This window comes from Mesorhizobium sp. M1027, assembly GCF_040318745.1.
Classification (GTDB): domain Bacteria; phylum Pseudomonadota; class Alphaproteobacteria; order Rhizobiales; family Rhizobiaceae; genus Mesorhizobium.
In genome coordinates this window covers 172,017-394,483 of sequence record NZ_JAMYMW010000003.1, presented here as the reverse complement: position 1 = coordinate 394,483, position 222,467 = coordinate 172,017, and the positions used below count along the sequence as shown (strand labels likewise).

At 63.0% G+C, this 222,467-nt stretch carries 222 protein-coding genes, 2 tRNA genes and 2 pseudogenes (2 of these 226 cut by a window edge); 110 read left to right on the top strand and 116 right to left on the bottom strand.

What is annotated here, in order from left to right; translation table 11 throughout:
* Window positions 1-644 carry the 3' portion of a M24 family metallopeptidase gene (locus NKH50_RS09000; protein WP_352878051.1) on the top strand. Its footprint begins 544 nt before the window's first position, so the window shows 644 of its 1,188 coding nt (coding positions 545-1,188); its start codon lies beyond the left edge, outside the window; its stop codon occupies window positions 642-644.
* 6 nt (window positions 645-650) lie between these two features.
* Here the strand turns inward: NKH50_RS09000 and NKH50_RS08995 are convergent, their stop codons facing one another.
* Genes NKH50_RS08995 through NKH50_RS08985 form a run of 3 tightly spaced genes read right to left on the bottom strand, consistent with a single transcriptional unit; the run spans window position 651 to window position 3,142 of the window.
* A complete protein-coding gene (locus NKH50_RS08995) occupies window positions 651-1,070 on the bottom strand; it encodes a cupin domain-containing protein (protein ID WP_352878048.1) in 420 nt (139 codons plus the stop codon).
* Between the two features lie 24 nt (window positions 1,071-1,094).
* Window positions 1,095-1,934 (bottom strand): phosphoenolpyruvate hydrolase family protein, encoded by an 840-nt coding sequence (locus NKH50_RS08990; protein ID WP_352878046.1) that lies wholly within the window; start codon window positions 1,932-1,934, stop codon window positions 1,095-1,097.
* Between the two features lie 11 nt (window positions 1,935-1,945).
* Window positions 1,946-3,142, bottom strand: a complete 1,197-nt coding sequence (locus tag NKH50_RS08985) for a Tm-1-like ATP-binding domain-containing protein (RefSeq protein WP_352878043.1) — start codon at window positions 3,140-3,142, stop codon at window positions 1,946-1,948.
* A 106-nt stretch (window positions 3,143-3,248) separates the two neighbouring features.
* Between NKH50_RS08985 and NKH50_RS08980 the strand changes: the two genes are divergently transcribed.
* The 8 genes from NKH50_RS08980 to NKH50_RS08945 all read left to right on the top strand — a co-directional run bounded on the left by NKH50_RS08980 (window position 3,249) and on the right by NKH50_RS08945 (window position 10,527).
* Window positions 3,249-3,944: a TetR/AcrR family transcriptional regulator gene (locus tag NKH50_RS08980; RefSeq protein ID WP_352878041.1), complete on the top strand. Its 696-nt coding sequence runs from the start codon at window positions 3,249-3,251 to the stop codon at window positions 3,942-3,944.
* Between the two features lie 357 nt (window positions 3,945-4,301).
* Window positions 4,302-5,618, top strand: a complete 1,317-nt coding sequence (locus tag NKH50_RS08975) for an ABC transporter substrate-binding protein (RefSeq protein WP_352448404.1) — start codon at window positions 4,302-4,304, stop codon at window positions 5,616-5,618.
* A 92-nt stretch (window positions 5,619-5,710) separates the two neighbouring features.
* On the top strand, window positions 5,711-6,616 hold the full coding sequence (locus tag NKH50_RS08970) for a carbohydrate ABC transporter permease (protein ID WP_254816733.1): 906 nt from the start codon (window positions 5,711-5,713) through the stop codon (window positions 6,614-6,616).
* 1 nt (window position 6,617) lies between these two features.
* Window positions 6,618-7,577, top strand: coding sequence for a carbohydrate ABC transporter permease (locus NKH50_RS08965; protein ID WP_352878038.1), 960 nt, complete (start codon window positions 6,618-6,620; stop codon window positions 7,575-7,577).
* On the top strand, window positions 7,574-7,795 hold the full coding sequence (locus tag NKH50_RS08960; protein ID WP_023675179.1) for a hypothetical protein: 222 nt from the start codon (window positions 7,574-7,576) through the stop codon (window positions 7,793-7,795). Before NKH50_RS08965 ends, NKH50_RS08960 begins: the two co-directional genes overlap by 4 nt.
* Complete coding sequence (locus NKH50_RS08955; protein WP_352878035.1) at window positions 7,792-8,895, top strand: ABC transporter ATP-binding protein; 1,104 nt, start codon at window positions 7,792-7,794, stop codon at window positions 8,893-8,895. The genes NKH50_RS08960 and NKH50_RS08955 overlap by 4 nt, the downstream gene beginning before the upstream one ends.
* Window positions 8,895-9,998: an ABC transporter ATP-binding protein gene (locus tag NKH50_RS08950; RefSeq protein WP_352878032.1), complete on the top strand. Its 1,104-nt coding sequence runs from the start codon at window positions 8,895-8,897 to the stop codon at window positions 9,996-9,998. Before NKH50_RS08955 ends, NKH50_RS08950 begins: the two co-directional genes overlap by 1 nt.
* A 247-nt stretch (window positions 9,999-10,245) precedes the next feature.
* On the top strand, window positions 10,246-10,527 hold the full coding sequence (locus tag NKH50_RS08945) for a hypothetical protein (protein ID WP_352878029.1): 282 nt from the start codon (window positions 10,246-10,248) through the stop codon (window positions 10,525-10,527).
* A 21-nt stretch (window positions 10,528-10,548) separates the two neighbouring features.
* Here the strand turns inward: NKH50_RS08945 and NKH50_RS08940 are convergent, their stop codons facing one another.
* Window positions 10,549-11,520, bottom strand: coding sequence for an AraC family transcriptional regulator (locus tag NKH50_RS08940; protein ID WP_352878026.1), 972 nt, complete (start codon window positions 11,518-11,520; stop codon window positions 10,549-10,551).
* Between the two features lie 90 nt (window positions 11,521-11,610).
* Between NKH50_RS08940 and NKH50_RS08935 the strand changes: the two genes are divergently transcribed.
* Window positions 11,611-12,834 (top strand): MFS transporter, encoded by a 1,224-nt coding sequence (locus NKH50_RS08935; RefSeq protein ID WP_352878023.1) that lies wholly within the window; start codon window positions 11,611-11,613, stop codon window positions 12,832-12,834.
* On the opposite strand, the gene NKH50_RS08930 is transcribed toward NKH50_RS08935, so the two are convergent.
* A complete protein-coding gene (locus NKH50_RS08930) occupies window positions 12,831-13,178 on the bottom strand; it encodes a GFA family protein (RefSeq protein ID WP_352506661.1) in 348 nt (115 codons plus the stop codon). The two genes, NKH50_RS08935 and NKH50_RS08930, sit on opposite strands and share 4 nt — an antisense overlap.
* A gap of 117 nt (window positions 13,179-13,295) precedes the next feature.
* On the opposite strand from NKH50_RS08930, the gene NKH50_RS08925 reads away from it, so the two are divergent.
* Window positions 13,296-14,591: an amidase gene (locus tag NKH50_RS08925; RefSeq protein ID WP_352878020.1), complete on the top strand. Its 1,296-nt coding sequence runs from the start codon at window positions 13,296-13,298 to the stop codon at window positions 14,589-14,591.
* 14 nt (window positions 14,592-14,605) lie between these two features.
* Here the strand turns inward: NKH50_RS08925 and NKH50_RS08920 are convergent, their stop codons facing one another.
* The 5 genes from NKH50_RS08920 to NKH50_RS08900 are packed head-to-tail and all read right to left on the bottom strand — an operon-like array spanning window position 14,606 to window position 18,842.
* Window positions 14,606-14,989 carry a hypothetical protein gene (locus NKH50_RS08920; protein WP_352476343.1) on the bottom strand — a complete coding sequence of 128 codons (384 nt, stop codon included), beginning with the start codon at window positions 14,987-14,989 and terminating at the stop codon, window positions 14,606-14,608.
* Between the two features lie 40 nt (window positions 14,990-15,029).
* Window positions 15,030-16,010, bottom strand: a complete 981-nt coding sequence (locus NKH50_RS08915) for a hydroxyacid dehydrogenase (RefSeq protein ID WP_352878017.1) — start codon at window positions 16,008-16,010, stop codon at window positions 15,030-15,032.
* Between the two features lies 1 nt (window position 16,011).
* Window positions 16,012-16,728, bottom strand: coding sequence for a FadR/GntR family transcriptional regulator (locus NKH50_RS08910; RefSeq protein WP_254816743.1), 717 nt, complete (start codon window positions 16,726-16,728; stop codon window positions 16,012-16,014).
* A gap of 1 nt (window position 16,729) precedes the next feature.
* Window positions 16,730-17,899, bottom strand: a complete 1,170-nt coding sequence (locus NKH50_RS08905) for a mandelate racemase/muconate lactonizing enzyme family protein (RefSeq protein WP_254816744.1) — start codon at window positions 17,897-17,899, stop codon at window positions 16,730-16,732.
* A gap of 55 nt (window positions 17,900-17,954) precedes the next feature.
* Entirely contained in the window at window positions 17,955-18,842 is an 888-nt protein-coding gene (locus NKH50_RS08900; protein WP_352506658.1) for a sugar phosphate isomerase/epimerase family protein, read from the bottom strand.
* 392 nt (window positions 18,843-19,234) lie between these two features.
* On the opposite strand from NKH50_RS08900, the gene NKH50_RS08895 reads away from it, so the two are divergent.
* The 3 genes from NKH50_RS08895 to NKH50_RS08885 all read left to right on the top strand — a co-directional run bounded on the left by NKH50_RS08895 (window position 19,235) and on the right by NKH50_RS08885 (window position 22,664).
* Window positions 19,235-20,290 (top strand): sugar phosphate isomerase/epimerase family protein, encoded by a 1,056-nt coding sequence (locus NKH50_RS08895; protein ID WP_352506657.1) that lies wholly within the window; start codon window positions 19,235-19,237, stop codon window positions 20,288-20,290.
* A gap of 139 nt (window positions 20,291-20,429) precedes the next feature.
* Window positions 20,430-21,635, top strand: coding sequence for a Gfo/Idh/MocA family protein (locus NKH50_RS08890; RefSeq protein ID WP_352878012.1), 1,206 nt, complete (start codon window positions 20,430-20,432; stop codon window positions 21,633-21,635).
* 177 nt (window positions 21,636-21,812) lie between these two features.
* Entirely contained in the window at window positions 21,813-22,664 is an 852-nt protein-coding gene (locus NKH50_RS08885) for a sugar phosphate isomerase/epimerase family protein (protein ID WP_352506656.1), read from the top strand.
* Window positions 22,665-22,688: 24 nt separating this feature from the next.
* Here NKH50_RS08885 and phnE (NKH50_RS08880) read toward each other — a convergent pair whose 3' ends face one another.
* The 11 genes from phnE (NKH50_RS08880) to phnG all read right to left on the bottom strand — a co-directional run bounded on the left by phnE (NKH50_RS08880) (window position 22,689) and on the right by phnG (window position 32,600).
* Complete coding sequence (gene phnE / locus NKH50_RS08880) at window positions 22,689-24,056, bottom strand: phosphonate ABC transporter, permease protein PhnE (protein ID WP_352506655.1); 1,368 nt, start codon at window positions 24,054-24,056, stop codon at window positions 22,689-22,691.
* A gap of 67 nt (window positions 24,057-24,123) precedes the next feature.
* Complete coding sequence (gene phnE, locus NKH50_RS08875) at window positions 24,124-25,080, bottom strand: phosphonate ABC transporter, permease protein PhnE (protein ID WP_352878008.1); 957 nt, start codon at window positions 25,078-25,080, stop codon at window positions 24,124-24,126.
* A gap of 53 nt (window positions 25,081-25,133) precedes the next feature.
* Window positions 25,134-26,042, bottom strand: a complete 909-nt coding sequence (gene phnD / locus NKH50_RS08870; RefSeq protein ID WP_352878005.1) for a phosphonate ABC transporter substrate-binding protein — start codon at window positions 26,040-26,042, stop codon at window positions 25,134-25,136.
* Window positions 26,043-26,130: 88 nt separating this feature from the next.
* Window positions 26,131-26,979: a phosphonate ABC transporter ATP-binding protein gene (gene phnC / locus NKH50_RS08865; protein WP_352878002.1), complete on the bottom strand. Its 849-nt coding sequence runs from the start codon at window positions 26,977-26,979 to the stop codon at window positions 26,131-26,133.
* A gap of 220 nt (window positions 26,980-27,199) precedes the next feature.
* A complete protein-coding gene (locus tag NKH50_RS08860) occupies window positions 27,200-27,817 on the bottom strand; it encodes a DapH/DapD/GlmU-related protein (RefSeq protein WP_352877999.1) in 618 nt (205 codons plus the stop codon).
* On the bottom strand, window positions 27,814-28,521 hold the full coding sequence (gene phnL / locus NKH50_RS08855) for a phosphonate C-P lyase system protein PhnL (RefSeq protein ID WP_352506651.1): 708 nt from the start codon (window positions 28,519-28,521) through the stop codon (window positions 27,814-27,816). The genes NKH50_RS08860 and phnL overlap by 4 nt, the downstream gene beginning before the upstream one ends.
* A gap of 211 nt (window positions 28,522-28,732) precedes the next feature.
* Window positions 28,733-29,509, bottom strand: a complete 777-nt coding sequence (gene phnK / locus NKH50_RS08850; RefSeq protein WP_065009749.1) for a phosphonate C-P lyase system protein PhnK — start codon at window positions 29,507-29,509, stop codon at window positions 28,733-28,735.
* A complete protein-coding gene (locus NKH50_RS08845; protein ID WP_352506650.1) occupies window positions 29,506-30,417 on the bottom strand; it encodes an alpha-D-ribose 1-methylphosphonate 5-phosphate C-P-lyase PhnJ in 912 nt (303 codons plus the stop codon). Before NKH50_RS08845 ends, phnK begins: the two co-directional genes overlap by 4 nt.
* Window positions 30,414-31,526 carry a carbon-phosphorus lyase complex subunit gene (locus tag NKH50_RS08840; protein ID WP_352877995.1) on the bottom strand — a complete coding sequence of 371 codons (1,113 nt, stop codon included), beginning with the start codon at window positions 31,524-31,526 and terminating at the stop codon, window positions 30,414-30,416. The genes NKH50_RS08845 and NKH50_RS08840 overlap by 4 nt, the downstream gene beginning before the upstream one ends.
* Before the next feature lies 1 nt (window position 31,527).
* Window positions 31,528-32,139 (bottom strand): phosphonate C-P lyase system protein PhnH, encoded by a 612-nt coding sequence (phnH, locus tag NKH50_RS08835; protein WP_352506648.1) that lies wholly within the window; start codon window positions 32,137-32,139, stop codon window positions 31,528-31,530.
* Window positions 32,139-32,600: a phosphonate C-P lyase system protein PhnG gene (phnG, locus tag NKH50_RS08830; RefSeq protein WP_352691125.1), complete on the bottom strand. Its 462-nt coding sequence runs from the start codon at window positions 32,598-32,600 to the stop codon at window positions 32,139-32,141. The genes phnH and phnG overlap by 1 nt, the downstream gene beginning before the upstream one ends.
* A 134-nt stretch (window positions 32,601-32,734) precedes the next feature.
* Between phnG and phnF the strand changes: the two genes are divergently transcribed.
* Entirely contained in the window at window positions 32,735-33,478 is a 744-nt protein-coding gene (gene phnF / locus NKH50_RS08825; protein WP_352506646.1) for a phosphonate metabolism transcriptional regulator PhnF, read from the top strand.
* A 12-nt stretch (window positions 33,479-33,490) separates the two neighbouring features.
* Here the strand turns inward: phnF and NKH50_RS08820 are convergent, their stop codons facing one another.
* From NKH50_RS08820 to NKH50_RS08800, 5 genes are all read right to left on the bottom strand, one after another.
* A complete protein-coding gene (locus NKH50_RS08820) occupies window positions 33,491-34,507 on the bottom strand; it encodes a zinc-binding alcohol dehydrogenase family protein (RefSeq protein ID WP_352877990.1) in 1,017 nt (338 codons plus the stop codon).
* Window positions 34,508-34,577: 70 nt separating this feature from the next.
* The gene (locus NKH50_RS08815; protein WP_352448376.1) at window positions 34,578-35,543 is read right to left on the bottom strand and encodes an ABC transporter permease; all 966 of its coding nucleotides are present in this window, start codon (window positions 35,541-35,543) and stop codon (window positions 34,578-34,580) included.
* Window positions 35,540-37,093, bottom strand: a complete 1,554-nt coding sequence (locus NKH50_RS08810) for a sugar ABC transporter ATP-binding protein (protein ID WP_352702634.1) — start codon at window positions 37,091-37,093, stop codon at window positions 35,540-35,542. The genes NKH50_RS08815 and NKH50_RS08810 overlap by 4 nt, the downstream gene beginning before the upstream one ends.
* Before the next feature lie 104 nt (window positions 37,094-37,197).
* Window positions 37,198-38,193 carry an ABC transporter substrate-binding protein gene (locus NKH50_RS08805; RefSeq protein ID WP_023675208.1) on the bottom strand — a complete coding sequence of 332 codons (996 nt, stop codon included), beginning with the start codon at window positions 38,191-38,193 and terminating at the stop codon, window positions 37,198-37,200.
* Between the two features lie 315 nt (window positions 38,194-38,508).
* Window positions 38,509-40,014, bottom strand: a complete 1,506-nt coding sequence (locus NKH50_RS08800) for a UxaA family hydrolase (RefSeq protein ID WP_031194923.1) — start codon at window positions 40,012-40,014, stop codon at window positions 38,509-38,511.
* Between the two features lie 256 nt (window positions 40,015-40,270).
* Between NKH50_RS08800 and NKH50_RS08795 the strand changes: the two genes are divergently transcribed.
* From NKH50_RS08795 to NKH50_RS08765, 7 genes are all read left to right on the top strand, one after another.
* Window positions 40,271-41,173 (top strand): GntR family transcriptional regulator, encoded by a 903-nt coding sequence (locus NKH50_RS08795; protein WP_352476364.1) that lies wholly within the window; start codon window positions 40,271-40,273, stop codon window positions 41,171-41,173.
* A gap of 119 nt (window positions 41,174-41,292) precedes the next feature.
* Window positions 41,293-41,649, top strand: a complete 357-nt coding sequence (locus tag NKH50_RS08790; protein WP_352877985.1) for a DUF2946 family protein — start codon at window positions 41,293-41,295, stop codon at window positions 41,647-41,649.
* Between the two features lie 99 nt (window positions 41,650-41,748).
* Window positions 41,749-42,285, top strand: coding sequence for a copper chaperone PCu(A)C (locus NKH50_RS08785; protein ID WP_352877982.1), 537 nt, complete (start codon window positions 41,749-41,751; stop codon window positions 42,283-42,285).
* 25 nt (window positions 42,286-42,310) lie between these two features.
* A complete protein-coding gene (locus NKH50_RS08780; protein ID WP_352877979.1) occupies window positions 42,311-42,826 on the top strand; it encodes a YcnI family copper-binding membrane protein in 516 nt (171 codons plus the stop codon).
* Between the two features lie 52 nt (window positions 42,827-42,878).
* Complete coding sequence (locus NKH50_RS08775) at window positions 42,879-44,519, top strand: copper resistance CopC/CopD family protein (protein WP_502906842.1); 1,641 nt, start codon at window positions 42,879-42,881, stop codon at window positions 44,517-44,519.
* A 272-nt stretch (window positions 44,520-44,791) separates the two neighbouring features.
* Entirely contained in the window at window positions 44,792-46,216 is a 1,425-nt protein-coding gene (gene gnd / locus NKH50_RS08770; RefSeq protein ID WP_352877974.1) for an NADP-dependent phosphogluconate dehydrogenase, read from the top strand.
* A 227-nt stretch (window positions 46,217-46,443) separates the two neighbouring features.
* The gene (locus tag NKH50_RS08765) at window positions 46,444-47,349 is read left to right on the top strand and encodes an HTH domain-containing protein (RefSeq protein WP_352877972.1); all 906 of its coding nucleotides are present in this window, start codon (window positions 46,444-46,446) and stop codon (window positions 47,347-47,349) included.
* On the opposite strand, the gene NKH50_RS08760 is transcribed toward NKH50_RS08765, so the two are convergent.
* From NKH50_RS08760 to NKH50_RS08745, 4 genes are all read right to left on the bottom strand, one after another.
* Entirely contained in the window at window positions 47,339-49,207 is a 1,869-nt protein-coding gene (locus NKH50_RS08760) for a 5'-methylthioadenosine/S-adenosylhomocysteine nucleosidase family protein (protein ID WP_352877969.1), read from the bottom strand. The two genes, NKH50_RS08765 and NKH50_RS08760, sit on opposite strands and share 11 nt — an antisense overlap.
* Entirely contained in the window at window positions 49,204-49,722 is a 519-nt protein-coding gene (locus tag NKH50_RS08755; protein WP_352877967.1) for an AAA family ATPase, read from the bottom strand. Before NKH50_RS08755 ends, NKH50_RS08760 begins: the two co-directional genes overlap by 4 nt.
* Window positions 49,719-50,540, bottom strand: coding sequence for an HD domain-containing protein (locus NKH50_RS08750; protein ID WP_352877964.1), 822 nt, complete (start codon window positions 50,538-50,540; stop codon window positions 49,719-49,721). The genes NKH50_RS08755 and NKH50_RS08750 overlap by 4 nt, the downstream gene beginning before the upstream one ends.
* Window positions 50,541-50,910: 370 nt before the next feature.
* Window positions 50,911-51,960, bottom strand: a complete 1,050-nt coding sequence (locus NKH50_RS08745) for a LacI family transcriptional regulator (protein ID WP_352877962.1) — start codon at window positions 51,958-51,960, stop codon at window positions 50,911-50,913.
* A gap of 392 nt (window positions 51,961-52,352) precedes the next feature.
* Between NKH50_RS08745 and NKH50_RS08740 the strand changes: the two genes are divergently transcribed.
* The 8 genes and pseudogenes from NKH50_RS08740 (at window position 52,353) to NKH50_RS08705 (ending at window position 60,635) form a co-directional block, all read left to right on the top strand.
* Entirely contained in the window at window positions 52,353-53,591 is a 1,239-nt protein-coding gene (locus tag NKH50_RS08740; RefSeq protein ID WP_352506635.1) for an ABC transporter substrate-binding protein, read from the top strand.
* Window positions 53,592-53,698: 107 nt separating this feature from the next.
* Window positions 53,699-54,592, top strand: coding sequence for a carbohydrate ABC transporter permease (locus tag NKH50_RS08735; protein ID WP_352476374.1), 894 nt, complete (start codon window positions 53,699-53,701; stop codon window positions 54,590-54,592).
* On the top strand, window positions 54,585-55,520 hold the full coding sequence (locus tag NKH50_RS08730; RefSeq protein WP_352877959.1) for a carbohydrate ABC transporter permease: 936 nt from the start codon (window positions 54,585-54,587) through the stop codon (window positions 55,518-55,520). Before NKH50_RS08735 ends, NKH50_RS08730 begins: the two co-directional genes overlap by 8 nt.
* A 5-nt stretch (window positions 55,521-55,525) precedes the next feature.
* A complete protein-coding gene (locus tag NKH50_RS08725) occupies window positions 55,526-56,656 on the top strand; it encodes an ABC transporter ATP-binding protein (protein WP_352877957.1) in 1,131 nt (376 codons plus the stop codon).
* A gap of 68 nt (window positions 56,657-56,724) precedes the next feature.
* A complete protein-coding gene (locus NKH50_RS08720; RefSeq protein ID WP_352877954.1) occupies window positions 56,725-57,471 on the top strand; it encodes a sugar phosphate isomerase/epimerase family protein in 747 nt (248 codons plus the stop codon).
* Between the two features lie 12 nt (window positions 57,472-57,483).
* Complete coding sequence (locus tag NKH50_RS08715) at window positions 57,484-58,632, top strand: Gfo/Idh/MocA family protein (RefSeq protein WP_352506632.1); 1,149 nt, start codon at window positions 57,484-57,486, stop codon at window positions 58,630-58,632.
* 131 nt (window positions 58,633-58,763) lie between these two features.
* Window positions 58,764-59,810 (top strand): L-glyceraldehyde 3-phosphate reductase, encoded by a 1,047-nt coding sequence (gene mgrA / locus NKH50_RS08710; RefSeq protein WP_352737518.1) that lies wholly within the window; start codon window positions 58,764-58,766, stop codon window positions 59,808-59,810.
* A gap of 131 nt (window positions 59,811-59,941) precedes the next feature.
* A pseudogene (locus NKH50_RS08705) lies at window positions 59,942-60,635 on the top strand (molybdate ABC transporter substrate-binding protein).
* 47 nt (window positions 60,636-60,682) lie between these two features.
* Here NKH50_RS08705 and NKH50_RS08700 read toward each other — a convergent pair.
* Complete coding sequence (locus NKH50_RS08700; RefSeq protein ID WP_352448358.1) at window positions 60,683-60,979, bottom strand: DUF2934 domain-containing protein; 297 nt, start codon at window positions 60,977-60,979, stop codon at window positions 60,683-60,685.
* A gap of 190 nt (window positions 60,980-61,169) precedes the next feature.
* On the opposite strand from NKH50_RS08700, the gene NKH50_RS08695 reads away from it, so the two are divergent.
* A complete protein-coding gene (locus NKH50_RS08695; protein ID WP_352737517.1) occupies window positions 61,170-61,520 on the top strand; it encodes a hypothetical protein in 351 nt (116 codons plus the stop codon).
* Window positions 61,521-61,829: 309 nt separating this feature from the next.
* Here the strand turns inward: NKH50_RS08695 and NKH50_RS08690 are convergent, their stop codons facing one another.
* From NKH50_RS08690 to NKH50_RS08670, 5 genes are all read right to left on the bottom strand, one after another.
* A complete protein-coding gene (locus tag NKH50_RS08690; RefSeq protein ID WP_352877951.1) occupies window positions 61,830-62,105 on the bottom strand; it encodes a hypothetical protein in 276 nt (91 codons plus the stop codon).
* Window positions 62,106-62,338: 233 nt separating this feature from the next.
* A complete protein-coding gene (locus tag NKH50_RS08685) occupies window positions 62,339-63,196 on the bottom strand; it encodes a S1C family serine protease (protein ID WP_352877949.1) in 858 nt (285 codons plus the stop codon).
* A gap of 236 nt (window positions 63,197-63,432) precedes the next feature.
* A complete protein-coding gene (locus NKH50_RS08680; protein WP_352776967.1) occupies window positions 63,433-63,942 on the bottom strand; it encodes a hypothetical protein in 510 nt (169 codons plus the stop codon).
* 205 nt (window positions 63,943-64,147) lie between these two features.
* Window positions 64,148-64,861, bottom strand: coding sequence for a S1 family serine peptidase (locus NKH50_RS08675; protein WP_352877946.1), 714 nt, complete (start codon window positions 64,859-64,861; stop codon window positions 64,148-64,150).
* A gap of 1 nt (window position 64,862) precedes the next feature.
* Window positions 64,863-65,330: a trypsin-like serine protease gene (locus NKH50_RS08670; RefSeq protein ID WP_352877944.1), complete on the bottom strand. Its 468-nt coding sequence runs from the start codon at window positions 65,328-65,330 to the stop codon at window positions 64,863-64,865.
* Between the two features lie 308 nt (window positions 65,331-65,638).
* On the opposite strand from NKH50_RS08670, the gene NKH50_RS08665 reads away from it, so the two are divergent.
* Window positions 65,639-66,745, top strand: a complete 1,107-nt coding sequence (locus NKH50_RS08665; RefSeq protein ID WP_352877942.1) for a trypsin-like serine peptidase — start codon at window positions 65,639-65,641, stop codon at window positions 66,743-66,745.
* Window positions 66,746-66,893: 148 nt separating this feature from the next.
* Here NKH50_RS08665 and NKH50_RS08660 read toward each other — a convergent pair whose 3' ends face one another.
* The 3 genes from NKH50_RS08660 to NKH50_RS08650 all read right to left on the bottom strand — a co-directional run bounded on the left by NKH50_RS08660 (window position 66,894) and on the right by NKH50_RS08650 (window position 70,278).
* The gene (locus NKH50_RS08660) at window positions 66,894-67,598 is read right to left on the bottom strand and encodes a DUF4760 domain-containing protein (protein WP_352877939.1); all 705 of its coding nucleotides are present in this window, start codon (window positions 67,596-67,598) and stop codon (window positions 66,894-66,896) included.
* Entirely contained in the window at window positions 67,595-67,975 is a 381-nt protein-coding gene (locus NKH50_RS08655) for a hypothetical protein (protein WP_352877937.1), read from the bottom strand. The genes NKH50_RS08660 and NKH50_RS08655 overlap by 4 nt, the downstream gene beginning before the upstream one ends.
* Before the next feature lie 101 nt (window positions 67,976-68,076).
* Window positions 68,077-70,278, bottom strand: coding sequence for a caspase family protein (locus NKH50_RS08650; protein WP_352877935.1), 2,202 nt, complete (start codon window positions 70,276-70,278; stop codon window positions 68,077-68,079).
* Between the two features lie 208 nt (window positions 70,279-70,486).
* Between NKH50_RS08650 and NKH50_RS08645 the strand changes: the two genes are divergently transcribed.
* Complete coding sequence (locus tag NKH50_RS08645) at window positions 70,487-70,891, top strand: Fur family transcriptional regulator (protein ID WP_023675234.1); 405 nt, start codon at window positions 70,487-70,489, stop codon at window positions 70,889-70,891.
* 110 nt (window positions 70,892-71,001) lie between these two features.
* Here NKH50_RS08645 and polA read toward each other — a convergent pair whose 3' ends face one another.
* Window positions 71,002-73,950 (bottom strand): DNA polymerase I, encoded by a 2,949-nt coding sequence (gene polA, locus NKH50_RS08640; protein ID WP_352877933.1) that lies wholly within the window; start codon window positions 73,948-73,950, stop codon window positions 71,002-71,004.
* 443 nt (window positions 73,951-74,393) lie between these two features.
* Between polA and NKH50_RS08635 the strand changes: the two genes are divergently transcribed.
* The 5 genes from NKH50_RS08635 (at window position 74,394) to NKH50_RS08615 (ending at window position 80,289) form a co-directional block, all read left to right on the top strand.
* Window positions 74,394-75,779 (top strand): M20/M25/M40 family metallo-hydrolase, encoded by a 1,386-nt coding sequence (locus NKH50_RS08635; protein WP_352877930.1) that lies wholly within the window; start codon window positions 74,394-74,396, stop codon window positions 75,777-75,779.
* A 103-nt stretch (window positions 75,780-75,882) separates the two neighbouring features.
* Window positions 75,883-76,503 carry a ribonuclease D gene (locus NKH50_RS08630; RefSeq protein WP_023675237.1) on the top strand — a complete coding sequence of 207 codons (621 nt, stop codon included), beginning with the start codon at window positions 75,883-75,885 and terminating at the stop codon, window positions 76,501-76,503.
* Window positions 76,504-76,546: 43 nt separating this feature from the next.
* Window positions 76,547-76,798, top strand: a complete 252-nt coding sequence (locus NKH50_RS08625) for a hypothetical protein (protein ID WP_352877927.1) — start codon at window positions 76,547-76,549, stop codon at window positions 76,796-76,798.
* Window positions 76,799-77,222: 424 nt separating this feature from the next.
* A complete protein-coding gene (locus tag NKH50_RS08620; protein WP_352877925.1) occupies window positions 77,223-79,475 on the top strand; it encodes a transglycosylase domain-containing protein in 2,253 nt (750 codons plus the stop codon).
* A 61-nt stretch (window positions 79,476-79,536) separates the two neighbouring features.
* Window positions 79,537-80,289 (top strand): SDR family NAD(P)-dependent oxidoreductase, encoded by a 753-nt coding sequence (locus NKH50_RS08615; protein ID WP_254816795.1) that lies wholly within the window; start codon window positions 79,537-79,539, stop codon window positions 80,287-80,289.
* Between the two features lie 177 nt (window positions 80,290-80,466).
* Here NKH50_RS08615 and NKH50_RS08610 read toward each other — a convergent pair whose 3' ends face one another.
* Entirely contained in the window at window positions 80,467-80,916 is a 450-nt protein-coding gene (locus tag NKH50_RS08610; protein WP_352506618.1) for a baeRF12 domain-containing protein, read from the bottom strand.
* Window positions 80,917-81,351: 435 nt separating this feature from the next.
* Here NKH50_RS08610 and cysG point away from each other — a divergent pair, with 435 nt between their 5' ends.
* The 6 genes from cysG to NKH50_RS08580 all read left to right on the top strand — a co-directional run bounded on the left by cysG (window position 81,352) and on the right by NKH50_RS08580 (window position 87,097).
* A complete protein-coding gene (gene cysG, locus NKH50_RS08605) occupies window positions 81,352-82,803 on the top strand; it encodes a siroheme synthase CysG (protein WP_352877923.1) in 1,452 nt (483 codons plus the stop codon).
* Window positions 82,800-83,105, top strand: a complete 306-nt coding sequence (locus tag NKH50_RS08600; RefSeq protein ID WP_352702663.1) for a DUF2849 domain-containing protein — start codon at window positions 82,800-82,802, stop codon at window positions 83,103-83,105. Before cysG ends, NKH50_RS08600 begins: the two co-directional genes overlap by 4 nt.
* A 73-nt stretch (window positions 83,106-83,178) precedes the next feature.
* On the top strand, window positions 83,179-84,849 hold the full coding sequence (locus NKH50_RS08595; RefSeq protein ID WP_352506615.1) for a nitrite/sulfite reductase: 1,671 nt from the start codon (window positions 83,179-83,181) through the stop codon (window positions 84,847-84,849).
* Window positions 84,824-85,588 carry a phosphoadenylyl-sulfate reductase gene (locus tag NKH50_RS08590; protein ID WP_352506614.1) on the top strand — a complete coding sequence of 255 codons (765 nt, stop codon included), beginning with the start codon at window positions 84,824-84,826 and terminating at the stop codon, window positions 85,586-85,588. Before NKH50_RS08595 ends, NKH50_RS08590 begins: the two co-directional genes overlap by 26 nt.
* A 215-nt stretch (window positions 85,589-85,803) precedes the next feature.
* Window positions 85,804-86,340, top strand: coding sequence for a DUF934 domain-containing protein (locus tag NKH50_RS08585; RefSeq protein WP_254816801.1), 537 nt, complete (start codon window positions 85,804-85,806; stop codon window positions 86,338-86,340).
* Between the two features lie 136 nt (window positions 86,341-86,476).
* On the top strand, window positions 86,477-87,097 hold the full coding sequence (locus tag NKH50_RS08580) for a DJ-1/PfpI family protein (protein WP_023675247.1): 621 nt from the start codon (window positions 86,477-86,479) through the stop codon (window positions 87,095-87,097).
* A 127-nt stretch (window positions 87,098-87,224) separates the two neighbouring features.
* Here NKH50_RS08580 and NKH50_RS08575 read toward each other — a convergent pair whose 3' ends face one another.
* Together NKH50_RS08575 and NKH50_RS08570 are read right to left on the bottom strand one after the other, a co-directional pair.
* Window positions 87,225-88,247, bottom strand: a complete 1,023-nt coding sequence (locus tag NKH50_RS08575) for a fatty acid desaturase (protein WP_254816802.1) — start codon at window positions 88,245-88,247, stop codon at window positions 87,225-87,227.
* A gap of 125 nt (window positions 88,248-88,372) precedes the next feature.
* Window positions 88,373-88,573 carry a hypothetical protein gene (locus NKH50_RS08570; protein ID WP_254816803.1) on the bottom strand — a complete coding sequence of 67 codons (201 nt, stop codon included), beginning with the start codon at window positions 88,571-88,573 and terminating at the stop codon, window positions 88,373-88,375.
* Between the two features lie 240 nt (window positions 88,574-88,813).
* Between NKH50_RS08570 and grpE the strand changes: the two genes are divergently transcribed.
* On the top strand, window positions 88,814-89,449 hold the full coding sequence (grpE, locus tag NKH50_RS08565) for a nucleotide exchange factor GrpE (protein ID WP_352506612.1): 636 nt from the start codon (window positions 88,814-88,816) through the stop codon (window positions 89,447-89,449).
* 100 nt (window positions 89,450-89,549) lie between these two features.
* Here grpE and olsB read toward each other — a convergent pair whose 3' ends face one another.
* The 7 genes from olsB to NKH50_RS08530 all read right to left on the bottom strand — a co-directional run bounded on the left by olsB (window position 89,550) and on the right by NKH50_RS08530 (window position 96,993).
* A complete protein-coding gene (gene olsB / locus NKH50_RS08560) occupies window positions 89,550-90,425 on the bottom strand; it encodes a l-ornithine N(alpha)-acyltransferase (protein ID WP_023675251.1) in 876 nt (291 codons plus the stop codon).
* 149 nt (window positions 90,426-90,574) lie between these two features.
* Complete coding sequence (locus NKH50_RS08555; protein ID WP_352877917.1) at window positions 90,575-92,863, bottom strand: hybrid sensor histidine kinase/response regulator; 2,289 nt, start codon at window positions 92,861-92,863, stop codon at window positions 90,575-90,577.
* An 85-nt stretch (window positions 92,864-92,948) separates the two neighbouring features.
* Window positions 92,949-93,938 (bottom strand): acrylyl-CoA reductase (NADPH), encoded by a 990-nt coding sequence (gene acuI, locus NKH50_RS08550; protein ID WP_352506610.1) that lies wholly within the window; start codon window positions 93,936-93,938, stop codon window positions 92,949-92,951.
* A 51-nt stretch (window positions 93,939-93,989) separates the two neighbouring features.
* Complete coding sequence (gene lspA, locus NKH50_RS08545; protein WP_352506692.1) at window positions 93,990-94,466, bottom strand: signal peptidase II; 477 nt, start codon at window positions 94,464-94,466, stop codon at window positions 93,990-93,992.
* A gap of 26 nt (window positions 94,467-94,492) precedes the next feature.
* Window positions 94,493-95,356, bottom strand: a complete 864-nt coding sequence (locus tag NKH50_RS08540) for a TrmH family RNA methyltransferase (protein ID WP_352476400.1) — start codon at window positions 95,354-95,356, stop codon at window positions 94,493-94,495.
* On the bottom strand, window positions 95,357-96,418 hold the full coding sequence (locus NKH50_RS08535) for an RsmD family RNA methyltransferase (protein WP_352877913.1): 1,062 nt from the start codon (window positions 96,416-96,418) through the stop codon (window positions 95,357-95,359).
* A gap of 89 nt (window positions 96,419-96,507) precedes the next feature.
* The gene (locus tag NKH50_RS08530) at window positions 96,508-96,993 is read right to left on the bottom strand and encodes an anthrone oxygenase family protein (RefSeq protein ID WP_352877911.1); all 486 of its coding nucleotides are present in this window, start codon (window positions 96,991-96,993) and stop codon (window positions 96,508-96,510) included.
* Between the two features lie 123 nt (window positions 96,994-97,116).
* On the opposite strand from NKH50_RS08530, the gene NKH50_RS08525 reads away from it, so the two are divergent.
* Together NKH50_RS08525 and NKH50_RS08520 are read left to right on the top strand one after the other, a co-directional pair.
* Complete coding sequence (locus NKH50_RS08525) at window positions 97,117-97,800, top strand: helix-turn-helix transcriptional regulator (RefSeq protein ID WP_352877909.1); 684 nt, start codon at window positions 97,117-97,119, stop codon at window positions 97,798-97,800.
* Window positions 97,801-97,886: 86 nt separating this feature from the next.
* A complete protein-coding gene (locus tag NKH50_RS08520) occupies window positions 97,887-98,255 on the top strand; it encodes a VOC family protein (RefSeq protein WP_352506606.1) in 369 nt (122 codons plus the stop codon).
* 80 nt (window positions 98,256-98,335) lie between these two features.
* On the opposite strand, the gene lhpI is transcribed toward NKH50_RS08520, so the two are convergent.
* The 4 genes from lhpI to sppA form a co-directional block, all read right to left on the bottom strand.
* On the bottom strand, window positions 98,336-99,304 hold the full coding sequence (gene lhpI, locus NKH50_RS08515) for a bifunctional Delta(1)-pyrroline-2-carboxylate/Delta(1)-piperideine-2-carboxylate reductase (protein WP_352877907.1): 969 nt from the start codon (window positions 99,302-99,304) through the stop codon (window positions 98,336-98,338).
* Between the two features lie 52 nt (window positions 99,305-99,356).
* Complete coding sequence (locus NKH50_RS08510) at window positions 99,357-99,689, bottom strand: LapA family protein (protein ID WP_352649557.1); 333 nt, start codon at window positions 99,687-99,689, stop codon at window positions 99,357-99,359.
* Window positions 99,690-99,736: 47 nt separating this feature from the next.
* A complete protein-coding gene (locus NKH50_RS08505) occupies window positions 99,737-100,021 on the bottom strand; it encodes an integration host factor subunit beta (protein ID WP_023675261.1) in 285 nt (94 codons plus the stop codon).
* Between the two features lie 81 nt (window positions 100,022-100,102).
* Complete coding sequence (gene sppA, locus NKH50_RS08500) at window positions 100,103-101,059, bottom strand: signal peptide peptidase SppA (RefSeq protein WP_254816814.1); 957 nt, start codon at window positions 101,057-101,059, stop codon at window positions 100,103-100,105.
* Window positions 101,060-101,364: 305 nt separating this feature from the next.
* Here sppA and lptC point away from each other — a divergent pair, with 305 nt between their 5' ends.
* From lptC to ptsN, 6 genes are all read left to right on the top strand, one after another.
* Complete coding sequence (lptC, locus tag NKH50_RS08495) at window positions 101,365-102,078, top strand: LPS export ABC transporter periplasmic protein LptC (RefSeq protein WP_352476407.1); 714 nt, start codon at window positions 101,365-101,367, stop codon at window positions 102,076-102,078.
* On the top strand, window positions 102,065-102,673 hold the full coding sequence (locus NKH50_RS08490; RefSeq protein ID WP_254816816.1) for an LptA/OstA family protein: 609 nt from the start codon (window positions 102,065-102,067) through the stop codon (window positions 102,671-102,673). The genes lptC and NKH50_RS08490 overlap by 14 nt, the downstream gene beginning before the upstream one ends.
* A complete protein-coding gene (lptB, locus tag NKH50_RS08485) occupies window positions 102,673-103,491 on the top strand; it encodes an LPS export ABC transporter ATP-binding protein (RefSeq protein WP_023718959.1) in 819 nt (272 codons plus the stop codon). The genes NKH50_RS08490 and lptB overlap by 1 nt, the downstream gene beginning before the upstream one ends.
* Before the next feature lie 197 nt (window positions 103,492-103,688).
* Complete coding sequence (gene rpoN / locus NKH50_RS08480; RefSeq protein WP_352877904.1) at window positions 103,689-105,215, top strand: RNA polymerase factor sigma-54; 1,527 nt, start codon at window positions 103,689-103,691, stop codon at window positions 105,213-105,215.
* 291 nt (window positions 105,216-105,506) lie between these two features.
* Window positions 105,507-106,091: a ribosome hibernation-promoting factor, HPF/YfiA family gene (hpf, locus tag NKH50_RS08475; protein WP_352877902.1), complete on the top strand. Its 585-nt coding sequence runs from the start codon at window positions 105,507-105,509 to the stop codon at window positions 106,089-106,091.
* Window positions 106,092-106,150: 59 nt separating this feature from the next.
* Entirely contained in the window at window positions 106,151-106,615 is a 465-nt protein-coding gene (gene ptsN, locus NKH50_RS08470; protein WP_023675268.1) for a PTS IIA-like nitrogen regulatory protein PtsN, read from the top strand.
* Between the two features lie 111 nt (window positions 106,616-106,726).
* On the opposite strand, the gene NKH50_RS08465 is transcribed toward ptsN, so the two are convergent.
* Window positions 106,727-106,984 (bottom strand): BQ00720 family protein, encoded by a 258-nt coding sequence (locus tag NKH50_RS08465; protein ID WP_023675269.1) that lies wholly within the window; start codon window positions 106,982-106,984, stop codon window positions 106,727-106,729.
* 63 nt (window positions 106,985-107,047) lie between these two features.
* The gene (locus NKH50_RS08460; RefSeq protein WP_023675270.1) at window positions 107,048-107,473 is read right to left on the bottom strand and encodes an Hsp20 family protein; all 426 of its coding nucleotides are present in this window, start codon (window positions 107,471-107,473) and stop codon (window positions 107,048-107,050) included.
* 144 nt (window positions 107,474-107,617) lie between these two features.
* On the opposite strand from NKH50_RS08460, the gene NKH50_RS08455 reads away from it, so the two are divergent.
* Entirely contained in the window at window positions 107,618-108,559 is a 942-nt protein-coding gene (locus NKH50_RS08455) for a nucleoside hydrolase (RefSeq protein ID WP_352687955.1), read from the top strand.
* A gap of 124 nt (window positions 108,560-108,683) precedes the next feature.
* On the opposite strand, the gene NKH50_RS08450 is transcribed toward NKH50_RS08455, so the two are convergent.
* The 4 genes from NKH50_RS08450 to NKH50_RS08435 form a co-directional block, all read right to left on the bottom strand.
* Window positions 108,684-109,298 carry a LysE family translocator gene (locus NKH50_RS08450; RefSeq protein WP_352476410.1) on the bottom strand — a complete coding sequence of 205 codons (615 nt, stop codon included), beginning with the start codon at window positions 109,296-109,298 and terminating at the stop codon, window positions 108,684-108,686.
* A 103-nt stretch (window positions 109,299-109,401) separates the two neighbouring features.
* Complete coding sequence (locus NKH50_RS08445) at window positions 109,402-110,862, bottom strand: amidase (protein ID WP_352737507.1); 1,461 nt, start codon at window positions 110,860-110,862, stop codon at window positions 109,402-109,404.
* A 6-nt stretch (window positions 110,863-110,868) separates the two neighbouring features.
* Window positions 110,869-111,777 carry a ribokinase gene (locus NKH50_RS08440; protein ID WP_352737506.1) on the bottom strand — a complete coding sequence of 303 codons (909 nt, stop codon included), beginning with the start codon at window positions 111,775-111,777 and terminating at the stop codon, window positions 110,869-110,871.
* Window positions 111,778-111,879: 102 nt separating this feature from the next.
* Complete coding sequence (locus NKH50_RS08435) at window positions 111,880-112,773, bottom strand: methylated-DNA--[protein]-cysteine S-methyltransferase (protein WP_352877898.1); 894 nt, start codon at window positions 112,771-112,773, stop codon at window positions 111,880-111,882.
* Window positions 112,774-112,887: 114 nt separating this feature from the next.
* Between NKH50_RS08435 and NKH50_RS08430 the strand changes: the two genes are divergently transcribed.
* Window positions 112,888-113,703 (top strand): class I SAM-dependent methyltransferase, encoded by an 816-nt coding sequence (locus tag NKH50_RS08430; RefSeq protein ID WP_352877896.1) that lies wholly within the window; start codon window positions 112,888-112,890, stop codon window positions 113,701-113,703.
* Window positions 113,704-113,712: 9 nt separating this feature from the next.
* Here the strand turns inward: NKH50_RS08430 and NKH50_RS08425 are convergent, their stop codons facing one another.
* Window positions 113,713-114,207 (bottom strand): DUF2244 domain-containing protein, encoded by a 495-nt coding sequence (locus NKH50_RS08425; RefSeq protein WP_352877894.1) that lies wholly within the window; start codon window positions 114,205-114,207, stop codon window positions 113,713-113,715.
* A gap of 22 nt (window positions 114,208-114,229) precedes the next feature.
* Here NKH50_RS08425 and nth point away from each other — a divergent pair, with 22 nt between their 5' ends.
* Window positions 114,230-115,057, top strand: coding sequence for an endonuclease III (nth, locus tag NKH50_RS08420; RefSeq protein WP_352877891.1), 828 nt, complete (start codon window positions 114,230-114,232; stop codon window positions 115,055-115,057).
* 38 nt (window positions 115,058-115,095) lie between these two features.
* Here the strand turns inward: nth and NKH50_RS08415 are convergent, their stop codons facing one another.
* The 4 genes from NKH50_RS08415 to NKH50_RS08400 form a co-directional block, all read right to left on the bottom strand.
* A complete protein-coding gene (locus NKH50_RS08415; RefSeq protein WP_352877889.1) occupies window positions 115,096-116,607 on the bottom strand; it encodes a tripartite tricarboxylate transporter permease in 1,512 nt (503 codons plus the stop codon).
* A 9-nt stretch (window positions 116,608-116,616) separates the two neighbouring features.
* Entirely contained in the window at window positions 116,617-117,084 is a 468-nt protein-coding gene (locus NKH50_RS08410; protein WP_352702678.1) for a tripartite tricarboxylate transporter TctB family protein, read from the bottom strand.
* 80 nt (window positions 117,085-117,164) lie between these two features.
* Window positions 117,165-118,142 (bottom strand): tripartite tricarboxylate transporter substrate-binding protein, encoded by a 978-nt coding sequence (locus tag NKH50_RS08405; protein WP_254816829.1) that lies wholly within the window; start codon window positions 118,140-118,142, stop codon window positions 117,165-117,167.
* Window positions 118,143-118,323: 181 nt separating this feature from the next.
* Window positions 118,324-118,779, bottom strand: a complete 456-nt coding sequence (locus NKH50_RS08400) for a DUF2214 family protein (protein ID WP_352476417.1) — start codon at window positions 118,777-118,779, stop codon at window positions 118,324-118,326.
* A 226-nt stretch (window positions 118,780-119,005) separates the two neighbouring features.
* Here NKH50_RS08400 and NKH50_RS08395 point away from each other — a divergent pair, with 226 nt between their 5' ends.
* The 6 genes from NKH50_RS08395 to NKH50_RS08370 all read left to right on the top strand — a co-directional run bounded on the left by NKH50_RS08395 (window position 119,006) and on the right by NKH50_RS08370 (window position 124,993).
* Window positions 119,006-119,545, top strand: a complete 540-nt coding sequence (locus tag NKH50_RS08395; RefSeq protein WP_352649568.1) for a GNAT family N-acetyltransferase — start codon at window positions 119,006-119,008, stop codon at window positions 119,543-119,545.
* Window positions 119,546-119,750: 205 nt separating this feature from the next.
* A complete protein-coding gene (locus NKH50_RS08390; protein WP_352649569.1) occupies window positions 119,751-120,728 on the top strand; it encodes a Bug family tripartite tricarboxylate transporter substrate binding protein in 978 nt (325 codons plus the stop codon).
* A 158-nt stretch (window positions 120,729-120,886) separates the two neighbouring features.
* Window positions 120,887-121,420: a tripartite tricarboxylate transporter TctB family protein gene (locus NKH50_RS08385; RefSeq protein WP_254816833.1), complete on the top strand. Its 534-nt coding sequence runs from the start codon at window positions 120,887-120,889 to the stop codon at window positions 121,418-121,420.
* Window positions 121,421-121,424: 4 nt separating this feature from the next.
* Window positions 121,425-122,948, top strand: coding sequence for a tripartite tricarboxylate transporter permease (locus NKH50_RS08380; RefSeq protein ID WP_254816834.1), 1,524 nt, complete (start codon window positions 121,425-121,427; stop codon window positions 122,946-122,948).
* Window positions 122,949-122,963: 15 nt separating this feature from the next.
* The gene (locus NKH50_RS08375; RefSeq protein ID WP_352877884.1) at window positions 122,964-124,148 is read left to right on the top strand and encodes a CaiB/BaiF CoA transferase family protein; all 1,185 of its coding nucleotides are present in this window, start codon (window positions 122,964-122,966) and stop codon (window positions 124,146-124,148) included.
* Window positions 124,145-124,993 carry a citryl-CoA lyase gene (locus NKH50_RS08370; protein WP_352702685.1) on the top strand — a complete coding sequence of 283 codons (849 nt, stop codon included), beginning with the start codon at window positions 124,145-124,147 and terminating at the stop codon, window positions 124,991-124,993. The genes NKH50_RS08375 and NKH50_RS08370 overlap by 4 nt, the downstream gene beginning before the upstream one ends.
* A gap of 76 nt (window positions 124,994-125,069) precedes the next feature.
* Here the strand turns inward: NKH50_RS08370 and NKH50_RS08365 are convergent, their stop codons facing one another.
* The 13 genes from NKH50_RS08365 to NKH50_RS08305 all read right to left on the bottom strand — a co-directional run bounded on the left by NKH50_RS08365 (window position 125,070) and on the right by NKH50_RS08305 (window position 137,915).
* On the bottom strand, window positions 125,070-125,579 hold the full coding sequence (locus NKH50_RS08365; protein WP_352702686.1) for an NUDIX hydrolase: 510 nt from the start codon (window positions 125,577-125,579) through the stop codon (window positions 125,070-125,072).
* Window positions 125,580-125,707: 128 nt separating this feature from the next.
* A complete protein-coding gene (locus tag NKH50_RS08360) occupies window positions 125,708-126,013 on the bottom strand; it encodes a hypothetical protein (RefSeq protein ID WP_352737499.1) in 306 nt (101 codons plus the stop codon).
* Between the two features lie 120 nt (window positions 126,014-126,133).
* On the bottom strand, window positions 126,134-126,826 hold the full coding sequence (locus tag NKH50_RS08355) for a response regulator transcription factor (protein WP_352506583.1): 693 nt from the start codon (window positions 126,824-126,826) through the stop codon (window positions 126,134-126,136).
* Entirely contained in the window at window positions 126,823-129,564 is a 2,742-nt protein-coding gene (locus NKH50_RS08350; protein WP_352877881.1) for a DUF4118 domain-containing protein, read from the bottom strand. The genes NKH50_RS08355 and NKH50_RS08350 overlap by 4 nt, the downstream gene beginning before the upstream one ends.
* A gap of 53 nt (window positions 129,565-129,617) precedes the next feature.
* Window positions 129,618-130,187 (bottom strand): potassium-transporting ATPase subunit KdpC, encoded by a 570-nt coding sequence (gene kdpC / locus NKH50_RS08345; protein WP_352820610.1) that lies wholly within the window; start codon window positions 130,185-130,187, stop codon window positions 129,618-129,620.
* 12 nt (window positions 130,188-130,199) lie between these two features.
* The gene (gene kdpB / locus NKH50_RS08340; RefSeq protein WP_352877878.1) at window positions 130,200-132,287 is read right to left on the bottom strand and encodes a potassium-transporting ATPase subunit KdpB; all 2,088 of its coding nucleotides are present in this window, start codon (window positions 132,285-132,287) and stop codon (window positions 130,200-130,202) included.
* A 213-nt stretch (window positions 132,288-132,500) separates the two neighbouring features.
* Window positions 132,501-134,204: a potassium-transporting ATPase subunit KdpA gene (gene kdpA / locus NKH50_RS08335; RefSeq protein ID WP_352877875.1), complete on the bottom strand. Its 1,704-nt coding sequence runs from the start codon at window positions 134,202-134,204 to the stop codon at window positions 132,501-132,503.
* Window positions 134,205-134,229: 25 nt separating this feature from the next.
* Complete coding sequence (locus NKH50_RS08330) at window positions 134,230-134,319, bottom strand: K(+)-transporting ATPase subunit F (protein ID WP_352702697.1); 90 nt, start codon at window positions 134,317-134,319, stop codon at window positions 134,230-134,232.
* A gap of 334 nt (window positions 134,320-134,653) precedes the next feature.
* Entirely contained in the window at window positions 134,654-136,135 is a 1,482-nt protein-coding gene (locus NKH50_RS08325; protein WP_352702699.1) for a hypothetical protein, read from the bottom strand.
* A gap of 111 nt (window positions 136,136-136,246) precedes the next feature.
* The gene (locus NKH50_RS08320; RefSeq protein WP_254816845.1) at window positions 136,247-136,429 is read right to left on the bottom strand and encodes a hypothetical protein; all 183 of its coding nucleotides are present in this window, start codon (window positions 136,427-136,429) and stop codon (window positions 136,247-136,249) included.
* Complete coding sequence (locus NKH50_RS08315) at window positions 136,429-136,617, bottom strand: DUF3606 domain-containing protein (RefSeq protein ID WP_352702701.1); 189 nt, start codon at window positions 136,615-136,617, stop codon at window positions 136,429-136,431. The genes NKH50_RS08320 and NKH50_RS08315 overlap by 1 nt, the downstream gene beginning before the upstream one ends.
* Before the next feature lie 228 nt (window positions 136,618-136,845).
* Window positions 136,846-137,076, bottom strand: a complete 231-nt coding sequence (locus tag NKH50_RS08310; RefSeq protein WP_254816847.1) for a hypothetical protein — start codon at window positions 137,074-137,076, stop codon at window positions 136,846-136,848.
* Between the two features lie 404 nt (window positions 137,077-137,480).
* Entirely contained in the window at window positions 137,481-137,915 is a 435-nt protein-coding gene (locus tag NKH50_RS08305) for a DUF3597 domain-containing protein (RefSeq protein ID WP_352877871.1), read from the bottom strand.
* 322 nt (window positions 137,916-138,237) lie between these two features.
* Between NKH50_RS08305 and NKH50_RS08300 the strand changes: the two genes are divergently transcribed.
* The 5 genes from NKH50_RS08300 to NKH50_RS08280 all read left to right on the top strand — a co-directional run bounded on the left by NKH50_RS08300 (window position 138,238) and on the right by NKH50_RS08280 (window position 140,968).
* Window positions 138,238-138,522 carry a hypothetical protein gene (locus NKH50_RS08300; protein WP_352799850.1) on the top strand — a complete coding sequence of 95 codons (285 nt, stop codon included), beginning with the start codon at window positions 138,238-138,240 and terminating at the stop codon, window positions 138,520-138,522.
* Window positions 138,523-138,627: 105 nt separating this feature from the next.
* Window positions 138,628-139,227 carry a YdeI/OmpD-associated family protein gene (locus tag NKH50_RS08295; protein ID WP_352877869.1) on the top strand — a complete coding sequence of 200 codons (600 nt, stop codon included), beginning with the start codon at window positions 138,628-138,630 and terminating at the stop codon, window positions 139,225-139,227.
* Window positions 139,228-139,689: 462 nt separating this feature from the next.
* Complete coding sequence (locus NKH50_RS08290; RefSeq protein ID WP_254816851.1) at window positions 139,690-139,962, top strand: hypothetical protein; 273 nt, start codon at window positions 139,690-139,692, stop codon at window positions 139,960-139,962.
* A 261-nt stretch (window positions 139,963-140,223) separates the two neighbouring features.
* Window positions 140,224-140,631, top strand: coding sequence for a hypothetical protein (locus tag NKH50_RS08285; RefSeq protein ID WP_352506573.1), 408 nt, complete (start codon window positions 140,224-140,226; stop codon window positions 140,629-140,631).
* Between the two features lie 139 nt (window positions 140,632-140,770).
* Window positions 140,771-140,968, top strand: a complete 198-nt coding sequence (locus tag NKH50_RS08280) for a hypothetical protein (RefSeq protein ID WP_352877866.1) — start codon at window positions 140,771-140,773, stop codon at window positions 140,966-140,968.
* An 11-nt stretch (window positions 140,969-140,979) separates the two neighbouring features.
* Here the strand turns inward: NKH50_RS08280 and NKH50_RS08275 are convergent, their stop codons facing one another.
* On the bottom strand, window positions 140,980-141,171 hold the full coding sequence (locus tag NKH50_RS08275) for a hypothetical protein (RefSeq protein WP_352751999.1): 192 nt from the start codon (window positions 141,169-141,171) through the stop codon (window positions 140,980-140,982).
* Between the two features lie 3 nt (window positions 141,172-141,174).
* Window positions 141,175-141,384, bottom strand: a complete 210-nt coding sequence (locus NKH50_RS08270) for a hypothetical protein (protein WP_254816855.1) — start codon at window positions 141,382-141,384, stop codon at window positions 141,175-141,177.
* A gap of 365 nt (window positions 141,385-141,749) precedes the next feature.
* Here NKH50_RS08270 and NKH50_RS08265 point away from each other — a divergent pair, with 365 nt between their 5' ends.
* Together NKH50_RS08265 and NKH50_RS08260 are read left to right on the top strand one after the other, a co-directional pair.
* On the top strand, window positions 141,750-142,466 hold the full coding sequence (locus tag NKH50_RS08265; protein ID WP_352877863.1) for a pentapeptide repeat-containing protein: 717 nt from the start codon (window positions 141,750-141,752) through the stop codon (window positions 142,464-142,466).
* Between the two features lie 224 nt (window positions 142,467-142,690).
* Window positions 142,691-143,023 carry a hypothetical protein gene (locus tag NKH50_RS08260; protein ID WP_352877860.1) on the top strand — a complete coding sequence of 111 codons (333 nt, stop codon included), beginning with the start codon at window positions 142,691-142,693 and terminating at the stop codon, window positions 143,021-143,023.
* 198 nt (window positions 143,024-143,221) lie between these two features.
* Here NKH50_RS08260 and NKH50_RS08255 read toward each other — a convergent pair.
* Window positions 143,222-143,311 (bottom strand) — tRNA-Ser (locus NKH50_RS08255).
* Window positions 143,312-143,737: 426 nt separating this feature from the next.
* On the opposite strand from NKH50_RS08255, the gene NKH50_RS08250 reads away from it, so the two are divergent.
* The 3 genes from NKH50_RS08250 to NKH50_RS08240 all read left to right on the top strand — a co-directional run bounded on the left by NKH50_RS08250 (window position 143,738) and on the right by NKH50_RS08240 (window position 145,995).
* A complete protein-coding gene (locus NKH50_RS08250) occupies window positions 143,738-144,061 on the top strand; it encodes a hypothetical protein (protein WP_352509895.1) in 324 nt (107 codons plus the stop codon).
* Between the two features lie 68 nt (window positions 144,062-144,129).
* On the top strand, window positions 144,130-144,792 hold the full coding sequence (msrA, locus tag NKH50_RS08245; RefSeq protein ID WP_352509893.1) for a peptide-methionine (S)-S-oxide reductase MsrA: 663 nt from the start codon (window positions 144,130-144,132) through the stop codon (window positions 144,790-144,792).
* 213 nt (window positions 144,793-145,005) lie between these two features.
* Window positions 145,006-145,995 carry a BMP family lipoprotein gene (locus NKH50_RS08240; RefSeq protein WP_254816859.1) on the top strand — a complete coding sequence of 330 codons (990 nt, stop codon included), beginning with the start codon at window positions 145,006-145,008 and terminating at the stop codon, window positions 145,993-145,995.
* A 65-nt stretch (window positions 145,996-146,060) separates the two neighbouring features.
* On the opposite strand, the gene NKH50_RS08235 is transcribed toward NKH50_RS08240, so the two are convergent.
* Window positions 146,061-146,282 carry a SlyX family protein gene (locus NKH50_RS08235; protein WP_352509891.1) on the bottom strand — a complete coding sequence of 74 codons (222 nt, stop codon included), beginning with the start codon at window positions 146,280-146,282 and terminating at the stop codon, window positions 146,061-146,063.
* 181 nt (window positions 146,283-146,463) lie between these two features.
* Between NKH50_RS08235 and NKH50_RS08230 the strand changes: the two genes are divergently transcribed.
* Genes NKH50_RS08230 through deoA form a run of 6 tightly spaced genes read left to right on the top strand, consistent with a single transcriptional unit; the run spans window position 146,464 to window position 152,638 of the window.
* Entirely contained in the window at window positions 146,464-147,996 is a 1,533-nt protein-coding gene (locus tag NKH50_RS08230) for an ABC transporter ATP-binding protein (RefSeq protein WP_352478115.1), read from the top strand.
* Window positions 147,993-149,132, top strand: a complete 1,140-nt coding sequence (locus NKH50_RS08225; protein ID WP_352877857.1) for an ABC transporter permease — start codon at window positions 147,993-147,995, stop codon at window positions 149,130-149,132. Before NKH50_RS08230 ends, NKH50_RS08225 begins: the two co-directional genes overlap by 4 nt.
* 1 nt (window position 149,133) lies before the next feature.
* Complete coding sequence (locus NKH50_RS08220; protein WP_352877855.1) at window positions 149,134-150,105, top strand: ABC transporter permease; 972 nt, start codon at window positions 149,134-149,136, stop codon at window positions 150,103-150,105.
* A gap of 6 nt (window positions 150,106-150,111) precedes the next feature.
* A complete protein-coding gene (cdd, locus tag NKH50_RS08215) occupies window positions 150,112-150,504 on the top strand; it encodes a cytidine deaminase (protein ID WP_352877853.1) in 393 nt (130 codons plus the stop codon).
* On the top strand, window positions 150,501-151,319 hold the full coding sequence (locus tag NKH50_RS08210; RefSeq protein ID WP_352448279.1) for a purine-nucleoside phosphorylase: 819 nt from the start codon (window positions 150,501-150,503) through the stop codon (window positions 151,317-151,319). Before cdd ends, NKH50_RS08210 begins: the two co-directional genes overlap by 4 nt.
* Window positions 151,319-152,638, top strand: a complete 1,320-nt coding sequence (gene deoA / locus NKH50_RS08205) for a thymidine phosphorylase (RefSeq protein ID WP_352877851.1) — start codon at window positions 151,319-151,321, stop codon at window positions 152,636-152,638. The genes NKH50_RS08210 and deoA overlap by 1 nt, the downstream gene beginning before the upstream one ends.
* Before the next feature lie 107 nt (window positions 152,639-152,745).
* Here deoA and NKH50_RS08200 read toward each other — a convergent pair whose 3' ends face one another.
* From NKH50_RS08200 to NKH50_RS08190, 3 genes are all read right to left on the bottom strand, one after another.
* Complete coding sequence (locus NKH50_RS08200) at window positions 152,746-153,306, bottom strand: TIGR02281 family clan AA aspartic protease (protein WP_352877849.1); 561 nt, start codon at window positions 153,304-153,306, stop codon at window positions 152,746-152,748.
* 100 nt (window positions 153,307-153,406) lie between these two features.
* The gene (upp, locus tag NKH50_RS08195; RefSeq protein ID WP_254816867.1) at window positions 153,407-154,036 is read right to left on the bottom strand and encodes a uracil phosphoribosyltransferase; all 630 of its coding nucleotides are present in this window, start codon (window positions 154,034-154,036) and stop codon (window positions 153,407-153,409) included.
* Between the two features lie 127 nt (window positions 154,037-154,163).
* A complete protein-coding gene (locus NKH50_RS08190; RefSeq protein ID WP_352877847.1) occupies window positions 154,164-155,138 on the bottom strand; it encodes an adenosine deaminase in 975 nt (324 codons plus the stop codon).
* Between the two features lie 167 nt (window positions 155,139-155,305).
* Between NKH50_RS08190 and ubiE the strand changes: the two genes are divergently transcribed.
* From ubiE to coaBC, 5 genes are all read left to right on the top strand, one after another.
* Window positions 155,306-156,082 (top strand): bifunctional demethylmenaquinone methyltransferase/2-methoxy-6-polyprenyl-1,4-benzoquinol methylase UbiE, encoded by a 777-nt coding sequence (gene ubiE / locus NKH50_RS08185; protein WP_352702723.1) that lies wholly within the window; start codon window positions 155,306-155,308, stop codon window positions 156,080-156,082.
* Window positions 156,083-156,152: 70 nt separating this feature from the next.
* Entirely contained in the window at window positions 156,153-157,727 is a 1,575-nt protein-coding gene (gene ubiB, locus NKH50_RS08180) for a 2-polyprenylphenol 6-hydroxylase (RefSeq protein ID WP_352702726.1), read from the top strand.
* Between the two features lie 70 nt (window positions 157,728-157,797).
* Complete coding sequence (locus tag NKH50_RS08175) at window positions 157,798-158,058, top strand: FitA-like ribbon-helix-helix domain-containing protein (protein WP_254816871.1); 261 nt, start codon at window positions 157,798-157,800, stop codon at window positions 158,056-158,058.
* On the top strand, window positions 158,055-158,462 hold the full coding sequence (locus NKH50_RS08170; protein ID WP_352478132.1) for a type II toxin-antitoxin system VapC family toxin: 408 nt from the start codon (window positions 158,055-158,057) through the stop codon (window positions 158,460-158,462). Before NKH50_RS08175 ends, NKH50_RS08170 begins: the two co-directional genes overlap by 4 nt.
* Before the next feature lie 25 nt (window positions 158,463-158,487).
* Window positions 158,488-159,714, top strand: a complete 1,227-nt coding sequence (gene coaBC, locus NKH50_RS08165) for a bifunctional phosphopantothenoylcysteine decarboxylase/phosphopantothenate--cysteine ligase CoaBC (protein WP_352877844.1) — start codon at window positions 158,488-158,490, stop codon at window positions 159,712-159,714.
* 100 nt (window positions 159,715-159,814) lie between these two features.
* Here the strand turns inward: coaBC and NKH50_RS08160 are convergent, their stop codons facing one another.
* The 7 genes from NKH50_RS08160 to NKH50_RS08130 form a co-directional block, all read right to left on the bottom strand.
* Entirely contained in the window at window positions 159,815-161,269 is a 1,455-nt protein-coding gene (locus NKH50_RS08160; RefSeq protein ID WP_352877843.1) for an MFS transporter, read from the bottom strand.
* Between the two features lie 426 nt (window positions 161,270-161,695).
* Window positions 161,696-162,151, bottom strand: coding sequence for a DUF992 domain-containing protein (locus NKH50_RS08155; protein ID WP_352877840.1), 456 nt, complete (start codon window positions 162,149-162,151; stop codon window positions 161,696-161,698).
* Window positions 162,152-162,287: 136 nt separating this feature from the next.
* Window positions 162,288-163,133: a tetratricopeptide repeat protein gene (locus tag NKH50_RS08150; protein ID WP_352877837.1), complete on the bottom strand. Its 846-nt coding sequence runs from the start codon at window positions 163,131-163,133 to the stop codon at window positions 162,288-162,290.
* Between the two features lie 161 nt (window positions 163,134-163,294).
* Window positions 163,295-163,567, bottom strand: coding sequence for a 30S ribosomal protein S21 (rpsU, locus tag NKH50_RS08145; RefSeq protein ID WP_023675331.1), 273 nt, complete (start codon window positions 163,565-163,567; stop codon window positions 163,295-163,297).
* 266 nt (window positions 163,568-163,833) lie between these two features.
* A complete protein-coding gene (locus NKH50_RS08140) occupies window positions 163,834-164,220 on the bottom strand; it encodes an SET domain-containing protein (RefSeq protein WP_254816877.1) in 387 nt (128 codons plus the stop codon).
* Between the two features lie 108 nt (window positions 164,221-164,328).
* Entirely contained in the window at window positions 164,329-165,087 is a 759-nt protein-coding gene (locus NKH50_RS08135; RefSeq protein WP_352702733.1) for an SDR family oxidoreductase, read from the bottom strand.
* Window positions 165,088-165,193: 106 nt separating this feature from the next.
* Window positions 165,194-165,568 carry a YrdB family protein gene (locus tag NKH50_RS08130; RefSeq protein WP_352478142.1) on the bottom strand — a complete coding sequence of 125 codons (375 nt, stop codon included), beginning with the start codon at window positions 165,566-165,568 and terminating at the stop codon, window positions 165,194-165,196.
* 200 nt (window positions 165,569-165,768) lie between these two features.
* Here NKH50_RS08130 and NKH50_RS08125 point away from each other — a divergent pair, with 200 nt between their 5' ends.
* Genes NKH50_RS08125 through NKH50_RS08100 form a run of 6 tightly spaced genes read left to right on the top strand, consistent with a single transcriptional unit; the run spans window position 165,769 to window position 171,588 of the window.
* Window positions 165,769-167,022 carry a sarcosine oxidase subunit beta gene (locus NKH50_RS08125; protein ID WP_352702735.1) on the top strand — a complete coding sequence of 418 codons (1,254 nt, stop codon included), beginning with the start codon at window positions 165,769-165,771 and terminating at the stop codon, window positions 167,020-167,022.
* Window positions 167,022-167,444: a hypothetical protein gene (locus NKH50_RS08120; protein ID WP_352702738.1), complete on the top strand. Its 423-nt coding sequence runs from the start codon at window positions 167,022-167,024 to the stop codon at window positions 167,442-167,444. Before NKH50_RS08125 ends, NKH50_RS08120 begins: the two co-directional genes overlap by 1 nt.
* Window positions 167,445-167,452: 8 nt before the next feature.
* A complete protein-coding gene (locus NKH50_RS08115) occupies window positions 167,453-167,749 on the top strand; it encodes a sarcosine oxidase subunit delta (protein WP_292519105.1) in 297 nt (98 codons plus the stop codon).
* Window positions 167,746-170,739, top strand: coding sequence for a sarcosine oxidase subunit alpha (locus NKH50_RS08110; protein WP_352877833.1), 2,994 nt, complete (start codon window positions 167,746-167,748; stop codon window positions 170,737-170,739). Before NKH50_RS08115 ends, NKH50_RS08110 begins: the two co-directional genes overlap by 4 nt.
* Window positions 170,732-171,310 (top strand): sarcosine oxidase subunit gamma, encoded by a 579-nt coding sequence (locus NKH50_RS08105; RefSeq protein ID WP_352877831.1) that lies wholly within the window; start codon window positions 170,732-170,734, stop codon window positions 171,308-171,310. Before NKH50_RS08110 ends, NKH50_RS08105 begins: the two co-directional genes overlap by 8 nt.
* Window positions 171,311-171,363: 53 nt before the next feature.
* On the top strand, window positions 171,364-171,588 hold the full coding sequence (locus tag NKH50_RS08100; protein WP_352506379.1) for a hypothetical protein: 225 nt from the start codon (window positions 171,364-171,366) through the stop codon (window positions 171,586-171,588).
* 101 nt (window positions 171,589-171,689) lie between these two features.
* Here the strand turns inward: NKH50_RS08100 and NKH50_RS08095 are convergent, their stop codons facing one another.
* Both NKH50_RS08095 and NKH50_RS08090 read right to left on the bottom strand, forming a co-directional pair.
* Window positions 171,690-171,929 (bottom strand): DUF680 domain-containing protein, encoded by a 240-nt coding sequence (locus NKH50_RS08095; RefSeq protein WP_352752569.1) that lies wholly within the window; start codon window positions 171,927-171,929, stop codon window positions 171,690-171,692.
* A 177-nt stretch (window positions 171,930-172,106) separates the two neighbouring features.
* Entirely contained in the window at window positions 172,107-172,748 is a 642-nt protein-coding gene (locus tag NKH50_RS08090) for a TetR/AcrR family transcriptional regulator (RefSeq protein ID WP_352737015.1), read from the bottom strand.
* A gap of 192 nt (window positions 172,749-172,940) precedes the next feature.
* Between NKH50_RS08090 and NKH50_RS08085 the strand changes: the two genes are divergently transcribed.
* Entirely contained in the window at window positions 172,941-173,648 is a 708-nt protein-coding gene (locus tag NKH50_RS08085) for a hypothetical protein (RefSeq protein ID WP_352737014.1), read from the top strand.
* A 20-nt stretch (window positions 173,649-173,668) separates the two neighbouring features.
* Here NKH50_RS08085 and NKH50_RS08080 read toward each other — a convergent pair whose 3' ends face one another.
* Window positions 173,669-174,163: a MaoC family dehydratase gene (locus tag NKH50_RS08080; RefSeq protein ID WP_031211357.1), complete on the bottom strand. Its 495-nt coding sequence runs from the start codon at window positions 174,161-174,163 to the stop codon at window positions 173,669-173,671.
* A gap of 39 nt (window positions 174,164-174,202) precedes the next feature.
* Window positions 174,203-175,018, bottom strand: coding sequence for an SDR family oxidoreductase (locus NKH50_RS08075; RefSeq protein WP_352752567.1), 816 nt, complete (start codon window positions 175,016-175,018; stop codon window positions 174,203-174,205).
* A gap of 194 nt (window positions 175,019-175,212) precedes the next feature.
* Between NKH50_RS08075 and NKH50_RS08070 the strand changes: the two genes are divergently transcribed.
* On the top strand, window positions 175,213-175,503 hold the full coding sequence (locus tag NKH50_RS08070; protein ID WP_352877825.1) for a hypothetical protein: 291 nt from the start codon (window positions 175,213-175,215) through the stop codon (window positions 175,501-175,503).
* Window positions 175,504-175,538: 35 nt separating this feature from the next.
* Here the strand turns inward: NKH50_RS08070 and NKH50_RS08065 are convergent, their stop codons facing one another.
* Window positions 175,539-176,363, bottom strand: coding sequence for a MurR/RpiR family transcriptional regulator (locus NKH50_RS08065; RefSeq protein ID WP_352877822.1), 825 nt, complete (start codon window positions 176,361-176,363; stop codon window positions 175,539-175,541).
* A 145-nt stretch (window positions 176,364-176,508) separates the two neighbouring features.
* On the opposite strand from NKH50_RS08065, the gene NKH50_RS08060 reads away from it, so the two are divergent.
* From NKH50_RS08060 to NKH50_RS08005, 12 genes are all read left to right on the top strand, one after another.
* Window positions 176,509-177,333: an N-formylglutamate amidohydrolase gene (locus NKH50_RS08060; protein ID WP_352877819.1), complete on the top strand. Its 825-nt coding sequence runs from the start codon at window positions 176,509-176,511 to the stop codon at window positions 177,331-177,333.
* A 21-nt stretch (window positions 177,334-177,354) separates the two neighbouring features.
* Window positions 177,355-178,911 carry an amino acid permease gene (locus NKH50_RS08055; RefSeq protein ID WP_352877817.1) on the top strand — a complete coding sequence of 519 codons (1,557 nt, stop codon included), beginning with the start codon at window positions 177,355-177,357 and terminating at the stop codon, window positions 178,909-178,911.
* Between the two features lie 107 nt (window positions 178,912-179,018).
* On the top strand, window positions 179,019-180,389 hold the full coding sequence (locus NKH50_RS08050) for a glutamine synthetase family protein (RefSeq protein WP_352877814.1): 1,371 nt from the start codon (window positions 179,019-179,021) through the stop codon (window positions 180,387-180,389).
* 180 nt (window positions 180,390-180,569) lie between these two features.
* Window positions 180,570-181,958, top strand: a complete 1,389-nt coding sequence (locus NKH50_RS08045) for an aldehyde dehydrogenase family protein (protein WP_352877811.1) — start codon at window positions 180,570-180,572, stop codon at window positions 181,956-181,958.
* Between the two features lie 17 nt (window positions 181,959-181,975).
* The gene (locus tag NKH50_RS08040; protein WP_352688003.1) at window positions 181,976-183,148 is read left to right on the top strand and encodes an iron-containing alcohol dehydrogenase; all 1,173 of its coding nucleotides are present in this window, start codon (window positions 181,976-181,978) and stop codon (window positions 183,146-183,148) included.
* Window positions 183,149-183,390: 242 nt separating this feature from the next.
* The gene (locus tag NKH50_RS08035) at window positions 183,391-184,497 is read left to right on the top strand and encodes an ABC transporter substrate-binding protein (protein WP_352647657.1); all 1,107 of its coding nucleotides are present in this window, start codon (window positions 183,391-183,393) and stop codon (window positions 184,495-184,497) included.
* A gap of 64 nt (window positions 184,498-184,561) precedes the next feature.
* Window positions 184,562-185,476 (top strand): ABC transporter permease, encoded by a 915-nt coding sequence (locus tag NKH50_RS08030; RefSeq protein ID WP_023675356.1) that lies wholly within the window; start codon window positions 184,562-184,564, stop codon window positions 185,474-185,476.
* Entirely contained in the window at window positions 185,473-186,264 is a 792-nt protein-coding gene (locus NKH50_RS08025) for an ABC transporter permease (protein ID WP_352478173.1), read from the top strand. Before NKH50_RS08030 ends, NKH50_RS08025 begins: the two co-directional genes overlap by 4 nt.
* Window positions 186,265-186,280: 16 nt before the next feature.
* A complete protein-coding gene (locus tag NKH50_RS08020; protein ID WP_254816897.1) occupies window positions 186,281-187,345 on the top strand; it encodes an ABC transporter ATP-binding protein in 1,065 nt (354 codons plus the stop codon).
* A gap of 161 nt (window positions 187,346-187,506) precedes the next feature.
* Entirely contained in the window at window positions 187,507-189,057 is a 1,551-nt protein-coding gene (locus NKH50_RS08015) for a cation:proton antiporter (RefSeq protein ID WP_352647653.1), read from the top strand.
* Window positions 189,058-189,146: 89 nt separating this feature from the next.
* Window positions 189,147-190,061 carry an endonuclease/exonuclease/phosphatase family protein gene (locus tag NKH50_RS08010; RefSeq protein WP_352737009.1) on the top strand — a complete coding sequence of 305 codons (915 nt, stop codon included), beginning with the start codon at window positions 189,147-189,149 and terminating at the stop codon, window positions 190,059-190,061.
* Window positions 190,062-190,068: 7 nt separating this feature from the next.
* Window positions 190,069-190,914 (top strand): EamA family transporter, encoded by an 846-nt coding sequence (locus NKH50_RS08005; RefSeq protein WP_023675361.1) that lies wholly within the window; start codon window positions 190,069-190,071, stop codon window positions 190,912-190,914.
* Here NKH50_RS08005 and NKH50_RS08000 read toward each other — a convergent pair whose 3' ends face one another.
* From NKH50_RS08000 to NKH50_RS07940, 13 genes and pseudogenes are all read right to left on the bottom strand, one after another.
* Entirely contained in the window at window positions 190,915-191,226 is a 312-nt protein-coding gene (locus NKH50_RS08000) for a Dabb family protein (RefSeq protein ID WP_352877805.1), read from the bottom strand.
* A gap of 10 nt (window positions 191,227-191,236) precedes the next feature.
* The gene (locus NKH50_RS07995) at window positions 191,237-192,865 is read right to left on the bottom strand and encodes a GMC family oxidoreductase (protein WP_352877802.1); all 1,629 of its coding nucleotides are present in this window, start codon (window positions 192,863-192,865) and stop codon (window positions 191,237-191,239) included.
* A gap of 12 nt (window positions 192,866-192,877) precedes the next feature.
* Window positions 192,878-193,639 carry a 3-ketoacyl-ACP reductase gene (locus NKH50_RS07990; protein WP_352877800.1) on the bottom strand — a complete coding sequence of 254 codons (762 nt, stop codon included), beginning with the start codon at window positions 193,637-193,639 and terminating at the stop codon, window positions 192,878-192,880.
* On the bottom strand, window positions 193,636-195,150 hold the full coding sequence (locus tag NKH50_RS07985) for a GMC oxidoreductase (RefSeq protein WP_352877797.1): 1,515 nt from the start codon (window positions 195,148-195,150) through the stop codon (window positions 193,636-193,638). Before NKH50_RS07985 ends, NKH50_RS07990 begins: the two co-directional genes overlap by 4 nt.
* A gap of 5 nt (window positions 195,151-195,155) precedes the next feature.
* Entirely contained in the window at window positions 195,156-196,271 is a 1,116-nt protein-coding gene (locus tag NKH50_RS07980) for an ABC transporter ATP-binding protein (protein WP_352478183.1), read from the bottom strand.
* Window positions 196,272-196,275: 4 nt separating this feature from the next.
* Window positions 196,276-197,220: a carbohydrate ABC transporter permease gene (locus NKH50_RS07975; protein WP_352737004.1), complete on the bottom strand. Its 945-nt coding sequence runs from the start codon at window positions 197,218-197,220 to the stop codon at window positions 196,276-196,278.
* Window positions 197,217-198,176 (bottom strand): carbohydrate ABC transporter permease, encoded by a 960-nt coding sequence (locus NKH50_RS07970; RefSeq protein WP_352506357.1) that lies wholly within the window; start codon window positions 198,174-198,176, stop codon window positions 197,217-197,219. The genes NKH50_RS07975 and NKH50_RS07970 overlap by 4 nt, the downstream gene beginning before the upstream one ends.
* A 142-nt stretch (window positions 198,177-198,318) precedes the next feature.
* Window positions 198,319-199,572, bottom strand: coding sequence for an ABC transporter substrate-binding protein (locus NKH50_RS07965; RefSeq protein WP_352877792.1), 1,254 nt, complete (start codon window positions 199,570-199,572; stop codon window positions 198,319-198,321).
* Window positions 199,573-199,632: 60 nt separating this feature from the next.
* Window positions 199,633-201,118, bottom strand: a pseudogene (locus NKH50_RS07960) (aldehyde dehydrogenase family protein).
* A gap of 39 nt (window positions 201,119-201,157) precedes the next feature.
* Window positions 201,158-201,934: an enoyl-CoA hydratase/isomerase family protein gene (locus tag NKH50_RS07955; protein ID WP_352877789.1), complete on the bottom strand. Its 777-nt coding sequence runs from the start codon at window positions 201,932-201,934 to the stop codon at window positions 201,158-201,160.
* Entirely contained in the window at window positions 201,927-203,528 is a 1,602-nt protein-coding gene (locus NKH50_RS07950; RefSeq protein ID WP_352877786.1) for an acyl CoA:acetate/3-ketoacid CoA transferase, read from the bottom strand. Before NKH50_RS07950 ends, NKH50_RS07955 begins: the two co-directional genes overlap by 8 nt.
* Window positions 203,525-204,541 carry a Gfo/Idh/MocA family protein gene (locus NKH50_RS07945; protein WP_352877783.1) on the bottom strand — a complete coding sequence of 339 codons (1,017 nt, stop codon included), beginning with the start codon at window positions 204,539-204,541 and terminating at the stop codon, window positions 203,525-203,527. The genes NKH50_RS07950 and NKH50_RS07945 overlap by 4 nt, the downstream gene beginning before the upstream one ends.
* Window positions 204,538-205,593, bottom strand: coding sequence for a LacI family DNA-binding transcriptional regulator (locus tag NKH50_RS07940; protein ID WP_352702768.1), 1,056 nt, complete (start codon window positions 205,591-205,593; stop codon window positions 204,538-204,540). Before NKH50_RS07940 ends, NKH50_RS07945 begins: the two co-directional genes overlap by 4 nt.
* A 243-nt stretch (window positions 205,594-205,836) precedes the next feature.
* On the opposite strand from NKH50_RS07940, the gene NKH50_RS07935 reads away from it, so the two are divergent.
* Together NKH50_RS07935 and fcl are read left to right on the top strand one after the other, a co-directional pair.
* Window positions 205,837-206,991 carry a dihydrodipicolinate synthase family protein gene (locus NKH50_RS07935; protein WP_352702770.1) on the top strand — a complete coding sequence of 385 codons (1,155 nt, stop codon included), beginning with the start codon at window positions 205,837-205,839 and terminating at the stop codon, window positions 206,989-206,991.
* Window positions 206,992-207,153: 162 nt separating this feature from the next.
* A complete protein-coding gene (gene fcl, locus NKH50_RS07930) occupies window positions 207,154-208,116 on the top strand; it encodes a GDP-L-fucose synthase (protein WP_352702772.1) in 963 nt (320 codons plus the stop codon).
* Window positions 208,117-208,182: 66 nt separating this feature from the next.
* Here the strand turns inward: fcl and NKH50_RS07925 are convergent.
* Window positions 208,183-208,257, bottom strand: a tRNA-Val gene (locus NKH50_RS07925).
* Between the two features lie 104 nt (window positions 208,258-208,361).
* Entirely contained in the window at window positions 208,362-208,724 is a 363-nt protein-coding gene (gene cpdR / locus NKH50_RS07920; RefSeq protein WP_006199474.1) for a cell cycle two-component system response regulator CpdR, read from the bottom strand.
* Between the two features lie 153 nt (window positions 208,725-208,877).
* Here cpdR and NKH50_RS07915 point away from each other — a divergent pair, with 153 nt between their 5' ends.
* Both NKH50_RS07915 and hisN read left to right on the top strand, forming a co-directional pair.
* On the top strand, window positions 208,878-209,819 hold the full coding sequence (locus NKH50_RS07915) for an N-formylglutamate amidohydrolase (RefSeq protein WP_254816915.1): 942 nt from the start codon (window positions 208,878-208,880) through the stop codon (window positions 209,817-209,819).
* Window positions 209,820-210,168: 349 nt separating this feature from the next.
* A complete protein-coding gene (hisN, locus tag NKH50_RS07910; RefSeq protein WP_352647618.1) occupies window positions 210,169-210,942 on the top strand; it encodes a histidinol-phosphatase in 774 nt (257 codons plus the stop codon).
* Between the two features lie 149 nt (window positions 210,943-211,091).
* Here hisN and NKH50_RS07905 read toward each other — a convergent pair whose 3' ends face one another.
* Window positions 211,092-211,550, bottom strand: a complete 459-nt coding sequence (locus NKH50_RS07905; RefSeq protein WP_352877778.1) for a styrene oxide isomerase — start codon at window positions 211,548-211,550, stop codon at window positions 211,092-211,094.
* A 139-nt stretch (window positions 211,551-211,689) separates the two neighbouring features.
* Window positions 211,690-212,664, bottom strand: a complete 975-nt coding sequence (locus NKH50_RS07900) for an alpha/beta fold hydrolase (RefSeq protein WP_352877775.1) — start codon at window positions 212,662-212,664, stop codon at window positions 211,690-211,692.
* 470 nt (window positions 212,665-213,134) lie between these two features.
* On the opposite strand from NKH50_RS07900, the gene NKH50_RS07895 reads away from it, so the two are divergent.
* Window positions 213,135-213,599, top strand: coding sequence for an Hsp20 family protein (locus NKH50_RS07895; protein WP_352478207.1), 465 nt, complete (start codon window positions 213,135-213,137; stop codon window positions 213,597-213,599).
* A gap of 90 nt (window positions 213,600-213,689) precedes the next feature.
* Here NKH50_RS07895 and NKH50_RS07890 read toward each other — a convergent pair whose 3' ends face one another.
* On the bottom strand, window positions 213,690-214,742 hold the full coding sequence (locus NKH50_RS07890; protein WP_254816920.1) for a threonine aldolase family protein: 1,053 nt from the start codon (window positions 214,740-214,742) through the stop codon (window positions 213,690-213,692).
* Window positions 214,743-215,220: 478 nt separating this feature from the next.
* Between NKH50_RS07890 and gltB the strand changes: the two genes are divergently transcribed.
* Window positions 215,221-219,951 carry a glutamate synthase large subunit gene (gltB, locus tag NKH50_RS07885; RefSeq protein WP_352877770.1) on the top strand — a complete coding sequence of 1,577 codons (4,731 nt, stop codon included), beginning with the start codon at window positions 215,221-215,223 and terminating at the stop codon, window positions 219,949-219,951.
* A 143-nt stretch (window positions 219,952-220,094) separates the two neighbouring features.
* A complete protein-coding gene (locus NKH50_RS07880; RefSeq protein WP_254816922.1) occupies window positions 220,095-221,549 on the top strand; it encodes a glutamate synthase subunit beta in 1,455 nt (484 codons plus the stop codon).
* Window positions 221,550-221,585: 36 nt separating this feature from the next.
* On the opposite strand, the gene NKH50_RS07875 is transcribed toward NKH50_RS07880, so the two are convergent.
* Window positions 221,586-222,467: the 3' portion of an SGNH/GDSL hydrolase family protein gene (locus NKH50_RS07875; protein WP_352877767.1), read on the bottom strand. 366 nt of this gene lie beyond the right edge of the window; the window shows 882 of its 1,248 coding nt (coding positions 367-1,248); the start codon falls outside the window, past its right edge — the gene reads right to left on this strand; its stop codon occupies window positions 221,586-221,588.

The following is a 222,467-nucleotide window of genomic DNA, read 5'->3' as shown; positions in this document are numbered from 1 at the left end:
ATTCCATGCTGGCGACCATCGGCTGGGCACGCGAAGGCACGACCAAGAGCGAGATCATCGAACAGCTCAGGCGCGAGGAGACCAATCGCGGCGCGCATTTCGAATATTGCCTGTTGACGCTAGGCTCCAGCCACAACCGCGCCGCCTCGCCGCAGGCGTGGAAACGGGGCGAGGTGATGTCGATCGATTCCGGCGGCAACTACCACGGCTATATCGGCGACCTTTGCCGCATGGGCGTGCTGGGCGAGCCTGACGCCGAACTCGAGGATCTGCTGGCCGAGATCGAGACAGTGCAGCAGGCGGCCTTCTCCAAGGTCAAGGCGGGCACGCTGGGCGGTGACATGATTTCTCATGCCGAAGGCGCGCTGAAGAAGTCGAAGGTTGCGCCCTATACCGATTTCTTCGCGCATGGCATGGGGCTGATCACGCATGAAGCGCCGTTCCTGATGACCAACCATCCTGTGACCTATGAAGGCACCTATGCCGCAAAGCCGCTGGAGAAAAATATGGTGCTTTCGGTCGAGACGACCATGCTCCACCCCACGCGCGGCTTCATCAAGCTGGAGGACACGGTGGCGGTCACCGACACAGGGTACGTGATGTTCGGCGATCGGGGCCGGGGCTGGAACAGGGGCGGGGGCTAGGCGCTTCTATCCCCCGCCCGGCGGGATCAACCTGAAATCCGGCAACTCCCGCAACGCCAGTTCCGGCCCGGCCGGCGAATAGACGACGAAAAGCTGCATCGGCCCATCGCCGGTATTGAGCGTCGAGTGGAAGCGGCTTTCCGGCACATAGATGGTGCAGCCGGGGCCGACCTTCTCGACGACCGGGTTGCCTTTCTCGTCCTCGACCATCTGCTCGCCATTGCCTGAGATGACGAAGATGATCTCCTCCGCACCCGGATGGTTATGACGCGTATGGCCCTTGCCCGACGGGAGGTCGACGACACCACCGGAAAATTGCTTTGCGCCGTTCACTTCGGGAGCGACCGTCAGCGACAGCCTGCCCCAGTCGAAGCCGAAGACGCTGACGTCTTTTGGATATACGAATACCTTGCTGTTGTCGGTCATCGTCCCACCTTCTTTTGCTGGTCTCTACGCAGCGCCGAACGTGACGGCCTTGAAATCCGCCGTCTGCCTGGCGATCGAGGCTTCCGCCGGCAGCCGCTCCATCGAACTGGCGCCATAGAACCCGTGCAGGCCCTTGCAACGCTCGAGAATATATCTGGCGTCGTCCGGCATCGAGATCGGCCCGCCATGGCAAAGCAGAATTATGTCCTCGCGTACTGAGCGTGCCGCTTTGGCGATGGCGTCGACCTCGCTGACACAGTCGTCCAGCGATTTAGCCGACCTCGCGCCGATCGAGCCGCCGGTGGTCACCCCCATATGGGCGACGACGATGTCGGCGCCGGCTGTTGTCATGGCGCGCGCCTCGTCTGGGTTGAAGACATAGGGCGTGGTCAACAGGTCGAGTCTGTGAGCCTCGGCGATCATGTCGACCTCGAGCCCGAAGCCCATGCCGGTTTCTTCAAAACTCCGCCGCATCTGGCCGTCGAACAGGCCGATCGTCGGAAAATTCTGCACGCCGGAAAAGCCCATCGTCTTCAACTCGGCCAAAAGCAGCGGCATGATGACGAAGGGATCGGTGCCGTTGACGCCGGCCAGCACCGGCGTCTTCTTCACCACCGGCAGCACTTCATAGGCCATCTCCTTGACGATCTCGTTGGCGTTGCCATAGGCGAGCAGGCCGGCGGCCGAGCCGCGCCCGGCCATGCGGTAGCGGCCGGAATTGTAGATGATGATCAGGTCGATGCCGCCGGCTTCCTCGGCCTTGGCCGACAGGCCGGTGCCGGCACCGCCGCCGACGATCGGCACGCCGTCGGCGATCATCATGCGGAATTTCTCCAGGATTTTCTTGCGCGGTATGGCGGCCATGTCTTGGTGTCTCACTGTCTGGCGATGTCGAGGAAGGCCGTTGTGGCAGCCCAGGCGAATTCGGGGTCGTTGATATGCAGCGGCAGGCGCAGCACGCGCCGCGTTTTGGCGGGTTTGATGGTACGCTCGATCGCCTCGAACAAAGCGGCATCGGCTTCAGGGCCGAAGAAGGCGCCGCCTTCGATGTCGAGCGCCGACACGCCTTTCTCCGGAATGAGGAAACGAACCGGACCTTGGCAGAGGCTCAGCCTTGTCCCGATCCATTCACCGATCGTCCTGCTTTCGTCGGCAGTGGTGCGCATCAGCGTGACGTTTGGATTGTGCTCATAAAACAGCCGGCCGCGATAGCGTTCCGGAATTGTCGGCGGCGCCCAGAAATTGACCATGTCGAGCGCGCCGACCGAGCCGATATAAGGCAGCCTGGTGCGGGCGATGGCGACAAAGCGATCTTCGGTCGCCGGCAGCACGCCGCCAAGCAGCAAGTCGCAGACTTCGGTCGTTGTGATGTCGATGACGCCGGACAACAGGCCGCTGTCGGCCATTTTTTCCATGGTGCGGCCGCCGGTTCCGGTGGCATGAAAGACCATGCAGTCATAGGTCGAACGAAGCTCATCGGCGATCGCGGTCACGCATGGCGTGGTGACGCCGAACATGGTCAGGCCTATCGAGGGTCTGCCGTCGGCCGGCGGCGCCGGCTTTGCCGCCATGCCTGATATCGCCTGGGCGGCATTGTGCAGCACGACACGGGAAAGTCGGTTGAGGCCGGCCATGTCGGTCACCGACGGCATCATGACGATGTCGGAGACGTCGACGTAAGGCGTGGTGTCACCGGAGGCCAACGTCGAAACCATGATCTTGGGCAGGCCGAGCGGCAGCGTGCGCATGCCTGCGGTGATGATCGAGGTGCCGCCACCGCCGCCGATACCGACAATCCCGGCAATGTCGCTGCGCGATTGAACAAACCGGGCAAAGGCGGCAGCCATTGCCGCCACAGCGGTGCCGCGATCGTCGACGCCGAGCACGGCATTGCGACCCTCGGAATGGTGGCTGGCGACCTCGTCGGCCGAAATGTCGACCGGCACGGTCGCGCCGCGTGTTCCGATGTCGACACGGGCAATCGAAGCGCCGGTAGCGGCGACCGCATCGTACAGAAATGCGAGTTCCTCGCCCTTGGTGTCGGCGGTGCCCACCACATAGATGCGCTTCATCGCGTTTCCCCGGTCTTGGGCGTGTTCGGCGCTGCCGCCCCTTTGCCTGGCCGTTCGATGGGCGAAGGGCCATTGCAATTTTTTGAGACGCGCGTATCGTATTGACATGGATGTCTCACGTCAACAAGCGACAGTGAACGACGACGCCGGCCAAGGCGCCAGCCCGCGGGCTGAGCGCGGGGCCCGCGCGCGCACCCAGCGGCTGATGCTGGAGACGGCGACAAAGCTGATGCAGGCCGGCGCCACGCCCTCCGTCAGCGAGGTGGCGGAAGCAGCGGAAGTCTCGCGCGCCACCGCTTATCGGTATTTTCCGAGCCAGGCGGCGCTGGTGCAGGCGGTGGTCGACGAAGGGCTCGGGCCGATCCTTACCTGGCAATCGAGCTCTGCCGATCCGGAGCGCCGGGTGGCCGAGCTGTTCGACACCGCCATGCCACGCATCGAGGCCTTCGAAGCGACGTTCAAGGCGGCGCTGAAACTGTCGCTCGACCAGTGGGCACAGCGACAGGCAGGCACGCTGGGCGGCGAACCGGCCTTCACGCGCGGCCATCGCATCGAGCTTTTGAAGGATGCGATCGCGCCACTCAAGGGCCAGTTGCCGCCGCGCGAATTCAAGCGGCTCGCGCAGGCGCTGTCGCTGATCTTCGGCGTTGAGGTGCTGATCGTTTTGAAGGATATATGGGGACTGGATAGCCGCCGCATGATGTCGGTCGCGCAATGGGCGGCCGGCGCTCTGGTGCGCGCGGCGGTGACGGAATCGATGATTGAAGGAGATGGGATCGCGCCGACGACCGCCGTGAGATGACGCCAATCTGGTTCGACCAGATTTTCAACCTGGCTATTCATGCTACTAGCGATGCAGCGGCCCAAGTAAGGCATTCATGTATCAAGGAGTAGGAAAATTCAGGGAAAACAGGCAGATATCGCAGAAGCCAACTTGTCTGCGTGCCGCCACCGTCCAAGAAAGGGCTTGACGTTCCTCTTAAATTGGTAATACCAGATCAGGACAAATAAAGCGGATCAAAGGTGAAGGCTGAGATCCGTTTCGGTCGAGCGAGGAGGCTCAAAAACCGGAACGGTGCCGTCACGGGAGGACTACCAGGGCCGGCCTCGCCGCCGGCTCGCATGACGCGGTAGAATGCGCACAAGGGAGGAAATCATTATGCGCAAGACAATGACCAGCTTGCTTGCTGGTATCGGCCTAGTGCTCGCCTGCGGAACGTCCGTCTACGCGCAGGAAAAGGAACTTACAATCTTCTGGGCGGAATGGGATCCGGCCAATTACCTGCAGGAACTCGGCAACGAGTACGAGAAGGAGACCGGCGTCAAGATCACGGTGGAAACCACACCGTGGCCCGACTTCCAGACCAAGGCCTTCACCGAGTTCAACGCCCATGGCGACGCCTACGATATGGTCGTCGGCGACTCGCAATGGCTTGGTGCCGGCTCGACCGGTGGCCACTATGTCGACCTGACCGACTTCTTCAACAAGCACAAGGTCGGTGAAGTGATGGCACCGGCCACGGTGAAATACTATGCCGAATATCCGGGCGGCAGCAGCAAGTACTGGGCCATTCCGCTCGAAGGCGACGCCGTCGGCTGGTCCTATCGCAAGGACTGGTTCGAAGACCCCAAGGAAAAGGAAGCCTTCAAGGCCAAGTATGGCTACGATCTCGACGTGCCGAAGGATTTCAAGGCGCTACGCGACATCGCCGAATTCTTCTACCGGCCGGACCAGAAAAAATACGGCATCGCCATCTACACCGACAATTCTTATGACGCGATGGCGATGGGCTTCGAAAACGCGCTGTTCTCCTTTGGCGGCGAGCTGGGTGACTATAAGACCTACAAGGTCGATGGCTTCATCAACTCCGACAAGGCGATCGCGGCGCTCGACGCCTACAAGGAACTCTACAAGTTCACGCCTCCGGGCTGGGCCAAGTCGTTCTTCGTCGAGGACAACCAGGCGATCACTGAAAACCTGGCCGCGATGAGCATGAACTACTTCGCGTTCTTCCCCTCGTTGATCAACGAGGCGTCGAACCCGAACGCCAAGAACACCGGCTTCTTCGCCAATCCAGCCGGACCTGGCGGCGACCAGTTCGCCGCACTCGGCGGTCAGGGCATCTCCATCGTTTCCTACTCGCAGAAGCAGGAAGAGGCGACGAAGTTCCTGGAATGGTTCATCAAGGACGAGACCCAGAAGAAGTGGGCAGCGCTCGGCGGCTACACCTGTAGTGCCGCCGTGCTCAAGTCGCCCGAATTCCAGAACGCCACACCCTATAACAAGGCGTTCTACGAGACCATGTTCAAGGTCAAGGACTTCTGGGCGGTTCCGGAATATGCCGAACTGCTGCAGCAGCTCAACCAGCGCATCTATCCCTACATGATCGGCGGCGAAGGCACCGCCAAGGAGACGCTGGACGCACTGGCAGCCGACTGGAACGCGACCTTCAAGAAATACGGCCGCGGCCAATAAGCATGAAGTTTCACGGAGGGGGCGCTCGTGCCTCCTCCGTTTCTTTTTCTGATTTTTGAAATCTTTCTGATTTCTGAACTGGGAGCAGGGTCTTGGCGACCACAATGATCACCACGCTGGACAGGTCCTCGCGGGCCGCCGCTCGCGGTCTAAGCGACATTTCGATCCGCAATCTCTTCATCATCCCGACGATCCTGTTTCTGATCGTCTTCAACATCTTCCCGCTGATCTATTCGCTGGGCTATTCGTTCACCGATTTCCGCGCCTCGACCAGCGCGGCGGCGAATTTCGTCGGGCTGCAAAACTATCGCGACCTGCTCAGCGATCCCTATGTCTGGTCCAACTTCGCCATCACCGCGAAATACGTCATCATCTCGGTCGCCGGCCAGCTGCTCGTCGGCTTCGGCGTGGCCATGCTGCTCAACCGCGACATTCCGCTCAAGGGCCTGCTGACGACGCTTCTGTTGTTGCCGATGATGCTGTCGATGGCCGTCGTCGGCCTGTTCTGGAAGCTGCTCTACGATCCGTCCTTCGGCATCATCAATTATGCGCTGGGCCTCGGCACCTTCGAATGGCTGTCGAATCCGAAAATGGCGCTCTATGCGGTCGCGCTGACCGACATCTGGATGTGGTCGCCCTTCGTCATGCTGTTGTCGCTGGCCGGCCTGTCGGCCGTGCCCAAGCATCTCTACGAGGCAGCCGCGATCGACAGGGCCGGGCCGTTCTACACCTTCTTCCGTATAACGCTGCCGCTGGTTGCGCCGATCCTGATGATCGCGGTCATCTTCCGCACCATGGAGGCGTTCAAGACCTTCGACCTCGCCTACATCCTGACCAGCCAGCCGACGGCCGAGCTGATCTCGATCCGGCTCTACAAGATGGCGTTCCAGGAATGGCAGACCGGGCGTTCCTGCGCGCTCGCCTACATCGTGCTGATCATGGTGCTGGCGATCACCAACATCTATGTCAAATACCTCAACAAGGTGAAGGAGCGCTGAGATGGCCGCAGTCCGCACTTCTTCCGAAATCACCTTCAACCGGGTCGCCATTGTCGCTGTCCTGCTGGTGACGATCATCTTCCTGGCGCCGATCTACTGGATCGCCTCGACGGCGTTCAAGCCGCGCAACCTTGCCACCACCATTCCGCCGACGGTGGTTTTCCAGCCGGAGATATCCCCCTTCGTCAAGTTGTTCACCAAGCGTTCGCAGCTGCGCAGCCCGCCGTCGCCGGAGGAGTACGCGGCTGCGCCGTGGTGGGAGCGCGTCGTCTTCAATGGGGGCGAAAAGATCGTGCGCGACGGCAAGGGCCATGTGCAGTGGTCGGGCTATCCGAGCCGTTTCATGAACTCACTGATCGTTGCCATAACCTCGACCGTCCTGGCCGTCGGCATGGGCACCTTCACCGCCTATGGGTTCTCGCGCTTCAAGGTAAAAGGCGAGGCGGACCTACTGTTCTTCATCCTGTCGACACGCATGCTGCCGCCGGTGGTCGTCGCCATTCCGATGTTCCTGATGTACCGGGCGGTCGGCCTCAACGATTCCCATATCGGCCTGATCATCCTTTACACCGCCTTCAACCTGTCCTTCTCGGTGTGGCTGATGAAAGGCTTCATGGACGAGATCCCCAAGGAGTATGAGGAGGCGGCCCTCGTCGACGGCTATACGCGCATGGAGGCCTTCTTCAAGATCGTGCTGCCCGAGGCCGCCACCGGCATCGCCGCCACCGCCGTGTTCTGCTTTATCACGGCGTGGAACGAATATGCCTTCGCACTGATCATGACCAGCCGCCGTGCCCAGACAGCACCGCCCTTCATCCCCAGCCAGATCGGTTCCGGCCTGCCGGACTGGACGGTGATTGCCGCCGGAACCTTCCTGTTCCTGCTGCCGGTCGCGATCTTCACCTTCCTGCTCCGCAACCACCTGTTGCGCGGCATGTCGTTTGGAGCGATCCGCAAATGAGCTTTCGCGACATCAACCAGAAATATCTCGAACCGGGCAGCCAGGTGCTGATGGTGCTCGGTATCATCGCGCTCTGCCAGCCGTGGAACATGCTGCTGCACAGCTATGGCGTGACCATCATCCTGATCGGCCTGATCGGCTTCAACATCACCTCCAAGATCGCGCCGGAGGAGAAGGCCGGCACCGGGCAAGGGGCAAATCCGGGGGCACAGCATTGACCCAGATCGAGCTTCGAGGCGTCCAGAAATATTTCGGCGCCGTCCAGGTCATCAAAGACCTCAACCTGAAGATCGACGACAACGAGTTCATCGTGCTGCTCGGCCAGTCGGGCTGCGGGAAGACGACGACGCTCAGGGCGATTGCCGGGCTGGAGACGATCGACGGCGGCGACATCCTCATCGACGGCAAGCCGGTCCAGCACCTCAAGGCCGCCGATCGCGATATCGCCATGGTCTTCCAGTCGTTCTCGCTCTATCCGCATATGAGCGTCTATGAGAACATCGCCTTTCCGCTCAGGGCGACGCGCAAGAGCAAGGCCGAGATCGACAGCGAGGTTCGCTCGGTCGCCAAGACGCTGCAGATCAGCGATCTCCTCGCCAATAAACCGTCGGCGCTGTCGGGCGGCGACATGCAGCGCGTGGCGATCGGCCGAGCCTTGGTGCGGCGGCCGAAGGCGATGCTGATGGACGAGCCGATCGGGGCGCTCGATGCCAAGCTGCGCGAGGAGATGCGGGCCGAGATCAAGCGGCTGCACATCAAGCAGGGTTCGACCAGCATCTACGTCACCCACGACCAGATCGAGGCGATGAGCCTCGCCGACCGCATCGTCATCATGCATGAAGGTGTGCTGCAGCAGGTCGGCTCGCCGGACGAGGTCTATTCGCATCCGGCGAATCTTTTCGTCGCGCAATTTGTCGGCAGCCCGGTGATGAACGTCGCCGACGCTTCGGTGACCGAGAAACCCTCATCGGCCTCGGTCACGGTCGGCGATGCGGCCGCTGGCTTCGAATTCCCGCGCGCCTTGCTGTCGAAGCTCAATGGCCATGCCGGCAGCCAACTCGCGCTCGGCATCCGGCCGGAAGGCGTCCTCGTCCGCCGCGAAGCCGCCGAGGGGTTCCTGCCGGTGGAGACGCAGATCGTCGAGCCGCTCGGGTCCTTCGACATCGTCGACCTCAAGGTCGGCTCCAAGATGCTGCGTGCGCGCACCAAGAGCGGCTTCATCAGCGGCCCCGGCGAAAGGGTCTTTGTCAGAATCGATCCCAGCCAGGCGCATTTCTTCGACACGGCGAGCGGCAAATCGCTGGGAGTGAGACTCTGATGGCCCACATCCAGCTCAAGAACATCTCAAAGAAGTTCGGGAACCACACCGCCTTGACCGGGCTCGATCTCGACATCGCCGATGGCGAGTTCTTCGTCCTGCTTGGCGAGACCGGCGCCGGCAAGACGACGACGCTGCGCATGATTGCCGGCCTGGAAAAACCGAGCGAAGGCCAGGTCTTCATCGATGGCGTCGATGTCGCCGACTGGGGCGCGGCCGAGCGCGACGTGGCGCTGGTGCTGCAGCAATATTCGCTCTATCCGCGCTATACGGTGCGCCAGAACCTCGAATTTCCGCTGAAGCCGAAGATCCGCCGGCTGCCCGATGCCGAGATCAAGGATCGTGTCGACCGCGCGGCCAGGACGCTGCGCATCGAGCATCTGCTCGACCGCAAGACCGACAGGCTTTCAGGCGGCGAGATGCAGCGCGTCTCGATCGGCCGCGCCATCGTGCGCAAGCCGCGGGTATTCCTGATGGACGAGCCGTTGTCGGCGCTCGACGCCAAATTGCGCGAGGCGCTGCGCACCGAATTGAAGAACCTGCAGATGCAGCTTGGCGCCACCTTCCTGTTCGTGACGCATGATCAGATCGAGGCGATGTCGATGGGTGACAAGGTCGGCGTGCTCAACCATGGCCGCATCGTCCAGACCGGCACGCCGTACGAGATCTACAACAATCCGCGCGACACCTACGTGGCAAGCTTCGTCGGCTCGCCGCCGATGAACCTCATCGACGGCAAGCTCGTCAACGGACGTGCGGTGATGGCGCCGCTCAATTTCGAATTGCCGTTTGCGGGGGGTGCCAAGACTTCGGGGGGTGCCAAGACGGGCGCGGCGACCGACGGTCGCCCGCTCGTCTTCGGTATTCGTCCCGAGGACGTCTATCTCGAGACCGGCGCGCCGGTCGAGGCGCGGGTCCACGATGTCGAGAACCATGGCGTCGAGAAGATCCTGACGCTGCGGGTCGGCGACGCCATGCTGCGCGCCACCGTGCCGGCCAGGACCGACGTCCAGATAGAGCAGCCGGTACGCTTTGCCTGGAATCCGGATAAGGTGGTGCTGTTCGACAAGGGCAGCGGAGTAAGCCTGCGTCACGCCGGCTAAGTACAAGCCTCTTTACTGCAGCTGGAGGGGGATGCGTTCAACGCGAACCGTGTTTCCTGCTCCATCTATGTGTTTTAGCCGCATTTGTGCGACGCTACGTGACTCCATTTGGTGCGAAATGCTCGAGTCTTCCCGTCATCTCCCCCGTGCGGGGGATGCGGGTGCTCCGATTTGTCGAATAGGCTGATCCTTTGGTCCCAAACGGGCTTTGCAAGCCCATTTGGGGGCCCGAAATGGAGGGTTGGCTATGGGAAATCTGTTCCGCACTTTTGCGACGATCCTGGTTGTCGCCGGTATGGGATTGTCGGCCGCGCATCTGAGCGAGGCGCAGGCAGCCAAGAAAGTCGTCGCCGGTGCGAAGGTCGACGCCAAGAAGATCAAGGGCCTCAATGGCACGGTCAATCTGTCCACCAGCGACTGCAAACTGTTGTTGAGCGGCACCGTCGTCGAAGTCTCGGATGGCAGGTGCGGGGCCTCCGGCAAATATTGCAAGAGCAGTGCCGGCTCGGCCTGCATCACCGAGCAATAAGCCGGCCAACGTTTAGCCGGCCTAGCGGATCTCCGCCTGTTCCTCGGCCCGGAAATGGCTGGGCGGCGATCCGATGACCCGCTTGAAGGCGCGGCTGAAGGAGGCGTCGGATTCGTAGCCGAGGCGCGCCGCGACGACCGAAATCTTGAGCCGGTCGCGGACCAGCCATTGCCGCGCCTGGTGCATCCGCACCTGCGTGACGTACTTTGCCGGTGTTTCGCCGACAATGGTGGCGAAACGATCGGCGAAACCCGATCGCGAGGCACCCATCATCTTCGCCAGAGCCTCCACCGTCCAGTCACGGTTCGGTTCCAGGTGGATCGCGGCCAGCACCCGGCCGATCTCGCGATCCCTGACCGCCGCGATCCATCCGGAAGAGTCGCCGCAGCCGCGCTCGACCCATGAGCGGATGACGGTCGCGGCAAGCACATCGGCCAGCCGCGCCAGGATGCCGCCGGAGCCGACGCGCTCCATCGTCACCTCGCGGGCCATCGCTTCCAGCAAATGTGGGATACCTGGTTCATAGGCTTCCAACTCATGTGCGCGCATCACGTCCGGCATCATGCCGAGCAAGGGGTGCAAGCCATCGAGATTGAAATACATGCTGCCGAAAAACAGCAAGGTCCCCGGACGGCAGCCGGGCACGCCGTCATTCGACATGCAATAGACATTCTTGCAGATTTCCTCGACCTCATAGCCGTGGATCGGCGCCGCCTCGATACCCGGCTCGCTCGCCAGCGTGTGAGCTGAGCCGCGCGGCAACAAGGCAGCGTCGCCCGCCTTGAGCTCGACCCATTCGCCGGACGGCTGCAGCAACCAGCAGCCTTTACGGCCGATGAAATGAAACCGTGCCGCCGCCTGAGCCGGAAAATGGATGCCCCAAGGCTCCTTCATCTCGCAACGGCCGTAATCGACGCCTTCGAGGCGCAATCCGCGCAATATGTCCGTCAGTGGATCGCCGGTTACGGGGATTTTGGACGAACGGTCAAACATAATGGTGTTTCTAGCATGGAAACTCCAGCTAGTCACTCCTTATGTTGCATTGCAGTCAAATGCTGCGCTGCAACAGACCGGAGATCCCTCATGACCGAACCCGCGACAGGCGTCATGGACGCCGTTCTCGACCCATCGGAAACTGGCGAACGATCCGAGCCCGCATGGGGGGCGGTGGTCTCCTTGGCGCTCGGAGTCTTCGGCCTGGTGACCGCAGAATTTCTGCCGGCCAGCCTGCTGACGCCGCTTGCGCAGGATCTCGGCATCACCGAAGGCGCCGCCGGGCAGGCGGTAACGGCAACGGCCGTCATTGGCGCGATTGCGGCACCGACCATGGCTATTGTCACCAAGCGGCTGGACCGCAGGCTGGTCATGTTGGCGCTGACCGTGCTGCTTGTGCTGTCAAACCTGGTGGCCGCGTTTGCGTCGTCGCTTCCTATTCTTCTGATCGCCCGCATCATGCTCGGGATCAGTCTCGGCGGATTCTGGTCGATGTCGGCGGCCATGGCGATGCGGCTTGTCCCAATGCGGCTGATGCCGCGCGCCATGTCGATCATCCTCACCGGCGTTTCGGTGGCGACGGTCTGCGCTGCTCCGGTCGGCGCCTATGTCGGCGACATCTGGGGATGGCGGACGGCCTTCATGATCGCCGCCGTGGTCGGCGCGCTGGCGCTTCTGGTACAGGTGGCTACCATCCCGCGACTGCCGCCGGCAGGTACAGCAGGTTTTCGCACGCTGCTGGAGGTGATGAAGCGGCCGATGATCAGAGTAGCGCTGCTGGTGGTGTTGCTGGTCGCCTCGGGACACTTTGCCGGCTTCACCTATGTCCGCCCGTTTCTCGAGAAGGTGCCCGCACTGGACATCGAGACGATCTCGCTTGTGCTGCTCGCCTACGGCATTGGTGGTTTCTTCGGCAATTTTGCCGGCGGCTTCATTGCCGAGCGCAGCCTCAAGGCAGCCGTCACTCTGGCGCCTCTGCTGATCGCGTCTTCAGCGCTCCTGCTGCTGGTGGTCGGAGGCTCACCCGTCGTGGCTGCAATAGCAGTGGCCAGCTGGGGCTTTGCCTTCGGCGCCGTCCCAGTCGGGCTGCAGACCTGGCTGGTGCGAGCCGCCCCCGATCAGGCGGAAAGCGCCGGCGGGCTCATGGTTATGACGTTCCAGGTCGCCATCGCGTTGGGCGCCGTCTTCGGCGGCCTGCTGGTCGACAATACCGGCGTTGCCAGCGCCTTCGCCTATTGCGCGGCGGCGACATTGCTTGCGGCACTGGCGGCGTTCTTCCTTGGCCCCAAGCCGATCGACGATCCCAAGGCCTAAACGGAACGGCCGTCGAAGTCGAAGACCGGCACGGCGGCGACGTCCAACGCCTCGATACAATGAATATTGATATAGGCACTTCGCCCGCTCCCTTCGCCGACATCCTCGGCGAAGGGGTGAATGCCGCAGCTGCGGCAGAAGCGGTGCGCGATGACATGGTTGCCGAAGCTGTAGCGGCCGAGATCATCGCCCCAGGCAAGCACCCGCACGCTTTCATGCGGCACTGCCCATAGCAGTGCACCCTTGCGCGAGCAGATCGAGCAATTGCACCGTACGGCTCCGGTCAGCTCGCCTTCGACCTCGAACGCGACCTTGCCGCAGTGGCAGCTGCCTTGGTAGAGCATCGGGCCTTCCTCCTTCGGTTCGACAGGTGCAAATCCGACCGTGCCGGGCTATGTCTCCTGCGGCAGTTGGGGCTGCTATCTTAAGACGTTCCAAGCGTGCGGAGTCCGACACCGAAAATGCAATCAGCCCGTGATAGCCTCGAAGCAATTCTTTCGCGTCTTGCCGTTCGCGTCGACGACGAAAGCGTTTTCGTAAAGCTCTACCCGGAAGCCGCACGGGCGGCGGCCGACGCAGCCGATGCGCGGCGAAAAGCCGGCGTCACGCTCGGGCCGCTCGATGGGGCGATCGTCTCGATCAAGGATCTGTTCGATGTCGCTGGCGAGCCGACCACGGCGGGCTCTCTGCTGCTCGCCACCGCAGCGCCGGCGCTGCGGGATGCCATTGTCGTGCGACGGCTGCGTCAGGCCGGTGCAGTCATCCTCGGCAAGACCAACATGACCGAGTTCGCCTTCACCGCGATCGGCGTCAATCCGCATTACGGCACCCCCGGCAATGCAAGCGATGCCACCCGTATTCCGGGCGGCTCGTCCTCAGGCGCCGCGGTTTCGGTCGGCGAAGGCACCAGCCAAATCTCTATCGGTTCCGATACGGGTGGTTCGGTGCGCATTCCGGCATCGCTGAATGGCGTCGTCGGTTTCAAGCCGACCGCGCGGCGCGTGCCGCTCGCGGGTGCGTTTCCGCTGTCGGCCACGCTGGACTCGATCGGTCCGCTGGCCCGCACCGTCGCGGAATGTGCGGCGGCCGATGCAGTGATGTCGGGCGAAAACCTGGCAGCACTGTTGCCGCTTCCACTGCACGGCCTGCGCATCGGCATTGCGCGCGGCGTGCTGTTCGATGATACGCAGGAAGAGGTCGCGACGACGTTCGACTGGTGTCTTCGCAAGATGGAGCTTAGCGGCGCACGGCTTGCGGAACTGTCGATCGACGACCTGCTTGCCGAACTGCGCGCGGCAACCAAGCGCGCCTCGATCGCGGCGATGGAAGGGGCGGAGATCCATGCCGACTGGCTGGCGACGGGAGCGGCGACGCCGGTCGACCCGCGGGTAAGCGGACCATTGTCGCGCGCCGCCGCCATTCCGGCCACGGTCTATATCAGGGCAATGCGCCGTCGCGCAGCACTTGTCGCCGCAATGGATGAGCGGCTGGCAGGGGTAGACGTACTGGCCCTGCCGACCACGCCGGTGACGGCGCCGACGATCGTCTCGATGACCGGTGACGAGGCCCTCTGCAACAGGATCGAGGGTCTTCTGCTGCGCAACACGCAGGTCGCCAACCAGTTCGATCTGTCAGCAATCTCGCTGCCCATGCCGGGAAAGACGCGCCCGGCCGGGCTGATGCTGGTGGCGCGCAATGGTCATGACCACCACCTGCTGCGCATCGCAGCCGGCGTGGAGGCGCTGCTTGCAAATTGATCCGACAGCGCGTGTCAGCGCGACGAGCAGTGGCCGCGTTCGCTGTCCTTGGCGGCGCGTTCGATGCCGGTGGCAACCAGCCAAGGCAGGGTGTACCGCTTGCCGTTGAAGGTCCGGGTGCGGTTCTCGATCGATCCGACAACAACGACCTCGCCGGCATAGAGCTTGTCCGAAAGATTGAGGGCTTTGTCTTGCTGCGGCAGGCGATCAATGTCGATTGAAACGCCTTTGATGAGCTTACCAGTAGCGAGGTCGAGTGCGCTGTTCGATGGACAGGGTGCCGCCACGCAGCGCAAGCCGTTGTCGCAGAACACGTAGCTGCCCTGTCCGTTGGCGAAGACTTGCGCCGTCGCCACGCAGAAGCCAGCGGTCAGCAGGAATTTTGTGACGTTTACCATGCCGGCACCATCGCCGGCGAGTTCGGGAAAATTGAGGCGCTCAGAGATCGACAGGGAACCGCCGCCGGTAGTGCTCGACCACTTCCGGGTTGCGCAGATTGACCGGTAATCTGTTGGCCAGCACCAGCAAGGCTTCGCCAGCCGCGCCGACGCCCATGCGCATCATCGACTGCTCGGTGATCCCAGCCATGTGCGGGGTGACGATGACGTTGTCGAAGCCGAAATAGGGGTGGTTGGGCGGCAGCGGTTGTGTTGCAAAAACATCGAGTGCGGCGCCGCCGATACGGCCCTTCTGCAAGGCCTCGATCAGCGCGTCGTCGTCGATCACCGGCCCGCGCGAAACATTGATCAGCAGCGCATCCGGCTTCATCCGGTCAATGCGCTCGCGGCTGATCAGCCCCCGTGTTTCGGGCGTCAGCGGGCAGCACAGAACGATGATGTCGCTCTGTTCGATCAGCGCATCGATCGACAGGAAGCCGACCCTGTCCGGCGCCGGCCGCATGCTGCGCGTCGTCGCCACCACATTCAGATCGAACGCATGTGCCGCGATATGGCCAACCGCCTGGCCGATCGCGCCGAGACCGACAATGCCGATCGTCTTGCCCGCTAGCTCGCTGGCCACCACAGTGTGTTCGCGGCCGGCCAGCCAGCCCTTCGCACGCAGGTCGCGGTCCAACACACGAAAGCGCCTAAGCAGCGCCAGCGCCGCGAACATCACGTATTCGGCGACGGATCGCGCGTTCACCCCCGGTACGTTCGCCACCAGCACGCCGGCGGCATTGGCCGCTTCCATAGGTACCATGTCCAGCCCGGCGCCGTGCCGGATCGCGGCCCTGAGCTTCCTTGCTCCTTCGAAAAGCGACGCAGGCAAGGGAGCGCGAACGATGATGACATCGGCGTCCCTTGCCTCGGCGGCAAGCGTATGCGCGTCGAGGGCGGAAGCAACGACGAGTTCGCCGGCCCCTGTCAGCATGGAAGAGGCACGGGGGTGCAGTCTGTGTGTCGACAGGATCTTGGGCATTTCAGGCCTTTTCGAGCGCTGGGCTTTGCGGTTCCGCCCCACGCCCCTCGATCAGCCCCTTCCAGTAGCTTTCGGCGCCTTGCAGATGGGCGCTCATCAGCGCCTGGGCGAGATTGCCGTCGCGGCGCAGCAGCGCCTCGTAGATCTGGATATGCTCGGCATGGGAGCGCACGCTGCGTTCGGGATCGTTGAAATAGATCGGCAGGCGCAGCTCACCCATCATGTAGTAGACGCTGCAGATATTGTGGAAGACGCTGTTCTTGGTCGCCCGCACGATCTCGAGGTGGAACTCGCGGTCTTCCCGGGCAAGGCCTTCACCGGCGGCGATGCGATCCTCGGAGGCCTTCAGGATCTCGCGCAGCCGCTCGAAATTCTCCTCGGTGGCGCGTGAACAGGCCAGTTCGGCGGCCTTGATCTCGTGGATCTTGCGCAACTCGACCGTCTCGTAGATCTGGACGGGATCGAGCGGCAGGCCCGCGCGGGCGAACAGCGCCATCGCCTCGACGCTCGCCTGCTTCGTATCGATGTAGATGCCGGATTTCGCCCGTCGCTCGACGATGCGCATCGCCTCGAGAATGGCCAGCGCCTCGCGGATCTGTCCGCGGCTGACGCTGAAATGCTCTGCCAGTTCGCGCTCCGACGGCGTGCGGCCGGTCTCCTTGTCGGAATGGGAGAACAGATAGGCGGCGAGTTCCGCGAGAAGGTTCTTTTCTTTCATGTCAGCCGTGTTGCGCGTGCGCCTCCAGGAACCGCTCCGAAATGGTGAATCCCAGCCCGGGTCTATCAGGGATCGCTACCATACCGTCCTTTGCTTCGACAGTCTCTTCGATCAGATCGTGGATCATCGGGTTGGCGCCGAGCGAATATTCGACGGTGAAGCTCGCCGGCGAAGCGGCGCAGACATGCAGCCCGGCAAAGAAGCAGGGCGCGCCGGCCCAAAGATGCGGCGCAAAGCGCAGATTGAAGGCGCTGGCGATGGTGCCGATCTTCATCGCCTCGCTGATGCCACCGCAAAAGGCCGGATCCGGCTGGAAGATATCGGCGGATTTGAGCACGGCGAGGTCGCGGAAGGCATAGCGTGTCGCCTCGCTTTCGCCGGTGGCGATCGGGATCGAACCGCAGGCGCGCACCTCGGCCATGCCGGGCTTGTCGTCAGCGATCACCGGCTCCTCGAACCAGGCGAGATCGAGGTCGCCGGCGAGATGGATGAAGCGCTTGGCTTCGGCCACCGTGTAAGTGCCGTGCGCGTCGACCATCAGATCGATATCTGGACCGAGCGCCTGTCTTGCGGCGCGGACGCGAGCGGCCGAGATATGTGGGGCGCCATCCATCGCGCCGACGCGCATCTTCAGCGCCTTGAAGCCGCCCTTGGCAATGTAGGACTGCAGCTGGTCGCCGATGGCTTCCGCGGTGGCCCAGCCGCCGGAAGCATAGGCCGGCATGCGGTCCAGCTTGCGGCCGCCGAGCAGCCGCCAGACCGGAACGCCGAGCGATTTGCCGAGAATGTCCCACAATGCGATGTCGACGGCGCTGATGGCAGCGATGCTCATGCCCCGTCGTGCCAGTTGCGGCATGGCATGGCCGGCGCGAGCGGCACTGTCGTGGCGCGTGCCATTGTAGAGCATCTCCCAGATGACGCCGATGTCGGCCGGGTCGCGGCCGACCAGCTGCGGGCCGACCTCGTAGTTCAGCAAATGAACGAGAGCGCCGTAACTCCCGGCGCTGCCGGCGGCATTCTTGCCTTCGCCCCAGCCGACCAGCCCGTCGTCGGTTTCGATGCGCAGGATAGCGGCGTCGAACGTCGCCACCTGACCGAAGTCGCTGCGGTGCTGCTTCGCGACTTCGATCGGTATGCGGACCCACCAGGCTTGGACCGTTTTGATGCGCATGTTCATCCTCGGCCCGGCCGCGGTGAGGCGGAAGGGCTCTTTCCAAACGGCTCGGCTACTTGATCAGCGGCAGCAGCGTTTCCGCGTTGATGCGCATCTGGTCGGTGTAGAATTTCTCCGTGAGCACGCTGGAGCCGTGGTCCTGAATGAACTTCAGCTGCTCCGGCGAGATGTCGACGGGGTTGCGTTCGACCATGTCGGGATAGGGAGCAGCCGGCGTGCGGTCGACGGGGGCGACGAATTCATTGGTCAGCGCGCCGTCATAGCCGATCTCCTTCAGCGTGCCGACGATCTTCGGCCAGTCGATCTGCCCAAGGCCCGCGGCGAAGCGGTTGTTGTCGGCGACATGGAAATCGTACAGGCGCTCGCCGACCTGCCGGATGGCGTCATAGACGTTAAATTCTTCCATGTGGATGTGGTAGGCGTCGAGGCAGACGCCGCATTCGGGGCTGACCGCATCGGCCAGCGCCAGTGCCTGGGCGCCGCGGTTGAACAGATAAGTCTCGAAGCGGTTGAGCGGCTCAACCGCGATCTTGACGCCAACTTTCTTGGCGTGGGTGAAGCATTCCCGGGTGGCATCGACCACCCATTTCCATTCCTCTTCCTCGGTGCCGTCCGGCACGACCTTGCCGACAGTGGCGGGAACCAGCGTGATAATCTCGCCGTCGAGCTCGCTGACCATGGTCAGCACGTCCTTGACGTACTGCACCGACCGCTCGCGTTGGCCCTGGTCCTTGGCGGCGAGATTGCGCTCGCCCAGCATCAGCGTCACCGCTCCCCAGCAGCGAATGCCGTACTCGTTCAACAGTGCGCGCGTCTCCTTGGGCTTGTACTGTTCGGGTTCGCCGGAAATCTCGATCGACTCATAGCCGAATTTCTTGATGCGCTTGAGCGTCGTTTCCAGCGGCTCCGCCCGCATCCAATTGTGCGTCGAAAGATGCATGGTCTATCCTTCCCAGAATCGCCTGTACCAGTTTGCCTGCGGCGCACTCTGCCGAAGCCGCCGCATGATTCCTCCCCAAGGCGTCCCAGCATTTTTTTGCAAACTGGTTCGACCAATTGGGCTTGATGGGAGGTCTACAGTAATTTCATCTGGACGGCAAGAAGTGCTGCCATCAAGCGTTGGCTCCTGTCTATGCTATTGATTATACTTAAACATGTGGCTTAACTCGGCATGGTTGCAGGACTGCGGCAGCGCGTCAAATGGCTTGACCAGATTTCGGCATTTGGTAATACCAGAATAGCGGCGCTGAGCGCGCTGTGCAAAGAGACCAAAGACGCTGGCCCTGTTTTCAATCGGCGCTATGCTTGGTCGTGAAACATAGGGAGATGCCGATGCCGACGACGATGAAGGGGCCTGGTCTGTTCCTGGCGCAGTTTGCGGGCGACGCCGCGCCGTTCAATTCGCTGGCCTCGATCACCAAATGGGCGGCTGGTCTGGGCTACAAGGGCGTGCAGATCCCGACATGGGACGCCCGATTGTTCGATCTCGAGAAGGCAGCCTCCTCCAAGGCCTATTGCGAGGAGGTGAAGGGCATCTGCGCCGATGCCGGCGTCGAGATCACCGAACTGTCGACGCATCTGCAGGGGCAACTGGTGGCGGTGCATCCGGCCTATGACGCGCAGTTCGACGGCTTCGCGCCGGCTGCGGTGCACAACAATCCAAAAGCCAGGCAACAATGGGCGGTCGAACAGATGAAGTTCGCCGCCAAGGCGTCGAAGAATCTCGGGCTCAAGGCGTCGGTGTCGTTTTGCGGAGCGTTGGCCTTCCCATACCTCTACCCCTGGCCGCAGCGGCCGGCGGGATTGATCGAGGAGGCATTTGCCGAACTCGGCAAACGCTGGACGCCGATCCTCGACGTTTATGACGAAAACGGCGTCGATGTCGGCTACGAAATTCATCCAGGCGAGGACGTGTTCGACGGCGCGACATTCGAGATGTTCCTCGATTCGGTCGGCGGCCACAAGCGCTGCAACATCAACTATGACCCGTCGCACTTCCTGCTGCAGCAGCTCGATTATCTCGAATTTATCGACATCTACCACGAGCGGATCAAGGCGTTCCACGTCAAGGATGCCGAGTTCAATCCAACCGGGCGGCAAGGCGTCTATTCCGGTTACCAGAGCTGGACCAACCGTGCCGGGCGTTTCCGCTCGCTCGGCGACGGGCAGGTGGATTTCCGCGGCATCTTCTCCAAGCTCACCCAATACAATTACGATTCATGGGCGGTGCTGGAATGGGAATGCTGCCTCAAGCACCCGGAGGATGGTGCGGCCGAAGGCGCTCCCTTCATCCAGCACCACATCATCAGGGTGACGGAAAAAGCATTCGACGACTTCGCCGGCGGCACGACCGATAAAAAGGTGCTGCGCGGCATGATGGGGATCTAGCACAGATATTCCCTCCCCCTCGAGGGGAGGGTCGATCCGCGCAGCGGATCGGGGTGGGGTCGCTGGGCGTAGGGCTCGGCATGAACCGACCCCACCCGGCCCTGCGGGCCACCTTCCCCTCAAGGGGAGGGGTATTTCAATGACGAGGGAGAAAATCGTGGTTGGCGCATCGAAGACGGAAACGGGAGGCGGTCCGATCCGCTACGGCATGGTTGGCGGCGGACAAGGCGCCTTTATCGGCGCGGTGCACCGCATCGCGGCACGCATGGATAACGAGTTCGTGCTGGTTGCTGGCGCCCTCTCGTCGAATCCGGAGCGCGCCAAGGCCTCGGCGGCCGAGCTTGGGCTCGATCCGGCACGCAGCTACGGCTCCTATGCCGAGATGGCCAAGGCGGAGGCCAATCGGCCGGATGGCATCGAGGTGGTGGCCATCGTCACGCCGAACAATGTGCACGTGCCGGCCGCCAAAGCTTTTCTCGAGGCCGGCATCCACGTCATCTGCGACAAGCCACTAGCGACGACGCTAGCCGAGGCAAAGAGGCTGGCGGCGCTGGTCGAAAAGACTGGCAAGGTGTTCGTGCTGACGCATAACTACACCGCCTATCCGATGGTGCGGCAGGCACGCGAGATGGTGGCCAAGGGACAGCTCGGCGATATCCGCATCGTGCAGTCGGAATATCCGCAGGACTGGCTGACCGAAGACCTGGCCGCCACCGGCCAGAAGCAGGCTGCGTGGCGCTCTGACCCGAAGCAGGCGGGTGCCGGCGGTGCACTGGGCGATATCGGCACGCATGCCTACAACCTTGCCCGTTTCGTCTCCGGGCTGGAGCTCGATTCGTTGTCGGCCGATCTCGATGCCTTCGTGCCGGGGAGGCTGCTCGACGACAACATCAATGTGCTGCTGCGCTTCAAGCCGGTCGGCGGGTCGCACCCGGCCAAGGGAATGATCTGGGCAAGCCAGGTGGCGCCCGGCCACGAGAACGGGTTGAAATTGCGCATCTACGGCTCGAAGGGCGGCCTCGAATGGGTGCAGGCCGACCCGAACTATCTCTGGTACACGCCGTTCGGCCAGCCGAAGCAGTTGATTACCCGTAATGGCGCCGGCGCGCTCCCCGTCGCCGGGCGCGTCAGCCGCGTTCCGCCAGGGCATCCGGAAGGCTATCTCGAAGGTTTCGCCAACATCTATCAGGAAGCCGCGCGGGCGATTCGTGCAGCGCGCCGGAAGGGCGGGAAGCCGGCTAAGGATGTCGTCTTCCCGACCGTGCAGGACGGCGTCGAGGGCATGGCCTTCATCGAGGCCTGCGTGAAGTCGTCGAAGAAGAATGGGGCGTGGACGAAGCTCTGAAGGGTGGTGGTGATAGTCAGGTGAGACCGGCCTGCAAATGGCAGTTTCCTGCGCTTCCGGTGCTCATGTACCAAAAGCACGCTCCGCTCCGGTTCTCGGAACCCGCCATTTTCGGCTCGGCCTGACCTGAATCTCATCACCCCTCCGGCGATCGAGCGAATGAAGGGAGGGGCGTCGATGAAAATCGGCATGTGCATGTTGTTGTGGACGACCAGTGTCTCGAAAAAACACGAGCCGTTGTTGAGGGACATCAAGGCGACCGGCTTCGACGGCGTCGAAATACCGGTCTTCTCCGGCACGCCGGACAACTACAGGAAACTCGGCGAACTGCTCGACCGTATCGGGCTGCAACGCACCGCCGTCTCGGCGATGGGCGATCCGGCGATGAACCTGATCTCGCCGGATGCCTCGACGCGCAAAGCCGGTATCGACTACATGAAATCGGCGATCGACTGCGCTCAGGCGCTTGGCGCGAACACGTTGAGCGGCCCGCTCCATTCGACACTCGGGGCCTTCTCCGGCAGCGGGCCGACAGCGGCCGAGAAAAAACGTTCGATCGCTTCGCAACGCGCCATTGGCGACTATGCCGGCAACAAGAGCGTCACCATCGGGTTGGAGGCGCTCAACCGCTTCGAATGCTACCTGCTCAACACGATGGACGATTTATCGGAGCATATCGACGCGATCGACCGGCCGCACATCAAGGCGATGTACGACACCTTCCATGCCAACATCGAAGAAGCCGACCCGATTGGCGCCTATACGCGCAACCGCAACAACATCGTCCATATCCACATTTCGGAGAACGATCGCGGGGTGCCGGGCCGTGGCCATATTCCCTGGAAGGAGACTTTCTCCGCCATCCGCAAGAGCGGCTACGACGATTGGCTGACGATCGAGGCGTTCGGGCGTTCGCTGAAGGACTTGGCCGCGGCCACCAAGGTGTGGCGCGACTTTTCCGAAGGCCCGGAAGCTGTCTACCGCGACGGCTACAGGCATATTAAGGACGGGTGGAGGAAAGTTGCATAACGATCGGCCAGCCCGATGCACCCGTCACCCCTGCTCGGCCTGGATCCGGTTGTAGTCGTGGATCGTCCTGCTCAGCCGGCGGCGCAGCAAATTGGAAATGTTGTCGAAGATGAAAACGACGAGCAGGACCAAGAGCACCATGTAGAAGACATTGGCCCAGTTGGAGTTGGTGCGCATCGCTTCCCAAAGCTTCAGGCCGATCCCGCCGGCACCGACGGCGCCGATGATCGTCGCGCCCCTGGTGTTGGATTCCCACTGATAGAGTGTCTGGCTGATGAAGACCGGGATCACCTCCGGCAGCACGCCATAGCGCTGCACCAGCAAGCCGTTCGCGCCGGTCGACTGGATGCCCTCGCGTGGCTTGTCGTCGATGTTCTCGAGGCCTTCCGAATAGACTTTGCCGAGCGTGCCGATCTCGGTGAAGAAAATCGCGGCGCTGCCGGCCAGCGGGCCCGGGCCGAAGGCGCGGGTGAAGAACAGCGCCCAGATCAGCATGTCGACCGATCGCATGAAATCGAAGAACCGCTTGAGCACCTGGCTGAGGAGGCCGCTCGGGGTGATGTTGCGGGCGGCGAAAAAGGCGAGCGGGAAGGCGACGATGCCGCCGAGCAAGGTGCCGAGAAACGCCATGACGATGGTCTGGAACAGCTTCGTCCAGACGTCGCCATGCTGCCATTGGGCGTTGTTCCAGATATTGTCCGCGGCCAGCGCAATGTTCGATGTGCCCGGCTTGAGCTGGGGTCCGGACATCAGCAACGAGACCACCTCGCCGGGCGACTTGCCGAAGAAGGGCGAGCGTGTGTCGAAGACGAAATTCGCCCAGCCGAGGAAGCGCTTGCGGACCTTGACGCGATCGACGGTTATGCGAACCTCGCCGGCAAAGCCCATCCGGGCGACGATTTCATCGTCATGCGCGGTGATCCAGTCCGGCACCGGGCCGGTTATCACCGGCTTGCCGCTGGTCAACGACACCGGCACCGCTTGGCCATTGGCGACAAGCGTTGCCTCGGCCTTGTCGAAGGTGACGGATTTGGCTCGGCCTTCGATCAGAACGGTGTAGGAGCCGTTGGCATTGGCGATGACCCAGTCGGGATGCGGGTCTTCGCCAAGTGCAGAAAAACGCGGGTATTTGGGTGTGATCTGAGGCTGATCGAGACGGAATTCCGGCTGCAGATCGTAGCTGATCCATTGCGTCAGGAAGAGCGGCAGTCGCTCCCAATGCGATTCCCTCAGCACTTGCGGCAGGCTGAAGAACCACAAGGCATAGACGAGGTAGAGCAGGATGCCGGCGAACAGCACCAGCGGGCCGAAGCGTTTGTACAAGGGCCGTCGGAACACTTGGGGAAAGCGCTCCTCTATCGCCTGCATCTCATCGGCGGTCATCGCGGCCATGGGCAGTCTTCTTGTTGATTTGCCATGATCTTTTCCAAAAACCGGAATCCACTTTTTGGGATCATGGTCAGGCGCCCATCATGAAGGCCTGCTCGCCGACGAGCTTGCGACGAAGCCAGGCGGAGAACTGGTCGACGAGGAAGATGGTGGTAAACAACAGCAGCACCAGTGCCAGCGTCTTGGCGCCAAAGCCGCGTGAGATGGAGAGCTTCAGCTCCTCGCCGATGCCGCCTCCGCCGACCGCGCCGATGATGGTCGAGATACGGACATTGATCTCGATCCTGAGCAGCGCGTAAGACATGAAATTGGGCAGCACCTGTGGCAGGCCGGCGAAGCGCACGCGCTCGAACCAGTTGGCGCCGACCGCGCGCAGGCCTTCGTCGGCGCGCATGTCGATGTTTTCGTTGATCTCGTAGAAGAGCTTGCCGAGGGCGCCGATCGAATGCAGGCCGATGGCGATGATGGCCGCGACCGGGCCAGTCGAGAGGATGGCTGCGAACAGGCCGGCAATGACGATCTCGGGGAAGGCGCGAAGCAGTTCCATGAAGCGCTTGACGACGAGCCTGAGCACCGGACTGGGTGTCAAATTGCGCGCGGCGATGAACGAGAACGGCACCGCAAAGACGAAGCCGATGAAAGTGGAAACCAGCGCCACGTTGAGCGTGGTGAGCATCAGCTCGAAATGTTCGGGTAGGTAAAAACCGCCCCAGAGATAGACGCGGCCAAGCGGGAAGTTGAACTCCTGGCTGCCCTTGTCGTGCGGAGATGCGATGTCGAACAGCGCCCGCCAGACGTCGTTCCAGTCTTTGGGAACAAGCCAGCTAAGGAAATCCAGTATATGCGGCAGCCGATCGAAGAAATGTCCGGCATTGGCCTCGTCGGCGAACCACATGGCTGTGCACATGGCGATAAGCAGCAAACCGATGCCGAGCGCTGTGTAGAACCGGCGCAAGGACGTCTGCCGTCGCCAGCAGTCGACTGTCCGCCGGGTCGCGTCTGAACGGATCGTGGCTGAGATGGTCATGATCGGGCATGCAAAAAGGGCGGCGCTGGTAAGGCCGCCCTTTGCAACTGCATTCAGCCGCCGATCGCGGCTTTGCGGGCTTCGACGATGACGCTGTAGAAGTCCGGCTTCACAGGAACGTAGCCAGTGAAATCGCCGCCTTCGATGGCCTCGAAGCAGGGCTTGTCCTTGGCCGGCAGGCTGGTGAAGAAGTTGGCGAGCTTGGCGCTCATATCGCCACCGAGCGCGGTGCGCACGACCAGCGGGCCGTTCGGGATCAGGCCGGAGCGCCAGACTTCGACGAAATCGTTGGGGTCGACGGCGCCCTTGGCGACTTCCTTGTGGAAGGTGCCGGACGTGTAGCCGTTCTTGAAGTCGCCAATGCCCGAGGAGTCGTCAACCGCAACATCGACCTTGCCGTCGCGAACGGCGAGGAGGTTGTTCTCGTGGCCGCCATTGAACTGGGTCGAGGCGAAGAAGGTTTCGTTCGAGGCGCCGGTGTCCTTCGGAATCTGGGTCAGCGGGATCAGATAGCCGGAGGTCGAATCCGGGTCGGCATAGCCGAGCTTCTTCCCCTTTGCCGACTCGATGTCGGTGATGCCGGACGACTTCAGCGCCAGGCCGATCGAATAATAGCCGGTCGCGCCGTCGGTCTGCTGGGTGGTGAGGATCGGGGTCACGGCGTTCGGATCCTTGAGGTAGACGCTGGCATAGCCTGACGCGCCAAGCTCGGCGAAATCGAGGGTGCCGCCGAGCAGGCCCTGGATTACGCCGTCATAGTCGGCGGCCGGGAACAGCGAGACCTTCTCGAAGCCGAATTCGGACTTCAGGTGATCGGCGAGGCACTGAAAGTTGCGCAGCCGGTCCGCTTCATTTTCACCACCAAGGATGCCGATGCGGAATTCCTTGATATCCTGGGCGTGAGCGGCACTTGTTGCGATGGCGAGCAATGAAACCGCGCCAAAAACCATCTTCCTGAACATTATCTCTCTCCTGTTGGTTCCGGCTTCGCGCCGGAGCGTTCGAACTTTTGACGAGTGCCTTTGACGCGGGCGGGCGATCAGGCCGTTCTCAGTAGCCAGGGAACACGGGCTCGAGCGGTCCGGCGGATGCAGCGATTTTCTGTTTGACGGCGACACTGGTCGAAGTGATGGCCTCGGAGATTTCGCCGCCATTGCTGTCGGCGCCGTAGACCATGCGCACGGCCTCGCGGTTGAGGTCTTCGGGCGGGCCGTCGAAGACAACCTTGCCGGCAGCCATGCCGATGATACGGTTGCAATAGTTGCGGGCCGTATCAAGCGTATGCAGATTTGTGATGACGGTGATGCCTTCGCGCAAATTGATGTCCTGCAGCGAATCCATCACCACCTTGGCGTTGAGCGGATCGAGCGAGGCGATCGGCTCGTCCGCCAACAGCACCTTCGGCTGCTGAATCATGGCACGCGCAATAGCAACGCGCTGCTGCTGGCCGCCGGAAAGCGTGCCGGCGGGCTGCAGTACGGTGCGGGCGATGTCGAGACGCTCAAGGGCCGCAACAGCCTCGGCGCATTCACTGCGCGAAAACATGCCGAAGAGGTTGGACAGCGTCGAGCGGTGGTTGAGCCGGCCGAGCAGCACATTGGTCAGCACGTCCAGGCGCGGCACCAGATTGAACTGCTGGAAGATCATGGCGCAGTCGCGCTGCCATCGCCGGAGCGGCGAGCCGCGCAACCCGGAGACTTCGACGCCGTCGAACAGGATGGATCCCTGGCTGGGATCGACGAGGCGGTTGATCATGCGCAGAAGCGTCGATTTGCCGGCGCCGGAACGGCCGATGATGCCGACCATCTGACCGTGCGGGATCGCGATGTCGACATTGCTGACGGCGGTGTTCTTGCCGAACCGGCGGGTGACGCCGCGGATTTCGAGCGTAGCTGACATGGTGCAGGCTCCAGTCCAATCGCAATTGAAGGTCTGTTAACCCTCGCTAGCGCAGCCGCATGAACCTGCGGTGTCGGAACGATGTCAGTTTTGTTACTGCCCACAGCCTGGAGCGGCGCGGCCAATCCAGCACGAGAGGCTCGAATGGTGAATGGTGACAAGAAAGGCTTTCCTGAGCCTCGAAACCTGTCCGCTGCCCCCCTTCACCATTTCACGACCCTTAGCCGCCATACTTCTCCAGGAAAGCCTCCGCCGACAGTTCCCGAAAATCGTCGAGCGCGGCGCGCAGCCGGGCGTGGTCCCAATCCCACCAGGCGAGCGCCTGGTAGCGCTCCGCGGTGCGGCGGTCGAAGCGCTCGCGGATCGGCTTGGCCGGCACGCCGCCGACGATGGTGTAGGGCGCGACGTCCTTCGACACCACGGCACCCGCACCGACCGCGGCGCCATCGCCGACGGTGATGCCGGGCAGGATGGTCGAGCCGTGGCCGAGCCAGGTGTCGTGGCCGATGGTGACGCGCTTGGCGCGGCGCTGGGCGAAGAATTCGCTCTCGTGCTCGGCGTCGTCCCAATAGTCCGAGGCGCGATAGGTGAAATGGTGCAGCGTCGGCCGCCAGGTCGGGTGGTTGGTGGCGTTGATGCGCACATTGGCGGCGATGTTGGCGAATTTGCCGATCGTCGCGCACCAGACGCCGCAGTCCTGCATCATGTAGGAATAGTCGCCCAACGCACTTTCCGAAATCCGGCAGCGCTCGGCGACTTCGGTCCAGCGGCCAAGCGTTGAGTTCTCTACTTCCGCCGTCTCGTGGATCAGCGGCGCCTCCGACAGTTTCCTCGTCATGCGGCGATTTTTCCGGCGGCGAAGGCGGTCACGTCGATTATACGGTCGGCCACCGCCTCGCGCACGTCGTGGTCGTGGAAGATGCCGAGCAAAGCGACGCCCGCCGCCTTCTTGGCGGCGATCAGGGAGATCACCACGTCGCGGTTTCTGGCGTCGAGCGAAGCGGTCGGCTCGTCGAGCAGCAGGATCGGATGCTCGGTGATGAAGCCGCGCGCGATGTTGACGCGCTGCTGTTCGCCGCCGGAGAACGTCGCCGGCGGCAGCGCCCAGAGTTTTTCCGGCAGGTTCAGCTGCGCCAGCAAGGCACGTGCCTTGCCGCGCGCGACCTCACGCTCCTCGCCGCGCTCGACCAGCGGCTCGGCGACGACATCGAGCGCCGAGACACGCGGCACGGTGCGCAGGAACTGGCTGACATAGCCGATGGTAAGCCGGCGCACGGCAAGCACGGTGCGCGGGCTGGCAGTTGCGAGATCGATCAGCCCGCCCTCGTGCTGGACGATGATCTGGCCTTCATCGGCGGCATAATTGCCGTAGAGCATTTTCAGGATCGAGCTCTTGCCGGCGCCGGACGGGCCGCCGAGCACCGAGCATTCGCCGGCCCTGATCGCGAACGAGACGCCGGCGACCACCGGCAGTTTGATGCCGTCGCGCAGATGCATGGTGAAGCTTTTGGCGACGTCGGAGACAACGAGCGGGGTTGCCATCAGAGGGTTCTCCAATCGTCATTCGTCTGCGGGCCAACACCCCCCTCTGGCCTTCCGGCCATCTCCCCCTCAAGAGGGGAGATGGGCTGTCGCATTCGGTTTCGCCATTCTCCTGTGTCGCAGAACGGGCGGGACATAAAAGCTGCTGATCTCCCCTCTTGAGGGAGAGATGGCCGGAAGGCCAGAGGGGGGTACGCCGGAGCAATCATCGTCATACCTGCAGAATCGAGGAGACAAGCAACTGGGTGTAGGGGGCGCGCGGATCGTCGAGGACGCGGTCGGTGAGGCCGCTTTCGACGACGCGGCCGTCCTTCATCACCATCATGCGCTGCGACAGTAGACGTGCCACCGCAAGGTCGTGCGTGACGACGATGGCCGCCAGACCCAGATCGGTGACCAGGCCGCGCAACAGATCGAGCAGGCGCGCCTGCACCGAGACGTCGAGGCCGCCGGTCGGCTCGTCCATGAACACCAGCCGCGGCCCGGTGACGAGGTTGCGGGCGATCTGCAGGCGCTGGCGCATGCCGCCGGAAAAGGCGCGCGGCTCGTCGTCGATGCGGTCCTCGTCGATCTCGACGCGCGACAGCCAGTCGACCGCCGTGGCTCGGATTTTTCCGTAGTGGCGGTCGCCGACCGCCATCAGCCGCTCGCCGACATTGGCGCCGGCCGACACTGTCATGCGCAGACCATCGGCGGGGTTCTGGTGGACAAAGCCCCAGTCGGTGCGCATCAAAAAGCGGCGCTCGGCCTCGCTCATGCGGTAGAGCTCGCGGAATTGGCCATCGCGCATGCGGTAGCTGGCGGTGCCGGAGCTGGGCAGTAGCCTTGTCGACAGGCAGTTGAGCAAAGTCGTCTTGCCGGAACCGGATTCGCCGACGACAGCCAGCACTTCGCCCGGCCACAGATCGAAGGTGACGTTCTCGCAGCCGACGCGCGAGCCGTAGAATTTGGACAGCGCAGAGACGCGCAGCAGCGGTTCGTCGGTCATTGCGCCGGCTCCGTTTTTTCCAGGGCAAGAGGGGTTTCAGGCGCAAGGTGGCCGCGATGGCCTTGCTCGCGCCGCTTCTCGCAATGGTCGGTGTCGGAACAAACGAACATGTGGCCGCCATGGTCGTCGAGGATAACTTCGTCAAGATAGACGTTCTCGGCCGCGCACAGTGCGCAGGGCTGGTCGAAGGTCTGCACCTCGAACGGATGGTCCTCGAAGTCGAGGCTGACCACGTCGGTGAAGGGCGGCAGTGCATAAATGCGCTTTTCGCGGCCGGCGCCGAACAATTGCAAAGCCGGCGAACGGTGCATTTTCGGGTTGTCGAATTTCGGCGTCGGCGACGGGTCCATCACATAGCGGCCCTCGACCTTGACCGGATAGGCATAGGTGGTGGCGATGCGGCCATGTTTGGCGATGTCCTCGTAGAGTTTTACATGCATCAGGCCATATTCCTCCAGCGCATGCATTTTGCGCGTCTCGGTCTCGCGTGGCTCGAGGAAGCGCAGCGGCTCGGGGATCGGCACCTGATAGACCAGCACCTGACCCGCACTCAGCGGATGCTCGGGGATGCGGTGGCGAGTCTGGATGATGGTCGCCTTCGCCGTCTCAGTGGTGACAGCGACATTGGCGACCTTCTTGAAGAAGGCGCAGATCGAGACGGCATTGGTGGTGTCGTCGGCGCCCTGGTCGATGACCTTGAGCACATCGAGGGGGCCAATGATCGAAGCGGTGACCTGCACACCGCCGGTGCCCCAGCCATAGGGCATCGGCATTTCGCGCGAGGCGAACGGCACCTGATAGCCAGGGATGGCGATGCCCTTGAGGATCGCCCGGCGGATCATCCGCTTGGTCTGCTCGTCGAGATAGGCGAAGTTGTAGGTGGCGATGTCGGTTGGTTGTGCGGTCATTCCGCGGCCTCTCTCTTCTCTTCGGCCTTGCCGGCGTTCTCGCGGGCGTCGTGCTCGGCGCGCATGCGGCGCACGAGGTCGAGCTCGGCCTGGAAATCGACATAGTGCGGCAGCTTCAGATGCTCGACGAAGCCGGTCGCCTGGACATTGTCGGAATGCGAGATGACGAACTCCTCGTCCAGGGCGGCGGCGACGACATCCTCACCCAACTCCGCCGCCCGCAGCGCGCGGTCGCATAGCGCCATGGCCATCGCCTTGCGCTCGCTCTGGCCGAAGACGAGGCCGTAGCCGCGGGTGAATTGCGGCGGCGCCTTGGCCGAGCCCTTGAACTGGTTGACCATCTGGCACTCGGTGACGCGGATACTGCCGAGCGGCACTGCGAAAGGCAGTTCCGGCACGTCGAGCTCCAGCTCGACCTCACCGATACGGACCTCGCCGACGAAGGGATGGTTGCGCGCATAGCCGCGCTGGGTGGAATAGCCGAGCGCCAATAAAAACCCCTCATCGCCGCGCGACAACGCCTGCAGGCGGATGTCGCGCGCCATCGGGAATTCGAGCGGCTCGCGGGTGATGTCGCCGGGGACATGGTCTTCAGGCATGTCGCCGTCGGATTCGATCAGGCCCTCGCGGGCGAGGATGGCCGACACGCGCGGCATGGCTTCCGGCTCGCCTGCACGCTGCTCCGGCTCGGCGACTTCGCCGCCTGCGGCAAGCTCGGGATCGAGCAGCCGGTGGGTGTAGTCGAAAGTCGGGCCGAGCAACTGGCCGCCGGGCAGGTCCTTGTAGGTCGCCGACACCCGCCGCTCGACCAGCATCGTGCCGGTGTCGACCGCCTTGGTGTAGCCGAAACGCGGCAGCGTGGTGCGATAGGCGCGAATGAGGAAGATCGCCTCGATCATGTCGCCGCGCGCCTGGACGATGGCGAGTGCCGCCAATTCCCTGTCGTAGAGCGAACCTTCACTCATCACCCGGTCGACGCCGAGCGCCAGTTGCTCGACGATCTGGTCGAGGCGAAGTGCGGGCACCGAACGATCGCCGCGCCGGCGGTCGGCGAGCAGTTTGTGGGCGTTGCGAATGGCCGCTTCGCCACCCTTTACCGCGACATACATCCTATGCCTCCATCGTCTTGATGCGCGTCGTGCGCGGCAGGCAGGCAATTGCTTCGGACGTGGCGAGGATGATGTCGACGCCACGCGGAAAGCGCTGGTTGTTCTGCTTCCATTGCTCGACAAAATGGCGCGGCATTTGCGCCGGCGCAATCGTCGCCGTCTTCTCGATGCCCGGGCCTTCGAGCAGCAGCGGAGCGCCGGAGACAAGATCGCTGATCTCGAGGATCAGCGTCGTGGAGCGATCGGGATAATCCTGGGTGCCTTGCGAAAACCCGTCGAGCGCCATCATCTCGGCCGGCGTGGCGATCAGCGCGAAATGCGCGTCGGCCGGGGTGTTGGCCAGCGGCGCGCCGGTATGGAAGCCAAGCCAGGATTTCACCGTCGCTGAAGCCTGCAAGGCGGGGTCGAGCCAGAGCGGCGTGTCGTTATCGCACAGCGCCAGCGCAATGGCGCCCGCGGTGGCTGACAGCGGCGTCGGTGGACGGGTAAAGACCGGCAGGGGCTGCAGTGTGCCCGGCCGGGCCATCGCGTCCATCACTGCCCGGAAGACCGTCTGGGCGTCGAACACCGGATCGGCAAAGCCGCCTTCGATCGCTTGGGTTACGATGTCCATCAGTCTTCTCCGCGTACCATGGTGAAGAAATCGACCTTGGTCGCCGCCGTCTCGGCGCGGCGCTGGTCACGGGCCTCGGCCAGTGCCGCCTGCAAGGGCGCGACGAGCCTGGTCTCGACCTCGTTGCGGTGAGCCGGGTCCTGCCACAGCGCATCGGCGATTGCCGCCAGCCTTGCCTTCTGCTTGTCGCGGCCGAGCGCATAGCAGTGGCCGACCTGTCCGGAGGCGAGCCGGACGGTGGCGCGGGTGACCGTCGTCTCGCCAACGTTGAACGGCGCGCCGCCGCCACCGATGCGGCCACGCACGGTGACCAGGCCGGTTTCGGGGCCGCGCAGGAGTTCCGCCTCCGAAGGCAGGCCGGCTTCGTTCCACAGACGGACGATATCGTCGCCGGTCGATTGCGCCAGCGTTGCCATAACGGCCTTGCGCCCAGCCTGATCGCGGGCTTCCTGTCCTCGCATGGTTAACATTCCCTTGCATCGAAATTTGTCTATTGATATAGACAATTATACAAATTATACCTATTATCTAATGCGTGTCTATGACGGGTGCATGACAAGGGCGAGAAGAGGGGGCGCAAAGGTTGGGGCAGAAAATGATCGGACAAGCCAACAGCATCGAGCGGCGCAGCGGTGTCGCGCTGTGGCGGCAGATCGCCGATCAGATACTGCATTCGATTTCCGTCGGCGATTTTCCCGAAAATGCGGCGTTGCCGCCGGAGGTGGCACTTGCCGAGCGCTATGGCGTCAACCGCCACACCGTCCGCAGCGCCATTGCAGCGCTGGTGCAGGAGGGTGTGCTCAGGGCAGAGCAGGGGCGGGGCACCTTCGTGCTGTCGCGCAGGCGGCTGTCATATCCGATCGGCGCCCGCACCCGCTTTTCGGAGGGATTGCAAGGACAGGCGTCCGACCGGCATATCACCTTGCTTGCGTCATCGGTCGAGCCTGCCAACCGTCGTGTGGCAGAGAGCTTAGGCCTTGCAAAGGGGGCCGACGTGATACGTCTGGAAACGCGCGGCGAAGCCGATGGAATGCCAGTGTCCCGCGCTGCCGGCTGGTTCGATGCCAGGCGCTTTGCCGGCATCGATGCTGCCATGGCGGAAACCGGTTCGATCACCGCATCGCTGGCACGTTTTGGCATTGACGACTATCTGCGGCAATCGACGGTGTTGTCGGCGCGCCATGCCGATGCGGCCGACCTTGCGGACCTCGACCTGCAGCCCGGCGCCATCGTGCTGGTGACGGTCGCCGTCAACGTCACGCCCGACGGTCAGCCGATCCAGTTTTCGGAGTCGCGCTTCCCGGCCGAGCGGATCGAGCTCAAACTGTCGGCGCTTTGAGGTGCGCCAGCATCATGCGACCTGGATAACGGCCTTGATCAGGCCGGACTTCTCATGCGCCCAGCGGGCAAGATCGTGCGGCGTTTCGCCAAGCGTCGTGCGGTGCGTGACGAGCTTTGCCAACGGCACCGCGCCGTTGCGGATCGAGGCGGCGACATGGTCGAAATCGGCACGCAGCGCGTTGCGGCTGCCGATCAGCATCATCTCGCGCTTGTGGAATTCGGGATCGGAAAAGGCGATGTCGTCCTTGACGACGCTGACCAGGACCAGCGCCCCGCCATGCGCGACATGGGCGAAGGCCGACTGCACCGACTGGGTGTTGCCGGTGGCATCGAAAACCATGTCAAAACCATGGCCGTCGGTTGCTTGCCGCACCAGGTCCGCAGCAGCGCCCTGCGAGCCGTCGAGGGTCGCGAAGCCGAGTTCGCTTTCGGCGAAACCCAGCCTCTCCGCACTCATGTCGAGCAGCGTCACGTCGAGCCCGGCGATGCGGGCGAACAGCGCCGTGCCGAGCCCGATCGGGCCGGCGCCAATGACCAGCGTGCGCGCACCTGGATCTGCGAGCGAGCGCCGTACGGCATGGGCGCCGATCGCCAGGAATTCGACGGCAGCAGCATCGGCCAGCGACAGGCCATTTGCCGGATAAAGATTTTGCGCCGGCACCAGGATTTGCTCGCACATGGCGCCGTCGCGGTGGACGCCGAGCACCTCGATCTTAACGCAGCAATTCGGCTTGCCTTGCCGGCAGGCGATGCATTTGCCGCAGGCGAGATAGGGATTGACGACCACCGGTTCGCCGATTGCCAGATCGACGCCCTCACCAACCTCGATCACGGTGCCGGAAACTTCGTGGCCCATGATGCGGGCATAGGCGAGGAACGGGTGCTTGCCTTCGAAGATGTGATAGTCGGTGCCGCAGATGCCGACATGGCTGACGGCGACCAGCGCCCAGCCGGCCGGGGGCGCGCCAGGCGCCGGACGATCTTCGAGGACAAGTTCGCCGGGCGAGCGGCAGACGACGGCTTTCATGCTTCAATCCAGTCGGTTCATGGCACCGCCGGCTCTGCTGTCGCGAGGCCGGCGGTTGTGGGGAGGCGGTCTATTTGCCGCGGCGGCGCAGCCCGTCGAAATAGACGATGACGATGATCAGCACGCCGGTGATGATGCGTTGCCAGAAGGCGTTGACGTTGAGCAGATTGGCGCCGTTGTTGATGGTGGCAAGGATGAAGGCGCCGAGCAGCGGCCCGTGCACTGAGCCGACAGCGCCGAACAGCGAGGTGCCGCCGATCACCGAGGAGGCGATCGCCTGCAATTCCCAGCCCTCGGCCTGCGTCGGATTGCCGATGCCGATGCGCGAGGCAAGCAGCACGCCGACGAAGGCCGCACACAGGCCCGACAGCGTGTAGGCCATGTAGATGGTGCGCTGGACGTTGACGCCTGACAGGCGCGACGCCTCGGCGTTGGAGCCGACCGAGAACAGATAGCGGCCCCAGCGGCTGTGGTGCAGGAAGATGTAGGCTGGGATGCCGACCAGGATCACCATCCAGAACAGATTGGGGACGCCGGCGAAGGAACTGCGCGAGAACGTCTGGAAGGCGTCGTTGTTGATCGAGATCGAGTTGCCATTGGTCATCAACAGACCGATGCCGCGCAGCGAGGTCAGCGTTGCCAGGGTGATGATGAAGGGCGGCAGGCCCATCTTGACGATGCCGAACCCATGGAACATGCCGATGGCGACGCCGACCAGCAAGGTGATCAGGATGGCGAGGAAAACCGGTGTGCCGGCGTTGATCAGCATCGCGACGATGACGGTGGCGAAGCCGACCACGGCGCCGACGGAAAGGTCGATGCCGCCGGTGATGATGACGAAGGTCTGGCCGACCGCCAGGATGGCGATCATCGACCCTTGCCGCAACAGGTTGGAGATGTTGTTGGCGGAGGCGAAGCTCGGCGTCGCCACCGACAGGATGATCCATAAAAGAACCAGCAGCGCCAGCAGTGTCAGCCCGAACAGGGCGTTGTAGTTGCGTTTCGGCCTTTCGGCAGCGATCGCCTCGGTGCTCATATCTTCCCTCCCGGTCTTTCTTGTTTCTCGGCCAGCGCCTGGGTGAGGATCTCCTCGTGATCAGCGGTACGAAAGCCGTGCGTGGCCACCAGCTTGCCGCGCCGGAACACGTGCAGCGTGTCCGCGAGTTCATAGACCTCGGGCAGGTAGGACGAGATCAGGATGATGCCGGCTCCCTTGGACAACAGCGCGCCGAACAGGCGGTAGATCTCGGCCTTGGTGCCGACGTCGACGCCGACAGTCGGCTCGTCGAAGATGAATAGCTTGGCGCCATGGGCGAGCCATTTGCCGATGACGATCTTCTGCTGGTTACCGCCGGACAGGCTGGAGGCCAGCGCGCCGCGCGTCGGCGTCTTGATGCGCAGGTCGGCGACCTGGCGATCGGCTTGCGCCTTTTCCTGCGCGCGGGAGATCAGCAGATTGATCGAGATGCGCTTGTAGATCGGCAGATTGAGGTTGAGTCCGACCGGCAGGTTGAGGCAGAGGCCCTGGTCGCGGCGGCTTTCCGGGGCCAGCGCCATGCCGAGCCTGATCGCGTCATGTTCGGAATTGACCTTGACCTCCTTGCCCTCCCAGAGGATCTGGCCGGCCGATTTGCGGTGTCGGCCATAGAGCGTGGTGACGAACTCGCTGCGCCCGGCGCCGATCAGGCCGTAGAGGCCGACGATCTCGCCGGCGCGGACGGACATCGAGACATTTTCGAAACCCTTGCCGGACAGGTTCCTGGTTTCGACGATGGTCGCGCCGGGGGTGAAATGCTCCTTGTGGTAGACCTGCTCGATCGAGCGGTTGATCATCATCTTGACCAGCTCGGCGTCATTGGTCTCGGCAATGTTCCTGGTGCCGACCAGCGTGCCGTCGCGCAGCACCGAGACGCGGTCGGCGAGCTCGAACACTTCTTCCATGCGATGGCTGATGTAGATGATGGTGACGCCTTCGCCCTTCAGCCGGCGGATCAGCGTGAACAGCTGGTCGGCCTCCTTGCGGGTAAGATAGGCGGTCGGCTCGTCGAAGATCAGGAATTTGGTGCCGCGCACCGTGGCGCGGGCGGCGGCGATCAACTGCTGCTGGCCGATGGTCAGGTCACCCAGCATGACATGCGCCGGCAGGTCGAAGCCGAGATCGTCGATGATCTTCTGCGCCTGCCTGACCATCGCCCGCTGCTGCAGGATGCCGAAGCGGGAATCCTCCTCGCCGAGGAACATGTTGGCGGCGACGGTGAGATGGCGGCATAGGACGACTTCCTGATGCACGGCATTGATGCCGAGCGCCATCGCCTCATGCGGCGTTGCCAATGCGGCAGGCTTGCCCTCCCAGATGACGTCGCCGGAGGTGCGCGGCATGACGCCGGTCAGAAGCTTGATCAGGGTGGATTTGCCGGCGCCGTTCTCGCCGACGATGGCGTGGATCTCGCCGGCCTTGAAGGCGAGATCGACCGGCTTCAGCGCATGGGTGCCGGGATAGCGCTTTTCCAGCCCGCGGAGTTCGAGGATGGTCCTGCCCGGTTCAAGCGTTGGGGCCGGATGGAGTTCCTGCGCCGTCGACATCATGACAATCCTCCCAGATTGGCCCCCAAAGATTGGCCTCGCGATTGGCACGAGTGGGATGTTTCCGGGGCGAAAAGGCCCCGGAAACAGTTCACTTGCGGCTATGCTCAGTCGAGCTTCGGGTTGAGCAGCGCGTCGATCTTCGGATCCTTCATGTTGGCCTTGGTAACCAAATTGGCGCCGGTATCGACATTGGCCTCGACCTTCTCGCCCTTCGAGGCGGCGAGCGCCGTCTTGATGCCGTCATAGCCCATCCGGTACGGATCCTGGACGACGAGAGCCGAAATGACGCCGTCGTTGAGGAACTTGATCAGCTTCTCGTCGCTGTCGAAACCGACCAGCCCGACCTTGCCGGCAAGACTGTTCTCGGCGATCGCCTGGCCGACGCCCTGCGCCATGATCAGGTTGGAGGCGAAGATGCCCTTGAGGTTGGGGTTGGCGGTGATCAGGTCGGTGGCGATGTTGAGGCCGGTGGTGGCCTGGCCGTCGGCGTATTTGTCGGCGACCAGCTTGAGGCCCGGATATTTGGCAGCGAGCTGTTCCTTAAAACCCTGGGCGCGCTGTTCGAGCGAGCCGGCGCCCGGAAGAGCGGTGATCAGGGCGACGTCGCCCTCGACCTTGCCGCCATTGGCTTCGCCGATGGCTGCGGCAAGGCCGTCAGCGGCAACGCGGCCGCCCTGGATGTTGTCGGTGGTCAGGAACGAGGTGAAGGCCTTGGAGTCGGCGCCAGAGTCGATGCCGATGATCTTGACCTTGGTGGCGGCCTCGTCGATCGGCTTGCCGAGCGCCTTGGCTTCGGTCGGCGCAATGACGACGGCCGCCGGGTTGCCGGCGACGGCATTTTCAAGGATCGAGATCTGGCCGTTGACGTCGGTCTCGGCCTGGGCGCCGAGCTCCGGCACGTTGACGCCGAGGTCCTTGCCGGCCTTGCGGGCTCCCGCCAGAACGATCTGCCAGTAGAAGGACGTGGTGTCCTTGACGATGATCGGAATGGTCGCGTCGGCCGCGGATGCCGGGGCCGAGTGCATCACGCCGGCAAGCATCGAGGCGGCTGCGAGTGCCACGAAGGCGCGGCGATTGAGAATGCTGGTCACGAATTTCATTAGGAGTCCTCCCTAAGTCGCCCGGTGAATGTTACGGAAGCTCCATTCGGATGGCGCGGCCCAAACGGAACTTTATCAATAAAAAACATTTACCGCATTTTGATAGTGCATCACCTCGGTCGGCGCAAGCGATGTTTGATGGCCGCTCGAATGGCTGGGCGGGAAAGCTTGCTCCCTCGGAACTCCGCTGCCAATCTCCTCCAATATGTCGCATGGAATATTAATTCCATCATACAGTCAATATGGAATGTTCATTCTTTTTCGGGGTGTACGAACTGTGACACCTGGCAATCACGTCAGGTGTTTGCGACCGGCTTAGAGCGTCGCTCCGAGGTGCCACGGCACGAACTCGTTGTCGCCGTAGCCGAACTCTTCGCTCTTGGTCTTGCGGCCCGAAGCCGTCTCGACGATCAGTTCGAAGATCTCGCGGCCCATGCCGGCGATGGTCTTTTCGCCCGAGGCGATGACGCCGCAATTCACGTCCATGTCCTCCTCCATCGTGTGATACATGGTCGAGTTGCTGGCGACCTTGATCGACGGCGTCGGCCGGCAGCCGAAGCAGGAGCCGCGGCCTGTGGTGAAGACGATGACGTTGGCGCCGCCCGCCACCTGGCCGGTGGCCGAGACCGGGTCGTAGCCGGGCGTGTCCATGAACACCAGCCCGTGCCCGGTGACCTTTTCGGCATAGCCGAAGACGCCGTTGAGCGGCGTCTGGCCGCCCTTGGCGACCGCGCCGAGCGACTTTTCCAGGATGGTGGTCAGGCCGCCGCGCTTGTTGCCCGGCGAGGGGTTGTTGTCGATGGAAGCGCCATGCTTGGCGACATGGTCTTCCCACCATTTCACGTAACCGTCGAGCTTGGCGGCGATCTCGGGGGTGGCGGCACGATAGGCAAGCAGGTGCTCGGCGCCGTAGATCTCCGTCGTCTCGGAGAGGATGCCGACACCGCCGACGCCGGCCAGGATGTCAACCGCGGCACCCAGCGCCGGATTGGCAGTGATGCCGGACATGCCGTCGGAGCCGCCGCATTGCAGGCCGACGACGATCTCGCTGACCGGGATCGGCTCACGCTGAAGCTTGCCGACCTCCTCGGCGATCTCGGCCAGCACGACCAACGCCTTCTCGACCGATTTGCGCGAGCCGCCGGCTTCCTGGATGTTGAAATGACGTTTTCCCGCGGCAACGCCCTTCTGGCCGTAGAGGGTGAGCTGGTTGACCTCGCAGCCGAGCCCGACCATCAGCACACCACCAAAATTCGGATGACGGGCGTAGCCGGCCAGCGTGCGGTGTAGCACCATCATGCCGTCGCCGGTGGCGCTCATGCCGCAGCCCTGGCCGTGGACGATCGGGACGAAGCCGTCGATGCCGGGATATTGCGGCAAAAGCGTGCGGTTCGCCGCGTCAGCGATGGCATGGCAGACGGTGGCCGAGCAATTGACGCTGGCGAGAATGCCGATGAAGTTGCGCGTGCCGGCACGGCCGTCGGCACGGCGGTAGCCCATGAAGGTGCGGGCGCGGTCGGCCTCGGTCGCGTGCACGGCCTCGCTCGGCGGCACCACCGGCAAACGCCCGCTTTCGAAGACCAGATTGTGCGAATGGACATGCTCGCCGGGCGCGATGTCCTGCGTGGCGCGGCCGATTGCCTGGGCGTATTTGACCACGGCTTCGCCGGCGGCAATCGGCTTGATCGCCACCTTGTGGCCCGGCTCGATCAGCGCGGCGGCGACGGCGCCACCCGGCAGTACGGTGCCGATCTCGATGCGGCCATTGGCGACCGCGACATTGTCGGCGGGAGACAGAAGAATGCTGTTTGCGGCGTTCACGGGAGCTTCCTGGGTGTGTTCCTGGGTGCGCGAGCGGATTGACACGCGGCTCTTAACATATAATGTCTTTTATCGTGAAAAAACATTTTTGCGTCAATTGTTTTTTCGCCAGAGCGCGACGCGTCTTTTGGATGCGTGAAGTAGGCTCTACAACCAAGACTAGCGTTGCGCATGGTGTTTTGCGAAGCGATTCCGATTTCATGCGCGCGAAACGCTTCAAACCGGCCGCAATCGCCAATGCGCCACGGGGCAGGGGATGTCGAAGAGCAACAACGTTTACAAGGACGCTTATAATCGCGGTCTGAGGCTGCTCGACGAAACCAGGAGCCTGCCTTCGGAGCCGGAACTGGGTACGCTGCTCGGCGTCAGCCGCACGACGGTCCGCACTATCCTTGCGCGCATGGAAGAGACCGGGCTGATCGACTGGAACAAACGCAGCAAGACGGTTCTGCGCGAGCCGCGGCCGGATGATTTCTTCCCCGAGGAAGAAACCGACACGCTGGCCGAGATCATCGAGCGTTCCTTCATGCGGCGGCTGCTTGCCAGCGGTGCCGAAGCCGGAATGCAGATCAACGAGCTCGAGCTGGCGCGCGAGATCGGCGTCGGCACCACCAGCGTGCGCGAATTCCTGATCCGCTTCTCGCGCTTTGGGCTGATCGAGAAGCGCCGCAACAGCCACTGGGTGCTGAAAGGCTTTACCCGCGCCTTCGCGCTGGAGTTGACCGAAATCCGCGAAATGTTCGAACTGCGCTCGGCCGCAGCCTTTGCCGCTCTGCCCGAGGACAGCCCGGTCTGGGCCGACCTCGACCGCCTGGAGGACGAGCATCGCCTGCTGGCGCGCGAGATCGCCGTGCGGTTCAACGAATTCTCCGAGCTCGACGAGCGCTTTCACCGGCTGATCCACCGGGCGTCGCACAACCGCTTCATCGTCGATTTCTACGACGTCATCGCCATGATCTTCCACTACCACTACCAGTGGAACAAGGCGCAGGAGCGCGAGCGCAACGAAGTCGCGGTCCAGGAGCATCTCGCCTATATCGCCGCGCTCAAATCGCGCGATCTCGCCAAGGTCGACGCCGCCTGCCGCAAGCACCTGAAATCGGCCCGCCACACGCTGCTGACGTCCATTCCCGAGGGCAGGCAGCCGCAACGCGCGTGATTGTGTTGCGTTGCCGCAGCAACGTTTTGGCGATTTTCCGGCCGCCGGCTCCGTGCTAGAGAGCTGATGTTGCTGCGTGAAGAGGCTGGTTCTTGACCATACGCCCGAGACGATGGAGCATGCCGGTCGCGTTCGCCGCGGCGTGGCTTTTCGTGCTCCAGTCGATGTTCGGCGCGTTTGCTTCAGGCGGCGAGCCGAACGCCTCGCAATTCGATGCTTTCGGCAACACGATCTGCACCCATGACGGTGCGGCGCAACTCCCCGCCGGCGATCCGCATAATCAGCACATGCCGGCTTGCTGCATGCTTGGCTGCAACCTCGTTTCGGCGGTCTACGCGCCGCCCGATGCCGCCGGGAGCCTGGCTCGCAGCCTCTCCGTCGAAACCATCGCCTTTTTCCTGCCGGCCTTCCGGCATCGCGATTTCGCCCGCGCCCGCACTCCGTCCAATCCACGCGCACCACCGGCGACGGCCTGATCCGTTCTGGTTCGCGCCGCGCAACTCTTTGCCGGCGCGTTTATCGACATCGTTCGCGACCGGCCGTCGGCGCGGTCCCTTAAAATCCACGGAGCAATCATGTCTCACTCTTTTCGCGCTGCCGCATCCAGCCGCAGGCGCTTCGCACTGGGTCGTTTCGAGCAGCGTCTCGTCGTCGCCCTTTGCGTTCTTGCCTTCCTGTTCGCCAGCGTCCAGATCGTGTTGGCACACGAGTTCAAGCTTGGCGATCTCGAGATCGGGCACCCCTGGTCGCGCGCCACGCCAGCCGGTGCCAAGGTAGCCGGCGGCTACTTCACCATCACTAACACCGGCAGTGCGCCGGATCGCCTGCTGTCGATCACCTCCGACATTTCGGCCAAGGCCGAACTGCACGAGATGGGCGTCAGCAATGGCGTCATGACCATGCGGCCGGTCACCGGCGGCCTCGAAATCCCGGCTGGCGGCAAGGTCGCATTGGCGCCCAACGGCTATCATTTGATGTTCATGGATTTGAAGCGGCAGCCCAAGGAGGGCGAAATGTTTTCCGCAACGCTGACCTTCGAAAAAGCCGGGCTCGTGCAGATTGAATTCGCCGTGCAAGGCATCGGCAGCGCGGCGCCGCAGGACGACGACTGACTTGGCCGCTTCGAGAGGTACCATCATGAAGAAATCTCTTTTGCCCGGCTGCGTGCTTCTTGTCCTCGGGACCGGCGCGGCCTTTGCCCACATCACGCTCGAAACGCCGGAGGTGGCGGTGGGCTCGACCTACAAGGCGGTTCTTCGGGTGCCGCATGGCTGCGAGGGCAAGGCGACGACCGCCGTGCGCGTGCAGATCCCGGAAGGGGTGCTTTCGGTCAAACCGATGCCGAAGCCGGGTTGGACGCTGCAGGTCAAGAACGGCAAATACGAGAAGTCCTACCAGCTCTACGGCCAGGTGGTGACCAGCGGCGTCAAGGAGATCGACTGGAGCGCCGGCAGCCTGCCGGACGAATTCTACGACGAATTCGTCTTTCGCGCGACACTGGCATCCGACCTGCCGGCAGGCCAGATGCTGCATTTCCCGGTGGTGCAGGAATGTGACGGCGTTGCCGATCGCTGGATCGAGATTCCAGCGGCCGGGCAGGCTGAGGACGCGCTGGAATTTCCGGCGCCCGGCCTCAAGCTGCTGCCGAAGTGAGCTCCAGCGGCGCGCTTTGGCGGATGAGCGCGCCGCTGCTCCTGGCGGTGAGATGAGCGCGGCATCCTTCCTGCGGCAAGCTTGCATGGCCGGCAACTATTCTGGCCAGCTTGTGGCTGGCTTGCTGGCCGCTATCGTGCTGCTCGCCTTAATTGCCATGCCTGATCCCGCCTTCGCCCATGCAGCCCTGATCAAGGCCGAGCCGGCTGATGGTGCGGTGCTGGCGCAGAGCCCGTCGCAGCTGTCGCTGACCTTCAGCGAGCCGGTTTCGCCGCTGGTGCTGACGCTGGTGCGGCCCGACGGCACGGCGGTCCCGCTGACCTCCTTCCGGCTCAGCGGCCAGACCGTCGAGATCGACAATCCGCAGGCGCTGAAATCGGGCACGCATGTGCTGAGCTGGCGGGTAATCTCCGCCGACGGGCATCCGGTCGGCGGCTCGGTGCTGTTCTCGGTCGGTGCACCGAGTGCTGCGCCGGCCGCCTCCGAAGCCGTCGACCGGGGGCTTCGAACGGCGATCTGGATCGGCAAGGTTTTTCTATACATCGGCTTGTTTTTCGGGGTCGGCGGTGCCTTTGCGCAGGCCTGGCTGGCGCAAGGCGGGCGATCCGGCCGGAACATGATCGTCGCTGCGATCCTGTGCGGGTTGGCGGCGGCACCGCTGTCGCTCGGTTTCCAGGGGCTGGATGCACTCGGTGCGCCGCTCGCCCGGCTGGCGCAGCCGGTCATCTGGCAGACCGCGCTCGGTACCAGCTTTGGCTGGACGGTGCTGATCGCGCTGATGGCGCTCGGCCTTGGCCTGTTGTCGCTGGTCGTGCCGCCCGCCGACGCAAAGCCGCTCGCCTTGGCCGGACTGGTCGGCGTCGGCGCAGCACTTGCCGCCAGCGGGCATGCCAGTGCCGCCGAGCCGCAATGGCTGACCCGGTCGATGGTATTTCTGCACGCCACTGGTGTCGCGGTCTGGGCCGGGGCGCTGGCGCCGCTCGGTCTTGCCTTGAAACGGCAGCCGGACAAAGCGGGGCCGTTGCTGCGCCGGTTTTCGCGAGCCATCCTGTTCGTCGTGGCCGTGCTTGCGGCAGCCGGCATCGTGCTCGCCGTCATCCAGGTGCAAACGCCGTCGGCGCTGGTCCATACCGCTTACGGCCGGCTGCTGCTGCTCAAGCTGGTGCTGCTCGTCTTTCTGTTCACGCTCGCCGCCGTCAATCGCTTCAAGCTTACGGCCCCGGCTGAGGCGGGCGAAACGGAAGTCCAGCGGCGGCTGGCCCGCTCGATCTTTATCGAGCTGCTGATCGTGCTGGCGATCTTCGGCGTTGCCGCCGGCTGGCGCTTCACGCCGCCGCCGCGCGCGCTGGCGATCGCCGCGGCACAGCCGGCGTCGGTGCATATCCACACGCTGCAAGCGATGGCCGACCTCAGCATTGCGCCCGGCCATGCCGGGCCTGTTGCCGCTTCGATCTTCATCATGACCGGCGATTTCGGCCCGCTCGACGCCAAGCAGGTGACGCTGGTGCTGTCAAAGCCCGATTCCGGCATCGAACCCATCAAGCGCCCGGCGACGAGGCTTGGCGACGGCACCTGGCGCGTCGACGATCTCGTCATTCCGGTCGCCGGCCGGTGGACGGCGCGGCTCGATATCCTGGTCTCCGATTTCGAGATGGTGAAGATCGAGGCACCGATCGACATCAGGCCGGAGTGACGTGCTGATATTCAGGTGATGCCGGCCTGCAAATGGCGGTATCCTGCGCTTCTGGTGATCACGTACTTTGAGTACGCTCCGCTCCGGTTCTCGGAAACCACCTGTTGGGTCGCTTACGCGCCCGTCTTCGACCCCGGCTCGGCCTGACCTGCATCTCAACACGCCCCGGCTGCAAGACAATTCGGCGAGGCGGTTGACGCGGCCTTGAAGGCCCGTCAATCATCGTCAATCGCGGGCTCAAACCAACAAGATCCGAAAGCAGGGAAGAAACGATGGAAAAAGCCGAAATCGGCCTGATCGGCCTTGGCACGATGGGCTCCAACCTGGCGCTCAATATCGCCGAGAAGGGGCACCGCATCGCCGTCTTCAATCGCACCGCGGCGCGCACCGATGCCTTTGTCGAAAATGCCGGCGCGCTTCGGGATAGGGTGGTGCCCTGCTACAGCCTCGAAGAACTGGCCGCCGCGATCCGGCCGCCGCGGCCGATCATCATCATGGTGCTGGCCGGCAAGCCGGTCGACGAGCAGATCGCGGCATTGCGCGGCGTGCTGTCGGCCAACGACATCGTCATCGACGCCGGCAATGCCAATTTCCGCGATACGATGCGTCGCTTCTCCGAGCTTACCGATTCGGGCCTGACCTTCATCGGCATGGGCGTGTCCGGCGGCGAGGAGGGCGCACGCCACGGTCCCTCTATCATGGTCGGCGGCACCGAAGAGTCCTGGAAGCGCGTCGAAAAGGTGCTGACCGCGATCTCGGCCAAGTTCAAGGGCGAGCCTTGCGCGGCGTGGCTTGGCACCGACGGCGCCGGCCATTTCGTCAAGACCATCCACAACGGCATCGAATATGCCGACATGCAGATGATCGCCGAGATCTACGGCATATTGCGCGACGGGCTCGGCATGGGGCCGAAAGAGATCGCTGAGGTGTTTTCCCAGTGGAACACGGGCAGGCTCAATTCGTACCTGATCGAGATCACCGCCAAGGTGCTGGCCGCCGACGATCCCAAGACCGGCAAACCGGTGGTCGACATCATCCTCGACCGCGCCGGCCAGAAAGGCACCGGCAAATGGTCGGTGATCGAGGCGCAGCAGCTCGGCATCCCGGCCACCGCGATCGAGGCGGCTGTGGCGGCACGCGTACTGTCGTCGATCAAGGACGAGCGGCTGGCCGCCGAAGAGGTCTATGGCGGCGGCGTGAGCAAGATTTCCGGAGACAGGGACGCCCTGCTCGCCGATCTCGAGCTGGCACTGTTTGCCGGCAAGATCGCCGCCTACGCGCAAGGTTTTGCGGTGATGAGCGGCGCGTCGAAGGAATTCAACTGGAACCTGCCGATGCCGGTCATCGCCAAGATCTGGCGGGCCGGCTGCATCATCCGCTCGCAATTGCTGGATACGATGGCGGAGGCCTTCGGCGCCGGCGGTGCAGCCACCAACCTGTTGATGGCGCCGGCTTTCGTCTCATTGATGCAGGAGGCACATCCGTCGCTTCGCCGTGTCGTCGCAAGGGCGGCCGAAGCCGGCTCGCCGGTGCCGGCCCTGTCATCTGCACTTGCCTATTTCGACAGTTACCGGCAGGGCCGCGGCACTTCGAACCTGATCCAGGCGCAACGCGATTTCTTCGGCGCGCACGGCTTCGAGCGCATCGATGGGCAGGGTGCTTTCCATGGCCCGTGGGGGAGTGGGGCGGCGGGTTAGCGCCCCATTTCAGCCAGGCCGGCCGTCCAATGAAATGCTCAACAGCTGACGTTCTTCGGAGCGCTAATTCTTGGGTGTATCAGCAATGGTTGGGGAATGCCGTTTGCGACGACAACGCAAAAGCGTTTGCCATTTTCGCAATCGCACAGCAGTCTGGTGACAGGGCTGGCGCGGATCGGTAAGGCTGGCTCCGTGCTGGAGAATTTTGCGCCAGAGCAACGACCCCAATGAACTCATACCTGAAGATCTCGCAAGCCGTCCTTAGCAAGTCGCGTCAGCCACTGACGGCTCGCGAGATACTCGATGCGGCCTATCGTCTTCAACTGGTGCCTGATCATCTGTTTGGAAAGACGCAGCACAAGACCCTGCACGCCCGTCTGTGCGAGGACATCCTTCATAATCGCAGAGCGTCCCTTTTTGCCAGAACCGCGCCGGGCCGCTTCTCCCTGGCGTCGCGTCTCGAAACGGGCGGGAGCAGGAGCGAGTATATCGCGCCGCAGCGATCCTATCAGCTCAAACAGTTTGACGTCCTCTGCGCGGACCGGGAGGAACTGGATTCAGCGCTTCAGGGCGGCATGGAGCTCGTCGAGTTCTCATCGATCGCTCCGCGGTTCCGACGTCAGGTGCCCCTGAGGATCGCCGAGAAGGACTCGAGGCTGGTGTATCTCCGCTTGCTCGTGATGATCTGCTCAAACAGCGGATTGTTGACCCTGGCTGCGATGGATGGATCGGAGTTTGGCACCGGCCGCGCGATCGGACTGCTTGGCCTCCTCAGGGGGTCTGACGCTGACCTCTTTTCCGACGAGCCGTACGGTATCGATCTGGCCGCAAGACGGACGATCGCCGAGCAGTCGAGCGCATCGGTTCGCCGGATCCGCGAACTCACCAGAAGACATCCTGAACAGACTCTGCGCTGCATCCGCGTCGCCGACGCACACAGCCGGAACAACTCCGTCATCTTGTTGGTGCAATATCGGTGCGAGAAGCCGGATGAGTTCATCCGTTTCTTTCCGGCCAGCCGCGCTCCACGTTGGACGCGGGTCCCGGCCGAGATCAATGACATTTCCACCTTGGAGCGGGTATCGTCGCGCTTCGTCGAACTCGCCGCGAATGGCGCCGTGGCTATTGCTTAGCCATTGCGATCACACGGTCAAGAGGCAGGCGTTTCATTAGCTCCGCGAGCGTCTTCATGCCCGTGATGCGCCACTTGTCATCGGCCTTTGACGGGTCCGCCATGTCGGAGACGACACGGAGCACCGAAACAGGAACCTTGAAGGCATCCGCCGCGGCACAGACTCCCCCCGCCTCCATCTCTATGCCCAGCAGCTTATCGGCAGATTCGACCATCTTCCTGCGATGATCGTCGCTGGCGACGACTTCGTCCGCGCTGGCGATCTTGCCTTCCCACAACGAAGGTATTCTGCCCTTTTGCCAATCGAACTCATGGGCGGAATACGAAGCCCAATCTTTGAGATCAAACTCTTTTGAATTGGCGATTTCGTAGACGGCACGAGTGCAGTGGAAGTCGCGCCGCCGGAATTTCGACTTGGCCTCTCCTTTATCGTCGTCCGTCACCTTGCGGGTCGCCAGATCCACGACCGTCTCCGCGCAGATGACGGCTCCTGGCTCGATCTTGGCCTCTTTAAACCCACCCGCCAGGCCGACGCAGAAAAGCAGATCCGGCGCGACATTCTTCGAAAGGTAGCGCATGACCTCGACCGCGGCGGCGACCCGGCCCATCGCTCTGGGACAGAGGACGTCGACCCCAACGTCTCCGATTTCCCCAGAGGCTGCAGGGCTGCCGGCGGAGCGATCCAGGCCGAAATGTTTGACGAGAACGTTGAGTTCTTCCTCAAGCGCTACAAAGATCGCGATCGTCAATTGTCGTCCTCTCGAAGAAGTTTCTGTTTTCCGTGGGTTTTGTGTCTCATCAGATCCACGCGTCGGCAGTCCATGCTCTTTGGTTAGAATGGCGGCGAGTTCGCCGCATGCGCTTGCGATCTCGACGATTTCGAAGTCCGACGGGTCGGATATCGCCGGGTCGAATCTTTCGGGGAGCCGTGGCCACTCGAAGGGCGTCTTCTTGATGGCCCGCGACACATGGAACTGGAGATCCGTGTCCTTTGGGTACTTTCTCGCAAGGCCGCAATAGGCGTCCATCAACTCGATGAATTCTGCATCGCGGCGGAACCTCATGATGGTGTTGGCGGAAGCTTCGAGCAGGAGCCTGTCGGCGCTCATCGCATCCAGAAACAGGCGGAATCTGCGCATGCTGTATACGGCGCGCTCAGCAGGGAGGTAGAACTCCACAGGCATGTGAGGAATGTCGGTTAGTACGATGGCTTTGAATTCTCGGCAATATTCCTGGAAGTAGGTGTATTGCAGGGCGTCGCGCATCTTCTGCCGGAAAGGTGAGGCGGATTCCATAAGATTTGGCTCGATCATCGACCAGGTGAGGGCCTTCCCATCGTCGGCCAGTCTCGCGGGAGTCGCACGCATGTTCTGGATGACATCCGACGGCGCATTCTGGCGGATGCCGGTCCACGCCTGCAGTCGCGGCGTGTCAACGCCGGTCAGAAATCCGTTCACGATCGTCGGGCCTATTTGAACCTTTCGTCGGACGAGCGCGGCGCCATGCGAACTCAGCAGTTCCATTCGGGCGTCATCGTACAGACCTGAATAGCGGTTCCGAGCGAAAGAGTACTCGACCCGCTTCTTTTCGGCGAAGTCGCTGAGGTTTGTCTCCCGCATAGGCAAACGAACAAGTCCTTTTTCCAGATAGGCGGACTGGACCTCGAACAGCTCGAACGCGTACTTGTCCTCGATCACGAAGCCCGGAGGAGCGACGCAGAATTCCTCACACAGCATGGCGCAGGCGTTCATCGGGCCGCGAAGAGCGCGTGCATGCTTTTCGTCGCCGAAGATATCGTAGAGCCTAACGATTTCGCGCGTATCGCGGTTCAGGAAGTGGAGAAACAGATTCCTTCTCATGCGCCCCTGGAAAAAATCGATCGGAGGGCGGCTTCGATCTCGTCCTTCTTACCGTCGTTATGGATCGTGAAATCGGCCTCGGCCGTGTCGAGTTCCGTCTCGGATCTGTGTCTGCCGTCGACGGCGAGATTGAAGACCTGTCCTCTGGCTGCCAGGCGGCGTGTCCTGGTCTCGTCAGACGCGGTTACCCGGATGATCTCGAATCCCTGATCGCGCGCGAGGCGGTAGTCCGGGGAAAAACGAAGAGAATCCACGCAGATTGACTCCTCTGGCGCAGCATCCCGCAGTGCCGCCCGCAAGAAGATCGAAGGATCTATCTGCGTCAGCGCGTCGTCTATCCGTTGCGTGGACGCCTTTTCCTGGTTGCCGAACAGAAGCATTGAGATCTGACGACAGATGGTGCCGGTCGATATGCGGCGGATTCCATAGTCCCGCCCCATCTGCTCCGCCACGGTAGACTTTCCCGCTCCAGATTTGCCGATCAGTGCAAACCGCCCCGCGCGCGCTGCTGTCATAGTTGATCAGCGCCTTTCAGCTTCGCGAACACCTCTTCGCAAAACGCGAGGAGTTCGGCTGGCCTGGATCGGGCGACGTCATCAAGGAGATCCTGAAGCACGAGTTTGAAGTGCTCCTGAAGCGGCGGGAACCGATGAACCCCAATCCTTGAATATCGGATGGTGAAGGCCGCGTGGTCCGGCGTGATCCCGCCTCCCTTCCGAAGGCGTACGAAGACGAGCGCTTGCAGCTTGTCGATGGCCTTTACGAACCGGGCTTCCTCGCTCGATACTTCGATAAGTTCCTCGAACATAGTCCGATAGGATTCGCGCAGCGAACGGCGCATGCTGGACGCGAGAGCGTCAAGGGCACGGCGTTCTTCGCGATCCTTGTCGAGGCGCCGGCTGGGGTTGAATGCGTGGGTGTCGGACCCTTGTCCATCGTTGCCCACCGGATCCTTATCGCCCGTCACGATCTCAGGCTCGTCATGTACAAGTGCCAGCACGATCGCACGCCCGGGGTCGATCCACGGAAAATGCGGCGCCAGCAGAGGAACGCACCGCGCGACGTTGAAGGAATGGGCAGCGACGTTCTCAAGCTCAAGCCTTCTGGGGACTGATCCGAGCTCCAGCGTTTCAGCTTCCCAGTACCGTTGGCCGAAGAACCGCACAATCTTTTGTAGGTCGTACAGGCGGTAGATCACGTCGACGTCCGCGCGGACATCCGGCGGGCCTGGCAAGGAGACAGGGGCGAGGTAGTCGTCGAACCGCAGTTGGTCCAAGAGCATCTCACTCTGAGACTTGTGATGGCCGATCATGCTGGCCCTGATCTTTTTCAAGTGATCACCGATCTGACGCCGAAGGATGCCCGCGCAGGCGCTGCAAATTCCGTGAATAATCGTGATGGTATAGTAGATTCGAAGTCGTAAGTCGCAATGAAAAATTGTAGGAGAGCGAATTCTATCGGGGCGCAGAGTTGTACAGTCGCGTGACTCGGCAATGCGGTGATGCGGGACGCCCTGCCAGTGAAGCTCAAGATCTATGAAGCACTATGTTGTAAAACCCCACATCCTAGTGACTGCAAAAATAGCTTCGGAACGGCAGCTCGATGAGCTGGTCCGAATCCAGGCAGTCCGCTCCCGGCCCAAAGGTTGCCACTCAGCAGCGCGCATTGGAGCCGGGTGCCAGTTCACTTTGAACATGTCCCGCTCACGCCGGGCGGCGATAGGCCTGGACTTCGCCCGGTTCGCTCAGGCTTTGCAGGGTGCCGGGTGCGGCGCCTCCGATCCAGCCTAGCACCGAGCGGGCGAGTTCGGCGCCGGCCAGCCGGAAGTTCTCGTTGACGACCAGCAATTCGCTGCGAAACAGATGCAGAAGCTCCGACGATTGTTTGGACACCACATCGACATCGCGGCCAAGCTTGAGGCCGGCGTCTTCGATGCCGGCGACGATGGCGAGCGTCGCGGCGGCGGCGCTGCTGATGAAACCGTCCGGCCTGACGTCGCGGCGCATCAGCTGCGCGGTCCGCATTCTGATCTGCTCGATCGAATGATCGATCGAAACGGTGTTGAACGGAATCTCGCTGGCGCCGACCTCGCTCAGCGCATCGGCAAAGCCGGCGAGCGTGTGGCCGTGATAGGTCAGCTCGACCGGCGGCGCCAGCAGCGCCAGCCGGCGGCGGCCGAGGCCGGCCAGATGGCGCACCGCCTCGGCTGCGAAGGCGTAATTGTCGAAATCATGATAGGGATGGATCAGCCCCATGTCGGTGCGGCCGTGCGTGGCAAAGGGAATGCCGCGCTCCAGCATATAACGGGCCCTCGGATCGTTCGGCTGCGTGCGCGAAATGATGACGCCGTCGGCTGAACCGGTTTCCACGAGGTAACGGATCGGGTCGAGCGGATCCTGGGAGCGCGAATAGGGCGTCACGATCAAATGATAGGGCGTGTCGGCGATGACTTCCGAAACGCCGTAGATGATGTCCGAGACAAAGCTCATGATCTCGTGCTCGGTGTTGAGCACCAGGCTGATGACATTGGTCTTGCCGGTGCGCAGGCGGACGCCGGCACGGTTGGGGCGATAACCGATCTGCTTGGCGACAAGCTGGACGCGCCGCCTGGTCTCGGCGCCGATCTCGGGGGCGTCCTTCAGCGCGCGCGACACGGTGGTGACGCCCAGCCCGGTCATGAAGGCGAGCGTCTTCAGCGTCGGCCGGCCCTGGCCCGACGCGTCGTCGGCCTTCTCTTTTTGATGCCTGTTCATTCGTCCCGCCCCGTCAGGCGCATAGCAGTTGCCGGACAGCCCGGCAATCGGCAGGCCGCGGGCACGCCGCGGCCTTCACCGAATGGGACCGCTATATACTGAAACGTTACAGATTGTCACGATCATTGCACATCACTGGTGACAGATGCAGAACGAGCGGCGCTGCAATCGGCGCAAAGACAGCGATTGGAACGGGCTTTCCGATCTTCTTGGCGTCGCAGCATTCCATTTTGCAGTGCAACCTCTCTGGTTGCGATGCGGTAGGCCAGCGAACCGCGCGATTTTATTCGTGCTTCGAAAAAACTTGATGCGACCTTCGCCTGAGGGGTTGCGCGCCTCAAGCAATTGCCGTATCGAAAATCTGTAACGTTTCAGATTCTGGGAGGAACGAAATGCGATACCAACTCATGACTGCTGCGCTGGCTGCGACGGTCGCGCTGCAATTTGCCGGCCCGGCGGCCGCGACGGATCTGGAAGTCACCCATTGGTGGACCTCCGGCGGCGAGGCGGCAGCGGTCGCAGAACTCGCCAAGGCTTTCGACGCAACCGGCAATCACTGGGTTGACGGCGCCATCGCCGGTTCCGGCGGCACGGCGCGGCCGATCATGATCAGCCGCATCACCGGCGGCGACCCGATGGGCGCGACCCAGTTCAATCACGGCCGGCAGGCTGAAGAATTGGTGCAGGCCGGGCTGATGCGCGACCTCACCGATCTCGCCACCAAGGAAAAGTGGACGGAAATCGTGCAGCCGAAGAGCCTGCTCGACGGCTGTACCCTCGACGGCAAGATCTATTGCGTGCCGGTCAATATCCACTCCTGGCAGTGGCTGTGGCTGTCGAACGCCGCCTTCAAAAAGGCCGGCGTGCCGGTGCCGAAGAACTGGAATGAATATGTCGCTGCGGCGCCCGCGCTGGAAAAGGCAGGCATCCAGCCGCTTGCGGTCGGCGGCCAGCCCTGGCAGGCCTCCGGCGCTTTCGACGTGCTGCTTGCGGCGGTCGGCGGCACCGACGCCTTCCTCAAGGTCTACAAGGACAAGGACGCCGAATTCGCCGCCGGGCCCGAAGTCGCCAAGGTCTTCAAGGCCGCGGACGACGCCCGCAAGATGGCGAAGAACACCAATGTGCAGGACTGGAACCAGGCCACCAATCTGGTCATCACCGGCAAGGCGGGCGGCCAGATCATGGGTGACTGGGCGCAAGGCGAGTTCCAGGTTGCCGGCCAGACCGCCGGCAAGGACTATACTTGCCTTCCGGGCCTCGGTCTCAACGAGGTCATCGCCACCGGCGGCGACGCTTTCTACTTTCCGCTGCTGAAGGATCCCGAAAAATCGAAGGCACAGGAAGTGCTGGCCCACACGCTGCTCGATCCCAAGACGCAGGTCGCCTTCAATCTCAAGAAAGGTTCGCTGCCGGTGCGCGGCGACGTCGACCTCAAGGCGGCGAACGACTGCATGAAAAAGGGGCTCGAAATTCTCGCCAAGGGCAATGTCATGCCCTGGACCGACCAGCTGCTTTCGCAGGATACGCAGAAGCAGAAGGAGGATCTGTTCTCCGAGTTCTTCGCCAAGCAGGACATGACCGTGGAAGATGCGCAGAAGCGCTTCGCCGCCATTGTCGGTTCGGCCGATTGAGCGATCGACCAACCGCCTCACTCCCGCCCCTGCGAACGCAGGGTCGGGAGCTAGGGTCAAGGCCTCTTGACCCTCCGGCCCTTACCCGATCCAGCGCGGCTGTGCAGATGAGCAAGAGCGAACGCCCGAGCCAACTCTTTCGCAACCTCAATGCGAAAGTCGCTTCGATCCCGATGATTTTCACCGCGCTGGTGATTTTTGTCGGCGGCACCCTCTGGACGGTGTTGTATTCCTTCACAAATTCCAAGCTGCTGCCGCGGCTGCACTTCGTCGGTCTCGACCAGTACTATCGGCTGTGGGCGACGCCGCGCTGGCTGATCTCGATCGAGAACCTGCTGATCTACGGCGTGCTGTCGCTGGTGTTCTCGCTGGTCATCGGCTTTCTGCTTGCTGCCCTGCTCGACCAGAAGATCCGGTTCGAGGACACGTTCCGGACCATTTTCCTCTATCCCTTCGCCCTGTCCTTCATCGTCACCGGTCTCGTCTGGCAGTGGCTGCTCAACCCCGAATTCGGTGTCCAGGCAGTGGTGCGCAGCCTCGGCTGGACGAGCTTCAGCTTCAATCCGCTCTATGATTCCAGCATCGTCATCTACGGCATATTGATCGCCGCTCTCTGGCAAGGCACCGGGCTCATAATGTGCCTGATGCTGGCCGGCCTGCGCGGCATCGACGAGGATATCTGGAAGGCCGCGCGGGTCGACGGGATACCGACCTGGAAGACCTATCTGTTCATCATCATACCGATGATGCGGCCGGTCTTCATCACCACGCTGGTCATCGTCGCCTCCAACATCGTTCGCGTCTACGACCTTGTCGTCGCCCAGACCAGCGGCGGGCCAGGCATCGCCTCCGAAGTCCCGGCCAAATATGTCTATGATTACATGTTCTTCGCCCAGAACCTCGGCCAAGGATTCGCCGCCTCGACGATGATGCTGCTGTCGGTGATCATCGTCATCGTGCCGTGGGCTTATCTCGAGTTCGGAGGCAAGAAGCGTGTCTGACCATACCGTTTCATTGCCCGCCATTGCCGGCGCCGGCGGGCTCGAAGGCCACGGGCCGAGCGGGCCGAAGCCGCGCCACACATTCTCGCGCCGTAACATCTTCCTCTACGGCACGCTGATCGTGGTGGCGCTCTACTATCTTTTGCCGCTCTACGTAATGGTGGTGACATCGCTCAAAGGCATGCCCGAGATACGCCTCGGCAACATCTTCTCGCCGCCGATGGAGATCACTTTCGAGCCGTGGGTCAAGGCCTGGTCGAGCGCCTGCACCGGGCTCAACTGCGACGGGCTGTCGCGTGGCTTCTGGAATTCGGTGCGCATCACCATCCCGTCGGTGATCCTGTCGATCGCGCTCGCCTCGGTGAACGGTTATGCGCTTGCCAACTGGCGCTTCAAAGGCGCCGACACTTTCTTCATCATCCTGATCGTCGGCGCCTTCATCCCATATCAGGTGATGATCTATCCGATCGTCATCATCCTGCGTGAAGTCGGCCTCTACGGCAGCCTCAGCGGCCTGGTGATCGTCCATTCCATCTTCGGTATGCCGATCCTCACGCTGTTGTTCCGCAACTACTTTACCTCCATGCCGGAGGAGCTGTTCCGGGCGGCGCGTGTCGACGGCGCCGGCTTCTGGGGCATTTATTTCCGCATCATGCTGCCGATGTCGCTGCCGATCTTCGTCGTCGCCATCATCCTGCAGGTGACCGGCATCTGGAACGACTTCCTGTTCGGCGTCGTCTACACCCGCCCCGACACCTATCCGATGACGGTGCAGCTCAACAACATCGTCAATTCGGTGCAAGGCGTGAAGGAATACAACGTCAACATGGCAGCCACCATCCTGACCGGCCTGGTGCCGCTGATCGTCTATTTCCTGTCCGGAAAATTGTTTGTGCGCGGCATCGCCGCCGGCGCGGTGAAAGGATGATGGCGATGAACGCAAACGGCAGCATTGCGGCAAACGGCAGCAAGGGGGCAAACGGCACCAGCGTCTCGATCCAGAACCTGTCGCTGAATTTCGGCGCGATATCGGTGCTGCAGACGCTCAACCTCGATGTCGCCGAAGGCGAGTTCATCGTGCTGCTCGGCCCGTCCGGTTGCGGCAAGTCGACCTTGCTCAACTGCATTGCCGGGCTGCTCGACGTTTCCGAAGGCCGCATCTTCATCAAGGGCAAGAACGTCACCTGGGAAGAGCCCAAGGATCGCGGCATCGGCATGGTGTTCCAGTCCTACGCGCTCTATCCGCAGATGACGGTGGAGAAGAACCTGTCGTTTGGGCTGCGCGTTGCCGGCCTCGCCAAGGACGAGATTGCCAAGCGCATCGCCCGGGCCGCCGAAATCCTGCAGATCGAACCGCTCTTGCATCGCAAGCCGGCGGCCCTGTCCGGCGGCCAGCGCCAGCGTGTGGCGATCGGGCGCGCACTTGTGCGCGACGTCGACGTCTTTCTGTTCGACGAGCCGCTCTCCAACCTCGACGCCAAGCTGCGCGCGGAATTGCGCGTCGAGATCAAGCTGCTGCATCGCAAGCTCGAGAACACCATGATCTACGTCACCCACGACCAGATCGAGGCGATGACGTTGGCCGACCGCATCGCGGTGATGAAGGGCGGCGTCATCCAGCAGCTCGATGCGCCGCAGACCATCTATAACCGGCCGGTCAACCGGTTTGTCGCCGGCTTCCTCGGCTCGCCGGCAATGAATTTCCTCGACGGCAGACTGGAGCAGGCGGCAGGCGACTGGCACTTTGTCGCCGAGGATGTGCGGATCCCGCTTGCCACCTATGCTTTCGAGAAGGACCCGGTGCCGGGGCCAGCCGTGTTCGGCATCCGCCCCGAGCACGTGGCGTTCAACAGTGGCACGGGATGGCCGTTCGCAGCCACCGCAGATGTCGAGGTCGTCGAGCCCATGGGTTCCGACACGCTGGTCTGGCTGAAACTCGCCGGCCAGAATTTCACAGTACGGGTGACAGCCGAGCGTACGCCAAACAACGCCGAGGCGGTCGGCATCGGTTTCGACCCGATGCGGGCCTCGCTGTTCGACGCTGCCACAGGTAACCGCCTCTAGAGATTTAGCCTCCCAAGACTTTTCCATTCCCCCCAAGACTAACCATCCCCAAGAAACGGACAGAGACGATGAACTGGTCATTCCAACTTTACAGCGCGCGTAATTTCCAGCCCTGGGAGGGCGTGCTCAAAATGCTGGGCGAGCTTGGTTATAGCCAAGTCGAAGGGTTCGGCGGCGTCTATGACGATCCCAAGGCGTTCCGTGCCGAGCTCGACAAGAACGGCCTTGCCATGCCGACCGGGCATTTCTCGATCGACGCGCTCGAGAAGGATTTCGACGGCGCGCGCAGGACGGCCGATGCGCTCGGCATCACGCTGCTCATCTGCCCCTTCCTGAACGCCGAGTTCAGGCCGGCCGACGCGGCCGGCTGGCGCGGCTTCGGCGAACGCCTGGCCAAGGTCGGCGAGACGGCCAGGAAAGCCGGCTATGGTTTTGCCTGGCACAATCATGATTTCGAATTCAAGGCGCTCGCCGACGGCTCGGTGCCGCAGGACCATATCCTGTCTTCCGCGCCCGACATCGGCTGGGAGATGGACGTCGCCTGGGTTGTGCGCGGCGGCGTCGATCCGCTGCCCTGGATCGAGAAGCACGGCAAGCGCATCGTCGCCGTCCACGTCAAGGACTTGGCCAAGCCGGGCGAGGGCCTCGACGAGGACGGCTGGTCCGACGTCGGCCACGGCACCATCGACTGGCCCGGCCTGATCAAGGCGCTACGCGCCAAAAGCGCCGCAAAATACTACGTCATGGAACAGGACAATCCCAACGATATCGAGCGCTTCGCCCGCCGCTCGATCGCAGCCGCCAAGACCTATTAGGAGCACATCAGCATGGCAACAAAACTTGGCATCGGCGTCATCGGCTGCGGCAACATCTCGAAGGCGTATTTCTCGCTGGCGCCGCTGTTTCGCGGCATCGAGATGCGCGCCTGCGCCGACATCAACATGGAAGCGGCGAAAGCGCGGGCAAAGGAGTTCAAGCTGCGCGCCGAGACCGTTGAGGGGCTGCTCAAGGCCGACGATATCGACATCATCGTCAACCTGACCATTCCGGCGGTGCATTACGAGGTGTCGAAGCAGATCCTCGACGCCGGCAAGCACGTCTATTCGGAGAAGCCCTTCGTGCTGTCGGTCAAGGAAGGGCTCGACCTGAAGAAACGGGCGGAAAACAAGGGGCTGCGCATCGGCTCTGCCCCCGACACCTTCCTTGGCGGCGCGCACCAGCTTGTCCGCGACCTGATCGACACCGGCAGGCTCGGCAAGGTCACCAGCGGCACCTGTCATGTGATGAGCCATGGCATGGAGCATTGGCACCCCAATCCGGACTTCTTCTTCCAGCCGGGCGCCGGGCCGGTGCTCGATATCGGACCCTATTACATCACCAACCTGATCCAGCTGATCGGGCCGGTGAAGCGGGTCGCTGCCTTCGCTTCGATCCCGATGACGGAACGCATCATCAGCTCGAAGCCGCGCGCCGGCGAAAAGATACCGGTCTCCACGCCAACGACGATCCATGGCGTGCTGGAATTCGAGAACGGCGCCGTTGTGACGCTCAACACCAGCTGGGATGTCTGGAGCCACGGCCACGCTCCGATGGAGCTCTATGGCGAGGCGGGCACGGTGTTCGTGCCGGATCCGAACTTCTTCGGCGGCGAGGTGCGCTACACCGAAGCCGCCAAGCCGGTGAAGAAGCTGCCGAAATGGCCGCATCCGTTCGGCGTGCCCAACGAGATGCATTCGCAAGGCATGATGGCCAACTACCGCACCGCCGGCCTTGCCGACATGGCGATCGCGATCAGGGAAGGCCGGCCGCACCGCTGCTCGATGGAGCTGGCGCTGCATGCCGTCGACGTCATGACCGGCCTGTTGCGCTCGGGCGAGACGGGAAAGTTCGTCGCCATGCAGACCAGCTGCGAGCGGCCCGCGGCACTCGGCGTCAAGGCGGCGAAGGAGCTGCTGGCGAAGAAGAAAACCAAGTAGGCGGCGCACCTCCCAAGCACCGCAAAAAGCCTCTCCCCGTTTGCGCGGGGAGAGGCTAAGGGTGGGCCGGACTCGACTTGCCCGTCATCGCGGCGGCAGCCGTCGGGCTCGTTTCGATATGAGGATTTTCCATGCCCTATGTTCCCGCGGAAAACCGCTACGAAAAGATGGTCTACAATCGCTGCGGGCGGTCCGGCCTGAAGCTGCCGGCGATCTCGCTTGGGCTGTGGCACAATTTCGGCGACGACACGCCGCATAGGACCAAGCAGGCGATCATGCGCAGGGCCTTCGATCTGGGCATCACGCATTTCGATCTCGCCAACAATTACGGCCCGCCGCCCGGCTCGGCGGAGCGGGCGTTCGGCGAGATCTTGCGGACGGACTTTGCCGGTTATCGCGACGAGCTGATCATCTCGACCAAGGCCGGCTACGAAATGTGGGCAGGGCCTTATGGCGAATGGGGCGGCCGCAAATATGTGCTGGCCAGCCTCGACCAGAGCCTGAAGCGGATGGGGCTCGACTATGTCGACATCTTCTACTCGCACCGCTTCGACCCCGACACCCCGCTGGAAGAGACGATGGGCGCACTCGATCACGCGGTGCGCTCGGGCAAGGCACTCTATGCCGGCATTTCCTCCTATACTTCGCAGCGCACCCGCGAGGCCGCCGACATTTTGAAGCAGCTCGGCACGCCTTGCGTGATCCATCAGCCGAGCTATTCGATGCTCAACCGCTGGGTCGAGGACGATGGCCTGCTCGATACGCTGGAGGGACTTGGCGTCGGCTCGATCGTGTTCTCGCCGCTGGCGCAAGGCATGCTGACCGACAAATATCTCGGCGGCATCCCCGATGGCAGCCGCGCCAGCCAGGGCAAGTCGCTGCGCCCGGCATTCATCAACGACAAATCGATCGCCAATATCGAGGCGCTGAACGTCATCGCCCGTCGCCGCGGCCAGACGCTGGCGCAGATGGCGCTGGCCTGGGTGCTGCGCAGGGGCAGGGTCACATCGGCGCTGATCGGCGCCAGCCGGCCGGAACAGGTCGAGGATTGTGTCGGGGCGCTGAAGGCGCTCGACTTCAGCGATGCCGAGCTCGCCGAGATCGACACCTTTGCCCGCGAGTCGGAGATCAACCTCTGGGCGGCATCGGCCGAGCGCAAGGGGCCGCCGAGGAAGTAGGCGACGACCGCATCCGGTCGCCAAACAGCGACGGCTTCCGCGACGCTGAGCATAGAATGGCCGGGCAGCCGTGGAATGAAGGCTAAATGCGCATTGTAAGGAAGTCGTTTAGACCGATTCGGGGTTAGGCGATGAATCAGGAAACCCGGCTTTTTGGCGCTATTGCGGTCCGCCCCGCCATCCTAGCCCTCATACCCCAGTTCGAAACGGCCACAGGATTCACGGTTGCGGTCAGGTGGGAGCTCAATCCGACCGTAAAGAAGCAGATTGAAGCTGGGGAAGCTTTTGACCTCGTCATCACCAATCCGGACCTGGTTCAGGATCTGACTGCCTCGGGAAAGGTCAAGGCGGGGAGCCAGGTGGCGTTTTGGCCGGATAGCAATGGGGGTGGCAGCCAAGGCAGGCAGTCGACCGCTCGATATCGCGTCCGTGGAAGCATTCGAACAGGCGTTGAAGAGCGCCAGATCGATCGCCTACGCCGGTGAAGGAACCAGCGGTGGCTACTTCTCCGGCTTGCTGGAACGTTTGGGGATAGCGGATGAGGTGAAGCCCAAGCTGGTGGCCATACCAGGAGGGCAGACAGCGCAAGCCGTGGGCCGTGGGGAAGCCGAGTTGGGGGTCGTTCCCGTGACTTCGATTCTCGCGGCCGCTCCCGAGGTCGTGCTTGTCGGTCGGTTTCCGGCAGAACTCCAAAGTTACGTCGACTTCGCCATTGGCATCAGTGCCGGTTCAACGAACGCAGAAGCTGCCGAGCAGCTGTCGGAATTTCTGATGTCGGCAGCCGTTGACGACATGCTGGCGGCAAAGGGTGTCGAGCGCTGCTAAGAGCGTGCTTGATAAGCAGCGCTGGGAATCCCCTTCTCAAACACGCTCTAACTTTCGGCTGCCTTGAGGTTCCGCGCGGCTTCCTCCAGCGTCGCCCTGTCGTTGCCAAGCCTGTCGATCAGTTCTTGCGCCTGATCACCGGTTATCCCGGTGCGCATCGCCAGTGCCTCGACCGTCAGAACGTCGGAGCTGGCGATCGTTCCCGCCGGAACGTCCGCGTCGTCGAGGCCAAGCTCTTGCTTCGCCTGCTGCCAATGACGTTCATGCGCGCCATCCGGGCGGCCCTCGCGCACCCAGATTTCATAGGCTCGCTGCCGAATTTTTTCATGCCGATCGTCGTCCATGGCGGATCCTCCCTTGTGGCGTTTTCACCAACGCGGCGAGCGCCGGAACGATCCGATGTTGATGCCGAATTCGCAGACATGCCGGACAAAAGCCGGTTTCTCACCGAACAAACACCGGACATACGCGTTTTGCGGAGGAACCTGCACAGTGGGCCGGCCGTTGAGCCGAGCCTGAGCAAAGGAGATTACAATGGCCGACGAACCGAACGAATCCGCAGCACCGAAGATGACTCAACGTGAAGCTCAGGAAGCCCTGGAGAAGCAGATCGCGCAGCTGAGGCGCGAGATCAACAAGATCAACCGAACCTTGGCGGAACGCGCGGAAGAGGCGATCGAGGACGCCGGCGATTGGTATGGCAACGCTGCTGAGCGCGCCTCGCGGACGGCACAAGCCCTGCGCAACAGGGCGCAGACGGTGTCCGGGGTGGTCCAGGAGAATCCTGGGACAGTATCGTCCGCCTTCATACTCGGAGCGGCCGTAGGGGCGCTACTGGGCCTCGCCTTGGCCGCCACAGACCAGCGCCGCGATCGCTGGTTCTAGTCCCGATCTAAAGTCTGCCGCGCGTCGTGCCTAGATGGCAACTTGCGACGCGCCTCATTGCGATAGTTCGGCACGCCTTACGCAATCCATCAGCAGAGCCATTCGATGCTCTCTGGCGGGTGAAGGGTGACGGCGCAACTGCTGCGACCCGCGGATCAGCGCCAGGCTCCGAGCACGCGTCGCCTCTATCCTCGTGGAGCGAACGTCGTTGTACCCTTCCGCTGATGCCGGATGTCAATGCCGGCTTCGACGTGCTCGAGGGCCGCTTGGTCGCCGAACGAAGGGCGACGGCTTAGATCCGCTCCGATTTCACCGGAGGGACGCGGCATCGCAAACGTGCCATTTCATTTGATAGCCGTATTCGCCTTTATGGCCGTAGCACCATCCTGCCTTGGCCAATTCACCGTCCACGGCGGTACGTCGGTCGCAGGCATCCAGGCTGTCCGGATCGTCGCCCGAGCCGCCCCTACAGCGGTCATTCTCTCTGTACCATCGTGCAAGCAAACCCTTGACGTCCGCACGTACGGGACGAATGACACTACCAGATTCACGCAGAACCACGCCTTGGTCGACATCGACGGACATGAAAAAATCTGCAATGCCGGCGGCTGTTTTCTGTCTCTTTTCGCTCTGTACTTGCCAGTCTACAATGCCGTTTATTGTACAGATTGACCCGACGCACTGAGCGGTGAGGGAACCGTCTCGGATAGAATATCTGCGGACCGGCCACCGATCAGCGAACCTGCGTTTTTCTTTAATTACGTCTACGGCCGACTGCATCTTGCCGTAATAAATCACTTGGCCTGAGTATGCCGAGTTCATGTAGACAAAAGCTGTAGCATTGTCCGAGGACCACGCAGCATGGTACCTGTAGGCGAACGCCTTCGCCTTTTCGATAGCACTTCCCGACGTGCCCGGGATTGTTTCGGGGTCCTTGTCGGTCGGCACAGTGGCTGAACGGCGGTCACAAATACAGGCGCTGAGCCGTGGCAAAGGATCTGAGCCGTCGCCGGCGCGATCTTGTCAGCAAGATCGGCTGTTGACAGAATCGGGCCTACCGCATCGTCAGCCTGAAATTCGACGCTGCGACTTTGCAAAAACAGTGCGAGCAAGCTGGCTCGAACTGCAAAGTTTACGTTCTGAGGAGCGACGCTGACGTCTCCAGTCGCGCCCTCCCTAAGCGTCGCTGCAGTAATGCCTATGAGGCTGCCGCTTTGATCAACGAGCGGCCCTCCAGAATTTCCTGGCTGGATCGGAGTCGAGATCTGAAGATACCGAGTATCGTCGCCAATGCCGAGGAGCGAGTTCACATTGCCAGTCGTGATCTTCACCGAGCTGGAAAGTACAGGTGCAAGAGGGTAGCCGAGCGCAGCCACATCCTCGCCCAAGCGTGCCGGGGTGCTGCGAATAGAGATTATTGCCGGCGCAGTCCCAGGGCTGTGGATTACGGCGAGATCGTTCAACTCGTCGCTCTTCCATTCCGATGTGTCGCCGCGGCCAACAACAGTTACGCTGGCGCACTCTTTCAGGACATGGGCGTTGGTGACAAGCCAACCCTCATTGTTGACGAAAAAACCGGTGCCTGAAGCGATTAGATCGGGCTGCGCCGCTTGCCCGGTGCCGACCAGCAGAAGCAGCGACGCTATACCCCACGCGACGAGATTACCGGCACTCATTGCATTACCCCCGCCAAAGCTTCGCGCTTTCGCTCGAGGTCGTCAACCGCCATGGGCATCGGAAGCGGGCTGCCACACGTTCGTTGCGATCAGATCGACGCGGACAGCCCAATGTGGCAGCGGGAAAGCGCGGAGTGCCACGCCCGGCGGCAATGGCATGCACCGATCTGGCATTCCACATGCTGTCGGGGCATGGGCACTCGGAAGGATACGCGGCGGTGGCCATGAAGAACCATTCACGCCGGCGGCAACGGTATATCTGAAAGCCTGCACCCGTCTATCACCCGCTGCATCGCCGTAGTCGAGCCGCGCGAGCTGAACGACGCGGAATCTTGGTTGCCGCCAATCTCATAGCCGACGTTGACTTTCGCCTTTGAGTTTTTGATCTCCTGGATAGCAGCCATCAATTCCGGCGACCGTCCAACCGCAACGACGCCGGCATAATTGTCATTCCATGTCCGCATCGTCGCTTCGAGCTTCAGAGGAGTTCCGCCGCTTCCTTGAATATAAAGGGTGGCCGGCGCTTCGGGCACATCCTCGAATTCCTTTTTGCGAAGGACGTACGCAACAAATAGAGTTTCCTTACTGTCACATTGCACGACTAAGGAATCGTGTGGTCCGCCTTCGGTTGCAATTACTTTGGTTACGCCAAACACGTCGGGACCCTCCGTGCTCGCCTGCCATGCAAATACCGGCTGAATACTACTGACCACAGCTGCCGCTGACAGAAAGAATGCTTTGAACATTTTCAGAATCCTCCACCCGCGCAAATAAAAGCAGAACAGGTGAAGGTTGTCGACGGCCCAGGAAGCTGATTTCATTTTGTTCATGCGCACGGCGGCGCCGGTCCCGCTTCCGTGACCCAAGGCATCGAGCTAAAATTAGCTAGCCGGAAAATGTCGAAACGGCGGGATTGCTCCCGCCGTCCATTGTCTCGGCAGGCGATTCTTACTATGGCGTGGCCGGTTTCTGAGCCGTGCCGAGGGCCGCCTTGGGCGCTGCCGGCGCAGGCGCTGCCGTCTTCATCTTCTCCTCGATCCAGCCGGTGTAATTGGCCAGCCGCATGTAGATGCCGTAGGCGTTCTTGTGGCCGCAGGCGGTGCTGCCGTCGGCCGGACCTTCGCCCCAGCTGACGACGCCAACCTGCACCGGACCATCGGCGCCGGTCATGAACAGCGGTCCGCCGCTGTCGCCATTGCAGGCGTCGCGCTCGCCGCTGGCGGTGCCGGCGCAGATCATGTTGCCGGTCAGCGGATCGGCCATATCAGCAGCAATTGCATTGGCGGCCGCCTCGATGCTCCTTTCCGAGTAACGCATGCGGCGGGCGAGCTCGCCGAGCGCAGCCTTCAAATCACGCGCATAAATCGCCTTGATGCCGTTGTTGCAGGTTGCGTTCGGCTGGAGGTCCAGGTCGGCAACCATCAGCGCGGTGGGAAATGTTCCGTCCTGCATCTTGCCCCAGCCGGTGACCGTGGTCTTGCCGGCGTCGGGGGTCGGCTCACGGGCAATCTTGATGGTCGGGGCATCGGCCGGCTCGGCCAGCCGGATCAGGCCGAGATCGTTGTCCAGCGTCTGCTCGCTGTAGCCCTCGTTGACGATGATTTCTACCGCCTTGCAGCGCTTGCCCTCGCTGAGATCGGTGGCGCCGGTGAGCACGGTGACCACGTCAGGCGAAATCGGCTCGCCGTTCGTCGTTGAGGCAGTGCGCCGCCGTCAGCACCCATTGCGGCGCGATCAGGCTGCCGCCGCAGAACTGCGCATTCGCCTGCGAGGCCGGACTTTCGTCCAGTTTGCCGGTGGTCAGCAACGCCACCTGGAACGGATAGGCGCCCTTCTCGGCCTCTTTGCCGCCGTAGACGCGATCGGCGCCGCCGGGGTTCTCCGCCTTGGCTTTTGCCCTGGCCTCGGCCACGCGTTTCATCGGCGAGATCGCCGCCTCGGGCCGGGCGGCCGCGTCCGTGGCATGAACGGAATTGACGACCGGCAAGGCCGCCGCGATGGCAAGCAGCGAGGCGGCAGCAATCGGTCTGAACCTGTGGATGATCTTCACCTCGAACCCCCTGAGACGATGTTCCGACAGATCGGCCTCGACGCGCGATCCACTGAAATGGGAACCGGCCAGTGAGCCGATCATGCGCCGATGTGGAGCGTGATCCGTCACAAAACCGAGTACCACTTTTGCTAAATCGTGGTGTCGAGCCAAACCCGCCCAAATCTATAATCCCCCACGGGCTATGTGGAAGCAATTTGTCGTTGCCAATGTTGGATTATTTTAGGCAGTATACCGTTGCGGGCATTTTTGGCGGGGACCTAAACTGGCTGCACTGAATAATGGCCCGGTAAAGGCGCCGACAACCAAACTCATTTTTCGGCGCCACCACGATCTCGACAATATTTCTATATCTTGATCCAGTCCTTGCTGACTTTTGGGAGAGTCTCACCATGACAAAACTGACACAGTGCATTATTGCGTCCGCGTTGCTTTCCACCGCAATGTGGGCGGTTCCTGCCTTGGCTGCCGAGCCAGGTTCCGCCAACGCCGGCAACGGCGAAAGCATGCGTGACGTGACATCGGGCGATTACAAGCCTGGCCGGGCGAAGCCGATCGCCCCGCCGAAACTGGAACCGATCGCCCCGCCGAAACTGACTGAGGACGAGGCCAACCGCGCCGCGCCGCTCACCGACGAAGCAACGGCCGTCAAATCCTATGGCATCGTCGGCCGCTCCGCCGATGGCAAGGACATCAAGATCGATCCGAACGAGACGCTGAAGGACCTTGTCATCAAGGAAATGAACGCGCCCGCCGAGGGACAGAAGTCCGAGAATTCCGGGCTGAGCGGAGGCGAAGAGGCAGGCCGCCAGGTGTTCGGGACGGACGACCGAGAGCAGATCAAGAATACCAAAACCTACCCGTTCACCGCGATCGGCTACCTCGAAGGCAAATCGAAGAGCGGCAGCTATGGCAGCTGCTCGGCGACGCTGATCGGCCCGCGCACGGTGCTCACCGCGGCGCACTGTCTCTACAGCCACGAAGACAAGGCCTGGCTGGACGATATCCTGTTCGTGCCGGCTCTCAACGGCAAGACTGCCGACGACGCACCGTTCGGCGCCTTCACCTATGAAAGCGCCTATATCGTCCAGGGCTTCATCGACAATTATCAGGGCTTTTACGGCTCGGTCGTGCCATGGGATCTCGGCATCGTCACCTTGAAGCAGGATGTCGGCACCAACCTCGGCTGGCTGGGCTATGCCAATTATGTGGATCTCGGCGACTTCACCGCCAACATCGTCGGCTATCCCGGCGACAAGCCGATGGGCACGATGTGGAAGGCGACCTGCGAAGTGCTCGCCGAACACATCGCCACCGAGTATTTCCAGTACGACTGCGACACTTATCCAGGATCGAGCGGCAGCTCGGTCTACGCTTATGACAATGGCTCAAAGCAGCGCGTCATCACCGGCGTGAACGTGGCCGAGAGCCCGGATGCCAACACCGCCGTGCGTCTGAACGCCATCAACGTCCAGTGGATCAACAGCCTGTACAAATAAGCCTGCAGAGTTTCCGCCGCGATCGTCGGAGCGGGTTATCTATTAGCCGCATTTCTGCGACGCCAAGTGTGATCACACTCTGCTGCAAAAATGCTCCAATCAAAGGCGGCGGCAGAGCATTTCCGTCGCCGGCTTCGCATTTTCGGGACTATCTGGGCTGGGCCGAGGGTGGCGCCTGGCGGACATAGTTCTCGATCGGCTGGGCGAAAGTCGGTGAACCGGCCTTGCGCTCCTTGTCGATATAGCCGGCAAAATAGCTCCAGAAGGAAGCGGCATAGTCGCGGAAATAGGAGTCGGCGACCTCACGCGAGCACAGCCCGCCTTCGACGCAGGAGGAAAGGCGGTTGAGGAAATAGACGATGCGGTCGAAATTGTCGCTGAACTCGGCAAGCGGCATGTCGCCGCCGGTAGCGCTCATCGCTTCGATGCCGATGCGCTGTCTGAACACCTGTTCCTCGGTCGGCGTCGGATTGGCACTGAGCAGATTGCCGTATTTGGCGTTGAGCGCCGCCAGGCGTTGCTTGAGGGCCCGTTGCGCCTGCTGGTAATCCTTGCTTTCCCAGAGCTCGACCAGCGACATCGTTTGCTCGACGCGCTTCGGCTCCTGGTTCGCCAGGAACTGGTAGACCGAAAAGATCAAGGTGAAGATGATCGCCAGGCGCACCAGCAATCCGGACCAGGCATAGACGAGCATGCGCCAGTCGCGATCGGTGAATGGGTTCGCCTCCTTCTTGACCTCGTGATTGCTCACCCACGGCAGGCCTTCGACGGTTTCCGGCAGCGACACCGGCTTCTTTTGCGGTACCGGCGCCGTCACTGCCTGCTGCGTTGCGTTGCCCCCCGCTTTCGTCATCCGCAACTGTCCAGTTCTATGGTGGCGGACGGGTCGAGCACGATGCCCGGCGTCTCCAGCTTCTTCTTCAGGCAATCCAGCTGCGCCCGCGAAACGATGAACTGCACGTCAGGCGCCACCTGCGCCTTGCCCGGCGACGGCAATGGTTCGACCACGCCGCGGGAGGTGCAACTGCTGAGATCGACCACGACGGCGGCGTTGCCGGTTTTGGCGATCTGGTCGTACTGGTCGAGAAAGCAACTCGCCAGTTCGGAATTGATGACGACCTCCTTGGCGCAGAGGCCGCAAGCCTCGTCCGCCGAAGCAACGGCGGCCAGCAACAGCCCGGCGACAAGGCCGGCGGTTGTTGCGCGCCACGAAAATACGGTCCTGTTCACGAACGCCCTCATCCGTTCCGTTCGGCCGCCGACAGCGGCGGTCGAGAATGTTCATTATCAGCCGATTAGGCAAGAGGCCCGGCCGGGCACCTGACCCCGCCTCAGGCGCGCGGCACCGTCTCCATCGGGAAGATCATCACGGCGCCCTTCGATCCCTTGTCGTCGGTCAGCCGCATGGCCGAACGCGTCGCCGGCGCCATGCCGATATCGGCCAGCATATCGGAGAAGCTTGGCTGTCCAAGTCCGCGCGTTACAGAGACAACCCCCTCTTGCGCCAGGAAACTCAGATCCTGCTTCTCGCTCTGCGGCGGCGCCTCGGTCAAGACGGCGATCATCCGCTCCATGCCGAAGCTGGTATCGGTGAATTTGAACAGGCCTTCCTCGAGCACGGCGCCTTCGGTCAGGCGCTCGGCAAGAAAATGCTGGATGGAATAGTCGGAGCCGACGTAGAGCACGTTGATGTCGACCAGGTTGGTCGAACTGTTCCTGGCCAGCACGTGGACCTGATCGTCGGGCGAAACACGCGGCACCTTCGACGGTTCGATCGGCTGCAGCGTGTCGGTGTCAAAACGCTTGATCCGGAACTCGACGCTGACCTCTTCCGGCCGATAATCGGAAGCGGCGGCCAGCCTCGACAGGCCGATGGCGCGGAAGATTTTCGTCAGGTTCTTGGCCGCTGCATCGACCAACTTTTCGCGGCCGTCCGGATGAATGACGATCAGCGGCGGCTTGCTGCCGTCCTTGAGCGTCATGTCGCCCGAAGCCGGCAGGAACCACAGTGCCGACGCGTCGGTGGCATCTTCGGCGGCGCCGGCGATTGCATTCTCGCGCAGCACGGCGAGACGCAGATCGGCGCTCTTGCCCGGCTCGACCAGCGCGATGTGGAAGCCTGAGTTCTCCCTGGCCGCCAGATCGTCGAGAACCGAGTTCGCCAGCGCGGCCTCTTTCTCGAGGCCTTTGGTCGCCGCCGGCCGCGCAATCACGAGCTTGTAGTCGACGGCGAGCTCGGCGAGCCGGGCATAGGCATTGGCGGGGATGTCGGCCAGCTTGAGCGCCGGCTTGCCGCCGAACTCGACCGGCTTGACCCGGCTTTCCAGGTTTTTCGCCGACTGAACCTGGAGATAGCCAAGCGCCTCGGACAGCGGCGACAGCGCCGACGGCAATATTGCGAGCCTGCTGCCGGGGGTGAGGCGATGCAGCAACCCGGCGCCGATCGTGGCTTTGTCGTTCTCGATGACGATCGGCCATTGCATGACCGCGTCTGTCTTGTCGGTGCCGAAGACGCGGGCGTCGAGTTCCCCTTCGAACAGCGGCGTTGGCCGGGTGCGGCCGTCCGCCGAATATTGCTGCAGCACGGCCTGGCCGAGCTGGCGATAGGTGATGTTGGGGTTCTCGGCCAGTTTCGACAGGATGGTGAAGGTGAACAGCCCGAAACGCGGTGCATCGGCCGTGCCCTTGGGCAGCGGCATCTCGGGCGTCGTCTCCACCGTCTGCGCCGCGTAGAAGGCGACCAATTTGCCCTTGGTGGTCGGCTCGGCGCCGGTCGGCGTCAGCTTGAACGCCGGCTTGCGCTGCCCGTCCTCCTCAAAGCCGCGCGGCGCGGCCGACGCAATCTCGTCATAGGCTTTCACCGCAGCCGCCCTGGCAGCGTCGTCGCCGCCGACCAGATCGGCGAACTCGACCTTGCGTTCCAACTCGTCGTCGACCTCGGCGGCGCGCGTCGCCGTGCCGGAATGGCAGCAGTCGAACACGGCCCAGATAAAGGCGCCCTTGTCGCGAATAGCGTCGAGCGCGGTGCCGATCTCGTTGTCGACCAGCGCATTGGGCACGCCCTTTTCGCGGTTGACCCATTTGTCGGTGTCGGACGGCAAGAAAATCTCGTCGAGGCCGTCCGTCTCGTCGCCCTTGTTCGCCGCCGGCTGCTGCGCGCCGTGACCGGACAAATGCAGGTAGACGAAATCGTCACGCTGGACCTTGGCGGCAAGATCGGCGAGTGCTGCCTTGATCGCCGCATGTGTCGGCGGTCCGTTGGCGCCTTCGACATCCTTGGCGAGCAGCGCGACGTTTTCGGCTGAAAACTTCACCGGCGCGGGCGTGTACTTCAGGAGGTAATCGCGCACCAGGCCGGCATCGTTCTTCGGTCCGATCAGCCAGTTCTTCTTCGGCAGGTTCGGATAATCGGTGCAGGCAACAAGCAGCGCATGGTAGGTGCGCGCCGCTGCGAATGCCCGAAACGGCACCAGGCCGGCAGCGGCCAGCGCGGACGTGCCGGCAAGCAGCGTCCGCCGCGTCACTTTGATCATGATTGCTTCCCCAAGCCCGATCGAATTTCCAAGCACGGCCAGCCTGGCCGAGGATGTCAGTATTTTGAATATGGCGTCGCCGGCCGGCCGACCATCGGCTGCGAATACAAACAGTAGCAAAAAAGGCAGTTCGTCGCTATCTCAGTGGAAGAGGCCGGATTGCATGCCTAATGGCAGCGATCGGCACGGAGCGGCTTGGAACGGGATCATGGCGGCAAGGGATGTACTGACGAAGAACCAGCTTTGCGTGCTCGAGAAACTCGAGGCCGCCAGCGGACCGCTCAGCGCCTATACTTTGCTCGACCAATTGCGCGAGCGCGGTTTTCGCGCGCCGCTGCAGGTCTACCGGGCGCTCGACACGCTGGTGAAATCCGGCTTCGTGCACAGGCTCGAAAGCCTCAATTCCTTCGTCGCCTGTGCCGAGCCGCACGACCACAGCCATTCGATGACGGCGTTTGCCATCTGCGACACCTGCGGCCAGGTGACCGAGTTCTCCGACCACGATGTCGGCCACCGGCTCGACGAATGGGTGCGCTCGACCGGCTTCGCCGCCAAGAAGGCGGTGATCGAGTTTCGTGGGACATGTGCGAAGTGCTTGGCCGAGGCGGCTTGAAGGCCGGTTAGGCCGCAACATAGCGGTGGCGACCTTTTGATGTCGGCAGGACAGAGGGGGCGCGAAAGATCGCTACAGATTACAATTGGTCGGCCGCGGACGTCCGCACGCTAATGCGCCTCTTCCCAGTTGTTGGCGGCGCGGGCGTCGACGTGCAGCGGCACCGACATCGATACCGCCGGCATGGCGGCGTTCTCCATGACGTGGCAGACGACCGGGATCGTCGCCTCGACCTCGGCTTCGACGGTCTCGAAGACCAGCTCGTCATGCACCTGCAGCAGCATGCGGGCAGAAAGCCTGGCTTTTTCCAGGGCATCGTCCATGCGGATCATGGCGCGGCGGATGATGTCGGCGGCGGTGCCCTGCAGGCGGGCGTTGATCGAGGCGCGCTCGTTGAAGGCACGGACCGAAGGATTTGACGATCTGATTTCCGGATAGTGGATGCGGCGGCCGAAAATGGTTTCGACATAGCCGTGCTCGCGGGCATAGGCCTTGGTCGCATCGATATAGTCGCGGATGCCGGGGAAACGCTCGAAATATTTCTTGATGTAGTCGCCGGCTTCCTCGCGCGCGATCGACAGCTGGTTGGCGAGGCCAAAAGCGGAAATGCCGTAGATGATGCCGAAATTGATCGCCTTGGCACGGCGGCGCACTTCCGAAGGCATGCCCTCGACCGGCACGTTGAACATTTCAGACGCGGTGATGGCGTGGATGTCGGCGCCGTCGGCGAAGGCCTGCTTGAGCTGCGGGATTTCGGCGACGTGGGCGAGCACGCGCAGCTCGATCTGGCTGTAGTCGGCGGAAACCAGCTTGTTGCCCTTGTCGGCAATGAAGGCCGTCCTGATCTTTCGGCCCTCGACGGTGCGCACCGGAATGTTCTGCAGATTGGGATCCGAGGACGACAGCCGCCCGGTCGTCGTTGCGGCAAGCGCGTAGGAGGTGTGGACGCGCTTGGTGTCGGGATGGATGAAGCCGGGCAGCGCATCGGTATAAGTCGATTTCAGCTTGGTCAGCTGGCGCCAGTCGACGATCTTGCGCGGCAATTCATGGCCTTCGGCGGCGAGGTCTTCGAGAAGCTGCGCCGAGGTCGACCACTGGCCGGTCTTGGTTTTAGAACCGCCGGGCAGGCCCATCCTGCCGAACAGGATGTCGCCGAGCTGTTTTGGCGAGCCGATGTTGATGCGCTCGCCGACCAGCTGGTAGATTTCGTCCTCAAGCCGTGCGGCACCCTGTGCCAGTTCGCCGGAGAGCCGCGACAGGATCTGCCGGTCGACGGAGATGCCGCGCTGTTCCATCCGCGCCAATACCGGCACCAGCGGCCGTTCCAGCCGTTCATAGACCGAGACCAGGCCCTTGGCGGCAAGCCGTGGCTTCAGCACCTGCCAGAGCCTGAGCGCGACGTCGGCGTGCTCGGCGCCGTAAGCCGTCGCCTTGCCGAGGTCGGCCTGATCGAGGCCGACGAAGCTTCTTCCCGAACCGGCCAATTCCTTCAGCGGAATGGTCGCGTGGCCTAGCCATTTATCGGCCAGCGCCTCCAAGCCGTGGCCGCCGTGGGTGCCGGCCTCGAGCACGTAGGAGATCAGCATGGTGTCGTCATAAGGGCCGATCTCGATGCCGTGACGGCTCATGACGACAAGGCGGTATTTAATGTCGTGCACGATCTTGAGGACGGATTTGTCCTCGAGCAGCGGCTTGAGCAACGCCAGCGCGTCGCGGACCGGGATCTGGTTTTCGACCGCGCCGCCGCCGAGCAGGTCGCCATTGCCGTTTTTATGGGCAAGCGGCACATAGGCGGCATGGCCAGGCGCGACGGCCATGGCAAGGCCGATCAGTTCGGCCCGCATCGGATCGGGCGAGGAGGCCTTAACGTCGAAGGCGACGATGCCTCTCTCCATCGCCTCGGCGATCCAGACCTTCAGCGTCGCGGCGTCGCGGATGCAGGCGTAGGCGCTGGTGTCGATCTTGCGGGTGGTGGCAGCCTCCAGGCGAAGCGCCGAAAGCAGCGATGGGGTGTCGCCTTGCTTGGCTGCAGCCGGGGCTTCGAGCGCCGCTTCGTCCGGCGGCGGTGCGCTCTCGGCGGCGGCGGGCAGGCCAAAACCCATATCGGGGCCATGCGCGGTATCGGCACGCTCTATGGTGACGGGAGTGGCTGGAACATCGCCCGCGTCGGTTCCGGTCGCTTCGGCCACGCGGCGGGTCAGCGTCGAGAATTCCATGGTCTTGAGAAAGCCGATCAGCCTGGGGCCGTCCGGCGCATGCAACACGAACTCGTCAAGCCCTTCGGTCACCGGCACGTCGTTCTTCAACCTCACCAGGTCACGCGAAATGCGCGCCTTGTCGGCATTGGCGATGATCGATTCGCGCCGCTTGTCCTGCTTGATCTCGCCGGCGCGGGCGAGCAGCGTGTCGAGGTCGCCGAACTGTTCGAGTAATTGCGCCGCCGTCTTCGGCCCGATGCCGGGGACGCCCGGCACATTGTCGACCGAATCGCCGGTCAGCGCCTGCAGGTCGATCATCTTCTCCGGCGGCACGCCCCATTTCTCGATCACCTCGGAAACGCCGATCTGGCGGTCCTTCATCGGGTCGTACATGGCAACCGTTGGGCCGACCAGCTGCATCAGGTCCTTGTCGGAGGAGATGATGGTGGTGTCGGCGCCGGCTTCGCAGGCAAGCCGGCAATAGGTGGCGATCAAATCGTCGGCCTCGTAGCCTTCCGTCTCGAGGCAAGGCAGGTTGAAGGCCCTGGTCGCCTGGCGGATCAGGCCGAATTGCGGGATCAAATCTTCCGGCGGCGCCGAGCGGTTGGCCTTGTATTCGGGGTAGAGATCGTTGCGGAAGGTCTTCGACGAATAGTCGAAAATCACGGCGAAATGCGTCGGCACGATGCCGACATCGGTGTTGCGGGCGTCCTGCGTCAGCTTCCAGACCATGTTGCAGAAGCCGAGCACGGCACTGGTCGGCAGCCCGTCGGACTTGCGGGACAGCGGCGGGAGCGCGTGATAGGCACGGAAGATGTAGCCGGAGCCGTCGACAAGGAAGAGATGATCGCCTTTTTTCATGCCACGAGGGATAGCGCGGCGCAGCGCCGCGGTCCATGCCAAAGGCGGCTTCCGCCAAGGGTTCCGGTAACACCCTGACAAATGGCGTGCGAACTTGGCCGGCCCTGCCGGCTTGGCCGCAGCTTTGTTCGCTCACGCCTATGTTACAAAAGTGTAATTTTTGTGCCCTTGAATCGCCACGTTCGCAGACACAGATAAAACGCATCGGCAGTTTTCGCCGAAGTCCGGAGTAAGGCCCGTCCCCCGCCTATCCCGGACACTTGCGGCAGCCTATCCCCCCTCTCCGGGCTGCCGCATCGTTTCGAGTAAAGGCCGCCGTGGTTCCCCTCCACCACGGCGGCATTTTTTTGCCGTTGGACAGCAAGCTGTGGCCCAACGGTCGCGGGCTTTCCGTTTCGCCGCATGGGCTCTAGATTTGCCGCCAGAATCGAAAGGCCCGCCAGATGTCCGCAGTTTCCCCTGTTCTCGACCGCCTAGACAAGAACTTCGACCAGAGCCTGGAACGCCTGTTCGGCCTGCTCAGCATCAAGTCGATCTCCACCGATCCGGACTACGCCGCCGACTGCCGCAAGGCCGCCGAATGGCTGGTCGCCGAGCTCAAGCTGATCGGCTTCGACGCCAGCTTGCGCGACACGCCGGGGCATCCGATGGTGGTCGCGCATCACGATGGGCCGGCGGGCGCGCCGCATCTGCTGTTTTACGGCCATTACGACGTCCAGCCGGTCGATCCGATCGAGCTGTGGGAAAGCGACCCGTTCGCGCCGGCGGTCAAGGAGATCGAGCCCGGCCACAAGGTGATCACCGGCCGCGGCGCGGCCGACGACAAGGGCCAGCTGATGACCTTCGTCGAGGCCTGCCGCGCGTGGAAGCAGGTGCATGGCGGATTGCCGTGCCGAATCACAATCCTGTTCGAGGGCGAGGAGGAGTCCGGATCGCCGTCGCTGAAGCCGTTTCTCGAGGCGAATGCGGATGAGCTCAAGGCCGATTTCGCGCTGGTCTGCGACACCGGCATGTGGGACCGCGATGCGCCGTCGATCTGCGTCTCACTGCGCGGGCTGGTCGGCGAGGAGATCACGGTGACTGCCGCCGACCGCGACCTGCATTCCGGGCTCTATGGCGGTGCGGCCGCCAATCCGATCCGCATCCTGGCAAAGATCCTGGCCGACATCCACGATGCCGATGGTCACGTCACCATTCCAGGTTTTTATGACGGCGTCGAGGAAACGCCGTCGCAGATATTGCAGTCGTGGCTGTCGCTCGGCGAGACGGCCGAGACCTTCCTCGGCCCGATTGGCCTGTCGATCCCGTCCGGCGAAAAGGGCCGCTCGGTGCTCGAGCTCACCTGGGCGCGACCGACGGCCGAGTTCAACGGCATTATCGGCGGCTATACCGGCAAGGGCTTCAAGACGGTGATCGCCGCGCAAGCCTCGGCAAAAGTCTCCTTCCGGCTGGTTCACAAACAGGATCCGGAAAAAATCCGCGCCGCCTTCCAGGCATTTGCCAGGCAGCGCGTGCCAGCGGACTGCTCGGTCGAATTTCATCCGCATGGCGGCTCGCCGGCAATCCAGCTTTCCTACGACTCGCCCTTCCTGGCCAAGGCCAAGCAGGCGCTGTCCGACGAATGGCCGAAGCCGGCGGTGGTGACCGGCGGCGGCGGCTCGATCCCGGTGGTCGGCGATTTCCAGACCTATCTCGGTATGGAATCGCTGCTGGTCGGTTTCGGCCTCGACGACGACCGCATCCACTCGCCGAACGAGAAGTACGAGATGAGCTCCTTCCACAAGGGCCAGCGCTCCTGGGCGCGCATTCTCGAGGCGCTGACACGCTGAAATTGCGCCAGACTCAAGTTTTTGTTGATTTTTCGCCGGATCGCGGCAAGGACGGGCACGGTCCGTCGCGCATCGCTGCACGGGGCCGCGACCGGAGAAGACGATGAGCGACATACGTTTCCACAAAAACGATCTGCCCGGCCTGCTGCATTACGATGTCGGGGCGGTCGCCATCGACACCGAGACGCTAGGGCTGAACCCGCATCGCGACCGGCTCTGCGTCGTCCAGATCTCGCCGGGCGACGGCTCGGCCGACGTCATCCAAATTGCGCCCGGCCAGAAGAAGGCGCCGAACCTCGTCAGCCTGCTCAAGAACCGCAGCATTACCAAGCTTTTTCATTACGGCCGCTTCGATCTCGCCGTGCTCTACAACGCCTTCGGCGTCATGCCGGAGCCGGTGTTCTGCACCAAGATCGCGTCGCGGCTGACGCGCACCTACACCGACCGGCACGGGTTGAAGGACATCTGCTTCGAGCTTCTCGGGGTCGGCCTGTCGAAGGCGCAGCAATCATCCGACTGGGCAGCCGAGACGCTGTCGCCTGAGCAGCTCGAATATGCCGCCTCCGACGTGCTCTACCTGCACCGGCTGCGCGACGTACTGAGCGCGCGTCTGGCGCGCGACAACCGGACCAGGGAGGCCGATGCCTGCTTCCGCTTCCTGCCGACGCGTGCGAAACTCGACCTGATGGGCTGGGATGAAGAGGACATCTTCGCCCACAGCTAATGGCCTTCTGGCACTTTAACGCCGTCGGCCGGGAGGAATTGACATGGCTGCGCGAAAACCAATCGAGACGGCACCCAAGGACGGTTCCAAGGTCACCGTCTACTGGCAGGACAGCGACGGCGTGATGAACGAGAGCATCGCGCAATACCGTTCGCTCGACCGGCTGAAGGCGGCCGGCGGCGACTGGGACGAAAGCGATGCCGGCTGGTGGGCCTATACGGACAGCCATACGCAAAGGAAGATCGAGCCAATCAGCTGGCGGCCGGCCTCCGACGACCCGGACGCGGCCGACTGAGGGTTGTCGCAACGGTCGAACTCGGCGCTGCCCTTCAGCCCCCAAGCTCCTTGTCCCCGTGAGAACGGGCGAGAAGGGGCTTTGCCGCAACGCCGGCGATCTCCCCTCGCACCGTCTTTCACGGGGAGAGGGTAAGGGTGAGGGGCAGCGCAACCGAACGATTATTGTGCGGCAACGCGTATTTTGTTCTTGCTTTGTGCCGGCAGCTATGCTACTAATCTCGCTATGGTGCTCATTGGCTCCAACAACCCGCCCGCCGAGGCGGGTTTTTCATTTCCGGCTTTGGCGCTGTCGCGGGCCGCGCCTGCTCCGCAAACGGTTGAATACACTTTACTTCGATTTTTCCCGACTTAACCCGCCCTTAAATCGCCGCATCTAGTCTTCAACCCCAACGCCATAAGCATCGGGGAAGACAGCACAGCGCATGGCGAACCGGAAAGACAACCGCATCGAGCCCAGCTTCGAGGCATCGCCGGGGGCGAGATCCTCGGCCGGTTTTTCGGTGAGCGAGGAGGACCGCGTCGTGCCGAGCAACCGTAAAGCCGCTGCAAAGCGCAAATCGACCAAGGCCAAGCCGTCTCGTGGCGGGCGCGGCAAGAGCCGGCGCGGCGTGTTCGGCGTGCTTGGCCGGCTGTTCTACTGGTGCTTCGTGCTGGCCATCTGGGGCGGCATCGCCACTGCCGGCATCGTCGTCTATTACGGCGCGAAAATGCCGGCGGCCACCACCTGGGCCATTCCCGATCGCGCCCCCAACATCAAGATCGTCTCGGTCGACGGCCAGCTGCTTGGCAATCGCGGCATGAGCGGCGGCGAGGCCGTCGGCCTGCACGAAATGTCGCCCTATATTCCCGAGGCCGTCATCGCCATCGAAGACCGCCGCTTCTATTCGCATTTCGGCATCGACCCGATCGGCCTTTCCCGGGCCATGGTGACCAATGTGCTGGGCGGGCATTTTTCGCAGGGCGGCTCGACGCTGACCCAGCAGCTGGCCAAGAACCTGTTCCTGACGCCGGACCGCACGCTGGAACGCAAGGTGCAGGAAGTGCTCTTGGCGCTGTGGCTGGAGCACAAGCATACGAAGGACCAGATCCTCGAAATGTACCTCAACCGGGTCTATTTCGGCTCTGGCGCCTATGGTGTCGAAGCAGCCTCGCGCCGCTATTTCGGCAAGAGCGCGCGTGACGTCACGCTGTCGGAGGCGGCACTTCTCGCCGGCCTGCTCAAGGCGCCGTCGCGGCTGTCGCCGGCGCGCGACCCGAAGGCGGCCGAGCAGCGCTCGCAGCTGGTGCTCGCGGCGATGCGCGACGAGGGCAAGATCAGCGCCAAGGAGCAGACCACGGCAATGAGCGCGCCGGCGACACGCGCGCCGTCGTACTGGACCGGCTCGGAAAACTACGTCGCCGATACGATCATGGAAGAACTGCCCGACCTGATCGGCGACGTGCGCCGCGATATCGTCGTCGACACAACAGTCGATCTGACGCTGCAGAAGCTCGCCGAGCAATCGATCCGCCGGCTGATCGACCAGAGCGGCAAAAAACTCAATGTCAGCCAGGGCGGGCTGGTGTCGATCGACAATTCCGGCGCGGTGCGCGCGATGGTCGGCGGTTACGACTATTCGACCAGCCAGTTCGACCGCGCCTCGGAAGCGCGCCGGCAGCCGGGCTCGGCGTTCAAGCCGTTCGTCTATATGGCGGCGCTGGAATCCGGCCGCACGCCCGACAGCGTGCGCAACGACGCGCCGATCAAGATCGGCAACTGGACGCCCGACAATTACGGCGGCAAATATTTCGGCAAGGTGACGCTGGCGACGGCGCTGGCAAAATCGCTGAACTCGGTGGCCGCGCAGCTAACCATGGAAGTCGGGCCGAATGCGGTGGTCGAGGCGGCGCACCGCATGGGCATCCAGTCCGAGCTGACGGCCAACACCTCGATCGCGCTGGGCACCTCGGAAGTGACGCCGCTGGAACTGACCTCGGCCTATGTTCCTTTCGCCAATGGCGGTTACAAGCCGGACATCCATTTCATCCGCCGGGTCACGACGAGCGACGGCAAGGTGCTCTACGAAAACAATGGCGGCGGTGCGCCGCGCGTCGTCAAGCCCGATGTCGTGGGTATGATGAACTCGATGATGACCGGCACGGTCGAGATCGGCACTGCCAGGAAGGCGGCGTTCGCCTGGCCGGCGGCCGGCAAGACCGGCACCAGCCAGAATTCGCGCGACGCCTGGTTCATCGGCTATACAGCCAATTTGACCACCGGCGTCTGGTTCGGCAACGATGACGGCAGCGCGATGAAGAAGGTCACCGGCGGCGCGCTACCGGCGCAGGCCTGGCACGAGTTCATGGTCGCCGCGCATGAGGGCGTGCCGGTGCGGCCGCTGCCTGGAACCTGGAAGTCGACGCCGCCCGACACCATCGTCCCGGACGACATACCGTCCGACACGGCGCCGCCGGCGCCGGTCGCTTCCGTCGGCCAATCGGCGCCGCCAACAGCAGCTACCCAGCCGGCCTCGCGTCCCGGGCGTCCTGCCGAGACGGTCGATGCCGGCGGCCTGGCCATGCCGGGCGTCGACAGCGCCACCGCATCGATCAAGCACCCGGTGCCGCCCGGCGAAGTCGGCGGCCCGGTCAAGAAGCGGCAGACCTCGATATTGGATATTCTGACGGGCGGCTGAGGCTGATCCCCCTCGCAACCGCGACCGTGTTCCGCTACATGTCCGCCTGGAGACAAGCGACATGGCTGAACTCGACACCAGAAAGACCATCGTGCTGACCGGCGCCAGCCGCGGCATCGGTCATGCCACGGTCAAGCGCTTTTCACGCGAAGGCTGGCGCGTCATCACCTGCTCGCGCCAGGCCTTTGCCGAGGACTGCCCGTGGCCGGCCGGCCCGGAAGACCATATCAAGGTCGATCTCGCCGACCAGGAGGATGTCGGCATCGCCATCTCCGAGATCCGCCACCGGCTGGAGGCGCATGGCGGCCAGCTGCACGCGCTGGTCAACAATGCCGGCATCTCGCCGAAGCTCAAGGACGGCAACAGCCGCATGAACTCGATCGACACGCCGATGCATGTCTGGCGCGACGTCTTCCAGGTCAATTTCTTCGCCCCGATCATGCTGGCGCGCGGTCTGTTCAAGGAGCTGGCTTCGGCCAAGGGCTCGATCGTCAACGTTACCTCGATCGCCGGCACCCGCGTGCATCCTTTCGCCGGCACCGCCTACGCGACGTCGAAGGCGGCACTCGGCTCGCTGACGCGCGAAATGGCACATGATTTCGGCCCGCACGGCATCCGCGTCAATGCGATTGCGCCGGGCGAGATCGATACGGCGATCCTGTCGCCGGGCACGGAAAAAATCGTCGAGACGATCCCGCTGAGGCGGCTGGGCACCACGGCGGAAGTTGCCGACATCATTTTCTTCCTGTGCTCGCAGCAGGCGTCCTACGTGACCGGCTCGGAAATTCACATCAACGGCGGCCAGCACGTTTGAGCGGCTGAGTTTTGTCAATCGTCGGCGCTGCCCCTCATTCCCTGCCGGGACCTTCTCCCCGTGAAGAACGGGGAGAAGGGGGATCCCCAGCGCTGGCGACCCCCTCTCCCCATCCTTGACGGGAGGACCTGCTCCAGCCTGGGATTAATAAGGAAATTGCACGCCGCCGATGCCCGATCAGCTCGCCTGCAGCAGGCTCTCGATATCGGATATGCTGTGGTTGGTCAGCGTCTTTGGAATTTCGGCCGTTAACTTGTCGGTGACCTCCTTGTGCAGTTTCCTGCGCATGTCGCCCAGCACCGGCGGCGGCGCGATCAGCACGATCTCCTTGAATGTGCCGCGATGGGCGAGCTTGTAGAGCCTGTCGGCAATCTCTTCGGCAAAACGCTCCTTGCCGAGACGGTGCCAGTCGGTGTCCTCGACCGCACTGCGGTGGATTGAAGGGCCGTCGCTGTAGCGGCCGGGGCGGTCCGTGCCTTGTTCTCGGGTTGCCGGATTTTCCTGTTCCATCTCGTGCACGACTTGAAGGTCGGGATATTGGACGTCTCCACGGTTCTCGAGGAACAGCGCCTTTTCGCCATCTGCCACCACGATCCACAGTCCGCGTTTCAGTCTGACGTTGCTCATGGGGCGCTCCTTTTTGATTTTCGAACCCACCGCCGGGCCTTTGCCGCAGGGGTGTGACCGGCCCGGGTCCATAGGGCAAACGCGTACCGAGGCGGGAATGTTCCGGCACTCGGACCCGGTGCTCCGACAGGGTCGGCGAGAGCGCGGGCTGCCGTCGATCGCTCGGTCAGCATCCGGCGGCTTAATCTACTAAATTGATAGAATTTAGAAAAATCTGGTTTGTGGTTAGCTCCTCCGGCCGCTAAAAAGGCAGCGGATCAAGGGCTGCAACAGCAGCTTCAATCTGCTCCGCATTTGAATGTGGAATATTTTTCTCTTGGCCTTCATGCTTGCAGAAAAGAGATTGCCTGCTACGAAGCGATGCGCGAGTGGGTGCCTTCTGGTTTTTCGCGCCCCCGCGTAGAACTGACAAACGGTTCCAGGATTCCGCTCGTCATGCCGCAAGCCACGCCCAAGCTCAATGCCTTTCCCGTCTTCATGCGGGTCGAGGGCGAAGCCATAGCTATCGTCGGCGGCGCAGAGGAAGCGCTGGCCAAGGCGCGGCTGCTCGCGCAGTCGAGCGCTGTGCTGCGCATCGTCAGCGATGAAACAAGCCCGGAGCTGCTGGCCTTTATCGCCGAGACCGGGGCCGCCCACATCGCCGACGCCTATGATGCAGCACATCTCAACGGTGCGGTGATGGTGTTTGCCGCCAGTGGCGACGCGGCGCTCGATCGCCGCGTTGCCGAGGATGCGCGCCGGCTGGGCATTCCGGTCAATGCCGTCGACCGGCCGGAGCTATGCGATTTCTTCACGCCGGCACTGGTCAACCGCGCGCCGGTCGCCATTGCCATCGGCACGGAAGGTGCCGGCCCGGTGCTGGCGCAGATGCTGCGCAGCCGCATCGACCGCATGCTGTCGCCGTCGCTCGGTCCGCTCGCAGCGCTCGCCGCCTCGTTTCGCGATACCGCCGAAAGACTGCTGCCGAAGGGCAATGCCCGCCGCCGCTTCTGGAGCGATTTCTTTGGCGGCGCGCCAGCCCGCGCTGTCGAGGCCGGCGAGCTTTCGCAGGCGCATGATGCGGCCGTCCGCCTGCTGCTTTCGAAAGAACCGGCATCGGGCCATATCGCGCTTGTAGGCGCCGGTCCAGGCGCCGAGGACCTTTTGACGCTGCGCGCCCATCGCCTGCTGATGGAAGCCGACGTGATCGTCCATGACGCGCTGGTGCCGGAGGCGATCGTCGCCATGGGCCGCCGCGATGCCGAGCGCCTGCCGGTCGGCAAGCGCAAGGGCTGCCATTCCAAGAGCCAGGCCGAGATCAATGCGCTGCTGGTCGAGCTTGGCCACGCCGGCAAGCGTGTCGTGCGGCTGAAGTCCGGCGACCCGCTGGTGTTCGGCCGGGCCGGCGAGGAGATGGCGGCGCTTCGCGATGCCGGCGTCGCTTACGAAGTGGTTCCGGGCGTCACCGCCGCCTTCGCCGCCGCCGCCGATTTCGAGCTGCCGCTGACGCTGCGCGGCGTGTCGTCGTCGATGGTGTTCACCACCGGCCATGACCTCAAGGGCAATTCGCTACCCGACTGGGCAAAGCTCGCCATTTCCGGCGCGACGGTCGCCGTCTATATGGGCCGCTCGGTCGCCGCCGAGGTCGCCGGCCGGCTGATCGAAGCCGGCCTGTCGCCCGATACGGCCGTCGCCGTGGTCGAGAATGCCAGCCTTGCCAACCGCCGCCGTTTCCACGGCACACTCGCCGACCTGCCGTCGCTGGAGGCGCGCGCCGACCTCAGCGGCCCGGTGATGACCATCATCGGCGACGCGGTGGCCGGCGCCAATTTCGAACGGTCCGAGCCGCTGGCGGCACACAGGCAGCAAAGCGTGGCCCGTGCTGCGGCGCAAGGAGTGAACCAATGAAAGTCCTGACCGCGAACCGCCTCGCCGACGGCATAGCCGTCTGGTACGCCAATGGCGGCTGGGCCGAGACCATCGACCATGCCGATATCGCCCATGACAAGGCGGCCGAGGACCGGCTGGAGGCGATCGGCGCCAAGGCCTCCGCCGCCAACGAAGTGGTCGACGTCAACCTGATCGACGTGACCGTGGCCAACGGCACGGTCGAAGCGGTCCGGTTGCGCGAAAAGATCCGTGCCGCCGGCCCAACCACCCGCAACGATCTGGGCAAGCAGGCCCGTCCGCATGCCGCGCGCGCGGCATAGATGACACAAGCATGATCCCGATCATGCTCGAACGAAGAAAATAACGGGCGGACGCGCCCGGAAAGACCTGAATATGTACCGTTACGATGAGTTCGACCACGATTTCGTCAAGGCCCGCGTCGCCGAGTTCAGCGACCAGGTCGCGCGGCGCCTTGCCGGCGAGATCACCGAGGACCAGTTCCGGCCGCTGCGGCTGATGAACGGCGTCTATCTGCAACTGCATGCCTACATGCTGCGCATCGCGGTGCCCTACGGCACGCTGAACAGCAAGCAGCTGCGCATGCTCGGCCACATCGCCCGCAAATACGACAAAGGTTATGGGCATTTCACGACGCGCCAGAACATCCAGTTCAACTGGCCGGCGCTGTCGGACATCCCGGCGATCCTGGCCGATCTGGCAAGCGTCGAGATGCACGCCATCCAGACCAGCGGCAACTGCATTCGCAACGTCACTGCCGACCATTTCGCCGGCGCCGCCGCCGACGAGGTTGCCGATCCGCGCCCCTATGCCGAAATCCTGCGTCAATGGTCGTCGGTGCATCCGGAATTCTCGTTCCTGCCGCGAAAATTCAAGATCGCGGTGACCGGCGCCGAGCGCGACCGCGCCGCCATCCAGACGCATGACATCGGCCTGCACCTGAAGAAGAACGCCGCCGGTGAGCTTGGTTTCGCCGTCTATGTCGGCGGCGGCCAGGGCCGCACGCCGATGGTCGCCAAGAAGATCCGCGATTTCCTGCCCGAAGCGGATCTGTTGTCCTACTGCACGGCGATCCTGCGCGTTTACAACCTCTACGGCCGTCGCGACAACAAGTTCAAGGCGCGCATCAAGATCCTGGTCCATGAGACCGGCGTCGAGGAGATCACCCGCCAGGTCGAGGCCGAATGGCAGGCGTTGAAGGACGCCGAGCTGAGGCTGCCGGAAGAAGACATCCGCGCCATCGACGCCTATTTCGCGCCGCCTCCGCTTGTCGATCGGCCGGAAGGCGACGAGGCGGTCAAGCTTGCCCGCCTCGACTCCAAGAGCTTTTCCGAATGGCTGGACCAGAATGTGGTCACCCATCGCCATCCCGACTACGCGGCGGTGACCATCTCGCTCAAGGGCATCGGCGAGACGCCGGGCGATGCCTCCGACAGCCAGATGGAAGCGGTCGCCGACATTGCCGAAAAATATTCATTCGACGAGCTGCGCGTCAGCCACGAGCAGAACCTGATCCTGCCGCATGTCGCGCGGGCCGACCTCAAGGCGGTCTATGACGCGCTTGTCGATATCGGGCTGGCGACGGCCAATTCCAACCTGATCAGCGACATCATCTCCTGCCCCGGCCTCGATTATTGCGCGCTGGCGACGGCGCGCTCGATTCCCGTGGCGCAGGAAATCTCGCGGCGCTTCGCCTCACTGGAGCGCCAGCGCGAGATCGGCGAATTGAAGCTGAAGATTTCCGGCTGCATCAATGCATGCGGCCATCACCATGTCGGCCATATCGGCATCCTCGGGGTCGAGAAGAAAGGCGCCGAGCTCTATCAGGTGACGCTCGGCGGCTCGGCCGACGAGAACACCTCGGTCGGCGAGATCATCGGCCGCGGCTTTAGTTCGGAAGAGATCACCGATGCCATCGAGCAGATCGTCGAGACCTATCTCGGGCTTCGGCTGGACAGAAACGAAAGATTCATCGACGCCTACCGCCGTGTCGGTCCCGCGCCGTTCAAGGAGGCGCTCTATGCTGGCGAAGCCAAGGCCGCTTGACCGTATTGTCGACGTCGAGGCCGGCATCGCCGCCCAAGCGGCGGGTCTCGACGCGCTCTACGGCCATCTGAAGCCGCTGGAGATCATCGAGCGGTCAACCCGGGAATTCTTTCACGGCGAAATCGCCGCCGTCTCGTCCTTCGGCGCGGATTCGGCGGTGCTGCTGCACATGATCGCCGAGATCGACCGCACGCTGCCGGTGATCTTTCTCGACACCGGCAAGCATTTCGAGGAGACGCTCGGCTATCGTGACGCGCTGGCCGCCGATTTCGGGCTGACCGATATCCGGGTGATCAGGCCCGACGATGCGGCGCTGGCAAGGATCGACCCGACCGGCAATCTGAACGAGACCGACACCGACGCCTGCTGCGACGTGCGCAAGGTCGAGCCGCTGGCGCGCGGCGTCGAGCCGTTCCGCGCCTGGTTCACCGGCCGCAAGCGCTTCCAGGCGGCGACCCGGGCAGCGCTCCCGGTGTTCGAGGCGGTCGGCTCGCGCATCCGCATAAATCCGCTGGCGCACTGGACGACATCGGACCAGGCCGGCTACATGCGCGCACATGCGCTGCGTGAAAACCCGCTGGTCGCCTATGGCTATCTGTCGATCGGCTGCTTCCCATGCACGCAGCCGGTGCAACCGGGCGACGACGCGCGCAGCGGCCGCTGGGCCGGGCACGCCAAGACCGAATGCGGCATCCACTTGTCGGGTTTGGAAAGGTCGCTGACTGACGCCTCACTTTAGGGCATATTGATATTCAGCCAGCCTGCAAATGGCGGCTTCCTGCGCTTCCGATGCTCGCGTACCAAAGAGTACGCTCCGCTCCGGTTTTCGGAAGCCACGCAGTTTGGTCGCTTCGCGCCCGCCTTCGGCTCCGGCTCGGCCTGACCTGAATCTCAACGCACCTGAGGTGCCCCGCACTTTAGACTCTAGACTCTTTGGACTTGGGAATTTTCTTGATGAGCGACTTGATAGCCGAAAACGGCACGCGGCTGTGGACACCGGATGGGTTCCGCGAGGACGAGTGGGTTCATGCCGAAAGCGCCGAGGCGCTGGTCGGCAATGGCCGTTTCATCCTGCCGTTGCAGGCGTTTCTCGGCCTCGATCCGGAGGTGCGGCGGTCGGCGAAGGAACGCATCGGCGTGCTGCTGCAGCCCGGCGACCAGCTCGACAAGATCGCCGGCCTGCTCGACCAGCTGTCACTGGTGGCGTTAGCCTTTCCGGCGTTCAATGACGGCCGCTCGTTCTCCAAGGGCGAATTGCTGCGCAGCCGTTACCACTTCACCGGCGCCATGCGCGCCACCGGGCAGGTGCTGATCGACCAGCTGCCGCATATGCTGCGCCTCGGCTTCGACGAATTCGAGATCTCGCACCCGGTGCTGCTGAAGCGGCTCGAGCAAGGCCGCACAGGCGGACTGCCGCTGTTCTATCAGCCGGCGGTGAAGCCGGAGCCCAAAGGCCCGAAATATTCCTGGCGGCGGGTGCGCCCCGGCTGATCCGCTCCAGAGGGCCAGAAGCCTGTCTGGTCGGAGCACACTCCCGATTCAGCCTTTTATTTTGCGCCTCTCCGCCTTAGGATAAGCCCATTATTTCGCGATCCGAATAAATGTGGCCACAAGGGAGGAACCGGGTATGGCTGGCAAGAAGATATTGATGCTCGTTGGCGAGTTCAGCGAGGAGTACGAGATTTTCGTCTTTGAACAGGCCATGCATGCGGTCGGCCACACGGTCCATGTCGTTTGCCCCGACAAAAAGGCCGGCGATATCCTGAAGACCTCGCTGCACGACTTCGAGGGCCACCAGACCTATACGGAAAAGCTCGGCCACGACTACATCCTCAACAAGACGTTTTCCGAGGTCAATCCCGCCGACTACGATGCCGTCTACGCGGCGGGCGGGCGCGGGCCGGAATATATCCGCATCGACAAACGCGTGCAGGCGCTGGTGCGGCATTTCCATGAGACGGGAAAGCCGATCTTCACCATCTGCCACGGCGTGCAGATCCTGATCGCAGTCGACGGCGTCGTGCGCGGCCGCGAAGTCGCGGCACTGCAATATTGCGAGCCGGAAGTCACGCTGGCCGGTGGCATCTATATCGATGTTGCGCCGACCGGCGCCCATGTCGACGGCAATCTGGTGTCGGCCAAGGGCTGGCCGGGCCTTGCCGCGTTCATGCGCGAATGCCTGAAAGTGCTGGGCACCGAGATCCGCCAAGGCGAGATCCTGATGCGCGACCAACGCCAGGCGGCTTAAGCTCGGAATTTGGAGCCTGCCGCACCCCTAACGCATGTCGCGCAAAAGTGTGTTCAGCGGTTTTGCGATAAAGAGCGCGTCGCATGAGGCTGGTCGAGCGCGACGCGCCTTAGGTGCGGCGGTGCGCCTACACGGCCATCCGCGCTTCGCGGAACGATACCAGCTTGCTGCGGGTCTCGTCCCACAGCGCCAGCTTGACGCAGCGCAGGCTGTCGAGGAGCGTGACGCGGCCGATCTCACGCAATTCCGGATAGTCCCTCAGCACTTCCGGAAGCCGGTAGCACGGCACCTTGGCCGAAAGGTGGTGCACGTGGTGGACGCCGATATTGCCGGTGATCCAGTTCAGCACCGGCGGCAGGTCGTAATAGGACGAACCGTGCAGGGCAGCGTGCTGGAATTCCCACTCTGAGTCCTTTGTCCACTCCGTCTCCTCGAACTGATGCTGGACATAGAACAGCCAGATGCCGGCCGATCCGGCGAGGATGACGATCGGCAGATGCACGACCAGAAACGCGCCGGGGCCAACGAACCAGATAAGCAGCGCGGCGATGACGGCGATGGCGAGGTTGGTCGACATCGACGACACCCAGGGGGTGAAACCGCCCCGCATCATGCCCAAGGGCAGTCTCTGCTCGAACATGAAAATCCATATCGGGCCAAGGCCGAACATCACCAGCGGATGGCGATAGAGGCGATAGGCGAGCCGGCCTCGCCACGACAGTTGCCGGTATTCAGCGACGGTCAGTGTCTTGATGTCGCCGGTGCCGCGCTCGTCGAGATTGCCTGCGCTGGCGTGATGGGTTGCGTGGGCGCGGCGCCAGCAATCGTAGGGCGTCAGCGTTAGCACGCCAAGCACACGGCCGATCCAGTCGTCGGCATAGCGATTGGCAAAGAAGGAGCCGTGACCGCAATCGTGCTGGATCATGAAGATCCGCACCAGAAAGCCGGCGGCCGGAAGGATGAGGACCAGACCCCACCAATGGCCATAGGCATAGGCGGCCGAGGACAATGCCCACAGCGTGGCGAAAGGGATGAGGGTGATGGCGAGTTCGACGGCGCTGCGACGCCTGTCGGGCTTTTTATAGCGCGACAGGATTTTCAACCAGGCGCGCTTGCTGTTTGCCACAGCTTCGGGGGAAATCATGTTCATCATGAAACATAGGCGGAGCAGGGCGCTGCCGCAAGACGGAGATCACGCAAAGTTACTGCGGGTAAATGTCGCGCGATGCGACGAATCCCGGCCACAGTCGCCGGGCGCGTCGCCGGCAACGGCGCCTACCGACGGCGCCCGCCTGCGACCATGTTGGTTTCGATGCCATCCAGGCGGTCGAGCAATTTCTTCAGGCGGTCGGGAATATCCGTCTCCGTGCGGAATGCCGGCAGGGTGCGCAGGAAGCGCTTGGTGGTCTCATTGCCGAGCTGGCGCCGGATATCGACGGCGAGCGCGTCGTGCTTTTCGCCATTGGTGCGGGACATCTTCCAAAATCCTGTGTCGGCTTCGAAACTCTTCCACAGGAGGAATGGTTCCCGCATTGTAGTAGCCTGGCAAGCAAAGCCGTCGGATACGGTAAAGTTTGAATTAAAATCGAAAAGTCTCCGCTGTTCGCCCTCAAGCCGTGGCCAGCGGCTGCAGTATCGCTTGCCCCTTGATTTTTGGCCGCCAAACCTCGATATCGGGCGCAAATCCACACCATTCGAAAATGACGGGAAACGGCGATGAGCGACCAGGCAAAAGACGAACGCGCGCCCGATGAAGCCGAGAAGACCGAGGCTGCCGCGGAGCCAAGGGAAGGCGGCGTCGACAGCGACTATGAAGCGCTTGTGCGGCTTCTGAAGGAAAACGAAGAGCTGAAGGATCGCGCGCTGCGCGTCGCGGCCGACATGGAGAATTTGCGCCGCCGCACCGCCCGCGACGTGCACGATGCGCGCGCCTATGCGGTTGCCAACTTTGCCCGCGACATGCTTTCGGTGTCAGACAATCTGCGCCGTGCTCTGGATGCCATCCCGGAGGAGGCCAAGGCTTCGGACGATGCCGGTTTCAAGGCGCTGATCGACGGCGTCGAGATCACCGAGCGCGCCATGCTGTCGGCGCTGGAACGTCACGGCGTGAAGAAGCTTGAGCCCGAGGGCGAGAAATTCGATCCGAATTTCCACCAGGCGATGTTCGAGGTGCCCAATCCCGACGTACCGGCCAACACAGTCGTGCAGGTCGTGCAGCCCGGCTATTCGATCGGCGAGCGTGTGCTGCGGCCGGCCATGGTCGGCGTCGCCAAGGGCGGCCCCAAGCATGTGGCGAGCGAAGCGCCGGTGGAGCCGGGGCCGGTGAATGAGCAGGCCGAGAAAGATGCGTAAGTTGGGGGAGTAGGGCAGTACGGGAGTAGGGAATACCGCTACGTCGGGTAAAATAGAGCAGAGCACTTGCCTACTCCGGCCGTTGCCTTCTCTCCCCTACTCAGGCAGCAAACCGCTGCGCTTCTCCGCCATAATAATTGACGTAGCGGGCACCGATCTCCTTGACCGGCATCACCACGAACACGTCGACCGTCGAGAATTCACGGTCGATGACGCAGCCGTCGCCGATGCGCGCGCCGACGCGCAGATAGCCCTTGACCAGCGGCGGCATCGCGGCGATCGCCGCCTTGGTGTTGACGGCCTCGATCGGCATCAGGTCCATGGAACAATAGCGCCCGGCGACGGCGCGCACGTCCCAGGATGAATTCGTCCGGCAGTGGTGGGCAAGATAGGTCAACGCCTCGGCATGTGCCGCCGGCACGGTGCCGTGGAACGACGCGCAGCCGGTCATCACGCCGATGCCGTAATGGTTGATATAGGCCCAGATGCCTTGCCACAGCGCCTCGATGGTGCGCTTCGAGCGGTATTCCGGCAGAACGCAGGAGCGGCCGAGCTCGAGGAACCGCTGGCCGGGATGCCGCGCGATCAGCTTGGTCAGCTCGAATTCGCCTTCGGAATAGAAGCCGCCGGCCGCTGCGGCAATCTCCTGCCGCAGCAGGCGGTAGGTGCCGACGATGCGGCGATGCTCGGGGCCGGAAAGCGAAGTATCGAACACAAGCAGATGATCGCAGAGGGGATCGAAGCGATCGGCATCGCGGCGGTCCTGCATCTGGAACAGGTCCTTCCTGGCACCAAGCTCGTCGTAGAACACCCGGTAGCGCACTTCCTGCGCGGCAGCGATCTCGGCCTCGTTGCGGGCGAGCCGCACTTCGAGATTGCCGATGCGGCCGAGCGATGCGCCTTTTATGACGGCATCGGCGTTCCGGCCGACGAGCAAAGGCCCGCTGGCGTTCGGCCGAGCATCACATTCCGGCATGACTGTATGCACGAGTGATTCTCCTTCGAGCCATCCCTCTTGGCACGGGGATACGGTGTAGGTGCAACAGGATTGTGACAGTACCGTGATACGGCTCTGCGGGCAATACTTCGTCGGCTGGGTAATCTATCAACCGTCTATGTTGTGCCTCAGGCGGCCACTTGCCCCTCGACGGCATGAACCAGGGCATCGGGGTCGAGCGGCTTGGTGACGAAGCCGCTGGCACCGTGAGCGAGCACGGCGTGGCGGGTCTTTTCCTGGCTGTCGGCCGACAGCACCATGATCGGCACCGGCGGCACCGCGGTCTCCTCCTCATGGCGGCGGATGGCGGCGATGGCGTCCAGGCCGTCCATGACAGGCATGTGCAAGTCCATCAGCACCACGTCGTAGCGGTGCTTGTGGCCGGTGCTGATGACCGCCTCGACCGCGGCCTTGCCGTTGCCGACCACTTTCACGCGATGCCCGGCCTTCAGCAGCGTGGCGCGGGCCAGCATGGCATTGATGTCGTTGTCCTCGGCGATCAGCACCGACAGGCCCTGCTGGCGGGCGCCAATGGCATGCCCCGCCTGCGCGCCGCGCCTTTGCAGTTGCGGCTCGGCGATGACCGGCGCGTGGCTGGTCAAAAGCACGCGCAGCAGTGTCTCGCCGCGCACCGGCCTCGCCAGGAAGGTGGCGTAACCATTGGCACGGAATTCGCCAAGCATGCCGCGGTCGGTCGGCGCGATCAGCGTCACTGCCTCGCACTCGGCAAATCCGCTCTGGCGCAGGCGCCTGAGCAGCCTGCCGTCGCTTTGCTCCATGGCAGCATCGATCAGCAGCACGTCACAGCCCTCGGCGAAAGCGGTGGCCTGGGCGGCGGCGGTGGCCAGATCGACCGTGCCGCCATTGGCGCGAATGGTGCGGGCGATGGCTTCGGCCTCGACCGGGTTCTTCGACACGATCACCGCATGCCGGCCCGACAGCGGGTTCTCGCGGATCTGCGGCGCCTCGACGGCGGAAATAGCGGGAATCTCGAAGACGAATTCAGATCCCTGGCCAAGGCGGCTCGACACAGAGATGGTGCCGCCCATGGCGGTCACCAGGCGCTTGGAAATGGCAAGACCGAGGCCGGCACCTCCATGCGCACGGGTCGAGGTGCCGTCAGCCTGTTCAAAGTCCTCGAAGATACGCTCCATGTCCTCCTCGCGCAGACCGGGGCCGGTGTCGGTGATGGTGAAGCGGATGCGGTCGGTGATTTCGGTGCGGACGCGGGCGATGCTTGCCAGGACGCCGCCGCTGTCGGTGAACTTGACGGCGTTGCCGATGAGGTTGAGCAGCACCTGCCTGACCCTGCCGGGGTCGGCGGTGATCAGCTGCGGCACGTCGGGTTCGACATGACAGCCGAGGCCGATATCCTTGGCAAAAGCCCGCGCCGCCAAAAGCTCGACGACATTGTCGGCGATCTCACGCACCGACATCGGCTGCGGTTCGGGATCGAAGCGGCCGGCCTCGATCTTGGAGTAGTCGAGCAGGTCCTCGATTAGCGCCAGCAGCGCGCTGGCCGAGGTCGAGATGGCGCCGACATAGGTCCGCTGCTCGGGCGAAAGGCTGGTGTCGGCGAGAAGCCGGGCCATGCCCATGATGCCGTTCATCGGCGTGCGGATCTCGTGGCTGACGGTAGCGAGGAAACGCGATTTGGCCTGGCTCGCATATTCGGCCCGCTCGCGGGCGGTGATCAGCGAGGATTCGGCGCGCTTGCGGGCGGTGATGTCGCGGGCGATGGCGCGATGCGAAACGGCGCCGCTGTCCTTGTCGCGCACCGACAGCTCGATCCAAGAGAACCAGCGTGGACCGTCCGGCGTGCGAATGGCGACGTCGGTGGAACTCAGGCATTCATGGTCGGAAAAGGCGGCGTCGGGGACGATGCCGACATCGATGCCTAGTTCGGCCAGGGCCTTGCCGGCAAGCTCGCGCTGGTCGGTTTCGACAAGGTCGGCGAAAACCTTGTTGGCGTAGACAATGTGGCCGTCGCGGTCGCGGTGGACGACGAGATCGCCGAGTGCATCGATCAGACCGCGAAAGCGCTCCTCGCTCTCCTGCATCTCCCACATGCGGTCGGCCAGCGTCTCGATTTCGGCGCGGCTGCGGGCGGTGGTGGCATCGAGCAGGGCCACTGCGCGGCGCTCGGTGCGCCTGTTGCGCAGATGCATGGCGAGCCCGGCCATGGCTGTCGCCAAAAGGCCGATGGTGATGAAGATCGGCGCTCCGGTCAAATGCGACAGGCCCGCCAGCACGACGATGGCGACCAGCGTCAGGAAGGACAGGCCTTCGCGGTTGGCGTCGGGCAATTCCGGCGCCAGCGGTGGCGCGGCGACAAGCTGCCGTGCTGGCGTATCGGGGGCCGTCCCGTCGGCCCGTTCGGCTGGTCCCGCCGCTCTGATGCCGGGTTCCGCAATCATACGGAACTCCTGCCAGACAGAGCTTATCGAAGGTTGTGATTGATCGTTCGAATTTTAGCGGTCGCGCTCTTTTTCCCCAAGAGGCTCACATGTCCACCACCACACGGCCGCGGATCTTGCCCTCGACGATGTCATGCGCGGCGCCGATGATGCCGTCGAAGCCGATGCTCGTCGACAGACTGGCAAGCTTTGCGTGATCGAGATCGGTGCCGATGCGGCGCCAGGCCTCGAGGCGGACCGCCTTGGGCGCCATCACCGAATCGATGCCGAGCAGCGAGACACCGCGAAGGATGAAGGGGGCGACGCTGGCCGGCAGGTCCATGCCGCCGGCGAGGCCGCAAGCGGCGACGGCGCCGCCATAGGAGGTCATCGACAGAACGTTGGCCAGCGTGTGGCTGCCGACGGCATCGACGCCGCCGGCCCAGCGTTCCTTGGCGAGCGGTTTTGCCGGCTGCGCAAGCTCGTCGCGTGAAATCACTTCCGCGGCGCCGAGGTCGATCAGATAGGGGCTTTCGGCAGCGCGGCCGGTCGAGGCAATGACGTGATAGCCGAGGCTGGACAGGATCGAGATCGCGACCGAGCCGACGCCACCGGCAGCGCCGGTCACCACCACCGGACCACGATCGGGCACGATGCCGTGGCGCTCCAGCGCGATGACGCAAAGCATGGCGGTGTAGCCGGCGGTGCCGATCGCCATCGCATCGTGCGGGCTCATTCCGTCCGGCAGCGGCACCAGCCAGTCGCCTTTGACACGGGCGCGCCCGGCAAAGGCGCCGAAATGCGTCTCGCCGACGCCCCAGCCGTTCAATATGACCTTGTCACCCTTGCGCCAGTCAGGATTGGAGGACGAGATGACTGTGCCGGCGAAATCGATGCCCGGCACCAGCGGCCAGCGGCGGATTACCGGCGCCTTGCCGGTAATTGCAAGGCCGTCCTTGTAGTTCACCGTCGTCGCCTCGACCGCGACGGTGACGTCGCCCTCCATCAGGTCTGCCTCTGTAAGCTCGGTCACCGCGACCGACTGGTTTTTCTCGGCGTCGCGCGAAACGAGGATGGCTTTGAAGGTTTCGGGCATGTTTTCTCCTCGGGCTTGCAGATCAGAATGTGCGGCGCCAGGCGAGTGAGGTCAATCGCTCGACATTCCGCGCCGCCAACCAATGAGCTCATCGAAGACGACCAGCACGGCACCAACGGAAATGAAGGCGTCGGCGAGGTTGAAGACGGCGAAGGACCAGACCGGCGTATGGAACAGGACATAGTCGATGACATGGCCGTAGATTGCGCGATCGATCAGGTTGCCGAGCGCGCCGCCAACGATCAGTGCGAAGCCGATGCGGGCAAGCAGGTGGCCGGGCGGCGTGCGGGCCGCAAGATAGAGCACGAAAGCGACCACCAGAACCGCGACGACCACCAGGCCGGTGTCGCCGAAGGACGAAAACAGCGAGAACGCGATGCCGGTGTTGTAGGTGCGGTACAGCGCCAGGAACGGCAGCAGGTCGAGCCGTTCCTGAAAGGCGAGGCCGGTTTCGACCAGGTATTTCAGCCACTGGTCGAGCGCTATCGCGGCGACGACCAGAAGAGCGTACGGCCTCCAGGACTTCATGGTTTGCAGTTTCACGGTTTGAGATGTCACGATCTGGCGTCCTCCGGGCCGAGCTTCAGCGCGTCGCGCCGGATCTCGAACAGCATGACGCCGGTGGCCACCGCAAGGTTGAGCGAATCGGCGCGGCCGGCCTGCGGTATCCGCAGCAGCTTGTCGCAGCTTGCGGCAAGCTCGTCAGGCAGGCCTTGCTGCTCGTTGCCCATCACCAAAAGCACCGGGCCTTTTGAAAAATCGACCGAGCGGTAGTCGACCGCACCCTTCAGATGAGTGCCGGCGACGAGGCCGGGAAAGCTCGTTCGCCAGGCGAGAAAAGCCTCGGGCGACGCCTTGGCGACGGGCACGGCGAAGATCGAGCCCATTGTGGCGCGCACCGTCTCGACCGAAAAGGGATCGGTGGTCTCGCCGACCAGGATGACGCCCCTGGCGCCGACAGCGTCGACCGTGCGGATGACGGTGCCGAGATTGCCGGGGTCGCGAACGCGGTCGAGTGCTACCCAGACATCGCTGTCCTCGACGCGGATGTCCTTCAGCGACAGCAATTTCTGCGAGAACACGCCGACGACCATTTGCGGATTGTCACGGCGGGTGATGGCGACCAGCACCTTTTCCGAGACTTCAAGTACCGTGCCGCCGGCGGCGACCGTGCGCGCCGCGACCTTTTCGACTGCCGCGTTGCCACGTCCGGCCTTGGCGAAGACCAATGTCCTGATCGACCAGCCGAGATCGAGCGCGTCGATGACCAGCTTCAGGCCTTCGGCCATGAAGGCATTCTGCTGGTCACGGAATTTCTTCAGCGCGAGCGCCTTGATGTCCTTGATCAGCGGGTTGGCGAGGCTGGTGACTTCCTTCACCTGCCCTGGCGCGCCTGCGTGCCGTTCGTACGCACTCATTCAGGCCACCCAGCGCGAGAACAGCGAGGTCGAAAGCGCCCGACCGGCAGATTTCTCGCGGATGATCAATTCGCCCGACTCGACCGTGCCGCCCATGCCGGCGAAGGTGTCGCGCATCAGGGCATGGATCGCGAAAAAAGAGGCGCGGATCGAATAGGCGGTCAGTACCACGGCGAGCGGCTTCGGCGTCAGGATCGCGCGGCAGATATCGGTCAGCGCCGGCAGGTCCTCGAACAACTGCCAGACCTCGCCTTTCGGTCCGCGGCCATAGGCGGGCGGGTCGAACAGGATGATGTCGTAGCGGCTGCCGCGGCGCTCCTCGCGTTCGGCGAATTTCACGGCATCGTCGACGATCCAGCGGATCGGCTTTTGCGACAGGCCCGCCATCTCCTGGTTTTCGCGTGCCCAGCCGATCGCCTTCTTGGAAGCATCGACATGGGTGACCTCGGCGCCGGCATGCGCCGCCACCAGGGAGGCAAGGCCGGTGTAACCGAACAGGTTCAGCACCTTCACCGGCCGTTTTGCCGCCGCGATCAGTCCGGCCATGTGGTCCCAGTGCGAGGCCTGCTCGGGAAAGACGCCGACATGGCGAAACGAAGTGAAGCGGCCGAGATACTCGATGCCGTCATGCTTCATCGGCCAGGTCTCGCCGAGCGGCGTCTTGGGGAAGCGCCAGCGGCCGATGCCTTCCTCGTCGGTATCGCCGGTGAAAATGGCGTCGGCGCGTTCCCAGTCCCTGGCCGCCAAAGCCTTTTGCCAGACCGCCTGGCCCTCCGGCCGAACGACGCGGTAGGGGCCGTATTGCTCGAGTTTTTCTCCGGCACCACTGTCTAGCAGCGCGTAGTCCTGATTGGGGCCGACTTCGAGGATCAGCGGCAAATGTTCGGCAGGCAGCGCGCCATCGCGGCGCGAGAGCATGCGCGGCGCGGCTTTTGGCTCGGACCGGTCTTGCGGTTTAGGCTCCGGACCGGCGGTTGGGCTGGCGTCGCGCCGCCGGACATGCTCCGCCCCGCCTTTTGCGGGCGGTCGGCTGTCGCGGCGTCTGTCGCGAAAAGGTTTCAAGAAGGCGCATCTCCGGACGGCGGCTTGGCAGCTTCTGCCACAGCACATTGACCGGCGCAACAAAAGGGCTGCCGACGTGCGCAACCGGATCAGCCGCGCCTGATCGACAGCAGGCCGATTGCGAGCGCTATGAAACCAACGGCCTTGAAGCCGGTGACGACCATATGGCCGGTTTCCCAGCGGCTCCGGATAGTTTCGAAATTGTCCGGGATCGGTCCAGGTACCCAAGTGGCCAGGACATCGTTTGCCGGTTTGACCAGCGCAAACCACGCCCCAAGCGCTATCAAGTAGAGCACGGTGGCGGCCAAGACCCACCAGAATGCCGGGCGATCGCTGCGCAGCATCCAGGCGAGGAGGCCCGGACAGACGATTGCCGCCAGGTCCAGCGGTGCGCCGACAATCGCGAAGAATTGGAACTGAGCGTTGAAGACAGTGGTTTCACGCCAGAGCGAAGGCGGCCATCTGGTCAGCCGCGGCAGCGATTCCAGCACATGGGCGAAGGACGGCCCAAGGCTAAGCGCCGCGACGATGGCGGTCAAAACCGACCAGAACAACAGAAAACCGCGTATATCCATAATGGCCAGACAACGGCGTCAGGGCGCAGACGTTCCGGTCGGCGATCGTCTTGCTTGCCGTCGAAAGGGCAGGCGCACTATTGTCCATCCAAATTGGACATCCATCAAACCGGGTTGCGATCCATGTCCCGCGCCGAACGCCTGCTCGACCTGATCCAGATCCTGCGCCGGCATCGCCGGCCGGTCAGCGGCCGCAGCCTCGCGGGCGAAATGAGTGTGTCGATCCGCACGCTCTATCGCGATATCGCCACGCTGCAGGGACAGGGTGCGCCGATCGAGGGTGAGGCGGGGCTGGGTTACGTGCTCAGGCCAGGTTTCATGCTGCCGCCCTTGATGTTCACCGATGAGGAGATCGAGGCGATCGTTCTCGGTTCGCGCTGGGTGGCCAAGCAGCCGGACTGGCGGCTTGCGAACGCCGCCACCGACGCGCTGGCCAAGATCGCGGCGGTGCTGCCGGACGATTTGCGCGAGGAACTCGATGCCTCGACGCTGCTGGTCGGGTCGCGCACCGAGGTCACAGAAGGCATCGATCTCGGCGTGGTGCGGCAGGCCATCCGCGAGGAGCGCAAGCTGAGCTTTGTCTATCGCGACGCCGGCGGCGCTGCCTCCGAGCGCACCGTCTGGCCGTTCGCACTCGGCTTCTTCGACAAGGTGCGCGTCGTCGCGGCCTGGTGCGAGATGCGCCAGGATTTCAGGCACTTTCGCGCCGATCGGATATCCGGCCTCAACGCCACCGAGATGGGCTATCCGCGCCGCCGTCAGGTGCTGCTCAAAGAATGGCGGGCGACGCTCGACACGCCAAGCTAAGACTGCTGCTCAGTTGAGACTGCTGCCAGAATCTGGCAGTGGCATACGCTATGCTCCTCCAGTCGAAACCATCTGGAGAGCAATTCATGACACCGCCCAATTTCGTCATCCTCTATGTCGACAAGCCCGAGCAAAGCGGCGCCTTCTACAGCGCGCTGCTTGGGCGGCAACCGGTCGAGACCTCGCCGACCTTCGTGCTGTTCGTGCTCGACAACGGCTTCAAGCTCGGCCTCTGGTCGCGTCACACCGTGGAGCCGGCCGCGGCGGCAGCGGGCGGCGGCGCCGAGATCGTCTTTGCGCTGGACACGCCGGGTGCCGTCGACGCCACCCATGCCGAGTGGGCCGGCCGCGGGCTGAAAATTCTGCAGACGCCGACCGACATGGATTTCGGCCGCACCTTCGTCGCGCTTGATCCCGACAGCCACCGGCTGCGGGTTTATTGGCAAAGGGAGTAGGGCAGTAGGGCAGTAGGGGAGTACGTGACAGGAAACATAGCTGGCGCGGCGCCGCACGATCAGTGCGGTTTCCTACTCCCCTACTCCCTTTCGCTTGCCCGATACACGGCAATGCCGGCGGCGAGGTCCTCGAGGGCTGCGCCGACCGACTTGAACAGCGTGATCTCGTCGTCGTTCTGCCGGCCTTTTTTCTGGCCGCGCGCCAGTTCATAAAGGTCGGCGACGATGGCTTCCGGCTTCAGAACGCCGGAGGCCAGCGGCTGGACGATATCGCCGGCTTCCTTGGTGGCGCCGGCGCGGGTGTCGACATAGACGCGGGCGCGTGCAATCGCGTCGTCGTCGCTTTCGCGCATCGCCGGCGTGAAGCCGCCGACGAGATCGACATGGGTGCCGGACTTCAAGAGTGCGCCCTTGATCAGTGGCATGGTGGTGATGGTCGCCGACGATACGATATCGGCCTTTCCGAGTTCGGCGTCGAGATCGCCTGCTGCTTCGGCCGCAAAACCCTCGGCACGCAATTTTGCCGCGACCTTTTCGGCATTCGACGACGTGCGGTTCCAGATGCGGATGTTCGTGATCGGACGCACCGCCGAATGCGCCTTTGCAAGGAATGGCGACAGCGCGCCGGCGCCAACCACCAGCAGCCGTGATGCATCCTCGCGGGCCAGATAGGAGGCAGCCAGCGCCGAGGCACAGGCCGTGCGCCACTGTGTCAGCCTCTGGCCATCGATCAAGGCCTGAGGCTCGCCTGTGGCGCCGTCGAGCAACAGGTAAAGCCCCATCACCGCGGGCTTGCCGACGGCATTGTTGTCAGGCGACACGGTGACGATCTTGACGCCGATATGGCCATCGGCCGAGGTGCCGGCTGCGTTGAAGTCGGTCCAGGCCGGCATCAAAAGCAGCGTCGAGGCGGCACCATCGGGCCGCTCGACAGTGTGATGGTGCCTGACCGGCTGCACGGCGCCATCGCGAAAGGCGGCGCGTAACGTCTCGACCAGCCCGGAAAAGGTCAGCGCGCGGTCGACCTCGGCGGCGGAAATGGTCAGCATGAAAGGCTCCGTGGAGAACTAGGCCGGTTGTGCCTCAGGCCCGAGCGGCGGCTCAGTTCGTCGGCTTCGGCAAGACTGGGCTCTGCGACGCGGTGGGCGCGCGGCTGACCGCCTGGCGCAGGTTCTCGGCCTCGGCGCCGCGCTGGCGCGCCAGCTTGCGGTAGCGGCCCTGCTTGATCCAGGTCGCCAGGCTGCCGACGATCATGCCGATAGCCAGCGCCAGGAACAGGAAAATGAAGAGCGGCACGGTCAGCGTCAGCGCCGGATTGCCGGGATTGAACGGATCGAGTGTGAAGGCTACCGGTTCGCGGTTCGCGACGGCCAGCGCAATCAGGATGACGGCCAGCGGCACGAAAACCACGATGAGAATGAAGCGATTGAACATGTTTTTCCGTTCGGAAGAAAAGGCAGGAGCGGTGGCGCGTGCCGCGCCTATTTGCCTCCGTTCAGCCTTTCACGCAATTCCTTGCCGGTCTTGAAGAACGGTACCCATTTCTCCTCAACCTCCACGGATTCGCCGGTGCGCGGGTTGCGGCCGGTGCGGGCAGGGCGGTTTTTCACCGAAAACGCTCCGAAGCCGCGCAACTCGACCCGGTTGCCCTCGGCAAGCGCGTCAGTGATTTCATCGAAGATAGCGCTGACAATGTTTTCGACGTCGCGCAGGAAAAGATGCGGATTACGCGTGGCGATGATCTGAACAAGTTCGGATTTGATCATGAAAAGGCTCCCCGTGAAAGCAGTGCCGCCGAAATTATCAGAATGATTTTATTTGGTTTTTCACTCGTCCCAAGCGGTTCCTCAAGGGTGCCAGACGGAAACGAGACCGTCAAGAAACAAGCGGTCCACTCCAATTTCGTGAAGGACGTCGCCGCCATGGCCGGGCAGGCCAAGCGCAGCGCCGACGGTCTGCGCCATCGCCTTGGAGAACAGGAAACCGCCGCGTTTTTCCGTATCCTTCCATTCCACTACCTTGAGCTTGGCATCGACACCCTTGCCTGCAAGCCAGTCGATCGCTTCGGCTTCACCGCCGACCGCGTCGATCAATCTGTTGGCGACCGCCTGCCGGCCGGTGAAGATCGACCCGTCTGCGAGCGCCAGCGCCTCTGGCTTGGTCATATTGCGGCGCTCGGCGACGATGCCGACGAACCAGTCGTAGCTGTCGAGGATGAGCTTGCGGACCATGGCCCGCTCATCGTCATTGGTCGGCTTGAAGGGAGAAGGCGAGGCCTTCAAGGGCGAGGATTTCACCTCCTCCAGCTTGACGCCGAGCTTGTCCATGAGGCCGCTGACGTCCGGGTACTGGATCAGCACGCCGATCGAGCCGACGATCGAGGATTTGCGTGCGACAATATGGTCGGCCGCAGTGGCGATCATGTAGCCCGCCGAAGCCGCGAGCGTGCCGACCTCGGCCACCACCGGCTTGTCGGCGGCGAGCTTGCGCACTGCCTCATAGATCGACTCGCCACCGACGGTGGTGCCGCCGGGTGAATCGATCGACAGGATCACAGCCTTGACGCGCGGCGACTGACGGATGGCCTCCAGCCGCTTGATCAGTTCTTCGTCTTCGGTGATGGTACCTTCGATCTTGACCTTGGCGATGTGGTCGACAGCCGCGCTGGTGAAGTCGTCACCATAGATCCACGCCGAAAAGGCGATCAGCCCGGCTGCGGCGACGATAATCGCCGCGATACGCCAGAATGTCAGCTTGCGGCGCAAGCGGCGGCGGTCGATCAGGTCGTCGGCTCTCAATGCCATGGTCAGCCTCGTAGTCGGTGGGAGCAGATGCTTTTAAAGCAACCATTCGCGCCCGGCTACCGTTTCCTGACGGCCTTGCGCCAAAGGCCTTAGGCATTCGCGGCAAGCCTCAACCTGTTACGTTCCACAGGCTCTAACACTGTGCGCCCATATCTGGTATGAGGTACAGGCTGCGCTGGGGCCATTTTCGTTGTACAGGGGCGGCTGTCACATTTTTGCGGTTTTCCTCGGCTTGTGCTTGCTTGAGGGCGCCGGCATCCCACCTATAGGGCGGCCTGGCGGGCAGGGGTTTAGAAGAAGCAGTCATGTTAGCGGGACCAATCGAACCGACCAACACCGAGACGGAGTTGGCTCCCAAGGCCGCAGGCCGGGCGCGGGTCGACGCGTTTGACATTGCGCAGCGTCATTCGCGCCGGGTCCGGATCCTGAAGCTGGCCGTACCGCTGGTCGCCGCCGTGATCGCGGTCGCGTTTCCGGTCTATTCCTATCTCATGGCACCCGCTGCAATCGAGGTGCAGGCCGACGGCGGCGCCTTTGCCGATGGCAAGCTGGTGATGGCCAATCCCAAGCTCAACGGCTTCACCAAGCAGAACCTGCCCTATTCGATGACAGCGCTCCGCGCCATACAGGATGTCAGCAAACAGGGCATCATCGATCTGGAAGGTATCAAGGCCAAGCTGCCGATTGCAGCCGACAACACCGCCGCCATCGGTGCTGCGCACGGCACCTACGATCGCGACGGCAACACGTTCAGCCTGACCAGCGACGTGACCGTGTCGACCACGGATGGCGTGGTGGCAAAATTTAAATCAGTCTATCTCGACATGGCCGAAGGCACTATGAAGACAAGTGAACCTGTCGATGTCAGCCGCGGCGGGTCGCGGATCAGGGCGGATTCGATGTCGGTCCAGGACAATGGCAAGGTCCTGATTTTCGAGAACAAGGTGCGCGTCGACATCGATCCCGCCAGTTTGAAGGCGGCAGAGGCAAAGAGCGGAGAGACCAATGCGGTTCAGTAGTTCGGCACGGCGCCTCGCCGCGATCTCGGCGTTAACGCTTGGGTTGCCCTTGGGGCTGACCTTCGGGACAGCGCCGTCGCTGGCGCAATCCAGTGCCACCAGCCAAATGTCCGGCCTCAGGCTGTCGGGCGACAAGCCTATCCAGATCGAAAGCGACAAGCTCGAGGTGCGCCAGGCGGAAAGCGTCGCCGTCTTCACCGGCAACGTCAACGTCGTCCAGGGTCCAACCGTGCTCAAGGCCGGCAAAATGACGGTCTATTACGTCAGGGATGCAGGCGCCGCCAAAGGCGCCCAGCCCGCGGGTGCCGCGGCAATGACCGGATCCGCCAACATCGACCATCTCGAGGTCGACGATAAGGTCTACATCAAATCGGACGATCAGGTTGCCACCGGCGACCGCGGCACCTTCGACATGAAGACCGAAGTGCTGGTGCTTTCGGGCAGCAAAGTCGTGCTCTCGCAAGGCGACAACGTGCTTGTCGGCTGCAAGCTTACCGTGCAGATGAAGAGCGGCCTTGCCCAGGTCGACGCTTGTGGCGGCCGCGTCATGATGTCGATCACGCCACCGGCGAAGTCTGGAGCAGCGAAACCCTGATGACCGGCATATCGTCGCTGCTGGCGCGTCTTCCAGGGCGCGCCGCCAGCAAACTTGCGGCACCGGCCAGGGTCACCGTCGAAGCGGCAAAGTTCAAGGGAACCTTGATCGCCAAAGGGCTGACCAAAAGCTACAAGGGCCGCAAAGTCGTCAGCGGCGTGACGCTGGGCGTGCGCGCCGGCGAGGCGGTTGGGCTGCTCGGCCCCAACGGCGCCGGCAAGACGACCTGTTTCTACATGGTGACCGGCCTAGTGCCGGTCGATGAAGGCACCATCGAAATCGACGGTTTCGACGTCACGTCGATGCCGATGTATCGCCGCGCCCGTCTCGGCATCGGCTACCTGCCGCAGGAAGCGTCGATTTTTCGCGGCCTGAATGTCGAGCAAAACATCCGGGCCGTGCTCGAAGTGGTCGAAAAGAGCCGCAAGGAGCGTGAGCGGCTGCTCGACGAATTGCTCGAGGAATTCCACATCAGCCATCTGCGCAAGGCTCCGTCGCTGTCGCTCTCCGGTGGTGAGCGGCGACGCCTCGAAATTGCCCGCGCCTTGGCAACCCGCCCTGCCTACATGCTGCTCGACGAACCGTTCGCCGGCATCGATCCGATCGCCGTCGCCGACATCCAGCAGCTCGTGCGCCACCTGACGGCACGTGGCATCGGCGTGCTGATCACCGACCACAATGTGCGCGAGACACTTGGCCTGATCGACCGCGCCTACATCATCCATGCCGGCCAGGTGCTGACCCATGGCCGGGCCGACGAGATAGTCGCAAATGCCGATGTGCGGCGGCTTTATCTCGGCGAGGGATTTACGCTCTAAATGCAAAATTCCGGTTCGAGCGGGATTTCCGGCGTAGTCCAGCAGCTTTTTCTTCAATTTTCTGCCTGAAAACGTGTCGGCAGGCGAGTTTTACCGCTCCTCGCCTTGACAAGCAAAAGCCGGGCCAGTTTCTATGCTGGCCTGGAAAATTCCTTCCAGCAGTGCGGGTGCGTAGACGGGGCGTGTGAAACCGAACCATGGCGTTGGCGGCAAAACTACAGCTACGACAGTCGCAGTCGCTGGTGATGACGCCGCAGCTGATGCAGTCGATCCGCCTGCTGCAGTTCACCCACCTAGAGCTGGAACGCTTCATCGACGACGAGATCGAACGCAATCCCCTGCTGGAACGTGCCGAACCGCAGGAGGACGCCGCCAGCGACCAGGCGCAGAAGGGCGACGCTGCACCGGAACCGGCTGCCGACGGCGACTGGTTCGAAGCGGAGACGGCGTGGAGCGCCGAGGCGATCTCGGAAAAGCTCGATACATCGCTGGAAAACCTGTTTCCTGATGATCCTGGAACGAGCGAGCGGCTCGGGCCCGACCTGACGGCGCAATGGAAATCGGCGTCCGGCAACGGTTCCACCTCTTCCTCCGACGGCTTCGACGTCGCGGACATGGCGGCGGCTGCCATCACGCTGCGCGACCATGTCGGCGAGCAGGTAGCGCTCGCCTTTGCCGATCCGGCGGCGCGCCTGATCGCCAGCGAGCTTGCCGACGGCCTCGACGAGGCCGGCTACATGCGTGCCGACATGGCCGAGATCGCGGCCCGCCTCGGCACGAACGCCACGGCGGTGGCAAGGGTCCTGGCGGTCTGCCAGACATTCGAGCCCGCCGGCATCTTCGCCCGCGACCTCGCCGAATGCCTGTTGCTGCAGCTTGCCGTGCGCGACCGGCTCGATCCGGCGATGAAGGCGCTGATCGCCAATCTCGAACTCCTGGCACGGCGCGATTTCCAGACGCTGAAGCGGATTTGCGGCGTCGACGAGGAGGATCTGCTCGACATGCTGGCCGAGATCCGGGCGCTCGACCCGCGGCCGGGAATGGCGTTTTCGCGCGGTGCCAGCGACGCAATCGTGGCCGACGTCGAGGTGCGCGCAGCCAATGACGGCAGCTGGACGGTCGAGCTCAATGCCGAGACGCTGCCGCGCGTGCTGGTCGATCACATCTATTTCGCCCAGGTCACGCCCCATGCGAAAAACCAGGCGGAAAAGGATTTCCTCGCCGAATGCCTGCAGAACGCCAACTGGCTCACGCGCAGCCTCGACCAGCGGGCGAAGACCATTCTCAAGGTGGCCTCTGAGATCGTGCGCCAGCAGGACGTTTTTCTCGTCCACGGCGTGCGGCACCTGAAGCCGCTCAACCTGCGTACGGTGGCGGACGCCATCGGCATGCACGAATCAACGGTCAGCCGGGTCACGGCAAACAAATACATGCTGACGCCGCGCGGTGTGTTCGAACTGCGCTATTTCTTCACCGCCTCGATCGCTTCGTCAGGTGGCGGCGATGCGCATTCGTCGGAAGCGGTGCGCGACCGCATAAAGCAGCTGATCGACGAGGAGAAAGCCGTCGATGTGCTTTCCGACGATGCCATCGTCGACATGCTGCGGGAAAGTGGCGTCGACATCGCCAGGCGCACGGTTGCCAAATACCGGGAAGGCATGAACATACCCTCTTCGGTGCAGCGGCGGCGCGAAAAACGCGCTTTGGCCAGCGCCGGCCGTTGAGCTCCGACGGAATTTCCACAGCTTTCGCAGTTCATTGACAAGCGGCAACGAAGTGGCTAGAAGCCCGCCCGCATGAGACGGGCTAGCGAGTGGATTTGAGTTCGCCGATGCCCGCACGAGAGATGGTCCGTCACGACGTAGGCCACGGGACGGCCAAGAAGGCGGCTTGTGATCAACCGGAAAGTTCGGATCTAAAATCGGCGCAAGTGACGCCGCAAAAGCTTGTGCGCGCGGACCACGAGTATAAACTCGGGACAGTTTGAAGCCTGAGCAAGGAAGGTCAGTTTTCAGATGACACTGCGCATATCGGGAAAACACATGGATATCGGCGATGCGTTCCGTACGCGCATCAACGACCGTGTCGGGGAAGTGATCGGGAAATATTTCGATCGGGGCTTTTCAGGGCAAATCGTAGTCGTCAAATCGGGGTCGCGCTACACGGCCGATTGCATGATCCGGCTGGACTCCGGTGCTTCGCTGCAGGCGACCGGCGATGCCCAGGATCCAACGCTTGCCTTCGATACCGCGGCAGACCGTCTGGAAACACGACTCAGGCGCTACAAACGCCGGCTGAAGTCGCACAATTCAGGCAATAGCAACGGCGAGCTCGCCGACGTCGCCTATACGGTGATGGCGCCGCTTGCCGACGACGAGGAGGACATACCGGAGAATTTCGCGCCGGCCATCGTCGCCGAATCGACCATGACGCTGCGGACCATGTCGGTGGCGTCAGCGGTGATCGAACTCGACACCAAGGACAGCCCGGTCCTGGTCTTCCGCAATGCCGGAAACGACCATCTCAATATCGTCTATCGCCGGCCGGACGGGAATATCGGCTGGATCGACCCGTCCACGGCCAAGGTCGCGCAGGGGTAAAAACCAGCTGCACGCGAGCGTGGGGACTGGCGACGGCAGGCGAACAAGGGATTTCAAGCATGGATCTGAGCGATCTCGTCAGCGTTCCGGCAATCATGCCGGCGTTGAAGGCGAACTCCAAAAAGCAGCTGCTGCAATTGCTGTCCGAACGGGCGGCGGCGATTTCCGGCATTCCGGAGCGAGAGGTGTTCGACACCATCCTGCAACGCGAGCGCCTCGGCTCGACCGGCGTCGGCAACGGCATCGCTATTCCGCACGGCAAGCTGGCTGGGGTGAAGCGGATCGCCGGCGTCTTTGCCCGGCTGGAGACACCGGTGGACTTCGAGGCCCTCGATGATCAGCCGGTCGACCTGGTGTTTCTGCTTTTGGCTCCCGAAGGTGCCGGCGCCGACCATCTCAAGGCGCTGTCGCGCATCGCGCGGGTGCTGCGCGATGCCGACACGGTTGCCAAGATCAGAGGCACGCGCGACGCCGTAGCCATCCACGCGCTGCTGTCGGACACGCAGGCCTCGCACGCCGCCTGAGGTTTTGATTAAATCCCTTGAAGGGCCGCCGTGTGCGGCCCTGTCCGTTTCCAACCAGATCGCTGCGCCATATGTGTCAGTTGATGGCGCCGTTGTCAGTGGATAACGACGTTAGTGGATAGCGACCGGGGTCAGATCGTTTTCCAGCGCGCCAGCCAGTGCCCGGTCGCGAGCGTCCGAAAGCAGGATCGGCTGGCCATTGGCGGCAAACAGGGCCCACAGTTCCAGACCCGGCGCGATTTCGCCGAGGCCCGGGAAACGGCCGCGCAGATCGTCGCTCGACACTTTCCTGAGATAGGCTACCGAACCTTCGCCGAGATGGGCGAACTCGCCGCTGGTCATGATGATATTTTCGTTAGTTCTGGTCATTTCAAGCCTCCTTGCCGCGAGACGCCGCTCAAGGCCATCCCGCATGAGAGCTATCGGCAAAAATCAGTCTTTCACCGATATGTTTATTTTTCGTACCAGCCGTTCGGACTCCGGCCGATCGAGATCGATCGATAGAAGGCCGTTCTTCAATTCCGCCGCAATCACCCGCATGCCGTCGGCCAGCACGAAACAGCGCTGGAACTGGCGCGCGGCGATGCCGCGGTGGAGAAATTCGCGCTCGGTGTCGTCGTTCTGACGGCCGCGCACGACCAACTGGTTCTCCTCCGTTGTGACATCGAGATCGCTTTCCGCGAAACCGGCGACGGCGAGCGTGATACGCAGCCTTTCGGTTTTGCCGTCGGCACCGCTGAGGCGCTCGATGTTGTAGGGAGGATAGCTGTCACCGGACTTTGCCAAGCGCTCCAGCGTCTTTTCCATGGAATCGAAACCGAGGAGAAGCGGGCTGGAAAAAGGCGTCATTCGGCTCATGTTACAGTGTCCTCTCAAGAGCGACATAAAGTGGAAAAACCCGGATGGCATTTTTCCCGATGGTCTTGATATGGTCCGCCGCCCGGCAGACTTCAAGCCGTCACACGTCCCGCCCAAAAAGACTTGCCAAAACAAGGAATTGAAATGCCCCAATCCCGCAGGATCATCATCGACACTGACCCCGGCCAGGACGATGCCGTCGCCATATTGCTGGCGCTGGGCAGCGCCGAGCTGGAGATCGTCGGCATCACCGCGGTGGCCGGCAACGTGCCGCTGAAACTTACCGAAAAAAACGCCCGCAAGATCTGCGAACTGGCCGGCCGGACGGACGTCAAGGTCTATGCAGGCGCCATCCGGCCACTGGCGCGCGAACTCGTCACCGCCGAGGAAGTGCATGGCAAGACCGGCCTCAACGGACCGCAACTGCCCGAACCAAAGATGAAGCTGCAGGACGAGTATGCGGTCGATTTCATCGTCGAGACGCTGATGAGGGAGGAGAGCGGCACGATCACGCTGTGCGCGCTCGGGCCGCTCACCAATGTTGCGCTGGCGCTGATCCGCGAGCCCAAGATCGCACCGCGCATCAAGGAGATCGTGCTGATGGGCGGCGGCTTCTTCGAGGGCGGCAATGTCACGCCGACCGCCGAATTCAACATCTATGTCGACCCGCACGCCGCCGATGTCGTGTTCAAATCCGGCATTCCGATCGTCATGATGCCGCTGGACGTCACCCACAAGGCGCTGACCACCGCCAAGCGCACGAAGGCCTTCCGCAAGCTCGGCACCCGGGTCGGCACGGCCACCGCGGACATGCTGGAATTCTTCGAACGTTTCGACGAGGAAAAATACGGCACCGACGGCGGCCCGCTACACGATCCTTGCGTCATCGCCTACCTGTTGAAGCCGAAGTTGTTCAAGGGCCGCAACTGCAATGTCACTGTGGAAACCGCATCAGAACTTACCATGGGCATGACCGTGATCGACTGGTGGGGCGTGACCAAGCGGCCGAAGAACGCCATGGTGATGCGTGACATCGACCACGATGCGTTTTTCGAGCTGTTGCTGGAAAGGCTGGGGCGGCTTTAGGGCCGTCTTTCATTCCCCCTTGATGGGTTGGGCGGAGTGCCGTCATTGCCAGGCTGGAACACCCCTCATCCAACCGAGCTTCGCTCGGCCACCTTCTCCACAAGGGGAGAAGGGAAAGGTGCCGTTACTTCGCCTTTGAAAATGCCAGCCACAGGCCGCCGCCGACCAGGAAGCTGCCGCTGATCCGCGACAGCAGCTTGACGCGGCCGGCCGACAGCAGGCGCCCGGCGCGGCCGGCGGCCAGCGCGTAGGTCGAATCCGACACTGCGGCGAAGATCATGGCGGTGAGACCCATGACGCCGATCTGTAACGCGTAATTGCCTTCAGGCGCGATGAACTGCGGAAAGAAGGCGCCAAAGAACACCAGCGTCTTTGGATTGCTGATTGCTACCAGCAGGCCTTGCAGGAAAAAGCCACCGCGCGGTTTTTTTGCCGATCCATCGGCGTTCAGCTTGCCTTTCGAGCGGAACATCTGCACGCCCATCCAGATCAGGTAGGCAGCGCCAATCAGCCTGACCCACTCGAACCAATGTCCCATGCCGGCGATCAGCGAAGTCAATCCGATGCCGACAATGGCAATCATGATGGCCAGCCCGGCCTGGGTGCCGGCGACATTGGCGAGCCCGGCGCGCGAGCCGTGGCGTATGCTGTTGGCAATGATCAGCGTCACCGTCGGGCCCGGCACCAGGACGATGACGATGCAGGCGACGACATAGGTGGCGTAGAGTTCCAGCGACATTTTTCCCTCCGCAGAATGCCGCTCGTGCGGCGTGCTGTCGCGATCAATGCATGGCGATGAGCTGCGTGCAAGTCGGCGAAGCGCCGACAATGCGGAGCTGATTTCAGCAGGCGCCGGCCTGCCATGGCAGCGTTGCCTCATAGGCGGCAGCCGCCCTCAGCACGGAGGGGTCACCGCGCGGCCCCCCGATCAATTGCATGCCCATTGGCCTGCCCCTGGAGTCGAAGCCCGCCGGCACATTGATCGCCGGGCAGCCGCCCAGCGTGGCGAGCGCTGAGACCTGCATCCAGCGGTGATAGCTGTCCATGGCACGCCCGGCCACTTCCCTTGGCCAGAGGGTGGCGACGTCGAAGGGAAAGACCTGTGCGGCTGGCAGCGCAATCAGGTCGAAACGCTCGAAGAGCGACAGCAGCATTCGATGCCAGGACGAGCGCCTCACAGTTGCCGCATGGATTTGCGGCGCGGTGAGGCGAAGCGCATGTTCCACCTCCCACACGGCCTCCGGCTTCAGCAGACTGCGTTTCAAGGGATCATCGTAGTGCACCTTGAGCGCACAACCGCTGCTCGCCTGCCGAAGCGTTACAAAGGCCTGCCACAGCGCTTCGAAGTCGAATTCCGGCATCAGCGGCTCGGCCTCGAAGGACACATCCGCGAACCGGCCGAGTGCTGCCTCGCAAAGCTGTAGAATGCCTGCTTCAACCGGCAGATGACCGTCGAGATCGCCGAGCCAGGCGATACGCCCGCCGGCCGCCGGCGTTTCCACCCCTTGGAGAAACGAGCCTGGCTTATCATGCGACAGCGGCGCGCGAGGATGATAGCCGGCCTGCACGTCGAGCAGCAGCGCCATGTCGCGCACGTTACGCCCCATCGGCCCTTCGACGCCCATTTGCGCATGAAACACATCAAGGTCAGGGCCAGCCGGCACCAATCCCTGCGACGGGCGGAACCCATAGACATTGTTGTAGGCAGCGGGATTGCGCAACGAGCCGCCAAAATCGCTGCCATCGGCAACGGGAACCATGTCGAGCGCCAGCGCGACCGCCGCGCCGCCGCTCGAGCCGCCGGCGGTCAGCGTCGGGTCGAATGCGTTGAGCGTCTGGCCGAACACGGTGTTGTAGGTGTTGGAGCCGAGCCCGAATTCGGGAACGTTGGTCTTGCCTATGATGATGGCGCCGGCCTTGCGGACGCGCTCGACGAAGAAGTCGTCTTCCTCAGGCACGAAATCGGCGAAGATCGGCGAGCCGAAGGTGGTTCTCAGGCCTTTTGTCAGCGCAAGATCCTTAATCGCGATCGGCAGGCCGAACAGCGATCCGGTATCTCCTCCTCGCGCCAGATGGGCGTCAGCGCTGTCTGCCACGCGCAGGATGTCGGCATGTTCGCGCAATGAAACGATAGCGTTGACCAGCGGGTTCACCGCCTCGATCCTGTCGAGGAATGCCGCGACCACTTCGCGTACCGAAAGTTGCCGGCGCCTGATCCTGTTGGCCAGTTCCACGGCGGACAGGCGGCAGATGTCGCCGGCGGGCGGCACCGCATGCTTCGTTGTCGGGCGCGCGGCTGTCATCCCGCTTTAGCCTGCGGATTTCTGCAAGGCGGCATCGACGTCCCTGGCCAGCGGGATGGCCGGCTGTGCACCGGCTTTCAGGCAGGCCAGCGAACCGGCTGCGGCAGCGCGGGCAAGCGCCTGGTCGAGCGGCAGGCCGGCTGCCAGCCCGGCTGCAAAATAGCCGCAGAACGTGTCGCCGGCGCCGACCGTGTCGAGCGGGGTGATCTTCAGCGCCGGAACCATCAGAAGATCGTCCGGCGTTGCTGCCAGAACGCCGTCCGGGCCAAGCGTGACGACGATGGTGCGGCCGGTTCTCGAGGCATAGTCGCGCATCCGCGCCGGGCGGTCGCGGCCACTCAACGACAGCGCCTCGCCATAGAGGTCGAACTCGGTTTCGTTGGCGACGAGATAGTCGGCCTTGCCGAGGAAGCCGGCGGCGTCGCTATGGAAAGGGGCGGTGTTGAGCACGGTGACCGCGCCGGCCGTCCTTGCCGCGCCAAGCGCCGTCTCGACCGTTTGCAGCGGGACTTCCAACTGCAACAGCACGACATCGCCGTTTTTCAGGAAAGCCTTGGAAAGGTCACCCGGCACGACCGAATCGTTGGCGCCCGGCACAACGGCGATCACGTTCTCGCCGTCGGCGCCGACCATGATCAACGCGGTACCGGTCGAGGCAAAGGTCTCGCCGACGCCGGACAGGTCGATCTTGCCCTCGCGCAGCAGCGCCAGAGCCTCGCCGGCGAAGCTGTCCTTGCCGACTGCGCCGACCATGCGCACCTTGGCCCCGGCGCGGGAGGCGGCCAGCGCCTGGTTGGCGCCCTTGCCGCCGGGGGCAGTAGCGAAACCGGAGCCGCGCACCGTCTCGCCGGGACCGGGCAAGCGGTCGACACTGGCGATGAGGTCGAGATTGATGGAGCCGATGACGACGATCAAGAAGTGCCTCCCGCTAACGCATGCGGGAAGCTACTCCGTAAGATCGCTGCTTGTCACCCTAGCGGTCCTGACATCGCTCCTATCGTTCCATTCTTTGGCTATTTACGAAGAGACCTGTCCCGCCTCCCAGCCGAGGATGGCGCGTTTGCGGGTCAGGCCCCAATGGTAGCCGGTGAGCGCACCGGACTTGCCGAGAGCCCGGTGGCACGGCACGACAAAGGACATCGGATTGGCACCGACCGCGGCACCGACAGCCCGGCTGGCGCTCGGTGCGCCGATGCGCGCGGCGATCGAGGAATAGGTGCAGGCCTGGCCCATCGGAATACACAGCAAGGCTTCCCAGACGCGGACCTGGAAGTCGGTGCCGATCATGACGACGCGGAGCGGCTGGTCGGCGCGCCACAGCGTCGGATCGAAAATACGCGCGGCATAGGGCGCCGTTGCAGCCATGTCCTCGACATAGCTAGCGTTCGGCCAGCGGCTGGACATGTCGGCAAAGGCCGCACGCTCGCCGCCGGGGTCGTTGAAGGCGAGGCCGGCAAGGCCGCGGTCCGTCACCATGATCAGGGCGATGCCGAAAGGCGAGATATGATAGCCGTAGCGGATGGTGAGCCCTGCGCCGCGGGTCTTGTAATCGCCCGGCGACATCGCTTCGTGGGTGACGAACAGATCGTGCAGCCGGCCTGGGCCGGACATGCCGAGCTCGAACGAGGTTTCAAGCAGCGGCATGCCGGCATCGAGCAGCTTGCGCGCATGATCGAGGGTAACGGCCTGCAGAAAAGCCTTGGGCGATAGGCCGGCCCAGCGGGTGAACAGCTTCTGCAGCCCGGTCGGCGTCTCGCCGACCTCCTCGGCCAGCACTTCCAGCGAAGGCTGGTCGCGATAGTCGAGGCTGATCTTTTCGATGGCACGACGGACGATTTCGTAGTCACCGCCTTCAGGCGTGATGTCTTTCTGAAGGATTGCTGTCGTTTTGAGAGGCATTTGGGCGTTCATGGCAGTATCTCCTTGAGTGCGAATATCGTCCTTCGCGGCGCCGATCACCACCCGAAACTTGCTTTCCCGCAGCATGTACCCAGATAGAGCTGGCTTTGAATGGGGAGGACGGTCGTGGCTGGTGAAAAAGTAAACCTGACCGGGGCAAAGGAGACTTTGCTTTTGACACTGTACGGCAAGGCGCTGGAGAGCCGGCTGCCCAATTCGCTGCTCCGGGACTACTTTGCCGACGAGGCGGTGCGCAACATCGATTATGATTTCTCGCGGCTCAAGGTCGACAACAATCTCGGCATCGGTCTAGCAATCAGGGCAAAGACGCTGGACGTCTGCGTTCAGGACTTTCTCGCCCGAAATCCTGACGCCATCGTGCTGCATCTGGGGTGTGGGCTCGACACGCGCATATTCCGTATCGACCCGCCAGCCGGCGTGGACTGGTTCGATGTCGACTATCCCGAAGTCATCGACCTCAGGCGCAGGCTCTATCCCGTGCGGGATCGCTACCACCTGATCGCTTCGTCGCTCACCGAACCTGGATGGCTGAACGAAGTACCTCGGGATCGCCCGGCCATAGTCGTGGCGGAAGGCCTGACTCCCTACCTGGCCGCCGAGGAGGGGCAGCAACTGTTTTCTCGTTTGGTGGGACATCTTTCGAGCGGCGAACTGGTTTTCGATGCCTATAGTCGCCTGGGCCTGAAGATCATTCGCCTCAATTCCTCCTTCCGCGCCACCGGCGCCGAGGTCCATTGGAGCATTGAGAACCCGCATGAATTGGAGCGAGCCGTTCCGAAGCTGCGGTTCATCGAGGACATCCCTGCCTATAAGCCGGAACATGCCGCTCGCATGCGCTGGCTCGCGAAACTGTTTGTTCGCCTTTGGAAATGCATTCCAGCATTGCGCAAGATCGGCAGGCTGTTGCGCTATCGGTTCTGAAACGCTGGCTCAGCGCGCCTTGGCGGTCGCCAGAGCGCGCGAAAATGCGGTGGCAAAACTCTCGCGGTCGTCGGGGTTGAGAAAGGCGCCGATCGAGACGGTTTTTCCTTGCGCCTCGACCGCCATTCTGGTGATGCCGATCTCGGCGTGGCGGGCGATCGAAAAGCTTGCCCAGAACGGATTGAAGCGGTGTGATTCCGATTTGCCCGACGGGGCAGTCTTGCGGATATCGAGGCTGGTGCGCGACACCGACACCTCCTCGCGAGCCCGGGCGGCGCGATAATTGGCACGGAAGGCGATATAGACGGCGATCACGTCGAGGCCGAAGAAGCCGAACACCGGCCAGGCGCCGCGCGACAGAAAAAAAGCTCCGGTCACCAGCCACCCGAACAGCAGTGCGCCCATCAGGATGGCAAAGCCGGTCTTGCCCAGCGACCGGTGCGGTGTCAGCAGCGCCTGGAAGAATGGCTCGTCGGCCTGAAATGAGGCGTTTGTGTCGCTCATTGGGGAATATTATAGGAAGGCAATGACAAGCCCCAAGCCCAAAAACTCTTCCGCGCTCAAAAAAGACCTGCTGCCCGGCCGCGATGGCTCGAACGCCAAGCCGCGTCCGCGGCCGGCGAGATCGCGGGCGCTTTACAGCCCGGCGGAGGTGCATGAGATTTTTCGCCGTTTTTCCGTTCAGCGGCCGGAACCGAGAGGCGAACTCGAACATATCAACCCCTTCACGCTGCTGGTGGCAGTGGTGCTTTCGGCGCAGGCGACGGACGCCGGCGTCAACAAGGCGACGCGGGCGCTGTTCAAAATTGCCGACACGCCGCAAAAGATGCTGGCGCTGGGCGAGGCCAAGCTCGGCGACCATATCCGCACCATCGGGCTATGGCGCAACAAGGCCAAGAACGTCATCGCGCTGTCCGCGGCGCTGATCCGTGACCATGGCGGCGAGGTGCCTGAGGATCGCGATCAACTGGTCGAGCTACCGGGTGTCGGCCGCAAGACCGCCAATGTCGTGCTCAACGTCGCCTTCGGCCAGCACACGATGGCAGTCGACACGCACATCTTCCGCATCGGTAACAGGCTCGGCCTGGCGCCGGGCAAGACGCCGGAACAGGTAGAGCAAGGTTTCCTGAAGATCATTCCGGATGAATATATCCGGCATGCGCATCATTGGCTGATCCTGCACGGGCGCTATGTCTGCAAGGCACGCAAGCCGGATTGCCCGGCCTGCGTCATCGCCGATATCTGCAAGGCCAAGGAAAAGACGACCAGCGTGCCTGCACCACTGGTCGAGATCGGGCCGCTCGGGCCAGTGGAAGCAGCTCAGGACCGAGCAGCGGCAACCACTGCCCGCTAGCTGAATCTAAAGTTCCTGTTATGCGGCGACATCCATGTTCAGGAACTCTCCTCGACGAACACCTCTTCGCGCTTCTTCTTGACCGCGGGGAGAAAGACGATGACGAGCACGGCGAGCGCGATGAGGAGCAGGCTGGCGCTGATCGGCCGCGTCACGAAGGTGCTTGGGTCGCCGCGCGAGAGGATCATGGCGCGGCGCAGGTTTTCCTCAAGCAGCGGGCCGAGCACGAAGCCGAGCAGCAGCGGCGCAGGTTCGCAGCGCAGCTTGGTCAGGAGGTAGCCAAGCAAGCCGAAGAAGGCGACGGCATAGAGGTCGTAGACATTGGTGTTGACGCTGTAAACGCCGATCGAGCAGAACGCCATGATGATCGGGAAGAGCACGTAGTAGGGGATGGTAAGGAGTTTCACCCAGAGCCCGATCAGCGGCAGGTTCAAGACAATCAACATCAGATTGCCGATCCACATCGAGGTGATGATCCCCCAAAACAGCGCGGGCTGTTCGATGGCGACATTGGGGCCGGGCACGATGCCCTGGATGATCATCGCGCCGATCATCAGCGCCATTACCGGGTTGGCCGGAATACCGAGCGTCAGCATTGGGATGAAGGAGGTTTGGGCGCCGGCATTGTTGGCCGATTCCGGTCCGGCGACGCCTTCGATGGCGCCCTTGCCGAATTCCCCCGGGTTTTTCGAGACGCGCTTTTCGATGGTGTAGGACGCAAAGGCGGCAAGGATCGCGCCGCCTCCGGGCAGGATACCGAGCGCCGAACCGATGATCGTTCCGCGCACGATGGGAGCCGCCATGCGCCGAAAATCTTCTTTACTCGGCATAAGGCCGGAGATACTTCGGATCAGCACGGAACGCTCATGCTCGTTTTCGAGGTTGCGCAATATCTCGGCGACGCCGAAGACGCCGACCGCCACCGCGACGAAATTCAGCCCGTCGGCATATTCGCGGATGCCGAGCGTGAAGCGGGGCGTACCGGTGTAAATATCGGTGCCGACAAGTCCCAGCAGCAGGCCGAGCACGACCATGGCCAGCGCCTTGACGATCGAGCCGTGGGCGAGCGCGACGGACGAGACCAGGCCGACGATCATCAGCGAAAAATACTCGGCAGCGCCGAATCTCAGCGCTATCGCCGTCAGCGGTGGGGCGAAGATGGCAACGAGGAAGGTCGACACCGTGCCGGCAACGAACGAGCCTATTGCCGCGGTCGCCAGAGCTGCTCCGGCGCGGCCGTTCCTGGCCATCTGATAGCCGTCGATTGCGGTGACGGCCGACGAGGATTCGCCGGGCATGTTGATGAGAATGGCGGTGGTCGAGCCGCCATACTGCGCGCCGTAATAGATACCGGCGAGCATGATGAGAGAGGAAACCGGGTCGCCGATCTGGAAGGTGATCGGCAACAGCATGGCGATGGTTGCGGTGGCACCGATGCCGGGCAGGACGCCAATCAGCGTGCCGAGAAGGACGCCGATCAGGCAGAAACCGAGATTTGCCAAAGATGTGGCTGTCGAAAAGCCGAGTGCGAGATTGTTGAGGAGTTCCATTTCATCTCCTCACAACGACAGTGGCAACCACGGGCCGAAACGCCGGAACGGCAGGCCGAGTGCGTAGCTGAAGACGATGAATGCGAACAGCGTCAGGCCGGCCGACAGCACGAGTGCGGTCAGCGGCCTCATGCGGCCGCTACCGAACGATGCGATCAGCGCCGTCAGGAAGATCGACGGGATGAAGCCGAGGCCGCGCACCGTCAGGCCGAAGAAGATCGGAGCAGGCAGGATAAACAGCATGCCGCGCCACGCAATGTAACCGATCGGCTCGCTCTCGAAACGCACCGCTTGGACAAGGATGGCGGCGCCAAGCAGGATCAGCACGATCGCCAGCACGAGCGGGAAATAGCCCGGCCCCATGCGAAAGGCGGTGCCGATTTCGAGGCCCAGCGACTGCAGCGCGAAAAAGGCGCCAATAAAGACCAACAGCGCGGCGCATATGCCGTTGGTCCTGTCGATTGCGAAAGGTTTCATTGCGTCCTCCCGGCTCGCCTCATGGGCGTGCCGATGCCGGTGTAAAAAAACGGGGCGCTGATGGCGCCCCGTTAGAACCTTTAGTCGGCGTACTGGCCGGCCGCTTCGATGATCGGCTTCCAGCGCGCGATCTCACTTTCCAGCTTGGCTTTGAGCGCGGCCGGCGTGGCATCGGCCTCCGGCGACGGCTTGGTGCCGAGTTCGGCAAATCGGGCGACGACATTCTGGTCCTTCAGCGCCACCTGCAGCGATTTCGAAAGGCGTTCGGTGATCTCGGCCGGTGTGCCCTTGGGGGCATAGATTCCGTGCCAGATGCCGACCTGCACCTGGGGAAGGCCGGCTTCTATCGTCGTCGGCACGTCCGGCAGCACATCGAGGCGTTGTGGCGAGGTTACGGCATAGGCCTTGATAGTGCCGCCCTGGATCTGCTTGGTGGTATTGGTCGTCTGGTCGCACATGATATCGACCTGGCCGCCGAGAAGATCGGTCATGGCCGGGCCGGTGCCCTTGTAGGGTACGGTGACCAGCGGCGTGCCGATGGCGCTCATGAACAGCATGCCGCACAGATGCGAGGCGGCACCGATCCCGGCGTTGGCAACGGTGATGCTGTCCTTGTTGGCCTTGGCATAGTCGACCAGCCCCTTCAGATCGGTCGGCTCGAGGTCCTTGCGGCCGACGATGGTCATCGGCACCTCGGTGACGAGGCCGACATATTCGAAGCCGTTCAGCGTGTCGTAGGCGAGCTTTCTATAGAGCGTAGCACTTGTCGCCATGCCTATGTGATGAAGGAGCAGCGTGTAGCCGTCAGGCTCGGCATTTGCGACGCGGCCGGCGCCGAGCGTGCCGCCGGCGCCGCCGACATTCTCGACGATGACCTGCTGGCCGAGGTCTTTCGACATAGCTTCCGCGACAAGACGCGCGACGGTGTCGGTCGGGCCACCGGCCGAAAACGGCACGACAATGGTGATGGTGCGTTCCGGGTAGGTCTGCGCGCCAGCGGCCGACGGATAAAGCATGGCGGCCGCAGCGACAGCCAGCGCGGCGATGAGTTTTCGCATCGTGTTTCCTCCCAGGATATGATTGCCAACCGCTGCGCGGGTTCCTCCAAAACGACTGTAGATGGAGCAATAACTAGCGCAACCCGACAAATGACAATCGCGCTCAAACGGCAAACCGCACGTTTCTCTGCGCAAATAAGCGGGAAGGTTGGGCCGTGCGATACCCTTCCTCCAACCTATTCTAGTAGCCGTAGCCGCGCGCCATCGCCGCCGCGAACACCGGGATCAATAGGAAGATCGATGCTTCGGTGCGGACATAGGTGCGAACGGACGCTAGCTCCACCGCAGGAACCTGGAAGCCGGGACTGACGCTCGCCTGCCTGTTCCAGGACAGGAAACGGATGGTCGGGATAATCGACAACAGGCCGACAATGGCGAAAGCGGCCATCTTTGCCCAGAACACCCAATTGTAGACGTAGAATTCCCAGCCCTTCAGACCATAGACGACGCGGCCGATGCCAACGACGATGATCAGCATGGCAATAATGCCGTAGTGGCGGTCGATCCCGACGAGCCGCTTCAGCGTCGCGGCGGACAAGTCGCTGCGGATCAGGACGAATTCGGCGCCGATGATGCCTGCCAACGAAAACACCAGCAGATGATGGAAGATGGCAAGCACAAGGTCGGTGGTGTCCATGCTGGATTCCCTCTGTCGGACGGCAGCGCCGAAACCCAACGCGCCTGAACCAATACCGGAGAAAAACTAACACCGCCTGGCAGGATTCACATCAGCCTGGAAGATGATCTACACAGCCTTGGCTCTTGTTTTTCACAACGGATTTGGATTTCCCGTCTCGTGCGTGTCGCTGTCCCCCTTTTGGAAGACCTGCATTAGGCACCGGCAACACAAACGAGACATGACCATGGCCAGTCCGCATACAATTGTCGCCCCAGTGCTTGAGACCTCGCGCACGGTCCTGCGGCCGCACCGGCTTGACGATTTCGACGCCTATGTCGCTATGTGGGCCGATCCCGTCGTCACCCGCTTTATCGGCGGGAAGCCGCGCACGCGGGAGGAAAGCTGGATGCGCTTCCTACGACACGCCGGCCTGTGGTCGCTTCTGGGCTACGGTTTTTGGGCGATCGAGGAAAAGGAGACCGGCCGCTTCATCGGCGAGGCCGGCTTTCACGATCTGAAACGCGACATGACGCCGTCGATCGAGGGCATTCCGGAGACCGGCTGGGCTCTGGTTTCGGGCGCGCATGGCCACGGGCTGGCCAGCGAAGTCGTCGCACGGGTGCTTGCCTGGGGCGACGAGACGTTCGGCGCCGCGAAGACCGTCTGCATCATCGATCCGGAAAACACCGGATCGCTGAACGTCGCGGCAAAATGTGGTTATGGCGAAGTGCTGCGAACCGTCTACCAAGGCAAGCCGACCATCCTGCTGGAGCGGCAGCCCTGACGGGCGCCGTCTGGCCTCTGCCTGCCACGTCGTCCGGCGTCGAGTTCGCCTGCCTGAAGATCGCACAGTCCGATTGTGCCGCATGCGGCGTGTTCTGTCTTTGACAGGAGGACGCAAACTCTGCATGAATTTTATCGAGCGGGTCTGAAGTCAGGCCACGTTTCTGGCAGGCACCGGAGGAGGTGTCGCGATTTGGAGGAATCCCATGCTGAACAGACGCCGATTCTTGATGAGCACCGCGGCAGCAGGTGCTGCCGGACTCGCGGCATCGCATTTTGTCCCCGCCTTCGCGCAGGACGCGCCGCAGCTGCAGATTTTCGTGCCGGCGGCGCCGGGCGGCGGCTGGGACCAGACGGCGCGCGCCATGGACCAGGTGCTGCGCAGCGAAAAACTGATTTCCGGCTCGCAGATCACCAATGTCGGCGGCGCCGGCGGTACTGTCGGCCTGCCGCAATTCGTCAACCAGTGGAAGGGCAAGGGCGATGCGCTGATGGTGGCCGGCATGGTCATGGTCGGCGCCATCATCGCCAACAAGGCGGCCAACAACCTTACCGAGGTCACGCCGATCGCCCGCCTCACCGGCGAGTTCGAGGCGCTTGTGGTGCCGGCCGCCTCGCCGTTCAAGACGGCCGCGGACTTTGTCGCTGCTCTCAAGGCTGACCCGACGCAGGTTCCGGTTGCCGGCGGTTCGGCCGGCGGCTCGGACCATATATTGTTCGGCCTCATCGCCAAGACCGTTGGTGTTCCGGCCACCAATCTTTCCTATGTGCCGTTCGCCGGCGGCGGCGAGGCGCTTTCGGCGCTGCTCGGCAACCAGGTCGCGGCCGGCATCTCCGGCTACGGCGAGTTCGCCGAACAGGTCAAGGCGGGTGCGCTGCGGCTGCTGGCCATCTCCGCGGACAAACGCCAGGAGGGGATCGATGCGCCGACGATGAAGGAAGCCGGCATCGATGTCGAGCTGTTCAACTGGCGTGGCGTCTTCGCACCGCCCGGCGTCTCGGACGCCGACAAAGCAGCAATGATCAAGCTGATCGAGACCATGGCCAAGAGCGACGCCTGGGCCACCGAATGCAAGAACCGCAACTGGACGCAGATCCTGCTCACCGGTGACGATTATGCGAAATTCGTCGCAGAAGACACGGCCCGCATCGGGACGATCCTCAAGGACCTCGGTCTAGCGTGATGCTCTCGGCAAGGGGTGGCAGCCTACGCCAACCCTTGCCGACTTTCGCCAGCCGCATGGACATACGCGGCGCCGGAGGTGAAACTGCGCCGAGATCGGCCGGGTGAGACCGGTCCAAGGAGAACCGGCCCCAAGGGACCGACATTGGGAGGACGATGATGAGCACCAGCGACCAGCCGGCGCCGCCGCGCCTTGCAGTGCCCGAACTGCTGATCGGCGTCGGGCTCCTCGCCTGTGCGGGTGCGGTTGCCTGGCAGACGCTGGCAATCCCGGTGTCGCCGCTCTATTCCAAGGTCGGTCCGACCGTCTTTCCCTACATCACCATGACCGGCATGGTGATCCTGTCGCTGCTGCTCATCATTGCCGCCTTGCGGGGCGGCTGGCAGCCGGAGGACGAAAAGGCGACGCCGACCGACTGGAAGGCGATGGGCATCGTCGCCCTCGGACTGATCGCCAACCTCGTGCTGATCCAGCCGCTCGGCTTTACCGCGGCATCTGTCATCATGTTCGTTCTCATCTGCCACGGTTTCGGCAGCCGGCGTCCGGTGCGTGACGTGCTGCTCGGGCTGATCCTGGCGCTGGCCGCCTATTTCGGCTTTGCCAGGGCGCTCGGCGTCAATATCGGCGCCGGCTTCATCGAAAACCAGCTGAACGCGATCGTCGATTCGCTCGTCACCATGCTGAGGGGCTGACGCCATGGAAACGCTCGGCCATCTCGCGCACGGATTTTCGGTCGCCTTCTCGCCGATCAATCTCATATGGTGCCTGGTCGGCACCACGCTTGGGACTGCGATCGGCGTGCTGCCCGGCCTCGGACCGGCACTGACCATAGCGCTGCTGTTGCCGATCACCTATCAGGTGGCGCCGGAGGCATCCTTCATCCTGTTTGCCGGTATCTATTACGGCGCCATGTATGGCGGCTCGACGACATCGATCCTGCTCAACACGCCTGGCGAAAGCGCCACCATCGTCACCGCGCTCGAGGGCAACAGGATGGCCCGCTCCGGCCGTGGCGGTGCGGCCCTGGCGACCTCGGCGATTGGTTCCTTCGTCGCCGGCACGCTGGGCACGATCGGCGTTGCCTTTCTGGCGCCGATCGTCGTCAAATTTGCGCTGGCCTTCGGCCCGGCCGAATATTTCTCGCTGATGGTGCTGGCCTTCATCACGGTTTCGGCGGTGCTCGGCTCGTCGTCGGTACGCGGCCTGACCAGCCTGTTCGCCGGCTTCGTCGTCGGCATGATAGGCGTCGACCTGCAGACGGGGCAGCCGCGCTTCACCTTCGGCATGAGCGAATTGCTGGATGGCGTCGACGTCATCGTCGTCGCCGTTGGCCTGTTCGCCGTTGGCGAGACGCTTTACATGGCCTCGCGCCGCTATGCCGGCAAGGACGACATCGTGCCGTTGAAAGGGTCGCTCTACATGACCGCGGCCGAATGGTCGCGCTCGTGGAGGCCATGGCTGCGCGGCTCCCTGATCGGCTTCCCGATCGGCGCCATGCCGGCCGGCGGTGCCGAAATCCCGACCTTCCTCTCCTATGCCATCGAGAAGAAACTCTCCAGACACAAGGACGAGTTCGGCACCGTCGGTGCCATCGAGGGCGTTGCCGGACCGGAAGCAGCCAACAATGCATCCGCGGCCGGCGTGCTGGTGCCGATGCTGACGCTCGGCCTGCCGACCTCGGCGACGGCCGCAATCATGCTGTCGGCATTCCAGAGCTACGGTATCAATCCGGGGCCGCTGCTGCTGACGACGCAGGCCGACCTGGTGTGGGGGCTGATCGCCAGCCTGTTCATCGCCAACGTCATCCTCGTCGTCCTTAACCTGCCGCTAATCGGGCTTTGGGTGCGATTGCTGAAGATCCCGGCGCCGCAGCTGTATGCCGGCATCCTGGTGTTCGCAACAGTCGGCACCTACGGCATCTCGCAATCGCCGATCGACCTCGTCATCCTCTATCTGCTCGGTGCCGCCGGTTTCCTGATGCGGCGTTTCGATTTTCCGACCGCGCCGGTTATCATCGGCATGATTCTCGGGCCGCTTGCCGAAACGCAGTTCCGCCGCGCGATGACCATCTCGAACGGCGATTGGACGGTGTTCTACAAGCATCCGCTGTCGCTGACGTTGCTGACGCTGGCCTTCATCGGGCTGGTTGGACCGCATATCTGGGCCTACATCGAGCACAGACGCATGCGGGGACCGGAGCACGTGCCGGGCGATGCCTGAGCTGTTCGTGACGTCATGACAGACCTGCTTTCCGGCATCCGCATCCTTGACCTGACCAATGTGTTGGCCGGCCCCTATTGCGCCTACCAGCTGGCATTGCTCGGGGCCGACGTCATCAAGGTTGAGACGCCGCAAGGCGGCGATCTGGCGCGCCAGCTCGGCGCCTCTCCGGAGCTCAACCGGGCGGGCATGGGCGCTTCGTTCCTGGCGCAGAATGCCGGCAAACGCTCGGTGGCGCTCGATCTCAAGCAGGAGGCCGACCGCGAACGCTTCCTCGATCTGGTCGCTTCGGCCGACGCGCTGGTCGAGAATTTCCGCCCCGGCGTAATGGACCGGCTGGGGCTTGGCCATGCCAGGCTGAAAGAGGTCCGGCCAAGCCTTGTCTATTGTGCGATATCGGGCTTCGGCCAGACCGGGCCGATGCGCGACAATCCAGCCTACGACCAGATCATCCAGGGTCTTTCCGGGATTATGAGCATCACCGGTACACCGGAAACGGCGCCGCTGCGTGTTGGCTATCCGGTCGCCGATACGGTTGGCGGGCTGGTCGGGGCGTTCGCCATTACCGCCGCGCTGGTCAAGCAGAAGACGACAGGCGAGGGCGCGTTCCTCGACGTCTCGATGCTCGAATGCACGCTTTCTGCGCTCGGCTGGCCGGTGTCGAACTATCTGACGGCGGACGTCGAGCCGCAGCCGATGGGCAATGAAAATATGACGGCCGCACCGTCTGGCGCGTTTCGCACCGGCGACGGCTTGCTCAACATCGCAGCCAACAAGCAGGAGCAGTTCGTCACACTGTGCCGGTTGATCGGTCGGCCGGAGTTGGCGTCGGATGTCCGCTTTGCCGAGCGAGAAACGCGCAAGCAGAACCGCATTGCATTGAAAGCGCTGATCGAGGATGCCTTGACGAGCGGCTCGGCCGCCGCCTGGGAGGAGACGTTCAATCGCGCCGGCGTGCCGGCAGGCCGGGTGCTGACAATCCCGCAGATACTGCAGGAGCGACAGGTGATCGAGCGCGGCATGACGGCGCGCTTCCCGGCTGTGTCCGGGATGGACCAGCCGCTGACCGTGGTGCGCGGCGGCTTCATGGTCGATGGCCAGGCACCTTTGCCGAGCAGGCCGCCGCCGGGGCTCGGCGAGCATATGGGCGAGGTTTTTGCCGGCCTGCCGCCGCGTGCCAGGAAAAGAGCGAAGGCATGAGCGGAACGCAAAACAAGACTGGTCGCGCACGCGGCGAGGAATGGTGGCAGACCGGCATCATCGAGATGCGCCCCGGCGTCATCCGGCTGCGCGGCTATGAAATCCAGGATCTGATCGGCCGCGTCAGCTTTCCGGCAATGATCTGGCTGATGCTGCGCGGCGAACTGCCAGGCGAGGAGCAGGCGGCGCTGCTTGGCATCGCGCTGGGTGCTGCCGTCGACCATGGGCCGCAGGCGCCGTCGATCGCCATCGCCCGTATGGCGATCACCTGCGGCGTCGGCATCAACAGCGCCATGGCATCAGCCGTCAACGTGCTTGGCGATGTGCATGGCGGCGCCGGCGAACAGGCGCTTTCCTTCTACGGAGACATCGCTGCCGAACTGGACGCCGGCATGCCGCTTGCGGACGCCGTGTCGGCGCGGCTCGATCGTTTCCTTGCCGGGGAAAACGGCTATGTGCCCGGGCTCGGCCATCGTTTCCATCCGGTCGACCCGCGCGCGCCCCGCCTCATCGAGTTAACCCGCGACTTTGCCGCGCGCGGCATCGTCAGCGGGCGCTTCGCCGACATTGCCGAGGCGATCGAGGCCGAGGTGGCGCGGCGCAAGGGCAAAAAAATCCCGCTCAACATCGACGGCGCCACGGCCGTCATCTACGGCGAGCTCGGCTTCCCGCCGCCGCTGACGCGCGGCCTTTTCGTGCTGTCGCGCTCGGTCGGCATCCTCGCCCATGCATGGGAACAGTCGCAGGAAAGCGACCGCAACAAGGGGCCGCTGCCGCGCGAATGGCTGTGGGCCTATTCCGGCACGCCGGTGCGGTCTTTGCCCGAGGGCGACGGCGGCAAGTGAGATTTCGGTTCAAGTGTGACGGCGGCAGGCGCTGGGGCCAATTCCATCCCGATCCAGTCGGGCTAGCCTCGATCTTTTATTGAGCGTGATCTTTTCCGAAAGCCGGATTCTGTTTTTTGGAATTATACTCCAGCTCGGGAATCCTGATGTTCCTCACCAGCGTCGAGAGATCCGGCTCGTCGATGAGCACCGCCGCGTCGGCCGGCGCCAGCCACGCGCGCTGACGCCTCTTGGATTCTTCCCAGTCGGCAAGTTCCTCGGTTACCTCCAGCAAATAGACGACGACGTCGACACGGACGAAGCGGTTCGCCAGCCGCTTCCAGTAGCAATAGGTGCCGGCCGGCTGTTTCAGTGTCTTGCCGAGAACGCCGGCTTCTTCCTGTGCTTCGATGGTGGCCGCCTTGCGGCTGCTCTTGCCCTTCATCGGCCAGCCCTTCGGTACGATGAAGCGCCTCGTCGTTCGCGATGTGACCAGCATCACCTCGACGTCGCCATGCTCGTTCAGCCGAAACGGAATCGCCGCGACCTGGCGAATCCGGTCGCCCTTCCTTGCCTTGCGGACGACCTTCTTCTTGCTGGCTGCCATTCGATAATCCAGTCGAGGCGGTGCCCAAACGGCAAGGGCAGCGTTGCAAAGTCGGCCGCGTTCAATGGGGCGCAAGCGGAGCGGTTTCCACAATATATAAGTCGGCTAAATAAATGAAAGGGCCGTCGTTAGCGGCAGGTGCTGACAAAGCCGCTCCCCGACGGCAGCAACTGGCAAGTTGGTCTCATCTGCGGCACCTCCTGCCGTTGCGGGGTTGGGATTTGGCGATCCTGGGCACGGTACTGCTGTTGCTGCTGCTGGTATTGCTGGCGCCGCAGCCTGTTCTCCAACATCTGCAACTGGTCCTGCTGGATCAACACGTTGCGGTCGGCGGGACTGACGACCTGTGCCGATGCAGCAGGATTTACGCCCGGCAGCATCGCCGCAGTCAGCATTGCCGACCCTAAAAACGTCAATAGACGAAGCCGTGGCATTCGTTCATTCCCGCACAAAACCGATCTTTCCGTAATATAGGGCTTTTGTCCGGCGACACCATGGCCGCCGCTGGTTTGAAGCGGATTGGAAGAGGCATTCGGCTTCGGATGCTCGTCGCGTCAATCGACTTCGCGCAGCCGGTATCCGACGCCGGTCTCGGTGGTGATATAGCGGGGCTGGTCGGGCGTTTTTTCGATCTTTTGCCTGATCTGCCGGACGTAGACTCTGAGATATTGAACGTCGGTGGAATCGCCCCAGACCTGCTTCAGCAGGAATTGGTGGGTGAGAACCTTGCCGGCATGTTGTACGAGGATGCGGAGGATGTCGTATTCCTTCGGCGAGAGCTTTATCTCCTTGTCCTCGACCTTGACGATGCGCTTCACCAGATCGACGGAGAGGTCGCCGGTCTGGAACACCGGTCTCTCACCCTGCTGCTGGAACTTGTGGCGAAGCGCGACGCGGATGCGTGCGACAAGCTCGTTCATACCGAATGGCTTGGTTACATAATCGTCGGCGCCGAGTTCGAGGGCCGAGACGATGCCGGCCTCATCAGTGCGGCTGGAAAGAATAACCACGGGAATGTCCAGGCCATCATCCCGCCATTTGCGGAGCAGCTCATGCCCGCTCATGTCGGGCAGGCCGAGATCGAGCAGCACAAGGTCTGGCTTTTCCGTCTCGATGAGTTCAATCGCCGCCCTGGCGTTCGGCGCCTCGCTGATCGCATAGCCTTGGCTGCCAAGCCCGACGCGAAGCAGTTTCCGGATCGGCGGTTCGTCGTCGACCACCAATATCCTGACGTCCAGGCTCGTCATGGCAGATCGTCCATATTTTGATGGCCCGCCTCGGGTTCGCCGAGATTGGGCAGTTCCGCCGGCACCAGCTGCATCTTGATCGTGAAAACCGCCCCCGAGCGGTCGGACCTGTTTGCCGCCGAGAGCGTCCCGCCCATCGCTTCGATGAAGCCGCGGCAAATCGACAGGCCGAGCCCGGTGCCGGCACGCACCTGGTCACCCTTGCGCACACGGTAGAAAGTGTCGAAAACGCGCTCCAGGTCCGCTGGCGGAATGCCTGGTCCCTCGTCCATGATCTGCAGGATGATGAAGCCGTTATCGGCCCAGGCCTGCAGGCGGATCGTCGAACCTGGCGGCGCGTATTTTGCAGCATTATCAAGGAGGTTGAACAGCACCTGTTCGAACAGAACGGGGTCGACCCGCAACATCGGCAGATCCGATGGGATGTCGATCTCGGTCTTATGCTCGCGGACGATTTTGCGGGCCCGATGCAGAGCTGAGCCGACAATGTCGCCGAGATAGTGAAAGGCGTAGTTCGGCTCCATCGTGCCGGATTCGATCTTGGTCATATCGAGCAGATTGGCAATAAAGCGGTTAAGCCTCTCCGCCTCATCGAGCACGGTCGACAGCAGTTCCGTCCGGTCCTGCTCGGGAAGCGCGGCCTCGAAGTCCCTGAGTGTTCCGGCCGCGCCCATGATGGCGGCAAGCGGCGTTTTCAAATCGTGGGAAATGGAGGTGAGCAAGGCCGAGCGCAGACGGTCTGCCTCGGCCGCAAGCTTGGCCCGGTCAACGTCGGCGACGAGCTGGATGCGCTCGATGGCGACCGCCGCCTGGTCGGCGAGCGCATCGAGCAGACGCTGCTGCTCGGGTGTCAGCAGCGGACCTTGCTTATCGTTGTCGAGGCCGACAACGCCCACCGCCGTGCGTCCGGTTCGCAAGGGCAGATAGAGGCGTTTTGCTCCGGGCAGCGTGTCGGCGCCGCGCCCCGCGGCGCGGTTATGCTCCCAGGCCCAGCGGGCTGCTGCAATGTCGGCCTCGGCCAGCGTGTCGTCGGGTGGGTAGCCGGCTTTGACCGCAATTGTACCGTCCTCCGGCAGAAGCAGCACCACGTGCAGCTTCAGCATCGAGGCGATCTGGAAGGCAGTCGCCCAGAGAACGTCGTCGAGCGTGCCAGCACCGGCGAGCTTCTTTGAGAAGAGATAAATATCTTCAGTGGCGCGTGCCCGCGAGCGCGCAGCGACCGCCTGACGCTGCACGCGCGCTGTTAGATTGCTGGCAATGACCGCAACAACCAGGAAGACAGCCAGCGCAACGATGCTCTCCGGATCCTCGATCGTCAGCGTGTAGCGTGGTTCCAGGAAGAAATAGTTGAAGGCAATGGCGCTGATGAGGCAGGCATACAAAGCCGGCCAGAGACCGCCGGTCACAGCCGACGTCAGGACCCCAATGAGAAAGATGACCGCCAGGTTGCGGACGTCGAGAAACTGGTCGAGAAGGACGGCGAAGGCGAGCGAGCCAACAACATAGGCCGTGGCCCTGAGATAGGGCCAGATCTCGAACTGCCACTGCTCGTCCGCCGCCTTGACGGTCCTCGACGTCGCTTCGGCGTTGCGTTCGTTTCCCGAAATGACATGGACGCTGATGTCGCCGGCATTGCGGATGAGATCGTAAGTGAGCGAGCCTTCGATCAATTCCCGCCAGCGCGATCGGGTCGGCCTGCCGATCACGATATGGGTGAAGTTGTTCGCCGTCGCATGCCGAACGATGTCTTGCGCGACGTTCTGACCCGGAATGGTCGTCACCTCGGCACCGAGCTGCTCGGCAAGGCGCAGCTGCGTCGCCAGCCGATCCTTGTCCTCCTCGGGCATGGCAGCTGAACGAGGGGTATCGACATGAAGCGCCGTCCAAGGGGCGCGGAGCCGGTCGGCCAACCTCCGCGCATAACGTACACGGGCCGCCCCGCCCGGACGCGCATCGACGCAGACGAGAACCCTTTCCCCCGCCGCCCAAGGCCCGGGTATCGCGTGGGCCTGCATGTGGGTCAGCAACTGCTCGTCGACCCGCTGGGCAGTGCGGCGGAGCGCCAATTCCCGAAGCGCCGTCAGATTGCCCGGCGAGAAATAGTTCTCGATGGCGCGCTGGGCGGTGCTGGGGATGTAGACCTTGCCTTCCTCAAGCCGCTTGATCAGATCGTCGGGGGTCAGGTCGATGATCTCGATATCGTCTGCCTGGTCGATTATGGAGTCTGGGACAGTTTCCCGCACCCTGACGCGGGTGATCTGCGTCACGACATCGTTCAGACTCTCGACGTGCTGGATATTCAGCGTCGTGTAGACATCGATGCCGTGCGTCAGGATTTCCTGGACGTCGAGGTAGCGCTTGGGGTGACGGCTGCCCGGCGCGTTGGTATGGGCAAGTTCGTCGACCAGAACCAGCGCCGGGTGCCGGGCGAGGATGGCGTCGAGATCCATCTCCTCGAGGATCCGCCCTTTGTAATCGATCTCAAGGCGAGGAATGACCTCGTAGCCTTCGACCAGCGTCTGGGTTTCATTGCGGCCGTGCGTCTCGACGATACCGATTACTACGTCGATCCCGTCGGCCAGCCTGGCGCGGCCCGACATCAGCATCTCGTAGGTCTTGCCGACACCGGGGGCGGCGCCGAGAAATATCCTCAGGCGACCGCGCTCCTCTCGCTGGGCATGCTCGAGTAGCGCGTCGGGAGAGGGCCTGGTTTCGGCGGTGCGGCTGTCGTCTGGCATAAGCGTCAATCATGAACGGCGCCGGCTTCGGTGTCGATCCCGGCGCCGGTCCTTTACTGTTTCATCGCATCGTCCAGCGCAAGGTTGAGGGCCAGCACATTAACTACCGGCTCGCCGATGAATCCCAATTCGCGATCTTCGACATGGCTGTCGACAAGCGATTTGATCCTGGATTCATCGACGCCCCTGGCCTTGGCCACCCTGGCGACCTGAAAATAGGCCGCGTCGGGGCTGATATGCGGATCGAGACCGCTGCCGGACGTGGTGACCAGATTCATCGGTACCGGCTGGCTCGGGTTTTCGACTCTCAGCTTTTCGGCGTCGCTCTTGATCCTGTCGATGAGCTTCGGGTTGGTCGGGCCGAGATTCGAGCCGCCCGAGGCGGCGGCATTGTAGCCGTCGCCGGCAGCCGACGGGCGGCCATGGAAGTAGCGGTCGCTTTCGAAAGCCTGGCCGATCAGCTCGGAACCGACGAGCTTGCCGTCCTTCTCGATCAGGCTGCCATTGGCCTGGCGCGAAAACAGCGCCTGGGCAATGCCGGTCATGCCGATCGGATAGACCAAACCCGTCAGAATGGTGAAGAAGACGATCATGACGATCGCGGGCCTGATTTGATTGAGCATCGACGTGGTTCCTTAGGCGAGACCGAGAACGGTGATGCCCATGTCGATCACCTTGATGCCGACGAAGGGGACGACCACGCCGCCGAGGCCATAGACAATGAGATTGCGGCTGAGCAGCGCACCGGCGCCGACCGCGCGGTATTTGACACCCCTCAGCGACAGCGGGATCATCGCAATGATGATCAGCGCGTTGAAGATGATGGCCGAGAGGATAGCGCTCTGCGGCGTCGCCAGATGCATGACATTGAGCGCTTGCAGCGGCCCGGCGGTCTGGCCCGGGGCGATGTAGAAGACGGCGAATATTGCCGGGATGATGGCAAAATACTTGGCTACGTCGTTGGCGATGGAGAAGGTGGTCAGCGAGCCACGCGTCATCAGCAGCGCCTTGCCGATTTCGACGATCTCGATCAGCTTGGTCGGATCGCTGTCGAGATCGACCATGTTGCCGGCCTCGCGCGCCGCGACCGTGCCGGTGTTCATGGCAACGCCGACATCGGCCTGCGCGAGGGCCGGCGCATCGTTAGTGCCATCGCCGCACATCGCGACAAGTTTGCCTTTGGCCTGCTCGTCGCGGATCAGCTTCAACTTGTCCTCGGGCGTCGCTTGGGCAAGGAAGTCGTCGACGCCGGCTTCCGCCGCGATCGCCGCCGCGGTCATCGGATTATCGCCGGTGATCATCACCGTGCGGATGCCCATGCGGCGCAATTCGGCAAAGCGTTCTGCGATGCCGCCCTTGACGACGTCCTTCAGATGGACGACGCCGAGGAGGCGCCCGTCGCGCTCGACCGCGAGTGGAGTGCCACCCGATTTGGCAATCTCGTCGGCGATCGCCTGAAGGTCGCGGACGGTGTCGTTGCGCGTACGGCCTGTGGCAACCGTCGAGAGGTTGACGTGGGCAAGTACCGCATCGACTGCGCCCTTGCGGACCGAGGAGCCTTCCAGATCGACGCCGCTCATGCGGGTTTGCGCGGTGAAGGGCACGAAAGTCGCGTGCAGGCTTGCCATGTCGCGGGCGCGGATGGCGTATTTTTCCTTCGCCAGGACGACGATCGAGCGGCCTTCCGGCGTTTCGTCGGCAAGCGAGGCAAGCTGGGCCGCGTCGGCCAGTTCCTGTTCGGTGACGCCCTTGACCGGACGGAATGCCGTCGCCTGGCGGTTGCCCAGCGTGATGGTTCCGGTCTTGTCGAGCAGCAGCGTGTCGACATCGCCGGCCGCCTCGACGGCGCGGCCCGACATGGCCAGCACGTTGAAGCGCACCAGGCGGTCCATGCCGGCAATGCCGATCGCCGACAGCAGGGCGCCAATTGTGGTCGGGATCAGGGTAACGAACAGGGCGACCAGCACCGTCACCGAGATATAACCGCCCGAATACGAGGCGAAGCTCGGGATCGTCGCCGTGGCCAGCACGAAGATCAGCGTCATGCCGACGAGCAGGATATTGAGCGCGATCTCGTTGGGTGTCTTCTGGCGCTCGGCGCCCTCGACCAACGAGATCATGCGGTCGAGGAACGTATGGCCGGCAGCCGCGGTGATGCGCACGCGGATCCAGTCGGACAAGACCTGGGTGCCGCCGGTCACCGCCGAACGGTCGCCGCCGGATTCGCGGATGACCGGTGCGGATTCGCCGGTGATGGCCGCCTCGTTGACCGACGCCACGCCTTCGACCACCTCGCCGTCCGAGGGGATGATGTCGCCGGCTTCGACAAGCACGATGTCGCCGACCTTCAGGCTGGTGCCGGGCACCAGTTTGAACTTGCTGCGGTCGCCATCGTTCAACAGCTTGGCCTGCGTCTCGGTTCGCGCCCGGCGCAGCGAGTCTGCCTGCGCCTTGCCGCGACCTTCGGCCACCGCTTCGGCGAAATTGGCGAAGAGCACGGTGAACCACAGCCAAATGATGATCTGCAGCGTGAAGCCAAGATCGCCGCCGCTGGTAACGAGATCCTTGACGAACAGCACGGTGGTGAGCGCCGAGACGACGGCGACGACAAACATCACCGGGTTTCGCATCAAGGTGCGCGGGTTCAGTTTTCTGAAGGAACCGCCGATAGCGGGCCACAGAATGCGGGTATCCATGATGCTCACGGATTTCGACGGGCTCATTTGGTAGCTCCAGTGTCGATTTTGTTGACCGGTCGATCGTGTGCCGAACGAAGGTGCGGCGGCCCGTAAGCCAGCAGCCAGATCATGATCAAGGCTGCCGCAATAGCGAGGAATGTGGACAGCGTCGGGAAAGGAGGGGGCGTTTTCTCCCCCTCCGGCTCGGGGCGATGCCGGACCTTCCGAGGTATGATCTTGAACCAGGGCATGGCCGTTTCAGAATGTCTGACCGTGAATCATCGCCAGGTGCTCGACGATCGGTCCGACCGCCAGGGCCGGGAAGAAGGTCAGGCCGCCGACGATCAGGATGACACCGGCCAGCAGGCCGACGAACAGCGGACCGTCCGTCGGGAAGGTGCCGGCGGAGGCAGGGACGGTCTTCTTCGCAACTAGCGAGCCAGCAATCGCCAACGCCGGAATAATGACCAGGAACCGGCCCATCAGCATGCCGATGCCGAGCGTTACGTTGTACCAGGGCGTGTTGCCGCTGAGGCCGCCAAAGGCGGAGCCATTGTTCGCCGCGGCCGAGGTGTAGGCATAGAGAACCTCGGAGAAGCCGTGCGGGCCGGCATTGGCGATGGAAGCAACGCCGGTCGGCAGCACCACCGCGATAGCGGTGAAGATCAGCATTGCAAGCGGCAGGCAGAGCACGGCCAGCATAGCCATCTTGACCTCCTTGGCCTCGATCTTCTTGCCGAGATATTCGGGCGTGCGTCCGACCATCAGCCCGGCGACGAAAACGGCAATGACGATGAACATCAGGATACCGTAGAAGCCCGCGCCGACGCCGCCGACAATGACCTCGCCGAGCTGCATATTGATGATGGGGATCATGCCGCCGAGTGCGGTGAAGCTGTCATGCATGGCGTTGACCGCGCCGCAGGACGCGGCGGTGGTGATGACGGCAAACAGCGCCGACAGAGCGATGCCGAAACGGCTCTCCTTGCCCTCCATGTTGCCGCCGTCGACGCCCAGCGCATGGACCAGCGGATTGCCTGCGGCTTCCGCCCAGTAGCAGACGGCAACGCCGGCGATGAACAGCACGCCCATAGCCGACAGAATTGCCCAGCCCTGGCGCTGGTTGCCTACCATGCGGCCGAAGACATTGGTCAACGCCGCGCCGAGGGCGAAGATCGTCACCATCTGGATCAGGTTGGAAATTGCATCGGGATTTTCGAAGGGATGCGCTGCATTGGCGTTGAAGAAGCCGCCGCCATTGGTGCCAAGCATTTTGATAGCGATCTGCGAAGCGACAGGCCCGACTGCGATGGTCTGCTGCGCACCTTCGAGCGTCGTCGCGTTGACGTAGGCAGCGAGCGTCTGCGGCATGCCGAGATAGACATAGACCAGAGTTAACACGATGCAAAAGGGCAAAAGCAGGTAGAGCGTGCCGCGGGTCATATCGACCCAGAAATTGCCGATCGATTTGCCTGAGGCTCTAGCAAAGCCGCGGATCAATGCGACCGCAATGGCGACGCCAGTCGCCGCCGACAGAAAATTCTGCACGGTCAAGCCGGCCATCTGCACGAGATAGGACATCGTGCTTTCGCCGCCGTAGTTCTGCCAGTTGGTGTTGGTCATGAAGCTGGCGGCGGTGTTGAAGGCCAGCCCAGGTTCGACTGCGGTCATGCCGGCCGGATTGTAGGGCAGGCCGCCTTGCAGCCGTTGCAGCGAATAGAGCACCAGGAAGCCGGCCAGGTTAAAGAACAGCAGGGCCGCCGCATAGGAGGTCCAGTGCTGCTCCTCGCGCTCGCTGGTCCCTGATATGCGGTAGAGCCCGCGCTCGAGCGGGGCCAGAATTGACGACAGGAATGTGCGCTCGCCGCTGAAAACGCGATGCATGTAGCCGCCGAGCGGCTTGGCCAGCAGAACGACGATCCCGCAATAGACGAGGATCTGCAGCCATCCGTTGATTGTCATGGGGTTGGCTCCTTGCCAGCGGAGATCAGAAGCGTTCCGGGCGAACGAGGGCGTATGTCAGGTAGGCGAGAAGAAACAAGGTCACGGCGCCGCCGAGGATATGGTCGAAAAGCATGTTGCGATCCCCTAAACTTACAGCTTGTCGCAGGCTTTGATGTAGCCGAAGCATAGCGCAAAGAACGCGATTCCAATCGCGACAACAACTATGTCCACCGCGCATTTTTCCTTATGTTGTATTTGTTTGTTTACTTTAACAAACTATCCAAACGCGTCGCCGCATCATATCGGCGGCTGGATACACCGCTCCTGTGAATATGGATCAAAGTGCCATAAAGGTTCGAGACGGGACGCGGAGCAAAGAAATCAAAATCCCATAAGGATTTCGCCGCCTCGGCGCTGGCCACAGCTTCAGGAGGGAGGTGCGCACCGGCGAGCGAAGCTGCCGGGGCTCAGTCCGCGCGGGTGTAGATCACCGCGTAGTCGTCCGCATAGGCCCGCTTCCAGCCCAGTTCGTCGAAGAACGGAATGCGGCTGTCGTCGGCGGTCAACAATGCCCAGCCTATCGTATATTTCTCGAGTTGGGCTTTCAGGATCGGCTTGCCCCGGCTGTGCCCAGTCTGCTCATCCGTTTCCGTAAAGCCATTCAGGAAGAGCTGATCCGCGCGGCCGTCGATAAACGTCCTGATGCCATGGAAAATCAGCGTACCGCCAAAATCGTAGGAGTTCAGCAGATTGCCCGACAGATTATGGGTTTGGGCGAAGGCCAGTGCGTCGCTGGCCGAGGTCTTCTGGCTCGGCGCGACCGGATAGGTCGTGAAGGCGGCAGCCGCCAAAACCAGCAAAACGGCAAGTCCAGCGCAAATCCTGGAAAATTGCCGTGCGAAAAATTGTTCAAGTCCGTCGCGCTTTTCCGCCGCCCATTTCTCGGCTGAAAGCGCTGGATATTGTTGCGCGACCTCAACGGCAAGGACCACCGGGACAAGAAGAAAGAACAAGTACATGAACCGTATGTGGGTGAGATAGGCGTGCAGCGTGAAGACAAGGAACAGCGCCTTGGCCCAGCCAATGCGCAATCTCGACACGAGCAGCCCGAAAAACGCCACCAGCAGGGCCACCTCCTGGAGGGTGTGCCGCGAGGCGTCGAAGGGTTGCCACTCCGCAATGTAAGGCACCGCCTCATTGCCATAGGCCACGGTGAATGTGGCGAGTATGGCCTTGACGCCATAGGGATTGAGCAGGCTGACCAGCGGGCAAAGCAGCCCGAAAACGATCCACTTGGCCAGCAGCCGGGGGTTCGACAAGCGCGTGCGCATGACGAGATCGAGCCCGGCGAAGGCGGCGATCACGAAACCGAAGGTGAAGGTGGCATGGAGATTGGCCCACAGGCAAAGCAGCGTCAGCAGCCACAAAGGCGGCGCTTTCTCGTTGCGTGCGGCCTGGAAAAGACCGGCGGTCCAGACGACGATGATGGGCAAGGTAAAGATGTGCGGGCGGGCGACATAGATTGGCCCGATCAAGAGCGCGAGAACCAGCGTCAGTCCTATCGCCAGCGTCGGCTTCAACCACGCGCTGAGATACCACGACATCAAGAAGACCGTCAGCGCGATTACTGCAGTCGCCAGCAGCACCACGCCGTTCCAGCCGCCGGCTTCAAAGGCAATTGCAAGGAGAACCTGGCTAAGCCATTCCTTGGCGATCCATGGCTGGCCGGCAAAAGTGTAGGAATAGATGTCGACGGTAGGGAATGTGCGGCTTGCCAGCATATCCATGCCGACCTTGATGTGCCACCAGCTATCGGGATCCTGCAGGAGGGAGGTGGCAAAGGCGAGGAGCGCCGCCGCTATCACGACCGCCGCCAGCAGGCAAAATACCAATCTCACATGCCGTATATCGCCTATCGACCGCTTCGCCTCACCAGATATCCCGCGCATATGGCATCCCTGAGCCGCGATAGCGGAAGGGATAGGCCGAATTTGTTAGAAAACCGATAAGCTGCAGGATTGCAGCAACAACCCTGTGCCGCGTCCAACCGGCTCGGCGGCTCAGCCCTCGGCCTTGAAGTTCTTGGCTTCCTTCTCGACCTTCGGGCTGTCCTTGCCGTGCTTGCGCATCAGATCCTTCGCCTGCTTCGGCGAAACGTCGGTGGTTTCGGCCAGACGCAGAGCCTCCTTTTCGTCCGGATCGCGCGTCTTGCGGTCGGCCATTGCGGTTTTCTTGTCAGCCATTACGACGCTCTTATGCTTTCGGCGATTTCGTTCAGCACCTTGCGGTCGGTGCCGTGACGCTTGATCAGCGTGCGTGCCTGATCCGGGGTGATGCCCGCTTCCTCGGCGAAGTGACGTACCTCGTAGTCTTCGCTGCCCGCCACTCGTGAGCGGTCGCGACTGTCGGTCTTGGTTTTGTCGTCGGCCATGGCAGCTCTCCTCATCTCGACGAGAGCATAACGGGCAAGATTTCAGCGAGTTCCGTCGAGCGTGTCGCTCTGCCCTCGGGCATGACCCGGCATGCGCGGCGGTTTTGCTCAAAGCAGGGGCTTGGCGTCAGGCCGGCCTTCGCGCACAAATAGGCTGGCCTCTTTGGCGGCGCTGCCAACCGCCCGCCACTGCTCCTGGGCGCAGCCTGGTATTCGTTCCGGATTGTTTTATTGGGACCGATGGTCGAACACGACGCCCATGGTCCTACCAACGGCCGTCATGACGATAAGCTCGACCAGATCGTCGTCACTGTTGCCGCAGGCCGGGGCCGTCCTGCGAACGATGTCCAGCATCGCCCTCGTCGATATGGTGTCGCCGGCACCGAACCGTGAAAGCGCAGATGAAACAAGCTCTTGGGCCGTCAAGTCGGCGACAGTCACCCTCTGCACCACGTTCATTGGCTTCCTCCCACCATGAACTCTCTCCGGGGAGAATGATACGCCGAACGTCGCGTTTCGCCAGCAAAATGGTGGTCCTACCAGCGCGTGGGCAGCGACCGAAATCGTCGGTTTTGCGGGAGGCAATCCGAGCGGGAGGCGGCAGCGCTTTTGTGCCATGCGACTTCGCCATAGACCCAATCCCGGCGGCCGGGATCGGTCTCAATTTTATTTACTGGCAGTCTGATGCTTGGCAGTGTGGTCTGCTCGGTTGCGGCTGAAAGCCAGCGCAGCAAGAACCACGGTGCGGGCAGGACCGGGACGGTTCGTCGTTTCACGGAAACGCCGAACGGTCTGTCTTTTTTGTGACGCAACTCCGGCCAGAACCGTTCACAGGTTTTCCTGGAATTGCTTGTCTTGTGACTCTAGGCGGCCAGATCGCTCGGAAGCTTGCCGCCATTCTCGGCCAGCTTTTTCATCAGTGCGTCGTGCAGCCACAGATTCATCGTTACAGTGTCGTTCATATCGCCGGTGTAGTTCAGCTCGTGGGCAAGCTCCTTGCGGGCGCCAAGGCTGCTGTCGATATTCAGGGCCTTCATCAGGTCGACGATCGAATTCTTCCAGTTGAGCTTCTGCCCCTTCGCGGCCACGGCCTTGTCGAGAATGGCAGGGATGTCCGGGGCAGAGGACAGCGTGGCCGGCGCGGCCGGAGCCGGGGTTGCAGCCGGGGCGGATCGGGTAGGCGCCGTCGGCTGGGTGGCCGTGCTCGAAGCAGGCGCGGGAGACGGTTGCGCCGGCGGCGCTTCGGCCGCAACCGCGTTTCCGAAAATCGCACCTTTGATACTGTCGAAAATGCCCATTGCTATCTCCTGTGTTGGCTCGACGGTGTGTTGCCTTGACGGTCGGTGAGGCGACCGTTGCCGAATGCCGCATTGAGCGCCCTGGTTGTACCAGGACCACGAACGCAACGCAGGGGCAACTCAAAAGTGGCTAAAGGGTAAAGGCTTGGTTGCATTGGGGAATCGGCCCAGCAATCCGGCCCGAGAGTAGAATAGGCCGGATCGCGGTCCGACAAATCGTCACGCGCAATGGGCGAGGGAATGGTTGCCAGCCAGTTTTGCTGACGCAGACTAGAAAAATCATCTAGATTCGTGTTCGCAATTCGCTGAGAGGAACGAAGCCATGACAGCAGTCGTCGCATCTGACAGGCTCGAACGTTCGCCGGTTTGGGCAGTGGACGATCCGTCGGTCAAATGGGCCGGCGCTTTCGCGGTTTACGGCGGGCACGGCACCACCCAGTCCCCGGTCATTGTCTACGAGATCGAGTCCGGCAAGCGGCTCGGCTGGCACAGCGACGCCACCGAAGAGACGCGTTCTTTGCGGCGGCGATGTTCATGCAGACATTCGACGGCGTCATGCTGCCGCCGGAAATCCCATGTCCTCGGCACGCCCAATCGTGCGGGCTGAATGCGTGCCGGCGGGAATCAACAGGCCTGCGGATATCGGACTTGGAGCTGATATGAGGGCGCGGTTCGGCGTCGTTACGCGCCTGGGTCACCGGCGGATCGGCTGATGGCGCCCGTGAAGGTCGACCCCGCCAAGGTGCGCGAGTTCAGGGATGCCGAAAGCTTCCATGCCTGGCTTGGCGAGCATCACGACAGCGAGGACGAAGTCTGGATCAAGATCCATAAGCTCGATTCGGGGCTGCCGTCGATCACGCCGAAGCAAGCCATCGACGTGGCGTTGTGCTGGGGCTGGATCGACGCGGTGCGCAAGGCGTTCGACGGCAAAAGCTATCTGCAGCGCTACACCCCGCGCGGCAAGAAGAGCACCTGGAGCCAGATCAATGTCGACAATGTCGCCCGGCTGATCGAGGAGGGCCGGATGACCGAGCACGGGCTGAGGCAGGTCGATGCGGCCAAGGCCGACGGCCGCTGGGCGCGCGCCTACAAGAGCGGCAAGGAGATGAAGATCCCCGACGACCTCCAGGCGGCAATAGACGCCGAGCCCAGGGCAAAAGAGATGCTGGCAAAGCTCAGCGGGCAAAACCGCTTCGCGCTCGCCTTCCGCATCCACAACATGAAGACCGAAGCCGGGCGCAAGAAGAAGATCGCGGCGTTCGTGGCGATGCTGAAGCGCGGCGAGACCATCTATCCGCAGGGCAGAAAGTAACATCTGACGAGGCGTGCCGGCGCTGCGTCTTGTGCTTGTCCCTGTCGGCGAGCCCCGAATGCGGCCGGGTCGCTGCTCAGGCCCATCTCCGATCCAGGCGATGTCGCCGACGATTTGTTTTTGACGAGCGTCGCCCGGCACTTCGACACCAGCTCTCATTCGTTTAGTTGATGCAGGAAAAAGTCTCGTCCTCACAGTCGGTATAGTATATTAGCAGGCGCTGTTATGAGGTTTTTGCCCGTTCAGGAGCCGACTGGCACGTGGGCCGTGTTTGATGCGACCGTGGACGTGCCTGCGGATTTCGCTGGCAGTTGCCTTATCGGCTTGCCGCGGGAGCGGGCGGAGTGGCTCGCAGCAAGAGCCAATCGAGATGCTGCAAAAGGCACTTCGATTTGCCGGTTGCCAGCTGCCGGACCGGCACAAGCCGCGGTTCTTAGACTTAGACCGATCGGAGAGATTTCGATGATGCACGAAAGGGAAATGGCGGCTGCGTTGGCAGCCAGGAACCAGGAAGCGGACATTCGTGGTGTCTTCGACATCACCAACAAAACCGACGCGCCAATTGGCTCTCGCCGATTGGGTGAGGCTATCCACTTTGTCGCCAATGCACCTATCGTTGGCTATGATGTTCACGCCGCCGTCATCAGATATGGCCCACTCGGAACCCCCAGCCTCAGAGCTACAGATTGCGCTCAGCTGTGGGAGAAGTTCGGCGAGGCCTTGCTGGAACACTGACGGGCAGACCTTTGGCGCGTATGGCACCACGATTGTGCAGGACTTCCTTAGTGAGAACGACATGGAAGCCTGGCGGGTGATATTGCAATTAAATTAGGGTGAGCGCATATTTTTTGCCGGCTGGACTCGCAACCGGCGAGGCCCGGCTGCCGACGGGCCGTCAGGCCGGCGACAAATGGTGCCGCAGGCCCGACGGTCCCCTTGGCAAGATCGCCGGAACCAGAGCATGATGCGGCGGCAAAACGGGTTTGGGGGAATGATATGCCTAAGGTTTCGGAGCTTTTTTTCAAGACAGCCATCGTCTTTCTTATTCTGGGAATTGCAGCTGGCCTGCAGATGGCAATTTCAGGCGATCACGGCGCGTTTCCGGCTCACGCGCACATCAACCTGCTGGGATGGGTCACCAGTGCAATATTCGGCGGCTACTATGCGCTGAACCCGGCAAAGGCTGCTCGCAGGACCGCGATGATCCACTATGGCGTCTACAATCTCGGCCTGGTCGTGATGCTGCCGGCGCTTTACCTGATGCTGCAGGGAAATCCGGCGCTCGAGCCGATCGTCGCCACCGGCTCGATGATTGTCGCTGCCGCCGTGCTGATCTTTGCCTTCGTGGTTTTCTCCGGCGAAACAGAGCGCTCAGTCTCGGGAATACCAGCGGTCCCGCGGTAGACGGGGCGGCGATAGTGCCGAGCCTATCAATGCCCGTGCTTCTGGTGAAGCGCGGGCCGATTGGTTGTAGGCTGATCTGAGGCAAGAGTGCGGCGAGATGAAAGCCGCTCAGTAGCCTTCGCGCGCCCCTCTGCCTGCCATGCTGCTTATCGCGGCCTTCATTTTGGCGTTGTGCCTGCGTCCCCAGGAAGGTGAAAATATCGACACTTCTTGGATCTTCGCCGAAACGACTGCCTTGTGCTTTTGGGGCGCGACGCCCAGCGAGCGCAGGTGCGACGTTGATGCAGCCTTGTTGTTGGCGACGCAGCATGACGGGGTCATCGTCAAACGACGGTAGAGCGCGCGGACCTACTGTTGCGCGAGCCGGTCCCCGAGCGTGTTTGCTTCGGCCAATCTTGCCAGCGATTGTTCGATTTTCTGCGCCGAGGCGTCTGTGCGCTTGATGTGCCGTATCATTTGCTGCCTCAGCAGCGCTAGCCTTGCGACGCGATATTCGTCGCCGTATCTCGCAGTTTCAAGGTGGAGGGTCGCGAGCATCATGGGTCAATTCTTCCGATCGATCTTCGTCATGCGTTCCCGGGCCTCAATCACGCGTTTTTGCTCAGACCGTATGCGGTCGCACAACGCGAGATTGACGGCGACACAGCCATCGTTCAACAACAGTTCATTCGCACGCTTCAGCGAGCGCTCGGCCCGTTTAACGCGCAGCCTGGCATTGGCCAGTTCGAAGCTAAAAATATCAATCATCATCATACCGCTTCGTTTGCGGTCCCTTCGATTGTTAACCGGCGTCGATCCCATTTGTTCCAACTGCACGCGGCGCAGCGCCAGGAAGGAGCTTGTCTTTCGCCCGTGCTGGGCCGTTCGCGATGGCGGGGCATGCTAGGTGGGCGGGCTGGTGCAAGGCGAAGGTGTGAAGGCCTGGCCCGTAATCACGTTCTGTTCACTCTGGCTAATGTAAGCTGGCCGCCTAGAATTCGCCGCGAAGCTGTTTGACGCGGAGCTTCACGCCAGGCTTGACCCACTGCGCCGCGAGCACAGCCATGTGGTCACCGTGGCTCGAGTGTCAGCAGATGTGGTAAGGGTGAGTGTCGGCGAGTAGCAGAGGTCCAGCAACAATGACTTTGAGGCGAACCAGAGCTTACGGCACATCCGGCTTGGTTCTAGCGGTTTGCACTGTGTTTGCTTGGCAGAACGCCGCTGCCGCTCAAAATTGCGACGCCGCCGCGACGCCTGGCGTCAATTGGCAAGAGTGTGACAAGAAGCTTCTCATCCTAGACGGACAGGACCTGAGCGGGGCGAACCTGTTCGGTGTTGATTTCACTTCGACCGACCTCAGGAACACCAATCTCCGTGCGGCAAATCTTGAGAAGGCAACGCTTGTGCGTGCTTCCCTGGCCGACTCGACCGCCAAAGGCGCCCGGTTCGACAGAATCGAGGGCTACAGGACCGACTTCAGCCGTATGGACGCGCAGGGCGCTGTGTTTGCGAGCGCGGAAATGCAGCGCTCGAATTTCCAGGACGCCAATCTGACCAATGTTGATTTCACAAAGGCAGAACTGGGGCGTGCGCAGTTCCATGACGCCGATATCAGCGGCAGCCGCTTCTCGTTTGCCAATCTCGCACGGGCGGACTTCCGAGGAGCGACGTTCACCGCGCCGATAGACTTTGACCGCGCCTTTTTCTTTCTGACCCGTATCGAGGGCCTCGACCTTTCCAATTCGGCGGGTCTGTCCCAGTGGCAGCTCAACATGGCTTGCGGAGACGCCCGGACCGAGTTGCCTTCTGGCTTGACGAGGCCTGAAGATTGGCCCTGTCAATTCCAGCAGGAATAGTTGTCGGCAAGCGAACTGCGGCAATGCTGCACCCGACAGGATTCGAACCTGTAACTTTGTGCCGCGGACATGCCCATTAAGGTCGAAGCCACCACCCGAGACGGCGAACTCCGGATATCCCTGTCTAATGCCGGAGAGCCCATTCCGCACGAGACAATGCAGGGGATCAGCATTAAGGAATATAATCCTCCCGTTGCGGCGAGCCCCTTCAACGGAGAATCGCCATGACTCGAAAGACCCTCGCCGACACTCTGTCCGCCCGCGAAACCATCTATGTCAATTGTGCGCACCCGATGTGCTGCAAATCGACGAAACTTGACATCCAGGCGCTGATTGACAGGCTCGGCCATGACCACGGCTCGATGCATGACGACTTGGTCGGGCTCTTTGTCTGCTCAAATTGCAAGGCTGCCGGCCGTGACCGACCTTCTTCGCATGCATTCCTGACTACGAAGGCCATCAGCGGGCGCGCAATCGCGACTGGAAGCGAACTTTCGAACGAAGGGGCTGAAAGTGGCCGGCGCCGCTTGGGGGGCGTTGGGGTAGATTGCCTGTAGGCGCCGGCGGGGCGGATTGGGGTCCGCAGACGCGAATCCTGCGGGCTGCCCTGCGGTTTTTTCCGGACACTCCGATTCCCAAGCAAAGTCAACAAAGGGGCGGCGGCATGGTGGCCGAGCTTCATCGTTTGCGGACGTTAGGAACGGAAAGGCCGCAACTCACAAAGCGAAACAATAACAGACGCTTAAGTGGGTATCTGGCGGAGAGAGCGGGATTCGAACCCGCGTTACGGTTTCCCGTAAACACACTTTCCAGGCGTGCGCCTTCAACCACTCGGCCACCTCTCCGTCTTTAGCATTTTCGACGCGGCCGGTTTCGCCGCGCGGGTTGGGGAGATGCATCTCCTTTGGGATTCCGGACCGGAATTCCGGCCGTGGGCGCCGTCGACCAGCGGATACCCTTTCCCCACACCTGAGCCGTCAAAGCAACAGGCGCGGGGCTCATCTAGTCGATCCGGTGCCGAATGCCAAGACATAACGATAGTCTATTCGCTTTGCCGGATACGGATGCTCACCCCATGTTACCGGAGCACCCGTAGGGAGCCTATCGAAAGGGGCGGCCGAGGTGTGCTCGCCGTCCGGCGCGCCGCCGGTTCCAGCGAACCGGCGGTCGCCGGTTCAACTTCGCGTGTCGCGATTGCAGGCGAAGCAAGTAGATCCTATCTAACAGTCCGATACGACATTCTGATAATCTCCTGGGGAGGAAGGGTCTGGATGTTCCGCTTCATCTTTCGTCTCGCTGCAATGGTCGCGCTGTCGGTTTCGGTCATCATGGCCGTGCTCGATGCGACACGGTCGGTGGCGGCTTCGGCGCTGGTGATGACACCGCTTAATTCCAGCTGGCTCGCGGTCTCGCCGGATACGCGCAGCGCCTTCGAAAGCTTCGTCCGCGACAAGGTCAATCCGCTGCTGTGGGATGGCGCCATCGCCTGGGTGCTCAGCCAGCCCGGCTTCGCCGTGTTCGCGGTGCTGGCGTTCATTCTTTACGCCATCGGCTACAGGCGGCCGCGCCCCAGCGGGCGGTTCGCCGCGACCTGACATTTCCAGCCTGACCCGGTGTTCCCGTGCCGGGGAAGGCTCAACCAAGAAGAAAAGGAAACCGCACTATGTTTCTCAGCGACATGCTGAACAAGAAGCTCAACCTGCCGAAGCCCTCCGAGGCGCTGCCCGGCCGCGACCGGCCGATCCCGACTGCATCGAAGCACTTCGTCTCGAACAGGCCGCTCAAGGGTCCTTATCCCGAAGGGCTGGAAACGGCGATGTTCGGGCTGGGTTGCTTCTGGGGCGCCGAGCGCCTGTTCTGGCAGGTCGAGGGCGTCTGGGTCACGGCGGCCGGCTATGCCGGCGGCGTCACGCCCAACCCGACCTATCAGGAAACCTGCACCGGGCTCACAGGCCATGCCGAAGTCGTGCTCGTCGTCTACGATCCCAAGATCGTGTCCTATGCCGAGCTTTTGAAGCTGTTCTGGGAAAGTCACGACCCGACGCAAGGCATGCGCCAGGGCAATGATGTCGGCACCACCTACCGCTCGGCGATCTATACGTTCAACGACGCGCAGTACCAGGCGGCGCTCGCCTCGCGCGATGCCTACGAGGCTTCGCTGCGCGGTGCCGGACGCGGCAAGATCACCACCGAGATCGCACCGGCGCCGGAATTCTACTTCGCCGAGGAAGACCACCAGCAATATCTGGCGAAGAACCCCTACGGCTATTGCGGCCTGCGGGGAACCGGCGTCTCCTGCGCCATTCCGGCCGCCGTCTCCGCCTGATTATGCCCCTGACGCAAGGAATATGCTGTGGCGCCGCGATGCGGCGCCATGCTTTTCCAAAGGGTCAAAATTCCACGTGAATTTTGTTTCGGGCCGTGCCAGATTGACCCGAAGCGGGAGGAAGACACTCCTGCCTGACGCTGCATGCCTGCCGGAGAACCGGGCCGGCATGCGGTGCATAATGGACAAATAACCGACAGGGGTGTGGATCACATGAAACGTATCGTTCTCGGCCTTATGGCCGCAGCTGCAATGGTTCTCCCGGCCTTCGCCGCGGACATTCAACCCGCGATCCTCTATGATCTCGGCGGCAAGTTCGACAAGTCGTTCAACGAAGCGTCCTTCAACGGCGCCGAAAAGTTCAAGACCGAGACCGGCATCCCCTATGTGGAATTCGAGGTCAGCAACGCCACCCAGCGCGAGCAGGCGCTGCGCCGCTTCGCCGAGGACGGCCGCAATCCGATCGTCATGGCTGGCTTCTCCTGGGCCGACGCGCTTGACAAGATCGCCACCGAGTTCCCCGACACCAAATTCGCCATCATCGATATGGTCGTCGACAAGCCCAATGTCCGCTCCCTGGTCTATAAGGAGCAGGAAGGCTCGTACCTCGTCGGCGTGATGGCGGCGATGGCTTCCAAGACCAAGAAGGTCGGCTTCGTCGGCGGCATGGATATTCCGCTGATCCGCAGGTTCGGCTGCGGCTATGTAGGCGGCGCCAAGGCGGCCGGCGCCACCGACGTCATCCAGAACATGACCGGCGATACGCCGGCAGCCTGGAACGATCCGGCCAAGGGCGGCGAGATCGCCAAGACGCAGATCGACCAGGGCGCCGACGTAATCTACGCGGCGGCAGGCGGCACCGGTGTCGGCGTGCTGCAGGCAGCGGCCGACGCCGGCAAGCTCGGCATCGGCGTCGATTCCAACCAGAACGGCCTGCAACCCGGCAAGGTGTTGACCTCCATGGTCAAGCGCGTCGACGTTGCCGTCTACAACACCTTCATGGATGCCAAGAACGGCAAGTTCACGGCCGGCGTCAACGATCTCGGCCTCAAGGAAGGCGGCGTCGACTACGCCATGGACGACAACAACAAGGCGCTTGTCGACGACGCGATGAAGGCAGCGGTCGAAAAGGCCAAGGCCGACATCATCGCCGGCACCATCAAGGTGCACGACTACATGTCGGACAATGCCTGCCCGTATTGATTGATCGACATTGAAGACTGACGAGCCGCCGGGTGAAAGCCCGGCGGTTTTGCATTGTCAGCCGCTCACCAGTGCGGCGGCTTGGTCACCGGCACGTCGGGTGCGGCCTGTTCCTCCAGCGCCAGGAAGCGCTCGGCCAGCGCGTCGAGCTTGCGCTGCATGCGCTCGATCACCTTCCACTGCTCGGCGATCTGGCCTGACAGTTCCTCGATTGTCTTCTCCTGCTCGGCGGCGCGGATTTCCAGCGTCGTCAGCCGGTGGTCGGGCATGTGGGCGGGCATGGTCATCTCAAATCCTCGATCAGGCGATTGTGCAGGCTGCGGCCACGTTGGAAATTGACAAGCATGGCGGGATTTGTCGAGAGTGAACCCTGCTCCGGGCAATTGACATAGACCCAATTGGCACAGACTGGGCGTCATGCTAGGCGTTTGACCAAGCGGTAAAAAAATAACAGTGGGAACAGGCTGCATGGCGCAAGCCGCAATCGAGCTGATCGGCATCGACAAGAGCTTTGGCGCCGTGCGCGCCAACCGCGACATCAATCTGGAGATTATGCGGGGCACCATCCATGGCATCGTCGGTGAGAACGGCGCCGGCAAGTCGACGCTGATGTCGATCCTCTATGGTTTCTACCAGGCCGATTCCGGCGAAATCCGTGTCGGCGGCCAGCCGGCATCGATCAAGACACCGAATGATGCGATCGCGCTCGGCATCGGCATGGTCCATCAGCATTTCATGCTGGTCGACAATTTCTCGGTCCTGGAAAACGTCATTCTCGGCGCCGAAAGCGATGCACTGCTGAAGAAGAGCATCGCCAAGGCGCGTTCCGAGCTGGAGCGGCTCGAGCGCGAATACGGGCTCGAAGTCGATCCCGACGCCATCATCGAGGAGTTGCCGGTCGGCCTGCAGCAACGCGTCGAAATCCTCAAGGCGCTCTATCGCGGCGCCGAAATCCTGATCCTCGACGAGCCAACGGGCGTGCTGACGCCGGCCGAGGCCGACCATCTGTTCCGCATCCTCAGGCAGCTAAAGGAGCAGGGCAAGACGATCGTGCTGATCACCCACAAGCTGCGCGAGATCATGGCGATCACCGACACCGTCTCGGTGATGCGCCAGGGCACGATGGTGGCGACACGCGAAACTAGGAAGACCACGGTCGAGGAACTGGCGGAGCTGATGGTCGGCCGGCGCGTGCTGCTGCGCGTCGAGAAGGGCGAGGCGAAGGCCGGCGGCGTCAAGCTCGCGGTCAAGAACCTGACGGTCAAGGATTCCCGCGGCGTCACCATGGTCGACGACGTCTCCTTCGACGTCCATGCCGGCGAGATCGTCGGCATTGCCGGCGTCGCCGGCAACGGGCAGTCCGAATTGCTCGAGGCGATTTCCGGCATCAGGCATGCCGTTTCGGGCTCGGTCATGCTCGACGGCAAGCCGATCGACCTCACCGGCGCCGCCGACCCTGGCGAGCTGCGCGAGCGCGGCCTTGCTCATGTGCCGGAGGACCGCCATCACGTCGGGCTGGTGCTGGCCTTCGAGGAGAACGAGAATTCGATCCTCGGCTACCAGGACGATGAGCGCTATCTGAAGGGGCCGTTTCTCGACATCGACGCCATCCGTGACGATGCCCGGGACAAGATCGTCAAATATGACATCCGCCCGGCGGACTGCCGCCTCAAGACCGCCAATTTCTCCGGCGGCAACCAGCAGAAGATCGTGCTGGCGCGGGAAATGGAACAAGATCCCGGCGTGTTGATCGTCGGCCAGCCGACGCGCGGCGTCGATGTCGGCGCCATCGAATTCATCCACAAGCGCCTCATCGCCATGCGCGACCAGGGCAAGGCGGTGCTGGTGGTTTCGGTCGAACTCGACGAGATCCGCTCGCTGTCCGACCGCATCCTGGTGATGTTTGCCGGCCGCATCGTCGGCGAACGCGGCCCCGACGCGACCGAGGGCGAGCTCGGCCTGCTGATGGCCGGCGTCGAGCAGCGCGAGGCGGCGGAATGAGCACTCCCTATGCCAAGCTCCCGGCCTGGGCCGACTACGTCCTGATCCCGCTGATCAATCTGTTCGTCGCCTTCGTCGTTGCCGGCTTCGTCGTCATATTGGTCGGTGAGAACCCGTTGCGCGCGGCTGTCATCCTGGTCGAGGGCGCCTTCGGTCGCGGCCAAGGCATCGCGTTTACACTTTTCTATGCCACCACCTTCATCTTCAGCGGGCTTTCGGTGGCGGTTGCGGCGCATTGCGGCCTGTTCAACATCGGTGGCGAGGGCCAGGGCTATATCGCCGGTCTCGGTATCGGCATCGTTTGCCTGGCCTTCGACAGCGTGCTGCCCTGGTGGCTGACCTTCCCGATCGCCATTATCGCCGCCGCGGCGATGGGCGCGCTGTGGGCGCTGATCCCGGCCTATCTGCAGGCCAAGCGCGGCTCGCACATCGTCATAACCACCATCATGTTCAACTTCATCGCCGCCAGCGTCATGGTCTATGCGCTGGTGGGGATGCTGAAGCCGCCCGGCTCGATGGCGCCGCAGACGCGCACCTTCCTCGAAGGCGCGCAATTGCCGAAGCTCAACTGGGTCCTCGAATTGTTCGGCGCCAAAATCCGTTCGGCGCCATTCAACGTCAGTTCCCTGCTGGCGCTAGCCATGGCCTTTCTGGTGTGGGTGCTGATCTGGCGCACGAAGCTCGGCTACGAGATGCGCACCTACGGCCACAGCCCGAAAGCGGCGCGTTATGCCGGGATTTCGGAAACACGCATCATCATCATTGCGATGATGATCTCGGGCGCGCTGGCCGGCATGATGGCGCTCAACCCGACGATGGGCGACCAGCACAATGTCGCGCTCGAATTCGTTTCGGGCGCCGGTTTCGTCGGCATCGCGGTGGCGCTGATGGGTCGCCTGCACCCGGTCGGCATCGTGCTGGCGGCGATCCTGTTCGGCATGCTCTACCAGGGGGGCGCCGAACTCGCCTTCGAAATGCCGGCGATCAGCCGCGACATGATCGTCATCATCCAGGGCCTCGTCATCCTGTTCGCCGGCGCGCTCGAGCATATGTTCCGGCCCTATGTCCAGGCGTTGTTCGCCTCGCTCAGCCCGAAATCGGTCGGCATGGAAGCGGTCAAAGGGAAGGGCGCCTGAGATGGATTTCTTCAACGCCATCGTACAAGTCCTGGACTCGACCATCCGCCTTTCGGTCCCCTTGCTGCTCGCCTGCCTCGCCGGCCTCTATTCGGAGCGGGCCGGCGTCTTCGACATCGGGCTCGAGGGCAAGATGCTTGTCGGCGCCTTCGCCGGTGCGGCCGCCGCCTCGGTCTTCCACTCGGCCTATCTCGGCCTCGGCACGGCCATCCTCATCTCGGTTGCCTTCGCGCTGATCCACGGCTTTGCCTCGATCACCCATCGCGGCAACCAGATCGTTTCCGGCGTCGCGATCAATTTCATTGCCGCCGGATCGACGATCATGCTCGGCCAGGCCTGGTTCCAGCAAGGCGGGCGCACGCCGGCGCTGGCTGCCGGCGAGCGCTTCGAAGCAATCATCTGGCCGGGCGCGGATGCGCTCAGGGGCGTTCCGATTCTCGGGCCGATCTATTCGGAACTCATCTCCGGCCACTCCGTGCTGGTCTATCTCGCCTTCCTGGCCGTGCCGTTCACCTGGTGGGTGCTGTTTCGCACCCGCTTCGGGCTCCGCCTGCGCGCTGTCGGCGAGAACCCGGCGGCGGTCGACACCGCCGGCATCTCGGTCGCCTGGCTGCGTTACCGGGCGCTGATTTGCACCGGCGTGCTCACCGGCATTGCCGGCGCCTATCTGTCGATGGTGCAGAATGGCGGCTTCGTGAAGGACATGACCGCCGGCAAGGGCTACATCGCGCTGGCCGCGCTGATCTTCGCCAAATGGAAACCGGTCAACGCCATGTTCGCCTGCCTGCTGTTCGGCTTCCTCGATGCCGCGTCGATCCGCCTGCAAGGCACGCCGCTGCCGCTGATCGGCAAGGTGCCGGTGCAATTCATGCAGGCGCTGCCCTATGTGCTGACCGTCATCCTGCTTGCCGGCTTCATCGGCAAGGCAATCCCGCCGCGCGCCGGCGGCGTGCCTTATGTCAAGGAACGCTGATCTATCATGGCTCATGATCTGTTCGAAGCGTCGAAAGCCGCCATGGCCAAGGCCTATGCGCCCTATTCGAAATTTCCGGTCGGCGCGGCGTTGCGCACCGAGGACGGCCGTGTCTTCACCGGCGCCAATGTCGAGATCGCGTCCTATCCGGAGGGCTGGTGCGCCGAAACCACCGCGCTCGGCCACTACGTCATGGGCGGCGGCGGCAGGATCACGGAAATCGCCGTGATCGCCGAACGCGTGGCAAAATGCTCGCCCTGCGGCGGCTGCCGGCAGCGGCTGGCCGAATTCTGCCGGCCGGAAACGAAGTTCTATCTCTGCGATGACAGCGGCGTGGTCGAGACTGTGACCATGGGCGAGTTGTTGCCATACGGGTTTGAAGGCGATGTGCTGAAATGAAGGAAGCGCTCGATCACCTCGTCGAAAGGCTGGATGGGCTGGCGCCGACCACCGCCTTGGTGCTGGGGTCAGGGCTTGGCGGGCTCGTCGACCAGGTCGAGGATGCGGTGCGCATCTCCTACGCCGACTTGCCGGGGTTTCCCCGAAGCGGCGTCAGCGGCCATGCCGGCGAGGTGGTGGCGGGGCTCTTTGCCGGCACGCCGGTGCTGATGCTGTCCGGCCGCGCACACTACTACGAGCACGGCAACGCAGCGGCGATGCGGCCGGCGTTGGAAGTGCTCGCCGGCCTCGGCATCTCCAGGCTGATCCTCACCAACGCCGCCGGTTCGGTCGATCCCGGGATGGGGCCGGGCTCGGTAATGCTGATCACCGACCATATCAATTTCTCGGGGTCCAACCCGCTGATCGGCGAACCGAGCGACCGCCGTTTCGTCGGCCTGACCGAAGCCTATGACGCCGGTCTCCGCTCCGCCATAGAGCAGGCGGCGAAGGCCACCGGTACCACGCTGCACAAGGGCGTCTATATGTGGTTCTCCGGCCCATGCTTCGAGACGCCCGCCGAGATCCGCATGGCGCGCGTCATGGGCGCCAACGCGGTCGGCATGTCGACGGTGCCGGAGGTCATTCTCGCGCGCTTCCTCGGGCTGCGCGTCGCCGCCTGTTCGGTCGTGACCAACCTTGCCGCTGGCATGACCGGAGCCGAGCTGTCGCACCAGGAGACCAAGGACATGGCGCCGGTCGGCGGTGCGCGGCTGGCGACCATCCTGCAGCGTGTTTTTCAGGACGGGCTTCCGGAGCACAGGGTCGACGCCTGATGCTTCCCCAGGAAATCATCCGCCGCAAGCGCGACGGGCAGAAGCTGTCGGCTGAGGAGATCGCGTTCTTCATCGAGGGCCTGACCGCCGGCACCGTTACCGACGCGCAGGTCGGCGCCCTCGCTATGGCGATATTCTTCAACGGCATGAGCCGCGACGAGGCGGTTGCGCTGACTATGGCGATGCGCGATTCCGGCGATGTGCTCGACTGGTCGGATCTGCCCGGCCCGGTCACCGACAAGCATTCGACGGGCGGCGTCGGCGACAATGTCTCCTTGATGCTGGCGCCGATCGTCGCTGCCTGCGGCGCCTATGTGCCGATGATTTCCGGCAGGGGTCTGGGCCATACCGGCGGCACGCTGGACAAGATGGATGCGATCCCCGGCTATATCAGCCAGCCGGATGTTGCGCGCTTCCGCAAGACTGTGCTCGAAACCGGCTGCGCCATCATCGGCCAGACCGCAGACCTCGCACCCGCCGACGCCAGGCTCTACGCGATCCGCGATGTGACGGAAACGGTCGAATCGGTGCCGCTGATCACCGCCTCGATCCTGTCGAAGAAGCTGGCGGCCGGCCTTGGTTCGCTGGTGCTGGACGTCAAGGTCGGCAACGGCGCCTTCATGGAGAAATCGCGCGACGCAACCGCGCTGGCCAACAGCCTGGTCGAGGTCGCCAATGGCGCCGGCCTGAAGGCATCGGCGCTGGTCACCGGCATGAACGAGCCGCTGGCCTCCGCCGCCGGCAATGCGGTCGAGGTGCGCAACGCCGTCGATTTTCTCACCGGCCGCTTCCGCGACCGGCGGCTGGAGGACTTGACGCTGGCGTTGGCCGCCGAGATGCTGCAATCGGCAGGCCTGGTGTCGTCCAACCAGGACGGCCTGCGCCGCGCCGCCGAGACGCTGGCCGGCGGCCGCGCCGCTTCCATCTTCGCGCGCATGGTGGCGGCACTGGGTGGTCCCGCCGACTTTGTCGACAATCCGGAAAAATATCTGCCGAAAGCGGCAACGGAATTCGCGGTCAAGGCGAGCGCGAACGGCTTTGTCTCCGGCATCGCGACGCGCGAGATCGGGCTTGCCGTGGTCGGGCTTGGCGGCGGGCGGACGCGGCCCGACGACAGGATCGATCACGCCGTCGGCATCACCAGGCTGTTGCCGGTCGGCGCCGAAGTGCGGGCCGGCGAAGCGCTGGCACTGGTCCATGCTCGCAATACCGGGGATGCCGAAGCGGCCGCGGCCGTCGTGCTTTCGGCCTATATGATCGGCCCTTCCAAACCGGCCACGGAGAAAACCGTCATCCGGCGGATCCTGCCGCGCAGATAGAGCCCATTCCGATGGCATCGGATGGGCTCTATCTTTCTTGGACCATGATCTTGTCCGACGACCGGTCCCCTTTTCGCTGGCGTGGACCTGCGGTTCGGGATCACGGCCTACTGAACCAGCAGCAGCGTGCCGTCTTCGACCTGGTATTTTTCGAGCCGCTGCAGAAAGCTCATGCCGATCAGGTTGGTGTGCAGCGCCCTGTCGTCGAGCACGACGGCCTCGACGCCCTCGACGGTGATCCTGCCGATCTGCAGCCGATCAATTGTCACCACGGCGGCCTTGATCGCACCGTTGGCGGTGTTGACCTGATGGCTGAAGTCCGTCGGATTGAGCGAGATGCCGATCCTGCGCGCGGTCGAACTGTTGATGGCAACGAGCGTCGCGCCGGTATCGATCATGCCGTCGATCTGTCGGCCGTTCAACTTGAAGGCCGACATGAAATGCCCGCGCGCGTCCGCGGTGACGACGACCTTGCGGCCGAGCGGCTGCGGCGTCGCCGGCCTGTCCCGAACGGCGGCGAGATTCAGGTCGGTTTGGGTGTCGGCCGGCCTGGCTCCGATGGCGGATTTCAACAGCCGCTCGATTACCTGTGAATTGGACTGATATACGATCGGCAGCGATGCCGACGTTCCGGCAAACACGCCAAGGATGAGAAGCTTGCGCAGCATGGACCGGCCTTTGTGGTTGCCGATCCTTAGTCCGACATGGTGTTCGCCGCTTTAACGAATGCGGAAACCAGCCGTTTGCGTAAACAATCGGTAAACGGATCTATTTGGTGCCGTACATGCGGTCGCCGGCATCGCCAAGGCCGGGCATGATGTAGCCCTTCTCGTTGAGCTGGCGGTCGATGGAGGCGGTGAAGACGGGAACATCGGGATGCGCGTGGGTGAACCGCTCAAGGCCCTCTGGTGCCGCCAACAGGCAGAGGAAGCGGATGTTGGTGGCACCGCGGCCTTTCAGCTTGTCGATCGCCGCGATCGCCGAATTGGCGGTCGCCAGCATCGGGTCGACGACGATCACCAGCCGGTCGGCGAGGTCGCCCGGCGCCTTGAAGAAATACTCGACCGCTTCCAGCGTCTCATGGTCGCGGTAGAGGCCGATATGGGCGACACGCGCCGCCGGCACCAGATCGAGCAGGCCTTCGAGCAAGCCGTTGCCGGCGCGCAACACCGAGGCGAAGACCAGTTTCTTGCCCTCCAGCGTCGGCGCCTCCATCGTTTCGATCGGCGTCTCGATCGTCGTCGTCGTCAGTTCCAGGTTGCGGGTGACCTCGTAGCCGAGCAGCAGCGAGATCTCGCGCAGCAGCCGCCGGAAGCCGGCCGTCGAAGTCTCTTTCTTGCGCATGATGGTCAGCTTGTGCTGGACAAGCGGATGGTCGACGACGGTGACGCCCTTCATGGTGTTCTCCAACTGCGCAAGTGAATGGTGAATGGTGAATAGTGAATAGTGAACTGGTTTGCGAGTCCTTGGTGCGCGGCAAAGCTCGCGGTTGACGGACCGAAGCGCCGGGTGAGCCATTCACCATTCACCTGCCCTTGGCGCCGAGCCTGCCCAGCAGCACTGCCCTGGTCTTCCTGTCGACGAAGGCTGCCTCGATGGCCGTCCTGGTGACGGCGGTGAGCGCCTTGTCGTCCATCGCAAAATGCTCGGCGGCGATGTCGTATTCGCGTTTCAGCGAGGTCCAGAAATAGGGCGGGTCATCGGAGTTGAGCGTCACCTTGCAGCCCGCCGCCTTCAAGGCGGGAAAGGGATGGTCAGCGAAACTGTCAAAGATTTTCAGCGCGATGTTGGAGCCGGGGCAGCATTCGAGCACGACGCCTTCGTCGGCGATGCGCCGCACAAGATCGGGGTTCTCGATGGCGCGCACGCCATGGCCGATGCGAGACGGGCGGATGTGGTCGAGTGCCGCCTCGACGCTCTCCCAGCCCATCAATTCGCCGGCATGCACGGTGATGCCGAGGCCGGCCTCGCGGGCGATCTCGAAGGCCCTGACATAATCTTCCAGATCGCCTATCCGCTCGTCGCCGGCGACGCCGAAACCGGTGACCAGCGGATGCCCACAGCGGGCGGCGAAACGTGCCGCCCGTTCGATCGATTCGACACCGAAATTGCGCACGCCGGTGACGATCATGCGGCCTTCGATGCCGGTCTTCGCCTTGGCGCGGGCCATGCCTTCGCCGAGCGCGTCGGTATAGGCCTTCGGCGACAGCCCAGCCTTGCTTGCATGGTCGGGCGAGGTGAAAACCTCGGAATAGATGGCGCCGTCGCGGGCGAGGCTGGTCAGGTAGTGATCGGCCAGCCGCGCATAGTCTTCTTCGGTGCGGAACAGGTCCGACGAGAAGTCGTAGGCGGCGAGGAAAGAGGTGAAGTCGTGCCACACGAAGGAGCCGTCCTGGATGTAGGGCGAGGCATCCTTGCCGTATTTCTCAGCCTGGAGGAGGACGAGTTCAGGCGCCGCTGCCCCTTCGATGTGGCAGTGCAGTTCTGCTTTCAAAGGCATTCAATTATCCCGTCAGGCTTTTTTTCTTATGACGCAAGTTCCTGTCGGAACCGTGTGACACTTTTCCGGAACCTGCTTCGAAGCGCGGCCGAACACCGCGCCTTAAACAATAGCGCCCGCACCATCGATCGGCTATGGTCCCGCCGATTTTATGGCGGATCAAAACGATGTCGGTTGAAAGAACCACTGCTGCGGGCGGCATGGAAACCTCCTATGGTTTCAAGCGGGTAGGACCAGGCGACAAGCAGTCCCTGGTCAATGATGTTTTCCACAAGGTGGCGAACCGCTACGACCTGATGAACGACCTGATGTCGGCTGGGTTGCATCGGTTGTGGAAGGACGCCATGGTTGCCTGGCTCAATCCACCGAAGCGGCCGGGCTGGAGCGTTCTCGACGTTGCCGGCGGCACCGGCGATGTCGCCTTCCGCATCGTCGAGGCGAGCGGCAGGCACGCTCATGCAACGGTTCTCGACATCAACGGCTCGATGCTCGCGGTCGGCCGCGACCGGGCCGAGAAAAAGGGCCTGTCGGCAAATACCGATTTCGTCGAAGCCAATGCCGAGGAACTGCCTTTTGCCGACGCTACTTTCGACGCCTACACCATCGCTTTCGGCATCCGCAACGTGCCCCGCATCGATGTGGCGCTCGCCGAAGCCTATCGCGTGCTGAAGCCGGGCGGGCGCTTTCTCTGCCTTGAATTCTCCGAGGTCGAGATGCCGCTGCTCGACAAGGTCTACGAAGCATGGTCGTTCAACGCCATCCCGCGGATCGGCAAGGTGGTGACCGGCGATGGCGAGCCATATTCCTATCTGGTCGAATCGATCCGCAAATTTCCCAATCAGCAGAATTTCGCGGCGATGATTTCGCGCGCCGGCTTCGAGCGCGTCTCATTTCGCAACTACTCCGGCGGCATCGCCGCGCTCCACTCGGGCTGGAAGCTTTGAGGCTGGCCCGTATCTTTCGTACTCAATGTGCTCTTCGCCGGTCTAGGAAATCGGCGAGGCAAAGCCAGCCATGAGCAGCATCGGCGCTGGTTTCAGGCTCGTGCGGGCCGGCTGGGTGCTGGTCCGCGAGGGTGTCATCGCGGCTTTGCCCGGTGACGAGCTCTTCGGCTTGCCGAAATTCGGCTGGCGCATGGCCCGGCTGTTCACCCGCCGTCACGCGCTTGCCTATGAGCGTGGCGACAGGCTGGCCAAGGCGGTCGTGCGGCTCGGCCCGTCTTACGTCAAGCTCGGCCAGTTCCTGGCGACACGGCCGGATGTCGTCGGAAACGATATCGCGCTTGATCTTGCCATGCTGCAGGACAAGATGCAGACGTTTCCGAAGGCCGAGGCTGTCGCCGCGATAGAGGCCTCGCTCGGACGCAGGGTCGACGAGCTCTATGTCAGTTTTGGCGAGGCCGTCGCCGCCGCCTCGATCGCCCAGGTCCATACCGCCGAAATCCTGCAGAACGGCGTCGTTACCCGGGTGGCGGTGAAGGTCATCCGGCCGGGCGTGCGCCGCCGCTTCTTTCGCGATCTCGAGAGCTATTTTCTCGCCGCCCGGCTGCAGGAAAAATACATCCCGTCGTCGCGCCGGCTGCGGCCCGTCGAGGTGACCGAGACACTGGCCCAGACGACCAAAATCGAAATGGACCTGAGGCTGGAGGCGGCGGCTTTTTCGGAGCTCGGCGAGAATACCAAGGACGATCCCGGCTTCCGTGTGCCGTCGGTCGACTGGGAGCGCACCGGTCGTGACGTGCTGACCATGGAATGGGTCGACGGCATCAAGATGAACGATATTGCCGGCCTAGCCGCCGCCGGCCACGACCTGAAGGCGATTGCCGCCAACCTCGTTCAGTCGTTTCTGCGCCATACGCTGCGCGACGGTTTCTTCCATGCCGACATGCACCCGGGCAACCTGTTTATAGAAGCCGACGGCACCATCGTCGCCGTCGATCTCGGCATTGCCGGCCGGCTCGGCAGGAAGGAGCGCCGGTTCCTCGCCGAAATCCTCTACGGCTTCATCACGCGCGATTACCAGCGCGTCGCCGAAGTGCATTTCGAGGCCGGCTACGTGCCGCGCCAGCACAACGTCGCAGCTTTCGCCCAGGCGATCCGGGCGATCGGCGAACCCATACACGGCCAGCCGGCCGAGACCATCTCGATGGCCAAGCTGTTGACGCTGCTGTTCGAGGTGACCGACCTGTTCGACATGGCGACGCGATCCGAACTGGTGCTGCTGCAGAAGACCATGGTCGTTGTCGAAGGCGTCGCCCGCACACTCGATCCGGCCTTCAACATGTGGAAGACGTCGGAGCCGGTGGTCAGCGGCTGGATTGCGCGCAATCTCGGCCCGCGCGCGCTGCTGGCCGATGCGCGCGACGGCGCCAACGCGCTGCTGGCGCTGGCCCGTCAGGCGCCGGACCTCGCAGCCCGTACCGAGCGGCTGTCGCGTGAGATCGACCTGATGGCCGAAAACGGCCTGCGCTTCGACGAGGGGACGGCGGACGCGATCGGCAAAGCCGAGGCGCGCCACACCCGCTCCGGCCGGCTGGCGCTGTGGGTGATCGCGCTGACGCTGGTGTATATCGCCTGGAAGCTGCTCTGATTGCAATGACAGCAGTGCTGTCATTGCAATCACGCCGCTTGTCGCTTATGTAACGGCGAGGAGCTACGCTATGAGCACTATCACAATCCGTAATCTTGATGACGAAGTGAAGCAGGTGCTGCGCGAACGCGCTGCCGCGCGCGGCGTTTCGATGGAGCAGGAAGCGCGGGATGCCTTGCGCAAAGTGACGATCCCCGAGAGCAAGCTCCAGAACGGGGAGTGGCGGCTGAAAGCGTCACGTGACGAGATCTTGGCGCTCGGACGGAAATCAGAACACCCCATTGACCTCAAGGCGCTTACTGATCACATGTGGGATGAGGGACTTCTGTGACCGTTGCAGTTGATACGTCTGCGTTAATCGCAATCATCGGCGCAGAGCCGGATGCGGCTGCATTCGTCGATGTTTTCGGCACCTCATCTGCTGTACTGATAAGCACTGCAACACTTCTGGAGGCACATTGTGTGGCGAACCGGTCCGGCGGTGGCATCAACCCCGCCGAACTTCAGGTGCTCATCGATCGCCTCGAACTGACGGTCGTTCCTTTTGATCTGGCTCAGCTCGAGGTCGCACGACTTGCCTACTCTCGGTACGGTCGCGGATCCCGCCATCGTGCTGACCTCAACATGGGCGACTGTTTCGCCTATGCCCTGGCCAAGACCCGAAACCTGCCGCTACTTTTCAAGGGTGACGATTTCATCCATACCGACATCGAATCGGCGCTGAAGCCGGCATGACATTGGACAAGAACTGGCCTCGGGCATGACCCTCTCCGGCAAGCGCATCCTGCTCATCATCGGCGGAGGCATTGCTGCCTACAAGGCGCTCGACCTGATCCGTCGGCTGCGCGAGCGCGGTGCGGCAGTGCGGGTGGTGATGACCGCCGCGGCGCAGGAATTCGTCACCACGCTGTCGGCCGGGGCGCTGTCCGCCGACCATGTTTTCACCGAACTGTTCGACCGGCAGGACGAGCACGATATCGGCCATATCAGGCTGTCGCGCGAGGCCGACCTTGTGGTCGTGGCGCCGGCCACCGCCGACCTGATGGCAAAGCTCGCCAATGGCCATGCCAACGACCTTGCCTCGACCGTGCTCATCGCCACCGACAAGCGAGTTTTGATGGCGCCGGCGATGAACCCGAAAATGTGGGCGCATCCGGCGGTCCGCCGCAACCGTGCGGCGCTGAGCAAGGACGGCGTCGCATTCGTCGGCCCGGCGAAGGGCGAGATGGCCGAGAGCAACGAGGTGGGCGAGGGCCGCATGGCCGAGCCGCTGGAGATCGTCGCCGCGATCGAGGCGCTGCTCGACGGCCGGCCAAAGCCGCTGGCAGGCAGGAAGATCATTGTCACCTCCGGGCCGACGCATGAGCCGATCGACCCGGTCCGCTACATCGCCAACCGGTCGTCGGGCAAGCAGGGCCACGCCATTGCGGCGGCGCTGGCCAGGCTCGGCGCCGATGTGCGTCTCGTCTCCGGTCCGGTTGGCATTGCCGATCCGGCCGGCGTCGCCACGCTGCATGTCGAAACGGCCGTCGAGATGAAGGACGCTGTCGAGCAGCTGCTGCCGGCCGACGCGGCAGTGTTCGTCGCGGCTGTCGCCGACTGGCGCTCTCAAAGTTCGGCCGGGGAAAAGATCAAGAAGGTGGCGGGCGAGGGGCCGCCGGCGCTGCAGATGGTGGAAAATCCCGATATTCTTGCCGGTGTCGGGCAGCACAAAAAGCGGCCGATGCTGGTGGTCGGTTTCGCTGCGGAGACGCAGGATCTGATCAGGAATGCCGAGGCCAAGCTTGCAAAAAAGGGGGCCGATCTTATCGTCGCCAATGATGTCTCGCATGAAGATGGTGCTCCGGGCGTGATGGGCGGCGACCGCAACAAGGTGCGGATCGTCTCAAAGGCCGGCGTCGAGGAATGGCCGGAGATGAGCAAGGATGAGGTGGCGACGCGGCTCGCGGCACTGATCGCCGAGCGGCTGAAGACGGTCGTCGTCTAAAGCGCGTCGCGTTCGACCGGCCTCATGTGACGCGCTTTAGGTTCTTGTTTTGATGCATGTCGTTACCGCAAAACCGCTGCACACCTTTGCGCGACATGCATTAGTCAATCTTCCCTGCGAGGGGGGAGATCGGCAGCTTCGCTGGCGGTGCCCCCGAAATCCGCAAGGCGGCAAGGCATCCCAGGATTCCGAGCGGGATAAACGCCAGGAACAGCCAGGCAGCGACGTTTGCCGCGGCCTCGCGGTTCAGGCCCTCTGAAAAGCCGCTGGCGTTGGCTACGATGCCGGTCAATGCCGCACCCACCGCATAGCCGATGCGCTGCATGGTCGGCACGGCGGCCGAGGCGATCGTCTGCTCGCCCTCCCGCGCCGATGCCACGATTACGCGCGTGACGAACGGCCAGGCGATGCCGAAGCCGCCGCCTTGCAGCAAGGCACAAAGCAGGATCAGCGGGATCGAGCCCGCCGGCACAGTATAGGCGAAACCAGCAACGCCCGTGGCGATCATCAGCGCACCGCCGACAATGATCAGCCGCTCGCGTTCCGGCGGCGCATTGGCGACGAGGATCGACAGGATCGACCAGGCGATCGATTCGGCGGCGATGATGTAGCCGGTGGTCAGGATCGGGATGCCGTGCAGGCTGGTCAGCAGCAGCGGTCCGTAGACGGTAAAGGAGCAGGTCGCCACCGAGAACGCCGCGACCATGGTCATGCCCGCGCCGACCGGCGAGCGCCATGAGAACAGCCGCGACGGGAACAGGCGCGAGCGCGGCTTCAGTGCATCGATATAAATAAACAGCGCCAGGCCGATCAGGCCGAGGCTGAGCAGCAGCGACGAGCGCAGCAGGGCGATGTCGATGCCGGCGGTGGCGATCAGCACGACGCTAACGGCGAGGCAGCCAAGTGCTGCGAAGGGGAAGGGCGGCGCTGAGCCGCCGGTCGCTTGCGGCCTTGTTGCTTCCGGTGTGTCGAGCACGATGAAGCTTGCCAACGCCATGGCCGTGCCGCCGAGGGTGAAGACGCCGAAGGCCCAGCGCCAGGACAGCAATTCGGTCATGACCGCGCCGAGCACCGGCCCGCTGAAGGCGGCGACACCCCAGATCGCCGACATGACGCCGAAAAGCTGCGGCCAGATCGCGCGGGCAAACAGCCGCTCGACCGAGACGAAGGCCAGCGACACCAGCGCGCCGCCACCGAGCCCCTCGATCAGGCGGCCGCAGAGGAACAGTGGCATCGAAGGCGCGGTGGCGCAAACCAGCGCGCCGCCGGCATAGAGCATCGCGGCGACCATCATGTTGGTGCGCAGCGCGACATAGCTCACCAGCCGTCCGGCGGCCGCACCGGCAACGATGGCGCCGAGCTCGTAGATCGCCAGCGACCAGCCCACCAGTTGCACGCCGGCGAGCTCGCCGACCATGGCCGGCATGACCGTCGCCACCATCGTTTCGTTGGTGGCGTGCAGCAGGATGCCGAGGCTGATGAAGCAGAAGCGCGCCAGATCGCCGCTCGCCCACAGCGCGCGCCAGTCGACCCTGTTTGTGCTTGTCTTGGTCATCCGGCCCCCCAGGCTTTCTTAGACGCTGGTCTAAAGTATTGGAGCGTTCTTCACGTCCAAATGAGTACATGCCGCAGTATGGGAGGACTTCTAGGACCTCAACCGCAGTTGAGATCAAGCGGCTGTGATCGCCGTTGACGTGGCGGATTTCAAATTGTGCGATGGGGGACGATCACGAAGCGTTGAGATTCTGGTCAGACCGAAGACAAGCAATATTGGATCGCCGCAATCTTCGGTCACGATAACGGCATGAACACAGTTGCCATGCCGTGATCTTCGAGCGCCGCAACTTTGAACATCAGGGCGGCCCATTCTCCGCGGAGTGGGCCTGCCGGAAACTATGAGCCTTCGGCAGCTATTCGCAGGCCGACACCTACGCTCCCCGCCGCTCGGGAGCCATGCTACGCCGCTATTTCAACGAGTGGATCAGATCCAGCGAGGTGACGGCGACCGCCAGGTTGACGCCGTCTGTGCCTGGACACTGAGCGGCTGCAGCGAAAAGGCGCTGTCGAGGCCGCCGACCAGGAGATTGGCGCCGCCACCGGTGACCACACTGGCCTCGGCATTCACGCCATAGTAGCTGCCGGCAAGGTCGCCTTCATCGTGATTGCGGGTCGCCGCCAGAACCGCCCATACCAGCTGGCCCTGATGCGTCCGGCCGACATCGACGCCGAGCTTGGAAATCACCCCGGTATAGACTTCGGAGGGGCCGCCACGATGTGGACGAAAGACACAGGAAACACCCTTGTTGGAGGTGACGAGATAGGCCGTGCCGCCGTCGATGGTGCAGTCGAGCACGCCGAGCTGGAGCTTGCTGGCGCTGGCGGGAGCGGCAACGACGGTCGTCGCGAGAGCGGCGGCACAAGCGAGTTTCTTGATCATGGCAGGGTCCTTTCGAAATTGCCTTGTACAAACGGCTGAGCACGCCGAGCGTTCCGCCGACAACTTGGCGCCAGCAAGGCAAGGGTAAACGCAGGGTTGTCGGGGCGCGGAAAGGGCCGCCCGATTAACCGGCCGCTCAGCCGGTGCTGGTGCGGGCCAGGCCGTCCTTGGCCGGCTGGTAGGTCGGATTGAGGTGCACGGCCTCGCGGTATGATTTCGCTGCCCTGACCTTGTCGCCGCGCCGCTCGTAGATCAGCGCCTGGTTGGACCACGCCTCGGCGTTCTTACCGTCGAGCTTGATGGCCATATTGAAGTCGGCGAAGGCATTGTCCTCGTCGTTCATGGCCAGGTAGGAGAGGCCGCGTCCATTGTAGGGCTCGGAGGCGTCCGGCGCCAGCGAAATGGCGGTCGAGAAATCCTCGATGGCAAAGGCGTGCTGGCCCTGCCTCTGGTAGATCAGGCCGCGATTGTGATAGGCGCGCGCGTCGGTCGTGTCGAGCTGGATGGCCTTCTGGAAATCGTTGAAGGCTTCCTGCACCCGGCCCGCCCTGCGGTAGAGATTGCCGCGGCCGATATAGGCGGCGTCATAGTTGGGATTGATCTGGATCGAGCGGTTGTAGTCGGCAAGCGCGCTCGCCTGGTCGCCGAGGAAGCGCTGGATGAGCGCGCGGTTCGAATAGGCCTGGTAAAAATTCGGATTGAGCTGGATGGCGGTGTTGAAGTCCTTCAGCGCCGCCTGGTACTGGCCGCCACGGCCATAGGCCGAGCCGCGCACATTGTAGGCTTCCGGATCCTGGGGGTTGCGCTGGATCACCGCCGACAGCGAGGAGATGTTCTCGCTCGAGGCTTGCGCCTTGTCGATGTTGTTGAACTCGCCGGTCGGAACGCTCTGGCAGCTGGCAAGCGCCATCCCGGAAAGCAGGGCTGCCGTCAGGGCGAGGCCGCGCCACGCGGTTCTGCGCTCTACGGTAATTGCGTCCATGTCTGCCCTGTCCTTACTGCGCCGTCTGGTCCGTTCCCCCTCCGAACCGGCATCTCTCCCAACCGGTCCTTTCGGACCGGGTCTAAATCACAACAAAAAGGTGGCGGCGATTCCGCATCGCGCCACCCTGGATATCCTTGGAAAAGGACGAAAAATTGGCGTTAGAACCGCGGCGGACGCGGGGCACCGGCACCGGCAGCACCGGCCGCGACCGGACGCGGCGTCATCGGCAGCAGGCCTTCGCGCTGGGCACGCTTGCGGGCCAGCTTGCGGGCGCGGCGGACGGCTTCCGCCTTTTCACGGGCGCGCTTCTCGGAGGGCTTCTCGTAATGTCCGCGCATCTTCATTTCGCGGAAGATGCCTTCGCGCTGCATCTTTTTCTTGAGCGCGCGAAGCGCCTGATCAACATTGTTGTCGCGGACGAGTACCTGCACGGGCAATCCTGTCTTTCGGGTTTGAAATCAATAGGCAAGCGGCCATAGCCACAAGCCTCCGCGGCGCGTTACACCACGAATTGGGGCGGCTGATAGCAGAATCAAGGCGCTCTGTCCACTGCCGATTGAGAGGTGGTGCCGACCCCGAAACGAAAAACCCGCCTCAGCGGCGGGTCGTTGGTCTGAATCAGCACCATACCGAGATTACTAGCATAGCTGCCGGCACAAAGCAAGAACAAAATTCGCCTTGGGCCAGATAGGCGACGCTACGCCGTGGCCAGGTGGAGCTGCTCGAAACCCTCGAAGAACTCGCCGTAGTCGCAGGTTATCTCCTCGCCGGCGGCGATGTCGCGGGTCGCAGTGGCCCCGCCATATTGCGAAAAGTCGGTGTTCGGTTTGTCGGCGTGGTTCATGAAGCGGCCATTGTCGACCTCATAGACCATGAAGCCCGGCCGGTCCGGACTGGGATAGGCATATCTGTCGAGCAATTCCTTGAGGTGCGGCGGCGCCGTCTCGTATCTTTCCACCGGGATCAGCCGGTCGAAATCCGGATCGAGCCGCCAGATCTGCGCCCCTTTCCGGATCGGCTCGGCGGCGAACACGCCGACGCCTTCGATTGCGCTTGCAGCGATATAGGTCCTGATCAGCAGCATGTTTCCAACCCGTTTTCGAGGAGAAGACGGAATCGTCAAATCGCCGGGAAAAGCAAGACCGGTTTTCAGGCATTGCGGCTGGCGGGCCTACGCCGACCGCGAAACGCTTCACGTGCGGGTGATCGAGACGCCGCCGTCGGCGAACAACGCCGTGCCGGTGGTGAAGCTCGATGCATCGGAAGCCAGATAGAGCGCCGAGCGGGCAATCTCGTCAGGCTCGGCGACGCGCTTCAAGGCATGCAGGTTTTCGACGAAGGCTCGCGATTCAGGGGTCTTGAACGTTGCCGAAGGCGTGTCGGTGCCGCCCGGCAACAGCGCGTTGACCCGGACGCCCCTAGCGCCATATTCGGCGGCCAGCACCTGCGTCAATCCGATCAGTCCGGCCTTGCTCGCGGCATAGCTGGTCATGCCGGGCATGCCGACCGTGTGGCCGACAAAGGTGGAGGTGAAGATCAGCGATCCGCCGCCGCGGTCGACCATCGCCGGCACCTGATATTTTGCGCCGAGAAAGGCGCTGGTCAGGTTGGTGTCGAGCGTCTCGCGCCAGCCCTCCAGCGACAGCTCCGAAACCGGCCCTGTCTTGCCGACCGAACCGGCATTGTTGAAGGCGATGTCCAGCCCGCCGAATTTCTCGACCGCGAGGTCGACCAGGGCCTTCGCGTAGGCTTCGTCGCGGACATCGCCGGCAAGGGCGATGGCGGTGCCGTCGGCGTCTTCGATTTCGGCAACGAGCGCGTCAAGCTCCGCCTTGCGGCGGGCAGCGACGACCACCTTGGCGCCTTCCTCCGCAAACAGCTTGGCCGTGGCGCGGCCGATCCCGGAACTGGCGCCTGTGACGAGGGCAACTTTGTTGGCAAGTGTGAGCATTTTCCTGCATCCTTTTCGCGCCGGCCCTTGCCGGCAATCGGGATGCTTGGTCGCAAATCGAGGCGGCGCGAGCCACCCGATACCTGCGAGGTCGTGTCGGCCTGGACTATTGCCTAAGCAGCCAGCCGAGCCGATCGAGCGAAAATGCGTAGCTGACGGCGATCAGCAGTGCGACGGCTATGCCGGCTGTCGTGCAACCGGCCAGGTGGAATCCGGCAGCGCCGCCGAACAGGATGACGAGTTCGAGCACCAGCCGCAAACCGCCCGGCACCGGAACCGGCGCCCGCCCCGAGCGGCTCGGATCGTTCGGCACCGCGAAGATTCCCCAGAGCGCGGCGGCGCCGAACGGCAATGCCACGGCAAGGATCCAACGCCACATGCCCGCTGAGAGGCTCCAGCCCGCCATGCCGAGGCCGAGCAAAGCGGCGAGCTCCAGCAGGAAGCGCAATGTCAGATTCCACCAGACGTTACCCACCGCCATAATCCTCCGATCGTCAGTCAACGGATAGCGCTCGAAGGCAATTGCATCAACCTGCCCGCATGCCTCTTCTCCACCATGGCGCAAAACGGCAAGCGCCGTCGCAAACAGTGCAAGGCTGGCAGCGCCGTTTCGCTAGTGATACAAGCTCGCGCGCCGGGGTTGGCTGATCTGCCCGGCCGTCATTTGCGAGGCCTGCGACGTTGAAGAAATACTCGGTATTCGCCATCGCCCGCGAGGCCATGCGCGGCCATAAGGGTTGGGAGGAGCAGTGGTCCTCGCCGGAGCCGAAGAAGGAGTACGACGTCATCATCGTCGGCGCCGGCGGCCACGGCCTGGCCACCGCCTATTATCTCGCCACCGTGCACGGCATCACCAACGTCGCGGTATTGGAAAAAGGCTGGCTCGGCGGCGGCAATACCGGCCGCAACACCACCATTATCCGCTCGAACTATCTCTACGACGAGAGCGCCGGCATCTACGACCACGCGCTGAAGCTGTGGGACGGGCTCAGCCAGGAACTCAACTACAACGTCATGTATTCGCCGCGCGGCGTCATGATGCTGGCCCATAACATCCACGACATCCAGGTGCTGAAGCGCCACGTCCATGCCAACCGGCTGAACGGCATCGACAATGAATGGCTGACGCCGGAGCAGGCCAAGGAATTCTGCCCGCCGCTCAACATTTCGCGCAATGCGCGCTATCCGGTGATGGGCGCCTCCCTGCAGCGCCGCGGCGGCACGGCGCGTCACGATGCGGTCGCCTGGGGCTATGCGCGCGGCGCCTCGGCGCGCGGCGTCCACATCATCCAGAATTGCGAGGTCACCGGCGTCAAGCGGGCGCCGAACGGCGCGGTCACGGGCGTCGAGACGACGCGCGGCTTCATCGGCGGCAGGAAGGTCGGCGTGGTCGCCGCCGGCCACTCCTCGGTGATCATGAACATGGCCGGCGTGCGTATGCCGCTGGAAAGCTATCCGCTGCAGGCGCTAGTGTCGGAGCCGGTCAAGCCGGTGGTGCCCTGCGTAGTCATGTCGAACACGGTACATGCCTATATCTCGCAATCCGACAAGGGCGAACTGGTAATCGGCGCCGGCACCGACCAGTATGTCTCCTATTCGCAGACCGGCGGGCTGCACATTTTGCAACATACGCTCGATGCGATCTGCGAGATGTTCCCGATCTTCACGCGGATGAAGATGCTGCGCTCATGGGGCGGCATCGTCGACGTGACGCCGGACCGTTCGCCGATCCTGGCCAAGACGCCGGTGCCCGGCCTCTATGTCAATTGCGGCTGGGGCACGGGCGGTTTCAAGGCGACGCCGGGTTCGGGCCATGTCTTTGCCCATACCATCGCCAGGGACGATCCGCACCCGATTAACGCGCCCTTCACCATCGAGCGCTTCCGCACCGGCCGCCTCATCGACGAGGCGGCGGCGGCAGCGGTGGCGCACTGATGATGACCGAGATGGCCGTCGCCATGCCGCTGATGCTCGCCGGCGAGCAAGGCCTGTTCCATTTTCCGTCGCCGGACGAGGTGCGCACGCAGCCGATCAGCCGCGCCGAAAACGAGACCGAATGGCCGTTTTCCGTCGACGACGGCATTCTGGCCTGCGTCTGGAGCGGCGGACAAAGGGTCGTCTCGTTTCTTGAAGGCCGGCCGGCGGACTTGGACGACGACGAGCCGTTCGAGCCGCGCGTCGTCATCGTCACGGTCGATCCGGTCCTGCTGACGATCGGCAACATGGCCAACCGCGACCTCTTCAGCCCTGCGGCAAGCATCGAGGAGCGCATCCGGCTCGTCGCGCCCTTCGTGACCTTGGGCCAGAGGCTTTGCGACCAACCGGCCGGCGCCCGCGTCGGCCACGGCGAATTGTAGGACCAACCATGCTTCTCATCCGCTGCCCCTATTGCGAGGAAGAGCGTCCGGAGCTCGAGTTCCGCAACGCCGGCGAGGCGCATATTGCGCGTTCCCCCAACATCGCCGGGGAGAGCGACGACGATTTCGAAAAGTTCTTCTTCATCCGCTCAAATCCCAAGGGGATCATCTATGAGCGCTGGCGGCACATGCACGGCTGCGCGCGGTTCTTCAACGCGGTGCGCGACACCGTCAGCGACAGGTTCCTGATGACCTACAAGGCCGGCGAGCCGAAGCCCACGAAGCTGCCGGGAGCCGCAAAATGAGCGCGACATTCCGCATTGCTGGCGCCGGGCGGCTCAAACAGGCAAAGATAGCTGGCTTCAGCTTCGATGGCCGTCCCTATACCGGTATCGAGGGCGACACGCTGGCCTCGGCGCTGCTTGCCAATGGCGTCCATCTTGTCGGCCGCTCGTTCAAGTACCACAGGCCGCGCGGCTTCCTGTCGGCCGGCGCCGAAGAGCCGAACGCGCTGGTCGAGATCAAGCGCGACGCGGCACGCAAGACGCCGAACGTCCGAGCTACGGTGCAGGAGCTCTATGACGGGCTGACCGCGCAGTCACAGAACCGCTGGCCGTCGCTCGCCTTCGACGTCGGCGCCGTCAGCAGTATCGCCTCGCCGATGCTTTCGGCCGGCTTCTACTACAAGACGTTCATGTGGCCGAAGACCGCGTGGAAAAACCTCTACGAACCCAAGATTAGGGCCGCCGCCGGCCTTGGCGTCGCTCCCGACCAGCCGGACCCCGACCATTATTCGGCGCGCTTCGCCCACTGCGATGTGCTGGTGCTGGGCGGCGGTGCCGCGGGTATCGCCGCGGCATTGGCCGCGGCTGAAACCGGGGCGCGTGTCATCCTTGCCGACGAGCAGGCGGAATTCGGCGGCAGCCTTCATTTCGAGAGCGGCGCCAGGATCGATGGCCAGGATGGTTTTGCCTGGGCGCAGTCCGCCGTCGCCAAGTTGAAGTCGATGGACAATATGCGCGTGCTGCCGCGCACCACGGCGTTCGGCTATTACGCGCAGAATTTCGTCGGGCTGGTCGAGCGCGTCAGCGACCATCTGCAGAACCCCGGACGCGACCTGCCGCGCGAGCGGCTGTGGCAGGTTCGTGCCAAACGCGTGGTGCTGGCGACCGGCGCCATCGAGCGGCACATGGTGTTTGCCGAAAACGACCGCCCCGGCATCATGCTGGCGTCGGCGGCGCGCACCTATCTCAACCATTACGGCGTCGCCGTCGGCAGGAATGTCGGCGTCTATACGGCGAACGATTCCGCCTACGCGGCGGCGATCGATCTGAAGAAGGCCGGCATCAACGTGGCGGCGATCGTCGATCTGCGCGACAACCCGACCGGGCCGGTGATCGACGAGGCGAGGGCGCTCGGCATCGAGGTCAATTTCGGTCGCGCGGTGATCCGCGCCGGCGGCAAATTGCGGGTGTCGTCGATGACCGTGCAGCCGAAGAACGGCGGCGGCGAGCGCACCATTCCGGTCGACGCGATCCTGATGTCGGCGGGCTGGACGCCATCGGTGCATCTGTTCTCGCAATCACACGGCAAGGTCGCCTTCAACGACGAGACCAAGCGCTTTGTGCCCGGAATTTATGCGCAGGACTGCGTCTCGGTCGGCGCCTGCAACGGCACCGACGGGCTGTCGGCGACCATCGACGAAGCTTACGCCGCCGGCGCCAAGGCGGCCAAAGATGTCGGCGGCAAGCCCGCCAAGAGCGCCAAGCCGAAGGTCGATGCCGGCGAAAGCTGGTCGCGCGGCATGCTGGGTGCAGCACCCGGTGCCGGCGCGGACACGACGGTGAAGGCGTTCGTCGACTTCCAGAACGACGTCACCGCCAAGGACATCCGCCAGGCAGTGCATGAGGGCATGCGCTCGATCGAGCACGTCAAGCGCTTCACTACCAATGGCATGGCGACCGACCAGGGCAAGACCTCCAACATGCACGGCCTGGCGATTGCCGCCGAGACGTTGGGCAAGCCGATCCCGCAGGTCGGGCTGACGACGTTCCGCGCGCCCTATACGCCGGTGACATTCGGCTCGATCGTCGGGCACGCGCGCGGTCTCCTGTTCGACCCGACCCGCAAGACGGCGATCCATCCCTGGGCCGAGCGCCAGGGCGCGGTGTTCGAGGATGTCGGTCAGTGGAAGCGCGCCTGGTATTTCCCGAAGCCGGGCGAGGACATACATGCCGCCGTCGACCGCGAATGCGTCACGGTGCGCAAGACAGCCGGCCTGTTCGACGCCTCGACGCTGGGCAAGATCGAGGTGGTCGGGCCGGATGCGGCCAAATTCATGGAACTGCTCTACACCAATCCATGGGAAAAGCTCGAGCCCGGCCGCTGCCGTTACGGCATCATGCTGCGTGAGGACGGCTTCATCTATGACGACGGTGTCGTCGGCAGGCTTGCCCCCGACCGTTTCCATGTGACGACGACGACCGGCGGTGCGCCGCGGGTCATGAACCATATGGAAGACTATCTCCAGACCGAGTTCCCACATCTCAACGTCTGGCTGACCTCGATCACCGAGCAATGGGCGGTGATTGCCGTGCAGGGACCGAAGTCTCGCGACATCATTGCGCCGCTGGTCGAGGGCATCGACATGTCGGATGAGGCGCTGCCGCATATGTCGGTGCGCGAAGGCCGGATCTGCGGCGTGCCGACCAGGCTGTTTCGCATGTCGTTCAGCGGTGAGCGCGGCTTCGAGGTCAACGTGCCGGCCGACTACGGCGAAGCGGTCTGGGAAGCGTTGTGGGCCGAGGGCCAGAAGCATAGCGCCTGTGCCTATGGCACAGAGTCTATGCATGTGCTGCGCGCCGAAAAGGGCTACATCATCGTCGGCCAGGATACCGACGGCACGGTGACGCCGAACGACGCCGGGCTCGACTGGGCGGTCGGCAAGAAGAAGACCGACTTCGTCGGCATTCGCGGCATGGCGCGGCCGGATCTGGTCGCCAAGGGCCGCAAGCAGCTTGTCGGCCTGAAGACCAGGGATCCCAAGGTGGTGCTGGAGGAGGGCGCGCAGATCGTCGCGGACCCGAAGCAGGCAATCCCGATGAAGATGATTGGCCATGTCACGTCGAGCTATTGGTCGCAAAATTGCGGCCGCTCGATCGCGCTGGGGCTGGTCGCCGGCGGCCGCGATCGCACGGGCGAGACGCTCTATGTGCCGATGCCGAACGGGGTGATCGAGGTGGAGGTCACCGGCATGGTGTTCTTCGATGAGAAGGGGGAGCGCCTCAATGGCTAAGGCCGCCGTGAAAACCAACGCCGCCGGACCCTCAGTCGAGCGCCGTCCGGCTCTCGCCGGCCAGTCGCTTTCCGCCGCCGGCGTTACACTTGCCGTGCTGCCGCCGGCCGAGCGCATATCGTTGCGCGCGCCGGAAGCCTCGATTGCGGCACTTTCGAAAGCGCTCGGTGTCGTCCTGCCGCAAAGGCCGAAAACCTCGGCGGCAAAGGCCGGACGCACGGCCTTGTGGCTCGGGCCGGACGAATGGCTGGTTATCGACGAGAACGGAAAAGATCCGCTCCCCGACTGCGCCAGCATTTCCGTACTGCATTCGGCGGTCGGCATCTCGCACCGCAACGTCGCCATATCGGTTACCGGTCCGGCTGCCGCGGCGACGATCAATGCCGGCTGCCCGCAGGATCTGTCGCTCGACGCCTTTCCGGTCGGGGCGGCGTCGCGTAGCATTCTCGGCAAGGTGGAAATTGTGCTGTTGCGCACGGCGGCCGACGCGTTCCGCGTCGAATGCTGGCGTTCCTTTTCCGATTATGTCTTTACTTTTCTGTCGGAGGCAGCGCGCGACGCGGCAGCATAGGCATGTTCGCCGCGCCCGCCCGTTCTGCGACAGCGAGCCGAGGGAGAATGCACATGCCGCCGAACTCCGCGCCGAAGTCGCCGGTCAAGACGCCGGCCGTGCGCTCTTTTGAAGACGAGCAGCGCACTGGGACGGATATCGAAGAGGAACTCGAGGAAGGCCTCGAGGATACATTCCCGGCCAGCGATCCGGTGTCGATCACCGGAACGGCCATTCCCGGCGCACCGGCAAGACCCGGCAAGCGTAAAAACGTGGCGGGACAGAAGCGCAAGAAGTGATCTGCACGCCGCGATAAAGCAGGGCTGAAGCAGACAAGATCGGCGGCCGGAAAGTCCTGCCGCCCTTTCGTTTCCTTACCGCGTATTGTCGCCCGACCGGCTCAGAAGCTGCTTGGCACGATCCACGGGTCGATGCCGATGCCGAGTCTCGGGCCCTTGCTGCCGGCCTTGTGTGTCGGGGCATCGGCGTTTTCAAGCGATCCGGTCGGCGCGCAATCGAGCTTCACATCGGCCTTGGTGTCGATGCAGGCCGCTTCTTGCTTGGCTGGCTGACTGCTGCCGGCAAATGCGGCGCCAGAGAGTGCCAGCAGGGCGGCGAGCGTGAGGACTGCCTTCTTCATCGTCGGTCTCCGGTTCAGCTATTGAATTTCTCGTACGTGTACGGAACTGCGTACAGATACGCCCTGAACTCCCGGTGTTCAAGCAAAATCGTACGCGTACGGAGAATTGCCGAACGCTCGGCGCCGCAGCGCAGAACGTTCGGAGAAGATCCTGCAGATCGGGAGGAGCGCCGCTCTTCAGCAGTTGACCGACGGCGTGAGCGGCGCAATCTCGTGCGCGGCGATGGCTTCGAGCATGATGTCGCCGATCCGTGTGATGAACGTCGTCTGGTCGCCGAACGGGTAGAACGGGAAGGTGATCAGCAGCGAGATGGCGCCGTGGCCGACCGCCCACAGCATGGTAGCGATGGCGCGTGGATCGCCTTTGAGCCTGCCGGCGGCAACGCAGGCTTCGACCCTCGCGATCAGCACTTTCATCGCCGGGTTGCCGCTCTCCATTTCGGCGAAGGTCTTTCCGGCTGGCGGCCCGACTTTTTCGGTCATGAAGACGGTGCGGTATTCGTTGGGATTTTCCAGCCCAAAGGCGGCGTATTCGACAAGCACCGCCTTGAGCGCCTCGATCGGGTCGTCGGCCGTATGATTTGCGATGCGCCTGGCCAAGGTCTCGAAGGCATCCTCGGCCAGCGCGAACAGGATGTCCTGCTTGTCGGCGAAATAGGAATAGACCGACATCGGCGCATAGCCAACGCGCTCTGCGAGCTTGCGGATGGTGAGGCCGTCATAGCCTTCTTCCTGGACAAGCTTGTGCGCGGCGTCGACAAGTTCGGAACGCAGTTCGGCCTTTTGTTTTTCGCGGCGCTCCTGGACGCTCAGCTGCAACTTTCTACTGCCTTATGACTGATGGCTGGATGCAGCATATATACGCTGTACGGCGTCGGGCAAGGGTGGCACGAAGCAGAAGGCTGACTGTCGCAATACCCATGTAACCCGGCAATAAAGCCGGCAACATCGGACTGTTACAGACAAAGACTAATTCGCGGCTCTGCAAGAATTTCGTTTCGGGAGGCCGTTATGACCGGAACTGAGCTTTCGTCCGGCGTGCCGGACGTGGACCCGCTTTCCCATCGCGCCAGGATGGCGCTCAGGCGCGTCGTCATGGTCGCATGGCTGGCGATCGCGCTCGGCTTTGCCATGGAAGCTCTCATTCTGACCGTCAGATTTGCGGCTGGTGCCTACCCGGCGACGACGCAGGTTCTGATCGAACTGGCGCAAGGCGTGACCTGGTCGTTCTTCGTCTGCGCCGGCGTCAGCCTCGGCACGGCGCTCGCCAAGGTGCGAGCCTCGCTCGGCGGCTTGATCAGCGCGATTTCAGCGCCACTGGCGATGGGCATCGCCAAAGGGACGCAAAAGGTCATGGTCAGCGCGCTGGACGCGGCGGCAAAGCCGGCCATCCTGTCGCTCACGACCCTGGGTGTGCTGCGGGCGATCGAATACGGGCTGCTCGGCTGGACACTGGCGTCGCTGGCATCGAAGGAAGAACCGCGTCCGCTCCATTTCGCGCTGGCGGGCGCCCTGATAGGCGCGGTATTCGGCGGCGGGATCACGGTGCTGACCATCGAGACGGCCGCGGCAAACGACGCTGCTCTCGCACTGCCGCAGGCTATCGCAACCGGCCTCAACGAGATCGTGTTTCCAATCGGTTGCTCACTGGTCGTCTACATTGCGCTGCAGGTCAGCCGCCATATGAAGTATGTCGCGGCCGAAGCCAAACAGATTTAGGTCCCCAGGCGTTGGATACCTCAAACCGCTTCCGGTTGGCGTTCGATCAGCGTCAGCGTCAGCCAGCGCGCGGTCAGCGCCGGTTTTTTCGAGCCCTCGATCTCGATCGTCACGTCGTGCGCCGTCTGCACCCAGCCGGACGGCCTGACCTTGACGTCGGCCAGCACGAAACGGGTGCGGATGCGCGAGCCGGTCTTCACCGGCGCCAGGAAGCGCAGCGAATCGAAGCCATGATTGACGCCCATCTTGCTGTTTTCCAGCGGCGGCATGGTTTCGAAGGTCATCGCCGACAACAGCGAAAGCGACAGGAAGCCATGCGCGATGGTGCCGCCGAACGGCGTTTCGCGGCTGGCGCGTTCCGGATCGCAATGGATGAACTGATGATCGTCGGTGGCATCGGCGAACTGGTCGATCATGCGCTGGGTGACGACCCGCCATGGCGACACGCCGACTTCCTTGCCGACGTTGGCCAGAAGCACATCGAGACTGATCGGTTCCACGCTGATGTCCTCCATCTTCACCCCCGGCATTTCACTCGCCGGATGGCGTGCGTCTCATTCCTTGAATAATGTCAGCCCGTGTTGCACCGACTGCCCGCCATCGATCGGCAGGATAGCGCCGGTGACATAGCTGCCGGCACGGCTGCACAAATAGAGCGTTGCGCCGGCAATGTCATCCGGTGCGCCGATGCGGCCGATCGGAACATGGTTGCCGACATGTCTTGCCTGGTCTTCGGTGCCGGTGGCGAAGGCCGTCATCCGGCTCCGGAAAGGGCCAGGCGCAAAGGCGTTGACGGTGATGCGGCGGCCGGCGAATTCGATCGCCAGGATGCGCGTCAGGTGGTGAACCGTGGCCTTCGAGGCCGAGTAGGAGTAGGCATCTTCGGCCAAAGGCTGCGTGCCCATCACCGATCCGAGGTTGATCACCCGGGCCGGGTCGGCATCGCTGGCGGCGGCCTCGAGCAGTGGCAGCAACTCGCGCGTCAGGTGGAAGACCGCGGTCACATTGACGCCGAACACCTTGGCCCAGGCATGGTAGGGAAAGCTTTCCAGCGGCGCCCCCCAGGAGATGCCGGCATTGTTGACCAGGATATGCAGCCGCTCGGTCCGCGCCCTGACCTCGGCCACAAGCGCCGCAATGCCGGCCTCGCTGGAGACGTCGCCGGCAAAACCTTCCGCCCTGCCGGGCGCGCCAAGGCCGTTCAACTCGCCGGCTACCCCGACGCAATCCTCGCCCTTGCGCGAGGCGATCATCACGGTGGCGCCGGCCTTGACCAGAGCGGTCGCCGCCATGCGGCCGATGCCAGTCGCGGCGCCGGTGACCAGCGCCGTCTTGCCGGCGACTGAGAACAGCTCGTCCAGATAGCTCATCGATTTCCTCCGCGCAGTTCACCGCTGTTTGACTGATGGTTCAAGGAGCGGCTTCGCATCGACAAGGCTAGCCGAGCTACGATTATCCTTGCCACGGCTAAAGTATCCGGATTGGGGCAATGGCACGGTTTGCGGCTGAAATGGTTAAGCCCGAACGGCAAGGTGGTCATTCGGCCGTGACATGGGTCGGATGAATGATGCAGCCGTCCCTCCAAGCGAGCACCTTGGCTCCAGCGGTTCATTTCGCGCGTGAAGCAAGTCGTCATTACTCCTCCGCCAAGCCGCAGGCGGGTCTTGATGACGTGGGCCGGTGGTTGAGCGATAGGGTAGGACTGACATTCGTTCGTGGACGGGAGCTATGCTTTCCCGGGGGAGCTGTGGGTAAGAAACAACGCATCGTCCTGCTGGCAGCTGTTTTGGCGTCTGCCTTTGGCGTTTTGTTGCTGATCCTGATCCTGCAGATGGTCAGTTTTTTGGTTGACTAGGCACGGCCAGGAGCGTGCTTTTCCAAAAGCCTGCGCTACCGCAGGCTTTCCAGCTCGCGGATGCGTTTGGCGCCGTCAGCCTCGAGCTGCCTTGTGACGGCGCCGATCAGCGCTTCGGCAACGACGAAAAGGGCGGCGGATGAGTCCCAGGCCGAAGGCACTGCGGTGCGCCCGGCGATGACGTGGCGGGCGAAGCGGGCGATCGGCGACAGCCACTGATCGGTAAACAGCACGATCTGCACGCCGCGCTGGTTGGCGGTCTCGGCAAAGCGGACGAGGCTGTCCTGATAGCGCCTGATGTCGAAGATCACCAGCACGTCGCGCTTGCCCATGTCGATCAGCCGGTCGCGCCAGACGCTTTCCTGGCCGGCGAGATGGAAGACGTTGGGTTTGATGATAGCAAGGTGGGCCGCCATGTAGCGCGCCAGCGGGTCGGTGAAGCGGCCGCCGATCAGGAATGTCTTGCCGCGCCGGTCGGCAAGCTTGGCGACGATGTCGGCAAGCTGCTTGTCCGAGAGATGCCGGAATGTCTCGCGCATATTGTCGAGCGTCGCTTCCAGCATCGGCGAGACGGCGCTGCCCTGCGACGGCGGATTGAGCGTGCGCGAGGCCGGCGACTGCAATTGCGCCGCCAGCTCGTCTTGCAGCGTCGACTGGAATTCCGGATAGTTCTGGAAGCCGAGCCGGGCGACGAAACGCAGGATCGTCGGCGACGACACGCCGGCGGCAGCCGAGAATTCGGCGACCGTCTTCAGCCCGATCAGCGGATAGCTGGCGATCAGTGTTTGTGCAGCGCGCCGCTCGCCGGCCGGCATGGCGCCGATGCGGTCGGAGATCAGTTCGGCAATGCTGGAAACCATGTTTTCCCCCACCCTGGCCGTGCCGTTACCGCATTATCGAAATCGCGTTTGACAAAGCCGGCCAAACTGTATGAAATCATCCGCAGGGACGCAATGAGGCAAAATACGTAACATACGATACAGCGCTCCCCGGGGACAGCAGACAATGGAGACAGCACGGCCCGCCAGCCTTGCATCGCCTGAAACCGTAAGGGTGACGAACCCTGGCGGATCGAGCCCTTTCGTGCTGACCTGCGACCACGCCTCAAACTTCCTGCCACCGGAATTCGGAACGCTCGGCCTTGCCGCCGAGGATCTTTCCCGCCACATCGCCTGGGATCCCGGCGCCTTGCCGGTGGCGCGCCGCATGGCCGAGGCACTCGATGCGACGCTGGTCGAGACCTGCATCTCGCGGCTCGTTATCGACTGCAACCGGCCGCTCGACGCGCCGGACCTGATAGTGACGGTCAGCGCCAGCGAAAAAACCGTGGTCCCGGCCAACCAGGGACTTTCGGCCGACCAGCGGGAGGCGCGCATCGCGCTGGCGTGGCGACCGTTTCACGAGCGGATCGCAACCATCATCGACGAGCGCCTGGCGTCCGGGCGGGAGACCAGGCTGGTCTCGATCCATTCCTTCACGCCGCTCTACAAAGGCAAAAGCCGGCCGTGGCACATCGGCATCATCCATGACGAGGACCGCCGGCTGGCGGCGCCGCTGATCACGGCGCTACAGCAGCTTGCCGGCGTCACCGTCGGCGTCAACGAACCCTATTCGCCGGCCGACCGGGTCTATTTCACGCTGGAGCGCCATGCGCGCTCCCGCGGGCTGCCTTGCGCGATGATCGAAGTCCGCAACGACGAGATCGCCGGCGCAGCCGGGCAGCGGAAATGGGCGGATCTGCTCTCGAGTATTTTTCTCAATCTGGAGCCCGAGGCGGCCAAGGCCTCCAGACCAAGCGCAGTCGGAAAGTCAGTTCAATCGGCCAGCTAAGAAACCAAAAGGGGACTAAAAATGGCAGCATCGGGCTACACTGAAGTTGACAAGGCGGAGGACGTAAAGGTCCTCCACAATATGGGCTATGCCCAGGAACTGGAGCGGCGCCTCAGTCGCTTTTCAAATTTCGCGGTCTCCTTTTCGATCATCTGCATCCTGTCCGGCGGCATCAACTCGCTGGCGCAGGCAACCTCCGGCTCCGGCGGCATCGGCATCGGCATTGGCTGGCTGGTCGGCTGTTTCGTTTCGCTGACCTTCGCTGTAGCGATGTCGCAGATCAGCTCGGCCTATCCGACCGCCGGCGGCCTCTATCATTGGGGCTCGATCCTCGGCAATCGCGGCACCGGCTGGGTGACGGCCTGGCTCAACCTGCTCGGGCTGATCACCGTGCTCGGCGCCATCAATGTCGGCACCTGGACGTTTTTCCTCGGCGCCTTCGGACCGGCGCTCGGCATCGAGGGTACGCTGACCAACCAGATGATCTTCCTGGTCATCATCACGGGCGCCCAGGCACTGATCAACCACCTCGGCATCAAGCTGACGGCCAAGCTGACCGACTTCTCGGGGTATCTGATCTTCTTCGGCTCGATCCTCATCGCCGTCGTCTGCCTGATCTCGGCCGAAACCTGGGATTTCAGCCGGCTGTTCACCTTCCACAATTATTCCGGCGATGCCGGCGCCGGTGTGTGGCCGTCGGTATCCAATGCCTGGGTGTTCGCGCTTGGCCTGCTGCTGCCGATCTATACGATCACCGGCTACGATGCGTCCGCGCATACTTCCGAGGAGACAATCAAGGCGGCGAGCTCCGTGCCGCGCGCCATGGTCATGTCGGTGATCTGGTCGGCCGTCTTCGGTTATCTGTTCCTCGCAGCCTTCGTGCTGATGATCCCGAACATGGACGATGCGGCCAAGCAGGGCTGGAACGTGTTCTTCTGGGCCTTCGACCAGCGCGTCAGCCCGGGCGTCAAGGAGTTCGTCTACCTCGTCGTCTTCCTGGCACAGCTGCTTTGCGGCCTCGCCACCGTCACCTCCGCTTCGCGTATGATCTTCGCCTTCTCGCGGGACGGCGGCCTGCCGGGTTCCTCGGCACTGGCCAAGGTCAGCCCGACCTACCGCACGCCGGTGGCGGCGATCTGGACGGCGTCGATCCTGTCCGTCCTGTTCGTCTGGGGCTCGACGCTGGTTTCAGTCGCAGGCACCTCGGCCTACACCATCGTCGTATCGTGCACCGTCATCTTCCTGTTCCTCTCCTTCACCCTGCCGATCGTGCTCGGCATGCTGGCCTGGGGAACGCCGAAATGGGACAAGATGGGGCCGTGGAATATGGGGCGCGCCATTTTCATGCTGTTCGGCGTGCTTTCGATCCTGTCGATGCTCCTGATCTTCGTCATCGGCATCCAGCCGCCGAACGACTGGGCGCTCTACATCACCGTCGGCTTCTTCATCCTGACGGCGATCGTCTGGTTTGCCTTCGAGCGCAACCGCTTCCAGGGCCCGCCGCTAGGCGACATCATCGCGGCGCGCCAGGCAGCGATCAAGGCTGCGGAACAGGCCGTCGGCGAAACCGGCCACTGAGGCAAGTCCTCCAGCTATGGCCGGCGCTTTACCGGCCATAGCTTCCCACATCTTCAAAGTGGTCTTTTTTACAGGCCCGAAACGACAAGCGCTGGAGTGCCAAAGGAATGGCCGGAAATTTCTCCTTCGATCAGTTGAAGCAAGCGGTCTCCAGCGGAGAGGTCGACACCGTGCTGGCCTGCATCGTCGACATGCAGGGACGGCTTGCGGGAAAGCGGTTCCTGGCCCGGTATTTCGTCGATTCCGCGCATGACGAGACGCATGGCTGCAACTACCTGCTGGCCGCCGACATCGATATGGAACCGGTGCCCGGCTACAAGGCGGCGAGCTGGTCGAAGGGCTATGGCGATTTCGTCATGAAGCCGGACCTTGCGACGCTGCGGCGTATCCCCTGGCTGGAGAAGACAGCGCTGGTGATCTGCGACGTGCTCGACCACCATACCCATGACGACTTGGCGCATTCGCCGCGCGCTATGCTGAAGAAGCAGGTCAAGCGGCTGCAGGAACGCGGCTATATCGGCTATTTCGCTTCCGAGCTCGAATTCTATCTGTTCAGCGAAACGTACGATTCCGCCCGCAAGAAGCACTGGCAGGGCCTCGAGACGGCATCGCCCTACATCGGCGACTACCAGATCGGCATCACCACCAAGGAAGAAGGCGTCATGCGCCGGCTGCGCAACGAGATGGAGGCGGCCGGCATCCCGATCGAGAATTCGAAGGGCGAGTGGGGGCCAGGCCAGGAAGAGATCAATGTCCGCTATGCCGAGGCGCTCGATATGGCCGATCGCCACGTCATCCTGAAGAACGGCGCCAAGGAAATCGCCGAGTCCGAAGGCAAGGCGATCTCGTTCATGGCCAAGTACAATTACGGGCTCGCCGGCAATTCCAGCCACATCCATAATTCGCTGTGGAGCGCTGACGGCAAGACACCATTATTCTACGACAAAAATGCCGAGTGGACGCTGTCGACACTCGGCCAGCAATGGGCGGCCGGCCAGCTCAAATATGCCAAGGAATTCACCTGGTTCCTGGCGCCCTACATCAACTCCTACAAGCGCTTCCAGGCCGGCACGTTTGCGCCGACCAAGATCATGTGGAGCGAGGACAACCGCACCGCCGGTTTCCGTCTTTGCGGCGAGGGCACCAAGGGCATCCGCATGGAATGCCGCATCGGCGGCGCCGACCTCAATCCTTATCTCGCCTTCGCGGCGCTGATCGCAGCCGGCCTTGCCGGCATCGATGAAAAGCTTGAACTGCAGAAGCCCTTCGTCGGCGACGCCTACCAGGCCTCGCAGCTGCCTGAAATTCCAAAGACACTGCGCGACGCCACCGCAACGCTGGCGGAATCGAAGATGCTGAGGCACGCGCTCGGCGACGATGTGCTGGAGCATTACGTCCACACGGCACACTGGGAACAGTTCGAGTACGACCGCCGGATTACGGACTGGGAACTGCACAGGGGGTTCGAGCGGTATTGAATGGCTGGCAATGTCGGCGCCGCCCGCCCCTCACCTTTACCCTCTCGTGAAGAACGGGGAGAGGGGGTCGCCAGCGCTGGAGCTTGTCCCTTCTCCGTCACTATAGGCGGAAAGGTGCCGGCAGGCGGATGAGGGCGGCGTGACCAACGATAATTATTGTAGAATGCGAGGACCCAAGGCATGACCGAAACGGTCAAGATAAAATCCCCTGTCGACGGTTCGATCTATGCCGAACGGCCTCTGGCGACGGACCAGGCGATCGGTGCCGCAGTTGAGCGCGCCAAGGCGGCGCAGGAGAAGTGGGCGCAGACGCCAGTCGTCGAGCGCGGCAAATACATGCTTGCCATGCTGGAAGCGCTGGTCGCCATGACCGGCGAGATCGTGCCGGAGATCGCCTGGCAGATGGGCAGGCCGGTGCGCTATGGCGGCGAGTTCGGCGGCGTTAGCGAACGCGTCAGCTACATGGTCGAGATCGCCGAGGCGGCCCTAAAGCCAGTCATGGCCTCCAACCCGAAGGATGGCTTTCGCCGTTATGTGAAGAAGGTGCCACTCGGCGTGGTCATGGTGATCGCGCCTTGGAACTATCCCTATCTCACCGCCGTCAACACCATCGTCCCGGCGCTGATGGCCGGAAGCGCCGTCATCCTCAAGCACGCGGCGCAGACGCTGCTGGTCGGCGAACGTTTTCAGCAGGCGTTTGACACAGCAGGCCTGCCCAAGGGCCTGTTCCAGAACCTTGTCATGAACCACGCGCAGACCGAAAGGCTGCTCGGCTCCGGCAAGATCGACCATGTCAACTTCACCGGCTCGGTCGCCGGCGGCCGCGCCATTGAAAAGGCCGCCGCGGGCACCTTCATGACGCTCGGCCTCGAACTCGGCGGCAAGGATCCGGCCTATGTGCTGCCGGACGCCAAGATGGACCATGCGGTTGCCAATCTGGTCGACGGCGCCTTCTACAATTCCGGCCAGTGCTGCTGCGGCATCGAGCGCGTCTATGTCCACGAGAAGGTCTACGATGAATTCGTCGAGGGCTTCATTGCCGAGACCAGGAACTACGTCGTCGGCAATCCGCTCGACCAGGCGACCACCATGGGGCCGATGGCGCAGGCGCGCTTCGCCGACCTGATCCGCGAGCAGAAGGCCGAGGCGTTGCGCAAGGGCGCCAGGGCACACATCAACATGAAGGTGGCCAACGACAGGCAAGGTTCGCCCTATCTGGCGCCGGAAGTGCTGACCCAGGTCGACCACCAGATGAGCGTCATGCGCGAGGAAAGCTTTGGCCCAATCGTCGGCATCATGAAGGTGCGCAACGACGAGGAAGCGATCGCGCTGATGAACGACAGCCCCTATGGGCTGACGGCCTCTATCTGGACGCGCGACATTGAGCATGCGGCGGCGATCGGCGATCGTGTCGAGACCGGCACCGTGTTCATGAACCGCTGCGACTATCTCGACCCGGCGCTGGTCTGGACCGGTGTCAAGGACACCGGCAAGGGCGCGGCACTGTCGGCCATCGGCTACGACAATCTGACCAGGCCGAAATCATACCATCTGCGCGAAGCCATCTGACTTTTCGAAAGACAAAAATGACAAAACTCGTTTCCAAATGGAATTACCCGACGACCGTCCGCTTCGGCGCCGGACGCATCAAGGAGCTGCCGGAGGTGCTGGCGGCGACCGGCATCAAGCGGCCGCTGTTCGTTACCGACCCGGGACTGGCCAAACTGCCGGTGGTGGCTTCGACGCTGAAAATACTGGACGATGCCAAGGTGCCGTATGGCGTGTTTTCCGAGGTCAAGCCGAACCCGGTCGATTCCAACCTGACCGCCGGCATCGCTGTGTTCAAGCAGGGCAAGCATGACGGCGTCATCGCCTTTGGCGGCGGCTCGGCGCTCGACCTCGGCAAGCTCATCGCCTTTCAGGCCGGCCAGACCCGGCCGGTCTGGGATTTCGAGGATGTCGGCGACTGGTGGACGCGCGCCGATGCCGATGCGATCGCGCCGATCATCGCGGTGCCGACCACCGCCGGCACCGGCTCGGAGGTCGGGCGCGCCGGCGTCATCACCAATGAGGCGACCCACACCAAAAAGGTCATCTTCCATCCCAAACTCTTGCCGGCGATCGTCATTGCCGATCCGGAGCTGTCGGTGGGCATGCCCGGTTTCATCACCGCCGGCACCGGCATGGATGCGCTTGCCCATTGCCTCGAAGCCTATTGTGCGCCGGGCTATCACCCGATGGCCGACGGCATCGCGGTGGAAGGCATCAGGCTGGTCTTCGAAAACCTGCCGAAAGCCTATGCCAACGGCAAGGATCTAGTCGCCCGCGCCAACATGATGAGCGCGGCCGCCATGGGGGCCGCCGCCTTCCAGAAAGGGCTTGGCGCGATTCATTCGCTGTCGCATCCGATCGGCGCGCTCTACGACACCCACCACGGCATGACCAACGCCGTGTTCATGCCTTATGTGCTGGCCTTCAACCGCGAGGCGATTGAGCCGCGCATAGCCCGGCTCGCCGCCTATTGCGGCATCAAGGGCGGCTTCGACGGTTTTGCGAAGGCGATCATCAAGCTGCGCAAGGAGCTCAAGGTGCCGCACGCGCTGCCCGGCCTGATCAAGGGGCTCGACATGGACAAGAAGCGCAAGGGCCTGATCGCCGACATGGCGATGGTCGACCCGACCGCCGGCGGCAACCCGGTCAAGCTGACCAAGAAGGCGGCGCTGACGCTGCTGGAAAATGCCATCGCCGGCGCCGTCTGAGACAACTTCCGCATTGGAAATCCACTTTGGAAAAGAGGCGAAGAAAGGGGGAAAGGATGAACGGCAAGGTCGAAACTAGTTAGCCGGAAAAATAGCCGCGTAGCGATTGCTACAGCCGGTTAAAAAGAGTTTACTTTTTCGTACTGCAGGGCATCGCTTTCACAAAGCTTTCATCTGGCTGTCACACGAAAACGATACCGCATCGCAGGCGTCCAACGGCGTCAGTTCAACGGAGAGAACACATGTTCAAATTCACGGGAAAACTGCTTTCCCTTACGGCCGTCGCCCTGATGGCGACCTCTGCCATCTCGTCGGCCCAGTCCATGGATGAACTGGTCGCCGCAGCCAAGGCTGAAGGCCAGCTCACCACCATCGCGCTGCCGCATGACTGGTGCGGCTACGGCGCGGTCATCGACGGCTTCAAGGCAAAATATCCGGGCATCACCGTCAACGAGCTCAATCCCGATGCCGGCTCCGGCGACGAGGTCGAAGCGATCAAGGCCAACAAGGACAACAAGGGCCCGCAGGCGCCTGACGTCATCGACGTCGGCCTGAGCTTCGGCCCGACCGCAAAGAAGGATGGCCTGATCCAGGCTTATAAAGTATCGACCTGGGACTCGATCCCGGACAGCGCCAAGGATGCCGAAGGCTTTTGGACCGGCGACTACTACGGCGTGCTTTCGTTTCTGGTGAACAAGGACCTGGTCAAGGAAGCGCCGGCCGACTGGGCCGACCTGCTGAAGCCGGAATTTGCCAATACCGTGGCGCTCGCCGGTGACCCGCGTGCTTCGAATCAGGCCATCCAGGCCGTCTATGCCGCCGGCCTTTCCAGCGGTGCGGCCGCCGGCGAAGCCGCCGGCACGGCTGGTCTCGACTTCTTCAAGAAGCTCAATGCCGCCGGCAATTTCGTGCCGGTCATTGGCAAGCCCGCGACGCTTGCCCAAGGCCAGACGCCAATCCTGGTGACCTGGGATTATAACGCGCTTGCCGGCCGCGACACGCTGAAGGGCAATCCGCCGGTCGACGTCGTCGTGCCGAAGACCGGTGTCGTCGCCGGCGTCTATGTTCAGGCGATCAGCGCCTACGCGCCGCATCCCAATGCTGCCAAGCTATGGCTGGAATATCTCTATTCCGACGAAGGCCAGATCGGCTGGCTGAAGGGCTATTGTCACCCGATCCGCTTCAACGACCTCGCCAAGAATGGCAAGCTCCCGGCTGACGTGATGGCCAAGCTGCCGCCGGCCGAGTCCTATGCAGCCGCGGTGTTCCCGACGCTCGACGAGCAGGGCAAGGCCAAGGAAGCCATCACCAAGAACTGGGATGCCGTCGTCGGCGCCAACGTCAAGTAAGACTTGAGATCAGCCGGGCGGCTTAGATCGCCGCCCGGCATACCTCCAGGACGGTAGCCGGCGCATGACCGATATCTCGTTGTCCGATCACGCTGTTGCCGGGAAGACCGCGCCTCCTGCCGACGCCCGCAGTATGAGGCTGCCGACACAATGGCTTGGCGTTGCGCCTTTCTTCATCTTCGCCATCATGTTCCTGATCCTGCCCACGCTCTATCTGATGCTGGGCGCATTCCGGAACGATGCCGGCGAATTCACTTTCGAAAACATAGCGGCCTTGGCGCAGCCGTCGATCGTTGCCGCCTACTGGATCTCAATCAAGGTCAGCCTCGCCTCGTCGCTGATCGGTGCTTTCGCGGGGCTTGCCATTGCCATCGCCATCGTGCGCGGCGGACTGCCGGAATGGATACGCTCGGCGACACTGACCTTCTCCGGCGTGGCCTCCAATTTTGCCGGCGTGCCGCTGGCCTTCGCCTTTCTCGCGACGCTCGGCCGGCTCGGGCTCGCCACGGTGCTGCTCAACGTCTTGGTCGGCTTCAACATTTATGCCCATGGTTTCAACATTCTGTCGTTCTGGGGCCTGACACTGACCTATGTCTATTTCCAGATCCCGCTGATGGTGGTGATCATCGTGCCAGCGATCGACGGGCTGAAGAAGGAATGGGGCGAAGCGGCAGCAACGCTTGGCGCGACCCAGGCGCAGTTCTGGCGTATGGTCGTCATTCCGGTGATCTGGCCAAGCTTCCTCGGCACCGTCATCCTCTTGTTCGCCAACGCCTTCGGTGCCATCGCCACCGCTTACGCTCTGACCGGCTCCTCGCTTAACATCGTCCCTATCCTGCTTTACGCGCAGATCCGCGGTGACGTGCTGCACAATGCCCATCTCGGCTATGCCATTGCCTTCGGTATGATCGTCATCACCGGGCTTGCCAATGTCTTCTACATCTGGTTCCGGACGCGCTCGGAAAGGTGGCTTAAATGAAGAGCGGACGTTTCTGGGCCTGGGTCGTCTTCGCGCTGGGCGCTGCCTACTTCTTCATTCCGCTTATCGCGACGGTGGAATTTTCCATGCGCATGCGGCGCGGCGCCTATTCCTTCGATGCGTACAAAGTCGTGTTTGGCGACCCCCGTTTCCAGGCGACCTTCGGCTATTCCGTACTCGCTGCTGTTTTCACCATCATTCTCGGCGTGCTGATCGTGGTGCCTACCGCTTATTGGATCCGCCTGCGGATGCCGCAGCTCAGGCCCGTCGTCGAGTTCATCACGCTGCTGCCGCTGGTCATTCCCGCCATCGTCATCGTCTTCGGCTACATTAGAATGTACGGGTCGAACTCACCGCTGCCGTTCCTGGGCAGCGAGACAGGAGCCAATGCCTTGCTGGTCATCGGTTATGCGACACTAGCACTGCCCTACATGTATCGCGCCGTCGACACCGGACTTCGCACGATCGACGTGCGGACACTGACCGAGGCGGCGCAGATTCTCGGCGCCGGCTGGGGCACGATCATCACCCGGGTCATCCTGCCCAATGTGCTGATCGCGGTGCTGTCGGGCGCCTTCCTGACCTTCGCCATCGTGATAGGCGAATTCACCATGGCTAGCCTGCTCAACCGGCCTGCCTTCGGACCCTATCTGCAGAACGTCGGCGCTAACCGAGCCTACGAGCCGGCGGCGCTTGCCATCATCGCCTTCGCCATCACCTGGGGCTGCATGTCGCTGATCCAGATCCTGTCGCGTTTCGCGCCGCGATCGGCGAACCGTCCGAACTGACCCGAAGGAAAAAGCCATGACCGAGCCCTTCCTCTCAATCCAGCATGTGCGAAAATCCTTCGGCCCCATCACCGTGGTGCAGGATTTCAACCTCGACGTCGAGCCGGGCGAATTCGTCTCTTTCCTTGGGCCATCGGGCTGCGGCAAGACGACGGTGCTGCGCATGGTCGCTGGTTTCGAAGAGCCGTCCGCCGGCAAGATCGTCGTGGCCGGCAAGGACATCACCCGGCTGAAGCCCAATCAGCGCAATGTCGGCATGGTGTTCCAGGCCTATGCGCTGTTTCCGAACCTCACCGTGGCGCAGAATATCGGCTTCGGGCTGAAGGTCGCCGGCATGCCAAAGGCCGATGCCGACAGGCGCATTGCCGAAATGCTCGATATCATCAAGCTGCCGCAGATGGGCGACCGCTATCCCTACCAGCTTTCCGGCGGCCAGCAGCAGCGCATCGCGCTGGCGCGGGCGATTGCGCCGAAGCCGAAGCTGTTGCTGCTCGACGAGCCGCTGTCGGCGCTCGACGCGAAGGTGCGCGTGTCGCTGCGCGAGGAAATCCGTTCGATCCAGAAGAAGCTCGGCATCACCACCATCTTCGTCACCCACGACCAGGAAGAGGCGCTGTCGATCTCCGACCGCATTGCTGTCATGTATGGCGGCAAGGCCGAGCAAGTAGGCACGCCGTTCGAGATCTACAACCGACCGGCAACCAAATTCGTTGCCAATTTCGTCGGCACGCTGAACGTGCTTGAAGGCACGGTCACCGACGCGGCTTCGGGCAAGGTGCGCGTCAATTCGCAAGAGGTTTCGCTCAAGGGCAAGCTCAACGGCTCGAAATCCGGCGACACGCTGTCGTTGGCACTGCGTCCGGAAGCGATTTCGCTGGGGCGCCACCCCGGCCGCGACTCCAGCCTTTCGGGCGAAATCGCCGAAGTGCATTTCCTCGGCTCGGTCATCCGCGTGCGCGTCGGCATCGGCGGCGCCACGGTCTCGCTCGACACGTTCAACAGCCCGGCCACGCCGCCGCCGGCCGTCGGCGAAAAGGCCGAAATTTCGTTCTCGTCGGGCGACATGCTGGTGCTGCATTAGGGGAAGAGGGAATAGTGAATAGTGAGAATGCGCTTTACGCGCCAAATTCCTCTACACGCAGCCATTCACCATTCACCATTCACCACTCACCATTCACCAGCAGCCAAAGGCGCGGCCGTTTTTGCAGTGCCAATCGCCCGGCTTCACCGCTACGATAAGGCATGGCGCTTTTTGAACTCACCCTTGTCCTGCTTCTCATCGCGGTCGCCCTGACCGCGCTGTCGCGGCACCTGCAGATTCCCTATCCTTCATTGTTGGCGCTGGCCGGCGCTGGCATCGCCTTCTTGCCATTTGCACCGACTATCGAGATCGACCCGGAGTTGGCGCTTGCTTTGTTCATCGCACCGGTGCTGCTCGACGCGGCCTACGACACGTCGCTGCGCGATCTCAACCGCTACAAGGTTTCGCTCATCCTGCTGGCGCTTGGCGCCGTCATCTTCACCACGGTGGCGGTCGCTCTGGTCGGCTGGACGATGGCACGCCTGCCCGTCGCCGCCGCCATAGCGCTTGGCGCGATTGTGGCGCCGCCCGATGCGGTGGCAGCGGCGGCCGTGCTCGGGCAGTTCAAGGTACCGCACCGCATCACCGCCATCCTGGAAGGCGAGAGCCTTCTCAATGACGCGACGGCACTGCTGATCTACCGAATGTCGGTTTCCGCAGCCGCCGGCTCTATCCTGTTGAGCAGTGCCATACCAATGATCCTGCTGTCGACGGTCGGCAGCCTTGCCGCAGGCTATGTGCTAGGCCGGTTGTCTCTCGCCATACTCGGCCGTATCGACGACCCGGCGAGCGGCACCGTGGTGCAATTCGCCTCAACCTTTGGCGTCTGGATCCTGGCCGACAGGATAGGGCTGTCCGCCATCATCACGATCGTCGTCTATGCCATGACGATCGCACGTACATCGCCGCGCCGCATGCCGGCAAGGAATCGTGTCAGTTCCTACTCGGTCTGGGAGACGGCGGTGTTCGTGCTCAACGTCCTGGCCTTCGTCCTGATGGGCCTGCAAGCGCGATCGATTGTCGGTCGACTTGCCGAGCAAGGACAAAGCGAGGCGTTCGTCTTTGCCCTGGCGGTGCTGGCCATTGTCATCGTATCGCGGCTCGTCTGGGTGCTGGGCTGCGGCGCGATCCTCAGAGCGCTGGCACGTCTGGGCGACGAGGACAGGCGGAAGGACGCACCGACATTTCGCGGCGGCGTGCTTATCGGCTGGTGCGGCATGCGCGGCCTGGTGACGCTTGCGGCAGCCTTCGCCTTGCCGGCCGACTTTCCGGGCCGTGATCCGATCGTGCTCGCCGCTTTCACGGTCGTGCTCGGCACGCTGGTGCTGCAAGGCGTCAGCCTGAAGCCGTTGCTGAGTGTGCTCAATCTCAAGCCCGACCAGACGGTCGACCGGGAGGTGGCGCAGGCGCGCGTCGCCATCATGCAGGCTGCGCTCGACGTGCTCAGCGGCAAGACGTCGAGCGCCGCAGGGGCGGTGCGCGAGCAATATGCCGCCCAGCGCGCCATCGCCGAGAACCCGGAGGATGCCCAGGCGGCGACCGAGTATGACAGGTTGCGTCTTTATGCCATCAAGAGCCAGCGCGATGCACTGGAGCGCCTGCGCATCGACGGAACGATCGGCGACGAGGCCTACCACCGCCTCGAGGAAGAGATCGACTGGTCGGAACTGGCGGCATCCCCGCCCGGGCGGTTCCAGCCACTGACGACTTAGCATCTGGCCCAAGCTCCCTCCGTCCGGCTGCACATTGCAACCAATCCACCGAACGGCTACTGCCAGCAGGAAACTGAGCCGGATAAGCAATGAAGCTGGTCAGCTATAACATCCAGTACGGCTTCGGCGGCGATGGCCGCTACGATCTGGCGCGTTGCGCCAAGGTCGTCGCCGGTGCCGACATCATCGCCTTGCAGGAAGTCGAGCGGCACTGGTTACGCAGCAACGAGGACGACCAGCCGGAACTTCTTTCGCGATTGCTGCCCGACTACCATTGGGTCTACGGCCCGGCATTCGACATGGATGCCAGCCACAGGCGTGACGGCCGCATCGTCAACCGGCGGCGGCAATTCGGCACCATGGTTCTGTCGAAGCTGCCGATCGTCTGGTCGCGGCTGCACACGCTGCCGCTCAGGCGCACGCTGCGTCCGCTCAACACCCGCAACGCCGCACTTGAATGCATGATCCGCACCCCTGCCGGCCCGGTGCGGTTCTTTTCGCTGCATCTGGCGCATATCGCGGCCGAGGAGCGGCTGGAGCAGATCGAGTATTTGCTGGCCGAGCATCGCCGCGCGCCGTCCGAGGGCGGCCCATGGAGCGGCGCCGACGACGAGCCGGCGCGCAACTGGAGCAATGGCGAACAGGAGCCAGAAAACCCCGTAGCGGCGATCTGGTTGGGCGACTTCAACATGGAGCCGGATAGCGCCGAGTACCGCTGCATCGTCGGCAGCGCGCCCTATCATCGCGGTGCCGCCTATCTCGATGGTTTTGTCGACGCCGCCGCCGTCGCCAGCGAACCGACGTCGGACTTTCACACCCATGTGAAGACCATCGACGGCAGGATCGCAAAGCGCCGGCTCGACCATTGCTTCGTCGGCGGTATGTTTGCGGGGCGCGTGCGCTCGGTCAGCGCCGAAATCGGCCAAATCGCCTCCGATCATTTTCCGCTCTGGGTCGATATCGACCTGGAGACGCCTATCGCCATAGGGACGGGCGGCGGATGAACCGCCGATGAGCCTGTTTGTCTTTTTCGCGGTGCTCGCCGCCGCTTCCATGCATGCGATCTGGAATGCGCTGGTCAAGGTCCATCTCGACCGTTTCCTGTCGATAACGCTGATGACGCTCGGCATGGGTGCCGCCGCGCTGGTGACGTTGCCCTTCGTCGAGGTGCCGAAGCCGGAAGTGTGGCCATACATCCTCGCCTCGGTTGTCTTCCACATGGGCTACAGGACGTTCCTGATCGGCGCCTACAAGGCCGGCGATTTCGCCCAGACCTATCCGCTGGCGCGCGGCACCGCGCCCTTGCTGGCCGCTTTGGGGGGCGTTGTGGTGGTTGCCGAGATGCCGGCGCCGCTCGCCATTCTCGGCATTCTCTTGTTGTCGGCGGGCACGCTGGTGCTGTCGTTTCGCGGCGGCGCGCATCTGGAGAAATTGAACTTGCGCGCTGTCGGTTTCGCGTTGGGCACATCGATCTTCATCGCCAGCTATACGCTGTCGGACGGCAGCGGCGCGCGGCTGGCCGCCACCGCATCGAGCTATGCGGCCTGGCTGTTCGTCTGCGATGCGCTGTGGGCGCTGGTGCTTTGCGTCGTCTTTCGCGGCCCACAGGCGCTGCCGGTGCTGGCCCGCGACTGGAAGGCAGGAATCTATACCGGCGTGCTCAGCGGCGGCGCCTACTGGATCGTGATGTGGGCGATGACCAAGGCGCCGATCGCCTCGGTGGCGTCGTTGCGCGAAACATCGATCCTCTTCGCCATGATGATCTCGGTGTTCGCGCTCGGCGAGAAGATGACGGCATGGCGGGGTGCCGCGGTGCTTAGCATCGTTGCCGGTGTGGTTGCGCTGAGAATGGGATAATCACGCGATCTCCAGGTCGAACACCATCAGCCCGTCCGTGCCGCCTTCGAGCGCCGCCACCAGCCGGGCGCCGGCTCGCCGATGCGCTTCATGCTCCAGATAGGCATCGCGTGCGGCGACATCGCGAAAGTCGATGGTGAAGCCGTGCGTGAAGCCGCGGGCGAAGGGTTCGGGGCTGGTGTTGGCGCTGAATTCGACCTTGCCCATACCGTCGATCATCGACCGCAACGCTTCGAGTTCGGCATGGATCGCCGCCCGCTCGGCGTTAGCGACATCGTTGCGGACTCTGACGAAAACACAGTGCCGGATCATTCCTTGTCCCTCATGCCGCTCGGTTGGTGGAAAACACTGCCGGCGGCAGCGGCTCGCGGCCAAGGATCAGATCGGCGCCTTTTTCGCCAACCATGATCGTCGGGGCATTGGTGTTGGAGGAGGGGATGCGCGGCATCACCGAGGCGTCGCAGACGCGCAGGCCCTCGATACCGCGCAGCCTGAGATCTGGCGTTACCACGCTCATCGCATCGTGGCCCATGCGGCACGTGCCGACCGGGTGGTGGTCGGTCTTGGAACTGCGGCAGGCGTAGTCGAACAGCTCGTCGCCGCTCTGCAGGTCGGGTCCCGGCAATACCTCGCGCAGCACATAGGGCTGCAGCGCCTTCTGCCGCATGATCTCGCGCGCCAGCCTCAGCCCCTTGATCGACATATCGCGGTCATAGGGATCGGACCAATAGTTCGGATCGATCAACGGGCGGTCGGCCGGATCGGCGCTGTTCAGCCGCACCGTGCCGCGCGAGTGCGGACGCAGGAAGGCCGAGTTCAATGTCACGCCCGGATTGTTCAGCTTCTCGACGCCGGCCTCGATGCCGGAGCCGAGGCCGAGATGCAGCTGGATGTCGGGAGAGGCGGCGGTCGGATCGGCGTACCAGAAGCCGCCGGTCTCGAACAGGCTGGAAGCCACCGGGCCTTTCTTCAGGAGCAGATACTGCAGGCCGGCCCAAGCCGTCCAGTGCAGCTTGGCGTAGTTGTCGTAGGTGTGATCGCCGGTGCATTCGGCGATGACGAACAGGTCGAGATGATCCTGCAGGTTGGAGCCGACGCCGGGCAGATCGTGCACCGGTGTCACGCCGACCGCCTTCAGATGGTCGGCCGGGCCGATGCCCGACTGCATCAGAAGCTTCGGCGAGCCGATAGCGCCGGACGAGACGATCACCTCGCGCTCGGCGCGCAGGATCGTTGGCTGGCCGCCCGGCCTGTCGACGATCTCGACGCCGACGGCGCGGCCCTTGTCGACGACGATGCGTGTCACCAGAACGCCGGTCCTGACGGTGAGATTCTTTCGCTCGCGGATCGGCCGGAGATAGGCGACAGAGGCGGAGGAGCGCTTCGCGTCCTGCTGCGTCAGCTGATAGTAACCGACGCCCTCCTGGGCTACCCCGTTGAAGTCGGGATTGAAGGGGATGCCCATCTCCTGTCCGGCACGGAAATAGGCCTCGCAGATCGGCAGCGGCGCGATCGGGTTCGACACGCCGAGCGGGCCCTGGTCGCCGTGAAAATCGTTGGCATAACGCTGATTGTTCTCGGCGCGTTTGAAATAGGGCAGCACGTCGCGATAGCCCCAGCCGGCAAGACCTTCTTCCTTCTCCCAGGCGTCGTAGTCGCGGGCGTTGCCGCGCGTGTAGATCTGCGCGTTGATCGACGAGCCGCCGCCGATCACCTTGGCCTGCGTGTATCGGAAGACACGGTCCTGCATGTGCTTTTGCGGCACCGTCGACCAGCCCCAGGCGGCGATGCCCTTGGTCATCTTGGCGAAACCGGCCGGCATGTGGATCAGCGGATGCCAGTCCTTGCCGCCGGCTTCGAGCAGCAGCACCTGATGCGACGGATCTTCGCTCAGCCGGTTGGCGAGTACGCAGCCGGCCGGGCCAGCGCCGACGATGATGTAGTCGGTCATGGCGTCACCTGTTCATAGCCTCGGCACCGACAGCGCGCCGTCGACATTGATGACCGAGCCGGTCGAAAAGCCGAACTTGCCACCGGCGAGTGCTGCCACGGCTGCACCGATATCTTCGCTCTTGCCCCAGCGCATCGCCGGCACCAGCCCGCCGTCGATCAGCCCGTCATATTTGGCGGTCACACCGGCGGTCATGTCGGTGCGGATGATGCCCGGGCGCACCTCGAACACGGCGATGTTTTCGGCGGCAAGCCGCAGTGCCAGGTTCTTCACCCACATCGAAAGCCCGGCCTTGGAGATGCAGTAATCAGCACGTTCCGGCGAGGCCATGGCGGCACTGACCGAGGTGATGGTGATGATCGATCTCGCACCATCGCTCGGCAGGCCGAGCATCGCTTTGGCGACGTGCTGGCTGAGGAACACCGTGCCGCGCAGATTGATGCCGAGCACCCGGTCGAAATTTTCCGGCTTGAGCTCGAGCAGATCGCCGCGCAGGACGGCGCCGATGCCGGCATTGTTGACCAGGCAGTCGATGCGGCCGAAGGCGCTTGTCGCGGCATCGATCAGCGCTGCATGGCCGTCGAGGTCGGCGATGTCGCAACTGACATAGGCGAATTTCGCGCCGCGCCCGGTGATGTCGGCGGCGAGCCCGTCGGCGGCTTCGTCGGCAAGGTCGGAGACGAGGATGTCGAAGCCTGCGTCGGCCAACGCCTCGGCGCAAGCAAGGCCGATGCCGCGCGCGCCGCCGGTGACGATCGCTGCTGGGCGGCTCATGTTGCAAGCTCCGTCTTGCGGATATGATCGGCGACGCGCAGCGCCTGTGCGGCGATCGACAGCGCCGGATTGACGGCGGCCGAATTCGGCAGGAAGCCGGCATCGACGACGAACAAATTGCTGTGGTCGAAGGAGCGGCAGAACGGATCCAGCGGCGAGGTCGCTGGATCGTTGCCCATCTTCACCGTGCCGCACTGATGTGAGGGCGTGCGCTTGTCAAACGGACGCGACAGGACGATCGGATAGCCGCAGGCGCGGAAATTCTCGCGCATCACTTTGGTCAGTCCGTCGAGCGACTGCATGTTGGAGCGCCGCCACTGCATGACGATGTCCTTGCCGTCGACCATGATGCGGCTCTCGGGATCGGGCAGGTCCTCGCACATCAGATACCAGTCGACGGCGCGGCCAGCCATGAAATCGAGCGCGAATTTGGGCGCGCGCCTGACATTGGCCTTGAGGATGTTGCCGTCGATCTTGCCGAGGAGCTGGACATTGCCGAGCGGCTTGCCGCCCTTGCCGTCGGACAGATAATAATCGTTCAGCATCAGCGTCTTCTGGTAGACGGATTTGTTCCGGCGGCGTGGATCGATCGCCAGCATGGCGCTCGAATTGTGGTTCATGAAGTTGCGGCCGACCTGGTCGGAGCGGTTGGCCAGGCCTTTGCCACCGCCTCTGCCCTGAGGGGTGGGCGAGCGCAGCAGGATGGCGGCGGAATTGACTGCGCCGGCCGATAGGATGACCAGCTTCGGCGCGACTTTCTTCAGCGTACCGTTCTGTCGATAATGGACGGCGATGATCGTCCTCGCATCCGGCGATGCCTCGAGATATTCGACATGGGCGCCGGTCTCGAGCTTGATCTTCTGGTCGGTAAGGGCGGCGGCCAGCGGTCCCGTTTGGGCGTCGACCTTGCCGGTCCCGGTATTGGGAAACGCGTCCCACGGCGTGCTGCCGTCTTTCAGCCAGGCTTCGATGTCGACGCCGAGCGGCAGCGATGCCGGGTGCAGGCCGAGGCTCCTGAGCTCGGCGCGGGCGCGCGCGATCGGCGGCTCGTCGGGTATCGGCCCGAAAGGGTAGGGCATCGAGTGGAATGGCTCGGTCGGGTCTTCGCCGAGTGCACCGCGCACGCGGAACAGCTGCTCGGCCCTGGAATACCAGGGTTCGAATTCCTCATAGGAAAACGGCCAGGCCGGCGAGATGCCGCCATAGTGCTCCATCTCCGAAAAGTCTTCCCTGCGGTAGCGGATCAGCACCGCGCCGTAGAATTTCGAATTGCCGCCGACATAGTAGTAATTGCCCGGGTTGAAAGGCGCTCCGCCGGCCTCGAGCCACAGCTCCTTCGGCCGATAATGGCCGTCGACGAAGATCGCGTGGGTGTCGCGTGTGTGCGGGGTTGCCGGCAGGGCTTCACCGCGCTCCAGCATCAGGATCGAGACGCCACTGCCGGCAAGGCCGGACGCGATCGTGGCGCCGCCGATGCCGGAGCCGATGATGACGATGTCTGGATTTGTCATGGCGGTCAGACGATGCGTTTCTCGGTCGCCGGATCGAAGAACACCGCCTTGGTCAGATTGAAGGCGAGCGGCGTGACCGTGCCGGGCTGGATGTTGGCATCGGCGCGCAGCCGCGCCACCACCGCCTTGCCGCCGAGATTGGTGACCGCGAACGTATCCGAGCCGGCCGGCTCGATGACCTCGATGTGACAGTCGGCGCGGGCGATGTTCGAGGCGTTGCGTTCGGCCCCTTCGGGATCGGTCAGTGCTTCCGGGCGGACGCCGAAGATGATCGGTTTTCCGTGGAATGCCGACAGGCCGGCCGGCGCATTGGCCAGCGGCAGCGAGATCGGCTGGCGCGCCTCGCGCTCCATGACGACCGAGAAGCCGGATCCGTTGCTGCCGATCGTCGCCGGGATCAGGTTCATCGCCGGCGAGCCCATGAAGTCGGCAACAAACAGGTTGACCGGATTGTTATAGATTTCAGCAGGTGTGCCGAACTGCTGCACCTCGCCGTCGCGCATCACCGCGATCTTGGTGGCCAGCGTCATCGCCTCGATCTGGTCGTGGGTGACGTAGACGATGGTGGTGCCGGTGGTGGCGTGCAGGCGCTTGATCTCGATGCGCATGTCGACGCGCAGCTTGGCGTCGAGATTGGACAAAGGCTCGTCGAACAGGAACAGCTTTGGATCGCGCACCAGCGCCCGACCCATGGCGACCCGCTGGCGCTGGCCGCCGGAAAGCTGGCTTGGCTTGCGCTTCAGCAAATGGCCGATCTGCAGGACCTTTGCCACCTTGTCGATCGCTTTCTGGCGCTCATCGGCCGGCACGCCGCGCATCTCCATACCGAAGGCAATATTCCCGGCCACCGTCATGTTCGGATAGAGCGCGTAGCTCTGGAACACCATGGCGATGTCGCGCTTGGAGGGGTGAAGATCGTTGATCGTGCGTCCGTCGACGCGGATTTCCCCTTCGGTGATGGTTTCCAGGCCGGCAATGGTGTTGAGCAGCGTGGACTTGCCGCAACCGGAAGGCCCGACCAGCACGAGGAAGCCGCCCTTTTCCAGGTCGAGGTCGATGCCTTTCAGGATCTCGACCGCTCCGAAACGCTTCTTCAGCCCGTCAATTTCCAGAAAAGCCATGCGATTATCCTTTGACGGCGCCGGCCATAAGGCCGCGCACGAAATAGCGGCCGGCGAGCACATAGACGAGGAGCGTCGGCAGCGCGGCGATCATCGCAGCCGCCATGTTGACGTTGTATTCGACGACGCCGGTCGAGGTGTTAACGACGTTGTTCAGCGCCACCGTCATCGGCATCACGTCGCCTGAGCCGGCATAGGCGGAGGCGAAGAGGAAGTCGTTCCAGATGTTGGTGAACTGGTAGATCACCGTCACCACGATGATCGGCAGCGAGTTGGGCAGCATGATGCGCCGGAAGATCTGGAAGAAGCTGGCGCCGTCGATCTGCGCCGCCTTCACCAGCTCGTTCGGAAACGCTTCGTAATAATTGCGGAAGAACAGGGTGGTGAAGCCGATGCCGTAGACGACGTGAACGAACACCAGGTTCACGGTTGGATTGCCGAAGCCGAAGGTGAGGCCAGTCGCGTTCTGCAGCTTGACGCCGAACCGGCCGAGGCTGCCGAGGATCGTTGCCATCGGCAAGAGGACGGACTGGAACGGGATGAAGCAGGCAAACAGCATCAGCCCGAACACCAGCGTCGCCCCGCGAAAGCGCCACTTCGTCAGCACATAGCCGTTGAGCGCGCCGAGCAGGGTCGAGATGATGACGGCCGGAACCACCATCTTGATCGAGTTCCAGAAATAGCCCTTCATGCCGACGCAGGTGAGGCCCGAGCAGACTTCGCTCCACGCCCTTATCCAGGGTGCGAAGGTCGGCGCCTGCGGCAGCGCCAGCATGTTGCCGTTCTGGATCTCGTCCATGGTCTTGAACGAGGTCACCAGCATGACGAACAGCGGCATCAGATAGAACAGCGCAAACAGCGCCAGCAGCCCGTAGATGACGATACGGTTGACCGTCCTGGCGCTGATACCGCCTGTGCTCTGGCGAGCAGGAGTGGCTATGGCGCTCATCGCGGCTTCTCCCGAAGCTCGGAATAGAGATAGGGAACGATGATCGCGGTGATAGTCATCAGCATGATCACGGCGCTGGCCGAGCCGACGGCCATTTCGTTGCGCTTGAAGGTGTACTCATACATGAAGTTCGACGGCAGCCAGGCCGAGCCGCCCGGCCCGCCGCTGGTCAGCGCGACGACCAGATCGTAGGACTTGATGGCGAGATGCGCGAGGACGATCAAGGCGGACAGGAAGATCGGCCGCAGCAGCGGGATGACGATGCGACGGTAGAGCTGGAAGGTGGTGGCACCGTCGATCTGCGCCGCCTTCAGGATCTCGCCGTCGATGCCGCGCAGGCCGGCCAGGAACATCGCCATGATGAAGCCTGACGCCTGCCAGACACCGGCGATGACCACAGTGTAGATGACGAAGTCCTTGTTCTTGATCCAGTCGAAATGGAAGCTCGTCCAGCCCCATTGGTGCAGCGTCTGCTCGAGGCCGAGGCCGGGGTCGAGAAACCATTTCCAGGCAACGCCGGTGACGATGAAGGACAGTGCCATCGGGTAGAGATAGATCGGCCGCAACATGCCTTCGCCGCGGATCTTCTGGTCAAGCAGGATCGCCAGGAACAGGCCGAGCGCCAGGCAGATGGAAATATAGAGGAAGCCGAAAACCCCCATATTGGTGATCGAGGTGTACCAGGAGGACGGCGGATCGCTTTCGAAAGTCCAGCGCCACAGCCGCTGATAGGCGCGTGGCCCGGTGATCGCATAGGAGGGAAAGGTCTTGGAATTGGTGAAGGACAGATAGATCGTCCACAGGATGAAGCCGTAGACGAAGACGATGGTGGCGGCGAAGCTCGGCGCCAGCACGAGCTTCGGCAGCGCATCCTGCAGGCGCGAGCGCACCGAAGCGCCCGGACGGGCACCGTGCTCCGGCGTCAGCGTGATACTGGTTTCAGCAACTATGCTCATCGATCCATTCCGTATCGCGGGTCCGGAATTCTGTCGTCGCGGCCTCTGCGGCACGAAGCGTGCCGGTCAGCGCAACCGCAAAACCCCTCCGCAGGGAATCTCCCCGGCTTGCGCCGGGGAGATCGTTCACATGGGCGCGTGCTTACTTGGCGTCTTCGATCGCACTGACCAGTTGGGTCACCGCCTCGTCCGAGGTCTTGATCTGGCCGTGGACGAACTTCGAGACGACATCCTTGTAGGCGTTGGCAACCGCCGGAGGGGCGCCGTAGCCTTGCGCCAGCGAGCCGAACAGCGTGCCGCCTTCATTGGCGGCCTTCAAATCGGCCATGCCCTTCTTGCCGCATGCGTCGAAGTCGGTGTCCGGCACGTCGGTGCGGGCCGGGACCGAGCCCTTGACGACGTTGAAGGCCGACTGGAAGCTCTTCGACAGAGTTGCGGTGGCCAGAGCGATCTGGGCGGCCTTGCGGTCTTCCGGAACCTTGAACATGCCGAACATGTCGGAGTTGTAGATCACGCTGCCGTCGCTGCCCGGGAAGCGATAGCAGAGAAAGTCGGTGCCCGGGACCTTTTTGGCGGCGTTGAATTCGCCCTTGGCCCAGTCACCCATCACCTGCACCAGCGCATCACCCTTGATGACCATGGCGGTGGCGAGGTTCCAGTCACGGCCCGAGAAGTTCGGGTCGACATAGGTGACGAGCTTGGCGAGGTTGTCGAACGACTTCTTCATCGTGTCGGACTTGAGGGATTCCTCGTCGAGGTCGTTGAAGGCCTTCTTGTAGAACTCAGGCCCGCCGGTCGACAGCACGACCGAGTCGAACATGGTCGCTTCCTGCCAGTTCTGGCCGCCCAGCGCGAGCGGGATGACGCCCGCCGCCTTGGCCTTGTCGAGCAGCGCGATGAAGTCGTCGAAGGTCTTGGGCTCGGTGCCGCCGATCTTGTCCATCACCGCCTTGTTGATCCACAGCCAGTTGACCGAGTGGACGTTGACCGGAGCCGCGACCCACTTGCCGTCATAGACGGAGAATTTCTGCAGGGCGGCGGGAACGGACTTGTCCCAGCCTTCCTTTATCGCCGTCTCGGTCAGGTCGCCCATGACGCCGGCCGCGGCGTAGTCGAGCACGGTATAGCCAAGCATCTGCGAGGCGGTCGGGTAGTTGCCGGCCGCCACCATCGCCTTCAGCGCGGTCATGGCGGCGTCGCCGCCACCGCCGGCCACCGGCACGTCCTTCCAGGCAAAGCCTTCCTTGGCCAGATCTTGCTTGAGCACGTTCAGAGCGGCAGCTTCGCCGCCCGACGTCCACCAATGCAGCATCTGGACTTCCTTGACGTCCTCGGCATGGGCCGCGAACGCAACGCCCGCTGCGAGACCCGTCCCGATAAGCAGTTTGCGCAACATGTACTTCCTCCCTTGTTGAACTTACAACGACCGGCGGATGGCCACCGGGTTCTTCCCAACTCAGCCGACCCACCATCCGGTGCGCTGGCCGCGATGAAACTGGATTGTCTTTTCCTCGGTATAATCCTCGACGGCGCGCTTGCCGAGTTCGCGTCCCAGACCGGACTGCTTGTAGCCGCCGAAAGGCAGTTCGGGATAACCTTCCATGAACGTGTTCACCCAAACAGTTCCCGAACGCACATTCCGCGCCACCGACATGCAGGTATCGATGCTGGCGCTCCACACGCCCGCCGACAGACCATAGGGCGTGTTGTTGGCGATGTGCAACGCCCTTTCAATCGATTCAAAAGTCAGCACCGAGAGCACCGGACCGAACACTTCCTCGCGCGCAATGGCCATGTCTTCGGTGATCGCGAACGATGGTTGGATCAAGATACTGGCCGGCGCTCGCAGCAAGCTGCTTGCCGCCGCTATAGATCCGGCCGCCGCCGTTTTCCGCTGCCGTCACGTAGCCGGTGACCTTGGCCATGTGGTCGGCGGAGATCATCGCGCCGACCTTGGTGCGGTCGTCGAGCGGGTCGCCAACAGTCACCTTGGCGGTGAGGGCTTTGACGGCGCCGAGGAACTCATCGGCGATCGCCTCATGGACGATTAGCCGGCTGCCGGCATTGCAGCATTCGCCGGCGTTGAAGAAGCCGCCGAATACCGCCGCGTCGGCGGCGGCATCGAGGTCGGCATCGGGAAAGACGATCTGGCCGTTCTTGCCGCCGAGCTCCATCGAGACTTTCTTCAGCGAGTTGGCGGCAGACGCCATGGTCATCCTGCCGACCCGGGTGGAGCCGGTGAACGACACCATCTCGACCAGCGGGTGGCTGACCATCGGTGCGCCGATATCGGCGCCCAGACCGGCAAGGATGTTGACGACGCCATCGGGCAGGCCGGCCTGCATCAGGATCTCGCCGAGCACGAAAGTCGAGGCCGAGGTCATCTCGCTCGGCTTGACCACCGCCGTGCAGCCGGCGGCGAGCGCGAAGGGCAGTTTCTGGCTGACGATAAGGAACGGGAAATTCCACGGCGTGATGATGGAGACGACGCCGATCGGTTCGCGCAGCACGACGCCGAGCATGGCGTCGCCGAGATTGGCGTAGCTTTCGCCGTGAAGCGTGCGGGCAAGTGCCGCGGCATAGCGCCAGATATCGACGGCGCCGCCGATCTCGCCGCGCGCCTGGGCAATCGGCTTGCCGGATTCCAGCGCGTCGAGCCGGGCAATCTCGTCCAGCCGCGCCTCGATCAGGTCAGCAGCCTTGAGCAGGATCGCGGCGCGTTCGGCTGCCTTCATGCGCGGCCACGGGCCGGTCTCGAAGGCCTTGTGCGCGGCCTGTACCGCCGTCTCGACGTCCGCCGCGCCGGCCTGTGCATAGCGCGAGACGGTGAAGCCGTGGCCGGGGCTGCTGCGCTCCAGCGCGCGGCCGTCCCGAGCGTCGACGAACTTGCCGTCGATCAGCAGCCGGTAGCTTTTCGGCGCTGCGGCTGCCTCGGCGGGCATGGCGATGTTGAGAGGTGCGTTCATGTGAGTTTCAGGTTCCTAAGATCTTGAGAACGCCGGTTTCTGCTTGGCCTTGAAAGCCTCGACGCCGGTCCTGAGATCGCTTGTCAGCGCGATGAAGCCGCTGGCCAGCGCTTCGGTCGCGGCAGCACTCTCCTCGCTTTCCGCGATGGCAATCATCAGCTTGGCGGCCTCGGTCGCGAGTGGGCCGCGCTCGGCGATCTTGCCGGCCCAGGCCTTGGCTTCGGCGAACGCCTTGCCGGTCTCGACCACCCGATCGACAATCCCCAGAGCAAGAGCCTCGGTCGCCAGAAACACCTCGCCGCCGAGCGCCATCCGCCGCACCGCCTGCGCGCCGAAGCGGCGCACGGCGCGCTGGGTGCCGGACCAGCCGGGAACGACGCCGATCGAGGTTTCGGGGAACCCCAGCTTCACCTGTGTTTCCGCCACGCGGAAGTCTGCAGCCGCCGCCAGTTCCAGCCCGCCGCCCAGCGCATGGCCGGCAAGCACGGCGATCGTCGGCTGCCGCAACCGCGCCAGCCGATCAAAGACGCGGTGGCCGTAGCGCACCCATTGCACCTGGAAATCGGCGGCGCTCATTTCTGCCCAAGCCTCGACATCGCCGCCGGCGCAAAAGCCTTTGCCTTCGCCGCAGATCAGCACGACGCGGACGGTCTGCGCCGCCTCGGCTTCGTCGAGCGCTGCTTCCAACCCCCGCAGCATCGGAATATCGAGCGCGTTGAATTTCTCCGGCCGGCGCAGCGTGACAATGCCTATGGCGCCGTCGGTTTCAAAGGTTACCAGACGCTCAGCCATGTGCGCCTCCAAGCGACGCGCCGCCATTGAGCGACAGGCCGATCGGCCGGTCCCGGTAGAGCGCATCCGGTGTGATTTTCAGGTCGTTGGCGACGGCGAGCGGGATCTCGGCCTGCGCCAGCACATCGCGCGCGAGGTCGATGCCCGGCGCCAACTCGGTCACCATCAGCCCCGCCGGCGTCAGTTTCATCACGCAGCGCTCGGTGACATAGGTGATGTCTTGTCCCTGGGCGACGGCACGCTTGCCGGAGAAGGAGATGTGCTCGACCTCGCCGACGACTTTCTTGACCTTGCCCTCCTGGTCGATACCGATGCCGCCATCGGCCAGAGACAGCTTGGCGCCGGCATTGAAGAAGCCGGAAAACACGATCTTCTTCGCCCGCGCGGTGATATCGACGAAGCCGCCGGCGCCGGCGGTGACATGCGGCCGCGCCGAAAGCCTGGACACGTTGACCGAGCCGTGGCGGTCGATCTGCAGGAAGGACAGCAGCGACGCATCGAAGCCGCCGGCCTGGAAATAGGTGAACTGGTGCGGCGAGGGCATGAAGGCGTCGGCATTCGACGAGCAGCCGAACTTGAAGTCGAGCAGCGGCACGCCGCCGACCGCGCCCTGTTCGATGACCCAGGTGACCTTGCCGTGCTGGCCTTCCTCGAGCAGGATACGCGGCACATTGGCCGAGATGCCAAAGCCGATATTGACCGCCATGCCATCGGCAAGCTCCATGGCGACGCGCCGGGCAATGACCTTCTGGACATTCATCTCGGCGTTGCGGAAGCTCGACAGCGGCCGGAAGATCTCGCCGGAGATGGCCGGATCGTAGGGCGTCAGCGTCGTCTGCAACTGGTCGGGCGCCACGACAATATGATCGACCAGCACGCCGGGCACGCGCACATCGTGTGGCTTCAGCGTGCCGTTCTCGACGACGCGCTTGACCTGCGCGATGACGATACCGCCATTGTTGCGGGCGGCCAGCGCCTGTTCGAGGCCGCCGAGATAGGCACCTTCATGCTCATAGGTGAGGTTGCCGCGCTCGTCGGCGGTGGTGGCGCGAATGACCGCGACCTGCGGCACGATCGCGCGGAAATAGAGCCATTCCTCGCCGTCGAACTGCTGCACCGAAACGATCGGCTCGCTGGCGGCGGCATTCATCGCGCAACCCTGGTGGCGCGGGTCGGCAAAGGTATCGAGCCCGACCTTGGTCAGCACGCCGGGACGCTTGGCGGCGGCCTCGCGATGCATGTCGAACAGGACGCCGGACGGCACGTTGTAAGCGGCGACCGTATTGTCGCCGATCATCTTCCAGATCTGTGGTGGCTCGGAAGATGACGGGCCGGAGGGATACGAGCCGCACAAGGTGCGCTTCAACAGGCCGGGCTTGGCTAAGTGATCGATCCCCTTGATGCCGTACATGTCACCGGCAGCGATCGGGTGTAGCGTCGTGATATCCTTGGGATGCCCTTCGGCGTCGAAGCGCTCGCCGATCGCGGCAAGCACCGCATCCGGACAGCCGAGGCCGCTCGACGACGACACGGAAACCACCACGCCATCCCTGATCAGGCCGGCCGCCTCAGCCGCGGAAACGAGCTTGCTCATCCAGCACTCCCGAGCTTCGGGTCGATGGCAACGGCCTTGCCGGACCTGGCCGACTGCAATGCCGCTTCGGCTGATGTCAGCGACCAGACGCCGTCTTCGCCGGTGGCGGAAGGCTGGCCCTCGCCGCGGATCGCCGCGTGGAATTGGCGCAGCGAACGGGCATAGAGATCTTCTCGGTCGAAGCTCAATTCCTCCTCGCCCTTTGCCGTTTGCAGCAACACAGTGCCGATTGGCTTCTGCGTCATCACATCCCTGGCGATCAGCGAGCCTTCGCTGCCATGCACCTCGAAGCCGGTGCCGGCGAATTTGGTGGTGAAGCCCTCATGCGACTGGGCGATGACGCCCGATGCGAAGCGCCAGAGGCACATGGCGCCGTCTTCCAGCCCGCAGGCGGCCATGCCAGCCGATTGCGTGAACGCCGAGATCTCGACGGGATCGTCGCCGAGCACGAAGCGCAGCGTGTCGGCATCGTGGACGGTGATGTCGAGCACCACGCCGCCGCCGGCGTCCGGCCTGGTGATGCGCCAGCCCTGCAGGTTTTCCGGCAGATAGACGGAGTGGAAGACGCGCGCGGCGATCGGTCTGCCGATGCGGCCGGCAGCGATCGCTTCGCGCATCGCCCGATGCGAGCCCGCATTGCGCAGATGGTGATTGGTGCCGAGCACGACGCCGGCGGCCCTGGCCGCTGCGACCATCTTGCGGGCGTCGGCGCTGGTCAGCGCCAGCGGCTTTTCGCAAAGCACATGCTTTCCCGCCTCAATGGCGGCGAGTGCCTGTTCGAGATGCAATTCGTTGGTGGTCGAGATGTAGACGGCGTCGATGTCGGAGCCGAGCAATTCATCAAGCGTCGAGACCGCCGCCGGAATGCGGTTTTCCCGAGCATAGGCGGTAGCCCGCTCCGGGCTGGAGCTCATCACTGCGGCGATCTCGCCGTCCGGCTGCGCGCGGATGGCGCCGATCATGAACTGTCTTGCGATCGTGCTGGCGCCGATCAGCCCCCAACTGACGGTCATGCCGCGTCTCCCATTCCTGCGCAGCCATGCTCCTTGCGATCGGGACCGCAGCTTTCCCTGACCACGAGGTTGACGGCGCCGATATGATCCTCGGCGCGCGTGGTGCGCGATTGGATCATCTTCAGCACGACATGGGCGGCGCGCTCGCCGAGGCCGGCGGTGTTCACCGCGACGCTGGTCAGCGCCGGCATGTAGTGCTCGGCCTCGGCGACGTCGTCGAAGCCGACGACGGCAAAGTCCGCGCCGGGCTCAAGGCCGCGCTTGCGCAGCGCCAGCAAGACGCCGAAGGCGACCGCATCGTTGAAGCAAAGGGCCGCGGTCGGCGGCGCGGCCATGGCGAGCGCGGTTTCCAGGCAGGCAATGCCGCCCTTGCGGCTGGTTTCGCCCTCGAAGACCAGCCTGTCGGCTGGTGCGATGCCGAGCGCTTCACAGGCCTCGCGAAAGCCGCCCAGCCGCTCGTGATAGACGACAAGGTCGGACGAGCCGCCGAAGAAGGCCAGCCGGCGGTGGCCCTTGCCGATCAGATGGGCGGTGGCAAGATAGGCGCCGCGATGATTGTCGGGCGTGATCACCGGGATGCGGCTTTCGGGGAGGCGGCGCATGACGAAAACGACCGGAACGCCTGCGGTCTCAAGGCGGCGGAACGCGCCAGGCGTGGTGCCGCGCGCCGGCGACACGACGAGCCCGGCGACACCCTGCTCCATCAGCGATTTCAGAACCTCTTCCTGGCGCACCGGGCTCTCCGCCGTGTTGGCGATGAAAGGCACGATGCCGGCCGACTGGAAGACGCGCTCCATGCCGACCGCCATCTCGGCGAAAAACGGATTGGTAAGATCGTTGATGACCATGCCGATGACGTTGGAATGGGCCTTGCGCAGATTGGCGGCGCCGCGGTTGTAGACATAGCCGACATCCTCGATCGCCTTGCGCACCTTGAGCGCGGTCTCAGGCCGGATCAGCCGGCTGCCTTGCAACACCAGCGATACCGTCGATTTGGACACGCCCGCCTCACGGGCGATGTCGAGTATCGTTGCCTTGGCCCGGCTGGCCATCCAGATCTGTCCTCCCGGAGGTTTCTTATGCGATTTCTATTGGAACGATCTAATCTCCGCGAGGCATTTGAGTCAATCGTGTTTTTGCGAACCCGAGAAAAGTGCGGCTCAGTGGGTGCAATCGTCTACTAAATACGGCTTCACCTGCTGCGATGCAGCAATTTGAGCTGCGCGAGGCAGGGCGGCAAAGTCTCTTGATTTATTGGAACGTTCCATTTAATAGGCGCTGGGAAGGAGAGAGCCATGGACATCACCTTGCCCGGGGAAGGCGGCGGCCGCGTCCTCTACCGGCTTATCGGCCAGCCGGTGCAGCCTGTGGCCAGCGCGCGGTTCTCGCGTATCGCCTACGCCGCGGCCCATGTCGTCGCCGATCCTTTCGCCATGACCAATCCATGGTCGAGGCCCGCGGTCGACTGGGACAAGACGATGGCGTTTCGCCATCACCTCTGGCGGCTCGGCTTCCGTGTCGCCGAAGCGATGGATACCTCGCAGCGCGGAATGGGCTTCGACTGGGTGAATGCCAGGGAATTGATCCGCCGCTCGATCGCCGAGGCGCGGAGCGTCGAGGGCGCCACTCTCGCGTCAGGCGCAGGCACCGACCATCTGACGCCGGGGGCGGCGAGCACGCTCGACGATGTCATCGCGGCCTATGAGGAGCAGTTCGGGTTCATCGAAGGGCTTGGCGGCAAGGTGATCATGATGGCCAGCCGCGCGCTTGCGGCGATCGCCAAAGGCCCCGACGATTATGCCAGCGTCTACGACCGCATCCTGTCCCAGGCATCCGGCAAGGTTATCCTGCACTGGCTGGGCGACGTGTTCGATCCGGCGCTGAAAGGCTACTGGGGCAGCAGCGATTTCGAAACTGCGCTCGAGACGGTGATCGCCATCATCGAACGCCACGCCGGCACGGTCGAGGGCATAAAGATATCGATGCTCGATGCCGGCAAGGAGATCGCGCTCAGGGACCGGCTGCCCGAGGGCGTGGTGATGTTCACCGGCGACGACTTCAATTACCCCGAGCTGATCGCCGGCAACGGCGACAGACATTCGCACGCGCTGCTCGGAATTTTCGATGCGATCGCGCCGGTCGCCAATGCAGCGCTGGCAAAGCTGGCCGACGGCGACCGCGCCGGCTACGACGCGCTGATGGCCCCGACAGTGCCGCTGTCGCGCAAAATCTTCGAGGCGCCGACCGAATATTACAAGGCCGGCATCGTCTTCATGGCATGGCTGAACGGCCACCAGGAGCATTTTTCGATGATCGGCGGCATGCAATCCGCGCGCGGCATCCGCCACTATTCCGATGTCTTTCGCCTTGCCGACCAGGCAGGGTTGCTGGCCGACCCCGAGCTTGCCATTGCCAGAATGACAAGCCTCTGCGCGGTAGCGGGCGTCTGATCGCGAGCGCTACAGCGTCCGATCCAAAGGTTGCTTCGGGTGGCTTTGCGATTTGCCTTGTCTGGGCAAATCTGTATGCGGTATGCGTCCGGCAACAGAGAAGCCGATCCGGCGCTCCGCCGGCCAACTGGCATAGCTGCCGTTCTGCATTGGGGTAAGCTGATGACCTTCGACCTTCAGGGCAAGCGTGTTTTCGTGGCCGGACATCGCGGCATGGTCGGCTCGGCCATCCTGCGCCGATTGGCCGACGAGGATTGCGAGATCCTGACCGCCTCGCGCACCGAGCTCGATCTTCTCGACCAGTCCGGCGTGCGGCACTGGATGGCCGACCGCAAGCCGGATGCAGTGGTGATGGCGGCGGCCAAGGTTGGCGGTATCCTGGCCAACAACAGGCTTCCGGTCGATTTTCTGCAGGACAATCTCGTCATGCAGAACAATGTCATCGACAGCGCCTTCCGCAACGAGGTGCAAAAGCTGCTGTTTCTCGGTTCATCCTGCATCTATCCCAAATTCGCGGCGCAGCCGATCTCCGAGGACGCCTTGCTGACCGGGCCGCTCGAGCCCACCAACGAATGGTATGCGATCGCCAAGATCGCCGGGCTGAAACTGTGCCAGGCCTATCGGCGCCAGTACGGCGTCGACTACATCTCGGCGATGCCGACCAATCTCTACGGTCCGGGCGACAATTTCGACCTCAATTCCAGCCATGTCGTGCCCGCTCTGATGCGCAAGGCGCACGAGGCCAGGCGCGCCGGCCGCAAGAGCCTGGAGGTGTGGGGATCAGGCACGCCGATGCGTGAATTCCTGCATGTCGACGACGCCGCCGACGCGCTGGTCTGGCTGCTGAAGAATTATTCGGGCGACAGCCACATCAATGTCGGCTCTGGGGAAGACATCACCATTGCCGATCTTGCCCGCACCATCGTGTCGGTCGCCGGCGCCGATGCTGCGATAACGTTCGATGCGACGAAGCCGGACGGCACGCCGCGCAAGCTGATGGACGTGTCGCGTCTGTTCGCCACCGGCTGGCGCCCGCGCTACTCGCTGCGCAGCGGATTGGAACAGACCTATGCGTGGTTTCTGGAGCACGTCGAGACCGGTGATCTCCGCCTCGGCGCGGCCTGAGGCTGGTATAGGCCGGGAACGTCAGTCGACGAAAAATACCAACGGCCAATCGAGGGATTGTCTGGATGGTGGGCGTGACAGGGATTGAACCTGTGACCCCTGCAATGTCAATGCAGTGCTCTCCCGCTGAGCTACACGCCCATCCGAAGCCGCGCATACACCATTTTTGGTTCGGCACGTCAATAGCGGGAAAAGCGAAAGAATGGCTGGCTTGCGGCGTTGGTCAAGACGCGACAAAAAGCGCGTCAGGCGGCCTGCAGCATCTTTTCGACTTCGTTGACGAGGTCGCGCAGGTGGAACGGCTTCGATAGCACCTTGGCGTCTTTCGGCGCCTTGGAGTCAGGGTTCAGGGCGACCGCGGCGAAGCCGGTGATGAACATCACCTTGAGGTCGGGATCGATCTCGGTAGCGCGGCGGGCGAGCTCGATGCCATCCATCTCGGGCATGACGATGTCGGTCAAAAGCAGCGAAAAAGGCTCCTCGCGCAGCCGCTCATAGGCACTGGCGCCATTGTCGAAATCGCTGACCTGATAACCGGCGCGCTCCAGCGCCTTGACGAGGAACCGGCGCATGTCGTCGTCGTCTTCCGCCAGCAGAATGCGTGCCATCTTGTCCCGTCCGAATCACCCAACCGACAATGCCGTGCGGCAAGCCCGTTAACCATGCTGTATATGAGGAGGTGACGGTAAACATCAAGTGAACGTTGGGCGCACAATCCTGATTTGGCTGACGCTTCGGCGGCTGGACATGCGGGCGGCGAGGTGGCACTTTCCTATCATGATGCATTGGTATTCCCGGGTTCGTTCAAATTGAAAACGGCAGCCGAGGATTTTTCGGTCGTTCCACCCTTCGAAATCCGATCGGGCGCCGAACAGCGCGTTCCCTTCCTCTTCAACTCGCCGCATAGCGGCCGCTACTATCCGGACCGGTTCATGGCGATGGCCAAGCTGGACCGCAACGCGATCCGTCGCTCCGAGGACTGCTATGTCGAGGAATTGTTCGGCGGTGCCGTCGCGCTAGGGGCGCCGATGCTGGCGGCAAACTTCCCGCGTGCCTATCTCGACGTCAACCGGGAGCCGTGGGAACTCGACCCGCGCATGTTCGCCGAACCGGTGCCGTCATTCTGCAACATCCGCTCAGCGCGGGTGGCCGGCGGACTCGGCACCGTGCCCAAGCTTGTAGGCGAGGGGCTCGACATCTATTCCGGCCGCTTGCCGCTGGCGGAGGCCGTGGCGCGCATCGAAGCGGTCTACAAGCCCTATCACGAGACGCTGAAACGGCTCTTGACCAGAACCCATGCGCGCTTCGGCTATGCCGTGCTGATTGACTGCCACTCGATGCCGGCAAGCATAAGGGTCGGCGACAGCGGATTGCGGCCGGATTTCATCGTCGGCGACCGCTTTGGCATTTCCGCCGCGGCGGCGTTGACCGAGACCGCGATCGGCCTGCTCACCGGCATGGGCTACAGCGTCGCCCACAACAAGCCCTATGCCGGAGGCTTCATCACCGAGCACTATGGCCGCCCAGTGCGCCATCTGCATGCGCTGCAGATCGAGGTCAATCGCGGGCTCTACATGAATGAGCGGACGTTCCAGAGATCATCTGGTTTCGACGCCCTGGCGGACGATCTGGCGCGGTTTTCAGCCGAACTGATGGCGATGCCCGATCACAATTTCATGGATCTGCCGCTGGCCGCCGAATAGCCGCGGAATCGCGGCACTCGCCGCTCATGCGGCGGCATAAAAAAAGACCGCATCGTTTGCACGACACGGTCGAAGTCTAGGGAGGAAACGCCCAAGGAGGGCATGGACAGGGAACCCCTGTCCGAGAACAAACGTATTGTGCGCTGCACAAATGTCAAGGCGCGTTCCGGCTTTTTTAATTCACTGTGAAGTGGAAATTGCATTTCCACGATGATTGCGTTGCATTCGAGCAACAGTTAGCGTCCAGCGAAAGGCTCCGAACGCCCTTGTTTCGGCATAAACGCCCTTGTTTCGGCCTAAAACCGTGGGCTAACGGGCATCTCAAAACATGCTGGAGCGGGAGAATCAGTTGGACGTCAGCATCGAGTTTATGCGGCGCGTTGCGCATGCCGCCGCGGCGGAGACCTTGCCGCGCTTCCGCAATCAGGGCGCGGTCACCAACAAGGAGCGCGGCAGCTTCGACCCCGTCACCGAGGCCGACCGCGAGGCCGAGCGGGCCATCCGGGCGCTGATCAACGCGCAATACCCCGATCACGGGATCCTCGGCGAGGAGCATGGCAGCGAAAACATCTCCAGCCGGCATGTCTGGGTGATCGATCCGATCGATGGAACACGCGCCTTCATCTCCGGCCTGCCGGTATGGGGAACACTGGTCGGGCTGACGGTCGACGGCGACGCCGTCGCCGGCATGATGTCGCAGCCCTTCACCGGCGAGCTGTTCTACGCCAATGCTTCCGGCTCGCACTATGAAGGTCCGGGTGGCTCGCGAAAACTCGCAACGCGCAAGACGACGAAGCTCGCAGAGGCGACTCTGTTCACCACCACGCCGGCGCTGTTCAAGGGAGACGCGCGCCTGCGCTACGACCTGTTCGAGCAACAGGTCCAGCTCGCCCGTTACGGCACCGACTGCTATGCCTTCGCCATGGTGGCGGCGGGCAGCGTCGATATCGTTGCCGATCCCGGATTGAAACCCTACGACATCGTCGCGCTGATCCCGATCATCGAGAAGGCAGGCGGCGTTGTCACCACCTTCGAAGGCGGGCCGGCGGAAAACGGCGGCGACATCCTGGCGGCGGCGACACCGGAACTGCACGCGGCGGCGATGGCGGCGCTGCGCGGCTAGGGATCCGTGCACCCACGCGTCTGGTTTTTGCGCAAATCCGACGGAAACCGCGGTACGGTTCCAAAGTGCGTCGCGCGTTGAATGGCGCGCGCTCGCATTTTTTGTATGTCGTTATCGCACAACCGCTGCGCACTTTTGCGCGACATGCATTAGCTATCGGCAGGCCAAGCATCCGAGAGACGCAGGCCCCACAAAATGAGCACGAAAGAGATGAGGCCGGTCGGCGCGGACGAATACGCCACACCTTTGATCACTGCTTCCTGAAGGGCACTTCCGTGGAAGGCTCCGGCCGCTAACGGCATAGTCTCGTTGCCGGCCGCCCAGGCGCTGGCGATCACGTAGGCGGCCAGGATCGCCAAAGCCGAATAGATCAGCAGCCAGAATGCAATCCGCGACGTCGCCGCGCCGAGATTGAGCCTAGACCATGTGAGGCCTAGCGCCAGCAAGAGAACGCCCTCCAGGGCGCCGAGCGTGTGCGCGGACAGTCCGAGCCGCGGTGCGGCGAGATACGGTATTGCAAACCCTTCGAATGACGAAAACAGCAGCAGCGCGACGCCAATCTGCAGTAGCCGATGCCCCTGACGTGACAGCGTGTTCGATGCGTTCATGGTCGTTTTTCTCCCGGCGAATGGCCTCCAACCTCTTTGGCAGCAAGCTAGCGCTCGATGCCTGAACGGGAATAAGGGGGGCACGCTGCGCCGGACAAGCGACCCGTGCGGGCCTTGTCGGCGGGCGCCGGCGAAGCGGTCAAACAGCGTCGCCGGTTCCGGGGATGAAGGCATCGAATGCCGCAAGCAACTGCTCGCGATAGAGGTCGGCTTCCTGGAGGATCTCATGGCGGGCGCCGTCGATCATCACTAGCGAGCCGACGCGCAGACGTCTCGCATAGGCTTCGACTGCCCTGGTCGAGACGACTTGGTCGGCGCCGGCGGCGATCATCAGCAAGGGCACCTGGATCTTGGCCATGAAATCCGGGTCGCTGACGATCAAGGATGCCTCCGTGGCCGCCTTCAGCCAGCGGATCGTCGGTCCGCCGAGCGCCAGCTGCGGATAGGTTTCGTAGATCAGCGTATTGCGCCGATAGCGCGCCGGGTCGCTGGTCAGCTTGTTCATGGCGAAGGGCACCGATTCCTTCGGCCGCGGCCCCCATGCGGCATAGATCCGGCCGAGGCCGAGAAGGCAGAACAGCGAACAGATGCGGCGAACGGTTTTTACCGAAACCGGCAGGTCGGGCACTGTGAAGAACGGTGCGATCAGCACCATGCGGCGCACGCGGTTCGCCATTGAGGGCGCGGCAAGCAGCGCAATCACCGCGCCAGCCGAATGGGCCAGTATGTAGTAGGGCCCTCGGCAATCGGGCAGCACGATCTCTTCGAAGAACTGCTCCAGATCACCGGTATAGTCGAAGAAGCTCCGGACGTGGCCGCGCTGTCGGTCGCCGATCATCCGGTCGGAAGCGCCCTGGCCGCGCCAGTCGAGGGTTGCCACGCCAAAGCCCCGGTCGGCAAGGTTGCGAATGGTCTCGAAATACTTCTCGATGCACTCGTTGCGGCCGGTCAGGACGACCACGGTGCCCTTCATGGGGCGGGCAACCGCGGCAAACAGCCCATAGCGGATCTTCTTGCCGTCGCGCGTGGTGAAGAAGCCACCGGCTGCGTTTTCCGGCAGCGGATTGTCCGGAGTTTCGTGGAAGACGGGTGTCTGGTGGAAAAGATCGGTCATACGGTGTTTGGCTAGTGTCGGTGCCGACGGGCGCAAGTCAGGCATAAACGCCCATGCGCCAAAAGCAAAGGAATTCGGGACGCCGGGGAGGTCGACAGGCAGCGAAGAAATAAGGCCGGAAGCAGCCTTGGGCGTACTTCCGGCCTCTGTCGACCCGGGAGGAAGGGACGTTGCACCCGGTTCGGCCTCGTCGTGTCGCCTTTTTTCGCGACCTGTTCGTTATCTCGAGAACAGTTTTAATGCCGCCTGGCTGAACGCTCGCCGAAGCCACGGTTCATCTGCCGTTCATCGGCATCGGGACGTCGGCCGAGACCGGTCCCGTTTGGACGCGGAAAATCTTGAAATGCCGTCGTCCGCTTCCCAAATTTGTCATGCGGTCGCCAATGTCGGGGCCGCTGGCCCATCCGGAACGCTGTTACGGGTTTCGCACCGGCCATACGCAACCTTGTTGCTCAACAGGAGAACACATCATGCGTCACGTTGATTTTTCCCCGCTCTACCGTTCGACCGTCGGTTTCGACCGGCTGTTCACCATGCTCGATTCGCTTGCGCAGCCGGAAGGCCAGACGTATCCGCCTTACAACATCGAGCGCACGGGCGAGGATGCCTATCGCATCTCGATGGCTGTGGCCGGCTTCTCGGAAGATGAGATTTCGATCGAAGCTCACCGCAATGTGCTGACCGTCAAGGGTGAGCGCAAGGAGGAAGGCAATGGCGAAGGCTCCGAACTGCTCTATCGCGGTATCGCCAGCCGAGCCTTCGAGCGCCGCTTCCAGCTTGCCGATCACGTCGAGGTTGTCGGCGCCGCGCTGAAGAACGGGCTGCTCTCCGTCGACCTCAAGCGCAACATCCCCGAAGAGCTGAAGCCGCGCAAGATCGCGATCACCTCGGCTCCGGCCAAGGCCAAGCAGATCGAGGCCAAGACTGCCGCCTAAGCCAGGCAGCTAAGTTCTCTGGGGACGCCAACTCCCCGGGAAGAAAGGGCGGTGCAGCAATGCGCCGCTCTTTTTGCTGGGTAAGGCTTGCTATCCGGCGAGCAGGTAGCCGAAACGGTCGACCTCGTCGGGCGTGGTCGCGAAGCTGGTGACGAAGCGATAGAGCGCTTCGTCCTCGCCGATGTGGCCGTCGTAGCCGAGCGGCCTGTGCCAGTCATGGAAGGCCGCGCCTGCCGCTTGCATGCTTTCGGCCTCGGCCTTTTTCATGACCGCGAAGACCTCGTTCGCCTGCGGCAGCCAGGCCAGCCGGGCGGAAGGGGAATCTTCTATCGCCGCGGCAAGCCGTGCCGCCATCGCATTGGCGTGCCGTGCCGTATCGAGCCATAGCCCACCCCTGAAATAAGCATCGAATTGCGCGGCGATGAAACGCGATTTCGAGAACAGCTGGGCCGCGCGCTTGCGCAAAAAGGCCAATTCCTTGGCTCGCTCGAGGTCGAACAGCACGATCGCCTCGGCGCACCAACAGCCATTCTTGGTGCCGCCGAAGGAGAGGATGTCGATACCGTGCTTCCAGGTCATTTCGGCCGGCGTCGTTTCCAGCGCGACGAGCGCATTGGCAAAGCGGGCCCCGTCCATGTGCAGCGGCAGTCCATGCTGCTTTGCGATCGCCGAAATCCTGGCGATTTCGTTCAGCGTGTAGACGGTTCCGACCTCGGTCGACTGAGTGATCGAAACGGCAACCGGCCGCCCGGAATGGACGTTTTCGGGTGCGAAACGGTCCACCGCCCGTTCCAGATTGCCGGCATCGATCTTGCCGAGCGCGCCTTCGACTGTATAAAGCCGCGAACCGCCGGTGAAATATTCCGGTGCACCGCATTCGTCCTCGATGACGTGCGATTCGCGATGGCAGAAGGAAATGCCGCCTGGCTTGTTATAGGTAGTCAGCGACAGCGAATTGGCAGCGGTGCCGGTGGCGACGAAAAACACCGCGACTTCGCATTCGAAGATCTCATTGAAGCGCTGGTAAACTGCCTTGTCGAGGACGCCGTCGCCATAAGCGGTGGAGAAGCCCTCGGCATGGGCCGAGAGGCCGGCAGCGATACGGGGATGGGCGCCTGCCCAATTGTCGGAAGCGAAAATCATGCGTCTGCCTATGTTGGGGAAATCGGTGCGAGCTTGGCCGCTTTCGCATGCCGGCCGCAAGGGGCAGATACCGAAAATCCGCTAAAGCCAGCGAAACGCATGAGCGTACATGCAGCGACGGAAGGTTACGCTGGCACCGGGTTTCCGCGCAATTTTCTGTCGCGAAAGCTTCAAGAATTTTGTGAATCGGTCTTGTGTGCATCCAAAATTTCTGTCATAAAAATTTAGGACAGTAGTGCTGTCTTATTTTGTCGCACAAAACTGGCCGCATAGGCATATGATTGCGCCTCTGCGGCCGTTTACCGCGAGCGACAGCTAGACAGCCTGACTCTGGCCTGTACGAATACCATATGCGAGCGATGCGGAAAGCCGCACCGTCGGCAAGAATTTCGCAAGACGTGCCGCAAGATTGAAAGGGGAGCCACGCGCTTCCCGACGGAAACCAGCGCCCGAAGGGGACGGAACGGAGGACAGGACGATGACGGACATGACGCCATCTGCGACGAAGGCCGCGCAGACGAAAGCGGCAGCCGTCAAAAATCCGTCCCTGACCAATATTCGGCGAACCAACACCGGCTATGCCGCGCGCGGCCTCTACGATCCGCGCAACGAGCATGATGCCTGCGGCGTCGGCTTCATCGTCAACATGAAGGGCGTGAAGTCGCACCAGATCGTCGAGGACGGCCTTGCCGTGCTCGAAAACCTGACGCATCGCGGCGCGGTCGGCGCCGATCCGCTGATGGGCGACGGCGCCGGCGTGCTGGTGCAACTGCCGGACCGCTTCTTCCGCGAGGAGATGGCCAAGCAAGGGGTCGAACTGCCGAAGCCCGGCCACTATGCCGTCGGCCAGGTGTTCATGCCGCGCGACCCGGAGCTGCAGGCGCATATCGAAGGCATCATCGCCGAGGTGGCGCAACTCGAGGGCCAGCCGCTGCTCGGCTTTCGCGACGTGCCGGTCGACAATTCGTCGCTGTCCAAGGCGCCCGACATCGCCGCTTCCGAGCCGGTGCACCGGCAGGTGTTCCTGGGCCGCGGCGCCGAGATCGAGAACGACGACGATTACGAGCGGCGGCTCTACATCCTGCGCAAGGTCATTTCCGGACGTATCCACGAGGAGACCAAAGGCGTCGACAACGGCTTCTATGTCGTCTCGATGTCGTCGCGGACCATCGTCTACAAGGGCATGTTCCTGGCCTATCAGGTCGGAGCCTACTACAAGGACCTCACCGACCCGCGTTTCGAGACGGCGCTGATCCTGGTCCACCAGCGCTTCTCGACCAACACGTTCCCGTCGTGGAAGCTGGCGCATCCCTACCGAATGGTCGCCCACAATGGCGAGATCAACACGCTGCGCGGCAACGTCAACTGGATGGCGGCGCGCCAAGCTTCGGTCGATTCCGAACTGTTCGGCAACGACATCTCGAAACTGTGGCCGATCTCCTACGAAGGGCAGTCGGACACCGCCTGCTTCGACAATGCGCTCGAATTCCTGACGCAGGGCGGCTATTCGCTCGCCCACGCCATGATGATGCTGATCCCGGAAGCCTGGGCCGGCAACAAGCTGATGGGTCAGGACCGCAAGGCCTTCTACGAATATCACGCAGCCCTGATGGAGCCGTGGGACGGGCCGGCGGCGGTTGCCTTCACCGACGGCCGCCAGATCGGTGCCACGCTCGACCGCAACGGGCTGCGGCCGGCGCGCTACATCGTCACCGACGACGACCGCGTCATCATGGCCTCGGAAGCCGGCGTGCTGCCGGTGCCGGAGGAAAGGATCGTCAAGAAGTGGCGGCTGCAGCCCGGCCGCATGCTGCTGATCGACCTGGACAAGGGCCGCATCGTTTCCGACGAGGAGATCAAGTCGGAGATCGCGACCAGGCACCCCTACAAGAGCTGGCTCGCCAACACCCAGCTCATCCTCGAAGATTTGAAGCCGGTCGAGCCGCGCGCCCTGCGCAGGGACGTCAGCCTGCTCGACCGCCAGCAGGCGTTCGGCTACACCCAGGAAGACACCAAGTTGCTGATGTCGCCGATGGCGACCACCGGCCAGGAAGCAGTCGGCTCGATGGGCACCGACACGCCGATTTCGGCGATGTCGGACAGATCGAAGCTGCTCTACACCTATTTCAAGCAGAATTTCGCCCAGGTCACCAACCCGCCGATCGACCCGATCCGCGAGGAACTGGTGATGAGCCTGGTGTCCTTCATCGGGCCGCGGCCCAACATCTTCGACCTGGTCGGCAATTCGCGCCGCAAGCGGCTCGAAGTGCGCCAGCCAATCCTGACCAATGGCGATCTCGAAAAGATCCGCTCCATCGGTCACACGGAGGACCGTTTCGACACCAAGACGATCGACATCACCTATGCTTCGAATGAAGGCGCGGCCGGCATGCAGGGCGCTATAGACCGGCTATGCGAGCGCGCCGAGGCGGCGGTCGCCGGCGGCTACAACATCATCATACTGTCGGACCGTCAGCTCGGCCCGGACCGCATCGCCATTCCGGCGCTGCTGGCAACGGCGGCCGTGCATCATCATTTGATCCGCAAGGGATTGCGCACCTCGGTCGGGCTCGTCGTGGAATCCGGCGAGCCGCGCGAGGTGCATCATTTCTGCTGTCTCGCCGGCTACGGCGCCGAGGCGATCAACCCCTATCTCGCTTTCGACACGCTGCTCGACATGCACAAGCGTGGCGAATTGCCAGCGGAGGTCGATGCCTACGAGGTCGTCTCCCGCTACATCAAGTCGATCGGCAAGGGCATCCTGAAGGTGATGTCCAAGATGGGCATCTCGACTTATCAGTCCTATTGCGGCGCGCAGATCTTCGATGCCATCGGGCTGAAGTCGGAGTTCGTGCAGAAGTACTTCACCGGCACGGCGACGCTGATCGAAGGCGTCGGGCTGGACGAGATCGCCGCCGAAACGGTCAGCCGCCACACCGACGGCTTCGGCAACGACCCGGTGCTGCGCAACAGCCTCGAGGTCGGCGGCGAATACATGTTCCGCATGCGCGGCGAGGCCCATATCTGGTCGCCCGATGCAGTGGCGACCTTGCAGCACGCCGTGCGCCAAGGCTCGTGGGAGACGTTCAAGGACTATTCCGCCCAGATCGACAGCGAGACGGCGCAGGCGCAGACCATTCGCGGCCTGTTCAAGATCAAGCTTGCGCAAGAGACCGGGCGTAAGAAGGTCAAGCTCGACGAGGTGATGCCGGCGGCCGATATCGTCAAGCGCTTCTCGACCGGGGCGATGTCCTTCGGCTCGATCTCCAGGGAAGCGCACACGACGCTGGCGCGCGCCATGAACGCCATCGGCGGCAAGTCGAACACCGGCGAGGGCGGCGAAGAGGCCGATCGCTATCTGCCGCTGCCGGGCGGCGGCAAGAACCCCGAACGCTCGGCGATCAAGCAGGTCGCCTCGGGACGCTTTGGCGTCACGGCGGAATATCTGGTCAATTCCGACATGATGCAGATCAAGGTCGCGCAAGGGGCGAAGCCCGGCGAGGGCGGCCAGCTGCCGGGCCACAAGGTCGACGCGACCATAGCAAAGGTCAGGCATTCGACGCCGGGCGTCGGCCTGATCTCGCCGCCGCCGCATCACGACATCTATTCGATCGAGGATCTGGCGCAGCTCATCTACGACCTGAAGAACGTCAATCCGGCGGCCGACGTATCGGTCAAGCTGGTCTCGGAAGTCGGCGTCGGCACGGTTGCGGCCGGCGTCGCCAAGGCGCGTGCCGACCACATCACCATATCAGGCTATGACGGCGGCACCGGCGCTTCGCCGCTGACCTCGCTCAAGCATGCCGGCAGCCCGTGGGAGATGGGCCTTGCCGAGACGCACCAGACGCTGGTGCTCAACGGCCTCAGGTCGCGCGTCGCGCTGCAGGTCGATGGCGGCCTGCGCACAGGGCGTGACGTCATCATCGGCGCGCTGCTCGGCGCCGACGAGTTCGGCTTCTCGACCGCGCCACTGATCGCGGCCGGCTGCATCATGATGCGCAAGTGCCATCTCAACACCTGCCCGGTCGGCGTCGCAACGCAGGATCCGGTGCTGCGCAAGCGCTTCAAGGGCACGCCCGAGCACGTCATCAACTTCTTCTTCTATGTGGCGGAAGAGGTGCGGGCGCTGCTTGCCGAGATGGGCTACACCCATCTCGACCAGATCATCGGCGACACCGACCTTCTGGAAAAGCGCGAGCTGATCCAGCACTGGAAGGCGCGCGGACTCGACTTCAGCAAGATGTTCTACAAGCCCGATGCGCCGCACGCGGCGGTGCACTGGACCGAGCGGCAGAAGCATCCGATCGACGACGTGCTCGATCGTAAGCTGATAGAACTGGCAAAGCCGGCGCTCGAAGCCAGGCAGCCGGTCAGCATCGAACTGCCGATCCGCAACGTCGACCGTTCGACGGGCGCCATGCTGTCGGGTGAAGTGGCAAAGCGCTTCAAGCACAAGGGCCTGCGCGAGGACACGATCTCGGTGAAGCTCACCGGCACGGCCGGCCAATCCTTTGGCGCCTTTCTGGCGCGCGGGATTTCATTCGAACTGGTGGGCGCTGCCAATGACTATGTCGGCAAGGGTCTGTCGGGCGGCCGCATCGTCATCCGCCCGCCGGAGAACACGAAAATCGTTGCTGCCGAGTCCATTATTGTCGGCAATACCGTGCTCTACGGCGCAACCGAGGGCGAGGCCTATTTCTGCGGCGTTGCCGGCGAGCGTTTTGCTGTGCGCAATTCGGGTGTCGCCGCGGTCGTTGAAGGGGTCGGCGACCATGGTTGCGAATACATGACCGGCGGTATCGTCGTCGTCATCGGCCAGACCGGCCGCAACTTCGCCGCCGGCATGTCGGGCGGCGTCGCCTATGTGCTCGACGAGGCGGGCGATTTCGCCGAACGCTGCAATATGGCGATGGTCGAGCTGGAGCCGGTTCCGGAAGAGGACGACCTTATGGAAAAGCTGCTCCACCATGGCGGCGATCTCGACCATAAGGGCCGTGTCGACGTATCGGGCGATATGACCAGCCACGACGAGGAGCGGCTCTATCAGCTGATCTCCAACCACGTCCACTACACGGGCTCGGTACGAGGTCGCGAAATCCTCGACGATTGGGCGACTTTCCGGCCGAAATTCCGGAAGATCATGCCGGTCGAATACCGCCGCGCGCTGATCGAGATGGAGCGGATGCGCATGAACGTGGCGGCGGAATAGATTTGGAAATTGCCGGGAGGCCATGCGTCCTGGCAACCATCTTCATCAACAATCCTGACCTCGGACTGAAGGTTGCCACGGCTGCCTTATGAGGTTAACGGGTGCGTCGCCAGGCGTGCCTTCCGGACAGCAGGGACTGGACTATGGGCAAGGTAACAGGATTTCTCGAGATCGACCGGCAGGTGCACAAGTACCAGCCGGCTTCCGACCGCATCCGGCATTTCCGTGAGTTCACGCTGCCGATGTCGGACAAGGAGGTCGAGAAACAGGCCGCGCGCTGCATGGATTGCGGCATTCCGTATTGCCATGGACCGACCGGCTGCCCGATCCACAACCAGATCCCGGACTGGAACGACCTCGTCTACAATGGCGACTGGGAAAACGCGATCCGCAACCTGCATTCGACCAACAATTTTCCGGAATTTACCGGCCGCATCTGCCCCGCACCTTGCGAGGAAGCCTGCACGCTGAACCTCGAGGATATTCCGGTCGCCATAAAGACGATCGAGCAGGCGATTGCCGACAAAGCCTATGAAACCGGCCATATTCGGCCCTATCCGCCGGAACGGAAGACCGGCAAGCGCGTCGCGATCATCGGCTCGGGGCCGGCGGGAATGGCGGCTGCCCAGCAACTCGGCCGCGCCGGCCATGACGTTCACGTCTATGAGCGCGAGAGCCGGCCGGGCGGGCTGATGCGCTACGGTATCCCCGACTTCAAGATCGAGAAGCATTATATCGACCGGCGCATCGAGCAGATGCAGGGCGAAGGTGTCAGCTTCCATTGTGGCGTCAATGTCGGCGTCGACAAGCCGGTCGCCGAACTGCTCGCCGAATATGACGCGGTCCTCTATTGCGGCGGTTCCGAAACACCGCGTCCGGCCAACATCCCTGGCGACGATCTCGACGGCGTGCACGACGCGATGCCGTATCTGGTTCAGCAGAACAAGCGTATCGGCGGCGAGCCGATCCAGTCGGTGGCATGGCCGTCGCGCCCGATCGTCGCCGGCGGCCAGCACGTCGTCGTCGTCGGCGGCGGCGACACTGCCTCTGACTGCGTCGGTACCGCCTTCCGCCAGGGCGCGGTGCGCGTCACCCAGCTCGACATCCGGCCGCAGCCGCCGGAGAAGGAGGACAAGCTGTCGGTGTGGCCCTACTGGGCGACCAAGATGCGCACGTCATCCTCGCAGGCCGAAGGCGCCGAGCGCGAATTCCAGGTGGCGACGCTTGAATTCATCGGCGAAGACGGCCAGCTGACCGGGGTAAAATGCTGCGAAGTCGACGAAAAACGCAAGCCGATCGCGGGCACGGAATTCGTCATCCGCGCCGATCTCGCGTTCATCGCCATCGGCTTTGCCGGGCCAGCCGCTCGCGGGCCGGTCTCGGAACTCGACGGGCAGATGAAGATCGTCACCGACAGCCGCCGCTCGAAGAATGTCGAGGCCAATGACCGGGACTACAGGACCAGCGTCGAAAAGCTCTATGCGGCGGGCGACGTGCGGCGCGGCCAGTCGCTGGTCGTCTGGGCGATCCGCGAGGGCCGCCAGGCGGCGCGTGCCATCGACGAGGCGCTGATGGGATCGAGCGTGCTGCCGCGCTGAGCCCGTTCCGAAACTCTACAGAAACAGGCGCCAGCTTTACTGCCGGATCGCCGTCGTCGTATCGGATGCGGCCGCCGTCGCAGGCTGTGTCTTGGGTGGCCAGGAGAAATCGTCGGCGCGGCCCGGTGAGGCGTCGGGCGCCTTGCCCTCGACGATCAGCCTTTCGCCCGGCAAATTCTTGTCAGCTTTTGCCGGCGGGGCGGCGCCGAGAAGTTCCGAACCGCCGTCCAGCGCCGGATCGCTGAGCAGCATCGGCACTGTGCGATCGACAGCTATCGGCGCGGCAGCAGGTGCCGGCGCCTCGACGGGAGCGCCGGCCGGGGCAGAAGCCGTCACCACGCTTCCCGGCGCGGCCAGCCCCAGGATCTTCATCAGCGGCTTTTCGGTATAGAAGGCGAGCTTGCGCTTGCCGGCCTTCGACATGTTGATGCCGTCGTCGGAGCGCAGGCGCACCGATTGGCCGTTGATGTCCGGTCCGCTGGTGATGAAGGCGCCGTTCTCGTCGACAAACCCGTCCCAGACGTCGACGAATTCGCCGCCGTGGCTTTCGGCGGACGAGCGGAAGATATCGTTGAAGGCCAGCATGTCGGAGGTCATTTTCGAGACCCGGAAGGCCGGCATGCCAACCCACAAATACGGCACCTTGGTTGCGGCGATGGCCTTGCCGAACGCATCGGTCCGGCGCTCGTATTCCTTGGTCCAGTTCTCGGATCGCGGCTGCTCGCGCACATCGCCGACGCGCATCTGCTGCCGGTCGTTGGATCCGAGCATGACGACGACGGCTGCCGGTTTTTCGGCAGCGATCAGGGACTTGATCTGTCCTGGCCAGTTGTAGACATCGTCACGCACGAAGCCGGACGATCCGTTGGCACGGACGACGATCCTGACGCCGGTGTTTTCGGCAAAGGCGGCGTCGAG

What these genes read in the sequence shown, in the direction of transcription:
- NKH50_RS08995 (WP_352878048.1), bottom strand. Translation starts at nt 1,070, where the DNA reads ATGACCGACAACAGCAAGGTATTCGTATATCCAAAAGACGTCAGCGTC.
- NKH50_RS08990 (WP_352878046.1), bottom strand. Translation starts at nt 1,934, where the DNA reads ATGGCCGCCATACCGCGCAAGAAAATCCTGGAGAAATTCCGCATGATG.
- NKH50_RS08985 (WP_352878043.1), bottom strand. Translation starts at nt 3,142, where the DNA reads ATGAAGCGCATCTATGTGGTGGGCACCGCCGACACCAAGGGCGAGGAA.
- NKH50_RS08980 (WP_352878041.1), top strand. Translation starts at nt 3,249, where the DNA reads ATGGATGTCTCACGTCAACAAGCGACAGTGAACGACGACGCCGGCCAA.
- NKH50_RS08975 (WP_352448404.1), top strand. Translation starts at nt 4,302, where the DNA reads ATGCGCAAGACAATGACCAGCTTGCTTGCTGGTATCGGCCTAGTGCTC.
- NKH50_RS08965 (WP_352878038.1), top strand. Translation starts at nt 6,618, where the DNA reads ATGGCCGCAGTCCGCACTTCTTCCGAAATCACCTTCAACCGGGTCGCC.
- NKH50_RS08960 (WP_023675179.1), top strand. Translation starts at nt 7,574, where the DNA reads ATGAGCTTTCGCGACATCAACCAGAAATATCTCGAACCGGGCAGCCAG.
- NKH50_RS08950 (WP_352878032.1), top strand. Translation starts at nt 8,895, where the DNA reads ATGGCCCACATCCAGCTCAAGAACATCTCAAAGAAGTTCGGGAACCAC.
- NKH50_RS08945 (WP_352878029.1), top strand. Translation starts at nt 10,246, where the DNA reads ATGGGAAATCTGTTCCGCACTTTTGCGACGATCCTGGTTGTCGCCGGT.
- NKH50_RS08940 (WP_352878026.1), bottom strand. Translation starts at nt 11,520, where the DNA reads ATGTTTGACCGTTCGTCCAAAATCCCCGTAACCGGCGATCCACTGACG.
- NKH50_RS08935 (WP_352878023.1), top strand. Translation starts at nt 11,611, where the DNA reads ATGACCGAACCCGCGACAGGCGTCATGGACGCCGTTCTCGACCCATCG.
- NKH50_RS08930 (WP_352506661.1), bottom strand. Translation starts at nt 13,178, where the DNA reads ATGCTCTACCAAGGCAGCTGCCACTGCGGCAAGGTCGCGTTCGAGGTC.
- NKH50_RS08925 (WP_352878020.1), top strand. Translation starts at nt 13,296, where the DNA reads ATGCAATCAGCCCGTGATAGCCTCGAAGCAATTCTTTCGCGTCTTGCC.
- NKH50_RS08920 (WP_352476343.1), bottom strand. Translation starts at nt 14,989, where the DNA reads ATGGTAAACGTCACAAAATTCCTGCTGACCGCTGGCTTCTGCGTGGCG.
- NKH50_RS08915 (WP_352878017.1), bottom strand. Translation starts at nt 16,010, where the DNA reads ATGCCCAAGATCCTGTCGACACACAGACTGCACCCCCGTGCCTCTTCC.
- NKH50_RS08910 (WP_254816743.1), bottom strand. Translation starts at nt 16,728, where the DNA reads ATGAAAGAAAAGAACCTTCTCGCGGAACTCGCCGCCTATCTGTTCTCC.
- NKH50_RS08905 (WP_254816744.1), bottom strand. Translation starts at nt 17,899, where the DNA reads ATGCGCATCAAAACGGTCCAAGCCTGGTGGGTCCGCATACCGATCGAA.
- NKH50_RS08900 (WP_352506658.1), bottom strand. Translation starts at nt 18,842, where the DNA reads ATGCATCTTTCGACGCACAATTGGATGCGGGCGGAGCCGCTGGAAACG.
- NKH50_RS08895 (WP_352506657.1), top strand. Translation starts at nt 19,235, where the DNA reads ATGCCGACGACGATGAAGGGGCCTGGTCTGTTCCTGGCGCAGTTTGCG.
- NKH50_RS08890 (WP_352878012.1), top strand. Translation starts at nt 20,430, where the DNA reads ATGACGAGGGAGAAAATCGTGGTTGGCGCATCGAAGACGGAAACGGGA.
- NKH50_RS08885 (WP_352506656.1), top strand. Translation starts at nt 21,813, where the DNA reads ATGAAAATCGGCATGTGCATGTTGTTGTGGACGACCAGTGTCTCGAAA.
- phnE (WP_352506655.1), bottom strand. Translation starts at nt 24,056, where the DNA reads ATGGCCGCGATGACCGCCGATGAGATGCAGGCGATAGAGGAGCGCTTT.
- phnE (WP_352878008.1), bottom strand. Translation starts at nt 25,080, where the DNA reads ATGACCATCTCAGCCACGATCCGTTCAGACGCGACCCGGCGGACAGTC.
- phnD (WP_352878005.1), bottom strand. Translation starts at nt 26,042, where the DNA reads ATGTTCAGGAAGATGGTTTTTGGCGCGGTTTCATTGCTCGCCATCGCA.
- phnC (WP_352878002.1), bottom strand. Translation starts at nt 26,979, where the DNA reads ATGTCAGCTACGCTCGAAATCCGCGGCGTCACCCGCCGGTTCGGCAAG.
- NKH50_RS08860 (WP_352877999.1), bottom strand. Translation starts at nt 27,817, where the DNA reads ATGACGAGGAAACTGTCGGAGGCGCCGCTGATCCACGAGACGGCGGAA.
- phnL (WP_352506651.1), bottom strand. Translation starts at nt 28,521, where the DNA reads ATGGCAACCCCGCTCGTTGTCTCCGACGTCGCCAAAAGCTTCACCATG.
- phnK (WP_065009749.1), bottom strand. Translation starts at nt 29,509, where the DNA reads ATGACCGACGAACCGCTGCTGCGCGTCTCTGCGCTGTCCAAATTCTAC.
- NKH50_RS08845 (WP_352506650.1), bottom strand. Translation starts at nt 30,417, where the DNA reads ATGACCGCACAACCAACCGACATCGCCACCTACAACTTCGCCTATCTC.
- NKH50_RS08840 (WP_352877995.1), bottom strand. Translation starts at nt 31,526, where the DNA reads ATGTATGTCGCGGTAAAGGGTGGCGAAGCGGCCATTCGCAACGCCCAC.
- phnH (WP_352506648.1), bottom strand. Translation starts at nt 32,139, where the DNA reads ATGGACATCGTAACCCAAGCGATCGAAGGCGGCTTTGCCGATCCGGTG.
- phnG (WP_352691125.1), bottom strand. Translation starts at nt 32,600, where the DNA reads ATGCGAGGACAGGAAGCCCGCGATCAGGCTGGGCGCAAGGCCGTTATG.
- phnF (WP_352506646.1), top strand. Translation starts at nt 32,735, where the DNA reads ATGATCGGACAAGCCAACAGCATCGAGCGGCGCAGCGGTGTCGCGCTG.
- NKH50_RS08820 (WP_352877990.1), bottom strand. Translation starts at nt 34,507, where the DNA reads ATGAAAGCCGTCGTCTGCCGCTCGCCCGGCGAACTTGTCCTCGAAGAT.
- NKH50_RS08815 (WP_352448376.1), bottom strand. Translation starts at nt 35,543, where the DNA reads ATGAGCACCGAGGCGATCGCTGCCGAAAGGCCGAAACGCAACTACAAC.
- NKH50_RS08810 (WP_352702634.1), bottom strand. Translation starts at nt 37,093, where the DNA reads ATGATGTCGACGGCGCAGGAACTCCATCCGGCCCCAACGCTTGAACCG.
- NKH50_RS08805 (WP_023675208.1), bottom strand. Translation starts at nt 38,193, where the DNA reads ATGAAATTCGTGACCAGCATTCTCAATCGCCGCGCCTTCGTGGCACTC.
- NKH50_RS08795 (WP_352476364.1), top strand. Translation starts at nt 40,271, where the DNA reads ATGTCGAAGAGCAACAACGTTTACAAGGACGCTTATAATCGCGGTCTG.
- NKH50_RS08790 (WP_352877985.1), top strand. Translation starts at nt 41,293, where the DNA reads ATGCCGGTCGCGTTCGCCGCGGCGTGGCTTTTCGTGCTCCAGTCGATG.
- NKH50_RS08785 (WP_352877982.1), top strand. Translation starts at nt 41,749, where the DNA reads ATGTCTCACTCTTTTCGCGCTGCCGCATCCAGCCGCAGGCGCTTCGCA.
- NKH50_RS08780 (WP_352877979.1), top strand. Translation starts at nt 42,311, where the DNA reads ATGAAGAAATCTCTTTTGCCCGGCTGCGTGCTTCTTGTCCTCGGGACC.
- NKH50_RS08775 (WP_502906842.1), top strand. Translation starts at nt 42,879, where the DNA reads ATGAGCGCGGCATCCTTCCTGCGGCAAGCTTGCATGGCCGGCAACTAT.
- gnd (WP_352877974.1), top strand. Translation starts at nt 44,792, where the DNA reads ATGGAAAAAGCCGAAATCGGCCTGATCGGCCTTGGCACGATGGGCTCC.
- NKH50_RS08765 (WP_352877972.1), top strand. Translation starts at nt 46,444, where the DNA reads ATGAACTCATACCTGAAGATCTCGCAAGCCGTCCTTAGCAAGTCGCGT.
- NKH50_RS08760 (WP_352877969.1), bottom strand. Translation starts at nt 49,207, where the DNA reads ATGAGAAGGAATCTGTTTCTCCACTTCCTGAACCGCGATACGCGCGAA.
- NKH50_RS08755 (WP_352877967.1), bottom strand. Translation starts at nt 49,722, where the DNA reads ATGACAGCAGCGCGCGCGGGGCGGTTTGCACTGATCGGCAAATCTGGA.
- NKH50_RS08745 (WP_352877962.1), bottom strand. Translation starts at nt 51,960, where the DNA reads ATGAACAGGCATCAAAAAGAGAAGGCCGACGACGCGTCGGGCCAGGGC.
- NKH50_RS08740 (WP_352506635.1), top strand. Translation starts at nt 52,353, where the DNA reads ATGCGATACCAACTCATGACTGCTGCGCTGGCTGCGACGGTCGCGCTG.
- NKH50_RS08735 (WP_352476374.1), top strand. Translation starts at nt 53,699, where the DNA reads ATGAGCAAGAGCGAACGCCCGAGCCAACTCTTTCGCAACCTCAATGCG.
- NKH50_RS08725 (WP_352877957.1), top strand. Translation starts at nt 55,526, where the DNA reads ATGAACGCAAACGGCAGCATTGCGGCAAACGGCAGCAAGGGGGCAAAC.
- NKH50_RS08720 (WP_352877954.1), top strand. Translation starts at nt 56,725, where the DNA reads ATGAACTGGTCATTCCAACTTTACAGCGCGCGTAATTTCCAGCCCTGG.
- NKH50_RS08715 (WP_352506632.1), top strand. Translation starts at nt 57,484, where the DNA reads ATGGCAACAAAACTTGGCATCGGCGTCATCGGCTGCGGCAACATCTCG.
- mgrA (WP_352737518.1), top strand. Translation starts at nt 58,764, where the DNA reads ATGCCCTATGTTCCCGCGGAAAACCGCTACGAAAAGATGGTCTACAAT.
- NKH50_RS08700 (WP_352448358.1), bottom strand. Translation starts at nt 60,979, where the DNA reads ATGGACGACGATCGGCATGAAAAAATTCGGCAGCGAGCCTATGAAATC.
- NKH50_RS08695 (WP_352737517.1), top strand. Translation starts at nt 61,170, where the DNA reads ATGGCCGACGAACCGAACGAATCCGCAGCACCGAAGATGACTCAACGT.
- NKH50_RS08690 (WP_352877951.1), bottom strand. Translation starts at nt 62,105, where the DNA reads ATGTCCGTCGATGTCGACCAAGGCGTGGTTCTGCGTGAATCTGGTAGT.
- NKH50_RS08685 (WP_352877949.1), bottom strand. Translation starts at nt 63,196, where the DNA reads ATGAGTGCCGGTAATCTCGTCGCGTGGGGTATAGCGTCGCTGCTTCTG.
- NKH50_RS08680 (WP_352776967.1), bottom strand. Translation starts at nt 63,942, where the DNA reads ATGTTCAAAGCATTCTTTCTGTCAGCGGCAGCTGTGGTCAGTAGTATT.
- NKH50_RS08670 (WP_352877944.1), bottom strand. Translation starts at nt 65,330, where the DNA reads ATGATCGGCTCACTGGCCGGTTCCCATTTCAGTGGATCGCGCGTCGAG.
- NKH50_RS08665 (WP_352877942.1), top strand. Translation starts at nt 65,639, where the DNA reads ATGACAAAACTGACACAGTGCATTATTGCGTCCGCGTTGCTTTCCACC.
- NKH50_RS08660 (WP_352877939.1), bottom strand. Translation starts at nt 67,598, where the DNA reads ATGACGAAAGCGGGGGGCAACGCAACGCAGCAGGCAGTGACGGCGCCG.
- NKH50_RS08650 (WP_352877935.1), bottom strand. Translation starts at nt 70,278, where the DNA reads ATGATCAAAGTGACGCGGCGGACGCTGCTTGCCGGCACGTCCGCGCTG.
- NKH50_RS08645 (WP_023675234.1), top strand. Translation starts at nt 70,487, where the DNA reads ATGGCGGCAAGGGATGTACTGACGAAGAACCAGCTTTGCGTGCTCGAG.
- polA (WP_352877933.1), bottom strand. Translation starts at nt 73,950, where the DNA reads ATGAAAAAAGGCGATCATCTCTTCCTTGTCGACGGCTCCGGCTACATC.
- NKH50_RS08635 (WP_352877930.1), top strand. Translation starts at nt 74,394, where the DNA reads ATGTCCGCAGTTTCCCCTGTTCTCGACCGCCTAGACAAGAACTTCGAC.
- NKH50_RS08630 (WP_023675237.1), top strand. Translation starts at nt 75,883, where the DNA reads ATGAGCGACATACGTTTCCACAAAAACGATCTGCCCGGCCTGCTGCAT.
- NKH50_RS08625 (WP_352877927.1), top strand. Translation starts at nt 76,547, where the DNA reads ATGGCTGCGCGAAAACCAATCGAGACGGCACCCAAGGACGGTTCCAAG.
- NKH50_RS08620 (WP_352877925.1), top strand. Translation starts at nt 77,223, where the DNA reads ATGGCGAACCGGAAAGACAACCGCATCGAGCCCAGCTTCGAGGCATCG.
- NKH50_RS08615 (WP_254816795.1), top strand. Translation starts at nt 79,537, where the DNA reads ATGGCTGAACTCGACACCAGAAAGACCATCGTGCTGACCGGCGCCAGC.
- NKH50_RS08610 (WP_352506618.1), bottom strand. Translation starts at nt 80,916, where the DNA reads ATGAGCAACGTCAGACTGAAACGCGGACTGTGGATCGTGGTGGCAGAT.
- cysG (WP_352877923.1), top strand. Translation starts at nt 81,352, where the DNA reads ATGCCGCAAGCCACGCCCAAGCTCAATGCCTTTCCCGTCTTCATGCGG.
- NKH50_RS08600 (WP_352702663.1), top strand. Translation starts at nt 82,800, where the DNA reads ATGAAAGTCCTGACCGCGAACCGCCTCGCCGACGGCATAGCCGTCTGG.
- NKH50_RS08595 (WP_352506615.1), top strand. Translation starts at nt 83,179, where the DNA reads ATGTACCGTTACGATGAGTTCGACCACGATTTCGTCAAGGCCCGCGTC.
- NKH50_RS08590 (WP_352506614.1), top strand. Translation starts at nt 84,824, where the DNA reads ATGCTGGCGAAGCCAAGGCCGCTTGACCGTATTGTCGACGTCGAGGCC.
- NKH50_RS08585 (WP_254816801.1), top strand. Translation starts at nt 85,804, where the DNA reads ATGAGCGACTTGATAGCCGAAAACGGCACGCGGCTGTGGACACCGGAT.
- NKH50_RS08580 (WP_023675247.1), top strand. Translation starts at nt 86,477, where the DNA reads ATGGCTGGCAAGAAGATATTGATGCTCGTTGGCGAGTTCAGCGAGGAG.
- NKH50_RS08575 (WP_254816802.1), bottom strand. Translation starts at nt 88,247, where the DNA reads ATGAACATGATTTCCCCCGAAGCTGTGGCAAACAGCAAGCGCGCCTGG.
- NKH50_RS08570 (WP_254816803.1), bottom strand. Translation starts at nt 88,573, where the DNA reads ATGTCCCGCACCAATGGCGAAAAGCACGACGCGCTCGCCGTCGATATC.
- grpE (WP_352506612.1), top strand. Translation starts at nt 88,814, where the DNA reads ATGAGCGACCAGGCAAAAGACGAACGCGCGCCCGATGAAGCCGAGAAG.
- olsB (WP_023675251.1), bottom strand. Translation starts at nt 90,425, where the DNA reads ATGCCGGAATGTGATGCTCGGCCGAACGCCAGCGGGCCTTTGCTCGTC.
- NKH50_RS08555 (WP_352877917.1), bottom strand. Translation starts at nt 92,863, where the DNA reads ATGATTGCGGAACCCGGCATCAGAGCGGCGGGACCAGCCGAACGGGCC.
- acuI (WP_352506610.1), bottom strand. Translation starts at nt 93,938, where the DNA reads ATGCCCGAAACCTTCAAAGCCATCCTCGTTTCGCGCGACGCCGAGAAA.
- lspA (WP_352506692.1), bottom strand. Translation starts at nt 94,466, where the DNA reads ATGAAGTCCTGGAGGCCGTACGCTCTTCTGGTCGTCGCCGCGATAGCG.
- NKH50_RS08540 (WP_352476400.1), bottom strand. Translation starts at nt 95,356, where the DNA reads ATGAGTGCGTACGAACGGCACGCAGGCGCGCCAGGGCAGGTGAAGGAA.
- NKH50_RS08530 (WP_352877911.1), bottom strand. Translation starts at nt 96,993, where the DNA reads ATGGATATACGCGGTTTTCTGTTGTTCTGGTCGGTTTTGACCGCCATC.
- NKH50_RS08525 (WP_352877909.1), top strand. Translation starts at nt 97,117, where the DNA reads ATGTCCCGCGCCGAACGCCTGCTCGACCTGATCCAGATCCTGCGCCGG.
- NKH50_RS08520 (WP_352506606.1), top strand. Translation starts at nt 97,887, where the DNA reads ATGACACCGCCCAATTTCGTCATCCTCTATGTCGACAAGCCCGAGCAA.
- lhpI (WP_352877907.1), bottom strand. Translation starts at nt 99,304, where the DNA reads ATGCTGACCATTTCCGCCGCCGAGGTCGACCGCGCGCTGACCTTTTCC.
- NKH50_RS08510 (WP_352649557.1), bottom strand. Translation starts at nt 99,689, where the DNA reads ATGTTCAATCGCTTCATTCTCATCGTGGTTTTCGTGCCGCTGGCCGTC.
- NKH50_RS08505 (WP_023675261.1), bottom strand. Translation starts at nt 100,021, where the DNA reads ATGATCAAATCCGAACTTGTTCAGATCATCGCCACGCGTAATCCGCAT.
- sppA (WP_254816814.1), bottom strand. Translation starts at nt 101,059, where the DNA reads ATGGCATTGAGAGCCGACGACCTGATCGACCGCCGCCGCTTGCGCCGC.
- lptC (WP_352476407.1), top strand. Translation starts at nt 101,365, where the DNA reads ATGTTAGCGGGACCAATCGAACCGACCAACACCGAGACGGAGTTGGCT.
- NKH50_RS08490 (WP_254816816.1), top strand. Translation starts at nt 102,065, where the DNA reads ATGCGGTTCAGTAGTTCGGCACGGCGCCTCGCCGCGATCTCGGCGTTA.
- lptB (WP_023718959.1), top strand. Translation starts at nt 102,673, where the DNA reads ATGACCGGCATATCGTCGCTGCTGGCGCGTCTTCCAGGGCGCGCCGCC.
- rpoN (WP_352877904.1), top strand. Translation starts at nt 103,689, where the DNA reads ATGGCGTTGGCGGCAAAACTACAGCTACGACAGTCGCAGTCGCTGGTG.
- hpf (WP_352877902.1), top strand. Translation starts at nt 105,507, where the DNA reads ATGACACTGCGCATATCGGGAAAACACATGGATATCGGCGATGCGTTC.
- ptsN (WP_023675268.1), top strand. Translation starts at nt 106,151, where the DNA reads ATGGATCTGAGCGATCTCGTCAGCGTTCCGGCAATCATGCCGGCGTTG.
- NKH50_RS08465 (WP_023675269.1), bottom strand. Translation starts at nt 106,984, where the DNA reads ATGACCAGAACTAACGAAAATATCATCATGACCAGCGGCGAGTTCGCC.
- NKH50_RS08460 (WP_023675270.1), bottom strand. Translation starts at nt 107,473, where the DNA reads ATGAGCCGAATGACGCCTTTTTCCAGCCCGCTTCTCCTCGGTTTCGAT.
- NKH50_RS08455 (WP_352687955.1), top strand. Translation starts at nt 107,618, where the DNA reads ATGCCCCAATCCCGCAGGATCATCATCGACACTGACCCCGGCCAGGAC.
- NKH50_RS08450 (WP_352476410.1), bottom strand. Translation starts at nt 109,298, where the DNA reads ATGTCGCTGGAACTCTACGCCACCTATGTCGTCGCCTGCATCGTCATC.
- NKH50_RS08445 (WP_352737507.1), bottom strand. Translation starts at nt 110,862, where the DNA reads ATGACAGCCGCGCGCCCGACAACGAAGCATGCGGTGCCGCCCGCCGGC.
- NKH50_RS08435 (WP_352877898.1), bottom strand. Translation starts at nt 112,773, where the DNA reads ATGAACGCCCAAATGCCTCTCAAAACGACAGCAATCCTTCAGAAAGAC.
- NKH50_RS08425 (WP_352877894.1), bottom strand. Translation starts at nt 114,207, where the DNA reads ATGAGCGACACAAACGCCTCATTTCAGGCCGACGAGCCATTCTTCCAG.
- nth (WP_352877891.1), top strand. Translation starts at nt 114,230, where the DNA reads ATGACAAGCCCCAAGCCCAAAAACTCTTCCGCGCTCAAAAAAGACCTG.
- NKH50_RS08415 (WP_352877889.1), bottom strand. Translation starts at nt 116,607, where the DNA reads ATGGAACTCCTCAACAATCTCGCACTCGGCTTTTCGACAGCCACATCT.
- NKH50_RS08410 (WP_352702678.1), bottom strand. Translation starts at nt 117,084, where the DNA reads ATGAAACCTTTCGCAATCGACAGGACCAACGGCATATGCGCCGCGCTG.
- NKH50_RS08405 (WP_254816829.1), bottom strand. Translation starts at nt 118,142, where the DNA reads ATGCGAAAACTCATCGCCGCGCTGGCTGTCGCTGCGGCCGCCATGCTT.
- NKH50_RS08400 (WP_352476417.1), bottom strand. Translation starts at nt 118,779, where the DNA reads ATGGACACCACCGACCTTGTGCTTGCCATCTTCCATCATCTGCTGGTG.
- NKH50_RS08395 (WP_352649568.1), top strand. Translation starts at nt 119,006, where the DNA reads ATGGCCAGTCCGCATACAATTGTCGCCCCAGTGCTTGAGACCTCGCGC.
- NKH50_RS08390 (WP_352649569.1), top strand. Translation starts at nt 119,751, where the DNA reads ATGCTGAACAGACGCCGATTCTTGATGAGCACCGCGGCAGCAGGTGCT.
- NKH50_RS08385 (WP_254816833.1), top strand. Translation starts at nt 120,887, where the DNA reads ATGAGCACCAGCGACCAGCCGGCGCCGCCGCGCCTTGCAGTGCCCGAA.
- NKH50_RS08380 (WP_254816834.1), top strand. Translation starts at nt 121,425, where the DNA reads ATGGAAACGCTCGGCCATCTCGCGCACGGATTTTCGGTCGCCTTCTCG.
- NKH50_RS08375 (WP_352877884.1), top strand. Translation starts at nt 122,964, where the DNA reads ATGACAGACCTGCTTTCCGGCATCCGCATCCTTGACCTGACCAATGTG.
- NKH50_RS08370 (WP_352702685.1), top strand. Translation starts at nt 124,145, where the DNA reads ATGAGCGGAACGCAAAACAAGACTGGTCGCGCACGCGGCGAGGAATGG.
- NKH50_RS08365 (WP_352702686.1), bottom strand. Translation starts at nt 125,579, where the DNA reads ATGGCAGCCAGCAAGAAGAAGGTCGTCCGCAAGGCAAGGAAGGGCGAC.
- NKH50_RS08360 (WP_352737499.1), bottom strand. Translation starts at nt 126,013, where the DNA reads ATGCCACGGCTTCGTCTATTGACGTTTTTAGGGTCGGCAATGCTGACT.
- NKH50_RS08355 (WP_352506583.1), bottom strand. Translation starts at nt 126,826, where the DNA reads ATGACGAGCCTGGACGTCAGGATATTGGTGGTCGACGACGAACCGCCG.
- NKH50_RS08350 (WP_352877881.1), bottom strand. Translation starts at nt 129,564, where the DNA reads ATGCCAGACGACAGCCGCACCGCCGAAACCAGGCCCTCTCCCGACGCG.
- kdpC (WP_352820610.1), bottom strand. Translation starts at nt 130,187, where the DNA reads ATGCTCAATCAAATCAGGCCCGCGATCGTCATGATCGTCTTCTTCACC.
- kdpB (WP_352877878.1), bottom strand. Translation starts at nt 132,287, where the DNA reads ATGAGCCCGTCGAAATCCGTGAGCATCATGGATACCCGCATTCTGTGG.
- kdpA (WP_352877875.1), bottom strand. Translation starts at nt 134,204, where the DNA reads ATGACAATCAACGGATGGCTGCAGATCCTCGTCTATTGCGGGATCGTC.
- NKH50_RS08330 (WP_352702697.1), bottom strand. Translation starts at nt 134,319, where the DNA reads ATGCTTTTCGACCATATCCTCGGCGGCGCCGTGACCTTGTTTCTTCTC.
- NKH50_RS08325 (WP_352702699.1), bottom strand. Translation starts at nt 136,135, where the DNA reads ATGCGCGGGATATCTGGTGAGGCGAAGCGGTCGATAGGCGATATACGG.
- NKH50_RS08320 (WP_254816845.1), bottom strand. Translation starts at nt 136,429, where the DNA reads ATGGCTGACAAGAAAACCGCAATGGCCGACCGCAAGACGCGCGATCCG.
- NKH50_RS08315 (WP_352702701.1), bottom strand. Translation starts at nt 136,617, where the DNA reads ATGGCCGACGACAAAACCAAGACCGACAGTCGCGACCGCTCACGAGTG.
- NKH50_RS08310 (WP_254816847.1), bottom strand. Translation starts at nt 137,076, where the DNA reads ATGAACGTGGTGCAGAGGGTGACTGTCGCCGACTTGACGGCCCAAGAG.
- NKH50_RS08305 (WP_352877871.1), bottom strand. Translation starts at nt 137,915, where the DNA reads ATGGGCATTTTCGACAGTATCAAAGGTGCGATTTTCGGAAACGCGGTT.
- NKH50_RS08300 (WP_352799850.1), top strand. Translation starts at nt 138,238, where the DNA reads ATGACAGCAGTCGTCGCATCTGACAGGCTCGAACGTTCGCCGGTTTGG.
- NKH50_RS08295 (WP_352877869.1), top strand. Translation starts at nt 138,628, where the DNA reads ATGGCGCCCGTGAAGGTCGACCCCGCCAAGGTGCGCGAGTTCAGGGAT.
- NKH50_RS08290 (WP_254816851.1), top strand. Translation starts at nt 139,690, where the DNA reads ATGATGCACGAAAGGGAAATGGCGGCTGCGTTGGCAGCCAGGAACCAG.
- NKH50_RS08285 (WP_352506573.1), top strand. Translation starts at nt 140,224, where the DNA reads ATGCCTAAGGTTTCGGAGCTTTTTTTCAAGACAGCCATCGTCTTTCTT.
- NKH50_RS08280 (WP_352877866.1), top strand. Translation starts at nt 140,771, where the DNA reads ATGCTGCTTATCGCGGCCTTCATTTTGGCGTTGTGCCTGCGTCCCCAG.
- NKH50_RS08275 (WP_352751999.1), bottom strand. Translation starts at nt 141,171, where the DNA reads ATGATGCTCGCGACCCTCCACCTTGAAACTGCGAGATACGGCGACGAA.
- NKH50_RS08270 (WP_254816855.1), bottom strand. Translation starts at nt 141,384, where the DNA reads ATGATGATGATTGATATTTTTAGCTTCGAACTGGCCAATGCCAGGCTG.
- NKH50_RS08265 (WP_352877863.1), top strand. Translation starts at nt 141,750, where the DNA reads ATGACTTTGAGGCGAACCAGAGCTTACGGCACATCCGGCTTGGTTCTA.
- NKH50_RS08260 (WP_352877860.1), top strand. Translation starts at nt 142,691, where the DNA reads ATGACTCGAAAGACCCTCGCCGACACTCTGTCCGCCCGCGAAACCATC.
- NKH50_RS08250 (WP_352509895.1), top strand. Translation starts at nt 143,738, where the DNA reads ATGTTCCGCTTCATCTTTCGTCTCGCTGCAATGGTCGCGCTGTCGGTT.
- msrA (WP_352509893.1), top strand. Translation starts at nt 144,130, where the DNA reads ATGTTTCTCAGCGACATGCTGAACAAGAAGCTCAACCTGCCGAAGCCC.
- NKH50_RS08240 (WP_254816859.1), top strand. Translation starts at nt 145,006, where the DNA reads ATGAAACGTATCGTTCTCGGCCTTATGGCCGCAGCTGCAATGGTTCTC.
- NKH50_RS08235 (WP_352509891.1), bottom strand. Translation starts at nt 146,282, where the DNA reads ATGACCATGCCCGCCCACATGCCCGACCACCGGCTGACGACGCTGGAA.
- NKH50_RS08230 (WP_352478115.1), top strand. Translation starts at nt 146,464, where the DNA reads ATGGCGCAAGCCGCAATCGAGCTGATCGGCATCGACAAGAGCTTTGGC.
- NKH50_RS08225 (WP_352877857.1), top strand. Translation starts at nt 147,993, where the DNA reads ATGAGCACTCCCTATGCCAAGCTCCCGGCCTGGGCCGACTACGTCCTG.
- NKH50_RS08220 (WP_352877855.1), top strand. Translation starts at nt 149,134, where the DNA reads ATGGATTTCTTCAACGCCATCGTACAAGTCCTGGACTCGACCATCCGC.
- cdd (WP_352877853.1), top strand. Translation starts at nt 150,112, where the DNA reads ATGGCTCATGATCTGTTCGAAGCGTCGAAAGCCGCCATGGCCAAGGCC.
- NKH50_RS08210 (WP_352448279.1), top strand. Translation starts at nt 150,501, where the DNA reads ATGAAGGAAGCGCTCGATCACCTCGTCGAAAGGCTGGATGGGCTGGCG.
- deoA (WP_352877851.1), top strand. Translation starts at nt 151,319, where the DNA reads ATGCTTCCCCAGGAAATCATCCGCCGCAAGCGCGACGGGCAGAAGCTG.
- NKH50_RS08200 (WP_352877849.1), bottom strand. Translation starts at nt 153,306, where the DNA reads ATGCTGCGCAAGCTTCTCATCCTTGGCGTGTTTGCCGGAACGTCGGCA.
- upp (WP_254816867.1), bottom strand. Translation starts at nt 154,036, where the DNA reads ATGAAGGGCGTCACCGTCGTCGACCATCCGCTTGTCCAGCACAAGCTG.
- NKH50_RS08190 (WP_352877847.1), bottom strand. Translation starts at nt 155,138, where the DNA reads ATGCCTTTGAAAGCAGAACTGCACTGCCACATCGAAGGGGCAGCGGCG.
- ubiE (WP_352702723.1), top strand. Translation starts at nt 155,306, where the DNA reads ATGTCGGTTGAAAGAACCACTGCTGCGGGCGGCATGGAAACCTCCTAT.
- ubiB (WP_352702726.1), top strand. Translation starts at nt 156,153, where the DNA reads ATGAGCAGCATCGGCGCTGGTTTCAGGCTCGTGCGGGCCGGCTGGGTG.
- NKH50_RS08175 (WP_254816871.1), top strand. Translation starts at nt 157,798, where the DNA reads ATGAGCACTATCACAATCCGTAATCTTGATGACGAAGTGAAGCAGGTG.
- coaBC (WP_352877844.1), top strand. Translation starts at nt 158,488, where the DNA reads ATGACCCTCTCCGGCAAGCGCATCCTGCTCATCATCGGCGGAGGCATT.
- NKH50_RS08160 (WP_352877843.1), bottom strand. Translation starts at nt 161,269, where the DNA reads ATGACCAAGACAAGCACAAACAGGGTCGACTGGCGCGCGCTGTGGGCG.
- NKH50_RS08155 (WP_352877840.1), bottom strand. Translation starts at nt 162,151, where the DNA reads ATGATCAAGAAACTCGCTTGTGCCGCCGCTCTCGCGACGACCGTCGTT.
- NKH50_RS08150 (WP_352877837.1), bottom strand. Translation starts at nt 163,133, where the DNA reads ATGGACGCAATTACCGTAGAGCGCAGAACCGCGTGGCGCGGCCTCGCC.
- NKH50_RS08140 (WP_254816877.1), bottom strand. Translation starts at nt 164,220, where the DNA reads ATGCTGCTGATCAGGACCTATATCGCTGCAAGCGCAATCGAAGGCGTC.
- NKH50_RS08135 (WP_352702733.1), bottom strand. Translation starts at nt 165,087, where the DNA reads ATGCTCACACTTGCCAACAAAGTTGCCCTCGTCACAGGCGCCAGTTCC.
- NKH50_RS08130 (WP_352478142.1), bottom strand. Translation starts at nt 165,568, where the DNA reads ATGGCGGTGGGTAACGTCTGGTGGAATCTGACATTGCGCTTCCTGCTG.
- NKH50_RS08120 (WP_352702738.1), top strand. Translation starts at nt 167,022, where the DNA reads ATGATGACCGAGATGGCCGTCGCCATGCCGCTGATGCTCGCCGGCGAG.
- NKH50_RS08115 (WP_292519105.1), top strand. Translation starts at nt 167,453, where the DNA reads ATGCTTCTCATCCGCTGCCCCTATTGCGAGGAAGAGCGTCCGGAGCTC.
- NKH50_RS08110 (WP_352877833.1), top strand. Translation starts at nt 167,746, where the DNA reads ATGAGCGCGACATTCCGCATTGCTGGCGCCGGGCGGCTCAAACAGGCA.
- NKH50_RS08105 (WP_352877831.1), top strand. Translation starts at nt 170,732, where the DNA reads ATGGCTAAGGCCGCCGTGAAAACCAACGCCGCCGGACCCTCAGTCGAG.
- NKH50_RS08100 (WP_352506379.1), top strand. Translation starts at nt 171,364, where the DNA reads ATGCCGCCGAACTCCGCGCCGAAGTCGCCGGTCAAGACGCCGGCCGTG.
- NKH50_RS08095 (WP_352752569.1), bottom strand. Translation starts at nt 171,929, where the DNA reads ATGAAGAAGGCAGTCCTCACGCTCGCCGCCCTGCTGGCACTCTCTGGC.
- NKH50_RS08085 (WP_352737014.1), top strand. Translation starts at nt 172,941, where the DNA reads ATGACCGGAACTGAGCTTTCGTCCGGCGTGCCGGACGTGGACCCGCTT.
- NKH50_RS08080 (WP_031211357.1), bottom strand. Translation starts at nt 174,163, where the DNA reads ATGGAGGACATCAGCGTGGAACCGATCAGTCTCGATGTGCTTCTGGCC.
- NKH50_RS08075 (WP_352752567.1), bottom strand. Translation starts at nt 175,018, where the DNA reads ATGAGCTATCTGGACGAGCTGTTCTCAGTCGCCGGCAAGACGGCGCTG.
- NKH50_RS08070 (WP_352877825.1), top strand. Translation starts at nt 175,213, where the DNA reads ATGATGCAGCCGTCCCTCCAAGCGAGCACCTTGGCTCCAGCGGTTCAT.
- NKH50_RS08065 (WP_352877822.1), bottom strand. Translation starts at nt 176,363, where the DNA reads ATGGTTTCCAGCATTGCCGAACTGATCTCCGACCGCATCGGCGCCATG.
- NKH50_RS08060 (WP_352877819.1), top strand. Translation starts at nt 176,509, where the DNA reads ATGGAGACAGCACGGCCCGCCAGCCTTGCATCGCCTGAAACCGTAAGG.
- NKH50_RS08055 (WP_352877817.1), top strand. Translation starts at nt 177,355, where the DNA reads ATGGCAGCATCGGGCTACACTGAAGTTGACAAGGCGGAGGACGTAAAG.
- NKH50_RS08050 (WP_352877814.1), top strand. Translation starts at nt 179,019, where the DNA reads ATGGCCGGAAATTTCTCCTTCGATCAGTTGAAGCAAGCGGTCTCCAGC.
- NKH50_RS08045 (WP_352877811.1), top strand. Translation starts at nt 180,570, where the DNA reads ATGACCGAAACGGTCAAGATAAAATCCCCTGTCGACGGTTCGATCTAT.
- NKH50_RS08040 (WP_352688003.1), top strand. Translation starts at nt 181,976, where the DNA reads ATGACAAAACTCGTTTCCAAATGGAATTACCCGACGACCGTCCGCTTC.
- NKH50_RS08035 (WP_352647657.1), top strand. Translation starts at nt 183,391, where the DNA reads ATGTTCAAATTCACGGGAAAACTGCTTTCCCTTACGGCCGTCGCCCTG.
- NKH50_RS08030 (WP_023675356.1), top strand. Translation starts at nt 184,562, where the DNA reads ATGACCGATATCTCGTTGTCCGATCACGCTGTTGCCGGGAAGACCGCG.
- NKH50_RS08025 (WP_352478173.1), top strand. Translation starts at nt 185,473, where the DNA reads ATGAAGAGCGGACGTTTCTGGGCCTGGGTCGTCTTCGCGCTGGGCGCT.
- NKH50_RS08020 (WP_254816897.1), top strand. Translation starts at nt 186,281, where the DNA reads ATGACCGAGCCCTTCCTCTCAATCCAGCATGTGCGAAAATCCTTCGGC.
- NKH50_RS08015 (WP_352647653.1), top strand. Translation starts at nt 187,507, where the DNA reads ATGGCGCTTTTTGAACTCACCCTTGTCCTGCTTCTCATCGCGGTCGCC.
- NKH50_RS08010 (WP_352737009.1), top strand. Translation starts at nt 189,147, where the DNA reads ATGAAGCTGGTCAGCTATAACATCCAGTACGGCTTCGGCGGCGATGGC.
- NKH50_RS08005 (WP_023675361.1), top strand. Translation starts at nt 190,069, where the DNA reads ATGAGCCTGTTTGTCTTTTTCGCGGTGCTCGCCGCCGCTTCCATGCAT.
- NKH50_RS08000 (WP_352877805.1), bottom strand. Translation starts at nt 191,226, where the DNA reads ATGATCCGGCACTGTGTTTTCGTCAGAGTCCGCAACGATGTCGCTAAC.
- NKH50_RS07995 (WP_352877802.1), bottom strand. Translation starts at nt 192,865, where the DNA reads ATGACCGACTACATCATCGTCGGCGCTGGCCCGGCCGGCTGCGTACTC.
- NKH50_RS07990 (WP_352877800.1), bottom strand. Translation starts at nt 193,639, where the DNA reads ATGAGCCGCCCAGCAGCGATCGTCACCGGCGGCGCGCGCGGCATCGGC.
- NKH50_RS07985 (WP_352877797.1), bottom strand. Translation starts at nt 195,150, where the DNA reads ATGACAAATCCAGACATCGTCATCATCGGCTCCGGCATCGGCGGCGCC.
- NKH50_RS07980 (WP_352478183.1), bottom strand. Translation starts at nt 196,271, where the DNA reads ATGGCTTTTCTGGAAATTGACGGGCTGAAGAAGCGTTTCGGAGCGGTC.
- NKH50_RS07975 (WP_352737004.1), bottom strand. Translation starts at nt 197,220, where the DNA reads ATGAGCGCCATAGCCACTCCTGCTCGCCAGAGCACAGGCGGTATCAGC.
- NKH50_RS07970 (WP_352506357.1), bottom strand. Translation starts at nt 198,176, where the DNA reads ATGAGCATAGTTGCTGAAACCAGTATCACGCTGACGCCGGAGCACGGT.
- NKH50_RS07965 (WP_352877792.1), bottom strand. Translation starts at nt 199,572, where the DNA reads ATGTTGCGCAAACTGCTTATCGGGACGGGTCTCGCAGCGGGCGTTGCG.
- NKH50_RS07955 (WP_352877789.1), bottom strand. Translation starts at nt 201,934, where the DNA reads ATGGCTGAGCGTCTGGTAACCTTTGAAACCGACGGCGCCATAGGCATT.
- NKH50_RS07950 (WP_352877786.1), bottom strand. Translation starts at nt 203,528, where the DNA reads ATGAGCAAGCTCGTTTCCGCGGCTGAGGCGGCCGGCCTGATCAGGGAT.
- NKH50_RS07945 (WP_352877783.1), bottom strand. Translation starts at nt 204,541, where the DNA reads ATGACCGTCAGTTGGGGGCTGATCGGCGCCAGCACGATCGCAAGACAG.
- NKH50_RS07940 (WP_352702768.1), bottom strand. Translation starts at nt 205,593, where the DNA reads ATGGCCAGCCGGGCCAAGGCAACGATACTCGACATCGCCCGTGAGGCG.
- NKH50_RS07935 (WP_352702770.1), top strand. Translation starts at nt 205,837, where the DNA reads ATGGACATCACCTTGCCCGGGGAAGGCGGCGGCCGCGTCCTCTACCGG.
- fcl (WP_352702772.1), top strand. Translation starts at nt 207,154, where the DNA reads ATGACCTTCGACCTTCAGGGCAAGCGTGTTTTCGTGGCCGGACATCGC.
- cpdR (WP_006199474.1), bottom strand. Translation starts at nt 208,724, where the DNA reads ATGGCACGCATTCTGCTGGCGGAAGACGACGACGACATGCGCCGGTTC.
- NKH50_RS07905 (WP_352877778.1), bottom strand. Translation starts at nt 211,550, where the DNA reads ATGAACGCATCGAACACGCTGTCACGTCAGGGGCATCGGCTACTGCAG.
- NKH50_RS07900 (WP_352877775.1), bottom strand. Translation starts at nt 212,664, where the DNA reads ATGACCGATCTTTTCCACCAGACACCCGTCTTCCACGAAACTCCGGAC.
- NKH50_RS07895 (WP_352478207.1), top strand. Translation starts at nt 213,135, where the DNA reads ATGCGTCACGTTGATTTTTCCCCGCTCTACCGTTCGACCGTCGGTTTC.
- NKH50_RS07890 (WP_254816920.1), bottom strand. Translation starts at nt 214,742, where the DNA reads ATGATTTTCGCTTCCGACAATTGGGCAGGCGCCCATCCCCGTATCGCT.
- gltB (WP_352877770.1), top strand. Translation starts at nt 215,221, where the DNA reads ATGACGGACATGACGCCATCTGCGACGAAGGCCGCGCAGACGAAAGCG.
- NKH50_RS07880 (WP_254816922.1), top strand. Translation starts at nt 220,095, where the DNA reads ATGGGCAAGGTAACAGGATTTCTCGAGATCGACCGGCAGGTGCACAAG.